This is a genomic window from Streptomyces sp. NPDC050704, from assembly GCF_040654355.1.
Taxonomy (GTDB): Bacteria; Actinomycetota; Actinomycetes; order Streptomycetales; family Streptomycetaceae; genus Streptomyces.
The window spans coordinates 1-171,602 of record NZ_JBFAHW010000009.1 but is presented as its reverse complement, the minus strand read 5'-3'; the positions used below and the strand labels follow the sequence as shown (position 1 = coordinate 171,602).

Here is a 171,602-nt window from a genome sequence, read left to right as displayed (position 1 = left end):
CCGCGGATCTTGACCTGGTCGTCGATCCGGCCCAGGAACTCCAGACCACCGTCCGGCAGCCGGCGCGCCAGGTCACCACTGCGGTAGAGACGCGAGCCGGCCGGACCGTACGGATCAGGCACGAACCGCTCGGCGGTCAGCTCCGGCCGGTTGAGATAGCCACGCGCCACACCAGGACCACCCACATGGATCTCACCCGGCACACCGATCGGCACCAACTGACCGTCCACGTCCAGGAGATGCACCCGGAGGTCGGCGAGGGGGCGGCCGATGGCGTTGCCCGCCTGCGGGTCGAGGTCCTTCCTGGTCAGGCGGTGGTACGTCGTGTGCACGGTGGTCTCGGTGATCCCGTACATGTTCACGAGCGCCGTCCGGGCCAGGCCCAGCCGGTCGGTCCACGGCCGCAGTTCGGAGATCTCCAGCTTCTCGCCCGCGAACACCACGGCCCGCAGGGACAGCTGCTTGACGCGCCGGTCTCCGTCGGCGGCGGCCGCCACCAGTGAACGGAACGCGGACGGCGTCTGGTTGAGGACCGTCACCTCCTGGTCGACCAGGAGGTCGAGGAACTCGTCCGGGGAGCGGGTGACCGTGTAGGGGACGACGACGAGCCGGCCACCGTGCAGCAGGGCGCCCCACATCTCCCAGACGGACACGTCGAAGGCGTAGCTGTGGAACAGCGGCCAGACGTCCGTCTCGTCGAACGCGTAGTGCTCCTGACCGCGCTCCAGCAGCCGCACCACATTGGCGTGGGTCAGCGCCACACCCTTCGGCTTCCCCGTCGAACCCGACGTGTAGATCGTGTAGATCAGGTTCTCCGGACTGCCCACCACTCCCGGATTCGTCTCCGGCAGCCGGGCCAGCGCCTGCGCGTCCGCGTCCAGCAGCAGCAGATCCACATCGAACAGACCGGCATGCCCGGCGGTGGTCACGACGACCGGCGCCTGCGCGTCCCGCACGATGTACGCGATGCGGTCGGCCGGGTTCGCCGGGTCCAGCGGCAGGTAGGCCGCGCCCGACTTGAGGATTCCCAGCAACGCCGGGACCAGCTCGACACCACGCTCCAGACTCAGGCCCACCAGCGACTCCGGACCCACCCCCCGGGCGATCAGGGAATGCGCGATCCGGTTCGCCCGGGCGTTCACCTCCGCATACGTCAGATCGGTGCCCTCGAAGGACACCGCGACCCGTTCCGGCGTCCGCGCCACCTGCTCCTCGAACACCTCATGTACCCGGCGCGTCACCGGCTCCACCGTCCCCGGCGTCAGATCACCGAGCAGCCGCTCGCGTTCGCCCGCCGGGAGGCGGTTCGTCCGGGCGTCACCGTCGGCGTCCTCCGCCATCGCGTCGAGGACCGCCCGGTACATGCCCGCGAGGCGTTCGGCGTGCGCCCTGCCGAGTACGTGGGTGTTGGTGCTGAGGACGATGTTCGTGCCGGTGGCGTGCACGGACAGACCGAACTCGGTCGGGGTCTCACTGATACGCACACCGGAGTCGACCAGTTCGTCGTCGACCTGGTGGAAGTCGACGAAGTTGAACAGCACGTCGATCAGCCGGCCGCCGCGCGCCGCGCGCTGGATCTCCGGGAGCGGGAAGCGGCGGTGCGTCCAGACCTCCAGCTCACGGGCGAAGACCTGGCCGACCAGCTCGCGCCAGGTGCGGGCGGAGCGGTCGTGCCCGAACGGCAGGGTGTTGAGGTGCATGCCGAGCACCCGCTCGGCGCCCGGCGCCTCGGGCCGCGCGTGGGTGACCAGGCCGGTGAAGAAGGCCTGTTCGCCGGTGAGCTGGCTCATCACCTTCAGGTGTGCGGCGTGCAGCACGCTCTTCAGGGACGTGCCGGTCTCCGAGGCCAGGGCCCGCAGGCGCGGCGCGAGGTCGTCGAGGGCGACGAGGACGCGGTGGGACTCGCGGGGCTTGGCCGGTTCGGCGAAGGAGGCGGGCAGTTCGAGCTTGGCGTGCCGCTCGACGACGCCCTCCCAGTACGCCCGGTCGTCGGCGGAGGCCAGCGACTCGGCCTCGCCCGCGATGAAGTCGGCGTACCGCACGGGCGGCTGCTCGTAGGGGTGCGTCCCGCCGGTGTCGCGGAACTCCCGGTAGGCGGTGAGCAGCTCCATGACGAGGGTGGCGTGGCTCCAGCCCTCCAGGATGACGTGCGACTCGGTGACCGACAGCCACCAGGCGCTGTCGCTCTCGATGTGTGCGGCGGTGCGCAGCAGCGGGGCCGCCGACAGGTCGAACAGGGCCGCGCGCTCCTCGGCGACGTACGCCCGCAGCGCGGCCTCCAGCTCCGCCGTGCCGGTGTGCCGCAGGTCGGTCACCGTGAGCGGGGTGTCGACCCGCTCGTGGACGATCTGCAGCGGCACCGAGTATCCGGACGCGGCGACCGAGGTGCGCAGCACGTCGTGGCGGGCCACCACCGAGCGGACGGCCGACTCGAACGCGGCGGGCGCGAACGGGGCGTCGTCCGTGATCCGGAACGAGGTCACGTTGTGGTAGTTGCCGCGGCCCTCGTCGGCCATCAGCTCGACGACCATGCCGGCCTGGATCTGGGAGAGCGGATAGGCGTCGGTGGTGCCCCGGGGCAGCTTCGTCCGGTCGGCCTCGGTGATCAGCTCGTACGGTCGCACGCGTGTCTCCACGTACATGGGGTCCATGGGTTCCTTCCGGCCGTCCAGAAGCTCGGCGAGCCCGGCGACGGTGCGTAGTTCGAAGACCTCGCGGACGGCGACGTCGAAGCCCGCCGCGCGCATCGCGCCGACCAGCGCCACGGCACGGATGGAGTCGCCGCCGAGGTCGAAGAAGCTGTCGTGCGCGCCGGCCCGTTCGGCGCCGAGCACCTCGCGCCAGACGGCGGCGATCCGTTCCTCGACGGGGGTCCGCGGTGCCGTGTACGTCTCGTCGGCGGCGAGGGCGGCGTCCGAGGGCGCGGGCAGGACGCGGCGGTTGAGCTTGCCGTTGGCGTTCAGCGGGATCCGCTCGATCGGCACGTACGCGGCCGGGACCATGTGGTCCGGCAGCTCCCGCGCCAGATGGGCGCGCAACTCCGCGAGTACGGGGGGCTGTTCGCCGGCCGGTACGAAGTAGCCGACGAGGCGTTTGTCGCCGGGGGTGTCCTCACGGACGACGACCACCGCGTCCCGCACCGCCGGGTGCCCGCCGAGCGCGGCGGAGATCTCGCCCAGCTCGATGCGGAAGCCGCGGATCTTGACCTGGTCGTCGATCCGGCCCAGGAACTCCAGACCGCCGTCCGGCAGTCGGCGGGCCAGGTCTCCCGCGCGGTACAGGCGGGCGCCGGGCTCGGTGGCGTACGGGTCGGGCACGAACCGTTCGGCGGTGAGCTCCGGCCGGCCGAGGTAGCCGCGGGCCACTCCCGGGCCGCCGACGTGGATCTCGCCGGGCACGCCCAGCGGCACGATCCGGCCGTTCCGGTCCAGGAGGCAGACCCGCAGGTCGGCGAGGGGGCCCCCGACGGGGCTGCGCGGGGGCGACGCGAGGTCGTCGTCGGTGAGCAGGTGGTGGGTGACGTGCACGGTGGTCTCGGTGATCCCGTACATGTTCACCAGGTCGGTGGTGGCGAGGCCGACCCGCTCCGCCCATGGCTTCAGCTCGGCGACCTCCAGTTTCTCGCCGCCGAACACCACCGTGCGCAGCGCGAGTTCCGCGATGCGCGGGTCGTCGTCCCGGGCGGCGGCGGCCAGTGAGCGGAACGCGGACGGCGTCTGGTTGAGCACCGTCACCCGCTCGGCCACCAGCAGGTCGAGGAAGTCCTCGGGTGAGCGCGCCACCGTCTGCTCGACGACCACGAGCCGCCCGCCGTACAGGAGGGCGCCCCACAGTTCCCACACCGAGAAGTCGAAGGCGTAGCTGTGGAAGAGCGTCCACACGTCCCGCGGGCCGAAACCGAACTGTCCCTCGGTGACGGTGAACAGGCGCAGCACGTTGGCGTGGGTGAGGGTCACGCCCTTGGGCCGGCCGGTGGAGCCCGAGGTGTAGATGACGTAGATCAGGTTCTCGGGGCCCGCGAGCGGGACGGGGTTCGTGCCGGGCTGCGCGTCGAGGAGTTCCGCGTCCGTGTCGAGCAGGACCAGGCCGGCGGTGAAGGAGCCCGCCTGTGCGGACGTGGTGACGACGACCTGGGCGGCGGCGTCCTCGGCGATGTAGGTGAGCCGGTCGGCCGGGTAGGCCGGGTCGAGCGGCAGATACGCGCCGCCCGCCTTGAGGACGCCGAGCAGGACGGCCACCAGGTCGGTGCCGCGTTCCAGGCTGACGCCCACCAGGGTCTCCGGTCCGACGCCCTTGGCGCGCAGCAGGTGTGCGACGCGGTTGGCGCGGGTGTTCAGTTCGGCGTAGGTGAGGTGGGTGGCGCCGAAGGTCACGGCGACGGCGTCCGGGGTGCGGGCGGCCCGCTCCTCGAAGACCTCGTGCACGCAGGCCTCGGGGCGGTCGCCGGGTGTCCGTGGGCTCGTCCAGTCGGCGAGCTGGAGTTCGCGCTCACCGGTCGGCAGGTACACCTCCCTGGCGTCCCCGTCGGCTCCGGCGGCCATCGCCGCCAGGACGGCCCGGTACATCGCGGCCAGGCGCGCGGCGTGGGCGCGGCTGACGCGGTGCGTGTCCGACTTGAGGTGCAGGCGCCCGGCGAGGGTGGTCACGGCGAGTCCGAACTCGATGCCGCCCGCTCCGACTCCGGCCGCCACATCCACCAGATCGGTGTCGACCTGGTGGAAGTCCTGGTAGTTGAAGACGACGTCGACCAGCCGCTGTCCGCCCGCCTGCCGCTGGATCGCGGGCAGCGGGTACTGGCGGTGCGGCCACAGCGCCACCTCGTGGTCGAAGACCTGCCGCACCAGTTCGCGCCAGGTGGCGGCGGAGCGGTCGTGGGCGAACGGCACGGTGTTGACGTACATGCCGAGCACCCGGTCGGCGCCGGGAGCCTCGGGCCGGGTGTCGCCGACCAGGCCCGCGTGGAAGCACTCCTCCGGGGTGAGCTGGCTGAGGACCTTCAGGTGGGCGGCGTGCAGGACCGCCTTGAGGGAGGTGCGGGAGGCGGTGGCCAGGGCTCGCAGGCCGGGTTCCAGGTCGGCCAGTTCGACGCTGACCCGGTACGTCTCCGGCGGGGTGGAGGTGTCGCCCCAGCCCGCCGGCAGCGCGAACGCCGGGTAGGTGTCGAGGGTGTCCTGCCAGTGACCGCGGCTCTCGGCGCTGTCGAGGACGGCCAGTTCGGCCGCGACGGCGTCCGCGAAGCGCACCCGGGGCAGGTCGGGCAGTGCGGGTTCGACTCCGTCGCGCAGGGCGGCGTACACGTCGAGGAGCTCCATCATCAGCGCGTGGTAGCTCCACCCCTCGGTGATCGCGTGGGACTCGGTGAGAGCCAGCTGCCAGGTCTCGTCGCTCGCCACGAACGCGGCGACCCGCAGCAGCGGGGCCGCCGCCAGGTCGAAGTGGTCGGCATGCTCGGCCGCGACGAACTCCCCGACCGTCCGCTCCCGCTCCTCGGTGGTGGCGTCCCGCAGGTCGGTGACGCGCACCGGCACGGTGGCGGTGGTGTGCACCAGCTGCATCGGCACGGAGTACGCGGTCAGCTCGAAGGAGGTGCGCAACACCTCGTGCCGCGCGACGACGGCACGGGCCGCCTCCCGCAGCGCCTCGGCCGAGAACGGCACACCGTCGCGGATCCGGTTCACGCTCACGTTGTGGTACTTGGTGCGGGCGCCGTCGGCGAGCATCTCCACGACCATGCCGGTCTGCACCTGCGACAGCGGGTACGCGTCGTCGAGCCCGCCGGGCAGCAGGGCGCGGTCCGCGTCGGGTACGAGTGCGAACGGCTCGCTCCAGGTGGGTTCGGCCGGGGCCGCCCGCCCGGTGAGGAGTTCGGCGAGCGCGGCGACCGTGCGGGCCTCGAAGACCTCGCGGACTCCGGTGTCGAAGCCGGCCGCGCGCAGCGCGCCGATCAGGGTGACGGCACGGATGGAGTCGCCGCCCAGGTCGAAGAAGCCGTCGTGCACGCCGACCCGGCCGACTCCGAGGACCTCGCTCCACACCGCCGCGACCCGCTCCTCGACGGGGGTGCGCGGCGCGGTGTACGCCTCGGCCGCGGTGTGCGCGGAGCGGTCGGGGGCGGGCAGGGCGCGCCGGTCGGTCTTCCCCGTGGGGCTCAGCGGCACGGCGTCGAGCGGGGTGAACGACGCCGGGACCATGTGGTCGGGCAGCGACGCGGCGAGCAGGTCGCGCAGTTCGGCCGGCTCGGGCAGGGCACCGGGCTCGGGCACGTAGTAGGCGGCGAGGGTGCGTGCTCCGGGCACGTCCTCGCGTACGTCGGCGACCGCCGCCCTCACCAGGGGGTGGGCGGCGAGGGCCGTCTCGATCTCGCCGAGTTCGACGCGGAAGCCGCGCAGCTTGATCTGGGTGTCGGTGCGGGAGATGAACTGCAGGTCGCCACTGGGCAGTTGGCGAACGAGGTCGCCGGTGCGGTAGAGCCGGGTGCCGGGCTCGGTGGCGTACGGATCGGGCACGAACCGCTCGGCGGTCAGGCCCGGGCGGCCGAGGTAGCCGCGGGCCACCCCGATGCCGCCGAGGTACAGCTCGCCGGGGACTCCGGCGGGCACCGGCTGCATCCGGGCGTCGAGCACGTGCGTCGTGAAGGCGGGCATCGGCCGCCCGATCGGCGGGACGGCCGCCCCGGACAGGGGCGCGCTCATGGTGGCGCACACGGTCGTCTCGGTAGGGCCGTACGCGTTGATCATCACGCGGTCCGCGGACCAGGCGGCGACCGTGTCGGGCGGGCATGCCTCACCCGCGACCAGGAGGGTGGTTCCGGCCGGGAGTCCGCCGTCGACGGGCAGCACCGACAGGGCGGTGGGCGGCAGCGTGACATGGGTGACCCGCTGCTCGTGGGTGAGAGCCGCCAGCTCGGGCCCCGGCATCAGCCGCTCGGCGGGCGCGAGGACGAGCGTGGCGCCCGTGAGGAGGGTCTGGGCCAGTTCGGCGAAGGCCGCGTCGAAGCTGATGGAGGCGAACTGCAGCACCCGGCTGCCCGGTTCGATGCCCATGCGGGCGGCCATGCCCGCACCGAGGTTGCCGGTGCCGGCGTGGGTGACCACGACACCCTTCGGCCGGCCGGTGGAGCCGGAGGTGTAGATGACGTACGCGGCGGACGCGGTCCACAGCTCCACGGCGGGTGCCGTGGACGGCTGCCCCGCGATCGCCGCGGCGGTGCCGGGGTCGTCGACGACGACGGTGCGGGCCGTGTGCTCCGGCAGGGCCGGCGCGACGTCCCGCTCGGTGAGCAGCACCGGGGCGGCCGAGTCGTCGAGCATGTACGTGAGACGGTCGGCCGGGTAGGCCGGGTCGAGCGGCAGGTAGGCGCCGCCCGCCTTGAGGATGCCGAGGATGCCGGTGATCAGGTCGGGGCCGCGGTTCATCGAGACCGCGACGACCGTCTCGGGTCCGACGCCGAGTCCGGCGAGGTGGTGCGCGAGCCGGTTGGCGCGGGCGTCGAGCTCCGCGTACGTCGTCTCGCCGTCCTCGTGGGCCAGCGCGACCGCGTCCGGGGTGCGTGCCGCAAGCGCGGCGAACTGCTCGGGGACCGGGCCCTGTGCGGCGGGTGCGCGCCGCGTCGTGACGGTCAGCGACTCCCGCTCCTCCGGCGGCAGATACGCGGCCCGGGCGTCGCCGTCCGGGTTCGCGGCCATCGCTTCGAGGACCGTGCGGTAGAGCCCGGCGAGACGCTCGGCGTTCGCCTGGCTGAGCGCGTGCGTGTGGCTGCTGAGGCCCAGGTGGCCGCCGAGGACCGACACATGCAGGCCGAACTCGGTGGCCGCGTCGTGCACGGCCGCACCGAAGTCGACGCGCTCCGTGTCGACCTGGTGGAAGTCCAGATAGTTGAAGACCACGTCGATGAGCCGCTCGCCGCCGGCCAGCCGCTGCACGGCGGGCAGCGGGTAGCGCCGGTGCGGCCAGGTCGCGGCCTCCCGGGCGAAGGTCCGCTGCACCAGCTCGCGCCAGGTGCGGGCGGAGCGGTCGGCGGGGTGGGGCAGCGTGTTGAGATGCATGCCGTAGACGCGCTCGGCGCCCGGGGCCTCCGGACGGCCGTGCGCGACGATGCCCGTGAAGAAGTGCTCCTCGTCGGTGAGCTGGCTCATCACCTTCAGGTGCGCGGCGTGCAGCACGCTCTTGTAGGAGACGCGCGCCGCGGCCGCCAGCGCCCGCAGCGGCCGCTCGACGCCGCTCAGGTCCACCCGGGCCCTGGAGACGGAACGCGGGGTGTCCGGGGCATCGGCCCAGGACGCGGGCAGTGCGAACGGCGCGTGCGTGTCGACGGTCCGCTGCCAGAAGTCGCGGTCCTCGTCGGCGGCCAGGGAGTCCAGTTCGCCGGCGATGAAGTCGGCGTACCGGACGGCGGGGGCCGTGTAGGGCCCGGGGGCACCGGTGTCCCTGAACTGCCGGTAGCAGTCGAGGAGTTCCATCAGCAGGGAGTGGTGGCTCCAGCCCTCGGTGACCAGGTGCGGCTGGGTCAGCACGAGCTGCCAGGAGGTGTCGTCCTCGACGAGCGCGGTGATGCGCAGCAGCGGCGCGGCGGACAGGTCGAAGAGCCGGGTGCGCTCCTCGGTACGGCAGGCCCCGATCGCCTCGGTGCGGGCGTCCGCGCCGTCCAGGTCCCGCAGGTCCCGCACCGTCACCGGGACGTCGGCGTGCGTGTGCACGTACTGCATGGGCACGGAGTGGGCGGTCAGCTCGACGGAGGTGCGCAGGATGTCGTGGCGTGCGGTGAGTGTGCGGGCGGCGGCGCGCAGGGCGACGACGTCGAGCGGCAGGCCGTCGCGGATCGGGAAGAGGCTGACGTTGTGGTACTTGTTTCCGCCCTCCTCCGCGAGCATCTCGACCGCCATGCCCGTCTGCACCTGGGACAGCGGGTACGCGTCGTCGAGTCCGCCGGGCAGGTGCCCGCGGTCGGCCGCGGGCACCAGGGCGAACGGTTCGACACCCGTGTCGGCGGCCTCGGGCGCGGGACGCCCGGTCAGCAGCTCGGACAGCCGGGCGACGGTTCGGTACTCGAAGACGTCCCGCACCCCGATGTCGAAGCCCTCGGCGCGCAGTGCGCCGACCAGGGCGACGGCACGGATGGAGTGCCCGCCGGTCTCGAAGAAGTCGTCCTCGACACCGACGGTCTCCCGCTCCAGGACGCGCCGCCACACGGTGGCGATCCGCTCCTCGGTGTCGGTGCGCGGGGCGACGTACCCGTCATCGGCGGTGCCGGCGGCTTCGGCGGTGTCCGGCGTGGGCAGGGCTCGGCGGTCGATCTTGCCGTTGGCGTTGAGGGGCAGGGCTTCGAGAGGGGTCAGCGTGGCCGGGATCATGTAGTCGGGCAGCCGGGCGGCGAGGTGCTCGCGCACGGTCTCGGCGGGGGCGTCGGCGGGTGCGTAGTACCCGGCGAGTTCGCCGTCGAACGTGGTCACGTGGGCGTCGCGGATGTCGGGGTGGCCGGCGAGGACGGCCTGGATCTCGCCGAGTTCGACGCGGTAGCCGCGGATCTTGACCTGGTCGTCGATCCGGCCCAGGAACTCCACGTTCCCGTCCGCGAGTTGGCGCACCAGGTCACCGGTGCGGTACAGCCGCGCGCCGGCAGTGGTGCCGTACGGGTCGGGCACGAACCGCTCCGCGGTCAGGTCCGGACGGCCCGCGTATCCGCGCGCCACACCGGTGCCGCCGACGTACAGCTCCCCGGTGACCCCGACCGGGACCGGCTGCAGGGCCGCGTCCAGGACGTACGTCGTCATGTTCGGCAGCGGACGCCCGATCGGCAGCACATCGGCACCGGTGTCCTGCGGGACCTCGTAGACGGTGGTCCCCACCGACGCCTCGGTCGGCCCGTACTCGTTGATCAGCCGCACCTCCGGAGCCAGCGCCCGCCAGCGCTCCAGCATCGCCCGGGTGAACGCCTCCCCCGCCACCACCAGGACGGGCGCCAACGCGGCGGCCTGTTCCGCGGTGAGCTGCTGGGCCAGGACGTCCAGGTGCCCCGGCGTCAGCTTGACGAAGCTGAACGGTGAGGCGTCGGCCAGGTACTTGCCCAGGTCCGCCATGTCGACGTCCTGGCTCACGGTGTGCACGGTCTGGCCGGTGACCAGGGGCGCCCACAGGTTGGGGACGACCAGGTCGAAGGCGACCGAGGAGAACAACGGGGCGCCTCCCCCGCCCTGCGAGGCCAACTCCCGCGCGGCCCAGGCGACATGGTTGGCCAGACCCCGGTGGGAGACCTCGACGCCCTTCGGCGTTCCCGTCGAACCCGAGGTGAAGATCACGTACGCCAGCCGGTCCAGGTCCTCGGACCTCGCCGGGGCGGTGGTGGGCAGGCTGATGAGAGCCCGCACGGGGATTTCCGTGAGGGTCACCGGAGCTCCGGACAGCTCGCGCATGGCGGCGACGCGGTCGGCGGGGTGGGACGGGTCGACGGGCACGTAGGCGCCGCCCGCCTTCCAGACCGCCAGTAGAGCGGTCAGCAGGTCCGGGCCGCGGTCCAGCCGGACCAGGACACGCGACTCGGCCCCCACCCCCAGACCACGCAGGTGATGCGCCAACTGATTGGCACGGCAGTCGAGTTCGCCGTACGAGAGCGTGCCGCCCTCGTGGCGGACCGCCACGGCCCCCGGAGTGCGGGCCGCCTGCTCCTCGAAACGCCCAAGGACGGTGACGGCCTCGGCCCCGTACGAGGTGTCGTTCCACTCGGTCAGCTGCCGCTCCCGCTCCCCCGCCGGCAGGAAGGCCAGGCGGGCGTCACCGTCCGGGTCCGCCGCCATGGCCTCCAAAACGAGGCGCAGCATGGCCGCCAGGCGGTCCGTGCCGCTGCGGCTGAGGGCCTTCGGGGACGCCGTGAGGACGAGGTGGCCGACGCGGGCCGAGACGCCGAGCGGGAACTCGGTGGGGCTGTCGTCGATGCTCGCCAGGTAGTCGACCTGCTCGCGGTCGACCTGGTCGAAGTCGTGGTAGCTGAACCGCATGTCGATCAGCCGCTCGCCGTCGGCGAATTCACGCTGGATGACGGGCATCGGGAAGGTGCGGTGCGGCCACAGCTCGATCTCGCGGGCGAAGACCTGCCCGACGAGTTCGCGCCAGGTGGCGGCCGTGCGGTCGTACGCGAACGGCAGGGTGTTCAGGTGCATGCCGTAGACGCGGTCGGCGCCGAGCACCTCGGGCCGTGCGTTGCACACCAGGCCGGTGAAGAAGCGGTCCTCCTCGGTGAGCATGCTGAGCGTCTTCAGGTGCGCCGCGTGCAGGACGCTCTTGAACGAGGCGCCCGCCTTCGTGGCCAGGGCGCGAAGCCGGTCCTCCAGGTCGTGGAAGGGCACCGGCACGCGGTACGGGGCGCCGGTGTCCCCGGGGTCGCCGCGCCACGGCACGGGGACCGTGAGCCGGGCGTTGCCGTCGACGACGGACCGCCAGTAGGCGCGGGTCTCCTCGGAGGCGAGCACGTCCAGCTCGGCGGCGATGAAGTCGGCGAAACGGACGGCGGGCCGGGCGGACTCCACGGACTCCCGGGGCTCCGCGGACTCGCCGGGCTCCCCGGACTCCGAGAACTCCGCCCGCGTCGCCGGCTCCGCCACGGCGTCGGCCGGCTCCAGGCCGTCCCTGATCCGCCCGTACTCCTCCAGGACCTCCATCAGCAGGGAGTGGTGGCTCCAGCCGTCGAGGATCGCGTGGCACTCGGTGTTGGTGATCCACCAGCTGCCGTCGCGCGTGACGTGCGCGTACAGGCGCAGCAGCGGCGGCGTCGCCAGATCGAACAGCTCGGAGCGTTCCTTGTCCGTGAACTCCCGCAGTGAGGCGAGGAGTTCGGGACCCTCCAGCTGGGACAGGTCGCGGGCGCCGACGGGCATCTCGGCGATGGCGTGGACCAGTTGGAGGGGTACGGAGTAGCCGGTGAGGTCGACGGAGGTGCGCAGGGCCTCGTGGCGGGCCACGACGGCCGCGGCGGCGCCGCGCAGGGCCTGGAGCGAGAAGGGCCGCCCGTCGCGGATCCGGAACGAGGTGACGTTGTGGTAGGGGTGCTTGCCGTCGTCCGTCAGCATCTCGACGACCATGCCGAGTTGCACCTGGGAGAGCGGGTAGGCGTCGGCGAGGCCCTCGGGCAGCCGCTCCCGGTCCGCGTCGGACAGCAGCGCGAACGGTTCGACCGTGCGGTCGGGGTCCGCCGGGGCCGGGCGCCCGGTGACCAGTTCGGCGACGCGGGCGACCGTGCGGTACTCGAAGACGTCGCGCACCGCCAGGTCGTAGCCGATCGCGCGGAGCCGGCCGACGAGGGCGACGGCGCGGATGGAGTGGCCGCCGAGGTCGAAGAAGCCGTCCTCGACGCCGACCCGGTCCAGGCCGAGGACGTCGGCCCACACCTCGGCGATGCGCTCCTCGGTGACGGTGCGCGGGGCGACATGTCCGGTCGCGCCCAGGGCGTCCTGGCCGGGGGCGGGCAGGGCGCGTTTGTCGAGCTTGCCGTTGGTGGTCAGCGGCAGCGCGTCGAGGGCGACGAACGCCGACGGGACCATGTACTCGGGCAGTTGAGCGGCGAGGTGTGAGCGCAGCTCCCCCGGGGCGGGGGCCGCGTCGGCGGCCGCCGTCAGGTAGGCGACGAGGCGTTTGTCGCCTGGGGTGTCCTCACGGACCAGCACGACGGCGTCACGGACCTGAGGGTGTGCGGCCAGCGCGGTCTCGATCTCGCCCAGCTCGATACGGAAGCCGCGGATCTTGACCTGGTCGTCGATCCGGCCCAGGAACTCCAGACCACCGTCCGGCAGCCGGCGCGCCAGGTCACCACTGCGGTAGAGACGCGAACCGGCCGGACCGTACGGATCGGGCACGAACCGCTCCGCGGTCAGCTCCGGCCGGTTGAGATAGCCACGCGCCACACCGGGACCGCCCACATGGATCTCACCGGGCACACCGATCGGCACCAACCGACCGTCCGCGTCCAGGAGGTACACCCGCAGGTCGGCCAGCGGGCGGCCCACGGGGTTGCCCGCCTGCGGCTCCAGGTCCCGGTCGGTCAGGCGGTGGTAGGTGGTGTGGACCGTCGTCTCGGTGATCCCGTACATGTTGACCAGGGCGATCCGGTCCAGGCCGAACCGGTCGGTCCACGGCCGCAGTTCGGAGATCTCCAGCTTCTCGCCCGCGAACACCACGGCCCGCAGTGCCAGTTCGGCGTCGGTGCCGATCAGCGAGCGGAACGCGGAGGGCGTCTGGTTGAGCACCGTGACCCGCTCCCGCACCAGCAGGTCCAGGAACTCCTCGGGTGAGCGGGTGACGGCGTAGGGGACGACGACGAGCCGGCCGCCGTGCAGCAGGGCGCCCCACATCTCCCAGACGGACACGTCGAAGGCGTAGCTGTGGAACAGCGGCCAGACGTCCGTCTCGTCGAACGCGTAATGCTCCTGACCGCGCTCCAGCAACCGCACCACATTGGCGTGGGTCAGCGCCACGCCCTTCGGCTTCCCCGTCGAACCCGACGTGTAGATCGTGTAAATCAGGTTCTCGGGACTGCCGGGGACGGCCGGGTCCGACTCGGGCCGCGCGGCCAGGGTTTCGGCGTCGCCGTCCAGGAGCAGCAGGTCGACGTCGAAGAGGTGCGCGTACTCGGAGGTGGTCACCACGACCGGCGCCTGCGCGTCCCGCACGATGTACGCGATACGGTCGGCCGGGTTCGCCGGATCCAGCGGCAGGTAGGCCGCGCCCGACTTGAGGATTCCCAGCAGCGCCGGAACCAGCTCGACACCACGCTCCAGACTCAGGCCCACCAGCGTCTCCGGACCCACCCCCCGGGCGATCAGGGAATGCGCGATCCGGTTCGCCCGCGAATTGACCTCCGCATACGTCAGGTCGGTGCCCTCGAAAGACACCGCGACCCGTTCCGGCGTCAGCGCCACCTGCTCCTCGAACACCTCGTGCACCCGGCGCGTCACCGGCTGCGGGTCCTCCGGGGCACCCAGCAGCACGGCCCGTTCGGCGTCGTCGAGGATCTCGTACGAGGAGACCGGCGCGCCGGGGTCGGCGGTGATGCCGGTGAGCAGGCGCAGCAGGTGGCCGCGGAAGCGTTCCACGGTGGAGCGGTCGAACAGCGCCGTGGCGTACTCCAGATGCCCGGTGAGCGAGCCGTCCGTCGCTTCGCGGATCTGGAGGTCCAGGTCGAACTTGGCGACCCGGCCCGCGCCCTCGAACGGCGCCACCTCGACGCCGGGGAACGCGAACGACGAGCCGCGCTCACCGTGCATCGTGAAGGCGGCCTGGAACAGCGGAGTGCGGGAGAGGTCGCGCTCGGGGCTCAGGGCTTCGACGACCTGGGCGAAGGCGACGTCCTGGTGGTCGTAGGCGTCCAGCACCGTTGCGCGGGTGCGGGCCAGCAGGTCGGTGAAGGCGGGATCGCCGGAGAGGTCGCCGCGCATCACCAGGCTGTTGATGCCGTAGCCGATCAGCCGCTGGAGCTCGGGGCGGCCGCGGCCGGAGACCACCGTGCCGACCGCGATGTCCGTGCGGCCGGTGTAGCGGGCCAGCAGGGTCTGGTAGGCGGCGAGGAACAGCATGAAGGGCGTGCTGTCGTGCCGGGCGGCCAGCTCGCGCAGCCGCGTCGCCAGCGGGGCGGGGATGTCGAACGGCACGGCGGAACCGGCACCGTCGCGTACGGCGGGGCGCGGCCGGTCGGCGGGCAGGTCGAGCGGTGCGAGGTCCGCCAGACGCTCTCGCCAGTAGCCGAGTTGGCGGTCGACGACCTCACCGGTCAGCTCGGCGCGCTGCCAGGCCGCGTAGTCCGCGTACTGCACGGCGAGCGGGGCCGGCGTGGAGCCCGCGTACAGCTCGCTGAGTTCCTGGCCGAAGACACCGGTGGACCATGCGTCGCAGGCGATGTGGTGGAAGACGACGGCGAGGATGTGCTCGTCGTCGGCGAGCCGGATCAGCCGGGCCCGCACCGGCCGGTCCTGGCCGAGGTCGAAGGGACGGGCCAGGTCCCCCTCGACGAGGGCACGGGCCGCGTCGTCGTCGGCGGCCTCCGACCGGTCGAGGGGCAGGGGGCGCGGCGCGTCGACGAGCTGGGCGGGTTCGTCACCCTCCAGGACGTAGCGGGTGCGCAGGATCTCGTGCCGCTCCAGCAGGCTCTGCCAGGCCCGGTCGAGCGCGTCGGTGTCGAGGGCGCCGCGCAGTCGCAGCACCAGCGGGACCAGGTACTCGGGGCTGTCCGGCTCCAGGCGGCTGAGGAACCACATCTGCTGCTGGCCGTACGACAGCGGCAGCGGGGCGGCTCGGTCGGCGCGGGGGATCTCCGGCCGGCGGTCGGCGGTGCCGCGCCGGCCCGCGAGGCGGCGGCGCAGCAGCTCGGCGCGGAGCGCGTCGGCATCGGTGCCCGACAGAACGGGCTTCTCCATTTCCCCGGTGCTCATGCCTTGTGCTCCTTCAGCGAGGGGTTGTCCGTGAGGTCTGCGGTGTGGGCGGGATCCGCGCCGGTGGCCGTGAGGTCCGTCTCGTCGAGGAGGTCGGCGTCGGAGAGCGCGGCGATCTGCGCCGTGACGCGCTCCTCGACGGCGGTCGCGAGCCGGGCGACCGTGGGCCCCTCGAAGACCGTGCGGACGGCGAAGTCGACCTCGAACTCCTGCTGGATGTGCGAGATCAGACGGATCGCGAGGATCGAATTGCCGCCGATGTGGAAGAAGTTGTCGTGGGCGCCGGCCTGGACGCCGAGCAGCTCGGTCCAGATCTCGGCGATGCGCTCCTCGACGAGGCCGCTGGGTGCGGTGTACCCCTCGTCGTCGGCGGTCCCCCCGGGCGCGGGCAGGGCTGACCGGTCGACCTTGCCGTTGGCGTTGACCGGGATCGTGTCGAGCACGGTGAACGTGGCCGGGATCATGTACTCGGGCAGGCGGGCCGCGCAGTGGCCGGCGAGGTCGGGAAGCGGAGCCCCTGCGTCGGCGTCGGCGGGCACCACGTGGGCCACCAGCCGCGGTTCGCCGTTCTCGGGCCGGTGCACGGTGACGACGGCGTCGCGGATGTCGGGGTGGCCGGCGAGGACGGCCTGGATCTCGCCGAGTTCGATCCGGTAGCCGCGGATCTTGACCTGGTCGTCGATCCGGCCCAGGAACTCGATGTCCCCGTCCGGCAGATGACGCACCAGGTCACCGGTGCGATAGAGACGTGCACCGGCGGTGGTGCCGTACGGGTCGGGCACGAACCGCTCCGCGGTCAGGTCCGGACGACCCGCATACCCGCGCGCCACACCCGTACCGCCGACATACAGCTCACCGGTAACCCCAACCGGGACCGGCTGCAGGGCCGCGTCCAGGACGTAGGTCGTCATGTTCGGCAGCGGACGCCCGATCGGCAGCACACCGGCATCGGCATCGGCCTCGGCATCCGCGTCCTGCGGAACCTCGTAGACCGTGGTCCCCACCGACGCCTCGGTCGGCCCGTACTCATTGACCAACCGCACCTCCGGAGCCAGCGCCCGCCAGCGCCCCAGCGTCGCCCGGGTGAACGCCTCCCCCGCCACCACCACGACCGGCGCCAGCGCACCCGCCTGCGCCGGGGTGAACTGCTGGGCCAGGATGTCGAGATGGCCAGGCGTCAGCTTGACGAAGCTGAACGGTGAGGCGTCGGCCAGGTACTTGCCCAGCTCGGACAGGTCGGTGTCCTGCGGCAGCAGGAACAGCCGCTGCCCGGTGACCAGGGGCACCCACAGGTTGGGAACGACCAGGTCGAAGGCGACCGAGGAGAACAGGGCGGCGCCGCCGTAGTCCTGGTCGGCCAGTTCGCGGGCCGCCCAGTCCACGTGGTTGGCGAGACCCCGGTGGGTGACCTCGACGCCCTTGGGCCGGCCGGTCGAACCCGAGGTGAAGACCGTGTACGCGAGCCGTCCCGCGTCCCTGGTCCGCGCGGGCGCGGTGGCGGGCCGTCCGGCGATCGCGTCGGCGTCCGTGTCCAGGAGGAGCAGACGCGCGTCCGCGGAGGCGAAGCGGCCGGCGTACGCGGAGGTCGTCACGGCGGTGCGCACGCCCGCCGTCCCGCACATCGCCGCGATGCGCTCCGCGGGGTGGGACGGGTCCATGGGCACGTAGGCGCCGGACGCCTTCCACACCGCCAGCAGGGCGGTGACCAGCTCGGGCCCGCGGTCGAGGAGCACCGCGACCCGTGACTCGGCGCCCACGCACAGGGTGCGCAGATGCTGTGCCAGCCGGTTGGCGGCGGCGTCGAGTTCGCCGTACGTCACGGTCTCGGCGCCGAAGGTCAGGGCGGTGCGCCCCGGGGCGGTGCGGGCCTGCTCCTCGAAGCGTTCGAAGACGGTCCGCTCATCGCCCTCGAACGCCGTGTCGTTCCAGTCGGTGAGCAGCCGGCGGCGCTCCTCGGGGGCGAGCAGTTCGACGGCTCCGAGGGGGGTGCCGGGGTGCCGGGCGACCTGCTCCAGCAGGGTGAGGAAGTGACCGGTCATGCGCTCGGCGGTGGCCCGCTCGAACAGCGAGGTGGCGTATTCGAGGACGCCGTCGAGGGAGCCGTCGGGGCTCTGCCGCATGAACAGCGACAGGTCCGTCTTCGCCACCTGCCAGGCCTCGGTGAACGCGGCGAGGTCCGCGTCGTCGGTGACGACGCTGGTGACGCCCTCGCTGTGCAGGTCGAAGGCCACCTGGTAGAGCGGGGTGCGGGACAGGTCGCGCTCGGGCTGGAGTTCGTCGACGAGCCGCTCGAAGGGCAGCTCCTGGTGGACGAACGCCGCGCGGGCCGCGTCGCGGACCCGGCCCAGGGCCTCGGCGAAGGTCATGGAGGCGGTGAGGCCGCAGCGCACGACCAGGGAGTTGAGGAAGAACCCGACCATGTTCTCGGTCTCGGGCCGGGTGCGGCCGGCCACGGGGGTGCCGACCGGGACGTCCCACTGGCCTGTGTAGCGGGCGACCAGGGTGGCGTACGCCGTCAGCAGCGTCATGAACGGCGTGGCACCGTGCGAGCGGCCCAGGTCCGTCAGCTCGGCGGCGAGTCGGGGGGCGACGCGGAACGGTACGACCGCGCCGCGCGGATCGCGGACCGCGGGGCGGGGGCGGTCGGCGGGCAGGTCGAGCGGGGTGATGCCGTCGAGGGCGCCGCGCCAGTGAGCGAGCTCCTGTTCGACCACGTCGTCGGTGAGCCGGGCGTCCTGCCACGAGCCGTAGTCGGCGTACTGGAGGGGCAGGTCCGGGAGGCCGGGCTCACGGCCGGCCTCGTACGCCGCGCACAGCTCGCGCAGTTCGCGCTCCAGGAGCACCGTCGACCAGCCGTCACAGGTGATGTGATGCATCGTCAGCAGAAGCAGGTGGTCCTCGCCGGGCCTGCGGGCCAGCAACGCCCGCCACAGTGGCCCTTCGGCGAGGTCGAAGCCCTGCTCGAACCGCTCGCCGAAGAGCGCGGCCACCGCGTCCGGCGTGGTGTCCACGACGCGCAGCCCGACACCGGTGGTGCCGGGCGCGTCGATGACCTGACGCGGCTCGCCACCCCTGTCCACGTACCGGGTGCGCAGCGGCTCGTGCCGTGCGGCCAGCGCGTCGAGGGCACGCTCCACGGTCCCGGCGTCCAGCGAGGCGGGCAGTCTCAGGAACAGCGGCGCGACCCACTCGGGGCTCCCGGGATGCATCCGGTCGAGAAACCAGAGACGCCGCTGGCCGGAGGAGAGGGGAAGGTCGCCGTCACGCGGGACGGCCGTGATCTCCGGCCCGTCGTCCACGTCCACGGCGTCGGGGCCCGGCTCGCGGACGGCGTCACGGCCGTGCGCCGGCCGGGTGGCGGTCGCTTCGGCGGCGGTGGCGTCGGTGGCGGTCTCCCCCGTGGCCGGTGTTCCTTCGAGGGGCTCGGCGGGGAGCGTGATCAGCCTGGCCTGGGTCTCGACCGTCGTCGCCGCGAACAGGCCGCGCAGGGACACCTTCTCGCCGGATGCGGCGCGCAACCGGGCGGCGAGCCGGGTCAGTTGGAGGGAGGTGCCGCCCAGGGCGAAGAAGTCGTCGCGCGCACCGACCCGGTCGAGGCCGAGCAGGTCCGCCCAGACGCCCGCGACGAGTTCCTCCGCCGCGCCGCGCGGGGCGGTGAAGGCAGGCTGCTCCGCCGCGACGATCTCGTCGGGGCTGGGCAGCATGGCCCGGTCGACCTTGCCGTTGGACAGCAGCGGGAGGGCGTCGAGGGTGTGGAAGAAGGAGGGAACGTGGCTGTCCGGCAGCCGCTCGGCCAGGAAGCCGCGCAGGTCGGCCGTGTCCAGCGGCCCGCTCACGGTGAGATGCGCGGCCAGCCGCTTGCCCCCGTCGCCGGCCTCGTACGGCGTGACCACCGCGCCGGTGACGGCCGGGTGCGCGGCGAGGGCCGCCTCGACCTCGCCGGGCTCGATGCGTACGCCGTTGACCTTCACCTGGTGGTCGAGGCGGCCCAGGTACTCCAGGGTGCGGTCGGAGCGCCAGCGCACCTGGTCGCCGGTGCGGTAGAGACGGGCGCCGGGCTCGGTGGCGTACGGGTCGGGCACGAATCGCTCGGCGGTCAGGTCGGAGCGCCCCGCGTAGCCGCGCGCCACCCCGGGGCCGCCCGCGTACAGCTCGCCCGGAACGCCGAGGGGCACGGGGGTGCCGTCCGGGCCGAGGACCAGGACCCGCATGCCCGGCAGCGGACGCCCGATGGGTACGGGACCGGCGGTGAGGCCCGGATCGACGGGCTGCGCGGTGACGTCGATGGAGCACTCGGTGGGACCGTAGGTGTTCCAGACCTCCAGCTCAGGACCGGTCCGCTCGCGCAGCCGCACGACGAGCCCGGCGTGCAGGGCCTCGCCCGCCGAGAAGAGCAGCCGCAGCGAACCGCAGCCGCTCCAGTCGCCCTCGTCGACGAGCAGCCGCAGTACCGAGGGCACGACCTGGAGCACGGTGACGCCGTGGTCGGCGACCGCGCGCAGCAGCGCGGCCGGGTCGCGCTCGGCGCCCGCCGGGGCGAGCACGACGGTGCCGCCGGCGACCAGGGGCGCGAAGATCTCCCAGCCGGCGGCGTCGAACCCGATGGTGGTCTTCTGCAGGACCCGGTCACCCGCCCCGAGCGCGTGCCGCTCCACCGTCCAGCCGACCCGGTGCGCGATGCCCTCGTGGGTGACGGCCACCGCCTTGGGGCGGCCGGTCGAGCCCGAGGTGAAGATGGCGTACGCGACATTGGCCGGGTCCGCGGGGGCCAGCGGGGCGGCGGTCCCGGAGCCCCCGGTGTCGTCCGGGCCGGCCGGGACCTCCTCCGGTCCGATGCGCCGGGCGCCCGCGTCGCGTACCGCGCCCTCCAGGGCCGGGCCCGCGAGCACCAGACGTGCCCCGGCCTCCCGGACCAGGCCGGACAGGCGGGCGGGCGGCTGGGCCGGGTCGAGCGGGACGTATCCCGCGCCCGCCCGCCACACGCCCAGCAGCGCGACGACCAGATCGACGCCGCGGGGCAGGCTCACCCCGACGAGCGTCTCCGGCCCCACACCCAGGTCCCGCAGGTAGCGGGCCATGCGCAGGGACGCACGGTCCAGCTCCCCGTACGTCACCGCCCGGTCGCCGTCGATGACGGCGGCCGCGTGCGGGGTACGGAACGCCTGCTCGGCGAAGCGTTCCGAAAGCAGTTCTGCGTTCACGGTAACTCCTGTCACGGACCTGGGCGTTGGGGTGGGCGGACGGGCTCAGGCGGCGGAGGACTCGTGCATGCGGCGGCGCAGGCTCAGCGGGCGCATGTCGGTCCACACCTCGGCGATCCGCGCCAGGCACTCCTCGCGGCTGCCCTCGGTGCCCTCGGCGTGCCAGCCGGCCGGCAGGTCACGCCCGGCGGGCCACAGCGAGTACTGCTCCTCGTCGTTGAACACCACGCGCTGGACGGGGCCCTCGGTCTGCTCGGTGCTCTGCTGCGGTGTCTGCTGTGCGGTCACGGAGAACTCCTTGATCGATACGGTGGTCGGCCGGCCGACGGAGGCGCCGGTCGGCTGGGCAGTTGGTCAGGAAGTCAGGCGGTCAGGAAGTCGTCGACGCGGACGCCCAGGCCCCGCCGTCCGGCCTCCTCGCGCACGAACTCGGCGAGCGCCATGTCGAGCACGCCGAGGCCGAACGGGGAGAAGACGACGGGCCGGTCCGCCTCGCGGCGCAGGGAGGCCGTGCCGCGCAGCAGGGCGCCGAGCGGCGCGGCGACGAAGTCGCGGTTCCCGGCGGCCTGTTGGGCGAGGTCGAGGGAGGTGCGCTCGCGGCAGACGTGGTCGGCGTCGTCGACGACGTTGACCGCGCCGAGGATCGACCCGACGGTCAGGTCCCGCAGTGAGATGTGCAGCACGGTGGTGTCCGGGCCGCACGCCGCGAGGTCCAGGTGCGGGGTCGCGGCGGTGGTGGCGAGGGAGATGAGGCGGTGTCGGCCGAGCGCCGCGGTCAGGTCGGTCACCGGGTACGCCTTCACCCCGGGCGCCGCCTCGGCGCACCGCTCGGCGAACGCCTCGGCGCGGGCCGGGTCCGTGTCGTACAGGGCGGCCTCGCGCAGACCCGGCAGGGCCGCGGCCAGGAAGCGCAGGATCTCCAGGCTGATCACGCCGCAGCCGATCAGCAGGACGGTGGCGGGCGGGTCGTCCGTGGTGAGTTCCCGGGCGGCGAGCGCCGCGCTCGCGGCGGTCCGGCGCGCGGAGACGACCGCGCCCTCGACGAACGCCGTCGGACGCCCGTCGACGAGGGAGTTGAGCACGATGGCGGCGCTGGCCCGCTCGGTGCCCGCCGCCACGTTGCCGGGGAAGGAGGCGATCCACTTCATTCCGGCGACGGGCCGTTCGCCGCCGCGGTAGGCGGGCAGGCCGATGATCCGGTCCCGGCCGTGCCGCTCCTCGGGGAAGCGGAGGAACGTCGAGTGCGGCAGGGACGTCCGCCCCTCGTCGTGCAGCCGGTAGGTGTCGGCGACGAGGTCGATGATCTCCGTCTCCCGGCCGGACAGGACGTCCGTCACATCGGATCGCCGGAGAATCAGCATGGGGGTTCCCTCTCTGCGGGGTGAACGGGTGCGTGCGCCGAACCTGTTGACCCTGCGATGGTGCGAGGGCGCGCTATATGCGGCCTATACGGCCCGTACGGCCTCGATGTCGTACAGCTCGGTGCCCCTGAGCAGCGGTTCCTGCCGTACGTGGACGGTGAAGCCCCGGTCGTGCAGGATCCGGCGGACCTCGGCCAGCCGGCCGTCCTCGTCGTGGACCTCGGCGACGACGGCACGGACGAGGGGCCAGTGCGGCTCCTCGATACCCCGCAGCACGTCGAGTTCGGCCCGTTCGACGTCGACCTTCAGCAGGTCGATCCGCTCGATGGCGTGTCGCCTGACCAGTTCGGAGGCGGTGACGGCCGGCACGGAGAACTCGACTCCCTCGTGCAGCCCTTCGACGAGTTCCTCGGCGTCCGCCGGCTCGACGCCGCTGTTGCGCAGGAAGGCCAGGGTGATCCCGTCGTCGGCATGCCGGTCGGCGTACAGGCCGGAGTTGCCCGGCGCGTCGGGGTAGTAGGTGAAGCTCAGCCGGCCGGGGCGGTCGGAGACGGCCGCGCACTCCGCCCGCCAGCCGGGTTCCGCGTGGTCGGCGAGGTTGCGCCGCAGGCAGGTGTGCGGTTCGGGGGCGGGCTCGGCGGCGACGACACGGATGCCGGGGCAGGTGCGGGCGCAGTGCACCGACATGAGGCCGATGTTGCCGCCGATGTCGAGGAGGGTGTCGCCGGGCCGCAGCCGCCGCGCCGCCCGGTCGTAGGCACCGTCCGGCCCCATTTCGCGCCACATCGCCACGGCGGCGGGCCCGTTGGTGCACCAGACGGCGGGCCCGCCGGGCAGTTGCTGCCGTACGGGGCCCGCACCGCCGGGGCTTTCCTCATCGGTCATCACGCACCTCCCAGAGAGAGCAGGAAACGCAGGTCGTCGTCGGCCACGAGCCCGATGTCCGCGGCCCTCGTGCCGGGCGCGTCGAGAGAGGCGTCGATCAGGCGGTGCCAGGTGTCGCGGAAGCGCTCGACGGTGGCCGCGTCGAACAGGTCGGTGTTGTAGCGCAGGACCGCCCGGAATCCCCGGCTGTCCTGGAGAACCTCCACGGTCAGGTCGAGCTGGCCCTCCTGCTGCGGTACGTCGCACAGTTCGGCGCGCAGCCCGCCGAGCCGGACCGGTCCCTCGTAGAGCCCGGGAACCGGCAGCCGGTCCGCGGCGACGAGGGTGCACGAGATGCGGAAGAGCGGACCGCGGTCGGCCGGGCCCTTGATGAGTTCGACGGGATGCCGGGCGTGGGCCAGGCCGCCGCGCAGCTGTCGCTGTGCGGCCTCGACGGTTTCCAGGAGCGTGGTGGCCGGACCGAACCGGCCGGCGACGGGCAGGGCGTTGACGTAGTAGCCGACCGCCTCCCGGCTCCGCGGGGTGAACCGGGTGGTGACCGGGCAGCCGATCAGGAAGCCGTCTCCCGCGCCGGAGCGGTGCAGCGCGGCCTGGAACGTGCCGAGCAGCCAGGCGAACGGGGTGAGCGCGCGCTGCGCGGCGACCCCGCGCAGCCGGGCGGCGGTGCGGTCGGGCAGTGCCAGCTCGACGGTGGCGCCGTTCAGGGTTCGCTGCGCCGGGCGCGGCCGGTCGGTGGGCAGCGCGGCGGCGGCGAGCCCCGCGCACACCTGCCGCCAGTACGCGGCTGCCCGGGCCCCGCGCGGTGAGGTGACGAACTCCCGTTCCGTACGGACCTGTTCGTCCCATGTGCCGCCGTCGGACGGGGCCGCGGGCCGGCCCGGCCCGCCCGCCGTGCGTGCCCCGTACTCGGCGAACAGGTCACGGACCAGCAGCCACTGCGAGGTGGCGTCGCTGACGAGGTGATGGGTGGCGGTGACCAGCACGGCGTCGTCAGGAGCCCTGCGCAGCAACACCGCCCGGAAGGCGCCCTCGCCGGCGAGCCGAAACGGTTCCTCGCCGGCTCGCCCGGCGAGGAGGAACAGTCCGTCGTCGTCGGCCTCCGGCACCTCGCGAACGTCGAGCCGTACCGCCTGGGCCGGGACCGTGACCCGTTCCGGGCCCTGCTCGGTGGCGGGGAAACGGGAGCGCAGCAGTTCGTGCCGTCGTACCAGCGCGGTGAGCGCCTCCTGGAGCACATCGGTGCGGACGGGGTCGCGCAGACGCACCGCGAGGACCACGTTGTACGCGGGACTGTCCGGGTCCAGTTGATGGGTGAGCCAGAGCCCTTCCTGGCCGGCGGAGAGAGGCATGGGGACGGAATCGGGCACGAGCGGTCAGTCCTTCCAGAGATGCGCGACGTCGCCGAAGTTCTGGCTCACCCAGTCATCGGAATAGATGGTGTCGAGATAGCGGTCACCGCCGTCCGGGAAAATGAGGACGCAGTTGGATCCCTCCGGAATTCGGTGTCTGAATTTCCACAGCGCGGCGACGGTCGCTCCGGAGGAGCCGCCCGCCAGGACCGCTTCCCGGCCGATGAGCCGGCGGCAGGCGACGACACACTCCAGGTCGGAGATGTGCACCACCTCGTCGGCCGCCGACGGGTCCATCAGCGGGGGAACCACCGACGCGCCGTGTCCCGGGATGAGGCGCTGTGTCGACTCGAGGCCGAAGATCGCGCTGCCCAGGGCGTCCACCGCGACGATGGTGGTGGTCAGGCCGCGGGCCCTGATGTGGTCGCGGCAGCCGCGCAGGGTACCGAAGGTGCTGACCGAGCTGAAGAGGAAGTCGACCTCCCCGTCGAGGGCTTCCTCGATCTCCCGCATGGTCGTCTCGTGCGCCTTGGGGTTGAGCATGCTCGCGTACTGGTTGGGCCAGTACGCGTCCGGAGTCCCGGCCACCAGTTCGCGCACCCGGCGCAGCCGGACCGGCAGGAACTCGCCGGTCAGCTCGTCGCGTTCGGTGACGATCTCGACCTCGGCCCGGAAGGCGTTGAGGATGGCGAGGTTCTGCTCGGTGGTCTTGCCGTCGACCACGCAGATGAAGCGCAGGCCGAAGTAGCGGCAGATCTGGGCGAGTCCGACGGCCAGATTGCCCGAGCTGGACTCGATGATGACCGAGCGGCCGGGCTCCACCACGCCGCTCCGGATGGCCCCGAGCAGCATGCCGAGAGCGGAGCGGTCCTTGATGCTGCCGCCCGGATTGAACCTCTCGATCTTCCCGAAGACTCGGGAGCCGAAGTCCGGCAGCAGTCTTTCCAATTCCACTAGTGGGGTGTTTCCTACGGTCGACAGAATGCCTGGGAACGGTTTCTCGGGCACGACTGCCCCTTCCCGAAGAGTCACTGCGAGACAACACAGAATTGACCTCGGAATTCTCTGCCGGACCGCTATCACGCCCCTATACGGAAATGCCCGCGCGGACATGCGGCCCGGGCCGTCCGATGGTGTTCGGACGGCCCGGGCCTGCGGAGGGGGAAGGGGGGAGGGAACGGTGGCGCGGGTCAGCTACGCGGACCCACGAGCGGATCAGCGGACTTCCCGGCCACCGGTTCGACGACCGGCCCGGCGGCCGGTTCAGTGGCCGGCTCGGAGGCCGGCCCGGCGGCCGGAACCGCGGGCTTCGCGGCGGTGGGGGTCGGTTCGTCGGCCCCTTCCAGGCTGATGCCGGGCAACCAGGCCAGCCAGCCCGGCATCTTCCAGCTCGCGTCGCCGAGCAGGGCGAGCGAGGCCGGCAGCAGGATGCCGCGGACGACCGTGGCGTCGATGAGGACCGCCGTGGCGAGCCCCACCCCGACCATCTTGTAGTCGATCGCCGAGAGCGTCCCGAACACCGAGAACACGGCGACCATCACGACCGCGGCGGAGGTGACGACACCGGCGCTGCGGCTGATGCCCTGCACGACGGCCTGCCGGGTGTCCAGGCCGCGGCCCCGGTACTCGCGCACCCGGCTGAGGATGAACACGTGGTAGTCCATGCTCAGCCCGAAGAGCGTGACGAACATGAACAGCGGCAGCCAGCTCACCACGGCGCCGTAGGAGCGGAAGTCCAGCACGGACGACAGGTACCCGTCCTGGAAGACCAGGGTGAGCACGCCGTAGGCGGACCCGATCGACAGCAGGTTCAGCAGGATCGAGATCACCGGGATGAGCAGGGACCTGAACGCCGCCGTGAGCAGCACGAACGCCAGCACGATCACGAAGCCGAAGACGTACGGCGTGCTGTCGGACAGCGCGGTGTTGAAGTCCTCCTGTTTGGCGGTGTCACCGGACACGGCGTACTCGACGCCGTCGACCTTGCCGAACGAGGCGGGCAGTGCCTTCTCGCGCAGTTCCCTGAGCGCCGCGACGGACTCGGCGTTCTTCCCGTCTCCGGCCAGCGGCACCCGCACGACCAGGACGCTGCGGCTGTCGTCGACGGGCGACTCGACCAGCGAGGTGTCGACGGGACCGTGCAGCTTGCCGCCGCTGTCCGCGACCTGCTCCTCCAGATCGGTGAGGGCCTGCTTCACCCCGGCCCCCTCCAGGTCGGCGCCGCGCACCATGACCTCGGCGGGCTCGGTGTCCGAGCCGGACGGGAAGGCCGTCTGAAGCCGGTCGAGGGCCTGCAGCGCCGGAACGTCCGTGGGCATACGGTGCTTGAGGTCCGGGTCGGACAGCTTCATGCCGAGCGCGGGAAGTGCGAGCAGCGTGAGCACGAGGGTGCCGACCCCGCCCCACAGCAGGGGCCGCCTGACGACCTGGCGCACCAGAGCGCCCCAGAAGCGCGAGTCGCGTACCTCGGTGCGCCGCTTGCCCAGCCACGGCAGCTTCCAGTTGTCGACGCGCTCCCCGAGCCAGGACAGTACGGCGGGCAGCACCGTGACCGAGCCGGCCATGGCGATGCCGACGACCGCGATGGTGCCGACGGTCATACCGGTGAAGGTCTCGATGCCGGTGAAGAACAGCCCGGCCAGCGCGATGATCACGGTGAGGCCCGAGACGACGACGGCCTTGCCCGACGTGCGGCCCGCGATCAGCAGAGCGGTGTCGTTGTCGTGCCCGGCGGCCCGTTCCTCACGCGCGCGGCGCAGATAGAACAGCGAGTAGTCCACGCCGACCGCCATGCCGATGAGCAGCACCACGGAGGGGGTGCTGTCGCCCATGGCGATCCACTTGCCCGCGAAGGTCAGCACGCCCATGGCGGCGATCACCGAAACCAGCGAGATCAGGACGGGCAGGCCCGCGGAGATCAGCGAGCCGAAGACCACGGCGAGGATCAGGACGGTGAGCGGGATCGACAGGATCTCGGCGCGGACGAAGTCCTTGTCCTTGATGTCGCCGATCGCCTGGCTCACGCTGACCTTGCCGGTCTGTGTGACGGCGACGTCCGGGTGCGCGCGCTGCTGCTCCTGGACGGCCCGCTGCATCGGCTCCATGGTGTAGCCGGTCACCGAGAAGCGTACGAGGGCCGAGCGGCCGTCCTTGGAGACCAGTTGCCGGGCGGCCTCGCCGGAGTCGGTGGGCGAGGTGATGGCGGAGGCCCAGTCGGCGCCCGTCTCGTCCTTGCCGAGGCTCCGCAGTGCCTCGGCCACGTCCGCCGCGGCCTCGCGCATGGCCGGGTTGTCGGCGTACCCGGGCGCTCCCTTCTCGGCCTCGATGAGGACGTTCTCCTGGGGCGGTGAGAACACCTGCGCCTCTTCGAGCATCTTCTGGGCGCGGCCGGTCTCGCCCGGCGAGTGCTCGCTGCGGTCGGTGCTGCCCAGGCCCGCTCCGAGGGCGATGATCAGGACGACGAGACCGAGCCAGCCGAAGCCTGCTTTCCTGCGATGGTGGACGCTCCAGTACGTGATGCGTTCGACCAGCGGGCGCCGGCCGGGTGCGGGTGCTTCGTTCATGGTGGTGTCCTCGTCGTAGGGGGCGTCCCACGGTGGCAGCGGCACTTCATCGAATTCCTATATCCGCTGTCTACGCGGCAGGTCCGGCTTCCTGGGCGGCCAGTTCGGCCGCGAGGTGCGCGGTGATGGCGTCGATCGTCGGGTGGTCCCAGGCCATGGTCGGCTCGACGACCAGACCGAAGCGGTCCTCGACGTCGCCGCACAGGGTCAGCGCGTACACCGAGTCGAGGCCCAGCTCGGCGAGTTGCGCACCCTCGTCGATCTCCGCGGCGGGGCGCTCCAGGTAGTAGGCGACGCGGTCGACGAGCCAGCAGCGGATCGCCCGCGGGGAGGCCGGGGCGGAGGTGGTGGTCTCGGTCATGGGGTGACTCCTCGGTCGGGGACGGTGCGGTGCGCGAGCCGTCCGCGGAACAGGTCGAAGGTGAGGTGGCTGTCGTGCCGTTCGGCGAGTTCACCGGACAGGGCCCGGACGACGGGCTCGGGCAGCGGCCCCCGGCGCAGGCCGAGCCGCTCGGCGATCCGGTGCAGTGCTCCGGTGACCCAGAGCGGGTCGGCGAGGAAGCCGTCGGTGGGCGCGGCCGTACGCCAGACGCCCAGGCAGGCCGTCGCCGCGAGCAGCTCGGTGTACCGCCCGGCCAGCAGGAAGGCACGGCGGCCGGCCACCGGCGTACGGTCGCGCGGCGGCAGGGCCGCGGCTCGGCGGGCGAGTTCACCGAGCTCACCGGCGAACAGGCCTGCCAGTTCCGCCGCTTCGGCGAGTTCCGGGCGCCCGACGGCCTGCTCGGCGAGATCACGGGCGAGGAAGGGGAGGTGTCCCGCGAGGCTGTCGGCGCCGCGCGCGGTCAGCTCCAGCCGGCCGAAGTCGAGGGCGGGCAAGGGGTCGTGGAGACGGAAGAGGGAGGCCGGCGCGTCCGGCGCTCCGGCGTCACCGCGCAGCGCGGGCAGCCAGGACCGCTCGGCGAGCCGCGGCAGCTGCGGGACGATGGTGGACAGGCAGACCGCGCCGCTCGCGTGCGCGAGGGCGACGACCGGCAGGTCCCGGGCGGCCTTCTGGAAGACGGCGTACGGCCCCTCGCGCAGGTAGCTGCGCGCGCCCAGGAGTACCCCGAGCCGGTAGGAGCTCTCCTGGAGGAGCCGCGGCACCAGGTACTTCACGGCCGCCGAGTGCACACTGGCCTGCGCCGGCCGCAGATGCAGCGACCGGGCGCCGACGACGGACAGCGCGTCGCAGATCAGGAGGTCGAGGAAGGACCCGGCCAACTCTTCGCGCACCGCGGGTAGTTCCGCCATCGACCGCCCGTACAGGAGCCGCCGTCCGGCGAAGTCGAGGACGGCGCGCAGCTGGGTGTCGCCGACTCCGACGACCATGCCGGGCAGCACGCTGCGGGTCACCTGGAAGACCTTGAGGACGGTCTCCATGGCACCGCCCTCGGCACCGAGGAGCGCGTCGGCCGGCACGGGGCAGGCGTCGAAGCCGACACCCCCCAGCAGGCAGCCCCGGACGCCCGACGTGACGAAGCGGGCGGTGCGGTCCACCCGGTCGGCGGGCAGGGTGTCCAGGTCGACCAGGAGGTGCGAGTGGCCACGGCTGCCGGGGCGGTCGTCGGTGCGGGCGAACAGGACGGCGGCCTCGGCCCGGCCCACGTTGTTGACCAGTTGCTTGCCGCCGTCGAGGAGATAGCCGCCGCCGGGCGCCGGCCGCGCGGCCAGCGAGATGCGGGAGAAGTCGCTGCCGTGGGCGAGTTCGGTGTACGCGGCGACGATCCGGCCACCGCCGGTCAGCAGGTCGGCGGCCCGGCGGCGCTGCGCCGCGCTGCCGTCCGCCCAGACGGGCAGCCCGGCGATGAAGCTGGTGACGCCGTGTCCGATGCCGAGCGCGCAGTCCCGCCGGAACACGCTCCGCATCAGCAGCGCGAACCGGTCGGCCCGCTCGAACCTCCCCCCGTACGCCACGGGCACGAACTCCGCCCCGATCCCGAACTCCCCCAGCGCCCGCTCCCCTTCGGCCAGCAGTTCACCGCGCTCGTCGGCGGCGAGTACGGCATCGAGGCCGAGCGGGTTGGCCGCGTCGTCCGGATCACCGAGCAGGGCTTCGAGGCGGGCGATGCGGGCGAGGTCCGGGTCGGGCTCTCCCCCGGTGCCCCGGGTGAGGGGGGCGCGGCCGGTCTGCAGATCCGTCATACCGGCTCCTTGGTCGCGACGGTGGGCATGGGTGCCTCCGGGACCGGAGCGACGTCCGGTTCGTCCGGGTCCTTCGTTCGGCGGCTCTCGCCCAGCGGGCACACCAGCAGCGAGAAGAGCTCCCCCTCCTCGTACTGGGAGTGCAGTGCGGGCAGCAGTGCGTCCAGGGCGGGCCCGTCCACGTCGTCCGGGTCGGGCGTGCCGGTGAGGCGGTGCAGCAGCCGGGCCAGTACCGCGTCCAGCCATGCCGCGCCGACCCACAGCGGGCCGCTCGCGCGGGCGGTGCCGGTGTTCTCCAGCCACAGGTGCAGGCTCGCCGCGCCCGCGTACACCAGGGCGTACCGCCGGGCCGTCGCGAAGGCCTCCGCCGGGGCCGCTCGGGCGCTGTGCCGGTGGGCGGCGAGTTCCTCGTGCACTTCGTCGGCGAGGGCGAGCAGCAGTCCGGCGCGGGCCACCACGGACGGCGGCGCCACGGCGCGGACCCGTTCCACGGCGTCCGGCAGGGACTGCACGACGCTGGAGCCGGAGCGGGCGTAGAGCGTGAGCCGGTCGTGGTCCAGCTCCGGCGGAGGTCCGTCGAGCCGCGCGGCCGCCGCGACCGCGTCCCGGTCGGCGAGCCGCTTGCGGTAGCCGCGGGACAGTACGGGGAACTGGTTGATCAGCGAGTTGAGGTTGACGGCCGTACTGCCGTCGAAGATGCCGACGATGCGGTGGTCGCGCTCCACCTTCTGGAAGGCGCCGTCCGCGAAGTCGCCGTCCGTGAGGCCTTCGACGAGCATCGCCCGGGCGCCGAGCAGCCCGCGCAGTTCCCCGACGACCTCGTCACCCAGCGTCGGCACGAGGTACTTGACCACGGCGGACACCGCGCTCTGCTCCTCCGTCAGGGTGTGGATGGAGCGGGTCGCGACCAGGCTGACCGCCTCCATGGCGAGCAGGTCGGCGTAGCTCTCGGCCAAGGTGCGGGCGGCGTGCGGGAGTTCGGCGAGCGGACGCCGGTAGAGCCGGTGGCCGCGGGCGAAGTCCACGGCGATGCGCAGGGCATGGTCCACCAGGCCGAGGGACATCGCCGAGCAGAGCGTGCGGGTGATCTGCAGGCCCTTGAGGATGATCTCCAGTCCCTCGCCCTCGGCACCGACGATCGTGTCGGCGGCCACCTCGGCGCCGTCGAAGGCGATACCGCTGATGTCGGCGCCGCGCACCCCGTGCGTGGGCACCCGGGCCGACGGGCGCCAGCTTCCGTCCGCCAGGCATGCCTTGTCGACGAGGAACAGGCTGAAGCCGCGGCTGCCGCCCTCGGGGTCGGTGCGGGCGAGGACGCAGACCAGTTCGGCCCGGGTCGCGTTGTTGATCAGCCACTTCTCGCCGTGCAGGCGCCAGCCGCGCGCGGTCCGCTCGGCCCGCAGCTCGCCGGCGAGCAGGTCGCCGCCGTGGTCGCGCTCGGTGAGGGCCAGCGAGACGACGGCCCCACCCGCCACCCGCGCTGCCAGCGCCCCGGCCTGCTCGGGTCGCCCGGCCACCCAGACGGACACGGCGCCGAGGTAGGTCTTGACGTGACCGAGTGCGACGGTGAAGTCCCGTCGGCCCAGGGTCCGGATGAGCTGCGACAGCTCCTCGCCACTGCGAAGCTCACCACCGTGCCGGGCGGGCGCGAACCACCGCGGCACTCCCAGCGCGTCCAGCTCCCGGCAGATCGCGGCCGGAAACTCCGCCGCCCGGTCGAGTTCGGCACTGCGCCGGAACGAGAACTCCCGCCCCGGGTCCCCGGGATCCCCGAGCCGCACCTCCAGCTCACGACTGAGGCCGTACGGATCCCATGCCCCGCCGTCGGCCACGGGAGGAACACTCAGCCCATGGCTGCTGCGGACTCCACCGGCGCCTCCAGAACCGAGACCTCCCGCCCCCGCACCCACGGACCTGAGGTCCGCAGACCCCGGACTCGCGAGCCCGTGGCCCGTGGCCCCCTGGCTACCGGCCCGGAAGGCCTTCACCAGTTCAGGGGTCAACTCCTCATGGAGCACCGGCAGTTCACCGGTCTCGAAAAGCGTGCGCATCAGCGTTCGCCGGATCTTGCCGCTGGTGGTACGCCGGATGCGGCCCGCCCTGACGAGCGCGATGCCGCCGACCCGTACGCCCAGCCGGGCGGCGAGCCTGGCCCGGGCGCCCCGGGCGAGGCCGGCCAGGTCCGCCGTCGACATCCCGCGGCCGCGCAGCTCCTGGACGGCGACGATCTCCTCCGGCGCGTGCGCGCCGCCGGGCCGGACCGCGAAGACGGCGGCGGGCAGGTCGGCGAAGGCCGGTTCCAGGTCGCGCAGTTCGCGTTCGATGTCGTGCGGGTACAGGTTCCTGCCGTGCACGATGATCATTTCCTTGATGCGGCCCGTGACGTACAGCTCGCCGGAGCGCAGTGCTCCGAGGTCGCCGGTGCGAAGGAAGCCCCCGTCGCCCTCGGCGGTCACCGCGTCGAAGGTCCGCCGGGTCTCCTGCGGCCGGTTCCAGTAGCCCTGGGCGACGCTGTCGCCCCGGACCCAGATCTCACCGACCCGGCCCGCCGGCAGCTCGGCGCGGCTGCCGGGATCCACCACGCGCACATCGAGGCCGCGGACGATGCCGCTGCTCACCAACTCCTGTACCGGGGCTCCCTCTTCGGCTTCGGCGAGCTCACCGCGGGCCAGCGCCGCGGAATCGGCTCCCAGGACCGTCGGTGGCCGGTCGGCCCGGGTACCGGAGACGTACAGCGTGGCCTCGGCGAGCCCGTAGCCGGGCAGCAGTGACCGCTCCGAGAAGCCCGCGCCCGCGAACCGGTCCGCGAACCGGGCGAGGGTCGCCGCGTCGACGGGCTCGGCACCGTTGCACGCGTACCGCCAGCTCGACAGGTCCAGGCCCGCGGTCTGCTCCTCGGTGAGACGGCGCGCGCACAGGTCGTACGCGAAGTTCGGGGCGCAGCTGATCTCGGCGCCGTGCCGCTCGATCAGCCGCAGCCAGGAGACGGGCCGCTTGAGGAAGTCGGTGGACGACATCAGCACCGCCGTGCCGCCCAGGTACAGCGGGGCGAGCATCATCGCGATCAGCCCCATGTCGTGGTAGGCGGGCAGCCAGCTGCACCAGGTCATGCCGCCGTGCCAGCCGTGGCAGTCGCGCATCAGCCCCAGGTTGTGCACGAGCGCGCCGTGCGGGACCATCACGCCCTTCGGATCACTGGTCGAACCGGAGGTGTACTGCAGGAAGCAGAGCGTCCCGGGCCCGACGGGCGACTCGGTCCACGCGTCCGCGTCCCCCGCCCGCTCGGCCGACTCCACGGTGAGCGCGGCCAGTCCGGGCAGCGCGGCACGCTCTCCGTCCAGCCAGCGGGTCACGGCGGGCGCGCTCGCCTCGTCGGTGAGTACCAGCCGGGCCCCGGTGTCCGCGGCGATCGCGGTCGTACGGGCCTCCTGCTTGCCGAATCCGCCGGGCGCCGGCACCGGAACCGGCACCGCACCCGCGTAGAGGCAGGCCAGAAAGGCACGCAGAAAGCCGGTGCCGGGCCCGCAGGAGACCAGCACCCGCTCCCCCGGTGCGACCGTTCCGTTCTCGCCCGCGCTCAGCCGGTGCGCGGCGGCGCGCGCCCGTCGGTCCAGTTCCGCGTACGCGAGGTCCTCCTCGAGCGCCGCCGTGCTGAAGCGGACGGCACTGCGCGTGGGCGCCGTGGCGGCCCTGTGGCGCAGCGCACTGACGAAGCTCTCGAAGTCGGACACCCCAACTACCCACCCTCTGCGGTTACTTGCCCCGCGTTCGCCCACCAGCGGTACGGAGCCCCAGCCAACCCACGCCCGCTATGCGGCACCTATATGCACTCGCCCCGGAACCGCGCCCGCACCGCCCGCCCGCGCACACGGGAAGAAGGGCCGCCGCACGGACGCCGGGGGAAGCGTCGTGCGGCGGCCCTGGAGGCGCGGCCGGCCAGGGGGGAGGCTCAGCCGCACCCGCCCGCGTGCCCGTCGTCGACGGACGGCGCGGGTGCTGGAAGCGGGATCCCGGAGTGTTCCGGAATCCCGCCGGGGTCGGCGGGGTCGGCGGGGTCGGCGGGGTGCAGTGTGCCCAGTTCAGCGAGGTGCTGTGCGCCCAGGTCGGCCGGGTGCTGTGCGCCGAGGTCGGCGGCCGGCGGGACATCCGGGCCCGCGACCCCCTTCGCCGCGAGGGCCGCGGCGAAGGCCGGAAGGCGGTCGACACCCCAGTACTTGTCGTAGTGGTCGACGAAGAACGGCACGCCGAACACCCCGTCACGCTGGATCTCCAGGAGCACCCGCACCCCCTCCGCACGCAGCTCGGAGGCGTCGGAGGCGTCGGAGGCGGCGGCCAACTCCTCTGGGTCCAGGCCGAGTTCGGGACCGAAGCCGCCGATCACGGACCGGTCGCAGATGTCCAGGCCGAGCTCCCAGCGGGCGCGCGCCGCCAGCTCGATGTACCGCGCTCCCCTGCCGTGCCGGGCCGCCACGAGATAGCCGAGGTGCGGCACCTCCCAGACGGGCTCCCGGTCCACCGGCCAGGTGAACGCCAGCCCCCGCTCGGCCGCCAGGCGCCGTACGTCCTGGAGGATGTAACGGTGCTTCTCCGGGGACATGGGGGTGTACGGGAACGCGCCTCCCGCCTCGGCCAGCAGCTTGCGGCTCAGCTCGTCCGGCTCGAAGAACGGCACCCACTCCACGGCCGCGGCCGTCCGCGGATACCGGTCGAGCAGATCACGGTAGGCAAGCCAGGAGTACGGGCTGCGCAGCGAGAAGTAGAACCGCGGAGGCCGCCTCCGACGGCGTCCCGCGTGCGCTGCGGCGCTCACAGCGCGATGCCGCCGTCCACCTGGAAGACCTGTCCGGTGATGTAGGCGGCCTCGGACGAGAGGAGGTAGGCGACGAGGGACGCCACGTCCTCGGGCCGCCCGAACCGCTTCAGCGGGATCCGGCCCAGCATCTCCTTGGCCACCTTCGGCGGCAGCTCGGAGGTCATGTCGGTCTCGATGAAGCCGGGCGCCACGGTGTTGGCGCGGATGCCGTGCCGCCCGCCCTCCTTGGCGAGGGAGCGGGTGAAGCCGATGATCCCGGCCTTCGACGCGGAGTAGTTGGTCTGGCCCGCGTTGCCCGCCACCCCGGCCACCGAGGAGAGGGTGACCACGGCCCCGCCGCCCCGCTTGATCATCGGGAAGGCCACCGCGCGGCACAGGTTGTAGGTGCCGTCGAGGTTCGTGCGCAGCACCGCGTCCCAGTCCTCGTCCGGCATCAGGACGAGCGGGCTGTCCCGGGTGATGCCGGCCGAGGTGACGGCCGCGCCGGCCGGGCCGAGCTCCTCCTCGGCCTCGGCCACGAACGCCTTGACCTGCGTGCGGTCCGTGACGTCCACGCGCCGGGACAGGACCCTGCGGCCCAGCTCCCGCACCTCCTTCTCCACCAGGGCCGCCGCCTGGTCGTCGGAGCGGTAGCAGAAGCCGATGTCGTAGCCGTCGGCCGCCAGCCGGGTGACGACCGCGCGGCCGATGCCCCGCGATCCCCCGGTGACCAGCGCGATCTTGTCGCTCTGTGCAGACACTCGTCGTCTCCTCACACACTCAACAGGGCGCGGTCCGGCGCCGGAAGCAGTTCGGTGACGTCTCTCAGCGCCACCACGAACGACCCGATCCGCAGCACCTCGCGCCCGCCCGCATACGTCTCGCCGGCGAGGATCGCCGTCTCGTCCACGGACTTCACCAGGCGCACCCGGTGCTCCAGGACGTCCCCCGGAAAGGCCCGCGCGCCGAAGGCCACCTCGCCGATGGAGCCCGCGAGTTCGACCTTCCCGGCGAGGACGTCCGGGTTGGGGTTCTCCCACACCGAGAGCAGCACCGCGGACTGGGCCCACGACTCGATGACGAGTGAGCTCGGATAGGCGTAGTCGGACGGGGCCGCGTCCTGGCCGAGCGCCGGGTAGCAGGGCTCGTTGCCGGAGATCGCCTTGTACGCGGTCAGACTCGCGCCCGGCACCACCTCCGCGACCCGGTCGACCAGCAGGATCTGCCCGCGGTGCGGAATGGTGTTCTTGATCCGGTCGATGCCGTACGCGGTCACCGCGAGGTCTCCTCTTCCCGGGCCGCGCGGTAGCGGAGCCGGATGTCGGCGACCTTGCCGCGGTTGGTGGCGACGGCCGCCTTGAAGAGCAGCCCGGCCGCGCTGTCCACGACGGACACGTCGGCGTGCACGCGGTCGCCCGGGTAGACGGGCCGGTGGAAGCGGCAGCGGTCCATGGCGACCAGCTCCACCTCACCGGCCGCCTCACCGGTCTCGTCGCCGTCCGCGCCGCCGCCCTCGGGTACCTGGTTCCTGGCCCACTGGCGCACCGTACGGTCGGCGGCCTCGATGAGGAACACGCCGGGCAGCACGGGGAAACCGGGGTAGTGCCCGGCGACGACCGGGTCGTCCACGGGCGCGTCGAAGGCGGTGACGGCGCCCGTGGGGCCCGTACGGATCAGCTCCAGATCGCCCAGCGGCGTGGCGGCGCTCATCGCGCGTCCCGCAGCTTGCGGTCCAGCAGGTCGTACGTGCCCCGGAGCGAGGTGATCGAGGTCAGCTCGGCCTCGGCCAGCCGCACCCCGTACTCCTTCTCCAGGCGCACGGTGATCTCCAGGGCCATCAGCGAGTCGACGTCCAGGTCCTCCATGAAGTCGGCGTCGTCGGTGACCTCGGCGACGTCCAGGTCGAGCACGTCGGCGACCAGGTCGCGCAGTTGCTCCTTGTCGAGCACGGCGGCGGTGGTGGTCTCGGGCATGGGTGACACACGTCCTTCCGGATGGTGGTTGGCGTACGGGTGGTGCGTGCGGATCCGGCGCGGCCGGTACGCCCTGCGGCGCGGGGAAGCGGTGGTCACGGCGTTCCGGTGCGGAGCACGACCGCGCCGGTCTGGCCGTCCGGGTCGACGGAGGTGACGAGTACGGGGGTGCCGTCGCCGCCCGCCGTGAGGGCGGCGGCGAGCTGGAAGGAGGCGGCGGCCGCACCGGAGTCGCCGATGAGCCTGCGCAGCCTCAGCCGGGGCGGCCGGTGTTCGCCGAAGAGGTCGGCGAGCGCCGCGTCCTCACGGCCGCCGAGCGGGCCGCCGCAGTCCGACGGCACCAGCAGCCCGACCTCGTCGGGCCGGACGTCGGCCTCCTTGAGCGCCTCGGTGGCGGCCCGGACGACCGCGCCCCGGGCGCGCTCCTGGTCGTTGAAGGCGATGAAGCGGGTGCCGAGCAGCGAGGCGAGCGGAGTGCGGCCGTGGGTGCGGGCCCGGCCGAGCGGTTCGAGCAGGAACAGCGCGCAGCCCTCGCCGAGCGGCCCGGCCGGCTGCTGGTGCGGGCCGCCGGTGCGGGCCCGGTACTCCAGCCAGGCGCGCTCGGCCGAGAACTCCTCGACGGCGCCGCACAGGACGGCCTCGCAGTGCCCCTGCCGCAGCAGCCGGGCCGCGTAGTTGAGAGCCAGCAGCCCGGTCGGGGCGCCGCCCGCGACAGTGGTGTTGGGGCCGCGCAGGGTGTGCCAGATGGCGCTCTGGCCGGCCGCGCGGTTCATCACCGTGTTCGGGAACAGCGCCGGGTCGACATGGAAGGGCTTCTCGCCGGTCAGCGAGTCCCGGGTGAAGTCCATGATGCTCTGCACACTGCCGTGCCCGGTGCCGAGCACCATGCCCACGGCCTCCGGGCTGTCCTGGGCCAGGCCGGGCCCGGCCTCCTCCAGGAGCAGTCCGGCGGTGGTGACGGCGAGGGCGGTGGCCCGGTCCATGGCCCGGGTGCCCTTGCGGCCGAGGACGGCCCGCGCGTCGAAGCCGGGCAGGCGGCCGGCCCGTTCGTAGGGTCCGAGGTCCGCGTCGCCGTCCGCGCCGCGCACCGCGTCGAGGTCTCCGCGTACGCCGTCGGCGAAGGCCTGGGCGCCGAGCCCGTACGGCGAGGCGGCCGACCAGCCGGAGACGACCAGGGTGTCCGGGTCCGCCCCGGTGGCAAGACTGGCACTCATTGCAATCTGCTCCTGTCGGTGAGGGTCGTGAAGTGCCGTACGAGGGGAGGAGTCGCTCAGCCCCAGGCCCCGGCGGCGGCGTGCAGCTCGGCGCCGTCGACGCCGATGGTGTTGCCCGTCAGCCAGGAGGAGTCGGTGCGGGAGAGCAGCGCGACGGCCTCGGCGACGTCGTCGGGGCGGGTGAGCCGGCCGTGCGGGTTGTTCTCGGCGGCGCGCTCGACATAGCCGGCGTGTTCGGGGATGCGCCGCAGGGCCGGGGTGACGGTGGTGCCGGCCCGCAGCGCGTTCACCGCGATGCCGCTGGGCGCCAACTCGCAGGCCAGTTGGCGGACATGGGACTCCAGGGCGCTCTTGGCCGCGGAGACGGCGCCGTAGGAGGGCAGGTGCTGGGAGGTGCCGGCGCTCGTCATGGCGTACACCTTCGAACCGCTGCGCAGCAGGCCCGCGCCGACGAGGTCCTGCGTCCAGTGGAGGAGGCTGTGGGCCATCACGTCGAGGGTCATCTCCAGCTGACGTGAGCTGATCGGCTTGTCCCAGCCCTCCCGCGGCAGGAACGGGACGAGGGTGCCGAAGGCCAGCGAGTGGACGAGGATCCGGATGCCACCGGTGGCGCCGGTCGACTCGACCAGCAGCGGGACTAGTTCGGCGCGGGTGGCCCTGGCGGCGGCGTTCACGTTGAAGAACCGTGCCTCGACGCCGAGTCCGCGGATCTCGTCGACGAGCGCCGCGACCTCCTCCGTACGCGCGGCGGTGTCGAAATGCACGCCGGCGACGTGCACGCCTTCCCTGGCGAGCCCGAGGGCGATGGCCCGCCCGATCCCGCTGGACGCCCCGAGAACCAGGCACCAGCTCCCCTCCAGTGACTTCAGCATGTGGTGGCTCCTGTGTGGTGAGGCGGGACGGGGTCGGGGGCGGGGTCGGGTGAGACACGGACGAGGGCGACGTGCCCGGTCCCGGTGGCGCTGACGACGAGCCGTTCCGCCCCGTCGGCCGAGGCGGTGACGGCGCGGGCGAGGGCGAGAGCGGGCGCGAGAGCGCCGAACCGGCGCCCCGGCGGGGCGAGTCCGGCCTCCGGTGCGGGTATGTCGGGCAGGCCCGCACTCACTCGGCCGACGTCGGCCGCCGGGCCGGCGCCGACCGTCCGGGCATCGCCTGCCGACGCACCCGCGAGTGCCAGCGCCACCGCCTCGGACACCGGGGAGTCGTCGAGGTCCAGGTCCGGGTGCGCGGGGCGGGGCCGGTCCCCCGCCCCGCCGAACAGGGCCGCGAGCTCCGCCGACAGCCGCGCGTCGGCACGGTCCCGGCCGGCGGCGGTACGCAGCGCTCCCGGCGGTACGAAGAGGGAGCCGGCCCGTACGACGGCGCGCACCCGTGCCCCGCGTGCCCGGGCCGCCGCGAGGGGTTCAAGAGTGAACGCGGCGGCCCCTTGCTCACCGCCGCCGCCCCGGCCGGGCGGTACGGGCTCCTCGGCGGCCACCAGGACGAGCGTGTCGCAGCGGCCCGCCGCCAGGGCGAGCGCACCGGCGGACAGTGCGTCCACGGCGGCCGTGCGCGCGGTGGCGACCGTGAGGGCGAAGCCCTTCAGTTCGAGTTCGGCGGCCAGGCGGTTGCCGAGCACGTTGACCGCGAAGTACGGCGCCGTGGCCGGTGACAGCAGGGCCGCGCCCCCGTCCTCGGCGACGGTCGCGTCCATGGCGTCGAAGAGTCCGGCGAGCCCCGCCGTGGTGGCCAACAGCAGTCCTCGCCGGTCGGCGGGCACCGCGTCGGGCCGCCCGCCGTCGGCCAGCGCGCGCCGGGCCGCGGCGAGGGCGTACTGCGCGGCGGCGGGCAGGTACTTGTACCCGCGCCGCCCGAGCCTCTCCCGGTGGTCGAACCACTCCCCGGCGCCGGGCATCGGTGATCCGCCCGCCGCGGCGGCGGCCGCGGGCTCGTCACCCCACGGGGACACGACCCCGACACCGGTCACGGCAAGCTCCGTCGCACGTACCGGCCGCGCCGTGCGCACCGACCCGGCCCTCACCGCGGTCCACCTCGCTCCACCGGGCCGGGGCCGACGCCCTCCAGCACCAGTGACGCGTTGTTCCCGCCGAACCCGTACGCGTTGACCAGCACCCGCCGGCACCCGTCGGCCAGGGGCACCGCGTCGCCCTGGGGCAACAGCACCTCGCACTCCGGGTCCTGCTCCTTGAGCGGGACGTTCGGCGGGACCTCCCCGTGCCTGAGGACCAGCGCCGCCGCGACCGCGCCGAGCGCGGCGGACGCCCCGCCCGCATGGCCGAGCAGCGCTTTCAGGCTGTAGAGCGGCACCCGGGCGGCGCGCGGCCCGAGGGCCCGGTGGAGCGCGCGGCTCTCCAGCACGTCGTTGAGCCGGGTCCCGGTGCCGTGCGGAATCACACAGCCGACGGTGTCCGGCGCCCCGCCGAGGGCTTCGCGCATGGCCCGTACGATCTGCTCCCCGTCGGCCTGCGGAGCCGTCGGATGGTCCGCGTCGCAGCTCCAGGCGGCACCGGTGAGGCGCAGCCCGGCCCCGGAGGGCGGCAGCGCGCCCCGTGCCCGGGCATGCGCCGCCGACTCGACGACGAGCACACCGGCGCCCTCGGCGAACACCGTGCCGGCCCGGTCACGCTCGAAGGGCCGGCACCGCTCGGGGTCGACCGCGCCGAGCCGGTTGAAGCAGCCGAGCGCGACCCGCGAGTACGCGTCGGACCCTCCGGCGATCACCACGTCCGCCTCGCCCGCGCGCACCAGGTCCGCCGCGATGCCCAGGGCGTAGCCCCCGGCCGAGCAGGCGTTGGCGATGTCGTGGACGGCGGCGAACAGCCCGAGTTCACCGGCGAGCGCCGCGGCGAGCCGGAACGGCGGCGACCAGCCGTCGCCCGCGCCCCGCCCGCGCTCGTTGGCACCCGGCTCCCCCATGCAACTGCCCAGCACGACGGCCGTGCGGGCAGCGGCGAGTGACGAGTCGTCGAGTCCGGCGTCGGACAGCGCCTCGGCGGCGGCGAGCGAGGCGAAGCGGGTCGCCCGCTCGGCGACAGGGCCGGCGTCGGGGCCGAGGTCGGGTTCGGGCACCAGGCTGATCAGCGGCAGATCCATCCGCGCGAGCGGATCCGCCGGCCGGTCCGGCAGCCGGGTCCCGGCCGCCGACATGGCCCGCCACAGGGTGTCCGCCCCCGCCCCGTGGCAGGTGACGGCACCGATCCCGGTGACCACGACCTCGACCTCGCGGTTCATGCCGTCCGGCCCTCCAGGGCCGCGTTCATCCGGTCGTCGAAGGACACCAGGCTCCAGTCTCGGCGGTTCTCGATCACCGCGTAACCGTGGGTGATCCGGCCCGTCGCGGTCTGCACGAGTCGTCCGTCGCGCACGACGTACGTGTCCATGCGGGAGTCGTACGTGAAGCCCTTGAAGACGCTCTCGACGGTGAGGACCACGTACAGGTCCTCCTCCATGCGCGCCTCGTCGAGCACGGTGATGCGCGAGTGCGGCACGACCGGGATCCAGTTCCGCTCGTCGAGCAGCGTCTTGATGGAGACCCCGCGGTCGGCGACGAGCCGGTCCTTGGCCTCCTCCATGAGCCGCAGATAGCCGGACATCTGCTGGCGCTCAGTGAAGTGGCAGTACCAGTAGGGGATACGGAACTTCCAGGCGTACGCGTTCCGCCCGGCCGTCAGCTCCTTGACCAGGTCGTCGGCGGCGAGGTCCGCCTCCACCGGCTCCGGTGTCCAGCCGGGTACCGCGGCGAGCCGGTCGACCGCGTACGGCGCGAGCGCGGCCGGCACCGGCTGCTCGCCGCCTCCGCGCGGGTCGAGCCGCAGCTGCACCCGCACGGTGGAGGTGACGGCCTTCAGCAGGCTCTCCCGCCGCACCTGGAGCGTGACGGCGAAGACCAGTTCGCCGTCCTTGGCCTTGCGGTGCGGCTTCACCTCGGCGATCGCGGTGTCGTCGATGTGGAAGGCGTGCAGGATGCGGGTGTCGATGTCGACGATGTCCGTGCAGAGGCCGTACACCTCGTAGACCGTGCCCGGGGCGAGCCCGGCCTGCCTGAGGTGGTTCAGGACGGCTTCCTCGACGAGGTAGTTGACGTGCTTGAAGCCGATCCAGGTGCAGATGTTGGAGCCCTCGTAGCGGGGGCGGATCTCCAGGGAGCTCGGCTCCTCGATGGCGAGGACCGCGGCCTCGATGTCAGCGGTGTTCGTGGTCACGTCAACTCCGGTACGTAGGAACGGGCAGAAGGGTCGGCGGGGACGGCGGTGGAAGGTGCGGGGACAGTGGTGCAGAGTGAGGTCCCGGGGAAGGCCTCGCGCAGCAGACCGTGCACCGCGTCCGCGAAACGGCGTGGCTGCTCGGCCATCGCGAAGTGCCCGCACCCGTCGAAGAGGCGGAACCTTCCGTCGGGCAGTGCGGCGGCCAGCGCGCGGGCGTCGTCCGGCGGCGCCGCGAAGTCCGCCGCCCCGGCCAGGACGAGGACCGGCAGCCGCAGCGCGGAGACATCGAGGAACGGGCTGCGCAGGTACGCGCCGAAGAACTGCTGCCAGCCGTACGGTCCGATCCGGTCCCGCACCCGCAACGCCATCGCCACGCGAAGCTCTTCGGACAGCCGGTCCCCCGCGCTGATCCGCAGGCCCTCTTCGAGAATGCGGTGGAAGCCGCCCAGGTAGTACGTGGCGTCGTCCCAGGAGAAGTCCCCGGGGCCGCGCCGGTGGAAGGGGGCCACGACCACGGCCGCGCGCGGCCCGCGTGCGGTGCTCCTGCGGGCGAGCGCCTCCAGGGCCGGCCCGGCGGTGAAGGAGTGCACGACGATCACGTCGACGTCGCCGGGCACACTGTCCAGAGCGTGCTCCACGTGGTCCGCCGGGTCGTCGCGCAGACTCCAGTCGGGGTTGCCCTCCGCGCTCCAGGGCAGGACCGCCTCCCACAACTCGACGCCGTCCGGGGCCAGTCGCTCGTACGCCCGCCACACGGAGGTGCTGCCGGCCAGGCCGTGCAGCGTGAGCATCCGCACCGGCCGTCCGGCTCCGCGGGCGGCACGCCGCAACCGCACGGAGGCGGTGCGCCGCGTGCCGGTGGCCCCGTCCCCGTCGGCCCTCATCGCGTACTGCCCGCGAGGCCGGCCGTGACGGTGCCGGGTGCGGTCAGGATCAGGGCCGCGCCCGCGTCGTCGCCACCGGCGTCACCCGTGCCCGCACTGACGAGCACGACGTCCCCGGCGCCCGTGGCGTCGCCGTCCAGCCAGACGGTCGCGGCCGCGCACTGCAGCACACCGAGCGCGCCGGACGCGGGCCCGAACAGCGCGGACAGGTCATGAACGGGCGCGGAGCCCGCCGCCGCGCCCAGAGCCGGCGCGGGAGCCCGTACTCCCTCGGGGTGCTCGGGCACGCACCACAGCCCGACCGGGCCCGGGTTCAGGGCCCGGACCTCGGAAACGGCGCCGGCGTGATCGCCCCTGCGGGCGTAGGGGCCGAGGGCGGCCAACGGCCGCACTCCCCTGGCCGCGGCCGAACCGGGCGACTCGACGACGAGCGCGACGGCTCCGTCGAAGAGCGCCGGCACGCCGTCGGCCTCGTCCCCGTCCCTGTCGTACCCGTCGTACCCGTCATAGGGCCGCGGGTCCGGGGCGTCCGTGACATGGCGCACGGCCGGGTTGTCCGGTTCGACGCCGACCACGAGCACCCGCTCCACCCGGCCCGCGGCGATCAGCAGACGGGCCCAGTTGACGGCGTCGAGACCGGATGTGGGTCCGTTGCACAGGGTCAGGTTGGCTCCGCGCAGCCCGTGCGTGATGGCGATCCAGGAGGCGACCACGTTGCTGGAGGTGGCCGGCAGGAGCATCGGGCTGGTCGCCAGGTACGTGGACTCGGCAATCGTCTGCACGGTCTCGCAGACCGTGTCGGCGTTGCCGTAGTTGGTGCTGGCGACCACTCCGAAGGTGTCTCCCGACACGGTCAGCTCCCCGCCGCCGTCGACCAGTCCGGCCGCGCTCAGCGCGTCCCGGGCCGCGGCCATGGCGAGCTTGGTGGCCCGGTCCTTGTAGCGCAGGCCGCGTCCGGTGAGCCGGGAGACGGGGTCGGTCGCGGACCGGTGCCCCGCGGGCAGCGGCCCGAGCAGGCCCGGCGGCCCCGCGAGGCCGCGCACCGCCGTGCCGAGCCCGGTGATCACGGCGCCCGCCGTGCGTGCGGTACTCACTGTTCCGCCCCCTCTTCACGTGCTCCGGCCGCTCGGGTCCCGCCGGTCGCCCCGCTCTCCTCGACGGGCTCCTGGACGCGTTCGACGACCGCGACCGCGTTGAGCCCGCCGAATCCGAACGAGTCGATCTGCGCGATGCGCAGCGGCGTCGCGGGCCGCTCGGCGACGCCCCGTACCAGGCGGAAACCGGCCACGGCTTCCACCGGATCGTCGAGGTACACGGTCGGCGGGACGGTCCCGGTGCGCATCGCGTCGACGGCGGCGACGAGGCTGTGCAGCCCCGACGCGCCGGCGGTGTGCCCGGTCATCGACTTGATCGCGGTCATGTACGGAGAGGGGTCGAGGCCCCCGAACACCGCGCCGAGCGCCGTGGACTCCGCCTCGTCGTTCAGCGGGGTCCCGGTGCCGTGCAGCATGACGAGGTCGATGTCGGCCGGCCGTACGCCGGCCCGCAGATGCGCCTCCTGGACGGCCGCCGCGATGTTCTTGGCGTCGGGCGCCGACGGGTGGTGCGCGTCGCAGTTGACGGCGACTCCCCGAACCCGCGCGTGGACGCGGGCACCGGCGCCCGGGCCGTCGCTCTGCCTGCGCAGGACGACGGCCACCGCGCCCTCGCCCTGGAGCATTCCGCGCCGGGCCCGGTCGAAGGGCCGTACCCGGTCGGGGGCTTCGGGATAGCAGCGGTCGAGCAGCCCGTACGTACTCTCGGTGATGGTGTCGACGCCGGCGACGACGACGGTGTCCGCCGCCCCCAGGTCGAGCAGGTCGGCGCCGAGCGCCAGGGCGTACAGGGAGGCCGAGCAGGCGTTGGCCACGGTATGGGTGTCGGCGGCGCCGAAGCGGCGCCGGAGCATGGTGCCGAAGTGCAGATCGGCGGCGTCGAAGGGGACCTTGTCCCGCCAGGACAGCTCCACCGAGCGCAGCTCGCGCAGGGTGGTGCCGACCAGTACCGGCACCCGCGACAGGTCGTCGCCGAGCCCGGCGTCCGCCGCTGCCGCCGCGACGGCCTGTTCCAGCCAGCGGGTGGCCCGCAGCGGTTCGTCGACGCCCGGCGCCGGACGGTCGTCGATCTCGTACGCCACCTGCGCACGGAAGCCGGCGCGGTCGTAACCCCGCAGCGGTGCGAGCCCGCTGCGGCCGGCGACCAGCGACCCGAAGATCTCCTCGACGCTGCCGCCGATGCTGGCGACGGCGCCCATCCCGGTCACGATCCAGCTCATGCCGCGCTCCGGTAGGCCCCGAGGATCAGCACGGCGTTGTTGCCGCCGAAGGCGAGCGCGTTGTTCTGCACGACGGACAGCTCCGCCTCGACGGCTTCGTTGGGTACGCAGTCGACGCCGCACTCGGGGTCCGTCTCCCGGTGGTTGACCGTCGGCGGGATGAAGCCCTCGGTGATCGCCAGGGCGCAGGCCGCCGCGGAGACGGCACTGGCCGCGCCCATGCTGTGGCCGATCATCGACTTGATGGAGACGGTGCGCGGCATGGCGTCCGCGCCGAACACCTGGCGGATGGCGCCCGCCTCGGTGATGTCGTTGGCCTTGGTGCCGGTGCCGTGCGCGGAGACGAAGTCGACCTGGTCCGGGGTGATTCCGGCGTTGCGGTGGGCGATCTCGATGGTCCGCGCGATGCTGCCCTGGTCCGGGGCGACCGGGTGCAGGGCGTCACAGGCGAGTCCGTACCCGAGCACCTCGGCGTAGATGCGGGCCCCACGGGCGAGTGCCGAGTCGAGGCTCTCCATGAGAAGGATGCCCGCCCCCTCACCGGTGAGGATGCCCTCACGGTCCTTGTCGAAGGGCCGGCACACCTCGGGGGCGATGGTGCCGAGCCGGTAGAAGCCGGTGAACGTCTTGCGGCAGGCGGCGTCGGCGCCTCCGCACAGGGCGATGTCGGCATCGCCGCTGCGCAGCGCGTCGTAGCCGTAGCCGACCGCGTAGTTGCCCGCCGCGCACGCGGTGGGAATCGTCACGGCCTCCACGTCCTCGAGCTCCAGCTCGCGGACGATGCCGACGGAGAGCCGGCCGGCGGGAACTCGCCGGGCGACGGCCGGATCGTACTGTTCCGGCCCGCCCCGCAGACCGGCGGCGACGAGCTGGTCGAGGTCGCGGGACTCGCCGTCCGTGGTGCCGACGGACACCAGGGAGCGGCGGGCCCGCACGTCCTCCTCGTCCAGTCCCGCGTCCGCGACCGCCATCCTGGCGGCGGCCACCGCGAACTGGCTCGCCCGGCCCAGTTCGTCCGGCCGCTGCCGGGTGATCCAGCGCTCCGGCTCGAAGTCGGTGACCTCGCAGCCGTTGGCGTGGGCGAACCCTGTCGTGTCGAACGCGGTGATCGGCTTGACACCGCTGCGTCCCGCACGGAGGCCGGCGGTGAAGGCCTCGACACCGATGCCGATGCTGGTGACCACGCCGAGCCCGGTGATGACCACCCGGCGCCCGGCGGCCTCGGGGCGCGGGTCCTCGGGTCGGCCGTGACCTCGCGCGTCTGTGTTGATCGAAGCGTTCATCGAAGCTCACCCATCTGACGGTCGGGACGGCAGATCAGTTCTGTGCGGCTTCGGACACGACGACGTAGACGCCCTCCAGGTTGACCATGCGGCTGAGTTCGGCCTGGTCGATGGTCACCTTCTGGGTGCGCTCGAGCGCGGCGAGGATCTCGATGGCGCGGAGCGAGTCCGCGTCGTGCTGCTCCTTGAAGAGGCTGGTCCCGGTGACCTCGTCCTCGTCGATCTCCAGGATGTCGCAGACGATCTCCTTGATCTCCTGCTTGCGGGCAGCGTCAAGTCCGGTCGTCACGTTCGCGTTGGGCATCTCGACTCCAATGAGGGATCGGTATCGGAGTCCGGTGACTCCGCCATCCATTCGATGAGTCGAGAGTGGATTCGGCTGCTATACGCGGCCTATACGGTCTCTGATCCCGTGAGCCAGCCGAGCTGCGCGGCCCGCAGCCCGGCCTGGAACCGGCTGCGGGCGCCGAGGCGGGCCATCAGGTCGGCGGTGATGCGACGTCCGGTGCGCACCGAGACACCCAGCTTGCGGGCGACGACCTCGTCGGTGAGTCCTTCGCCGAGTAGCCGCAGGACGGCCTGTTCCTGTCCCGAGAGCTCCTCCTCCCCGCGCTCCCGGGGCTGCGGTCTGCCCCCGCTGAACGGAATGGCGCTCTCCCAGACCCGGTCGAAGAGTTCGCTGAGGGCGGCGATGACGCCCTGACCACGCAGGACGAGTGCGCCGGCGCCCGAGGCGTCGGGGTCGATCGGCAGCACGGCGTGGGTGCGGTCGAACATCAGCATCCGGGACGGCAGTGAGGCGGTGGTCCGGACCTGGTCGCCGTGGCGGTGCAGCCAACGCAGGTGCTCGACCGTCGCCGGGTCGTTGTGGACGCTGTCCAGATAGATGCTCCGCATGGCCACATTCCGCTGGGCCAACTCCTCGCACAACGGACGACTGGCCTGCCGGCCGGCCTCCGACTGCAGGCCACCGGTCGCGAAAGTGAACAGCTCCGACTTGCAGTCCTGGGTGAATTCCTCGATACGGGCGCGAATCTCGTCGATTCCCATGAGCCGTTCGATGACGGTGCTGCGCAGTTTCTGCTGGGCAGCGGTGTACTCGTCGACGAAGCGGGCCACTTCGATACGCGCCTCGGCTATCCGCTTCTGCCGTTCCAGGAATTCATTCTCCTGTCGCGTGAGAAGCGCCTGGAGGCCTATCCCCGGACTCACCGCACGCAATCCGCCCGGCGCTTCCCAGGAGGGTTTGACGAGCGAGAGCCGAACACACTCGTCGAGTGCGGCACGTACCAGTTCCGGACGCCAGCCCAGCGTGGCCACCAAGTCCTCGACGCCGAAATCCGGCCGTTTGAGTACGGCCCGGTAGACCTCCGCCGCCTCGGCACCCAGCCCCAACGGTTCCAGCATGTACGCTCCCTCGCCCCCGTGACGCGCCTCAAGCTGCGCGGTCATTATGTGAAGAAGGAAACGGTTCCGCAATGAAGTATGCGGGAACTGGGCAGCAAGAAGGGCCCACTCCGGGAGAGCGGGCCCTTTTCGGTCACATGTGGCCGGAAGTCAGTCCCAGATCGGGTCCTGCTCGGTACCGCCCGGCGGCACATCCCAGATCGGGTCCCCGTCGACAGCGACCGGCGCCACGTCCCAGATGGGGTCCTTCAAGCCATCGACAGGTGCCACATCCCAGATCGGGTCCCCCACCTCGGCGACCGTCGCGGCCGGGGCGGCGACGGCGGCGGTCGCGCTCACCACGCCCATCACGGAAGCGGCGACAATAGACAGGGTGACGCCGACGGCACGCAGCGAAGTCCTACTCATGAAAGAAATTCCCCCTCGGAATTTTTAATTCCTCTGTGAATCCCGGCCGATTCCCCCTCGGCCGTTGCCTGAATTCTTGCCGAGAGGGACCGCCGCTCACCAGGGAGAAAGGACTGCAGGGAGCTGCGCTGGCAAGGTACTGACAGCGGAAGCACCTCTGCCGCTTTTCCCGTCACCGGCACCGCGAACTACCTGGAACCCGCTGATCAGCTGATCTCACTCACGCATATGCGCTCGGAAAACCCCTGCCGTCCGGCAGCCGCGGCCCATATCCACGCGCGATGCCCACCCGTTTCACCCTTGGCCGGCCGAAGGTGCAGCATGATGCCAGCGAAGGCCCGCTCGAGTTCAGCCGTTCGCTGCGACGCAGAAGAGCAGACCCGGGAGAGCGCCTGCCGCCAACACCGAAGAGCCCCAGCCGGATCACTCCGACTGGGGCTCTGAGCTGCGGTGGGGTGTTCACGAGTGGGGTCTACCTGGGGTGATGTCACCCGCCGTAGAGCGCCTTCCCGTGAACGCGAAGATCACTTCCCTTTTTGTCATGCACAGGCCACTGCCCCGCTCGGGGGATCGGGCCATCGATTCCGCGTTCACCGCCACCCCGAACGCCCGACGCAGGCCTCACCCATCAGGCGGTACTCCAATTGCTAGTTGACTAGCCGCCCGTGCAGCCTGGCTTCATGCCCGCTCCGCCTTCGCCGTCGCCACGCCTCGACCGCCGTGTCTACTTGCTGCTCCTGGATGACCAGGACCGCCTGATGCTCTGCAGGGCCTGCTGCAGCGGCTGGACGGTCCCCCAGGTGCTGCTCGGCTCGGGCGCCGATTTCCGCGAGTCGGCCACCCGGTTCCTCGCCGAACGATTCCAGATCCACGAGCCCCGATACGGATCGCTCTACGGGATTCATACAACGCAGGACGGCGAGTGCTGGCAGCACGATCAGCCGACCATTTCGCACGTGTTCCTCATCAGGATCAGCGCCGAAGAGTCCGATGCGATTCAGCAGTTGTCCGCAGCGCATGCCAGATGGGGCGTCAAGGAACTCAAGTCCCGCCACCGGGACATCTCCCCAGAAGGCGTCGTCCTGATGGCCGCCGGCTACGTGGACGGGTGGCTGCCCGACGGCCCCATTTCCCTCAGCTGATCGTGTCCCCGCACTTCGGCAATCCGTACGACCGCACAAGGAGGAGACCGATGTCCCTGTATGCCATCGAGATCATTCTGACTCGCACCGTGAGCGGCGTTGAGCTGAAGGCAGCGCGACGCGCGGCCGAGATGCCACTGGCCGCTTCCTCCGACAGGAGGCACATCATGACTCTCGTAACCGCCGCATCCGAGACGCAGGCCATCAAGAGGGTGTGGCGAAGACTTCGGGACGCGTTGCCCATCGATGTTCTGTGCACCGTGTTCCCCGGCCCGGACGGCAGGCTGCGGATGAGCGTCCCTTTCCCTCCCAAGGCGGCCAAGCGGATCCGTGCCCAAGCCGCCGCCGCGGGACAACCGGTGGAGGAGTTCCTCGGGGATGCGGTGAGGCAAGCCCTCGCCCGGGACCGGTCGAGCGAAGCGGCACGCCGCGCATGCCTGCTCAACTCTCTGCTCAGCCATCATGCGCCGCTGGATACGGCCGTGGTGCCCGGTGCCACGCTGCAGGCCTCCTCCCTGCCACCCGAACTGGGCAGCCTCGCACGACGAGTCTCCGCCCACGCAGGCCGCGTCACCATCGTGGACGGGTCGGGCCCGATCGCCGTGTTGATCGGTTCCGAGGACCTGGCGGCTCTTGAAGACGAGCTCACGATCGCGGAGCGCCAACTACAAGAGGGCGGTCTCGGTGGACGGGAGGACGACGCCACAGGGTCAGCCGGAACCTGATCGTCAGCGCAGGCACGGGGCCTCGACTCTTGTCTGCGACGGATGAATCGTGGCTCAGTCAAGCGGATGCTGTTGGTGATCTTCAGAGGGCCTATGCGTCGGACGTATCAAGCAGGTCCGCACAGACGCTGGAAGCTGCTCATGGGGCTGGGTATTCGGTTCGGGGTCGTGCCCGGCGGGAGCACTGGCTGAGCCGCACGATGTTCGTTCCTGCTGCGGTGAGGACGTACTGGTCTGGTCACGGCATCTGCACCACGCTGCGACAGCCCCTGCCTAGGAGAACAAACACGACGCCAAGATCGAGATAGTCCTCGGAGTCCCACCAGCCGGCGAGGTGCGTTGCAGGACCGACGTCGTCCGCCGGACCGTGGGGTTACGCGGGCTCATCGACCTCAGGCAGGGTCGTTTCGATGCTCTCGACTGGGGTGTCCCGGATACTGTCGGATGCTCGCCGTGGCGGTCACGGTGAAGCCGACGGCAACTGCCTCGCCCTATAACGCGCCAGGCGTGGTCGGCGCTGGCGATCTCATCCGGTTCGGTACTTGTCAGCAGGTGGTGTGTGCCGTGATCGAGCAGGCCGACGCTGAGACCGCAGCGACTAGGATGCCGTGCGGGTGTAAGACCTGCCCCTTGCCTGCCGAGCGCCCAGGCGCCAGCCCGTCTTCGCGGACCGCCTCATACCCGTCCACCCCACACCGGAGGTCCCCAGTTGATGTCGACCGCGCGGCCGTCCGCTCCGAAGCCCGGTCCGCCCGCGCGCCGCGAGCGCTGGTTCCAGCCGCGCCGTTCCGGCTTCCGTTGGGAGCAGGAGGGTCTTGAGCATGTACGGCAGTTGATGCCGATGGCCGAGCCGTACCGGGCGTGGGCGACGTTCCGGTTCACGGGTGTCACCGGGCGGGTCAACGAGTGCGACCTGCTGATCTCCGTGCCCGGCGGGGTGTACCTGCTGGAGCTCAAGGGGCATCCGGGGCGGGTGGTGAACCACGGGGACACCTGGCAGTTCCACGACGACCGGGTGCGCACCCTGCGTAACCCGCTGCACCTCACCGATCTCAAGGCCAAGGAGCTCAAGGCCCAGCTGGAGCGGGCAGCACGCGCGTCGGGGGTCGACCCGAGGAAGGTCCCCTTCATCAAGCCGGCGGTCTTCCTGCACGATCCCGGTCTGGTGAGCGAGCTGGACCAGTTCCAGCGCACCGCCGTCTACGGGCGCAACGACGGCACGAGCGGCCTTCCCGGTATCTGGGACGGTCTCCTCGGGCTGCCTCCGGAGCGGGAGAGCTGGCGCATCACCCAGGAGGACGGTCAGCGGCTCGAAGAGCTGATGAAGCGCATAGGGGTCAGTCACTCCACTGCCCACCTACGATTCGGGGAGGACTGGCGGCTGGAGCCGCGAGCCCTGGACGCGGGCCCCGGCTGGGAGGACCGGCTCGCGGTGCGCGACGACGGTCTAGCCAAGGAGAGCGGCCGGGTCCGGATCTATCTGGCGGGCCAGGGAGCCTCGACGGAGCAACGCAGCCGGGTGGACCGCGCGGCCCGTCGCGAGTACCAGGTCCTGCAGGGCATCAATCACCGCGGCATCGTCCAGGCCATGCAGATCCGCGAGCATCAGGGCGGCCCGGCGATCCTGTTCCGCCACCAGGAGTCGGACCTGCGACTCGACGCGTACCTGGACGCGTACGGCGGCCGTCTCACGCCTGCTCTGCGTCTGGATCTGGTGCGTCAGCTCGCCGAGGCCGTGCGGTACGCCCACAACCGTTCGCTGTACCACCGGGCCCTGTCCGCGCGCTCGGTGTACGTCACCGCGCGCGAGGACGGCTCGGACCCGGTGCTGCGGATCTCCGACTGGCAGACCGCGGCCCGGGACTTCGAGACCACCTCGCACCTGTCGCTGGGAGACACACCGCTGGACTCCGGCCTTGTCGCCGACATCGCCCAGGTGTACCTCGCTCCGGAGGCCAACAGGGAGTTCGCCGATCCCGTGGACCTCGATGTCTTCGGCATCGGCAGCCTCGCCTACCTCCTGCTCACCGGGAAGCCGCCTGCCGATGCGCGCGGCGCTCTGGTGGACCGGCTGGCCGCCGACGGCGGACTGCACCCGTACGCGGTCTCCGACGGTGTCTCCGCCGAACTCGACGACCTGGTCTTCCGGGCCACCGCCTCCGATGTGCAGAACCGGCTGTCGTCCGCCGAGGAGTTCCTGCGGCTGCTCGACGCCGCGGAGGCCGATCGTGCGCAAGCCGGGCGGTCCGCCGCCGTGCTGACGGATCCGCTGACGGCCCAGCCCGGCGAGCAGCTGGACGAGGAGTGGGAGGTCGTCCGCGTCCTCGGCACCGGCGCCACCGCCCGCGCCCTCCTGGTCCGCCGCATCGAGGAGGACATGGCGACCACGGCGGGCCCGGCCTCCCTCCGGGTGTTCAAGGTGGCTCTCGACCGTGAGAAGGACGCAAGGCTGTACGCGGAGGCGAAAGCGCTGCGCGAGGTGGGCGGCAGCCGCATCGTCAAGCTGCTTGCCGACCCCCGCGAGCTGGGCGGCCACACCGTTCTGGAGATCGAGTACGCGGGCGGGTTTCGGCCGTCCGCTGACCGGGACCCGGTCAGCCTCGGAACCCGGCTTCGCGGCGAGGGCCGGCTCGGGTACGGCCAGCTGGAGCGGTTCGGCAACGACCTCTTCGACGCTCTGGACAGTCTGGCCGCCCGCGGAGTGCGCCACCGTGACGTCAAGCCGGACAACCTCGGCCTGTTCAAGCGCAGCGACGGCTCCTGGCAGCTGATGCTGTTCGACTTCTCCCTGGCCGACGCGCCCGACCAGGACATCCACGCGGGCACCCGCGGCTATCTCGATCCGTTCCTGGGCGGCAGCCGTCGCGCCCGTTACGACGACCATGCCGAGTGGTACGCCACCGGCGTCACCCTGCACGAGATGGCCTCGGGCGAGCGCCCCGTGTGGGGGGACGGTCAGGGCGACCCGCTCACCGTCCCGAAGGCGGAACTCTATGTCGCCCGCGAGCTGTTCGAGCCAGCGCTGAGCGAGGGCCTGACCGGCTTCTTCGAGCGAGCACTGCACCGCGATATCGATCAGCGGTACGACAGCCTGCGCCAGATGCAGGAGGCTTGGCGCCAGGTCTTCCGTACAGCGGACGCAGCCCGTCCCGCGACGACGCCGGCCACGGTGGATGCCCAAGCCGAGGACGTGGAGGACGCGCGCGAGCAGGCCGCCGCGGCCGCTGGACTCAAGACGCCGCTGGATGCGGCGGGACTCTCTCCACGGGCCGTCTCCGTGGCAGCCGGGCTGGGCGCCGCCACAGTGGAAGCGCTCCTCGACATCCCGCCGCACGCGATCTCCCGCGCCCGGGGCGCGGGCAACGTGATCCGCAAGGAACTCAACCGGCGTCACCGCCAGTGGAACCAGGAACTGCGCCGACGCACCGCGCCCAGGAAGCCCGTACCGGTGGCGGCCGATGCCCCGCAAGAGGCCCTGGAGTCGGTGGAGACGCTGGCGGCCCGGCTCACCCCGGCGGAGGGCAACCGCCGCACCCGTCCGAGGCCGGATATCGTCCTGGCCACGCTGGGTCTGCCGGGCGCTGCTCTGTCGGCCACCTGGCCGGCCCAGCCTGCCATCGCCGACGCGCTGAAGATCAGTCAGCCGACCGTGTCGGGGAACCAGATCGCCGCGATCGAGCAGTGGGCCGCGCTGCCTTGGCTCCTCCGTGTCCGCGACGAGTTGGTGACCATACTGTCCGAGCAGGGCAGGGTGATGACTGCGCAGGAACTCGCCGCCGAGCTGCGGGTCAGGCACGGTACCCTGCACGACGACGACGGCGGCGACACGGACCGGGCCGGTCTCCAAGCGAAGGCCCTGGCCGTGGTGCGCGCGGCCGCGGAGGTCGAGTCCCGCCGACGTGACCAAGGCTCCGCAGACGGTTCGGGGCCCGGGGGCGGTGCGGGCTCCGAGGGCGACGCCGCGGACGAGGCCCCACCGAGGCTCGCCGTGCTGCGGCGCGACGGTGCGGTCCTCCTCGCCCTTGAAGACGTCCCCGGCAGCGACGACCCGACCCCGGTGGAGCTCGCCGAGTACGCGACCCGGCTCGGGCAGGTCGCCAAGGACGTGGCGGCCCGCGATCCGCTGCCCGGCCGGGCGACCGTCCTGCGTGAGCTGCGCTCCGTGGACGCGCCGGAGGGGATGACGCCGCTGGCTGACACCCGCCTGGTGGCGCTGGCCGCCGCCATGGCCGGCGGTGTCGGTGTCTCGCCGCGCTTCGAGTTGTTCCCACTGGGCCTGGGACTTGACCGGGCGCTGCGGATCTCGCAGGCGGCCGCCGGGGTGCGTCCTGGGCTCGGGATCGGCGCCGACGATCTGCTGGCCCGGGTCCGCGCCCGTTTCCCGGGCCTTGCGGTGCTGGCCGATGCCACCTACGTGGAGTTGGAGGAGGCCCTCTCCGAGGCGGGCTTCCCGTTGCAGCACGACCGGGAGTCCAAGCGCTTCTTCCCGCCCGACCGGGATCCGGAGCAGAGCCGGCCTGCGTACAGCGGGTCTGTGCTGACCAGCACCGGCACGATGTATGCCGCCGCGCAGGGCCAGTTGGCGGAGGGCCGCGACCCGCGCCGGGTGAGCGCGCTGAAGCTGGAGAACACGTTGCGCCGGGGCGGGTTCCTCGCCCTGACCGTCAAGGGCGCCCTCCTGCCCGGCACGGCACAGCGACTGGCCGCCCGTTTCGGTGTGCTGCCCGTCGCCCTGGACGAGCTGTTCCTCACCGCGCTGCACGAGCTGGCCGATGAGCAGCAGGTCCGGTGGCAGGCCCTGTTGAAGGCGGACGCCAAGTTCGCCGCCACCGGTCTTGTCGGGACGGCGCTGGGCTCCTACACACGGCTCGCCGCCGAACGCGTCGCGGCACGGTGCACGGCCCTCGCCGAGCAGGCAGGCCCGCGCACCGTCCTGCTGGTGCACCGGGCGGGCCTCGCGGCTCGCTACTGGGAGGCCGGTGGCCGGGAGCTCCTGGTGTCCCTCCAGGAGGCGGCCCGGCATCCGGCCGACACCCCGCACGGCCTGTGGCTGCTCGTCCCCATGGAGGACCCGCAGGCCAGCCCGGCCCTGGACGGCTGCCCGGTGGACGTGGTGGACCGGGTGAGCGAGTGGGAGCCGCTGGAGGGGCTGTTCATGAAGGAGCTGCAGGAACAGGGGAACGGGAACGGCGGGAACTACCTGGCGACGACTGACTGGTGACCGTGCGTCAGCCGCATCCGTCCTGCGTCGATTCACCCCTTCGGAGCAGTCCGGCGGCATACGATCAACGGCGTGCCGGACGACAACACAGACGACGACACCTCGGTCGAGTACCACTACGCCTGCGCCGCGGCGCGGCATTTCGAGGATGCCGTATACCTCCACGACGACCAGCGGCTGCCGACGGCCGACCACCTTTTCGGGTTCGCGGCGGAGTGTGCGGTGAAGAGCCTGCTGCTGCGGTTCACCACGGAGGTGTCCATGACGGACAGGAAAGGGCGCACCTCGCACAAGCCCTGGTGGAACAACCCCTCCAACAACAAGTTGGAGCCCCTGGGCCACATAGCCGACGTACTCCCGGCCGTTTCCCTCCTGACGCACGGCCGCACCGGTGCGGAGCTTCTCCAGACCATGGACAAGCTCTCGGACTTCGCCTCCTGGACCGAGGCGGACCGTTACACCGACGGGACGGCCGTCGAAGCGTCCGTCGTGGACTGCCGCCGGGAGGCGGCGACACTTGTTCTCTCCCTGCATGAGCAGGCTGTGATCACCGGAAGGCTGTCATGACCCCGTACGACTCGACGGTCCGCTTCGACGAGGCGCGTCCGGTCGCGTTCGGGATCGCTCGCCGGGTTGCCGAGGAGGGCTTCCCCGTGCTGCTGGTACGGGATGTCCTGGGCCGTTTCTCCCTCATCGTGGACGACAGCGGTGACCACAAGGCGGGTACGGGGCAGGAGGACGGATGGCGGGCCGCGTTCACCGAACAGCTCGGCCGGTACAGCGGCGAACGCCCCCTCCTGCTGGCCTCGGCCATGTTCTCCGCGAAGACGCTACTCGGTGCTCCCCGCGCGATCGACGACATCGCAGGACCCACCACCGCGGGCTCGGTCCGGTTCCTGGACAACACGGTCGTCGGCGAGGACTGGGCGAGGGTCTCCACGCCCTCAGCGCCCGAGGACGGCACACCCCGCACCCGACGTACCGCCCTGTACGGCTTCAAGGGCGGCGTGGGCCGTACGACGGCGGCCGCCATCCTGGCGCGCCGTCTCGCCGACGAGGGAAACATCGTCCTGGTCGTCGACCTCGACCTGGAGTCACCCGGCGTCGGCCCGCTCCTCCTCGGGTCGGGCCGGTTGTGCCGTCACGGCGTCGTGGACCATCTGGTGGAGTCCGCGCTGGGCAACGCGGAGGGCCTGGAGATCGTGGCGCGCTCCGGGTACGACCCGCGCAACCGAGGGGAACTGTGGATCGCCCCGGCGCGCGGCGCAGGCACCGACGGCCTGCCCAACTCCTATGTGGACAAACTCAACCGGGTGTACGCCGACGCCGCGGGCACGGGCTTCGCCGACCGGCTGGCGGCCACAGTCAGCGCCTGCGAGGAGGCGGTGGAGCGTGGCGACAGCGGGCGCCGTCCCGATGTGGTGCTCCTCGACAGCCGGGCCGGCATCCACGACGTCGCGGCCGTGACCATCTCCCGCCTGTGCGACCTCGCGCTGCTGTTCGGCGCGGACAACGCGCAGACCTGGGCGGGCTACCGGGATCTTTTCGAGGCGTGGGCGTCGTCGGGCCAGGCCGGGCTTATCCGCGAGAAGCTCCGCATGGTGGCGTCGATGGTGCCGGACTCGGTGCACCACTCGATGGACGCGTACCTGGAGTCCTTCCGGCTGAACTCCCACGACTGCTTCGCCGCGCTCTACGACGACGTCGCGCCGGGCATGCCGCCCACCTGCGCGGCGGACATCGTGCGGCGCTACGAGTTCGCCCCGGCTCCGGAGGACGACTCCGCCCCCCACTACCCGATCCCGATCCTCTTCGAGGCCGGTCTGGTCGGCATGAACGTGCCGGACTCCCCGCAGTGGCAGGACCGTGCCTTCGTGCAGGCCGCGTACCGTGACTTCCTGGAGACCACCGTCCCGCTGATCCTGGCGGGTCCGGTCGTCGACGACGACCCGGAGGCCGAGGACGAGGAAGGCAGTTGATGACCGAGCCGCTGAGCCCCGGTGAGTACCGCGATCTGCTGTCGCGGGCGCTGGAGGGCACCGTGGACGCGGACACCCGGCCGCCGACCTCGCACACCCTGTACATGCCGGACGCGCACCGGGCCGCCCTGTACGTCGACAGCACGGTGGTGCAGGGCGGCCGGGGCGTCGGCAAGACCTTCTGGGCCCGCTCGCTGCTCGATCCCGCCCTGCGCGAGGCCGCCGCCGTCGAGTACGGCATCTCCCGGCTGCGCCGCCTGCGGGTCTCCTCTGGCCACGGCATGGACATGGGCTCGCCGCACTATCCCGGCCCTCTGGCCCTGTACGGCCTGGTGGCGGACGGCGCCCTGCCGGACGAGATCTGGTACGCCGTGCTGCTCACCGCCCTGGGACAGCCGGAGTTAAAGGAGTCGGCCGAGTGGGCCGACCGGGTCGCCTGGGTACGGGCGAACCCCGGCCCGGCGGAGCGCACCATCGCGCAGGCGGACGCCGAGGCATCCGCGGACGACGTGGTCCACCTGCTGGTCTTCGACGGCCTGGAGCACCTGCACCATGATCGGGCCACGACGGACCAGCTGATCGCCGGTCTGCTCCGGGTCGCGCTGCGGATGCGGTTCGGCACTCGCAACATCCGCTTCAAGGTGTTCGCGCGCCCCGACATGTTCGACACGGCGAAGCAGCTCTTCCCCGACGCCTCAAAGCTGTCGGGGAACGCGGCGTACCTGGAGTGGTCCCGCACCGACCTGTACGGGCTCCTCTTCCACCACCTGGGCAACGAGAACGACGACGATTCCGCGCGGCGGTTCCGCCGGATCACCGGCGGCTGGGAGCCGGGCCCGGACGAGGACCGGTACTGGCAGGCCGACCGGTACGTCCCACCGGCCGCCCTGCGCAACGACGCCAAGGCCCAGACCGCATTGTTCGAGCGGATCGCCGACAAGTTCATGGGCAGTAACGTCCGCCAGGGTCGGCCCTACACCTGGCTGCCGAACCACCTCATGGACAGCAAGGACCGGATCAGCCCGCGCAGCTTTCTCAAGGCCCTGGCCGTGGCCGCCGAGACGACCCGCACGTCCCACCCGTCGCACGCCCGCGCACTGCACCACGACGCCATCCGCAGCGGTGTGCGGGAGGCGTCCACCGTGCGGGTGGACCAGGTCTGCGAGGACACCCCGTGGGTGGAGCTGGCGATAAAGCCACTGGCCGGCTGCCAGGTGCCCCTCGCACAGGGCAAGGTCATCGGCATCTGGAAGGACCGTGACCTCCCGCGCGAACTGCGCGAGGAGTCAGCCCGCTATGTGCAGTCCGACCGGCCGGAACTGGTGCGCACCGGGCCCCGCCACCCGGACGACCTGCGGCGGCTGGTCCAGGAGCTGATCGACCTCGGCGTGCTGCGCCGCCGCGACAAGGAAGTCGACGACTTCTCCCTCCTCGACCTGCCCGACATCTACCGCCTCGCCTTCGGCCTGGGCCGCATGGGCGGGATCCCGCTCACCGGCAGCTAGCCCTGTCAGTGTTCGCACCCCACCGTGGCTCCTTGTTCTCCGGTCCGGGCTGGCAGGATGGGCAGGCCCGGCGTGAGAGCAACACGGCGGGAACCACGAACTGAGGATGGAGAGGTCACCCAGTGTCCTCCGAGGAAGCCCGCACGATGGACGCTACCGACGCACCGGACGCGACGGACGCGCCCACCGCGTCGCTGGACCGCGCCGCGCTGCTCAAGGACCTGCAGAAGCAGGTCGCGCTCCTGGAAGAGGACCTGCGGGAGCGCGCGGAAGCCGAGGATACGGACGCGCAGGCCGCCGCCCTTCGCGCCGAGTACGAAGAGGCTCTCGCCTCGGAGCGCACCTCCCCTACCACTGCCTACGAGACCTGGCGCGACGAGCGGGTGGTGCAGATCGCCGCCGCCTGGGTCCTGTCCTGCGTCTTCGTCCGCTTCAGCGAGGACAACGGGCTGATCCCGGAGGCCAGGCTGTCCGGCCCGGGCGAGCGCCTCGCCGAGGCCCAGGACCACCACGACGCGTTCTTCCGCCGCAGCCCCGAGCTGAACGACCGCGACTGGCTCAAGGAGTCCTTCCGCGCGCTCGGCCGCGAACACGTCATCGCGGAGGGCCTCTTCGACCCCGCGCACAATCCGCTGTGGGAGCTCGACCCCTCCTACGAGGCGGCGGCCCGGCTGCTCGCCTTCTGGCGTGAGCGCGGCTCCGACGGCCGCATCCGGTACGACTTCACCGACTCGGAACTCGACACCCACTTCCTCGGCGACCTCTACCAGGACCTGTCCGAGCACGCCCGCAAGACGTACGCCCTGCTCCAGACCCCGGAGTTCGTCGAGGAGTTCATTCTCGACCTCACCCTGGACCCTGCCCTGGAGGAGTTCGGCCTCGACCCGGTGTGGAAGTACCGCCCAGAGGACTGGAGGGGCGAGACGTACGACGAGGGCGGCCCGGACGACCTTCCGGTGGTACGGGGCCTGCGCTGCATCGACCCGGCCTGCGGATCGGGTCACTTCCTGCTCAGCCTGTTCCGCCGCATCCTCGCCAAGTGGCGCGATGCCGAGCCCGGCACGGAGAACTGGACTCTGGTCCGCCGCGCCCTGGAGTCCGTCCACGGCGCCGACAAGAACCCGTACGCCGTCTCCATCGCCCGCTTCCGTCTCCTCGTCGCCATGGTCCAGGAGTGCCGCGTCGACCGGCTCTCCGCGGCGCCCTCCATGCCGATCAGGATCGCGGTCGCGGACTCGCTGTTGCACGGGCGGGAGGCGGGCCGTGAGACGGACCCGACCCTGGACGACGCGGAACGCGGCGAGGTCTTCACGTACCGCACGGAGGACGTCAAGGAGTACGTGAAGAGCGTGGACCTGCTGGGCCGCGGCTCGTACCACGTGGTCGTCGCCAACCCGCCATACATCACGGTCAAGGACAAGCAGGAGAACGAGAACTACCGGAAGATCTACTGGGCCTGCTCGGGCAAGTACGCACTGTCCGTGCCGTTCGCCCAGCGCATCTTCGAACTCGCCGTACGCTCAGGCGACGACTACCGCAGCGGCGGCTTCACCGGCCAGATCACCTCAAACTCCTTCATGAAGCGGGAGTTCGGCGCGACGCTCATCGAGTCGTACTTCCACGGCGGCCCGTACAAGGACCCTGAGACGCGCCGCAAGCGCGACTTCCCGGGCATCGAGCTCACGCACGTCCTGGACACGTCCGGCGCCTTCATCCCAGGCCACGGCACCCCGACGGTCATCCTGGCGGGCCGCAACCAGTTCGCACGGCAGGCTCAGCCGATCCGGGCGGTGCTGGGCATCCGGGGCGAGCCCAGCCCTCCGAAGGAACCGGCGGAGGGGAAGGTATGGAAGGCGATCACCTCGCAGTGGCGGAAGCCGGGGGGTGAACCGTCGGAGTGGGTGAGTGTGGAGGATGTGGAGCGGGGGCGGTTTGCGGAGCATCCTTGGTCTCTGAGCGGGGGCGGGGCAGGTGGGGTGTTCGACGCGATCGAGCGCGCCTCCATTTCTCGTCTGGGGACCCACGTGTTCCGGCTTGGCGTGTTCGGCATTCCCGGTTCGGATGACGCCATGATCGCTCCTCAGCGAGTCTTCGAGGAATGCAATATTCCAAGCGATCACGTACGTCGCGTCGTGGTGGGAGATGAGCTACGCGACTGGAACGAGTTCAAAGGACAGTCGATCTTCTTCCCTTACTCCTCTACGCATGCGCGACTTCCCGAGTCGAAACTAAAAGCCGCGCTTCAACGGATGTGGCCGAACCGAACCGAACTGGGCAATCGGGCCACGTTCAGCAAGGGGACATACTTCTCGGATGGGCGCCCCTGGTACGAGTGGCATCAACTCCCCAAGGATGAAGGGGCGCATGTCTGGTCAATCGCGTACGGCGAGGTCGCCACGCACAACCACTTCGTGCTGGACCGTGGCGGAAAGGTGTTCAAGCAGACTGCTCCGGTAATCAAGCTGCCCGAGACGGCAAGCGAGAAACGGCACCTTGAACTACTCGGGGTTCTGAACTCGTCGGTCGCTTGCTTCTGGATGAAACAGGTCAGCCATGTCAAGGGAGGCAGTGGCATCGGGCGCGGAGTTCAGGACGAAGCCTGGGAGAACCGCTATGCGTTCAACGGAACCCGACTCCAGGAGTTCCCCCTCCCGGCCGCGCTCCCTCTCATTTTGGGTCGAGAACTCGACGCCCTTGCACAGCAGTTGGCCGAGTATGAGCCCTCCATCCTTGCAGCCTCCACCACTCCCACCCGTAGCGCCCTCAGCGAGGCCAGCATCGCCCAAGACCGTATCCGCGCCCGAATGATCCTTCTCCAAGAGGAGCTGGACTGGACCGTGTACGGGCTGTACGGGCTCCTCACACCCGACGAGGTTGAGCGGACCACACTGCCGGGCGACCCCGCCGACCTGGCCGATGACGACGTGCCCCAACTCGCGCTCGGACAGCGTGCGTTCGAGATCACTCTCGCACGCAGCGGCGCGGAGACCGCCTGGTTCGACCGGCACGGGTCCACCTCCACCACCGAGATCCCCACCAAGGGCTGGCCCGAGCCCTACCGCCGGATCGTTCAGGCACGGCTCGACCTCATCGAGTCGAACAAGGACATCCGGCTCGTCGAGCGCCCGGAGTTCAAGCGCCGCTGGTCCACCGAGACCTGGAAGAAGCGGGAGGCCGCCGCCCTGCGTGCCTGGCTGCTTGACGCGACCGAGCGCGCGGATCTGTGGTTCGAGGAGCGTGACGGTCTCGACTCCCCTCGCCCCCTCACCGTGTACCAGCTCGCCGACGCCCTGCGGCACGACGAGGACGTACAGGCCGTCGCCGCGCTCTACGCCGCCGACCACCTGGGCAAGCGCGATGTCCCGCTGTCCACGGTCCTCGCCGCCGTCATCGAACCCGAGCACGTCCCTCATCTCGCCGCCCTCCGCTACAAGGACTCCGGTCTGCGCAAGCGCGAGCAGTGGGAACGGGTCTGGGAGCAGCAGCGAGAGGAGGACCGGACCGGGGAGCGACTGGAAATCCCGGTCCCGCCCAAGTACACCTCGGCCGACTTCCTCAAGCTCAGCTTCTGGTCGAACCGCGGCAAGCTCGACGTCCCCAAGGAGCGGTTCGTCTCCTACCCGGGCTCCTCCCTGGACAACGATCCTTCCCTCCTCCTCGGCTGGGCGGGCTGGAACCACCGCCAGCAGGCCGAGGCCCTGGTCAACCTGCTCAACGACCGCCTGGAGAAGGACGGTTGGGTCAAGGAGGACGCCCGATTCGTGCCGCTGCTGGCCGGGCTGCGGGAGCTCCTGCCCTGGGTAGAGCAGTGGCACAACGCATACGACGAGGAATGGGAGGGCAACCCCGCCGAGGACTTCCGTTCCGCCCTCACCGCAGGCCTCTTCGGCCGGGGCCTCTCACCGTCAGACCTCGACGCCTGGCGCCCCGAGAAGAAGCGGGGCGGACAGCGGGCCGCGAGCGAGTAGCTTCGCCCGAACACAGCCTGCGCTCCCGGGGACACGGATACGACTCGGAGGTCAACCAGAACGTGAGCCTGGTCGTCGCCGAGCTGGCTGCGAACGCCGTCACGCACGGCGCGGCGCCCGGCCGGGACGCCCTGCTGCGGCTGGTCCGCCAGGACGGCCGGGTGCGGGTGGAGGTCAGCGACACCCGGGGCGAGCGGCTGCCCGTGGCCGGGGCGACCGACGTCACCGCCGTCGCGGGCCGCAGGCTGCCGATCGTCGGGGCGCTCGCCAAGGAGTGGGGCGTACTGCCACGCGGGGGAGCCCCGGGCAAGACCGTGTGGGTCGTCGTCCCCACTACGGTCGTCCCGGCCTCCGGTCACTCCCCCCACCTGTCCCGCCCCTCTCCTCTCCCCTCTCGCCCTTCCTTCGCCCCTCCCCTTTCCCTCCCCTCCCTGGACCCGCCCTCGTCCTCCCGGGTGAGCTGGCAGGATAGGGAGACGTGTGTGCGCGGGGCGCGGGCGAGGGTCCGGTCCCGCCGAGAGTCCGGCCGTGGCGGCCGGGCAAAGCGATGCTGTGGGAGCTGGGACGGCTGATGGCCAAGGGCAGCGGGACCGTGTTGAGGGACGTCCTCGATATCAAGGAAGACCTCCTCTCCGGCGACTTCAAGATCGAGCTGTCGAAGGGCTTCACCGGGGAAGCGGCCGGGTCGCTCGCGGAGTACGTGGTCACGCCGCAGCTGCAGGGGGAGTTCGCCAAGGCGCTGAAGCTGGTCCGCAGCGCCTTGCGGAAGAATGCCTCGCACGCCGCCTACCTGCACGGTTCCTTCGGCGCTGGCAAGAGCCACTTCCTCACCGTGCTGCACGCCGTACTCAACGGGGACCCGGCCGTCGAGACCAAGGCGCGGCTGCGGGAGGTGGTCGCCGAGCACGACGACTGGCTGCCGGGCAAGAAGTTCCTCATGGTGCCGTACCACCTGATCGGTGCCGCGAGCCTGGAGTCGGCCCTGCTCGGCGGTTACGTCCGCGCCATACGCCGTGAGCACCCCGACGCCCCCACCCCGCTGGTCTACCGGGCCGACTCCCTCCTCGCCGACGCGCGCGGACTGCGGTCCTCCTTGGGGGACGAGGCGTTCATCCGGCTGCTGCCTGCGCCGAAAGCCCCGGCCGCCCCGGCAGCCGTCGAGGAGAACGAGGACGACGAGGCCGAGCTGACTCCGATCGGTGCCGTGCCCTCGCGCGGCTGGACCAGCGCCGCCCTGGACGGCGCCTTCGCCGCCCCGGCCGGCGACCCGCGGCGTAACGACCTGCTGTCCGCCCTGTTCAGCGGCCCCATGAAGTCCTACGCGGACAGCGCCAGCGGCGACGCGGCAGCGTACATCTCGCTGGACGACGGGCTCAGCGAGATCAGCAAGCACGCGCAGCGGCTCGGCTACGACGGTGTGGTTCTGTTCGTGGACGAGCTGGTGCTGTGGCTGCAGGCCCGGATGTCGAACCGCACCTTCATCAACGACGAGATCCAGAAGCTCGTCAAACTGATCGAGTCCAGCAACCCCGACCGGCCGGTGCCGATCATCTCCTTCATCTCCCGCCAGCGCGACCTCTCCCAGCTCGTCGGCTCCGACATCCTCGGCTCCGACGTGGAGAACCTGCAGCAGGCCCTGGAGTACCTCAAGGAGCGCGTCACCATCGTCGATCTGGAGGACCGCAACCTCCCGGAGATCATCAAGGAGCGGGTCCTCAAGCCCCGGCCGGGACAGGAAGCGGTACTCGACGCCTCTTTCGCCAAGATCGACAAGTCCAGTCAGCTCGTCAAGGACGTCCTCCTCGACGGGGACGGCGCCACCGGCGCCGACTGGGCGGACTTCCGGTCCGTCTACCCGCTCTCCCCCGCCCTGTTGAACGTGCTCGTCGCCCTGTCCGGCGCGCTCCAGCGCGAACGCACCGGCCTCAAGCTCGTCCAGCAGCTCCTGGAGAAGAACGCCGACGCCGAAGTCGGCAGCCTGATCCCGCTCGGCGACCTGTGGGACGTCCTGGTCGACGGCACCGGCGCCGCCTTCACCGACAAGCTGAAGCAGGAGTCGGAGGCCGCCCGGAAGTTCCACACCAAGGCCCGTCACCACCTGCTGGACAAGTACAAGCGGAGCGATCATCCCGACTTCGTCGCGGACGAGCGGTTCGTCAAGACCCTGCTGCTCGCCGCACTCGCCCCCGACGTGCCCGCGCTGCGTCGGCTCACCGGCGCCCGGCTCGCCGCCCTCAACCACGGCTCGGTGCGCTCACGGACCGTGCCCGTACGGGACAAGGTCGTCGAGCGGATGCGGGCCCTGCAGACCGAGTACCCGACCGAGCTGCGCTCCGAGGGAGAGGACGACCCCGTCTTCTCGCTGCATCTGTCCGAGCTGGACGTCGAACCGCTCCTGGACGCCGTCGTCGGCGAGGACAAGGGCGGAGTGCGGCGCACGTGGGTGCGGGACCGGCTGTGGGAGGAGCTGGGCCTCACCAGCCGGCAGGGCCAGCTCGTCGACGCGAAGAAGATCGTCTGGCGCGGTTCCGAGCGCACCGTCGAGTTCGTGTTCGGCACAGTGCGCGACACCCGCAGCGTCGCGGACGAGGCGTTCGAACCTGCCACCAAGGGCCACATCCGGATCGTCTTCGACTGCCCGTTCGACGACGACGCGAGCCGCTCCCCCGACGACGCCTACCACCGGGTCGGCGACCTCCGCAAAGCCGGCCGCTCCGCCCCCGTCCTGGTCTGGCTCTGCGACTTCTTCTCCGAGCAGCGCAAAGCCCAGCTGGGCCGCCTCATCCGGATCAACTTCCTCCTCGAACGGGACCGCCTGTCCGACTACACCCGAAACTTCCCGCCGGACGACCGCGCCAAGGCCCGCCGCCAGCTGGAGGTGGGCCGCGAGACCCTCACCCGCTCCCTGGTCACCTCGCTGCGCGAGGTGTACGGCCTCGCCGAGGCCAAGGAGGGCACCCGGGGCGCCGAGGTGACCGACGGCCGACATGTGCTGTCCCTGCAGCCGGAGTACCCGCGCCCGCAGCCCGAGGGCAGCAAGCCGTTCGACCAGGCCGTGGTGCAGCTCGCCGACGGGCTGTTCTCCGCCCTGCACGACAAGCACCCCGATTTCGGCCCCGGCTGGGGCGCCACACCGAGAGCGGTCACCCCGGGCGAGTTGGCCACCACTCTTGAGTGGATCACCCGCGCCATGGACGAAGGCGGCCGGATCGAGGTCGACAAGAACCATCTGCGCGTCGTCAAGCGCATCGTGGAACCCCTGGAGCTCGGCTCCGTTCACGACGGCCCGCTCGTCATGCGCGGCGACTGGCGCACCCGCATCAATCAGGCCGCCGCCGGGCACCAGGAACACGGCGAGCTGGCCGTGGAGGACATCCGCCGCTGGATCACCGACGACCTCGGCCTCAGCGGCCTCGACAAGCAGGTCACCAGCCTGCTCATCGCCGCCTACGCCCTCCTCGACGACCGTTCCTGGGTGTACTACTCCGGTACCGAGACCGCCGCCCCCGCGCTGGCCGACATCGGCCCCGGCTGGATGCTGCGCGCACAGCAGCTGCCGAGCGAGGAGGAATACGCCGCCGCCCGGGACCGCGCCGGGCGCCTGTTCGGCGTACCCGCAAAGCCGGCCCTCTTCGCCCGGAACGTCAACCAGCTCGCGGCCGACGTACTCGCCAAGGCCACCACATACGAGAAGAACGTCGGCGACGTCCGCTCCGTGCTGAAACGGCACGCCTCGCTCCTCGGGCTCGACAACAGCGCCCCCGCCCCCCGCAGCGCGGTCCTGCGCGAGGCCGCCGCGCTCCTCGCCCGCCTCGTACGGCACACCGACGACGCCACCGCCCTCGTACGGGAATTGGCCGCCGTCTCCTACGAGACCCCCGCCCGGGAGCTGTCCCACACCATGGATAGCGCCGCCGACCTGGTGAACGCCCTGGACGCCACCGACTGGCAGCTGCTCACCAGCGTGCGCGACCTCAGCGGCCGTGACGACAGCGTCGGCGACCGTGCGCAGCGGCTCCTGGACCGTATCGGTGAAGCCGCTCGCGCCCCGGAGCGCGAGCGGTCGCTGGTGCCCGTGCTCGGCGAGGTCCGCGAGAGTGGTCTCGCCCTCATGAACGCGGCCCTCAGGATGGAGCGCCCGGCCCCCGTGCCGCAGCCCCCCGCCATCCCTGGCCCGACGCCCGGTCCCGAGCAGATCGCGCTGTCCGAGCACGGCGCCCCGCCGGTCTCCTCGGGCCCCGGCACGCAAAACCCGGACTCCGCGGCGGATCCGCGGACCCCCTGGAACCCGCAGCCCCCCGCCGAAGGCTCCACCCCGCTGCCCGCTCCCCGCCGCCGCGTCATCGCCCCCGGCCCCGCCGCGCTCCGGGAGGATCTCACCGCCGTACGGGAGGAGATCGAGGCGTTCCGCGCCGACCACCCGCAGGCGCCGGTGGAGATCTTCTGGGGGCCGGTGTCCGACAGCGGACCGGCCTCCGAAGGCGGGCGGTGATGGCCCCCCGCCCCGTCGCCGGCCGACGCGCCGTCGAAGTGCTCCTGGAGACCGAGCTCCCCAAGGCCCCCGGTCATCGGCTCGTCCTGGTCGACGCTGTCTGGGATGCAGGGGAGAAGGACACCGAGTTCACCGTGCGGGTCGGCGGCGGGCACCGCCGCGTCGTCATCACCGACCAGCAATCCCCGCTCGGCATCGCCGATGCCTGGCACCACCACCTCACCCAGGTTGGCCCCGACGACGACAGCGTCCTCGTCGTCACCGGCACTGTCCCCCCCGACCAGCTCGGCTGGGACCTGCGCGCCCACGCCGTGCACCGGCATCCGCTGCCCGTGAACCGTGCCGAGATCGTCGCCCAGCTCTTCGGCGCCACCGACCTGGACCCACGGATGCTGGGCGAGCACTGGCTGCTCGACGCCCTCCTGCAGGCCGAGCCCCTCGACGGCTGGCCCCGGGCCGGCACCGTCCTCACCCGCGACCGGGCCGTGCGCGCCCTGCTCGCCGCACGGCTCGGGCTCGGCGACACCACCGCCGACACCCTGGATCTGGACGCCGACACCCTGTTCGCCTGGACCCGCACCCCGGCAGGGCCCACGCTGTTCGCAGCCCTGCCCGAGGGCGAACGGCGCGGACTCGGCGAGTGGCTGGCCCGAGCCGTCGGCCCGGCCGCCCCCACCCTTCTCTCGCTGGCCGCGGAAGGCCGCGGCGGCGACGCTCTGCCGCTCGGCGCGCTCGCCTCGGCCGCACTCGCCTCACCGACGGCCGAAGCCGCCGGCTTCGCCCTCGGCACCCTCTTCGGCCAGGCTCTCGCCTCCTTCGACACGCTCAAGCCCTTCGCCGACGCAGCGACCGGCGTCCTCACCCGCTGGATCGCCGAGGCGGAAGGCGGCAGAACGCAAGCCGACCCGGCCCGCTCCCGGGTCCTCGCCGTCCTCGAACGCGCCGACCGGCTCGCCGCCGACGCCCGGCTCACCGAACTGGTCGGTGACGACCGCCTGTTGCCGTCCGGATATCTCGGCAGGCTGCGCACTCTGGCTGCCTCTCTCGACGAACCCACTCCTACCGCCGCCGAGTCGGCGCTTCGCGACCTCACCGCGCACCAACTCGTCGCGCTCCACGCCGAGTCCACCGAGACAGCGCAGACCGCCGTCCGCCTGGTGCGCTGGCTCGCCGCCCCGCCGCTCCCGTCCGAGACCGTCGGCCAAGCCGTCCGGAACCATCTGGCCTGCTCGGGCTGGGCGGATCTGGCCCTCAGTGTCCTCTCCGAGGGGGACGGCTCGCGTGACACGGCCGTCGGCGAGGCGTACCGGCGGCTGATAAGGGCGGTACGCGAGCGCCGGGCCCGCCTCGACCAGGACTTCGCCAGTCTGCTCGCGGCATGGACCGAGACCGCCTGCCAGCAGGCGGACGGCGGCGCCCTGCTCATCGAGGACGTCCTCGCCAAGGCGGCCGCCCCGCTCGCCCGGGACGGCGGTCGGCCCCTGATCCTTGTACTCGACGGCATGAGCGCGGACGTCGCCGTCCGGCTCGCCGGTGAACTGGACCCGCGGGTGTGGACCGAGATCGTGCCGGCCTCCCGCAACAGCGCCACCCCGCTCCGGCAGGCCGCGGTGTCCATGCTGCCCTCGGTCACCCGGGTCAGCCGGGCGTCCCTGCTGTGCGGCCGCCCCTCCGAAGGCGGCCAGGCCGCGGAGCGCTCCGGGTTCGCCGCCTTCTGGAGGAAGCGTCACCGGGACGCCCAGCTCTTCCACAAGGGCGGATACGAGGGCCCGCCCGGCCACCGGCTCGCCCCGGAACTCGTACAGACCCTGGCCTCGGACGACGTCGTCGCGGTCGTCGTCAACACCATCGACGACGCCCTGTCCGACGGCCGGGAGGGAACCAGCGGCCGCTGGGGACTGCAGGACATCGGCAAACTACCGGACCTGCTGAACGCGGCCCGCGACTACGGACGCCCGGTCCTGCTCGTCTCCGACCACGGCCACGTCATCGACCGCACCGAACGCGGACACCAGCCGACCGAGGCCCCCGGCGTCCGTGGCGCCCGCTGGCGCACCGGCGCCTCCAAGGACGGCGAGGTAGAACTGTCCGGGCCACGCGTCCTGACCGACGGCAAGCGTGTCACCGTGCCCTGGCGCGACGACCTGCGGTACACGGCACGGCAGGCCGGATACCACGGCGGCGCCTCACTCGCCGAGGTCACCGTCCCCGTGATCACCCTGGTGCCATCCGAGGGACCTGTGCCGTCCGGCTGGACTCTGCTCGCCCCTGAGGCAACTGAGCCACAGTGGTGGAAGACCTCAGGGACGACCGAGGCCGACAGCCCGCGCCCGGGCGAGGCCGACGAGACCTCCGCGGGTGCCGGGGCCCCTCTCGCCCCACGCGGCACGCCCGAAAGCGAACAAGGCGGCAGGCACGACACACCGCCGCAGCGACAGGCCGAGAGCGGCGCCGAGCTGTCCCGCCGGGGCACCATCGGGGAACGGACCGTGCGCAGCGCCCCGTACAAGGCCCAGCGCGAATTCGTCCGCCTCGCCCCGGGCGACAAGGCCGTCGCCGCTGCGCTGGACGCCCTGCTCGCGGCCGGCGGAAAGCTGTCGCCCGGTGCCGTCGCCGCGGCCGCTCAGGCCGCCACCGGCAAGTCGCAGCGCAACCCCGAGCGTTTCGCCACGATGCTGGAACGCCTCCTCAACATCGACGGCTACCCCGTTCTCAAGCTCGTGGAGTCGGGCCGCACCGTCCAGCTCGACAGGGCACTGCTCCAGCAGCAGTTCCCGGAAGGCACCGCATGACCCACCCGGCAGCCGACATCAGCGCCGCACGCCGACGCGACGTCGTCGACGCCCTGCGGCGCGGCACCGTACCGCAGGCGGGACTCGGCCTGTTCGCCGTCGGCCTGGAACGTTTCGAGACCGCCCTCGACGACGACCTGACCACCGTCACCCGCGGCGGAGCCGCCTTCCACGCGCTGCGTGGCGAATACGGATCCGGCAAGACGTTCTTCGCCCGGTGGCTCGCCGAGCGCGCGAAACGGCGCGGACTCGCCGTCAGCGAGGTCCAGATCTCCGAGACCGAGACCCCGCTGCACCGCCTGGAGACCGTGTACCGCAGGCTCACCGAACGCCTCGCCACCGCCACCCACCAGCCTTCCGCCCTGCGCCCCGTCATCGACTCTTGGTTCTACGCCCTGGAGGAGGAGGCTCTTGGCAGCGGCGCGGTCGCAGAGGACGACGAGGAGGCCCTGGCTACCGCGGTCGATGAGCTCCTCGAACAACGGCTCACCGCCGTCGCCCGCACAACCCCGGCCTTCTCCGCGGCGCTGCGCGGCTATCGCAGGGCCGTGGCGGACGGCGACGGCGCCCGCGCCGAGGCACTCATCGCCTGGCTCGGCGGACAGAAGTCCGTGGCCGCAGCCGCCAAACGCGCCGCCGGAATCCGCGGCGACCTCGACCACTTCGGCGCCCTCGGCTTCCTCCAGGGCCTGCTCACTGTCCTACGGGACTGCGGGCACCCCGGCCTGCTGCTCGTCCTCGACGAGGTGGAGACCCTGCAGCGGGTGCGCGGCGACGTCCGGGAAAAGTCCCTCAACGCGCTGCGCCAGCTCCTTGATGAGATCGACACGGGCCGTTTCCCCGGCCTGTTCCTGGTCATCACCGGCACTCCCGCCTTCTACGACGGCCAGCAGGGCGTTCAGCGCCTCGCTCCCCTCGCCCAGCGCCTGGCAACCGACTTCACTACCGACCCGCGATTCGACTCGCCGCGGGCCGTGCAGCTGCGCCTGCCCGGCTTCGACCTGGCATCGCTCGGCGAGCTGGGACGCAAGGCGCGCGACATCTACGCGGCCGACGCCCGCCACCCCGAGCGCCTCGTCGCCCGCGCCGACGACGCCTACCTGGACGAACTGGCCCGCGCCGTCACCGGTTCACTCGGCGGCAAGGTCGGCATCGCCCCCCGCCTGTACCTGCGCAAGCTTGTTGCCGACGTACTGGACCGCGTCGACGAGTTCGAGGACTTCGATCCGCGCAGGCACTACTCCCTCACTCTGGACAGAGGCGAACTGAGCGCCATCGAGCGCAACGCGGCTGTCGGCGCCGGAGACATCGACCTGGATCTGGCGTGACCCGCTCTCCGTTCGACGGATCGTCCGGGCCGGAGACGGGCCGGACGACCGAACCTGCAGCGAGCGATGCCTTCGACCTCCTCGACCCCGTCCTCGGGCACCACATCGTCAACACCCTCGGTTGGCACGCCCTGCGCCCTCTGCAGGAAGAGGCCGTCACCACACTGCTCGGCGGTGACGACGCCGTCCTCCTCGCGCCCACGGCCGGCGGCAAGACCGAGGCTGCAATCTTCCCGATGCTGACCCAGATGAACCGGCGCGGTTGGAAGGGCACCAGCGTGCTGTACGTGTGCCCGCTCAAAGCCCTCCTCAACAACCTTCAGCCCCGGCTGGAGGCCTACGCCGGCTGGCTGGGCCGCACCGTCGGCCTCTGGCACGGGGACATCACCACGTCCCGCCGCCGAAAGCTGCTGGTGCAACGCCCCGACATCCTTCTCACCACCCCCGAGTCTCTGGAGTCCATGCTGGTCAGCAGTCATGTCGACCACCGCTCCTTCTTCAGCGGACTACATGCCGTGGTGGTCGACGAGGTCCACGCCTTCGCGGGCGACGACCGGGGCTGGCACCTGCTGGCCGTCCTTGAACGCCTGAGCCGTGTCGCCGACCGCCCCCTTCAGCGGGTCGGGCTGTCCGCGACCATCGGCAACCCCGTCGAACTGCTCGGCTGGCTCCAGGGCTCCGGGCAAGGGCGGCGCCCCGGCCGGGTCGTCGCTCCCAGCACGAAGCCACTGTCCGCCGCGCCCGCAGCGCGTGACGAGGTGGATCCCACTCCGCCGGAGGGCGACATCGAGCTCGACTACGTCGGGTCCGTGGCGAACGCCGCCATCGTCATCTCGGCCCTGCACCGCGGCGAGAAGCGCCTGGTCTTCTGCGAGAGCCGCCGCGCCGTGGAGGAGCTGGGTGAACAGCTGCGCCTGCGTGGCGTCACGACATTCCTGTCCCACGCCTCGCTCTCCGTGGACGAGCGGCGACGAGCCGAGGCGGCGTTCGCCGAAGCCCGTGACTGCGTGATCGTCTCGACCAGCACCCTGGAACTCGGCATCGACGTCGGCGACCTGGACCGGGTCATCCAACTGGACGCACCACGAACTGTCGCCTCGTTCCTCCAGCGGCTCGGCCGGACCGGGCGCCGCACCGGCACCACCCGCAACTGCCTCTTTCTCACCCTTGACGACGACGGTCTGCTCGCTGCGACCGCGCTCTTGCTGCAGTGGTCCCGTGGATGGGTGGAACCCGTTACCGCCCCTCCCGAGCCCCGCCATCTCGTCGCCCAGCAGCTGCTGGCCCTGTGCCTGCAGGAGCATCGGGTCGGCGAGAACCTGTGGCAGGAATGGTGGGGCGGCGTCGGCCCCTTCGGCCCCAGCGCGGCCCCCATCGTCCGCCACCTCGTCGAACAGGGATACCTGGACCAGGATGGCGGCCTGCTGTTCATCGGCCCACAGGCAGAACACCGCTACGGGCACCGCCACTTCATGAATCTGACGGCTGTCTTCACCGCGCCGCCGGAGTTCACCGTCATGAACGGCCGTACGGAGATCGGCCGGACCGATCCCGACCTGCTCACCGAAGAAGTTCAGGGCCCGCGCAGGCTGCTGCTCGCAGGGCGCAGCTGGCTAGTCACCCATATCGACTGGAGCCGCCGACGCTGCTATGTCACTCCGGTCGACGAGGGCGGACGCGCCCGGTGGAATGGCTTCGGTGCCGAGCGTGTCCTGTCCTTCGACCTCACCCGAGCCGCGCGCGACGTCCTCCTCGGCCAAGACCCGCCCGTCCGCCTGACCCAGCGGGCCCGGACCCGGCTTGCGGAGGTCCGGGACGCACACGTGGAAACCGTTCATCCGGGAGGTACGGTCATCACCCGCCGCCTCGACGGCGACGTCCGCTGGTGGACCTGGGCCGGTCACCGCGCCAATGCCACCCTGGCCGCCACGCTCTCCTCAGCCGCCTCACCGCACCGCCGGGCCAACGCCCACTGGATCAGGCTGCGGGATGACCTCACCGCGGAGGACTGGGCAAGCGCCGTGGCGGACGCGAAGGACGGACTGAGCCTGCCCGAAGTCGATGGGCACGCCCTACGAGGCCTCAAGTTCAGCGAAGCCCTCCCGCCTAGGCTGGCAGAGGCCACTCTTGCCGCCCGCACCGCGGACGAGGAAGGCGCTCGCCTCACACTCGCCGAGCCCGTACGGTTCACCACTCTTTTGCACGAGAGCTGATGACAGAGAGACACGCCGCACCCGCGGATGCCAGCCAGCGTGTGCAGGCAGAGCAACAGTCGTCGCCATGAGCATCTCGGCCGTGTTCTTCCGATTGTTGCCACCGGTCTGACACGTAAATAGGGCCTGGCCTGGGTGGGTTTGGGCAGGGCTTGGTGCCCGGTGGGCGCGGTGGCCGCCGGGTGTGCGGGGCTGTCTGTGACGGCCGACGGGAAGGGACTGGTCGGGCATGCCGGATCGGTACTGCTGCGGAAGCTGGCGGACCGAATCGGTCTGGCACGAGGGCTCGCCGGGGTGCTGCCGACGAGCACGGCGGCCGGGTTGCCGGACCGGGCCGCCATGCTCGTTCAGCTGGCGGTCACGATTGCGCTCGGGGCCCGGAGCCTGCTGGAGGCCGAGCAGCTCCAACTGCATCATCAGGGCTTGTTCGGGCCGGCCGTCTCGGACTCGACCACGCACCGGGTGCTGGCCGGGCTCCACGGACAGACCCTGACGCGGATCGCGAAGGTGCGCCGGCGAGTACCCCGCCACGTGTGGAAGCTGCTGCGCCTGCGGCCCGGCGGCTTCCCGTGGCTCACGGTGGCCGGACGCACCCTGACGGGCTGGATCGTCGTGGACCTGGATGCCACGGTCATCACGAGCGCGTCCAGGAAGGAAGGAGCCGCGGGCACGTTCAAGGGTACGTTCGGGTTCCATCCGCTGGGCGGCTGGTGCGCGAACACCGGCGAGAGTCTCGCGATGGAACTGCGCCCGGGCAACGCGGGAGCAAACACGTCGAGGACCACCTGCGGGTGCTGGCCGCCTGCCTGGAGCAGATCCCCCACTCCTCGCAGTCCAAGCTGCTGATCCGTGTCGACGGCGCGGGGGCCACCCACGGCCTGCTTCAGTACCTCGAAGCGTTGAACGCCACGCGGCGCACGGCCCGTTACACGGTCGGCTGGAAGATCACCGAGGAGGACGAGGCCGCGATCGCCCGGATTCCCGAGAAGGCGTCGGAGACCGCGCTGGCACAGGGCGGCGCACTCCACGAGGGGTACCAGATCGCCGAGTTGACCGCTCTGAAACACTCGCGAGGGCTGGCCGGAGGGGATGCGGCTGATCGTCCGCCGCGTCAAGCCGTCACAGCGGCAGCTGAAGAAACTGACCGACTTCGAGAAGAAGACCGGCTGGCGCTACTCGGTCACCGTGACCAACATCCGCCACATGCGGGGCATCACCGGCTCCTACCAGATCCAGTTCCTCGACGCCCTGCACCGCGACCACGCCGAGGTCGAGGACTGCATCCGCACCGCCAAGGCCATGGGCCTGCACAACCCCTGCCCTTCAAGTCCTGGCAGATCAACACAGGCTGGATGCTCGCCGCGAACCTCGCGGCCGACCTCGACGCCTGGCTCCGTCTGCTGACCCTGCACGACAGCAAGGACCTCGCCGGCGCCGAGCCGGACACCATGCGTTGTCGCTTCTACCACCTGCCCGCCCACTTCGCGAAGCACGCCCGCCGCCGCTACCTGCGCATCGAGCGGACCTGGCCCTGGGCATCGACGTTCACCACCAGCTGGAGACGGCTCATCCAGCTTTCGGCCACAACCTGACGACCGGGCCCCGCCCGACGAGGACCAGAAAGGAGGAGAACCCGCAGTCTCCGGGCCTGTGGAACCCGGCGCAGCCGCGGCGTCACGCGACGACCTGCCCTCAACCGACTGGGGACATTACGGGCGAACCGTCGGACCGATCAGTGACCAAAGCCCACTGACGAATCGAGGCTAACCTCCTTGTCATACCCGATCATGAAACAGGGTCACAGAATTCTCGCCTGCATATTCGATTTACAACCCACACGCGTACCACAATCACCATAGCGCAGGCGAAAATTCTCGAAATACGCCGAAAAGGGGATGCGAGTCGGGTTGGACAGACATAATCTGGCGCCTCTGCCAAACGGATGGACCGCCCTGCACCACAGCGGAGGGTATAGACCGGATGATCCGCATGCTAGCTGCTCTAGTTGCGACTGCCGACGTCGTTGGATTTCTTCTCTGTATCGGCGTCGCCATCGACGTGATCAGGCAACATCCCTACGAGTGGATACAAACCGGGTCCACCCAGGGGTTCCGAATCTTTTTGATCTTTGCACCACCGCTTGCGATCCTATTAGGTCCAATCTACCTCGTGCCAGGAATTTTCTATCTACGAAAGGTGCGGCCGCGATTGGTGCATAATGCACATATCGCAGCCGGTCAGGGTTGGCCAACCGTACCCAGAAAGCCGATTCTGGGGCTCAACTGGGCCTGGTGCGAACTCCGGACCCCGCAAAGAGTGAAGACTGTCCTATCTGCGGGAGGCGCATTTTCTCTCGATATATTCATGTCCCAGATACCCCAGCCCCAGGATAGCCCTCCGCAATGGCTTATCTATGCCATGCTCGCGTTCCTGTGGCCGCTCTTTTTCTTCACAGCCTATCTGATACTCGGCGCAATGCAGATATTCCTAAACCTCAAAATGAATGTCCCATTCCCCAAATTCAACGATTCATCTTCCTCGATCCGGATGCAGGTTTTAGTTCAAAAGGAGTACAGTCGTCGAGTCAATGAATTCCACAAGAATCACCCACCTCAGACGCGCTGGGACCAGCAGCCATGACGAACGGCCCATGACGGGGCCATGGCCACTGAGGGCGTACAGATCTTTAGAGCGTGGCTTTTGAGCTGACCCGAGTTTCATAGAGTCCGGGAATGTTGGTTCAGAACGGTGCGGACCCGAGGAACCCGCAGCGCCCGGCCGGTGCACAGGCAGGCGACGAGCTCACGTTTCAGCGCTCTGCGGCAACGCGAATATCCAATTGGCGCGCTTGCGCGCACCGTGTGGCTCAATGAGAAAGTTTCGTAACCGGTCTAGTTCAATCCTGGTGCCCACGGCAATACATTTCACGCAGTGTTTCTTAGCCGAGGGGATTCTCACCCCTCGGCTACTCGGCGGGAAACTTCAGAGGCAATAGGATCCCCAACCCCTGGACACGTCTCAACCACGCCTGAACGGCAGAGTCCGCGGAGAGCCCGGCACTCGGAGACGGGCACGCCGGGTTCGGCGAGCGGCACAGAGGAACGAACCGGTGGCGATACTGGCACCGCGCTCCGTGCCGACTCAACAGGCAGCCCCCACCACGGGGACCAACTGCGTCCTCTGAGATTCCACAGACCCCGCGAGGTCCACTTCATGTCGGCGTGAGCGCTTGGCTGACTACCCGCCACCCTGCGGAGGAAATGGCCGGGACGTTCTAGGTCTCCGCTCGGGCTGCCGCCTCCACCTCGGATCGCCTCGCTCGCGCCATGGTGTCGTGGAACGCCGTGAGCAAACGAAGAGCCTCGAGACGCTGCTCCTGCGCTTCCTGCGGAAATCCCTGCCGCGTCAGTGCCACGGCGAGACGGGCCAGGGAAAGTGCCAGGGACCAGCGGTCGTCCCTGCTGCGGAACGCCGAGCACGCCTGCCGGTGGAATGCGACGGCTTCCTCGACGCGCCCGAGCAGGAGATACGCCTCGCCGGTCGCGTCCCATGCGGCGGCTTGAAGATCGGGACGGCCGATGCGCTGGAACAGGGCGGCGGCCTGTTGGAGGTGGGCTAGAGCTTCGGTGGCCTCTTCCTGTGCCAGGGAGTTGCGGCCCAGTTCGAGGAGAGCGAGGGATTCGAACAGCTTGCCGTCGGCCTCTCCCGCGATGGCCAGTGCCTGCTCGGCCGTCTCGTTCGCCGGTGTAAACCGTCCCGCTCGTCGGTGAACGGCCGAGAGTAGGGTCAGAGCTTCGGCCTGTTCCAGCGGTTCTTTCGCGTCGGCCAGAATGGCGGCCGAGCTGCTCAGTAATTCCTCCGCCCGGTCGAGTTCGTCGCATTCGAGGAGCGCCCATCCGAGATTGCGAGTGAAGGCGCCGGTGTAGAGGACATTGTCGAGTTCGTTCGCCTGCTCCAGAGCCTGCTCGAAACAGGTGGTGGCGTCCTCGACGCGGTGCGCGAACATATGGGTCACGCCCAGGCCATTGGCAGCCCGAGCAATCCCGAACACGTCCCCGAGTTCCTGAAGGATATTTAGCGCGGCACTGAAGTATTCCTCGGCCTCGGCCAGTCGGAAAAGATGCCGGTAGGCGATGCCGAGGTTGTCGAGGGTGATCGCTTCCCCATACCGGTCACCTGCCCGAAGAGCCGATTCGAGGGCCATTCGCTGGGCAGGCAGCCAGGTATCGGCCGGCTCCCGGTCCGCGATGACCATCGTCAGGACGGCGGGGATCTGCCAGGCGACCCGGTCCAGCCCGACGGCACCGGCGATACGGACCGCGGTGATCAGATTGTCACGCTCGGTCTCGTACCAGGCGATCCCGGCCTTTCCGTCGTCTCCGTCGTCGAAGGACATCGGCCTGACGTGACCGTCCACCGGTTCCAGGGTCAGCGGCATCGTGTACGAGCATGAGCCCGCCAGGGCGGCAGCGGCAGCCGAGTGCAAGTACCAGCCGAGGACCCGTTCCAGCGCGGCACGCCGGTCCCCTGGTGATTCCTCGCGCTGGGTCTGATCGACGGCGTAGGCGCGCAGCAGGTCGTGGAACTGGTAGCGGTCGTGACCGCACTCCTCCAACAGATGCGCGGCAGCCAGGCTGTCGAGGTGCCGTCGGGCGCGGACCGTGGTGGTGGCTGCGAGAGCCGCGGCGGCCTCCACCCTGAATTCAGGTCCCGGATGCAGTCCCAGCAACCGGAACATCCGGGCGCTTTGCGGGGTGAGCGTGCGGTACGACCACGCGAACACCGTGCGCACCGCGTCCGCTTCCTCTGCCTCTCCCTCTCCGGTCACCGACAGGGCGTCCCACAGTCCGGACTCGTCGCGTAGATCGGCGATCAAGTCGCGCAGGGGCATGCGCGGCCGTGCCGCAGCGCGTTCGGCCACGATTCGGAGGGCCAGCGGCAGCCGAGCACACAATCGCGCCAATTCGGCCAGCTCTTCCTGGTCGTCGCCGGTGCGGTACCCAGCGAAGACGGTGCGCAGCAACTGCACGGATTCGGCTTGAGACAGCGTTTCCACACCCACTCGATGTGCTCCTTCCCGCACCACCAAACCCGACATGCGGGTACGACTCGTGATTGCCACCAGACAGCTGGAGGAGCCGGGCAGGAGTGGTCGGATCTCGCTGGCGGTGGCGGCGTTGTCCAGGACGATGAGCACGCGGCGGCCAGCCGTCACCGACCGGAACAGTTCCGCGCGTGGCTCCTCACCAGTGGGTATGTGCTCCAGCGGCACGTCCAGCGCACGCAGGAAACGCCCCAGGACATCCGTGACGATCACTGGCGGGCCCGGGTCGTAGCCGCGCAGGTTGACGTACAGCTGCCCATCAGGAAAGTGCTCCTTGATCTGGTGCGCCCAGCGGATGGCGAGCGATGTCTTGCCCACTCCGGCCGTGCCGACGACAACGGCAATGCGCAATACTCCTGAATTCTGCTGGGTTCCGGGTGGTGGAAGCTCCAGTAGGGCGTGCAGGGACCGCAGTTCATCAATCCGGTTGACGAAGCCGCCCACATTGCCGGGCAGTTGGGCCGGGCGGGGAGCCGACGTGAGTGCCGCGCTGTGAAAATGCACGCCGCCCCGGACCTCACCGGCCTGGACCACGTTGCCTGCCTTGCCTGCGAGGTCGTTGTGGGTGCCGGTGCGAGGCCCGGATCCCGGCTCTCCATCCTGACCGATCCGTCTCTCCCTCACATCCCCTCCACTCCTCTCCCATCTCCTTCCGGTCGCCCGCACAGCGTCGCCAAGCGGAGTTACCCGTGAACCGGTACATCGAACCTGGTGCCTCACCGGAGGCGATCACTCCGTGGCTTGTTCCCTCCATCTTGATTGGGAGATATGGGATGCGTGCCCCCCAGGGGAGCCTCGGCCAGCTAAGATAGTTTTCGTTGTGCCCATTGCGCATGCTTGCAACATTATGGAGTTGTTCGCGGCATCGAAGGGTGAGGGACGGTCATGAGGATTACCTTCGTCGGTGGCTCCACGGGTCAGGGCGGTTCGCCGCGCTTGTACCGGGACGAGGAAAGTGGCGATTTCATCGTGCAAGGCTACTTGATCGGAGATCCGACTGATCTGGGGCAGATGAAAATACCGGACGGGGAAACGGTCGTCCGAGTGCCCGCCTCGCTGTTCTCCTACTTGCCGAAAGATGAAGGATGATGTGAGTGGAGTCTCTCGACACAGAAGGCTGGGCCCGGCTTTTCCATTCTTGCCGTGAATCGGCTTGGCATCTGGAAATGCGGGATCACTACGCCGTGACGGAGGAACGGGCGGACATCGAGAAGTGGCGGGCCGGTGAGTGGGGGCCCGAGGAGGACGCCGCGAGCAAGGCCAGCTGGCTCGACCTGATGCGGGCCACCGCAGCGCGGGGTGTAGAGCTTCGCCGGGCACGGATCGTCTCCGAACCGGTCACCGAGTACATCCGGTTCGAGCACGAGGGGACGCCGCAGAACATCGCAGCCGGTGAGGATGTGCGCTGGCTGCCTCGTACGCGCGCCTCAGGTCTGGCGTTGCCGGGCAACGACTGCTGGATCTTCGACAGCTCCACCGTGTTGTTCAACCACTTCACCGGGGACGGCGGCTGGGTCGGCAACGAGCTGAGCAGCGATCCCCAAGTGGCGGAGGTGTGTGTCAAGGCTTTCGAATCGGTCTGGAAGCTGGGCATTCCGCACAGTGAGTACACCTTGATTTGACGGTCTTGATGGTGATCGGCGGGATGCCTCCCGCCGATCCACTCTATGAGGAACAGCTGGATGTCGACTCCTCTCCGAATCGGTGTGATCTCTTCCGGGCCCGCCGAGTTCTCCACGATTCATGCGGCATGCACCGACGCCGGTCATCTTCCGGTCGTGTATTTCTACGGCCGTTCCCTTCGATCCGGTGGCCCGATTCTCGGCGACGCCGGTGAAACAACGGCGGCCATTCTCGACGCGGTTCCTCCGGGGATGGATCTGATGCTCCCCGGGGGCATCAGAGGCCTCGGCCTCATGCTGAAGAGTTACCGGCCCGACCTTCTGGTCGTTTTTGGGTTCGCCTGGAAGCTGCCACCTTCCGTATTGGCGATTCCGAGATTAGGAGCGCTCAATATTCATGTCTCGATGCTGCCGAAGTATCGCGGTCCGGCGCCGCTGCTGTGGGCGATCCGCAATGGTGACCCGACCGGCGGTGTCAGCGTGCACCGAATGGACGACGACTTCGACACCGGGAATGTTCTCGCCCAGCAGGATGGAATTCCCCTCGCCGACGACATCGACTGGGCGACCTACTGCACCGAGGCCATGCCCGTTGTTCGCGATTTGCTTCACACCTCGCTGGACCGGGTGGCGGCTGGCCATGCCGGCGAGCCACAGAACGACTCGGCGGCCAGCTACGCGGGGTTCATGGAAGCGGAGTTCTCCGTCATCCGCTGGTCGGACAGCGCCCGTACGATCCACGACCAGGTCAGGACGCATCGCTTCATGCGATCGCCCGACCGCCCCCTTGCCCAGGTGGGCGACACCTGGCTTCATGTGAAACGCACCAGCCTTGAACCAACCGACGGACTCCTCGTCTCATGCGGCGACGGCAAACCACTGTGGATCACGGAGTCCGAAAGGAATACAGGGGAGGGTGTCCGTGGACCCCATCGCACCTGAACTCCTCATGGCCCTAGCCGGAGGTACGGCGGGTGCCGCCGGTCAGCAGATCTGGGCGTCGCTGCGGGATCTGGTCCGGCGTCGGCCGACGGTCGGAGAGCCGCGCGGCGAGGGCGAGTTGGCGTCTCTCACCGAGGCTGCCGACAGTCCGACGCGGGCCAGGGAACTGACCGACGTGCTCGCGTTGCGCGCCCAGCAAGACCCCGCCTTCGCCCAGGCGCTCGACACCTGGCGTCGGGAGGCGGAGGCCCTCGATGGCACGTCGACCGGGGCGGGCGACGTGCACAACGAGATCTCCGGGGGCACGATCCAGGGGGCGGTGGTCCAGGCGCGGGACATCAACGGGCCCTTGCACTTCGGTAGTTAGCTACGCGGGCCGTGGTGCGACCACGCAGTTATCCCTGGATATTCAGCGGAATTGGGTGACCTGACGCCCCGATAGCAGAATAGTGCCGCTGAACTGCAAGGATGCGAGTGTCTACGTCGTATCCGCTGCAAGAATCAGGGCACCAATCTGGTGAGCAAGAGTACAGGGTGGGACCGTCGGCTGCCCGTGGTGGCTGACGGGAAGAGGGGTCTTCAAAGTTGAGCGGTTCGGAGATGTCCGCGGGCTCGGCGGGTGGTGACACAGCGTGTGCGTAGTCGTTGGTTCGTGGCGTTGCGGAACCCGAAGGCGGCGCGGGCGACGAGTTTGATCACGCGGTTGATGCCCTCGCTTTTGGCGTTGCTGTGTCCGGTGTCGATGAACGCGGCGATGAACGCGGCGATCTCGTTCCACCAGCGGTCCACGGTGGCGGTGAGGGTACGCACTTCGGGGATGTCGGCGTCCGCGCACCAGGTGAGGAACTTGTAGCGGGCCTGGCCGATGCGGTGGCGGTCGGCGCCGGTGCGGGCCAGGGCAAGGAGGGTGCGCAGGCTTTCCTTGGCGATCCAGGCAGTCAGCAGCGTCTGGCCGATCTTCCCCTCGTCCAGCAGCGGGTTCCACATGGTCGCGAACTGCTCGTCGGTGAGGTCCTCACGGTTGCGCAGCAGGCGCCTGCGAGCCTTCCATTCCGGGTCGGTGGCGCGTCCGCGTCGCCCGCGGATTTCGGCGGTGGTGCGGCGCCGCACCAGGGACAGCACCTTGTTCGCGAGCTGCACGAAGTGGAAGTGGTCGACCACAACGGTGGCGTGGGGCAGGCCGGTGCGCAGGGCGGCACGGTAGGTGGACGACATGTCGATGGTGACGTGCCGGATGTTCTTGCGCCAGGTCAGGGGTGTGGTGGCGAGCCAGGCCAGCACGTCAGCGACGGTGCGGCCCTCGACCTGGCCGAGCAGGCCACCGACGCCGTGTGCGTCGACGAACCCGGTGTGCCACCGGTCCCTGGTCAGCTGCCACTTGCCGCTGTCGGGATTCTGTTCCCAGCGGGGCCGTCCGCGCCGGGTCTCGTCGATGCCCAGCACCTCGACCTCCGGCAGCGGTGCTTCGACGACCTGCCGGGCGGCGGCCTTGAAGGCGTCCATCACGGTCGGCCAGGACAGGTGCAGATCGCGGGCGGCCTGGACGATTATTGAGCCGGCATCCCGTATCCGGCGCCCGGCCGCACTGCGCAGCCTCCCGGTCAGCCGCTTGCCGGCCGGGATCTGCGGGATCTGCTCGGGAACGACATGCGAGGGCAAGCCGGCTCGCGGGCACCACTAGCGCCGCTTGTGCCACACGAACTCCAGCCCGCGCTCGCCGCAAGGGAGATCCCGGGGCCGGGTGGTCGCGGAGCCTTTCATCCGGGACGAGAAGACCCCGCAGACCGGGCAGGCCCGGGCCGAGGCATCCGCCGTGGCCAGGTGGACCCGGCGCCCACCGCACTGAAGCCGCTCGACCCGTATGACGGACACCCCGTCGAGGTCGAGCAGCAACGTCGTATCGTTGACCAAGCCCGTGGCTCCCAGAGGATGATTCTGTGTAGAGAACAGAAATGATCACCCAGGACCACGGGTGTCCTGCATCCAGGGCCGACAACCACCCCACCTATCACGGACCGTGACGTTCAGTCAGCACACACCCGAAGCGCACCGCTCAACTTTGAAGACCCGGGAAGAAACTGATCGAGCATGCCGGTGCGGTGCTGCTGCGCCGGTGCGCGGACCGCACAGGGCTCACCGGGGCACTGGCGAAGGAGTTACCGTCCAGCACAGCGGTCGGCTGGCGGGAACGGGCGGGCGGGCGTGCTGGTGCACCTGGCCGTCGCGATCGCGCTCGGGGCGGTGAACCTGTCGGAGGCCGAACAACTCCAGCTTCATCACCGGCCGTTGTTCGGGCCGTCGGCATCGGACTCCACCGTTCGCCGCACCCTGGGCGCGCTCGACGAGACAGTCCTGGCGAAGATTGCGAAGGCACGAGCCCGGGTGCGCCGACATGTGTGGAGTCTGCTGCATCTGCGGCCGGGCGGCTTCCCCTGGCTGGTCGTGGCGGGCAAGCGGCTGACCGGCTGGATCGTCATCGACATCGACGCCACCATCATCACGTCCGCGTCCAAGAAGGTGGGGGCAGCGGTCACCTTCAAAAAGACGTTCGGGTTTCATCCGCTGGCCGTGTGGTGCGCGAACACCACCGAGTCCCTGGCCATGTGCCTGCGTTCGGGGAATGCCGGAGCGAACACGGTGGCCGACCACATCACGGTGCTCACCGACGCCCTCGCCCAGATCCCCGGCTCCTCGGCCGCGAAGATCCTCATCCGGGTGGCCGGAGCCACCCACGGGCTACTGGAACACCTCGAAGCGCTGAACACCACGCGGCGCACGGTCCGCTACACAGTCGGCTGGACAATCACCAAAGACGACGAGAAGGCCATCGCAAAGCTACCCAAAAGCGCCTGGGAGACCTCCCTGCACCAGGACGGCAGCCTCCAAGAGGGCTACTTCGTCGCCGAGTTGACCGGGCTGAACACCCGTGAGGGCTGGCCGGAGGGCATGCGGCTGATCGTGCGCCGCGTCAGGCCCACTCGCCGGCACCCGAAGAAACTGACCGCCTTCGAGAAGAAGACTGGCTGGCGCTACTGCATCACCGCCACCAACATCCGTCACATGTGGGGCATCACCGGCTCGGGCCACAGCCAGTTCCTGGACGTACTGCACCGCTCGCACGCCGGAGTCGAGGACCGGGTCCGCACCAACAAGGCGACGGGACTGGACAACTTGCCCTCCGCATTCTGGGAAGTGAACCACGGCTGGATGCTCACCGCGAACCTCGCCAGTGATCTCGACGCCTGGGTGCGGCTGCTGGCCCTGCACGACGTCGAGGGCCTGGCCAACGCCGAGCCCAAGACCATGCGCTTCCGCCTCTACCACCTGCCCGCCCGCCTCGCCGACCACGCCCGCCGCCGATGGCTGCGCATCGACGCGACCTGGCCCTGGGCCCAAGCGTTCACCACCTTCTGGCAGCGGCTCACCGCCCTCCCTGCTGTCACCTGACAGCCGGGCACTGCCGCGACAAGGACCAGGAAGGAGAAGACCGGCAGCACTCCGGGCCTGTGGAACCCGGCACACCCGCGGCGTCACGCGACGGCCCACCTCGAACAGCCCGAGGACATTGCGGGCGAACTGCCGAGCAGGTCAACCACCGAACCCTGCTGACGAATCGAGGTTAATAGCGTTGTTTTTTCGGCGAGAACTACTGGGAACCCGGCAAGGCTCCGCAAGCCTGCAGAGGCGAAAGAGCCCGGCGCGGAACGGAGCACTCCTGGCAAACGCCACTGGGCCTGGACCAGCAGGCTCTTTTTCTCCACCCGAATTCATCGATCTTGTGTCGCACCCGCAGGCAACTCCCCTACGCTTGCGCCTTGTTGATGTTGCTCATGATGCGGGAGAGAACCATGGCGCAGGAATCAGGCACGCATACCTCTGTGCTGGACACCCTGGCCCTGGTGCACGAGCAGAAGACGGCACAGTTCAACGCCAACTGCGCGATGCGAGCCGAACTCGCCGATGGCGAGGTGCGCTTCGCCCGCCTGGAGGGCCTCTACGTATCTCTTCTGGAATCGCTGCCAGATCTGGGTGTCTCGCCGGAGCAGTCCGAGCAGGAGCCTGCTCCTGACGACACCGAACCCACGCCGGACCCAGACGCCGAACCTCAGCCGCCGGACGCATCAGAAGAGGCACCCCAAGACGGTCCGTCCCTGCCGGACCTGGTCCTGGATTTGCTGGCCACTTCCGACAAACCGCTGCGCGCGGGGGAGGTCGCAGAGGCCGTGCTGAAGCTGCACGCCCAGGGACTCACCCACCACCTGGGGCGCTCGAAGCGACCGTCGGAGGACGCCCGATCAGCACTGAACCGGCTGGTCACGAAGGGGCTGGCCGTCAGGGTCGACCGCGGCGCCTACGAGATCGCCCGCACGGCCACGGAATCGGAGGCCGCCTAACGAGCATGTCGTCCCTGATCACTTGAGTCAGGGGATGGTGCCGCCGGGGGGCAACCCGGCGGCACCGCACGCGCCCCTGATCATGGTTCACGTACTCCCGAGGGTAGTAGAGATCGTCTCCCCTCGGGGGCGCGTGGCCGATTTCCCCGTGCCCTCCCACAGAGGGATGGGCGGAAAGAAGGCTTACGTGTCACTAATTGACTCCCGCGACGGCCGAAGCCCGGCTCGTCGCCCCCGGCCACAGCGGCACCCCGAGACCATCCTCCAGACGGCTCACGGTGACGACATCGGGCCAGCTGTCTCCCCGCAGCAGGTTCGTGATGACCTGCCGGTTGATTCCGCTGCGCAGCCCCAGTTGCCGCAGGCTCAGGTCCTGCCGCTCCATCTCGCGCTCCAGGGCACGCGCGATGGCCTGGACGACCTGGGCCTGCAGCTGTCCGGGCAGCGGCGCGTGGGGCCACAGGTCCGGATCTGGGGCAAGGTCCCTCGGGGCGGTACTGCGGTGCGTGCCACCGGGCATCGGGATGCGTTCCTCCAAGTCGACGTGCACTATGTCCAGAAAGGCGGCTATTTGATTAGCCGGTATTCGTGGCATGCCGTGCTGGAGACCGAGATGAGCCATGCGATCCTGCGGTACCGACCCAAAGACGCGCCGCCCGAGTGGGAGGCGGTCGCCGACGGCGTGCGGATGCTTGTCGCGACGGTCGCCGACCACGTCCCGTACCCGCTGACCACGGTCCTGCGGGTGGTGGCCATGCTCGCCGTGAACGCCGAGCAGGCGGGCGTACCGCGTGACCCAGCCGTGTGGCTGGAGCAGTCGACCATCACCCGCTACGTGCTGACCGACACTGGGCTGAAGGGCGGCTCCAGCCAGACGTACGCGGCACTGCTGAGCCGCGTCCGCGAAGCCCTGGTATGGGTGGAGCGTGGCGAGCCGGCACGGCCCCACCTGCGAGCGGACCGCTCGGGCGCCGAGCCCTACAGCACCAGCGACCTCACCCGTCTGGATGTCTGGTCCAGCAATCTCCCGCCCACCCCGACCGGCCGGGGCAACGCCCGTGCCATGCTCGCGCTCGGTGCCGGCTGTGGCCTGGTCCCGTCGGAGATGCTTGCAGTCCGCGGGACCGACGTCCACGTTCTGCCGAGCGACGCGGTCGTCGTCCGCGTACCTGGCACGAACCGCCTGGTCGTCTGCCGTTCGCTTTGGGAGCAAGCGCTGGCAGAACTCGCCCGCAGAGCCGGCAACCGCTACCTCTACGCCCCGGACCGCCAGGTCGAGCGGCCCAAGAACGCGATCAGCAACTGGGTCGCCAGGAACAAGCCCGGCGACCGCAAAGTCCCCGTTCCGGACATGCGACGCCTGCGTGCGACCTGGATCGTGTCCCTGCTGCGCGACCACGTCCCCACAGACCTGATCGCCAAGGCAGCCGGCCTGAAGTCCGCCGCGGCCCTCGCCCCGTACCTGGCGTGGGTACCGGAAATCTCCGACGACGCTGCCGTCCGCCTGCTGCGGGGTTGGGCATGACCCACAAGCGTGCAGCGCGCAGGCCGATGCCATCACCGCACCCCTCCAAGATCAACGATCGCCACGTCCGGCAGATCATCGGCCTGGTCCGGGCCAGCGGAGTCCTCGACGAACTCGCGCCATTGGAAGCCTCCAGGCCCGGACCACGCGGCCTGCCCGCCGAAACCGTCCTGGTCGGCCTGCTCCTGGCCGCCAGGGAGAAACGGAGCACGAACATCGACGACGCCTGGGAGTGCATGCAGTTCGGCCTGCGCAAGCCATGGTTGAAATACTTCGGACTCAAGAGGGTCGACGCCACAGACATCGACGCCACGCGCGCCTCCGCGAAACGCTTCTACGATGCCTGGTCCCGCATCACTACCCTGCTGGACCCTGCACGGCACGACCGGCGCACCCGCATGCTCCCGCACGAAACAGAGCCGTACCATCGGGCCTGGACACACCCCAAGGGCCAGGACGTCACCCCCGTGCTCTCCCGGATCGCCAACCGCCTCGTCCTCACCCCCGTCCGCATCGCCATCGCCCGCGGCCTCATGAACGGTTGGAACGGTGATCTGTCGGTGGACGCCACCGCCGTGGCCACCTGGGCCCGGAAGCCCACCGAAAGGCACGCCTCGCTCGAAGTGAGCGCCGGCTGGCACGTCTCCGGCGGTGGAGACCAGACGTTCGGCTACAGCGCCACCCTGCTGGTGGCGGGGCACTCCGACCCCGAACTCGCCGGCCGCTACCCCCAGTTGTGCATGGGCATGGCCGTCCACGCCCCCAGCAAGGAAATCGGTCAGCAAGCCGTCCGGCTGCTGGAGATCGTCCAACACCTCTGGCCCGTCAAGGGCTTCATCGCCGGAGACCTCGCCTACTCCGATGCCAAGGTCGAGAACTTCCACGACCCCGTACGCGCCCTCGGCTACCGCCTGGTCTTGGACTACAAGACCACCATGGTCAAGAAGGACAAGAACGCCGTCGAGGGCACCATCGCCATCGCCGGTGAACTGCTCTGTCCCCACACTCCACAGCGGATCATCAACGGCTACCACAAGATGTCCGCGGCCAAGGGAAGCACCGAAAGAGAAGAACTGCTGCCCCGCATGCTCGACGCGGATCCCTACGTCCTGCCCCTCAAACAGTCCGCCGACGAACGCGGCCTGGAACGCCGGCAGTGCCCCGCCGCCGGCACCAACCCCCGCGTCAGCTGCCCCTGGGCCCAGGAGCGCGACACCACGGCCGCTCGCAACCGATGCCATCGGGGCCAACCTCAGCGTCCCACCCGGACCTCGCACACCGTCGACCTGGACAACCCGCGCGCCCGACGCGCGCACCCCGGAGCCCGCCCGACCGTACGCCCGCCGGACGATCCGGCACACCGGCGCCCCGCCATCTGCCAGCAGTCCACGATCACCGTGCCGACCGACATCATGTCCAAGCTCCGCCAAGACCTGCCCTGGGGCCGGGCAGCCTGGCAACGCACGTTCCGCAGCCTCCGCAGTCACGTCGAGGGCCTCAACGGCCGCGCCAAGAACGTCGAGACGTTCCTGCACTCCCGCGAACGACGCCAAAGCCGCGGCCGCGTCGCCCAGACCCTCCTGGCCGCCGTTCAGCTCATGGTCGAGAACCTGAGGAGCATCGAGTCCTTCCTCCGCACACGGCACCTCTGGAAGCCAGAGCGCTACACGATCGGCACCATCCCCGAGACACCTGACCCGTACAGGGCGACGACCCCACCGAACGAGAGCGACGTCACCATACCGCCGTCCGAAACTCCGAGAACGTAGAAGGCGGATCGGGGCGAACGAAGCCACACCACCGCGCCGTGGGACCACCAGCACTCCGGTCCCGCGGCCGCTTCGGCATGCCCGCGCACCCATCGCACGCTCCACTCGACGCATCCACGGCGCCGCCCGGGGCTTCCCGAAGCGGCATCCGTGCCGAACCAAGCCTCAAAACCAAGAAATCCCGCCCAACTCTGTGAGCTGGACGGGATCTCGTGATCCGTTCACGAGCTAACTCGTGAACGGCTTGCGGTGGACCTGTGGGGATTTGAACCCCAGACCCCCTCGATGCGAACGAGGTGCGCTACCAGACTGCGCCACAGGCCCTTGCCACGAGTGAAACTCTAGCATCCCCCTCCGGGTGCTTGGAAATCCGTTCCCGGCGGCTGTCCCGCTGGTCAGGGTGGGGCATCCGACGGGGTGTCGCGGGGGCTACCGCGGGCGCCCCGGAAGGCTCCTGGGGTTCCGTCACTCGTTGGCGGCGCGCGGCCGGTCGCCGTCCTCGTACTGGTCGAAGAGGGGCGTGCGGCCGCGCTCGCGGGCGCGGCGGGCCGAGGCCGCGCGCCGGGCGTCCGCGGCGTCGTCCGAGGTGTCGTCCGCGTCGGGATCGCCCGACTCGTCGTCCGGCGCCGGAGCCGTCGCCTCGGCCGCCAGGTGTTCGGCGGCCGGCTCGACCGTGCTGGAACGGGCCGAGCTCCACGCGTCGGGCGCGCCCAGGTCGACGTCGGACGTGGCGCGCGGGGCGACCGGTGCGGTCACGTACGTCGGCAGCGGCACCGGCACGGGGTCCCAGCTGTCGCCGCGCGCGGGACCGCGGTGCCGCTCGCGCTGCTGGTCGACCCACTCGGCGTGGTCGGTCTGCTCGACGAGGGCGCGGCGGTCGGCGGCGAGGGCGGACAGGCCGGGATCGGTGTTCGCCCCGGGTCCGTCCTCCGATTCGTCCGCGGTGCCCGGTTCGGCGGGTGGCCGCCGCCTCGACTGCCGCTCCCGCAGCCGCTGCGCCGCGGCCTCGGCCCGCCGACGGTCCATCACGTACGTGAACCTCCGGCGCTCCTGGGAGCGCAGATACGCGATGTAGACGCTCAGCATCACGGCCGGCACCCCGGGCGCCCACAGGAACGCGAGCCCGCCGACGGCCGCCACGATCGCGCCGAGCGTGAAGGCGAGGAAGAGGACAACCGTCGTACGCCGTCGGCGCGCGAGCACCTTCGAGCGCCGGGCGCGCGCCGCCGCCTCCGCCGCGGCGGCCCGCCGTGCGGGGGACTGTGCGGACTGCGCGGACGACCCGTTCGACGACCGCTTGCCGCCCTGCTTGGGCACCGGCCTGCCGCCTGCCGCCCGGCCCGCCTTCGGCGCCGGCTTGCCCGCGGCCCGGGAGCCCGGCTTCGGCACCGCCCTGGATGCCTGCTTCGTCGCGGGCTGCGCCTGCGCCTGCGCGTCGGCCCGCGCGCCACCGCGTACGTCACGTGCGTCCCGCGCATCGCGCCCGTCCCGCGCGCCGTCGCGAACATCCCGCGCGCCGCCCCGGACGTCAGGTGCGTCACGGACGTCCTCGACGTCGGCCCGCACCTCGCGCCGCGTCGGAGGCATGGCGAAGGCCCGGACGTCCACCGAGTCGGTGACGCCGCCCGGGTCGGCGTGCTGCTCCCCCTCTTCGGCGGAGCGCGCCCGCAGGTCCTTGGCGTATCGGCGCTCCATACCCGCCCTTCCGGACAGAAGCCGGATGGCGGTGCTGAAGCGTTCCGTCGGACGGGCCTCATTCAGCTCGTCCTGCCTACGGAGCCACATTGGCACCAAGTAGGCGGCCCAGGCCCCGACGATGACTGCGTAGATGAGGCCGCTGCTGCTCACGCCTCACACGGTAGAGGGGTTTGCGTGAGGCCATCTGCCAATTGAGTCGGTGTGTCGCACGATCTGGCTGATATTTCGAGCTTTTTTTGTGACCGATGCGATCAACAGGTCACCGGGAGCGCGAAATTAATGCCCGAGGACGGTCGATCACCGATCATTTTCGAACACTTATTTCATTTACGCGATGTTACGCGGTGTTCCATGGCCTGTCCCGCGGTGAGTTTTCGGACGTGTTCCGCGAACTTGTCCGTCGCCAGCGGGCCAGCAGACCTTCGGGCACCTCTTCGGCCGTGAGCGCGAAGACGAGATGGTCACGCCAGGCTCCGTCGATGTGAAGATACCGTGGACGAAGGCCTTCCTCGCGGAATCCGAGTTTCTCCACGACCCGTCGGCTTGGCCCGTTCTCGGGGCGAATGCAGACCTCGATGCGGTGCAGTCCGACCCCGCGGAAACAGTGGTCGGACACGAGCGCGACGGCCGTCGGCATCACTCCGCGACCGGCCACCGCCTCGTCCACCCAGTACCCGACATGACCCGAACACATCGAGCCCCAGGTAATCCCGGCGACCGTCAGCTGCCCGACGAGCCGCCCCTGGTATTCGATGACGAACGGCAGCATCCGGCCCGCGTTGGCCTCGGCGCGCAGGTGCCGGACCATCTGGCGGTACGTCGGCCGGTGGGCGATCGGTCCACTGGGCGTGGGCGGCGGAATGGTCGCCTCCCAGGGGCGCAGCCAGTCCCGGTTGCGCCGGTTGACCTCGCGCCAGGCGCGCTGGTCGCGCATCCTTATGGGCCGGAGGACGACGTCACCGTCCACCAGCTCGACCGGCCAGGATGGGCTGTTCAGCTCGCACCCCCACTGCCGCTGGGTCTGGAGTGGTCGCCGCCGCGGATCTGGTCGACGGCGTGGAGCAGCAGAGGCTCCAGGACGGCGAGACCGTCCCGGACGCCGCCGGTGGAACCCGGCAGGTTGACGATCAGTGTCCGTTCCGCGACTCCGGCGAGCCCGCGGGACAGCGCCGCCGTCGGCACCTTCTCCCTTCCGAACGCCCTGATGGCCTCCGGAATGCCCGGCACCGCGTAGTCGATGACGCGTCCGGTGGCCTCGGGTGTGCGGTCGGTGGGTGAGATCCCCGTTCCACCGGTGGTCACGATGACGTCGTACCCGGCCTGGACGCCCACCCGCAGGACGTTTTCGACCGGGTCCCCGTCGGACACCACCCACGGTCCGTCGACGGCGAAGCCGAACCGTGCGAGCCCCTCCGCGATCAAGGGGCCCCCCTTGTCCTCGTACACCCCCGCCGCCGCGCGGTTCGAGGCCGTCACCACGAGCGCGCTGTACGGAGCGGTCGGCGCACCGCCGACCGGCGGCTCGACAGGGGCCGTCATGGCCGGCTCCAGTCGCCCGACTTGCCGCCCGTCTTCTCCTCGACCCGTACGTCCGTGATGACCGCCCCCTTGTCGACCGCCTTGACCATGTCGATCACGGTGAGAGCCGCCACGCTGACCGCGGTGAGGGCCTCCATCTCGACACCCGTACGGTCGGTGGTCTTCACCGTGGCCAGGATCTCGACGGCGTCGTCCGCGACCGACAGATCAAGCTTGACACCCGACACCGACAACGGGTGGCAGAGCGGGATCAGATCCGGCGTCCGCTTGGCGCCCATGATGCCCGCGATGCGCGCGGTGGCGAGGGCGTCGCCCTTCGGTACCCCCTCGCCGCGCAGCAGCTCGATCACGCGGGGCGAGACCAGGACGCGGCCGCTGGCCCGTGCGGTGCGGGCGGTCACGTCCTTCTCGGACACGTCGACCATGCGGGCAGCGCCCACCTCGTCGATGTGGGTCAGTCGGTCCTGCGTACTCATCGCTGGGGCGCTCCCGGTCGGGCCTGTTGTCCGCGACAGGGTACGCCCAAGTCGGGGCCCTCAGCCGAGCAGGACCACTTCGACCTCGGTGCCGGGCTCCACGGACTCCGCGGCCTCCGGGACCACGATCAGCGCGTCGGCGTGCGCAAGGGCCGCGACGAGGTGCGATCCGGCGCCGCCGACGGGGGTCACTTCCCCGTTCGCGTACCGGCCGCGCAGGAATTGACGGCGTCCGGCGGGCGAGGTGAGTGCCTTGTCCGTACGGAGGGTCGCCCTGGTCGTGGGCCGGTGGATGTCGTCCACGCCCATCAGGGCGCGGATCGCGGGGCGCACGAACAGCTCGAAGGAGACGTACGACGACACGGGGTTGCCCGGGAGCGCGAGCAGCGGGGTGTGCTCGGGGCCGATGGAGCCGAAGCCCTGGGGCTTGCCGGGCTGCATGGCGAGCTTGCGGAACTCGACGCCGCTGCCCTCCTCGTCCTCGTCGCCGACGTGGGAGAGGGCTTCCTTGACGACGTCGTACGCGCCGACGCTGACGCCGCCCGTGGTGACCACGAGGTCGGCGCGGATGAGCTGGTCCTCGATGGTGGAGCGGAGCGTCTCTGCGTCGTCGGCGACCGCGCCCACCCGGTAGGCGATCGCGCCGGCGTCACGGGCGGCGGCGCACAGCGCGAAGCTGTTGGAGTCGTAGATCTGGCCGGGGCCCAACTCCTCGTCGGGCTGGACGAGTTCACTGCCGGTGGACAGGACGACCACGCGCGGGCGCGGGCGCACCCGGACGGTGCCGCGGCCGATCGCGGCGAGCAGGCCGATCTGCGGCGGGCCGAGGACGGTGCCCGTCGAGAGGGCGCGGTCGCCGGCCTTCACGTCGCTGCCCTCGGCCCGCACGTGCGCGCGTGCCTGCGCCGGGCGGTGGACCTGTACCTGGCCGGAGGCGCTCTCGGGGGACGCGCTGTGGGCGCGCATTCCGGAGACGGGTCCCTCGCCGAGACCGCCGTCGGTCCACTCCACGGGGACGACCGCCTCGGCGCCGGGCGGCAGCGGGGCGCCCGTCATGATGCGGGCGGCCTGGCCGGGGCCCACGTGGAGCAGCTCGGCCTGGCCGGCCGCCACATCGCCGACGACCGTGAGAACGGCCGGGTACTCCTCGCTCGCGCCCGCGACATCGGCGACCCGGACCGCGTACCCGTCCATCGAGCTGTTGTCGAACGGCGGCAGGGAGACCGGCACCGTGACGTCCTCGACCAGGACGCAGCCCTGGGCGTCGAGGAGTTGCAGCTCGATGGGTTCGAGGGGGCGGACCGTGGCGAGGATGTCCTCCAGGTGCTCGGACACCGACCAGAGGTGGTCCTGGCCGGTGACACGGGTCGCGGCGCTGCTCAAGTTGCTACATCTCCTCGGTGACGTAACTGCGAAGCCAGGTCCGGAAGTCCGGGCCCAGGTCTTCACGTTCGCACGCGAGTCGGACAATGGCACGCAGGTAGTCGCCGCGGTCCCCGGTGTCATAGCGGCGGCCCTTGAAGACGACGCCGTGCACGGGTCCGCCGACCTTCTCGTCGTCGGCGAGCTGCTGGAGGGCGTCGGTGAGCTGGATCTCGCCGCCGCGGCCGGGCTCGGTCTTGCGGAGTATGTCGAAGATGTGCGGGTCGAGGACGTAGCGGCCGATGATCGCGTAGTTGCTGGGGGCGTCCACCGGGTCGGGCTTCTCGACGAGGCCGGTCACCTTGACGACGTCGCCGTCCTGGGTGGTCTCGACGGCCGCGCAGCCGTAGAGGTGGATCTGCTCGGGCTCGACCTCCATGAGCGCGATGACGCTGCCGCCGTACTGCGCGTGGACCTCGACCATGCGCTTGAGGAGCGGGTCGCGCGGGTCGATCAGGTCGTCGCCGAGGAGCACGGCGAACGGCTCGTGGCCGACGTGCGGGGCGGCGCACAGCACGGCGTGGCCGAGGCCCTTGGGGTCGCCCTGGCGCACGTAGTGCATGGTGGCGAGGTCGCTGGACTCCTGCACCTTGGCGAGCCGGCCGGCGTCGCCCTTCTTCTGAAGGGCCGATTCCAGCTCGTAGTTGCGGTCGAAGTGGTCCTCGAGGGGCCGCTTGTTGCGGCCGGTGATCATGAGGACGTCGTCGAGGCCGGCGGAGGCGGCTTCTTCGACCACGTACTGGATCGCCGGCTTGTCAACGACCGGCAGCATCTCCTTGGGAGTCGCCTTGGTGGCCGGCAGGAACCGGGTGCCGAGGCCTGCTGCGGGGATGACAGCCTTGTTGATCCTGGGGTGTGCCTGAGTCATGCCCGACACCATATCCGGTGCCTTGGTAGGGAATCTGAGGCTCCGGATAATTCACTCTCATATGAGCGCATTACCAAGGATACGGACAGAACCTATGAGCCACCTGGGGCCCGAACCAGAGTCTGGCAAACGATTGTTGCGGCAGGGGTTCCTCACGGTGAGAAGCCGGTTGACGGCCGATGACGTGCGGGAATCCGAGGCAGCACTCGCCGCCCGCGCCCTGCATCTGCCCGAACTGGCGCACGCGCGCACGGTGGCGGCGTACGTCTCCGTGGGGAGTGAGCCGGGCACTCGTGCGCTCCTGGACGCCCTCCACGCGCGCGGGGTGCGCGTCCTGCTGCCGGTGCTGCTGGCGGACAACGACCTGGACTGGGGCGCGTACGACGGGGAGGGCTCGCTCGTCCGCGTCCGACACCGGGGAAAAATGGCCCTCTTGGAGCCCGCGGGCGAGCGCCTGGGCCCGGACGCCGTACTCGCGGCCGATGCCGTGCTGCTGCCGGGCCTGGCCGTGGACGGGCGCGGGATGCGGCTCGGCCGCGGCGGAGGATCGTACGACCGGGTGCTCGCGCGGCTCGACCGGGCGGGCGCGGATCCGGCCCTGGTGGTGCTGCTGTACGACTCCGAAGTGGTCGACCGCGTCCCCGAGGAGCCGCACGACCGGCCGGTGCACGCGGTGGTGACCCCTTCGGGAGTACGTCACTTCCGCTGACCCCCTACGTAGACGCCGACCGCTCCCTACGTGCCGAACGGCCCTCCACGCGCGCGTGGAGGGCCGTTCTTACGAGGATCCCAGGGCTTGGGAACCCCGTCCCGTCAGGGCTTCAGGAGCAACGTGTCCGCCGTGGCCTTGTCGACCGCCCGCTCCGTGGACGGCCAGGACAGCAGCTCGCCCTTGACCCACTTGCTCGTCTGGTCGGTGTAGTGCGAGCTGTAGGCGTGCCCGGAGGCGCCGGTGAGGTTGATCCACTTGGACTTGTCCAGGTCGTCGAGGTTCACCACCATCCGCATCGACGGCACCCAGACCACCGAGTAGCCGCCCGCGGCGTTCCAGCCCGTGGCGTTCACCGCCGCCTCGCCGCCGCCCAGGTTGTACGGGCCGCGGTTGAGCATGTACTGCAGGAAGCCGGGGCCTTCGGTGCCCAGGGTCTGGTTCTCCAGGTAGAGCCGGTGCAGCCGGCCCCAGCTCCAGGTGTCGATGTCCTTGCCGAGCTTGGCGGTCAGTTCCCAGCGGGCGTCCGTGAGGGCCCGCTTGAAGAGCTCGTCACGGGTGTCGACGGCCTTGTCCAGACGCGTCCGGGGCGCCGACCACCAGTCGTTGTCCTCGTCGTCGAGGATCTTGCGGACCACCTCGAACCAGCGGTCGCCGCCGTCCGGCTGCGCGCTGTCCGCGTCGCGCTGACCGCACTCGCGCACCTTGTCGTCCTCGTCGTCGACGGGGCCGGTGGAGTCGGCCGGCTCGACGTTCAGGCACTGGCCCTTGACCCGCAGCTCCTTGGGCAGCTTGTTGCCGAAGGCGAGCCTGAGGATGTTGCGCCAGGTCGCGTTGAAGTACGCGGCCGCCGCCGAGTCGGCGTCCTGGGTGTAGTTCCAGCCCTCCAGGAGCTTCTGCGCCTCGCGGACGTCCTTGTCCTCGACGTCGATCTTGAGCAGTTTGGGCACCAGGAGCTTGGCGATCTCGCTGCTGTTGTCGAGCTGCATCTGGCGCATGTCGTCGGTCGAGACCTTGCCGCCGCCCTTGATCTTCGACGCGATGAGGTCGGAGATCCGCTGGCTGCGCGTGCCGTAGCCCCAGTCCGTGGTGAGCGGGTAGGGGTACTTGTCCTTGTCGACGACGGCCTGGTTGGCGGTGACGATGTAACCGCGCTCCGGGTTGTACTCGTAGGGCAGCTCGGCCTGCTTGATGTAGCCGTCCCAGTTGTACTTGGAGTCCCAGCCGGGCGACGGGAGCGAGCCGTCGCCCTCGCCGCGGATCGGGATCCGGCCGGGGAGCTGGTAGCCGATGTTGTCGTCGGTGTCGGCGTAGACCAGGTTCTGCGAGGGCACGTCGAACAGGGCGGCCGCCTTGCGGAAGTCCGTCCAGTCGGCGGCCCTGTTCATCGCGAAGACCGCGTCCATGGAGGTGCCCGGGTCCAGGGCGGTCCAGCGCAGGGAGATGGCGTAGCCGTCACCGCGGTCGGGTGCCGCGCTGTCGACGGTGGCCTTCTTGCCGACCTTCACCAGCTCGTCGTCGCGGTCGGACAGCAGCGGTCCGTTGTTGGTCTCCCGGACGACGATGCTCTTGCTCGCGCCGCCCGCGACGTTGATCTTCTCCGTGCGGGTGGTGAAGGACCGCACCTTGTCGTCGTACTCGTAGCCGTTCCCGGTGAGCTTCTCCAGGTACAGGTCGGTGACGTCGGCGCCGGAGTTGGTCATGCCCCAGGCGATGTTCTCGTTGTGGCCGATCACGACGCCCGGCATGCCCGCGAAGGTGTACCCGGAGACGTCGTACTGGCACTTCTCGGAGACGGCCTTGCAATGCAAGCCCATCTGGTACCAGACCGACGGCAGCGAGGGCGACAGGTGCGGGTCGTTGGCGAGCAGCGGTTTGCCGCTGATGGTGTGCGTGCCGTCGACGACCCAGGAGTTGGAACCGATGCCGTTGCCGTTCACACCGACGGCCGTCGGGACGTCGTCCAGCACGTTGTAGAGGCCCGCGAGCTGGCTCTGCAGCCCGTCGGGGGCCGCGGCGTCGTTCGTGAGCCCGGTACCGGCCGCGGACTGCGTCCCGGCGGCGGTGCCGGTGCCGGCCCCGTCGCTCTGCTCGTACTCCCCGGTGACCTCGTTGTACTCGCCCTCCTGCACGATCGGCTTGTTCCGGTCGTACGGGTAAGCCGGATACAGGTCGGCGATCTGCTGCGGGCCGAGGCGGCTGGTCATCAGGGAGCGGTCGATCTCGTCCTGCATGTTGCCGCGCAGGTCCCAGGCCATCGCCTTGAGCCAGGCCACCGAGTCGACCGGAGTCCACTCCTGGGGCTTGTAGTCGTTGGAGAAACCAAGAGCCGCGTACTCCAGGGAGATGTCCTCGCCGTCCTTGCCCTTCAGGTAGGCGTTGACTCCCTTGGCGTATGCCTGGAGGTACTTCTTCGTGGAGGCCGAGAGCTTGGTCTTGTACTCCTCCTCCGCGACCCGGTGCCAGCCCAGCGTGCGCAGGAACTCGTCGTTGTCGACCTGGTCCTTGCCGAACATCTCCGAGAGCTTGCCGGCCGTCATGTGACGCCGTACGTCCATCTCGTAGAACCGGTCCTGCGCCTGGACGTAGCCCTGTGCCATGAACAGGTCCTCGTCGGTGGCGGCGTAGATCTGCGGGATGCCGTGGCTGTCCCGCTTGACGTCCACGGGGCCCGAGAGGCCGTCGAGCGTGATCGATCCCTTGGTCTGCGGGAAGGAGGCGCGCACGGTGCTGATGCTCCAGTACGAGCCGAAGGCAACGCCACCGATGATGGCCAGAACCAGGACGATCAGGAACAGACGGGCTCTGCGCCCCTTCTTCCTGCCGGACTTGCCCGGCTTCTGGCCGGAAGAGGCGGTGGTGTTGGGGGGCATCGCTGTCCTTGCTGTCCTAACGCGAGCGGCAGGCGGGCTTGTCCATTTGACTGAGCGCTGGAGCAACCATAGGCGCAGGGCCCACACACACTTGACGCGGAGTCGGCAACCCGGCCGGACGGCAGTTCGATCTTGACGGGCGAAGTGTCAAGAAAGCGTCAAGAGTTAGGTAAGGTAATGAAGTAGTTCAAGCAATGAAACAGTTGAACCGATCCATCCGGAACGGCGAGAAGGGAACAGCCGCTGACTGTCCACCACCTCAACCAGCTCATGCTCGTGTGCTCGCTCGTTCTGCTCGTCGCGGTGGCAGCGGTTCGGATCTCCTCGCGCAGCGGGCTCCCCAGCCTGCTCGTCTACCTGGGCATCGGCGTCGCCATGGGCCAGGACGGCATCGGCGACATCCACTTCGACAACGCCGAGATGACCCAGGTCATTGGGTACGCGGCCCTGGTCGTGATCCTGGCCGAGGGCGGCCTCGGCACGAAGTGGAAGGAGATCAGGCCTGCACTCCCGGCCGCCTCCTCACTCGCGATCGTCGGCGTCGCGGTGAGCGTCGGCGTCACCGCCACGGCGGCGCACCACCTGATCGGACTGGAGTGGCGGCAGGCGCTCATCGTCGGGGCGGTCGTGTCCTCGACGGACGCCGCGGCCGTCTTCTCGGTGCTCCGGAGAGTGCCCCTCCCCGCGCGCGTGACGGGCATCCTGGAGGCCGAGTCGGGCTTCAACGACGCCCCGGTGGTCATCCTCGTCGTGTCGTTCTCGATGGCCGGTCCGGTGGAGCACTGGTACGTGCTGATCGGTGAGATCGCCCTGGAGCTGGCCATCGGCGCGGCCATCGGCCTCGCGGTGGGCTTCCTCGGTTCGTACGGCCTGCGGCACGTGGCACTGCCCGCCTCGGGCCTCTACCCGATCGCCGTCATGGCGATCGCGGTCACGGCGTACGCGGCCGGGGCGCTGGCCCACGGCAGCGGCTTCCTCGCCGTCTACCTGGCGTCGGTGGTGCTCGGCAACGCGAAGCTCCCGCACTGGCCCGCCACCCGCGGCTTCGCCGACGGGCTCGGCTGGATCGCCCAGATCGGCATGTTCGTGCTGCTCGGCCTGCTGGTCACGCCGCACGAGATGGGGGACGACATCTGGCCCGCGCTCGTCATCGGGCTGGTGCTGACCATGGTGGCCCGTCCGCTGAGCGTCGTGCTCGCCCTGCTGCCGTTCCGTATGCGCTGGCAGGAGCAGGCCCTGATGTCCTGGGCCGGACTGCGCGGAGCCGTGCCCATCATCCTGGCCACGATCCCGATGGTGAGCGGCGTCGAGGACAGCCGGCGGATCTTCAACATCGTCTTCGTACTGGTCGTCGCCTACACCCTCGTCCAGGGGCCCACCCTTCCCTGGCTGGCCCGGAAACTGCACCTGGGCAAGTCCGCCACGGAGGCCGCCGACCTGGGCATCGAGTCGGCGCCCCTGGAGCGGCTGCGCGGGCATCTGCTGTCCGTCGCGATCCCGGAGGGGTCGAAGATGCACGGCGTCGAGGTCGCCGAGCTGCGGCTGCCCGCGGGCGCCGCGGTCACGCTCGTCGTCCGCGACGGAGAATCGTTCGTCCCACTGCCCACGACCGTACTGAGACGCGGCGACGAACTGCTCGTGGTGGCCACGGACCCGGTCCGGGACGCGGCCGAGCGGCGGCTGCGCGCGGTCGGCCAGGGCGGCAAGCTGGCGGGCTGGCTGGGCACGGGCGGGAACGGCCCGGAGGACTGAGCTCCGGCAATCGACGGAAGACGGAGTTCCGGCGGGCATCTGCCGAGTAGCCGGGTAGCCGGGTATTCGCAGGCGCCGATCGGGAGAGTGCAGGTTTTCACAGGGGCACGGTCGTTCAGCCCTGTATCATCAAGGCATACCTTGATCGAACCAACTCTGCCTGACGCAGAGCTGGCGCGACCGTATGGCGGCCGCGGCGCCCTCGCAGAGGGCGACCCGGTATCTACCGCAGTTCCGCGCAACAGGACAGCTCTCGGCGCCCCCCGCACGGGGCGAGCCCCGTGAAAGGGGCCGCGCTACCAGGCGGCAGAAAGGCACGGGCCGTGGCATCCACGGTCACTTCGGAGTCCGCCCGGACCCCGGTGTCCTCCCGCCCCGGATACGGACAGCTGCTGCGTACGCGCGGCGCCTGGACGTTCCTGCTCCCCGGCTTCGCCGCACGCCAGCCGTTCGCGATGCTGACCCTCTCCATCGTGCTGCTGGTGCAGCACACCACCGGCTCGTACGGCACCGCCGGCGCCGTCGCCGCGGTGACCGGTGTCGCCATGGCGCTGTTCGCGCCCTTCACCGGCCGCCTGGCCGACCGCCACGGCCAGCGCGCGGTCCTGTTGCCCGGCGTCCTCGTACACACCCTGTCGGGCCTCTCACTGACCGCGCTGGCCCTCGCGGACGCTCCCCTGTGGGCACTGTTCGCGGCCGCCGTCCCGACCGGTGCCTCGGTTCCGCAGATCGGGCCCATGGTCCGCGCCCGCTGGGGCGTCAAGCTCCAGGGCTCGCCCCTCATGACGACCGCGGCGGCCTTCGAGTCCGTCACGGACGAGCTGACCTTCGTGTTCGGACCGCTGCTCGCGACCGCGCTGTGCACCGCCGTGGACCCGGCCGCGGGCCTGCTCGCGGAGGCCGCGCTGACCCTGGTCGGCGGTCTGCTGTTCGCGGCCCAGCGCGGCACCCAGCCCTCCGTCGCTTTCGACGGGCACGCGCGCGTGAAGCACGCTTCGGCTCTGTCCGTCCCCGGAGTACGCGTTCTGATCGTGGCCTTCCTGGGCATCGGCGCCGTCTTCGGCGGCATGCAGGTCTCCCTCGCCGCGTTCAGCGAGTCGATCGGCGAGCCCGGCCTCAACGGCGTCCTCTACGGGACCTTCGCCGCGGGCAACATGCTCTCCGGCATCGTCTGCGGCGCGATCGCCTGGAAGGTGGCCCCGCGCCGCCGCCTCCTCGTCGGGTACGCGGCCCTGGCCCTGGCCGCCTCCGGTCTGTGGGCCGCCCACTCCGTGCTCGTCCTCGCCGGAGTAGGCCTCCTGGTCGGCATGTGCATCGCGCCCGCCCTGATCACGGGCTACACGATGGTCGACGGACTGGTACCGGCGGGCGCCCGTACGGAGGCCTTCACCTGGCTGACCGGAGCGGTCGCACTCGGGCAGGCGGCCGCCGTCACGATCGCCGGACAACTGGAGGACCGCCTCTGGGACGGCGCCGGATTCCTCGTCCCGATGGGCGGCACACTGCTCGCCCTGGGGACGCTGGTGGCCCTGCGGTCTCGGCTCGCACCACGGTCCGTGAGCCGGACCGTCGCACGTGGCATCGGTCACCGAGTGCCGGTGGCAGTGGACTGATCTCGCGGAATACGTCAGTATAGACCGTCGTTAGCACTCACTGAGTGAGAGTGCCAGGAGGAAGACACAGTGCCGACCTACCAATACCAGTGCACCGAGTGCGGCGAGGGCCTCGAGGCGGTGCAGAAGTTCACCGACGACGCCCTGACCGAGTGCCCCAACTGCGGTGGCCGCCTGAAGAAGGTGTTCTCCGCCGTCGGCATCGTCTTCAAGGGCTCCGGCTTCTACCGCAACGACAGCCGCGGCTCGTCGTCGAGCAGCAGCCCCGCCCCGGCCGCCGCCTCGAAGTCGTCGGGTTCGTCGTCCGACTCGAAGTCGTCGTCGACCTCGTCATCGGATTCGAAGTCGTCCTCGAAGTCCTCCTCGGACTCGAAGTCGTCGTCCACGAGCTCGTCCTCGGGCAGCAACGCCGCCTGAGGCTTTCTCGCACGGAGCTTTCTTACGGAACCCTGTCGTCGTACGACGACAGGGTCTTCGGCGTTTCCGGCCCGGCTAGGGTGCGGTCATGGCGAACACGGACAACGTCGAGATCGGCGTCATCGGCGGCTCGGGCTTCTACTCCTTCCTCGAAGACGTGACCGAGATACAGGTGGACACCCCGTACGGGCCCCCCAGCGACTCCCTCTTCCTCGGCGAGATCGCGGGCCGGCGGGTCGCCTTCCTCCCCCGTCACGGCCGCGGCCACCATCTGACACCGCACCGCATCAACTACCGCGCCAACCTGTGGGCGCTGCGCTCCGTCGGGGCGCGCCAGGTGCTCGGGCCGTGCGCGGTGGGCGGGCTGCGCCCCGAGTACGGGCCGGGGACGCTGCTGGTGCCGGACCAGTTCGTGGACCGTACGCAGGCCCGGACGCAGACGTACTTCGACGGGCTGCCGCTGCCCGGGGGCGGCGCGCCGAACGTGGTGCACGTGTCGCTGGCCGACCCCTACTGCCCCGTCGGGCGCGAGGCCGCGCTGGCGGCGGCGCGCGGGCAGAACTGGGAGCCGGTGGACGGCGGGACGCTCGTGGTGATCGACGGGCCGCGGTTCTCGACCCGTGCGGAGTCGCTGTGGTACCGGGCCCAGGGCTGGTCGGTGGTGGGCATGACGGGGCATCCCGAGGCGGCGCTCGCCCGTGAACTGGAGCTCTGCTACACGTCGTTGACGCTGGTCACCGACCTGGACGCGGGCGCCGAGACCGGGGAGGGCGTCTCGCACGAGGAGGTGCTGAAGGTGTTCGCGGCGAATGTGGACCGGTTGCGCGGGGTGTTGTTCGACGCGGTGGCGGGGCTGCCGGCGAACGGGACGCGGGACTGCTTGTGCACGACGGCGCTGGGCGGGATGGATCCGGGGTTCGAGCTGCCGTAGGGCGTCGAATCTCCCGTCGGGGCGCTGAATCCCACGGCGGAATCCCACGGCTGAATTTCACTTTCGGGTGAGCCAGTTGTCCACAACCGGTCGGTAGTCCACCGGCGTCGGCGGGATTCGGCGCGGGAGCGCAGTCTGAGGTCGCAAGCCGATCTCCGACCGCAGGCGGTGGTACCCGTGTCGCATCTCTCCTCCCATCCGACTTCCTATACGTCTCCCCATCCGTCCCCCTCCCCCTCTTCCTTCCTCCCCGCTTCCTTCCCCTCGGTCCTCCCGTCCTCCTTCCCGCGCCCGTTGGGCACGGACGCGCCCGGCACGTGCGAGGTGCCGCACTTCGCTCCCGTGCGGGTGCGCGGCGGTCGCCGTCAGCTGCGACGGCTCGTACGGCACCGGAGGCGGGCCCTGGCCGCGGGGCTCGCGGTGACGGCGGCGGCGCTGGTGGCGGCCGGGCCACAGGACGCGAGACCACGGGACACCGGACCACCGCGGGCCCATCCGGTGGTCGATCCCGTGCGCGAGCGGCGGCCGGTCGAGATGGTGACGGCGCCGGTGCGGATCGCCGACGGCGCGACGGTGAAGCTGCTGCGGCCCGGAGACCGGGTCGACGTCGTCGCGGCGGCGGAGTCTGCGGTGGGCGCGGGCGACGCGCAGGTGGTCGCGCGCGGGGCGCGGGTAACGACAGTGCCCGAGGCGCCGGACAGTGTGACCGAGGGCGGAGCGCTGGTCGTCCTGTCCGTGCCGCGCGGGACGGCGACGCGGCTGGCCGGGGCCGGCGCGACCTCACGACTGGCGGTGACCCTGTGCTGAACCTGCTCGGGAAAGTCGCTGTCTGGCTGTCAAGTCCCTCGTTGGAGTTAGGGAATTGGACAGGCCTGCCACGCCCTGACGTAGGTTGCGGAGCTGATCGTTCCACGACTCATACGACCGAAGAGGGGCTCCCTGGTGAGCGAGAAGAAGAAGGAGCCTGGCGTCTGGGAGGGCTTCAAGACCTTCCTGACGCGCGGGAATGTCGTCGACCTGGCTGTCGCGGTGGTCATCGGCGCCGCGTTCACCAACATCGTCAACTCCGTGGTGAAGGGCATGATCAACCCGCTGGTGGGTGCCTTCGGCACCAAGGACCTCAACAGGTACAGCTCGTGCCTCAAGGACCCCTGCGAATTCGACGAGGCGACGGGAACGGCGACGAGCGGCATCCCGATCATGTGGGGTTCCGTCCTCAGCTCCACGCTGACCTTCGTGATCACCGCGGCCGTCGTCTACTTCCTGATGGTGCTGCCCATGTCCAAGTACCTGGCGAAGCAGGCGGCCCGCCAGAAGGCGAAGGAGGGCACGCACGAGGTCATCGAGGTGACCGAGCTGGAGATCCTGAAGGAGATCCGCGACGCCCTGGTGGCGCAGCGCGGCGCGGGGCACAACGAGCAGTAACGACCGCCGTTCGCCGGGTCCGGGGGACGATTGCCGTCCACCGGGCCGCGGTTGCTGTCCACCGGGCCGCGGTTGCCGTCCGCCGGGACCGCGGCGCTCAGAGGTGGTGGGGCGGCTTCTCGTCGAGGAAACGGGCCAGGTCCGCGGCGCTGTCGCCGGCCGGCCGCTCGCCCCACCCGCGGTCCGTGTCGTCCGCGGACGGCCGGCTCAGCGGGTCGTCGAAAACCAGCGCGGCCTTGGGGTCACGGGGTTCGGCGGCGGGGTCGGGATCGGGGACAGTGCTCATGCTTCCAGGGTACGGCCAGGGGGACGGGCCTGATCCGGGGCACGGTGGCGGTCCCGGCGCCCCTCGGCCGCCGGTCGGACACGGTCCCGGCAGCCCCTGGCCGCCGGTCGCTGCCCAGAGCCTCGATCGTGGCCGCACACGGTGGCGCCTTCCTCGCCCGTTCTCTCTCCCTCTCCCCCTCCCCCGCTTCCTCCTCCGCGCCCTCGCCCGCCCACCTCGCCTGACCTGGCTCTTCCCGGGGGTCTTCAGGACCCGGAGAGCTTCTGAATATTCGGCTGTTTTCTGCTGTGCTTGGTCTCATGACGTCCAGACCCGCTTCCGAACCCGAGCCACGCCCCTCCCAAACCCCTGTCGCCCGTCGCCCGCTGCGCGGCATGACCGCACGCGGGCGCGACGAGGAGCACCGGGCCGCGTCGCCACTGGAGCTCTTCTTCGATCTGTGTTTCGTCGTGGCCATCGCCCAGGCGGGCGTGCAACTGGTCCACTCCGTCGCCGAGGCGCATACGGCGGAGGGCATCCTGAACTACGCGATGGTCTTCTTCGCCATCTGGTGGGCGTGGATGAACTTCACCTGGTTCGCGTCGGCGTACGACAACGACGACGCGTTGTACCGGGTCGTCACGCTGATCCAGATCGCAGGCGTGCTGGTGCTGGCCGCCGGGGTGTCCCGGGCCTCCGAGGACCACGATTTCCTGGTCGTCTGGCTGGGTTACGTGATCATGCGGCTGGCGCTGTCCGCGCAGTGGCTGCGAGCGGCCCGGAACGCGGAGGGCGCCGAGCGGCGGATGGCACTGAGGTACGGGGGCGGGGTGCTGCTCTGCATGGTCGGCTGGATGGGCCTGCTGCTCCTGCCGGAGTCGGCCCGGCCGTGGTGGTTCCTGGTGATGGCGATCGCCGAGATGTGCGTACCGCTGTACGCGGAGAAGGAGACCAACACTTCCTGGCACCCCCACCACATCGCCGAGCGGTACGGGCTGTTCACCATCATCGTGCTGGGCGAGACGATCGCCGCGGCCACGGTCGCCGTGAAGTCGGGCGTGGACGAGAACGACGCGCTGGGCGAGCTCCTCCCGATCGCCTCGGGCGGACTGCTGATCATCTTCGCCGCGTGGTGGATCTATTTCGTCGTGCCGATCCACGGCCATCTCACCTCCAGCAGAAGGGCGTTCCTGTGGGGATACGGCCACTACCTGATCTTCGCTTCGGCGGCGGCGATCGGAGCCGGACTGGAGGTCGCGGTGGAGCAGGCGGTGGGCAAGGCGCACATCTCCACGCTCGCCGCGTCGGCCGCGGTGACACTGCCGACGGCGCTGTTCCTCCTCACCGTCTGGGCGCTGCACGCCCGCCACTTCAAGGTGGGCACGGTTCAGCAACTGGTGCTGCCCGCCACGGCGTTGGCAGTGATCGCGTGCACGTTCCTGGGTAACTGGGCGGTGCTCGCGGCGGGGATCGTGTCGACGCTGTCAGTGGCCGCGGGAGTGACACTGACCGCCCGGATGGCCGCGAGGGAGGACGTGGCGGGTGCGGGTGAGGATTCGGGTGCTGGTACAGGTTCGGGTCCGAGTGCGGGTGCTTCGGTCGCGTGACGTGGTGTGAGGTGGGTCGACACTGGGCTCATGACAGTTGACGCTCTGACGGATGTGACCGGGCTGCGCGTGGGGCACGCCACGCGGACCGGCGACGGTTGGCTCACCGGTACCACGGTCGTCCTCGCCCCGGCGGGCGGCGCCGTCGCGGCCGTGGACGTACGCGGCGGCGGGCCGGGCACCAAGGAGACCGACGCGCTCGATCCGCGCAACGTGGTGCAAAAGGTCGAGGCACTCGTCCTGACCGGCGGCAGCGCGTACGGGCTGGACTCGGCGGCGGGTGTGATGGCCTGGCTGGAGGAGCGGGGGCGCGGGGTGCGGGTCGGGCCCGATCCGCTCCAGGTGGTGCCGGTCGTGCCGGCGGCCTGCGTCTTCGACCTGGGCCGGGGCGGCGACTTCCGGGCCAGGCCCGACGCGGCGACCGGTCGCGAGGCGGTGGAGGCCGCGGCGGCGAGCGAGCCGGGCGCGCCCGTGCGGGAGGGGTGCGTGGGCGCCGGCACGGGAGCGGCCGTCGGCATGATGAAGGGCGGGGTCGGCACCGCGAGTGTCGTGCTCGATTCGGGTGTCACGGTGGCGGCGCTGGTCGTGGCCAACGCGGTGGGATCGGTGGTGGAGCCGGAGACGGGGGCGTTGTACGGGGAGTTGCTGCAGGGGCGTATGAGCTGTCCGGCCAGGGAGGTTCACGAGGCGGCGCGGGCGCGGCTCGCCGAAGCCGCGGCGAAGAACAGCACTCCCCCGCTGAACACCACGCTCGCCGTGGTCGCGACCGACGCGGATCTGTCGAAGGCGCAGGCCCAGAAGCTCGCGGGGACAGCGCACGACGGCATCGCGCGTGCCGTGCGGCCGGTGCATCTGCTCAATGACGGGGACACGGTGTTCGCGCTCGCCACGGGAGCGCGTCCGCTGGCGGCGGAGAACCCGCTGGCCCTGAACGAGATCCTCGCGGCGGGCGCGGATCTGGTGACGCGGGCGATCGTGCGGGCGGTACGGGCCGCCGAGTCGGTGGAGGGGCCGGGCGGGCTCTGGCCGGCGTACGGGGAGTTGTACGGGCGGGGGTAGGCGGTAAAAGGAGGCTGGCAGCGCCGCGGACCTGCCCGGACACACGCCCAGCCTCGCCGGCCCCCCTAGGCCCCTAGCCTCCCGTCGAGGAGACGGTCTTGCGGAGGGTGTGCAGGCACAGGGTCAGTGCCTCGTGCTTGGTGCCGGTGCCTGTGCGGCCGCGCTGCCAGGCCACGTACAGCAGGGACCAGAGGACCTGCACGATCCAGTCGGTGTCCATGTCGGGGTCGAAGGCGCCCTCGGTGTGGCCGCGTTCGATGAGGCCGGCGAGGGCGCGGTCGGCGTCGGTGTCCTCGTCCCAGCCCTCCCAGTTCCATGCGGCCGCCAGTGACTCGTCGAAGACGAGGGTGAGGAGGTCGCCCAGTTCGAAGAGTTCCTGGCACAGCCGCTCCAGGGCCGCGAGTGCCGGGCCGTCGTCCAGGCGGCCGCGGTCGGTGGCGGCGGCGATCTTGTCGAGGACGTCGGAGCCCAAGGCGTTCAGGAGGTCGGAGCGTTCCGGGAAGTAGCGGTGGACGGTTGTACGACCGACCCCCGCCGCGGCGGCCACGTCACCGAGGGAGGCCGCGGAGTTCTTGGCCAGTACGACGGTGGCGGCGTCGAGGATGGCGCGCCTGGTGCGGCTGCGCGCGCCACTCCTGCTGCTCACAGCGGTGTCGACGGTATCGGCGGTGTCCATGTACATACCGTAGCGCGGTTCCGTAATGAAACGTCATTGACATTTATGGAACAGTGGTGTTCCAATCACGAGCATGGTTGCTCCGGATGGTCTTCGGATTCTGGCATCGTTCGCCCGGCCGCACCGCAGGGCACTGGCGGGCGGGTTGCTACTGGCGCTGGCTGCCTCGGCACTGGGCCTGGCCACCCCGATGGTGACCAAGGGGGTGCTGGACGCGCTCGCCGACGACGGTTCGCTGCGTGGCCCGGTGGCCGCGCTGCTGGTGCTGCTCCTCGTCGGAGCGGTACTCGGCCGCGTGCAGTGGGTGCTGCTGGGCACGCTCGGCGAGCGGGTGGTGCTGGACGCGCGGGAGTCGATCGTGCGGAGGTACTTCCGGGCCACGGTGCCCGCGGTGACCGCGCGGCCGCCGGGCGAGTTGGTCTCGCGGGCCGTCTCGGACACCGTGCTGCTGCGCGAGGCGGCCTCGTCCAGCGTGATCGGGCTCATCAACGGCGTGGTCATGCTGGTCGGCACGCTGGTGCTGATGAGCGTCCTGGACCTGGTCCTGCTCGGCACCACGGTGGCGACCGTGCTGGTGGTCATCGTCCTGTTCGCCGTACTGATGCCCGCCATCGCGAAGGCGCAGGAGCGGGCCCAGGAGCACGTCGGCCGGGTCGGCGGCACTCTGGAGGGCACGCTGCGGGCGATCCGGACGGTCAAGGCGAGCGGCGCCGAGGACCGGCAGGCGGAGCGGATAGCGGCGGACGCGCGGGCCTCTGCGGAGTACGGCATCCGGGCGGTGCGCCTTGAGGCGACCGTGTGGACCATCGCCTGGACCGGGATCCAACTCGCGGTCATCCTTATCCTCGGCGTCGGAGCCTGGCGGGTCGGGGAGGGACAGCTGGAGGTGTCCAGCCTGATCGCCTTCCTGCTCTATGCCTTCGGCCTCATGGATCCGGTCACGGAGCTGTCGCAGAACCTCACCGCGTTGCAGTCCGGCCTCGCCGCCGCGGAGCGGATCCGGGCGGTGGACGAGCTGGCGACGGAGGCGGACGAACCGGCGGCAGCGGCGAACGCGCCGGGAACAGGGGCAGACGTGCCAGGGGCAGGAGCAGGGGCGGGTGCGCCCGCGCCGAGAACGCCGCTCCGGCCGTCCGGCGGCCGTACGAGCGGTCCGGTCCTTGAGCTGAAGGGCGTGACGGCGGCGTACGGTCCGGACCGGGAGCCGGCCGTGCGCGGGGTCGACCTGGCGGTGCCGGCGCGCGGGCACACCGCGATCGTAGGGCCGTCGGGGGCGGGCAAAACCACCCTCTTCTCCCTGCTGCTGCGCTTCCTGGAGCCGCAGGAGGGCGAGTTGCTCCTGGACGGCATGGAATACCACCGGCTCGGACACGCGGCGATCCGCGCCCGGCTGGCGTACGTGGAACAGGACACCCCGGTCGTTCCCGGCACCATCCGCGACAACCTGCTGATCTCCCGCCCGGAGGCAGTGGAGGAGGAGCTGCGCCGGGTGCTGGCGGACGTCCGGCTGACCGAGAAGGTGGAATCGCTGGACGACGGGCTGGACACGGAGTTGTCGGCGGCGGCGGTGTCCGGCGGGGAGCGGCAGCGGATCGCTCTGGCGCGGGCTCTGCTGCGGGAGCCGGACGTGCTGTTGCTCGACGAGGCGACGGCGCAGCTCGACGCGCTCACGGAGGCGGCGGTCCACGACTGCATCCGGCGGCGGACGCGGGAGCACGCGGTGGTGACGATCGCGCACCGGCTGTCGACGGTGATCGACGCGGACACGATCGTGGTGATGGACTCCGGCCGCATCCGTGCCCGGGGCACCCATGACCAGCTCCTCGCCGCGGACGCCCTCTACCGCGACCTCGTCGAGGCGCTGCGCATCACGGAGAAGGCCCGCGCCGCGTAGCGATCGCCCCGGCTCTGGCACTTGCGGGCGTTCAGGGCGGCCCGACCCTCACCGTGCGCGGCAGCGGCGCCAAGGCCGACAACAACGGTTCCGACGACAAGGCGGGCGGGACACAGACCTCCACGGCCGGAACACGGCACGGAGTGCCTGGAGCGCGGGAAGTGCCTTCTGACCAAGGGGTTTTGGAGGTTTGCCGGACCGTGTGGGAACTCCTCACACGGCCTCCACGTTTTCTGTGCGTACGTTTTCTCGGTTCCCGGACATGATGTCCGACCGAGGGGCTACGGTATGCACCCACGAGGTGACATGCAGCAACGCCGGGAGAAGCCTTGAGCGTTCCGTACGAGACGGCAGCGTACGAGCCACCCGAGTCGCCCGAGTCTCCGGAGGAGCATCTCGAGCGGCTCCTCGGCCGTGCCCTGAATTCCTTCGAGCTGACCGACGAGACGATACGGCGGCTCGACCGGGCGCTGGCCCATGACAGTTCGCTGCACTCCGCGCACCACAGCGCGGGGCTGCACCGCGAGACGTACCGGCATACCTGGCTGCTCGCCGACGGGAGCGCGCTCACGCTCTGGGAGCTCGTCCACAACACCGTGCGCGGCTGCGTCACGCAGCACGAGGTGTACGAGGACGAGGAGGAGCTGCGGGCCGCGACCGCGCGACTGCCGCTGCCGCCGGACGCGACGGACTTCGAGCTGCTGCCCGTCCTGGTGCGGCTGACGCCCGTCCCCGGGCCCCGGCACACCTACGTGCCGGACGACTCGGCGGACCACGGCCGGCGGTTGCTGCGCCGCGCCGAGAATCCGGACCGGCCGGGCGAGGAGATGGCCGGGCTGCTGCGGACGGCGTTCGCGCACCAGATCACCCAGGCCTTCGGACGACCGTGCCGGGCCGGCGAGATGGGGCTGTGCTTCTCGCTCTACGAGCACGCGTTCCTGCTCAGTGACGGGCGCGAGCTGTCCCTGTGGGAGGTCGAGCACACGGCCACGCCCGACGGGCGGCACATGTGCGAGGTGTACGCCTCGGAGGAGGACGCGCGCGAGGCGATGGAGCGGCGGGCTACGGCTGTCTCCGACAGCTGAGCCGGGGTCTCCGACGGTTGAGCGGGGGTCTCTGAGAGTTGAGCCGGGTCTTCAGCAGCTGAGCCGGGTACGCGAGTTCGTGCGGGACGGTGGGCGATGTGCGGGTTGTGGTGGGCTGGTCGCGCCCACGCGGCGGAGCCGCACCATGTCGCAGCCCCGCGCCCCTGAAGGGGCACGGCTGTGGCCGGGACTTGGATCCCGCGCCCCTGAAGGGGCATGGCCGTGGCCCGGGACTTCCAAGTCCCGGGCCACGGTGTTTCTCGTTCTCGGCGGAGCCCTCAGGCCGCGACGGGCTCCTTCTTCTGGGTTGCCGTCGAGGTCTCGGGGGTCTTCGCCACGCCCTCGGGGGTCGTCTTGCGCATGCCCTTCAGGAGGATGACCAGGCCGGCCGTGACCGCTGTGCCGACCGCGATGGCCAGCAGGTAGAGGAACGGCTTGCCGATCAGGAAGGTGACCCAGATGCCGCCGTGCGGGGCGCGCAGCGTCGAGCCGAAGGCCATGGTCAGGGCGCCGGTGACCGCGCCGCCCGCCATCGAGGCCGGGATGACCCGCAGCGGGTCGGCGGCCGCGAACGGGATCGCTCCCTCGGAGATGAAGGAGGCGCCGAGCACCCAGGCCGCCTTGCCGTTCTCCTGCTCGGCCTTGGTGAACAGCTTCTTGCGGAGGGTGGTCGCGAGCGCCATGCCCAGCGGCGGGACCATACCGGCGGCCATCACGGCCGCCATGATCTTCATCGCGGAGTCGCTGGGCGCCGCGACCGAGATACCGGCCGTCGCGAAGGTGTAGGCGACCTTGTTGACCGGACCGCCCAGGTCGAAGCACATCATCAGGCCGAGCAGCACGCCGAGGAGGATGGCGTTGGTGCCGCTGAGGCCGTTCAGCCAGTCGGTCAGGGCGTCCTGCGCCGAGGCGATCGGCTTGCCGATCACCACGAACATCAGGAAGCCGACGATGATCGAGGAGACCAGTGGGATCACCACCACCGGCATGACGCCGCGCAACGGCGCCGGGATGTTCACCCGCTGGATCCCGAGGACGACACCACCGGCGATCAGACCGGCCACCAGACCGCCGAGGAAGCCCGCGCCGATCGTGACCGAGATGGCGCCGCCGACGAAGCCGGGCACGAGACCGGGTCGGTCCGCCATGCCGTACGCGATGTAGCCGGCGAGGACCGGGACGAGGAACCCGAAGGCCGCGCCGCCGATCTGGAAGAACAGGGCTCCCCAGCTGTCGACCTGGCCCCAGTCGAAGTGCTCGGTGACCGACTTGGCCTCGTTGATCTGGTAGCCGCCGATCGCGAACCCGAGGGCGATCAGCAGACCGCCCGCCGCGACGAACGGCACCATGTAACTGACGCCCGACATCAGCCACTTGCGCAGCTTCGTGCCGTAGCCCTCGCCGGGCTCGCCGCCCCGCTCGACCGGCGTGCCGCCGCCCTTCGCGGCCGCGGTCACCTCGCCGCGCTCGGCCTTCGCCCGGACCTCGGCGACCAGTTCGGCGGGCCGGTTGATGCCCGCCTTCACGCCGACGTCCACGGTGGGCTTCCCGGCGAACCGGTCCTTCTCCCGTACGGGGACGTCGTGCGCGAAGATCACGCCGTCCGCGGCGGCGATGACGGCCGGGTCGAGCCGCTTGAAGCCCGCCGAGCCCTGCGGCTCGACGACGATCTCGACGCCTTCGGTGTCGCGGCCGGTGTTCTCCAGGGCCTCGGCCGCCATGTAGGTGTGCGCGATACCGGTGGGGCAGGAGGTGACGGCGACGATACGGAACGGCTTGCCGCCCTTGGCCGCGGGTGCGCTGCCAGGGGCGCCCGGCGCCGGGGCGGAGTCGTCCTCGGCCGCACCCGGCGCCGGGGCCGTGCCGTCCGCGGCGGCGTCGGCGGAGGCCGTCCCCGACGCCGCCGCGGAGTTCTCGGACGCCTCGGCCGCGGCTGACCCGGACGAGGCGGGCGACGCGGGCGCGGCCGCCGGGGACTCGTCCCCGCGGATGAGCGCGGCCGCGCCCGCCGCGTCGTCCACCGACCGCAGTGCGGAGGTGAACTCGGCGTTCATGAGCTGGCGGGCCAGCGACGACAGGATCGTCAGGTGGGCGTCGTCGGCGCCGGCCGGGGCGGCGATCAGGAAGATCAGGTCGGCGGGCCCGTCCGGGGCGCCGAAGTCGATCCCGGCCGCGCTGCGGCCGAAGCCCAGCGTCGGCTCGGTGACGTGTTCGCTGCGGCAGTGCGGGATGCCGATGCCGCCGTCGAGGCCGGTCGGCATCTGCGCCTCGCGGGCGGCCACGTCGGCGAGGAAGCCCTCCAGGTCGGTCACCCGGCCCAGGGACACCATGCGCTCGGCGAGGGCGCGCGCCGCCGCTTCCTTCGTATCGGCGGACAGGTCGAGTTGGAGGTCGACCAGATCCGCGGTGATCATCTCGCTCATCGCGGGCTCCTTCGCACGCGTATCGCCCGGGGAGAGTTGTGGGCGAGGGTGGGGACGGGGGTGCCTCGGTCGGGGACCGCGGCGGCTGTGGGGACTGCATCGGGCACTGCGGTGGGCACTGCTGTGGGGACCAGGGGGAGCGCTGAGGCGGGGCAGGGGAAACCCCGCCTCAGCGCGGCTGCGGCAGGTAAGGGGTGGGCCCGCCGCATCAGAGCCGGTTCAGTGGCCGTACGGGAAGCTGCGGTACAGGAAGCTGCCGTACGGAGGGCCGTACGAGAGGTCGTACGGGCGATCGCGCCAATGGTCCGGCGGGTCGGGCGGATCCGGCGGGGGCTCATGACACCGGCTCCGTCAGTGCGCGGTCCACGGGGATCTCCGCGGTCACGGTGACCGCGGAGGGGTCGAGGTCCGCCGGGCTCGGCATCACGCTGCCCGGCAGCTGGACGGCGGCGGCGCCGTGGGCCACGGCGGAGGCGAGCGCGTCGGGCCCGCTGCCGCCGGCGATGAGGAAGCCGGCGAGCGAGGAGTCCCCGGCGCCCACGTTGCTGCGTACGGCGTCGACGCGGGCGCTCGCGAACCACGCGCCCTCCTCGCTGACGAGGAGCTGCCCGTCCGCGCCGAGGGAGGCGAGCACGGCACGCGCGCCCAGCTCCCGCAGTTCCTCGGCGGCCTTGACCGCGTCGCCGATCGTGGCGAGCGGGCGGCCGACGGCCTCGGCGAGCTCCTCGGCGTTCGGCTTCACGACGTCGGGCCGTTCACGGAGGGCGGCGAGGAGCGCCGGGCCGGAGGTGTCCAGCGCGATCCGGACGCCGGCCGTGTGGGCGCGGGCGACCAGTTCGGCGTACCAGGACGGGCCGAGGCCGCGCGGCAGGCTGCCGCAGCAGGCGATCCAGTCGGCGTCGCGGGACTGCTCGCGCACGGTCTCCAGGAGCAACTCCTGCTCGGCGGCGGAGAGTTCGGGACCGGGTGCGTTGATCTTCGTCAGGACCCCGTCCGCCTCGGCGAGCGCGATGTTCGAGCGGGTGGCCCCGGCGACCGGGACCGGCGCGACCTCTATGCCCTGCGCGTCGAGCAGGTCGGCGACGAGCGCGCCCGGCGCACCGCCCAGCGGCAGGACGGCGACGGTGCGCCGGCCGGCCGCGGTGACGGCCCGCGAGACGTTGACGCCCTTGCCGCCCGGGTCCATCCGTTCGCCGGTGGCCCGGATGACCTCGCCGCGGTCGAGCGAGGGGACCTCGTACGTACGGTCAAGGGACGGGTTCGGGGTGACGGTCAGGATCATGCGCGCACTACTTCCGTGCCGCCGCGCTCTAGGGCGGTGGTGTCTTCGGGGCTCAGCCCGGTGTCGGTGATCAGCAGGTCCACATCGCCGAGGTCGCCGAACCGCGCGAAGTGCTCCTGGCCGTGCTTGGCCGAGTCGGCGAGCAGCACGACGCGGCGCGCGGCGGCGACCGTCGCGCGCTTCACCGCGGCCTCGGCGAGATCGGGGGTGGTCAGGCCGTACTCGGCGGAGAAGCCGTTCGCGGCCAGGAAGACGACGTCCGCGCGGATCTCTCCGTACGCCCGCAGCGCCCAGGCGTCGACGGCCGCGCGCGTACGGTGCCGGACGCGGCCTCCGATGAGGTGGAGCTGGATGCCGGGGTGGTCGGCGAGGCGGGCCGCGATGGGCAGGCTGTGCGTCACGACGGTGAGCGTCGTCTCCAGCGGGAGGGCGCCGGCGAGGCGGGCGGTCGTGGTGCCCGCGTCGAGGATCATCGTGCCGTTCTCCGGCAGTTCGGCCAGGGCCGCCTTCGCGATGCGGTCCTTCTCGTCGGCCGCGGTGGTCTCCCGCTCGGCGAGGTCCGGCTCGAAGTCGAGGCGCCCGGCGGGCAGCGCACCGCCGTGCACCCGGCGCAGCAGTCCCGCCCGGTCGAGGGCCTTCAGGTCGCGCCGGATCGTCTCGGCCGTGACCTGGAACTCCTCGGCCAGCGACACCACGTCCACACGTCCGCCATCACGCGCGAGCCGGAGAATCTCCTGCTGTCGCTCTGGTGCGTACATGTCCGTTCGCCTCCGCCCTGTGCCCGAACCTGTGGTTTCAGCGTGAGGCTACGCCCAGATTTCCGCAAAGTAAACAGGTTCGGGCGTGGATGTGGGCATGAACGGACATCGGTCGCCGGAGCGCGCCGGGCACGCCTTGGGCCCGGCCCCGAGGGGACCGGGCCCAAGGCGCCGGATTCGATCAACCACCGTCGTCAGCCGACGAGTTCGGGCTCCTTTACCGGACCGGCCTCGATGGTCTCCGCGCCCTCCACATGCTGGGCGGGCCGCTTCGGCAGCGCGAACATCAGCAGGAAGATGGCGGTCATCACCACGGCGACCCAGACCAGCGCGTACTGGAAGGCGTCGACGAAGGCGGGGCCCGTCTCGGCCAGGGGCAGGTGGTCGGACATGGTGCCGAAGAAGACGACGGAGACCAGGCCGAGGCCGAGCGCGTTGCCCATCTGCTGGACGGTGTTGATGAGGCCGGACGCCGAGCCGGAGTGCTCGCGCGGGACCTCGGAGAGGATCGCGTCCGTCAGCGGGGCGACGATCAGGCCCATGCCGACGCCCATGACGACCAGCGGGAGAGCCATCTGCCAGGAGGCGATGGCCATGCCGTACCGCTCGGACTCCCAGATGTAGATCAGGACTCCGAGGGCCATGATCAGCGCGCCCGCCTGGAGCACCTTCCGTCCGAACCTGGGCGTCAGCTTCTGCACCGAAAGACCGGCCGCCAAGGACACCGCGATCGAGAAGGGGACGCCCGTCAGGCCGGCCCGCAGCGCGCCCCAGCCGAGGCCGATCTGCATGTAGAGCGTCCAGACCAGGAAGAAGATGCCGAGAGCGACCCCGAAGACCGTCTGCACGGCGATGCCCGCCGCGAAGCTCTTCACCTTGAAGAGGGAGAGTTCGACGAGCGGCGAACCGTCGCGTGCCGTCTTCCGCTTCTCGTACGCCACCAGCGCCGCGAAGACCACGAGGGCGCCCGCCATCGACACGTACCCCCACAGCGGCCAGCCCAGCTCGCGGCCGCGGATGAGCGGGTAGAGCAGCATCAGCAGGCCGAGGGTGACGAGCGCGACGCCGACGAGGTCGAGCTTCAGGGCGTGCGGGGCCTTGGACTCGGTGATGAACCTGCGGCCCAGGATGAGGCCCGCGATGCCGACCGGCAGGTTGATGAGGAAGATCGGCCGCCACTCCAGGCCGAACAGGTTCCACTCGGTGAGCAGCGCGCCGAGGAGCGGACCGGAGACGGCGCCGAGCCCCACGACCGCGCCGAACAGCCCGAAGACCTTGCCGCGTTCGTGCGCCGGGAACGTGGCGTGCACGATCGACAGGACCTGCGGCACCATCAGCGCGGCCATGCCGCCCTGGAGGATGCGGGAGGCGACGAGCATGTCCGGGTTCACCGCGAAGCCGCAGAGCGCGGACGCGAGCGTGAAGCCGCCGATGCCGATGAGGAACAGCCGCTTGCGGCCGTGGATGTCGCCGAGCCGTCCGCCGGTGATCAGGCCCGCGGCGAAGGCCAGCGCGTAGCCGGCCGTAATCCACTGGATCTGGCCGAAGGAGGCGCCCGCGTCCTCCTGGATCGAGGGGATCGCGATGTTGACGATCGTGACGTCGACCAGGTCCATGAAGGCCGCGGTCATGACGATCGCCAGCGCGAACCAGCGGCGCCGGTCGGCCTCCGGCCGGGGGGACGGGAGTGTGCTGCTGGAAGAGGTCATGTTTTGAAGCTAGGGGGGATGTAGGTCAGGTCATGTCCTAGTTGTGGGGCATGCTCGGAGAAAGAAGCAAGACGACGGCGCGATCGGAAGGTGCGGGTGCGTTGTGGCTGGTCGCGCAGTTCCCCGCGCCCCTATCGGGGCCCATGCAGAGGGAGATCGATCGTGAGTACCGACACCCGCGCCCGGCTTCTTCAGTTGCTCTCTCTGCTTCAGACGCCTCGTGAGTGGCCCGGTGGGGAGCTTTCCGATCGGCTTGGGGTGTCTCGGCGGACCGTGCGGCGGGATGTCGACCGGTTGCGGGAGCTGGGGTATCCGGTGCAGGCGACGATGGGGGCGGAGGGCGGGTACCGGCTGGTGGCCGGGAAGGCCATGCCGCCGCTGGTCCTCGACGACGAGGAGGCCGTGGCCATCGCGGTCGGGCTGCGGGCCGGTGCCGGGCATGCCGTCGAGGGCGTGGACGAGGCCTCCGTACGGGCGCTGGCCAAGCTCGAACAGGTGCTGCCGAGCCGCCTGAGGCACCGCGTGTCCACCCTTCAGGCCGCCACCACTCACCTGACCAGCGGCGACGGCTCCAGTATCGCGCCGGAGACGCTGACCGTGATCGCCTCGACGATCGCGGGCCGGGAGCGGCTGCGCTTCGCGTACCGGGCCCGGGACGGGGCGGAGAGCCGGCGCCTGACCGAGCCGTACCGGCTGGTGTCGACCGGCCGTCGCTGGTACCTCGTCGCGTACGACCTCGACCGCGAGGACTGGCGCACGTTCCGCGTCGACCGGGTGGCCGACCCGTTCGCCACCGGGGCCCGCTTCACGCCGCGCGAGCTGCCGACGGGGAGCGCGGCCGAGTTCCTGCGGCAGTCGATGTACCAGCGGCAGGAGACGTACGAGCTCGACGTGACGTTCGCCGAGTCCGCGGAGTTCGTCGCGGCCCGGCTGCCCGGGTGGCTCGGGGCTCCCGAGCCGGTCGACGACCGCAGCTGCCGGTTGCGGACCTCCATCGGCGACTCGGTGGAGTGGATGGCGGTGCGGCTCGCGATGCTGGACTGCGAGTTCACGGTGCGCGGACCGGCCGAACTGGTGGAATGCGTGCGGGAGTTGGGAGGCCGGTTGAGCCGGGCGGCCGGTCGGTAGCCCGTCGGCGGGGCGGACCGGCGCGGAGGCGAGCGCGGAGTTGAACGAAGTGGAGTGGAGTGGAACCGAGCGGAGTGGACGGCCGCGGTCGGCAGGGTTTGCCCGCGTGACACAATGTGCCACCGGGTCACCCCGGGGTTCAGGTCCGGGGTGGCCCGTCACCCGCGCCCGTACGGGACGGCCAGGCCATGGGTCCAGGCGTGCGCCCGTCAGGCGCCCACGGGTGAAGCCGAGCCCCGGCGCCAGGGGGGGGAGGCGCCGGAGCTCGGCTCCGGGAGAGTCCCGGCGCCGGGGGGGAGTGGCGGCGGGACTCGGCTCTGTGGGCCCTGGAGTCTTGTGCCCAGGGGTTGATGAGTTGAAGCGGCCGTAAACGGACTTCTGTACGAACAGGTTCGAGACCTTGCCCGGCCATGCCGCGAGGCACGGCCCACTCAGGTCTCACGTACGCGGCCGGTGCCTGGTTCACCCGCCCGGTGAGGGCGGGGCTCCCCTGGCCGGCCGGGGCGGGCGGTGGGCGGGCTCGCCCCGCCGAAGCGAAACCTGCCTGCCCCTCCGCCCGAACTCCCGGAGCCCTGAGGGCTTGCGCCCCCGAAGCCCCGGAGGGCTTACGCCGCGGCGTCGAACCCGGTGTCCCGGGCGAGCTTCTTCAGCTCCATCAGCGCGTGCTTCTCGATCTGCCGGATGCGCTCGCGCGTGAGGCCGTGCTCCTTGCCGACCTCGGTGAGCGTGCGCTCCCGGCCGTCCACGATGCCGTACCGCATCTTGATGATCGAGGCCGTGCGCTGGTCGAGCCGGCCGATGAGGTCGTCCAGCTCCTCGCTGCGCAGCAGCGTCATCACGGACTGCTCGGGCGAGACGGCCGAGGTGTCCTCCAGGAGGTCACCGAACTGGGTGTCGCCGTCGTCGTCCACCGACATGTTCAGCGAGACCGGGTCGCGGGCCCAGTCGAGCACGTCGATGACACGCTCCGGCGTCGAGTCCAGCTCGGCGGCGATCTCCGTGGGCTCGGGATCACGGCCGTTCTTCCGGTTGAACTCCCGCTGCACGCGGCGGATCCGGCCCAGCTCCTCCACCAGGTGGACGGGGAGCCGGATGGTGCGCGACTGGTCGGCGATGGACCGGGTGATGGCCTGCCGGATCCACCAGGTCGCGTACGTGGAGAACTTGAAGCCCTTGCGGTAGTCGAACTTCTCCACCGCGCGGACCAGTCCCGCGTTCCCCTCCTGGATCAGGTCGAGGAGGGGCAGGCCGCTGCGCGGATAGCGTCGCGCGACCGCGACGACCAGCCGCAGGTTCGACCGGATGAAGATGTCCTTGGCCCGCTCGGCGTCGGCGACCAGCGCTTCGAGCTCCTCACGGGAGGACTTCACCTTGGTGTCGGTGACCTCGCCGTCGAGGATCTGCTGGGCATACACACCCGCCTCGATGATCTGGGACAGCTCGACCTCCTTGGCGGCGTCGAGCAGCGGTGTACGCGCGATCTCGTCGAGATACATGCCGACCAGGTCGCGGTCGGCGATCTCGCCGCCTACAGCGCGAACACTGCGTGCCGCGTCGGTCTCGCCGGTGGCGGACTTACGACGGGCGACGGCACGGGTTGCCATGCGTGCTCCCTTGCGATGGTGGCTTGCGGGTCCTAGTGGTGGCTCGGACACCCTCCCGGGTGCCCTGCATCTGATGGAATCAACGACTGGAATCCGGACAGAATTCCCAACCCGACCCTCGATTTTTCTGATCTTGCAGTACCCTGTGCCGCCACGAGGGAGGCGAGATGTCGTCGGAACATACAGAGGTGCAGGTCAGGCCAGGAGTCGAAGGTGACCTCGACGCCCTCACAGACATCTACAACCACTACGTACGTGAGACGCCGATCACCTTCGATACCGCGACCTTCACCTCGGAAGAGCGCCGCCCTTGGCTGCTCTCCCACCCTGAAGACGGCCCGCATCGCCTGATGGTTGCCGCGACGGTGGACTCACAGGAGATTCTGGGGTACGTCACATCGAGCGCGTTCCGGGCGAAGCCCGCGTACGAGACGTCCGTGGAGGTGACGGTCTACCTCGCCCCGGGCGCGGGCCGGCGGGGTGTCGGCACGCTGCTCTACAAGGCGCTGTTCGAAGCGCTCGCCGACGAGGACCTGCACCGGGCGTACGCGGGGATCGCACAGCCCAACGAGGCGTCCGTGCGACTGCACGAGCGCTTCGGTTTCCGGCACGTCGGCACGTACCGCGAGGTGGGGCGGAAGTTCGGGCGGTACTGGGATGTGGCCTGGTACGAGAAGGAGCTCTGAAGGCCCGCTCCCGCGCGGGCCTTCAGCCGAACTGAACCGACCGCTTCGCCAGCCCCAGCCAGAAGCCGTCGATCACCGATCGCTGTGTGCCCAGCTCGCCGAAGGCGTCCGCCGCTCCCAGCGTCACGAAGAGCGGGGCGAAGTGCTCGGTCCGCGGGTGGGCCAGCCGGCCGGCCGGGGACTTGTGCAGGAAGTCGAGCAGGCCGTCCACGTCACCGGAGTCGAGCGCGCGGTGGCCCCACTCGTCGAACTCCACGGACCAGCCCGGGATGCCGCCCTGCCGCAACGCCGCCAGGTTGTGGGTGAAGAAGCCCGAGCCGACGATGAGGACGCCCTCGTCGCGCAGCGGGGCGAGCTTGCGGCCGATGTCCATGAGGCGGACCGGGTCGAGCGTGGGCATCGAGACCTGCAGGACCGGGATGTCGGCCTCGGGGAACATCTCCACCAGCGGGACGTACGCCCCGTGGTCCAGGCCGCGGTCCGGGATGTCCTGCACCGGCGTACCGGGGGCGCGCAGCAACTTACGGACGGACTCGGCGAGTTCGGGGGCGCCCGGAGCCGCGTACCGCACCTGGTAGTAGTGCTCGGGGAAGCCCCAGAAGTCGTAGACCAGGGGGACGGGCTCGGTCGCGGCGAGGGCCAGCGGGGCCTCCTCCCAGTGCGCGGAGACCATGAGGATGGCCTTGGGGCGCGGCAGGTCGGCGGACCAGGCGGCGAGCTGGCCGGGCCAGACCGGGTCGTCGGCCAGCGGCGGGGCGCCGTGCGAGAGGTAGAGGGCGGGCATGCGCTCCGCGACGGAAGGTTCCTCGGTGGCGGCGGACATGACGGCGACTCCCCTTTCGATCGAACCCGACCGAACTTGACTGAATCAGTCCACTTACTTGAACTATCAAGCTATATGAAGTGAGAGTACTCCCCTTTTGTTTAAAATTCAAGGAGGTGTCTCGTACAGTGGAGTGTATGAACACGGCATCCGCTGAAGAGCCGCGCTGGCTCAGTGACGAGGAACAGCGCACCTGGCGTGCGTATCTGCACGCCACCACTCTCCTTGACGACCATCTCGACCGCCAGCTCCAGCGTGACGCGGGCATGCCGCACATCTACTACGGCCTGCTCGTGCAACTCGACGAATCTCCGCACCGGCGGCTGCGGATGACCGAGCTGGCGATGCGCGCGAAGATCACGCGGTCCCGGCTCTCGCACGCCATCGCCCGGCTGGAGAAGAACGGCTGGGTGCGGCGCGAGGACTGCCCCTCGGACAAACGCGGGCAGTTCGCGGTCCTCACCGACGAGGGGCACGAGGTCCTCAGGCGGACCGCGCCCGGGCATGTGGCCGCCGTCCGCCAGGCCTTCTTCGACCGGCTCACCCCCGACCAGCAGAACGCCCTCGGCGAGGCCATGCGCCTCATCGCCGAGGGGCTCCAGCCGAAGGACGCGGGCGCGGACCTGCCCTGGCTCCGCTGACCGCCGCCACACCCTGTGTGCCCGTCGCCCCGTGTGCCCGTCGCCGCCGTGACATGGCTCTGCCCCGGCTCCACCGCTCTCGGAGCCGGGGCAGATCCCGGATTCGTGCGTACGAAGGCGTCCCCACCCCCGCGTACGCACGAGGGTCAGTGGGTGACCCCGTGGGGTCCCGGAGAGCCCGTCAGTGGGCGATCACCGGGACCTTCATCTCGTCCTCGGCACCGTCGCCGGCGCCTTCGGTCGAGCTCATGTCGGGACGGCCGGCGTTGACGAAGGTTCCGGCGATCGCCGCGGCGACGACGAGGATGCCGACGGCGAACCAGATCGCGTTGGCGTAACCGTGCACCTGGCCCTCCAGCTGGACCAGCTGCTGCTGCGCCTGGGAACCGGCGCCGCCGATGTGGTCCTTGATGTAGGACGTGGTGGCCGACGCGGCGATCGTGTTCAGCAGGGCCGTACCGATCGCACCGCCCACCTGCTGCGAGGTGTTGACCATCGCGGAGGCGACACCGGCGTCACGCGGCTCGATGCCGTACGTGGCCAGGGACATGGCGGGCATGAACGCCGTACCCATACCGAGGCCGAGCAGCACCATCGCCGGCAGGATCACACCGGCATAGGAGGTGCCGATCTCCAGCTGGGTGAGGAGCAGCATGCCGACCGCGGCGACCAGGAAGCCCGGCGCCATCAGCATGCGCGGCGGGATCCGGATCATCAGCCGGGTGCCGATCTGCGTGGAGCCCACGATCATGCCCGCGATCATCGGCAGGAAGGCGAAACCGGTCTTGACCGGCGTGTAGCCCTTCACAATCTGCAGGTAGTAGGTCAGGAAGAGGAACAGGCCGAACATCGCGATGATCGCGAGACCGAGGGAGAGGTAGATACCGCCGCGGTTGCGCTCGGTGATCACGCGCAGCGGCAGCAGCGGGGCCTTGACCTTGGACTCGGTGACGACGAACGCGGCGAGCAGCACGACCGAGGCGACGAACATGCCGATCGTCACGGAGTCGCCCCAGCCGTCGGACTCGGCGCGCGTGAAGCCGTAGACGAGCGCGACCAGACCGAGGGTGGACAGGACGACACCCGGGATGTCGAGCGGCGAGCGGTTGCGGCCGCCGGAGGGCTCACGGATGACGAAGTACGCACCGGCGGCGGCGACTATCGCGAACGGGATGTTCACGAAGAACGTCCAGCGCCAGTCCATGTACTCGGTGAGGACACCACCGAGGATGAGGCCCACCGCGCCACCGCCACCGGCGATCGCACCGTAGATGCCGAACGCCTTGGCGCGCTCCTTGGCGTCGGTGAACATCACCGCGAGGAGGGAGAGCGCGGCGGGCGCGAGCAGGGCGCCGAACGCGCCCTGGAGGGCACGGGAGCCGAGCAGCATCGCCTCGTTGGTGGCCGCGCCGCCGAGGGCGGAGGCTCCGGCGAAGCCGATCAGGCCGGCGACGAAGGTGCGCTTGCGGCCCCACAGGTCGGCGATCCGGCCGCCGAACAGGAGGAGTCCGCCGAAGGCCAGGGCGTAGGCCGTGATGACCCACTGCCGGTTGCCGTCGGAGATGCCCAGGTCCTCCTGGGCCGAGGGCAGTGCGATGTTCACGATGGTCGCGTCGAGCACGACCATCAGCTGGGCGATCGCGATGAACGCGAGCGCCTTCCAGCGGTTGGGATCGGGAGGCGACGCCTTGGCGGCGGCGGCCGTGGCTGTGTCAGACATGGAGGTACCCACTTCAGGACTTCGAATGGCTAAAAGGGTGCAAGAGGGCGCGGCCCGTCGACGTTGACGGCCGGGTGGAGCAGTTACGTAAGTGGGGTTACGTAGGCGCGGGTTGTGACATCGCTAGTAGGGACTGGCGGAGGTGCCCGAACTAATCGGTCATGCTCGTCGCATGTCCTCCAGGGTCACGGCGGTGCCGGGCAGTTCGGACCGCACCGGTGCCCGCAGACCGTCCAGGAACAGCTGCAGGTGCCGGTGCACGAAGCTGTCGAACTTCGGGCACGCGCTGCCGGGCAGTGGCCGGGTGAGCTGGCTGACCGCGACCATCAGGTCCCCGTAGGCGACGTCGGGGCGGAGCTGGCCGGCCGCGCGGGCGCGCGCCATGAGCCCCTCCACCAGCGTCTCCATCCGCTCGCGCGAGGCGAACAGATCCGGGTGGTTCCGGTCGAAGCTCTCGGACAGCACCGGGCACAGTGCGCCGATCCGCAGGTCGGCCGCCACGTGCACGAACCGGGAGAGCGCCTCGAAGACGTCCCCGCTCTCGGCCAGTGCCTGTTCGGCCTCTTCGGAGACGCGGTCCAGGACCGAGCAGACGATCTCCCGCTGGAGGATCTCCCGGTCCGGGAAGTGGCGGTACAGCGTGGCGTTGCCGACGCCGGCCCGGCGGGCGATCTCGTCGAGCGGCACCTCGGCACCGAACTCGACGAACATCTCTCGTCCGGCGGCGACGATCCGCTCCCGATTGCGCTGGGCGTCGGCCCGCGGGCGGGGCACCTTGCGCTGCACGGGGATGGCGGTCTCCACGACGTACTCCTTCGGCTGTCTCTGCTTGGTCTCGCGTTGCTCTCGGACGTTCTCGGGCGGTCTCTCCCGAAGGTCTTCGGGCCGATCTCTTGCTGACCGAGATCCGGGGAACCTGTCCCCGTTTCGTGCGGACACCTGGCTAAACGGGGAAACGATCCCCGGTTATTTCCCACCCTTCCTGTGACCTGCGTCACGCCGGGGTTTGCGGGCGGACCCGCCCCGCCTACCGGGCCCCGACCCGGGCCGGATTCCCACGATGCCGCGCCGCCCTCCCACGATCGGTCGCTTCCAGCGCGCGCCCGCGCATCCGGCGGCACAGGGTGATCGAACAGGGTGCAGCCAGGTACGGCCGGCTGCCTGGAGCGAAAGGCCCCTGCATGCAGCCGACCAGCCGTCGGATACGCCCGCGCCGCCGCGCGGCAGCCCTCGTCTCGGTCACCGCCCTCACCCTGGCGGTCAGCACCTCGGCCGGCACCGGACATCTGACGGTGGGTTCGACGACGGCCGCCGGACCGGTCGCACCGCCGCGTTCGTCGCCGCTCGGCCCTTGCATGATCAGCGGCTCGATGGGCGTGCAGATGTCGGAGGGCATCCCCACGGCGGCCGGGTACTCCCGCTCCACGGGCACGGTCCGGGCCCTGAACCTGATGGTCGACTTCTCCGACGCACCCGGCGAGGGCAGCGCGCTCGACCGCTTCGGCGAGTTCTTCCCGCAGACCGCGGAATGGTTCCGCACCAGTTCGTACGGCCGCCTCGACTACCGCCCCGAGGCCCCCATCGGCAGCTGGCTGCGGATGCCCAAGCCCTTCAGTGCGTACGGGATAGAGCGCGGCGCCCCCTTCGACCCCGGTTACCGGGAGCTGGTCCAGGACATCGTGGCCGGCGCCGACCCGACCGTGGACTTCCGGGAGTACGACCTCCTGAACGTCCTGGTCACCCCGAACGCGGGCCCCTCCGCCCTGGACACGGTCCTGTCGGTGACCTTCGCGGGCAACCCGGAGGCGCCGGTCGCGGACGGCGTGCCCGTCGCCAACGCGTCCTTCGTCTACAGCCGCCAGGACGACGGCTCCGGCTCCTACGGCGAGACCGGCTACCGCGTACTCCCCCACGAGAACGGCCATGTCTTCGGGCTGCCCGACCTCTACACCCAGGAGGGGGGCGGCGCGGTCGGGCACTGGGACATCATGAGCGAGGACTGGGGGGCCGACAACGACCTGCTGGCCTGGCACAAGTGGAAGCTCGGCTGGCTCGACGACTCCCAGGTCGGCTGCGCGGCCGCGGCCGGCACCACCGAGCACGTACTGACCCCGCTGGCCGAGCCGGGCACCGGCGGCAAGCTGGTCTTCGTGCCGGTCGGACCGAAGACGGGGTACGCCGTGGAGCTGCGCACCCTCGCGGGCAACGACGAGGCGGTCTGCCGGTCGGGCGTGCTCATCTACAAGGTCGACGCGGACGTCGACACCGGCCGCGGCCCGGTCACGGTGATCGACTCCACGAAGGACAGCGGCGGCTGCACCCGCAGCCCGAACGTCCAGGCCGAGCTCTCCGACGCGCCGTTCACCCCCGGCCAGTACTTCCAGGACCTCAGGACCGGTGTCCGGATCACGGTCGCGGGGGCGGACTCCGCCGGGAACCACCGGGTGTACGTCACCCGCCGCTGACGCGCCCGCCACGCGGGATACGCTGAAGCCCGATGATGGTCAAAAACCGACATACCGACCTTCACGAGGCGGACCTCACGGCCCCGGTCACGGCCCCGGCAGGCTTCCTCGCGGGCGTCGAGGTGCTGTCGCTGGCCGAGCTGCGGGCGCGGGTCCTGGCGGGCCGGGACCCGGACGCGCTCGCGGCGCCCGCCCGTCCGGACTTCCACCAGCTGCTGACCCTGACCGGGGGCCGGCTGCGGCAGAGCGTGGACTTCACGGCGTACGACCTGGAGCGGGGCGCCTGGCTGTGGGCGCGGCCCGGGCAGGTGTTGCAGTGGGGCGATCTCGACGCGGCGGAGGGCACGCTGGTCCGCTTCCGGCCGGGCTTTCCCGGACCGGCCGCGGCGGCCGCCGCGGGCCTGGACGATCCGCACGCGCCACCGCTGCGGATGCCGTCCGGCGCGGACCGGGCGGCGCTGCGCACCGCGGTCGGCCATCTGGAGAGCGAGTTCCGGGCACGTGGGCGGCTGTCGCCCGACGCGTACGCCACGGTGGTGCGCCATCTCCTCGACGTACTGCTGCTGCGGGTCGCCCATCTCCCCGCCGCGGGCGGGACCGTCGCCGAGCCGGGCGAGACCTTCCGGCGCTTCCGGTCCGCCGTGGACCGCGACTTCGCCCGCACCCGGCGCCTGGAGGACTACGCCCGCGCCCTCGGCTACTCCTCGCGCACGCTGTCCCGGGCGACGCTCGCCGCCACCGGGATCGGCGCCAAGGAGTTCATCGACCGGCGGGTGATCCTGGAGTCGCGGCGCCTGCTGGCCCACGGCGACCAGCCCGCCGCCCGGATCGCCTCCCGGCTCGGCTTCTCCAGCGCCACGAACTTCAGCAAGTACTTCCAGCAGCGCACGGGGACGGCACCGATCGCGTTCCGGGAGGCGGTACGGGAAGCGGTACGGGAGCGGCCGCACGCGGACACCTGAGCGCGTGCCCGCCGGTGGCCCACGTCGGTGCGGTCCGAGCCCTGTCGCATACGCATTGACTACGGTGTTCCGGACACCACGGAGAGCCCATGCCATCGACACCCCGCACGCCGGCGCCCGACGCCCCCGCCGTCGGCGCGCCCGCCGAAGCCGTCGCCCCGCTGATGCGCGGGATCACCGTGCTGCGCCGGCTCACCGAGGCGGGCGGGACGTCGAGCCTGAGCGGGCTGGAGAAGGCCACCGGGCTCGCCAGGTCCACGGTGGACCGGATCGCGGCGACGCTGGCCCGCATGGGATACGTACGCCTCGACGGCCGGGACGCCGTGCTCGCGCCGCGGCTGATGGAGCTGGGCAACGCGTATCTGGCCGCGCTGCGGCTGCCCCGGCTGCTGGACGGACGGGCCGACGCGCTCGCGGACGAACTGGACGAGTCGGTGTCGCTGGCGGTCGGCGACCGGGACGGGATCCGTTTCATCCACCAGGCGACGCGGCGCCGCGCGATGTCGCTGAGCTTCCGGATCGGCGACCTGCTGCCGGCCGAACGGACCGCGCCCGGACCGCTGTTCGCCACGGAGTGGACGCCCGAGGAGTGGGCCCGGTGGCGGGAGCGACGGGCCGCCGACCCGGAGGACCGCGGCTTTCCGGCCCTGCCGCCGCGCGCGAACCCCACCCTGGACGAGGAGTTCGAGGCGTGTGCGCGGGAGGCCCGCAAGCAGGGCTGGGCCCTCGACGACCAGCTGATCGAGCCGGGTCTTGTCGCGCTTGCCATGCCCGTACGCGAGCACGGCAGTGGGCGGATCGCCTGTGTGGTGAGCGTGGTGAGCCACACGAGCCGGCACACCGCGGCCTCGCTCCGGGACACGCTGCTGCCCCGGCTGCGGGCGACCGTGCAGGCCATGGAACGGGACCTGCGCTCGGCCGCTGTTCCCGGTTCCGGTTCTGGTTCCGGCTCCACCTCCGGGTCCGTATCCGCTCCCCCGGGCCTTGCCACCTGGACCGGGGCGTCGAAACAGGAGCTGGGCCGGGAGTTCGTCGAGTCGCTGGCGCGCGGGCTGACCGTGCTGACGGCGTTCGGTGAGGGGCGGGCCGAGCTGACGCTCACCGAGGTCGCCCAGGCCACGGGGCTCGCGCGCGCGACGGCCCGGCGGGCGCTGATCACCCTGGAGCACCTGGGCTGCGTGGCGGCGCACGGACGCACCTTCAGCCTCACCCCCCGCGTGCTGGCCCTCGGCTTCCCGCCGCTCTCCCGGACGACGCTCCCGCAGATCGCCGCCCCTCATCTGGCCGAGCTGGCGGGGCGGTTGCACGACTCGGCGTCCCTGGCGGTCCTTGCGGGCGACGAGATCCAGTACACGGCCCGGGTCGCCGCCGCCCGCATCATGAGCGTCAACATCACCGTGGGCACCCGCCTGCCCGCGTACGCGACCTCGCTGGGCCGCGTCATGCTGGCCGACCTCGCTCCGGCCGAGCGCCACAGCCATCTGCCCAAGGGGTCCGCGGGGCCCGAGTTGCGCGCCCTGACCCCGCACACGGTCACGGACGCCGGGGAGCTCGCGGCCATCCTGGACCGCGTACGGGAGGCCGGGTTCGCCCTGGTCGACGGGGAGTTGGAGGAGGGGCTGCGGTCGATCGCGGTCCCGGTGCGCGATCGTACGGGGAGGGTCGTGGCGGCCGTGAACGTGGCGATGCACAGTTCCCGGCGGACGGTTGAGCAGTGTGTGGCCGAGGTGCTGCCGGAGTTGTCGGCGACGGCCGGGCTGATCGAGGCGGATCTTCGGGTGGCGGGACGGTTCACCCGGGTTCCGGTCGCCTAGCCGGCGGGGCGCCGAAAGCGCGGGGTGGGTACGAGATCAGCCGGAGCCGCCCTCGTACCCGCACCGCGTCGTGGGTCTCGTGCGGGTTCGTCGTGGCTGGTCGCGCAGTTCCCCGCGCCCCTTTGGGGCGCACCCGGCCGGCCCTCCGTACCTGCGACCTACGCCTTTGGTGCCGGGGTGGCTGGTCCGTCGGGCCGATTCGCTTGGAACGGGGCCGAGTTAGCGTCGCGGCATGCGAATCGGAATTCTCGGCACGGGCAATGTGGCCCGCGCACTGGCAGCCGGCTGGTCCGCCGCGGGGCACGAGGTCGTGCTCGGCTCGCGGACGCCGAAGGAACGTACGGATGCGGGCTTCGCCGTCGCGGAGCTCCACGAGGCGGTCGTGGACGCGGAGGTGGTGGTCAACGCGACTCCGGGAACGGTGTCCGTGGAGTTACTCGACTCGATCGGAGCGGCGGCTCTCGCCGGGAAGACGCTCATCGATGTGGGCGTCGGCCTCTCCGACGACTTCACGGAGCTCGCGCACCCCAACAACAGCCTGGGGGAGCTGATTCAGAAGGCGTTCCCCGAGACGGCGGTGGTCAAGACGCTGTGCACGATGGACTCGTCGGTGATGATCGCGCCGGACTCACTGGAAGGGCCGAGCACCGTCTTCCTGTCCGGCGACAGTGACGCGGCCAAGCAGCTCACCGGCCGGCTGCTCACCGACCTCGGATGGGCGCCGTCCGCACAACTGGACATCGGCGGCATCGGCACGGCACGCGGTCAGGAGCACTTCGCGCTGCTCTTCATGGGCATCGCGGGCGGCCTGGGCACGGTCGCCTTCAACATCAACGTCGTCACGCTCCCGACCGGGCCGTGACGCGGGAGGGCGGGGGCATCCTGCCCGCCCCCGCCCTCTCCTCCCGCCGCCGCCCTGCCGCCACCAGTCCCTTGAGCTGCTTGTCCGCCGCGAGCCTCGGCAGCAACAGCGCCCAGAAACGGGTCAGTACGGACTGCGAAAGCCACTGGACGTTCCGGCTTCCCATCGCCCCGAACCCCACGGTGGCCGCGACCACGGCATTGGCCGCGTCCTGCGCCGACACGTCCCGCGCCAGCGCGCCCTCCCTGGCCGCCTGGGCCAGCACGCCCTCCACCCAGATCTGCCACCGCCGCCGCAGGTCCGGCTGGCCGGCCGCCACGGGCTCGGGAGCCCCGCTCAGGTCGAACCCGGCCCGCAGAATCACGTCATGCCTGAGCCCTCGGAGCAACGCGTGCGCGGCGTCGACCAGCACCTGCAACGCCCCGCCGGTCTCCGCCGATCCACTCTCGTTCCCCTCCTTGCTCCCGCCCTCACCCCCGCCTTCGCTCCCTGCCGGGGCACCGGCCGCGGCTGTTATCTGCCGGAGCCGCTGCGCCGCCGCCTCCCACACCGCCGCGGCCAGCGCCGCCTTGCTGGCGAAGTGGAAGTGCAGGGCGCCGTTGCTGACCCCGGCCCGCGTACTGATCGCGGACAGGGTGACGACCTCGAAGCCGTTCCTGCTGAAGAGTTCGGCCGCCGCCTCGATCAACGCGTTACGTGTACGTACCGCGCGTTCCTGTTGGGCCATCAGGGCGCTCCGTTGCTGCTGGGGGCATGCCAGGGGTGCCGGGGATGCCAGTCCAAGATAACAAACCGCGCGTGCGGTTTCTATCCGTGAGGCCTGAACTGTCGGCGGGATCACGGGATCGCGGGATCACGCCTACCGGCTCACGACGGGCGGAGCACCACGGGCAGGGAGCCGTAGCCGTTGACGATGAAGGACTCCACGGGCTCGATCCCGTCCACCGGAGCCGCGAGGGCGAGCCCGGGAAAGCGCTCGAACAGCCCCGCCAACGCCGCACTCGCCTCGATCCGCGCGAGCGGCGCCCCCAGGCACCGGTGCACCCCGTACCCGAAGGCCAGATCCTCGCGGCGACCGGGCCGCAGCAGGTCGAAGACGGCGACGTCCGCCCCGTACGCCTCGGGGTCACCGGAGGCGGCCGCGAAGGAGACGAGGATCGGATCCCCCTTCCGGATCAGCACGCCGCCCGAGCCGTCATTGCCCGAGCCGCTGTTGCCCGGACCACCATCGGCCGACTCACTGCTACCCGAACCGCCGTCGTCCCGACCGCTGTTGGCCGACTCGCCGCCCGCCGTACCCCCCTCGCCCGGGGTACCGTCGCCCAGCTCGATGTCGTCCACGGCGAACCGCATCGGCGAGTACGCGGCCGGGCTGTGCGCCCGCAGCGTCTCGTCGACCGCGTCCGACCAGGAGGCCCGCCCGGCGCGTACGTGCGCGAGCTGCTCGGGGTGCGCGAGCAGCGCCCCGACGGCGTTGGTGATGAGCGTGCAGGTCGTCTCCTGACCTGCGGCGATCATGAGGTAGAGGGTGCCGAGGAGTTCCTGCTCACTGAGCCCGCCGTCCTGGTCACGGGCCTCGATCAGCGCGGACGTCAGATCGCCGCCCGGCGCGGCCCGCTTCCCGGCCGCCAGGTGGGCCAGCATCCCGAAGACCTCGACCTGCGCGGCGGCCATCTCGGCGGCCGGCACGGCGGTGCCGAACACCAACTCCAGGGCGGCGCACAGGGGTTCGCGTGCCTCCTCCGCCACTCCGAACAGTTCGCAGATGACCCGCATCGGCAGCAGCTTGGCGAACTCGGCGCGCAGGTCGACCCGTTCACCGGCGGGTAAGGCGGCCAGCTCGTCCAGCAGTCCGGCGGTGATCTCCTCGACCCGTGGGCGCAGGGCCTCACTTCGGCGGGCGGTGAACGCCCCCGCGACCAGCCGCCGGAGCCGGGCGTGCTGCTCCCCGTGGGCGAACAGCATGTTCTCGTTCGCCACCCACGGGTACAGCGGCCACTCGTTGCCTATCCGCCCCTCGACGAAGGCGGGCCAGTGCTGCCGGGCGTCCTTGGACACCCGCGGATCGAGCAGGAGTTGCTTGACGTACTTCTGCCGTACGGCAGCCCAGGCGACCACTCCGCCCGGCAGCTCCACCTCGGCCACCGGCCCCCGCGACCGCAGTTTCTCCGCCTCGCCGGCGAGGTCGCGCCCCGTCACGTCCAGCGCGTACGGGCAAGCAGACATGTCCATCCGTGCACTCCGTTCGGTCGGTCGTTGCGTTCCGTGTTTTCACGCGCCCGCGCCCAGCCCGAGGAGAGCCGAGGAGAGCCGAGGGCTACCGGGGAGGAACGAGGCGGACAGTCACTCCCCCGCCACCGCTCCACCACGAGGGCGCCTCACTGAGCCGCCGTCGCGGTCGCGGCCGCGGCCGCCACCTGAGCCTGAGCCTCGACGCCACCGTCGGGCCGGGACACGGCCGCGCCCTCGGCGTCCGTGTCAGCATCGGCATCGGCGGAAGCCGCCGCCTCGGCCGCCGCCACCTCGCGCAGGTTCAGCGCCTCCGCGTAGACCCGTGCCGCCCGCTCCGGCGAGAAGTCCAGCCTCACGAGCACGCCCGGCACCGCGATCGACGGCATCAGATACCGGTAGAGGTCCGCCACCCGCTCCGCCAGATCCGCCCGGCCCGTCATGATCCGCGACAGCACCTGGACGCCGGTGAAGGCACCGACGAACAGCTGCGCGAGCGCGGCCACGTCGGCGTGCGGGAGGATCTCGCCCTTCGCCTTGCCCTCCGCGAAGAGGGCCTGGGTGTGGTCCTGCCAGGCCTGCATCGGCACCCGCCGGTTCAGGTGGTCCTTGGGCGACCCCTGATCGACGGTCAGCCGCACGCTGCCCTGGACGATCGGGTCCCCGGTGTCCTGCTTGAGCAGATACGTGAGGAGCAGCGCCTCGTCCAGCGACTGCTGGAGCTTCAACTCCCGGTCGGGGACGCGCGGCAGGGACTCGACCTGCCCCGCGAGGACCGCCTGGGCGAGCTCCTCCTTGGACGTGAAGTGGAAGTAGAGGGCGCCCTTGGTCATGCCCGACTTCTTGAGGACGTCCGAGATGGTCGCCGCTTCGTACCCGACCTCGTCGAACACCTCGGCCGCCGCGACGAGAAGCGCCCGCCGCGTCCGAATGGCTCGCTCTTGCCGCACCACGAGGAACCTCCGTACCATCCCGACACCGGGAAAAGAGACCAAGAGGTCTGCAACTTGGCGCGCGGACCTCGCGAAGAAGAATAAAACCAGCCGAACGGTTTCTCAAGGATTCGCTCAAGCCGAACTCGGCACCCCCTCCCCACACCCTCATCGACCTGCATCGATATGAGGTCATTGTGAGGTCATCGCGACGGAGGGCCTCCGGATTCCGCCTTGAAATCCTCCCGCGAACACCGGCCTCTTCGGTAGACACCCTTGAAAACAAAACCGGCTGGTACGTATCTTCAGGGACGCAGTGGTTCGTACCTGACCGGTTCCCACACCCAGGGGAGTTCGATGGCCGTGTCCCACGCACTCACGAAGACCCACCCCGTCGCCGACGAGCTGGCCCAGCTCCTCTTCGAGGGCGCCGACCGCGAACGCGTCCACGGGGCGTGGCGCAGGCTCGTCGCCGGCGAGGAGTTCGCCTACCGTCCCGGTCTGCCGCCGGAGGAACGGGCGGCACTCTCGTACGAGCGGCTGCGGCTGCTCAACGACGCGGCCGGCGATCCGGCCGAGCTGGCGACCGATCCGTACCGCCTCGCCGGTCTGCACGAGTGGACGGGGCCGGTGGACGGCGGGCTGACCACCCTCGCGAGCATCCACTACAACCTGTTTCTCGGCAGCGTCCTGGACCACGACGGCGGCCGGCACCGGGACCTGTCCGCCTTCACCTCGCTGCACAGAACAGGAACGTTTCTCTGCACCGAGCTGGAGCACGGCAACGATGTCGCATCGATGGAGACGGTCGCGGTGTTCGACCGGACGACGGGCGGCTTCCATCTGACCACTCCGACCACGGGCGCCCAGAAGTTCATGCCCAACACCAGTCTGACCGGCGGCCCCAAGACGGCCGTGGTCGCCGCACGCCTCGTCGTCGACGGCGTGGACCAGGGCACCTTCCTCTTCCTGACCCCGCTCAGCGACGAGGACGGCCACCTCCCCGGAGTCCGGGTCCGCCCGCTGCCCCAGCGCACCGGCACCCCGGTCGACCACTGCCTCACCGCGTTCGACCACGTGTGGCTGCCGCGCGAGGCGCTGCTGGAGGCTGAGCACGGCCGCCTGACCCCGGACGGGTCCCTGACCAGCAACCTCGGCAACAAGCGCAAGCGCCTGCTGCGCTCCATCAACCGCGTCACCATGGGCAAGCTGTGCATGAGCGCGGGCACCCTGGGCATGTCACGCGCGGCGCTGACCATCGCGGTGCGCTACTCGCACAGCCGGCTCCTCGCCGGACCCAGGGCCGGCGAGCGCATACCGCTGGCCGCGCACCGCAGCCATCACGGCCGGCTGCTGGACGCGCTGGCGACGGGGTACGCGATGACGTTCCTGCACCGCGCGATGGTGAACCGGTTCGCCGCGCACACGGAGGAGGACCGGGCCGAGGTCGAGCGCGAGGTGGCCGTGGCCAAGGGCTGGATCACCTGGCAGGCCCGCGCGATCACCACCGAGTGCCGGGAACGCTGCGGCGCCCAGGGCCTGTTCCCCGCGAACGGCCTGGCGGACCTCCCCCTGAACATCGAGGGCGGGATCACCGCCGAGGGCGACAACCTGGTGATCTGGGTGAAGGCCGCCTCGGAGATGGTCTTCGGGCATCAGGCGGTACGGGCGGACGAGTCCGGTGCCCCCGAGGGCCGGGAGCTCACCGAACTCCCCTTCCTGCGCGGCCTGTTGGCCGACGTCGAGCGCATCTGGCAGGACCGGGCGCGGACCGCCCTGCGTGAGGGCCCCTCCGGCGACCCGGTCGGCCGCTGGAACGTGACCTCGGAGGCCGCCCTGGAGATGGTCTCCGCGCACGCCCGCCTCCAGGCCGCCGACGCGTTCCTCGCGGCCGCCGCCCGGACCGAGGACCCGCGGGCCGCCTTCCTGATGGACCGCCTCAGCCGGCTGTTCCTGCTCCGACAACTCGGCGCGCACACGGGAGACTTGCTCGCCGAGGGGCGGCTGACGGCCGATCACGTACGGGCACTGCCGAGGGCCGTCGACGCGGTCGTCGGCGAACTCGCGCCCCATCTGATGACCCTGGTCGACGCCTTCGATCTGCCGGCGGAGGTGCTGTCGAGCATTCCGATCGCGAGTGGGGGTTCGGTCGGTGGCGGGGAGTCCGCTCACGTCGGTGCGGTGGCCGGGGCGGCGGTGGTCGGAGCCGCCTGCTGAGGGGGCGGTTGTGTGTCTGCGGGTGGGTGGGGGCTGGTCGCGCCCACCCGGCGGAGCCGCACAATGCCGCAGCCTCGCGCCCCTGAAAGACGGGGCTGCGCCCCTGTCTTTCGAGTTCCAGTCGTCGGCGCTACCTCACCAGGCAGGGGCGCTTCGCGTCGAACTGCCAGTCGGGGATCAGGTATTGCATGCCTGCCGCGTCGTCGCGACCGCCCAGCGCCTTCTCCTTGTAGAGGTCGTGGGCTGCCAGTAGGCGGTCCATGTCCAGCTGGATGCCAAGGCCGGGGGCGGCCGGGACGGTGATCTCGCCGTCGACGATGCGGGGCGGGGTGACGGTGAGACGCTCCAGGCCCTCCTGCCAGATCCAGTGGGTGTCCAGGGCGTTGTACTCGCCCGGGGCCGCACCTCCGCAGTGGGTCACCATGGCGAGGGAGATGTCGAAGTGGTTGTTGGAGTGGCAGCCCCAGGTCAGGCCCATCGCGTTGCACAACTGGGCCACGCGCACCGAGCCCTGCATGGTCCAGAAGTGCGGGTCGGCCAGCGGGATGGAGACCGACTGGAGGGCCAGGGCGTGGGTCAGCTGCCGCCAGTCGGTGGCGATCATGTTGGTGGCCGTGGGGAGGCCGGTGGCCCGGCGGAACTCCGCCAGGATCTCGCGCCCCGAGTAGCCGCCCTCGGCCCCGCAGGGGTCCTCGGCATAGGCGAGGGTGCCCAGCAGCGGCGTACACAGCTCGATCGCCTCGCGCAGCGACCACGCGCCGTTCGGGTCGAGGGTGATCCGGGCCTCCGGAAAGCGGTCCTTCAGCGCCCGTACGGCCCTGACCTCCTCGGCGCCCGCCAGGACACCGCCCTTGAGCTTGAAGTCCCGGAAGCCGTACAGGTCGTAGGCGGCCTCGGCCTGCCGGACGATCGCCTCGGGCGACAGGGCCTCCTCGTGCCGGAGCCGGTACCAGTCCACGTCCGAGCCGGGTTCGCGGACGTACTCCAGGTCGGTGCGGTCGGGGTCGCCGACGTAGAAGAGGTAGCCCAAAACCCGTACGGAGTCCCGCTGTTGGCCGTCTCCGAGGAGGGCCGCCACCGGCACGTCGAGGTGCTGGCCCAGGAGGTCGAGCAGCGCCGACTCGACGGCCGTGACGGCGTGGACGGTGGTCCGCAGGTCGAAGGTCTGGGCGCCGCGTCCGCCCGCGTCCCGGTCGGCGAACCGGTCCCCGATCTCGCGCAGGACCCGCTTGTAGTCGCCCACCTTCGCGCCCACGACCAGGTTTTCGGCGTCGCGGAGTGTCCGGGTGATCTTCTCTCCGCCGGGCACCTCCCCCAGTCCCGTACGGCCCTCGGAGTCCTTGAGTACGACGATGTTGCGGGTGAAGTAGGGACCGTGGGCGCCGGAGAGGTTCAGCTCCATGCAGTCCCGGCCGGCGACGGGGTAGACGGCGAACTCGGTGACCGTGGGTTGCTGACTCATCATCAAGATCCTTGTAGAGAGAGGTGGTTGGAGCCGGAATCTGATGCAGATCAGATGTTGAGGACGTCGAGGGCCCACTCCAGTGCCAGGACTCCGCCCAGGCCGATGACGGCGAGCACGGTCGTATAGCTCGTACGGACCTTGATCGCCTCGATGACCGAGAGGTTGAAGTACTCCTTGAACAACCAGAATCCGGGATCGTTGACGTGGGAGAAGGCGATCGACCCGCAGGAGACGGCGAGCACCATCAGTTCGGGACTGGTTCCGCCGCCCGCGAGGAGTGGCAGCACCACGCCGGAGGCCGTGACGACGGCGACCGTCGCCGAGCCGAGGGCGACGCGGAGGATGACCGCGATGAGCCAGGCCAGGACGATCGGTGAGATGGACCAGCCGTCCGTGGCGTCCTTGATGTAGTCGGAGATCCCGCCTTCGACGAGGACGTTCTTGAAGGCGCCGCCCGCGCCGATCACCAGCAGGATCATCGCCATCGCCTGGGCCGCCGAGGTGCAGGAGGCACTGACGTCGGCGAGGCTGCGGCCGATCCGCGGTCCGAACGCCCAGACCGCCAGCAGCAGGGTCAGCAGCAGCGCGATCGGGGCCGAGCCGATGAAGGCGACGAAGTGCAGGAACGGGCTCTCGGCGGAGGTGGCCAGGTCCGTCACCGCGGCGCCGGCGATCAGGACGACCGGGAAGAGCGCCACACCCAGCGACCAGCCCAGGCCGGGCATCTCCTCGTCGGCGAACTCGCGCTCGCTGACCAGGCCCTTGGGGATGGCGGGGTTCATCCGCCTGATGAACGCGAGGCGCGGCCACAGCAGGGCGATGAGCGCGCCGGCCGGGATGGCGATGAACAGGCCGTAGAACAGGGTCAGTCCGACGGAGGCGTGGAAGGTCGCGGCCACGGCGGTGGGTCCGGGGTGCGGCGGCAGGAAGCTGTGCATGGTGGAGAGGGCGATCGACATCGGCAGCCCGACCCAGAGCAGGTTCGCGCCGGTCACTCTGACGAGGGTGAACGCGATGGGCACGATGATGATGAACGCGACCTCGTAGAACATGGTCACGCCGATGAGCATGGACGTGACCACCATGGCCACCTGGACCCAGCGCGGGCCGAAGGCGTCGAGGAGTTTGCCCGCGATGCGCTGCGCGGCGCCGGAGTCTCCCATGACCCGGCCGACCATGGCGCCGAGCCCGATGGTCAGCATCGTGTCGCCGATCTGGTCCCCGATGCCCTCCGAGAGGACGTCGGGGATGCTCTCCAGCGGGATGCCGCGGACGACGGCTACGCCGACCGCCACGAGGAGGAGGGCGGCGAAGCCGTTGAGTTTCAGCCGGGTCATCAGGAGCAGCAGGATCAGGACGCTGATCCCGACTACGAGGAGAGGCATGCAGTTCCCCTTTGAACTGTTGATCTCTTGTGCGGGTGGCTCCGCCGGTTTTGCGGGTGGGGTGGGGGTGGGCTTGGGCGGTTTGCCTGGTGCGGGTTGGTGGGGGCTGGGCGCGCAGTTCCCCGCGCCCCTGAAAGGCGGGGGTCTCGCGGTGGTTCGTACAGTGCGGGTTCGCGGGGGCTGGGCGCGCAGTGCCTCGCGCCCCTAAAGGGGGCGGTGGTGTGGGGCTTCTACCGCGGTCAGGCCGTTGTCGAGGATCTTTTCCAGGTCGGTGAGGTCGGTGGGGGTGGGGTCTGTGAGGGGGGCGCGGACCGGGCCGACCGGGAGGCCGCGTAGGCGGGCGGCGGCCTTGATCAGGGAGACGGCGTAGCCCGGGACCTGGTCGCGCAGTTCGACGAGGGGGACGTAGAAGTCACGCAGGAGCTTGTGCACGACCGCGTCGTCGCCGTCGCGCAGGGCAGAGAAGAAGGCGTTCGCGATCTCCGGTGCGAAGGCGTGGACGGCCGACGAGTAGGCGGGGACGCCGACGGTGGCGTACGCCCGGGCCTGGATCTCGGCGGTCGCGGCACCGTTGAAGAAGAGGAAGCCGTCGGGTGCGGCGAGCGTCAGGCGCTGGAGCCGGTCGAGGTCGCTGTGCCCGTCCTTCAGGCCGATGACCGTGGGGATCTCGGCGATCCGGCGCAGGCTGTCGGCGGTGAAGGCGACCTGGCCGCGCTGGTACGCGATGAGCGGCAGCGAGGTCCCGGCGGCGATCCGGCGCAGCTGCTCGACCAGGCCGTCCTGCGGGGCCCCGACCAGGTAGTGCGGCAGCACCAGCAGGGCGTCCGCGCCCGCCTCCTCCGCGATCCGGGCGAACCGGAGCGCCTGCGCCCAGCCGTAGCCGATGCCCGCGACCACCGGCAGCCGGCCGTCGGCGATCTCGACCGTGGCCGAGACGACCGCACGGTACTCGTCCTCGTCGAGGGAGAAGAACTCTCCCGTCCCGCAGGCGGGGAACACCGCGCCCGGCGCGATCACGCCCGGAGCCGTGGCCAACTGGGCGGTCAGGTAGGCCCGGTACGAGTCCAGGTCGAGGCCGCCGTCGTCACGCAGGCTCGTGAGGGGAAAGGACAGCACCCCGCGCGCCATGCCGTCACGCAGCCGCTGGGTCACGTCGTGGGTCATGTCGTGGGTCACGCCTTCGGTATCCGCGCTGAACCCCATCGTAAATCTCATCTCTATATGCAGATGGCGTACATGTATGAGAACGGAGGTTAGGTCGGTGAACGGGCCGCGGTCAATGGGTGCGGCGGCGCGGATTTACGATGAGGCCATGGCGGAGAGCAGCGGGGCCCGCGGAGGCACGCCAGGAGTCCGTGGAGGTACGACGCCGGGAGTCCGCGGGGTGAAGTCGGCGTCCCGCACCGTCGCGTTGCTCGAACTGCTCGCCGCACGCGGCGACCGGCCGGCCCGACTGGACGAACTCGCCGAGGAGCTGGGCGTACCGCGCAGCAGCATGTACCAGCTGCTGCAGACCCTCGTCGACTGCGGCTGGGTACGCTCCGACACCACCGGCTCCCTCTACGGCATCGGGATCCGCGCCCTGCTCACGGGCACGAGCTACCTCGACAGCGACCCGCACGTCCGCATGGTCCGCCCTTACCTCGACAAGGCCTCGGACGCGCTCGGCGAGACGATCCACCTGGCCCGCCTCGACGGCCCGAACGTCATCTACCTCGCGACCCGCGAGTCCCACGAGTACCTGCGCACCATCAGCCGGGTCGGCCGCCGGATCCCGGCCCACGCCGGTGCCCTCGGCAAGGCCCTGCTCGCCGAGCGCCCCGACGACGAACTCCCGCTCCCGGACGGCCCGTTGACCGCCTTCACGGAGAACACCCACACCGGCCGGGCCGAGTTGCTCGCCGACCTGGCCCGGGTGCGCGAGCGCGGCTACTCCATCGACCGCGAGGAGACGGTGACCGGCATCGCGGGCTTCGGCTTCGCCCTGCGGTACGACACTCCGGCCGCCGACGCCATCAGCTGCTCGGTTCCGGTGGCCCGCCTCACCGAGGAACACGAGGCCCGCGTCGTCTCCGTCATGCGGGAGATCCGGACGAAGATCGAGACGCTGCCGGCCCCCGTCTCAGGCGCTCCCGACTGGCGTTGACCCGCCACCCTCACCCAAGTCGTCCAACCACAAGTCGCCACGCCCCAGCGGCAGTTCGGCGATGACTTCGAACCCGCCCTCGGGGCGCCGACCGACCCGGAGCCGGCCGCCGACGGACTGGGCACGTTCACGCATACCGAGGAGGCCGAAGCCGGTTCCTGGTCCCGGGGAAGGCGCGGTACCACCACCGTCGTCGGTGACCGTGATGGTCAGCCGGTCGTGGGAGTGGTCGAGCCGCACCCGCGCGGCCGGTGTGGCGGCATGCTTGGTGACGTTGGTGAGGGCTTCCTGGACGATCCGGAACGCCGTGTGATCCGCTCCCGGTGACAGCCACCGCGGCTCCCCCTCGGTGATGACGGTGACCGCGAGCCCGGCGGACCGGAACGAGGCGGTCAGGCCGGCCAGCCGGGCGAGTCCGAGGGCGGGGGCGGGGGCCGCGAGCGCGTCCGGGTTGTCGGATTTGGTGGAGTTGGCGGAGTCATTGGAGTTGTGGGAGTCGTTCACATCCTCGTCCGCCTGCCGCAACAGGCCGACGGTGGACTTGAGTTCACGCAGCGCCGCGGACGTGGTCTCGGCGAAGTCGGCGAGGATTCCGTGGGCCCGGTCGGGATCGGTGCGGATGAGGTGGGTGATGACACCGGCCTGGGCGTTGGCCAGGGCGAGGTGCTGGGCGGTGACGTCGTGCAGCTCGCGGGCGATGCGCATCCGCTCCTCCGCGACCCGGCGCCGCGCCTCCTCGTCACGGGTGCGCTCGGCGTGCTCGGCACGGGCTCGTACGGCGTCGAGGTAGACCTGCCGCAGCCGGACCAGACTGCCGAACGCGGCCGGCAGCAGGAGCCAGGCCGCGGGGCCGATCATCTTTAGGTCGAGCGGGCGGTCGGCGGGCCCGGCGATCAGTTCCGTGGTCGTCACCAGCGACGCGGCCCCGATGACGTAGTACCTGCGGACGGCGTTCCGTTCGGTGCGCAGGGCGAACGAGTAGAGCGCCAGCATGAGCGGCCCCAGCGACAGCACGGTGTGCAGAAAGCCCAGCGCGGCCGCCACCACGGCACAGGCGGTGGTCACGGCCACGGTGGTGCGCGGCCGGTCGCGGTGCAGCAGCAGGGCGGTGCAGGAGATGCCCGACAGCAGCACGGCGGTCCACCACGAGGGCGGGGAGCCGGCGCTGTCGGAGACGTACACCATGCCGGAGACGGAGACGGCGAACAGAAGCAGGGCGATCGAGGTGTCGAGGACGCGGGGGCTGTCCCGTACGACTCGCTGCCGGCTGGTGGGCATCAGCGGTTTCCTGTCGGTGCTGTGTTCATTCCGCCGTACGTACCGTACGTACGGGGGCGTGCGGCCTTGTACGGTCCGGGGGCCGCCCTCGTGTGTCGGGGCGGCCCTCGGTGCACTGGTCAAACGATCCCGTCGCGGACTCACCGCCACGAGAGAGCGCACTCCCGAACCGTGGTGTAGCGGGCTACACCACCGGCCGCCCGCGACCTCCCCTGATCACCCGCCTCGCGGACCTGGACATCGCGCGGTCCCGCCTCGGCACCTCTCAGGCGGGCCTGCCCGTGGCCTCGCGGTGTGCCGGACTGTCCTCGCGGTAGAAGACGTATCCACCGTGGTGGAGGACATCGCCCCGGAACTCTCCGTCGGCGGTGAAGCCGGTGTCGTCCGCGTACTCGATGCGGTTTCCCGTCACCCAGTAGCGGCCGGTGTAGGCGCTTTCGCGCTCGCCCCGCGCTTCGTCGTAGCGGCCGTTCGGGAGGAGTTCCTGTCGGATCCGGTTGTCCGCGGTGACCCACATCCCGACGTAGGCGCGGAGTTCACCCGGGCTTCCGGTCTCGCCACGGGCGGGTGACTGCCTCGACGCCGCCGGGGCGGCCGGGGCCGGTTGTTCGCCGGGCCCCTGCTGACAGGCCACCGCCGCGGCCGCGATCACCATGGGCGCGATCATCCTTGGGGTGCTGTGATTCTGGCGCATGGACCGATGATGACCGCGAGCGGCGCGGAGCGAGAGGCCGTGCCGCTCCCTGGGAGTCGTGCACCCACCCAGTCAGTCCTGGGGCTGTCCGAGTTCGTTCACGTCGGACGTCATGTCCTGGGTGCCGATGACGGAGAGAAGCTCCAGCTGGGCGGCGCCCTCGGTGCCGGGTGGGGCGGTGAACCACAGCAGACGCTGATGTCCGTCCTCGCTGAACAGGCTGTGGCAGTCCAGCTCTATGACTCCCAGCGTGGCGTGCGCGATGCGTTTGTGGTCGGTCCGTCGGAGGGCGACATCGCGGGTGTCCCACAGCTCGGCGAACTCCTGGTTGCGCCGTCGCAGAGCGGCCACCATCTGGTGCACTTCGCTGTCGCCACCACGACGCGCGGCGACCGCCTGGAGGTCGGCGACGAAGACCCGCGAGTGGTGGGGGTGGTCCTCGGCCGGGTAGAGCTCACGCGAGCCCGGATCGGTGAACCAGCGGTAGACAAAGCTTGCAGCGGGGCCACGCGCCGCCGGGGGCCGGCCGACGAGCGCGACGGCCAGGTGGTTCTGGACCAGGGTTTCGTGCAGGTCGGTGATGACCTGGGCGGGAGTGGTGGCGAGCCGGTCCAGCAGGCCTAGCAGGGCCGGCTGGACGTGCGCGGCCGGGCCGTGCGCGACCGGAGGGACGCGTCGGCCGGCGAGATGGAACAGGTGGTCGCGTTCGTCGCCGTTCAGTCGCAGCGCCCGGGCCAGAGCGGCCAGCACCTGCGCCGAGGGCCGGGTGCCGCGGCCGCGTTCCAACTCGGTGTAGTAGTCGGCGGAGAGGCCCGCCAGCTGGGCGACCTCCTCGCGTCGCAGTCCGGGCACCCGGCGCCGCGGCCCCGTGGGCAGGCCGACGTCGGACGGCCTGATCCGGGCGCGCCGGGACTTCAGAAACGCGGCGAGTTCGGAGTGGTTCACGCTCTCTATGGTCACGCGCACCGGCGCCCCGAGCCAGGGGGTGACAACCCCCGGGTAAAGACAGCCATGGCTGTCGCGGCACCACCGGCCCACGCTGAAGAGGCAACGGGCAAACGGAACCGCCGGTGCCGACGCCGACGCCGACGCCGACGCACCGGACGACCCGCCCCGCTCACCACCTGCCCACCCCAACCAGCCCCTGCAACCCAACCCCAACCCCAACCCCAAACAGGAGAACCACCATGCCGTTCGCCAACTTCAAGGTCCCTGCCGGAACCCTCGACGCGAAGCAGAAGGAGCTGATCGTCACCCGCACCACCGAGCTGTACGTCGAGATCTACGGTGAGCGCGCCCGCGCCAACACCATGGTCCTGATCGAGGAGGTCAGCGACGGCGGTTGGGGCATCGGCGGCAACGTCCTGACCCTCGCGATGCTCGAACAATCCTCGGAGGCCTGACCGCCGCCCTCCGGGGAGGGGAAGCCGTCGCCGCCCCCAGGTCTTCTTTCCGCCAAGGGGCCGGACGGGAAGAGGGCGTTCGGTCTCGGGCAGGGCGGGCACTGGACACCGGAAGACAGCCACGGGTTGGCAGAACAGCGGGCCTCCGGACAGAACCGTAGGCATGCCGGGCCGGGGACTGGACGGGCGTCCCGCTCAAAGCGCCGGAACCGGGAAGAGCAGAGACACCTTCGCGCCCGCTTCCCGAGCCGGCGCAGGGTTCATGGCCCGCACCGTGGTCCGCGGCTGGGCCCGACCGGCCGTGGTCCGAGTCCGGCCGGCGGCGAAGACGAACACACGCAGCACCAGGAAACGCCCGATACCGGCGAGCCCGGCGGCGGAGAGATAGACGGCCTGCTCATAGAGCACTCCGGCCGACGGCTGCACGAGGTGCAGGACGAGCACCGCGGTGGAGGTCACCACGTAGGCGGCCGTGGCCGACCCCGCGGACTGCCAGTGCTGGCGCCATCCGGCATGCCCGGCCCCGAAGGTGAAGCGTGCGTGGAGCTCCGTACTGAGGATCGTGGAAGCGACGGTGATCAGCGCGTTCGCCGCAACCCAGGGCATCAGTCCGGCGAGCCCCGCCACGGCAGCGCCGGAAGCGACTCCGACACCGCCGCCGAACAGGACGAACCGGGCGAAGGAGGCCACCGGGCCGGGGGCGCTCGGCTTCCGTGGCGCCGCGACCGTATCGGCGTCCGTCCGTGCCACACCCCGCGCCTCGTCCGCCGCCCCCGGCGTCGTCTTCGGCAAGACCAGCGACTCCATGGGAAGTCCCTTTCGGATGGGGCCCGGTGGACCTCTTGGGCCGACGACGTTCACGGTGGCGCCGACTGCCGCCCTCGACTTTTTACATTACGACCATACGATCATAGAGGGAGGGTTGATCGGCGAACAAGGACTCGACCACCATTTAAATTATGACCGTACTCACATGAGGAGACGGGCGAAGAGGTTCATCGCGGCGCCAACACTGGGCGACCGCACCCCGAGGCGGGCCCGACGGGCCCAGGGGGGCAGCTCCCGGCGGCTTCGCCGTCCTGACGGCCGCCACCCCCGCGAAGCGAGCGGGGTCGAGGCCGAACCCGTCCAGCCGGTCCGGGAACACGCCCGGCCAAGATCGTGCGCCACCACACCAGCCACCATCAATCACCAGCCGCCAGCCGCCAGCCGCCAGCCGCCAGTCGCCAGCCGGTTTCGAGGTCCCCCTCACTCCGCCCGCACTTGCGCCCTCATAGAATTATGGCCATACTTCAATCATCGACGCGCGGCGCTGAGGGGCGTGACCTCACAGTGCGCCCCCCATTCCAGAAGGGGCTGACGCACGGCGCCCACAGGAACCCACACTCCCCGAGGAGACGGCCATGAACGACGTAGTGACGTCCTACAAGAACGCGCCGACCCACACCATCACCGCCGGCGAAGTGACCTTCACCTACCGCGACCTCGGCCCCCGGTCCGGCACCCCGGTGGTCTTCCTCAACCACCTCTACGGAGTCCTCGACAACTGGGACCCCCGGGTCGTCGACGGCATCGCCGCCAAGCGCCGGGTCATCACCTTCGACAACCGGGGCGTCGGCGCCGCCACCGGTTCCACCCCGCGCACCATCCAGGCGATGGCAGCCGATGCCGTCACCTTCATCCGGGCACTCGGACTGGAACACGTCGACATCCACGGCTTCTCGATGGGCGGCATGATCGCCCAGGTGATCGTGCAGACCGACCCGCAACTCGTCCGCAAACTCATCCTCAGCGGCACCGGCCCCGCAGGCGGCGAGGGCATCAAGAACGTGACCGCGCTCTCCCACCTCGACACCGCCCGAGCCCTGCTCACCTTCCAGGACCCCAAGCAGTTCCTCTTCTTCACCCGCACCGCCAACGGACGCCGGGCCGGCAAGGAATTCGTGACCCGCCTGAAGGAGCGCACCACCGACCGCGACAAGACGATGTCCCCCATCGCCTACAGCAACCAGCTCAAGGCCATCCACCGCTGGGGCCTGGAACAGCCGCACGACCTCTCCGCCATCCGGCAGCCCGTACTCGTCGCCAACGGCGAGCACGACCGCATGGTGCCGACGAAGAACTCCTACGACCTCGTCCGGCGACTGCCGAACAGCGAACTGGTCGTCTACCCGGACGCCGGCCACGGCGGCATCTTCCAGAACCACGACCAGTTCGTGAAGACAGCACTCGAATTCCTCGCACGATAGTCGGCGCGAAGCGCAGCCGTCCCCAGGGCCGAGGGCGTTGCGTCAGACCGAGAAGGCCTCTGAACGTCGGGCATCAACGACAGGCCAGAAGCACCCTTACTCGCCGTCCCGCTCTCCTGCTCGCATACCGAGAACCCTCGTCGGCGCGCATCCGCTACGCTGTCCCTGGTCGGTCGTTGGTACGTCGCGTTGTCCGCTCGGGCTCCACCGCGGAGGACGTCGCACCATGCCTGACCAGTGGGCTTGTGCTCCTTGTCGAAGATCCACACCCTGGATTTCCAACAAGGTTTCCCACAAGCCCCCGCCTTCGTAGCTCAGGGGATAGAGCACCGCTCTCCTAAAGCGGGTGTCGCAGGTTCGAATCCTGCCGGGGGCACTGACTGCTTAGCAGGTCAGTGGAGTACAGGCCCCTCGTTCCTTCGAACGGGGGGCCTTTTTCACGGCTGGCGTCCACAAAGAATCCACACCCTCACGCGTGCCTTGGACATGCTCATCGTGGACCGACGCAGCATCCACCAGGAGGGCGGCCCGGGCAGGCGCAGCCACGAGGGAGCCAGGCCGACCCAGAGGAAATCTGACATACTTGAAGTATGGCCACTCGGAAGATCACCATCACCGTGCCGGAAGAGCTGGTGGAGTCAATCAAGGAGCGCGTCGACTCACGCGGTGTATCCGGCTACATCGCGGCAGCCGCCGCTCATCAGGACGCCATGGACCGACTGCGCGAGTTGGCCGAACGTCTCGAAGAAGAGCACGGTGCCGTGACGGACGACGAGCAGCAAGCAGCGCTGGACCGTATCGCCGCCATCGACGGCTGGCATGACGAGCAGCGATCGAGTTCGGACGAGGCCCCGTGAGCCGCACCGCCCGAGCGAAGCTGCACCGGCCGCGACAGCGCGTTTTCGTGTTCGACTCCGAGGCTCTCTCCAAGGCGGTTCAGGGCGATCGGGAGATGGCGGCGTTGATCAAGACGGCTCCGCGGCTGGACATCCCGATCGTCACCTCGGCGCTCACGACCTTGGAGGCATGGGACCCGCGCGAAACGTCGAGGCAGGCACTGTGGAACTGGACGCTGTCCCGGATCCGCATCGTGCACACGGACGACCAGGTGATCGCCATGGCGCGCGACATGCTGAAGGCAGCCGGACTGCATGGGCACAAGTACGCCAGCGACGCCATTCTGGCGGCTGTAGCCGGGCGGGAAGCCGTGCAAGGAGCTCAGGCAACCGTCTTCACCTCCGACGCCGACGACATGAATCAACTCCTCGCCGGACACTCCGTGCGAGTCGAGAAGGTGTAACGAGGCGCCCGCAGGTCACAGCCCCGCCCAGCGAAAACTCCCAAAGCAAGTGTCGCAGGTTCGAATCCTGCCGAGGCACAGAGAAATAACAGAGAAATACCTGGCAAAGGGCCCTGCCGTCCTAACCGGATCGACTGTCCTGCGCCTCCGGTGAGGGGCCGCCGTCCTGGGAAGGTCACACTCCGCGGCGGGCGCCCACGAGGCCGGTCTCATAGGCGACGATCACGAGCTGGGCACGGTCGCGGGCACGCAACTTGGTGAGCAGGCGGCCGATATGGGTCTTGACCGTGGCCAGGCTCAGATGGAGGTGCTCTGCGATCTCTGTGTTGGACAGACCCCGCGCGATCAGGCCGAGTACCTCCAACTCCCGGTCGGTGACTCCGTCCAGCGAGCGGCTGGGCGGGCGCGCAGGCTCCGGACGGCGGGCGAACTCCGCGATCAGGCGGCGAGTCACCGAGGGAGCGAGCAGTGCCTCGCCCGCGGCGACGACGCCGACAGCGGTGAGGACCTCGGTCGGCGGGGTGTCCTTGAGCAGAAAGCCCGCGGCGCCGGCACGCAGGGCGGCGTAGACGTACTCGTCCAGGTCGAAGGTGGTGAGTATGAGGACGCGGACGTCGGACAGGGCCGGGTCCGAGCAGATCTGGCGGGTCGCCTCGATGCCGTCGAGGTCCGGCATGCGGATGTCCATGAGCACGACGTCCGGCCGTTCGCGGCGGGCGAGTTCGACGGCCTCCGCGCCGTTCGCGGCCTCGCCCACGGCTGCCATGCCGGGTGTGTGGTCGACGAGGACCCGGAAGCTGCCGCGCACCATCGCCTGGTCGTCGGCGATCAGTACCCGGACCGGGGGCACGGCGGTCATGTTCGTTGGTTCCCTTCGGTGGGCAGACGGACGGACACCGCGAAGCCGCCCTCCGGCCGGGGGCCCGCCTCGAAGCTGCCGCCGTACATCATCACCCGTTCACGTATTCCCAAGAGTCCGTGCCCGCCCGGCAGTTCGCGGACGGGATGCCCGGGTGCGGACGGTGGTCCCTCGTCCGCGATGTCGATACGGATCTCTCGTTCATCCGCCTCGACGGTGACCCGGCAGCTGGTCGGGGCGGCGTGCCGGACCGCGTTGGTGAGGGACTCCTGGACGATCCGGTAGACGGTCAGTTGTGTTCCCTCGGCCAGAGTCTCCACGGCTCGTACCGTCAGGTCGACGTCCACCCCTGCCCGGTTCGCCTCTGCCGCGAGCGAGTCGAGGCGGTCGAGGCCCGGTGCGGGACCCAGGGGTGCGCCCTCGGTGCGCAGCACGCCGAGCGTGCGCCGCATCTCGACCAGCGCGGAACGGCTTGTCTCCTCGATGACCTTGAGGGCTGCCCGCGCCTCCCGCGGGTCGGCCTCCGCCACGTGCCCGGCGACACCCGCCTTGACAGCGATCAGGCTGAGGTTGTGCGAGACGATGTCGTGCAGTTCCCGGGCGATCCGCAGGCGTTCCTCGGCCAGTGCGTGCTCCGACCGGCGCCGCTGTTCCCGGACGGCCCCGGCCCGGCGGCGGCGCACGGTGAACCCCGCGCCCCAGGCCCCGCCGATCACCAGGAGCACGAGGCCGGCCACTCCAACGGCACCCCGCCCGTCTCCGGCGGGAGTGACCACCGCCTCGCCGAGATACACCGCACCGCCCGCCACCGTCAGCGTCATCGCGAGGGCGGGCACGGACCGGCGGGTGGGTTCGGCCAGTCCGACGAGGTAGGCGGCGAGCCCGGCGGCGGCGTACGGCTCACGGGGGATGTCGAGCAGCGACGCCGTGGCCAGTGCGGCCAGCACGGTCACCAGGACCGCGAGCGGCCAACGGCGGCGTACGGCGATCGGCAGGCCGACAGCGGCGGCGATCAGACAGCCGAGCCAGAACGGTCCTGTGTAGGCGGGCTGGCCGTCGTCGGCGGTCAGTTGGGCGAAGCCGATGTATACGGCGGTCAGGGCCAGGGCCGCGCAGAGGTCGAGGGCGTGGAGATGGCGCTGCCGCTTGGGCTTCATGGTCCGACCGTACTTGGACGTGTGCACTCAACCGGCCTGTCCGAGCAGCACCATCAGTCCGAGCGTGACCAGGGTCAGCGGCACCCAGCGCACCACCGCCGCCCGGCTGGGACGGGGCGCTTCGCGCAGTAGCGCCAGGCCCAGTGGCACCAGTGCGGCACACAGTCCCGCCAGGGCCACCAGCGACAGGGGGGTGGTCCCCTTGAGTACGCCGAGGGGCAGCGCCGCTGTGAGGCCGAGTGCGGCAGCGCGGACCGGGCCGAGCACCCGGGTGCGCCAGGCCCCGAGGGCAAGGACGATCCACCCGGCGAGGATGGCGAGGTTCAGCGTGGCGAAGACGTGGAAGGCGCCGTAGCCGGCGGAGACCGCTTCGGTGGCGGGGCCGGCTCCCTCGGAACGCACGAGCTGAAAGGCCAGATGGTCCACCCCGGCGTGGAAGGCGCGGGCGAACAGTCCGAACATGACCAGCACCCCGCCCCACAGTCCCCAGCCGGCGCTGCGCGCCCCGATCCGTGCGGCCACCACGGCCACGGCGGGCCAGAGCAGCAGACCACCCGTGGCAAAGAGGCCGTATGCGGTGGCCATCAGGGTGGGGTGCCGCTCGTACGCGGCGAGTTGATCGGGGTAGAAGAAGTGGAAGCGGGCCCGCAGCAACGCGCCGGTCAGCATCAGGAGTGGGCCGAGCACCATGGCGGTGCCGCCCACCCAACGTCCGGGAAAGCCGGTGGACTCCAACCGCTCCACAGGCAACGCGCCACGCAGTCGGACGCCGATCGTCGTGACCGGGGTGGCCATGGATGTCTCCGGGTTCGTCATACCGACGACGATGCCTTCGCCGCTCCTGCGGGGCGTCGGACCAGGAGCTGAACCGCAGGGTCAGACCTGGGTATGACCCACCGGGCTGCCTGAACAGGCACTGCCTCCGGCCCGCAGCAGACGTCTTGCCAGGAGGGCATCCCTGCGGAACGCATCCAGCGCACATGAGGACGGCGTTTGTGGTGTCGACGTCCCGTCGGCGGAGCGAGGCAAGCTCCCCGAAGCGCAGTCCGGTGAACGCGGCCGGCAGGACGAGCAGCCGGTAGCGCGGGGTGATCGCGTCGGCCACGGCGTACACCTCGGCCATGGTGAGGACGGGCCGCTCTGGCACGTCGTAGCGGTCGGCGCCCTTGATCCGGCACGGGTCGCGGCGGATCAGCTCATCGTCAACTGCGGTGTTCAGGGACCGCCCGCATGATCTGTTACGCCTTGACCACGGTCGGTTCGCCGGTACGCAGTCCATGGCGTCCAAGTCGTTCGTACAGCGGCGCGCTCCACCTGGACGCCAGGAACCACGCCCGCTCCACGGTGTGTGGGTCGACGGCGGACGGGATGGGAGCTGGGGAGTGTGGTGGGTTGAGCTGCTCAGGCGACGAGGGACGACCGGATTCGGTCGATCGCGTGCAGGACCTCGCCCCTGTTCTTCGCGCTCTTGATCCAGGTCGGTAGCCGCGCTACGAGCGTCATCTTTCGCACTTGCGCATCCCATGGGGCCCGCTCACGCAACGGTGCCTGTACGAACTTCCGGATCAGCTCCAGGTGTTCCGGGTCATAGGCCCACAGCCAGCCGTGTCGCGTCTCTGTCTGCAACCACAACGGCTGACCGAAATAGGGATCCGTCGCTTCTCCTGGACCCCGAAAGAGGCGGAATCCTCCCCCAGCAGCATCTCGCGACAAACCGCACGCCCTACAGACCAGACGGCGGCGCGCGAACACCGAGGGAACCGTCTCCGCGGCCGCAGCCGCAGGTTCCGCCGGGGCAACGTGAGCAATCCCGGCGCACTTTGGACAGCGCACGAGCACACGATCAATGAAGTCGTACTTCGTGTGCCGAGCATCTCGGAACCGCCACGGCGAGAGCACGACGCCAGCATGCGACCCTCTGCCCAGCCTTGCTCATACGCCGGAGAACCGTGCCCCTTCCGTGCCCGATCAGGCGGGGGACCACGGGGAACAACGGTTACTCACGGCGAGGAGGAACAAGGAGAGACTCCGTCGGTCGAATGCTTGGACCAAGGTCATTTCGGAGCTGCGCTGAGCTCGGCATTGCCGAGTCTCGGGCTGTCCCTCTCCGCAGCCGTCAGCCGCACCTGCGGCAACGCCGTTTCAGCAGCCTGCTCCAACGCCTTCAGTAGCCGCGCCAGGGGCTTACCGGGGTTCGAAAGCGAGTCACGGAGGCGCACAACGCGTTAAGCCGCTGACCTGGGGTTTCTCCCTCAGGGAGGTCTCTGTTCGGCCTCGGCCTCCTCGTCCGGGGCCGTTTGCGTGAGCCACGGGGACTGCTTGGCCGGTAGCGGGTCTGTATGCGCAGGTCTGGACGTCGGGCCATTTTCCGGTTCAGACCAGACCGAACTTCTCGGCGTGCACCTGTCGCGCAGGACCCGCAGGTCTCGTAGGTCGGCGAGCACGGCCCTGGTCATGGCAGGCGGGCCCGCAGACGTACAGGTCGCGTTCGGTGATGTCGGCGATCAGCCGGTGCAGGCCGCCCGGGCCGAACGACGCAGTGCCGCCCTCGCCGGTTCTGCCGGTGAGCGGGTGCAGCCGTCCACCCGTAGTGTCACCAGGTGGCGCACCTCGTTCAGTTGCACGACGACGTTGCCGGGCCGGGTCCGGAGCAGCGAGGTGAACGCCCCGTACGGTCCCTCGACGAAGGCGCGGCTGCCGACCGGGACGTTCCGCAGCCGGGCGCCTCCTCCTCACTTGTCGTGGGCCGGCTGGTCGGATGCCAACCGACGGGGAGGGGTGTGAGCGAGATCAGCATGCCGGACGGACGGCAGACAGTACGCTGAGTCCAGTGGGATCGGGCCCGCAGAACAGCGTCCGGGAGGTGCTTCATGACGGCCGAGATGGTGGCCCCTGCGTGGATGCATGAGCAGATCACGGCGGCAGAGTACGAGTCCTGGTCCGAGGAGCAGTGCGCCGGTATCGAGATCGTGGACGGGATGGTCGTCGTGAGTCCGAGTGCGTCCAAGCGGCACAACCGTCTGGCCCGGATTCTGGCGAACGCCCTGGATGCCGCCGCGGGCCCAGAGTGGAACGCCGACACCGACTTCGACGTCCGGCTTCAGGACGTCCCGCTCACCAATCGCCGCCCCGACGTCGTCGTGTACCAGGCCGACACCATCGACATCACCCCAACCCGCCCCGAGCACGTGCTGCTGGTCGCGGAGGTGGTGTCGCCAGGTTCGGAGACCACCGACCGGATCGTGAAGGTCGACCAGTACGCCAAGGCAGGCATCGGTTTCTACTGGCGGATCGAGCAGGCCGCGACAGGCGTTCCCCTCGTGTACACCTACGTTCTCGACCCCGCGACGAAGAACTACCGGGACGGAGACGTGTTCACCGGCGTCCTCAAGGTAGTGGCCCCGTTCCCGGTGGAGATCGACCTCGGACAGGTCTGACCAGGCGCTGCTCGGCAGCCAACAGCGCGTGAGCGATGCGTGAGCGGACGGTCCGACACAGGGCAGCATGAGCCGGATCCAGTGGCTCGCCGGGCCGTTCCGACCAGGGGAAACAGCACCGCGCGGCAGCGCCGGGCACCACCTGGCAAGGACGCGATCCCTCCTGAAGCGGGTGTCGCAGGTTCGAATCCTGCCGGGGGCACTGTGCCTGAACAGGCGCGGACTCCCGGCCGCCCTCCTCCGCACCATCGCGCTCGGGCCCTGTTTCGAGCGCCCTGTTTTCAGAGGTGGCGGGGACGCGCGGCACGATCCGGGCAGCGGCTTCCCCGACCGGCCGGTCCGGGAGCGCGATGACCGTGGACGCATGTCGCACGTGACCAGCCGCCTACGATGCGGGCATGTCATCGTCTGGGATCGCTCCGGAAAGCCGTCGCGGGGGAACGAGGTCGACCGGCCTGGCGCCGGCACGAGCGGATCGGATCATCAGAGCACTGTCGTGGTGGTGGGCGTCTGCGCCCCTCCTCCTGTTCACCCCGGCGATCGCGCATGCGATGGGGTTGCCGGACGCGAGACAAGAGATCGGCTGGGCGTTCGGCCTGATGGCCCTGTTCACTGCCGTGCTTGCGCCGGCAGCGGGATTCGTGGTGGCTCGGGTTGGGGACCGGCGAGAGGCACGCGGGCGATTCCTCATCATGGCCACGTTGTCCAGTGCGTCGATTCTCTTCATGTTCTTCGGAGTGCTGTTCCCCGAGTGCCCGGACGGATACCACTGCTAAGAGCTGCCTCGTAACTGCGGTCGTAGGTGGGATGATCTTGGGGAGTCCGGCGTGATCACGGCTTCGGAGCCGACCTGGACAGCCCCGTTCACGGGGCTGAGCCCGCGCTCCTTCGGAAAGCTGGTGACCTGGCTTCGCCGAGAAGGTGCCGATCCGGTCCGGAAGGGCCGCCCGTGGAGTCTTCCGCCGGAGGACCGGGTGCTGCTCGTGGCGTCGTATTGGAGAACGAACTTGACGATGTGACAGCTCGCCCCGCTCTTCGGCATCTCGAAGTCCGCGGCCGGCCGAATCATCTCGCGGGCCACGATCCCGTGGAAGCGGAGACCTGGGCCGCGCGAATCCCGAGCTGGAGCTCGGCACCGGACGCCGGCGTGGACGTCTTCGCGAGGCCGACACGAGGGTGTGGACCGAGATCGCCCCTCACGCAGTCCCACGGGATCAGAGCCAAGCAAGCCCGTTCACTCCGCAGGCGCCGAAGGCCACAATCGGCAGATGACTGCTCCCAGCGTCAATGACCAACCGCTCGACAGTCTTGGACAGATGTCGGCCGCCACTTTCACCGTCGTACGCGGCGCGCAGGAAGCCGACGTGATCCGGCTCTTCGGCGGCCAACCCGAGCAGGCCCGCCAGGTCACGCTGGCCACGTTCCCGACGGACCACGACATCGAGCGCATCGCCGTCTCCCGGTCAGGATCGACGGTCGTCGTCCTGGAGGACAACGGCTACCAGGGTTCCCGCGAAGAGGTCTTGCGCCCGCTGTCTCAACTGGGGCGCGCAGCAAGTGCCTTCTGGAACGTCAACGCCCACTCCCAGCTCAGTCTCGCCGAGGAAGGCCTCATCCTCTCCTCGTTCGACATGCTGTCGCCCGACGACATCTACGGCACGCGCCCCGACGCGTGGCGGCCCCTACTGCAGGGAATCAGCTTCGGCACCCCCGACTGGGGCGCAGGGCTCGCCGCCCTCCAACGCGCCACCGGTGCGCGCCTGGACGCCGCATGGGTGGCCGGCCCACACCTGGCGGTGGACATCGTTCCGGCACGACGGGCCCTGGTCCCCCAAGAGCTCGTCGGATCACCCCTGTTGCAACAGGAGCCGTTCGCGAGCTACGTGACCGACCTCGGCCCCCACTTGCTGCCGCAGATGCAGCGATACGCACTCGAACTGGCGATCTCCCACGCCGGCATCTCCGATCACGCCTTGGTCGTTGCGGCCCTGGAAGCGAAGGACACTCCCGCTGTCGCACGGGAACGCCTGCGGGACGAACTCACCACCGCGTACCACGAAGGTGTTTATGAAGGGCGCCGGCTCAGAATCACGGACCCTGTTGACAACCTCCCTGAGTGGGAACTTCCTTCGCACCTCGCTGCCCGCCGTGCCATCGTCCTCCACGCCCTGGCGGAATATCTCGCCCCAGATCTGTCCCACGACATGGGTCACCACGACCCGGAATACACACTGACTGCAGCGATGACCGGCGAGGGCGACGACACCAAGCGCTTCTGGCTGCTTCATCGTCTCTACAAGGCATCCCAGCCCACCTGAAGGCACGACAGCGACCTGCATCCGTCACGGAAGCCGGCCGACAGCCACCACTCAAGTGCCCCTGGCCGGAACGTATTCAGCACATATGAGGACGAGAAAGCCTGTGAACACGTCACAGCGCTCGCCGGCCGTCCGCTCGTCGGCCCACAGCCGGGCGCACACTCAGAAGAGCGTGCCAGGCGGCGCTGCCCCGCACGGACGACACCACGGGCACGGACAAACGCCGGCGGTCGCTGCTGTACGACAACTACCGCGCCTGTAGGGGACGGTGGTCGGCTACAGCTGCCCACGGCCCTGGCCGTGGCCGTGGCTGCGGCCGTGGCTGCGGCCGAGTGTGCCGGTTGATGGCGGTGCTCACCCGCGGATCAGGCCCAACTCGCTCGCGCGTACTCCGGCCTGGAAACGGGAGCCCGCGTTGAGGGTGACGAGCAGTTCGGCGACCCTGCGGCGGTAGGTGCGCAGCGACATGCCGAGTTCCCGTGCGGCTGCCTCGTCGGTGACGCCGGAGGTCAGGGCGCGCAGGACGCTGCCGGTCCGGGCGTCGATCAGGGGCCGTTGCGGACTGAGGACGGCGGCGAGGTCGGTCGCGCTCTCCCAGGCGGCTTCGAACAGCGCGTACGCCCCGTCGACCAGGGCCGGCGCGGCGCTCATGGTGTACGTGCGGTGCCCGCGAGCGGCCGGTGCGGACGGGATGGGACTGGTGAAGATCATGGTTCGCCGGTCGATGAAAAAGGTTCCCCGGGACATCGGGGTGCCGGTGATCCGGATCTGCATGCCGTGGGCGGCCATCTCGCGCAGGGCCTCCCGGTCGCGCTCGTCGGCGAGCACGGCGGGGCTGTACAGCTTGCGGGCCCGGACCGCCCCGTCACGACGCATCGTCAGGCGGGCGGCCTCACGCGCACCGGGCCAGGTGTCGAAGTCGCGGGCGACGTTGACCCACTCCACGTCGTCGGACTCCGTCAAGGGCTTGATCCGCGCCCAGAAATCAAGATCACCGCGGAGCATCACGACCTGTGGCATACGTCCATTATGCCGGTGGCAGCAACATGCCACGGACTCGTCGGCCTGTGCAGGGCCTCGCAGGCTGGAGCTCATGAGCAATGACTTCCGCCTCGGCGGCGACCTCCGCGTCAACCGGCTCGGCTTCGGCGCCATGCGCCTGCCGTCCAAGGACGGCATGGGCGGTCCCGCCCGTGACCCCGAGGTCGGCCGTGCCGTACTGCGGCGCGCCGTTGAACTCGGGGTCGACCACATCGACACCGCCGACTTCTACTTCAGCGCCGGCGGTACGGTGCGGGCGAACACCCTGATCCGTGAGGCCCTGCACCCCTACCCGTCCGACCTGGTCATCGCCACCAAGGTGGGCCCCGTCATCGGCCCCGACGGCCTCTCCCACGGAGCCCCGGCCGACATGCGCGGCTTCGTCGAAGCCAACCTCGACGGCCTGGGCGTGGACCGCCTCGGCCTGGTCTACCTGCGCATCGGGGCAATGACACCCCCGCACGGTGAGTCCCTCGCCGAGCGCTTCGAGGCGCTCGCGGCGCTGCGTGAGGAGGGCCTGATCCGGCACCTCGGCCTCAGCAACATCGACACCGGCCATCTCGCCGAGGCTCGCGCCATCGCACCCGTCACCGCCGTGCAGAACCACGCCGGGCAGAACCACGCCGGGCAGAACCACGCCGGCCATGGCGACGAAGCGGACCTCCTGGCCGCCTGCGAGGAGTCCGGCATCGCCTTCGTGCCCTTCTTCCCGGTGGGCGGCGGTCGGGAACCCGACGACGAGCGTCTTGCCAAAGTGGCGGCCCGGCACCGCGCCACCGTCCCCCAGATCGGCCTGGCCCGGCTGCTGGCCTCATCACCGGTGGCCCTGGCCATTCCGGGCACGGGGTCCCTCCTCCACCTGGAGGACAACATGGCTGCCGCCGCGATCGCCCTCACCGACGAAGACCTCGCCGACCTCTCCTGACATCGCACATGAACCTTGACATCACACACGAACCCTGGCATCGCACACGAAAGAAGCCCCTGTCATGAAGCTGCTGATCCTCGGTGCGACCGGTCCCACCGGTCGTCATGTCGTCGACCTGGCCGTGCGATCCGGCGACTCGGTCACGGCCTTCGTCCGCAATCCGGCGGCTCTGGGTGATCTGGCCGAGCAGGTCACGACGGTCACCGGCGACGCCACCTCGCAGCGCGACCTCGCAGCCGCCGCGGTCGGGCACGATGCGATCGTCTCCGCGCTCGGCAGGGGGAACTCGGTGCGCACCGACGGTTTCTTCACACGCGCCTCGGCGGCCGTGACAGGTGCGGCCCGGGAGGCGGGTGTCCCCCACCTGGTGTGGCTGTCGTCGTTCGGTGTCGGCCACACCTTCGGCTGGTCGAGCGGTGCGCAGAAGCTGATCTACGGCACGCTGCTGCGGTCGGTCTACGCCGACAAGGCGATCGCGGACGAGAACATCCGCTCCAGCGGGCTGGACTGGACCGTGGTGTACCCGACCAGGCTGACCCACGGCCCCGCCAAGGGCACCTACCGGGCGGACGACCGGCTGCCGATGAAGGGCAACCCGACGATCAGCCGCGCGGACGTGGCCGCCTTCATGCACACGGCGGCACAGGGCAGCGAGTGGATCCACCGCACCGCAGTGATCTCCGACTGAGTGCCCAGAACGCCGACAGCACCGACAACGAGGACAGCGGGACTATGACAGTCGTTATAGGCGGGTGTAATCTACCGAGGTCTATAACGACTGTCATAGGAGGATGTCATGACGATCATCACCGTGAACGCCCCGAAGGGGCGCCTGGGCCCGGAGCGGCGCCGCGAGCTGGCCGAGACGCTGACGGACGCGGTACTGGTGCCCGAGGTGGGACAGTCGGCTCCGGCCGCCCGCGTCGGGTTCCAGGTGCACTTCGTCGAGCGCGGGCGGGACATGATGGCGATCGGCGGACGACTGCTTTCGGACGCCGACCAGGAACTCGACGTGATGGTGATCGACATCGCGGTCATGGACGCCGCGTGGCAGCCGAACGTACGAGCCCAGGTCATCGAGCGCGTTCTGGCCGCACTGGCGGCGGCCTGCGGACTGGCGAAGCCGTCGCCGGCGTGGTGGGTCAACTTCCGCGTGATCAACGAGGGCAGCTGGGGCTCGTCCGGGGGCGTACTGTCCGTCCTCCCGCTCCTCGACAGCGGGGTCTTCACGGAGGAGAGGATCAAGGCCGTCCGCGCCGCACTGGGCGCCTGAGACGCCTGTGTCACATCCCCGACCGGCTCAGTCCTTGATCATGGTGAGGATCAGCGCCTGCAGTTGCTCCGCAGTGCGGTCCAGGGGCTCGATGCTGCGCTTGGCGCGGCACATGGCCACGGTCCCCTCTACGGCCGCGACGACGAGAGTGGCGAGCTGGACCGCCTGCTCGGGCCCGGCGCCATGCTCGCGCAGCGAGTCGGACAGCAGGCTCTCCCATGCGGTGAAGACGTCGGCAGCGGCCACCACGGCGGGGGGCGTCTCGTCAGCGGGCGGCTCCTCGATGGAGACGGCGAGAACCGGGCAGCCCGCCCTGAAGTCACTGTCGACGACGATCTTGCGCCACAGGGCGAGGAACGCCCGCAGCCCGGCGACCGGCCCCGCCTCCAGCTCCTTGCGCAGACGGCGCGCGACCCACTCGCCCGTATAACGGACGGCCTCGGTGGCCAACTGCTGCTTACCTTCAGGGAAGTAGTGATACGTCGAGCCGAGCGGCGCCCTGGCGTGCTTGGCCGTCTCACGGATGCTCGTCGCGTTCAGACCGCGCCGGCTGATCATGTCGGCCGCACCGGCCACGATCCGCTCGCGCGCCGCCGGGCTGGGCTTGGTCACGTACACGATCCCTTCCGACCCACTGGATATAACGACCGTCATAGTCTAGCGTGACCGTCGCTTATAACGACTGTCATAGAGCTGCGTCGTCGACCTGACCGACGACGAGCGGAACAAGACGAACGAAACAAGGAGAGGTATGCCATGCCGATGATCCGGCTCACGGCCCCGGCCGGCGCCCTGACCGAGCAAGGCCGCCAGAGCGTCCAGCGCGACCTCGCCGCCGTACTGCTGCGCTGGGAGGGCGCACCCGACACGGCGTTCTTCCGCGCCCAGGCGTGGAGCTACCTCACCGAACTGCCGGACGGCGCCCAGATCACCGCCGAGGACGACGCGACGCGATTCCTGGTGGAGGTCACCGTCCCGCAAGGGGCCCTGTCCGAGCGCCGCAAGGCGGGCCTGGTCGAGGAGGCGACCAAGACCGTCCTGGCCGCGGCCGGCCTCGGCCAGGACAACACCCTGCGGGTGTGGGTGCTGGTGCACGAACAGCCCGAGGGCACCTGGGGCGCCGGCGGCTCCGTCATCCGCTACGCCGACCTGGTGGCACTGGCGAAGGGACAGCGCACCGATGCGTGAACTGACCTATGTCGCCAGGCGCACCGTCGAGTGGCGCGAGACGCCCGACCCGAAACTCCAGTCCGACGGGGAGGCGATCGTCGCACCGGTGGCAGCCACCTCCTGCGACGTGGACTCCTCCATCCTGGCCGGTCACGGCTTCGTCGACCCGCCCTTCGCCCTCGGCCACGAGTGCGTCGCCCGGGTCGTCGAGACCGGCGACGCCGTCACCGCCGTAGCTCCCGGCGACCTCGTCGTCGTCCCCTGGTCCATCAACTGCGGCACATGCGAGCGTTGCCGGGCCGGGCTGACCGCGCACTGCACCGCCGTGCCCTACATGGCGATGTACGGCGCACCGATCGGCGGCAGTTGGGGTGGGCTCTTCTCCGACCTGGTCCGCGTGCCATACGCCGACGCCATGCTGGTCCCGCTACCGGCCGGCCTGGACCCGGTCGCCATGGCTTCGGCAAGCGACAACTGGTCCCTGGCCTGGCGCCTGGTCGCCCCGCACCTCAAGGCCCGCCCCGGAGCACGCGTCCTGGTCGTCGCCCGCGGCAGCATCGGCCTGTACGTCTGCGACATCGCCCGCGCGCTCGGCGCATCCGAGGTGCTCTACGTCGACCCTGACCCCGAACACCGCACCCTGGCACGCGCGTTCGGGGCCGCCACCGCCGAAGCCCTCGACCCGATCCCTCAGGGCTACGACATCGCCGTCGAGGCCACCGGACGCGTCGACCAACTCGCCCTGGCCGTCAAATCCCTGACCCCGGAAGGGATGTGCGAATCGGCGGGCAACCACTTCCGTCCCGGCGAACTGCCCCTGCTCGACATGTACCTCAACGGCGTCACCCTGCGCATCGCCCGCGACAACGTACGCGCCCACATCCCCGACGCCCTCGAACTCGCCGCCTCCGGCAAGGTCGCCCCCGAGAAGGTGGTCTCCCACGTCATCGACTGGGAGGACCTGCCGACCTCGCTGCCTGAGAGACACCTCAAGCCCGTCTTCGTCCGGGCCGATGACTGACCCCACCCGGCCAGCGACCGCAGCGACGTGGTCGTCCATCGCAGTGGCGACATCGGAGGGGTAGAGGAGGCTGAGGAAGGAGGGAGCAACGACTGTCTGCTTGACCGGACGGCTGGCGACCTTGAGTGCGGCCCGCAGATAGGAATTTGACGTACACCGAGCCATCGGTGCCGGCGCCCTGATCATTGCCGGTCTTCATGGTCACGTAAAACCGCGGTCCGTCCGCCATCTCGATCCCTTCCGGCAGAGTTTTGTCGCCATCAACTGGCAGTAGCGGCAAGGCAATCCTGGAAGACGCCGGGCGACAGTGGCCGGGTCGAAAATGAGTTTGACCATTCCGCAACGAGAGCGACCCCTTTGCCGCGCGACGCGTCGATCGCCGACGCGCCGCAGGTGCGGCTCGGCGCCGTCCGCGCCGGGTGCCCGGCCGTGTGACGGCGTCGAAGCACTCGTGCTGCTGTGTCCGCCGCGGGAGTGGGCTCGATGAGTGGATTCCCGGAATTGATTCCCGTACGAATAGCAATTCACCGAAGATCACAAGAAGCGTGACTCTTTCTTCCCAGACGCATTTCCCGTGAGAAGTAGACCGCCAGGTCACCACAGACTCACGGTTCCAACTACCACGTCCCGTCACAGCTACTGATACGGCAGCAGGAGTCGGGCGGGGTCATCCTCGGCCCGGATCTCCTTCGTTCCTCTGGCGTACTGGTGGCAGAATTCCACCGGCTCTTCGAAACTGAGCGTCATCACGGCTTCCCCACCTGGCATCGGTACCGCAGATCCCACGGCGTAGTGATGGCGCGTCACCTCGTCCAGCGGCTCGGCCGGCTGCGTCGAAGCCGGCGTAAGAGAGCCGACGCCCTCACTACCGGGCGTTCCCTCCACGATCCACTGGGCACGCAGCTCGACAATCCCTGGCTCTGGACATATCCAGCTCAAGCGCGTGACGCACAGGGCGCCAGAGTTGAACCACGAGCTCCAGCCTCGGCCGTCAGCGAGTAGTCCCAGCTCGGAGGTTTCCATGACCCCGTAGGAGAACGGGGCGCTGCTCCAGTGACCTACCAGCAGATCATCCACATGCATCGGCAGATTCTCGCTCATCAGGAGATTGTCCCGGCCGGCTCTTTCAGTACCCGGTCAGGTAAACCACGCGAGGCCCCCACCAGCGACAAGGACGCCGAGCACGGCGCCGGCCATCACCTGGCCGAGGGTGTGGTCGCGCAGAGCAACGCGCGATCAGCCGGAGGGCCACCACCCACCAGGCACTGACGCCGATGGCCGGCATCGCGATGGTCCTTGCGCGACTCCGCCAACAGCGAGGTGCCCATGGCGATGACGACACCCGCGACCAGCAGGGCCGTCAGGAGGGAGGGTCGTCCGCTGGATCACCGGTCGGACCCGTCGGGCCGCGTGGTGCCGTCCCCGACCAGCGCCCCCTGGGTGACGCGGGTGTCCAGGACGGCGTGTCCCGTACGGCGCTCGGCGCGCAGCACGGCGCGGGCCGCCGCGAGAACCTCCTGGTCCGCCGCCACGCCGGAGCCCGCCAGGACCTGGAGCAGCCGGGTCCACCACACGTCCGGGTCCGACTCGAACGCGTCCAGCACCCGTACGCCGTAGCCGCTCCCGCCGGTGCCGCCGTCCTCGCTCTTGGCGCCGGCCCCGCTCAATCGCCGGCGGATCGCCTCTTTGAGCCCGGTGTATAGGTCGTGGACGGCTCCGCGCGCGGAATCCGTGCGGCCTGGCGCCGCCCCTGTGGCCAGCGCGACGGCCACCAACTCGACTTCGGTCACGGGAACCCCCTTCGGTTGTGCGGGTTGTGCCGGTTGTGCGATGTACTGCCATCACCGTGGCCGGGGGTGCTGCAATGTCGATGAAGTTCCGATGATGTGCGGAGGCGGAGGCGGAGGTTTCGGGTGGACGACGGATCTCCTGAGCTGCTTCGGATCGAGGTGCTCGGGCCGTTACGGGCCTGGCGGGGCGGAACACCACTGGATCCGGGGCCGGTCAAGCGCCAGGCCGTGCTGGCCGCGTTGCTGCTCCGCCGGAGCGCTGTGACGAGCCATGAGCAACTGCTCGACGCGGTGTGGGGGCCGGAACCACCCGCGGGTGGTCGCAAGGTGCTGCCGACTCACGTCAACTCGCTGCGCAGGGCGCTCGACACGGAAGGCACCCGGCCCGCGGAGTCCGTGATCCGCAGCGGCAAGGGCTGGTACCGCTTCGTCGTCGAGGACGTCCGGCTCGATACGGCGGACCTGGCCGAGCAGGCCGATGAGGCGATGCGCACCATGGCGTCGGGCGAACTGGCCACCGCGGAAGACCAGTTGTCCGCGGCGCTCAGGCTGTTCCAGGGCGAGCCCTTGGCCAACGTTCCGGGACCGTTCGCACAGGACGAGCGGCAACGGCTTCTGGAGCGCAGGCGAACGCTCCGGCTTGAGCGGCTCAAGTGCCTGGTTCTGCTCGGCCGGTTCGGCGACACCCTCGACGACCTCACCGGCCTGAGCGTGTCGGACCGCTACGACGAGTCGCTGCTGGCGTTGCGCATGCGGGCCCTGTACGGCTGCGAACGTCAGGCGGAAGCGCTGAACGCCTATGCGGACATGCGCGTACGACTGCGTGACGAGCTCGGAGTCGATCCCGGTGAGGAGCTCCGCCGGGTGTACGAAGCGGTGCTGCGTCAGGACGACGCCTACCTCCTCCGTCCGGCCACCCCTCCCCCGCCGCGACGGCCCGCTCGCCCGCCACGCGACAGCACCCCGCCCGCGCCGGCCGAGTTGCCGCACGACGCCGCGGGATTCACCGGCCGCGCCGGCGAACTCGCCAGTCTGCACGCGCTGCTTCCGCCCGAGCAGGGCCGGGGTTCGACGAGCACCGTGGTCATCTCCGCCATCGGCGGCGCCGCCGGCATCGGCAAGACCGCGCTGGCGGTGCACTGGGCGCACCAGGTGCGTGAGCGCTTCCCGGACGGTCAGCTGTGTGTGAACCTGCACGGATTCGATCACGACCGGCAGCCGCTCGAACCCGGCGAAGCCCTTGAGCTGCTGCTGCGGAGCCTGGGACTCGCCGCGTCGGAGATTCCCGCGGACGAGGAGACTCAGGCACGGGTGTACCGGACGCTGCTGGCCGGCCGGCGCCTGCTGGTCCTGCTGGACAACGCGGCCTCGGCGGATCAGGTCCGTCCGCTGCTCCCGGGCAGCCCCTCCTGCTGCGTCGTCGTCACCAGCCGCAACCGGCTCGGCGATCTCGTGGTCCGCGACGGGGCGCACGCCCTGCCGTTGGACCTTCTCCTGCCGGCCGAGGCTCGCGCGCTGCTGAGTCAGACACTCGGCGCGGACCGGCTCTCGGCGGAACCGCTCGCGGTCGACGAGTTGATCCGGCTGTGCGGCAGCCTCCCGCTGGCGCTGCGGGTGGCCGCCGCCAGGCTGGCGGGCGATCCTGGCCTGCGCCTGGCGGACCTGGTCGCCGAGATGTCCGAGGGCAACCGGCTGACGGCGCTGGAGCCCGACGGTGACGAGAACTCCCCTTTGCGGGCGGCCTTTTCGGTGTCGTACCGGGTGCTGCTGCCCGCGGCGCGTCGGCTGTTCCGGTTGCTCAGCCTGTTTCCCGGGCCGGAGTTCACCGCCGAGGTCGCGGCGGCCCTCCTGGACACGCCGGTCCCGCAAGCCCGGCGCCTGCTCAGTGCGTTGGCTGCCGCCCACCTGATCGAACCGGTGACGGTGGGCCGATACCGGTTCCACGATCTGCTTCGCGAGTACGCGCAGGAGTGTGCGCAGTCGGAGGAAACGGCGGCGGATCGTGACGCCGCGCTGGAGCGGCTCCTGATCTGGTACCTGCACGCCGCTCGTGCCGCCGCGGGGACCGGGCTCTTTCCGGAGCTGCCCGGCCAGTTCCGGCTCGGCGAGCACCCGGGCGTACCCTCGACCACCGAACCCGAACAGTGGCTGGACGCGGAACGAGCGAATCTGCTCGCCGTCATCAACCATGCCGGCCGCCACGGCCCCCGCCCCGTCGCCTGGTACCTGACCTCCGCGCTGTTCAGCCACTTCTGGGTCCATCTGCCGCGGAAGACCTGGCAGGCCCTCGCACAGACGGCACTGGACGCGGCCGAGGCCGAAGGCGACCTGTTCGGACAGTCCGCGATGCACTCCAGCCTCTCAGCGGCCCGGTGGGACCGGGGGCATGTCCGGCAGGCGATGGAGCACGCCACGCGCGCGCTGGACATCAGCCGGAAAATCGGTTGGGCGAGGGGCGAGGCGTCCGGCCTCGGCCTCAGGGGCTTCGCGGCATGGAGCATGGCGCGCCTGAACAGTGCGCACGACGACTTCACCGCCGGCCTGCGCATCTTCCGTGAGACCGGGACTCGTTACTTCGAAGGGTTCGGGCTGACCGGCCTCGGTATGGCCTGCCGGGACCTGGGGCGGCTGCATGATGCTGCCGGTCACCTCGAACGTGCCGTCGACCTCAGTGCGGAACTCAGAGGGTGGGACAACAGCTCGGCTATGCAGATTCTGGGCGGGGTGTACTGGGAACTCGGCCGTCTCGCCGCCGGGCTCGACCTCCTCGGCCCGGCAATGGCCTCGCACGAAGGGGCCGGTTACCGCGACGGCCGGGCGATGATGCTTGACGCCCTCGCGAAGATCAGTCTCGAACTCGGCCGCCACGAGGAGGGGTTGGAGCGGGCCGAGCAGGCCTGGGCCATGGTCGATGACACGAGGCGGCACTGGATTCAGTCCGGCATCCTCAACACGATCGCCACTGCCCATCGAGAACTGACACACCTGGACCGGGCCCTTCAGGCCGCTGAGCAGGCACTCACCCTGGCCCGCGAGGCGAGATTCAAACGAGCCGAGGCCGACAGCCTCGTGGGGCTCTCCCTCACGCATCAACGTCTGGGCCGCCACCACCAGGCCCGCACCCACGCCGAGCAGGCCCTGCGCCTCGCCCGCGATCACGGGTTCCGTGTGGTGGAGGGCCAGGCCCTGACCGTCCTGTGCGGTACAGCGGAGTCCGAGTCGGCATACGCCGCAGCCGTCACCCTCGGCCAGGAGGCGCTGGCGATACACCGTGAGACCGGCCACCGCCTCGGTGAAGCCCGCACCCTCGTGGCACTCGCCCGCGCCCTCCGGAAGACCGACGACGACGCTGCCGCCGAACCCATGAGGCGGCAGGCGTTGGACATCTTCTCGGAGGTGGGTGTGCCGACGGAGGGGGCGAGGTCGTAGTCGGAGGCTGAGGCATTGTCAGACCCCTCTGCCACGATCGGCGCATGGGATTCTTCGATGATCTGGTGCTGCCGGAGGAACCGGCCCCCGAGCGGGCCGTGTTGGTCCGGCTGGGACCGCCGGGAGAGGACGACGGGCAGTACGCGCCGCCCGTAGACAGGTTTGCGCCGGTGCTGCTGTCGCAGCTCGGGGTGGCCGGTGCCGGTCCGCACACCCGGGTGCTGCTGACGGGATGGTCTCTGTGGCCGCGTGCCGCCACCTTGCATCTGTCGGTCTTCCGCAAGACCCGTTGGCAGAGCGCGGACGCCCGCCGGCAGTCCGGACTGCGGGTCGGCCTGCTGTTCTCCGACGGCCGCCGGGTGACCTCGCTGGACGGCACGGTGCAGCGGGAGGTGCGGTTCACGGCGTCCTCGGGGCAGGAGACCGTGGCGGCGACGCAGCAGGCGGTCGGGCTGATTCCGCTGGATCCGGGGCTGCATCAACCCCGCCGGTCCCTCTTCAAGACCGACGTCGACCTGTATCTGGCGGAACTCCCACCCCCCGGCGAGGCACAGCTGGTCGTCGAATGGCCGGACGAGGGCATAGCCGAGACACGCACCCCGGTCGACGTGGCGGCACTGCATGCCGCGTCGGCGCGGGCACTTGAGGTCTGGCCGGGGATCGAGCCACCGGATCCGTCGGAGCAGCCGAGCTCCTTCGCGCACCTGGAGGTCAGCGGGCCGCCCGGCTTTCTGGCGCCGCCCCTGTCCCGGCACCAGCGCGAGGAGCTGCGCCGTCAGGAGGAGGAGCGCCTGCGCTATGTGCCGCGGGCCGACTGGCAGCAACTCGGGTACCGGGACTGGGGAGATGCGGCGCTGGTCAGGGCCCGGCTCGACGGGGGCGCGCCGCCCGACGCCCGCGTCGGATGGCAGGGCACCGGCCCGCTGCACCTGGCGGCGGAACAAGGGTCGGCGGAGGCGGTGGCCGCGCTCCTGGCGCACCACGCGCCGACCGACGCACGCGACGACGACGGGCACACGCCGTTGTGGTACGCCGTCTGCAGCGCGGACGAGGGCAGCGTCCGCGCGCTGGTCGACGCCGGGGCTGATGTGTGGACGCCGCAGACAGGGCCCTGGTCGCCGGGCCGGCTGCTGCTGACCACGTCGCTCGCGCCGCTCGTCGCGGGCCTGCCGGGGGCCCTGGAGCTGCCCGCCGAGGAGGCCGCCGCCTTCCGGGCGGCGGACGCGCTCATCGCGGCCTTCGGCGAGCAGGATATGTGGACCGAAGGGCTCGGCATCGCCTTCGTACGAGATCTGAGCGAGGACGAGCTGATCCGACGGCTGGGCGCCGACCCCGCACAGTGCCCGAAGACGGACCCCGAGGACGCGCCCTTCGACCCGTACGACTACGACGAGTCCCTCCGCTATGTCGGCGTGACAAGCGTGCCCGGCGACCCCGGCGGCTGCGTGATCACTCAGGACGGGTACATGCCGAGCGACGGCGCCGTGCTGCAGGCGATCACGGCGGGCACCAGCGCCTACGGGATCTACTTCAACCCCAAGGGCGGGAAGTTCGGCGCCCTGGCCCGCGACGGAGAGATCGTCGATGGCGAGGAGATCGGCCTCCCGCCGCACGAGCCGGAACCGCCCGCCCACTGGCACTTCCGCTTCTGGCAGCACAAGCACACCTACCCCTACGGCGCCGACACCCTTGCCTATGCCTGCGCCGCGGCCGGCCTGCGGATCAGCGACGGCCGGGCAGCGGCGGACCGCCGCGCCCCGCGCCGCTGGGTGGCACTGCCTACGCGGCTTCAGCGCTGAGTGCACGGCAGTACTGCCGCACGGCAAGTCCGCGGTGGCTACCGGGGTATGGCCGCGTCCTCGGTGTTCTTCGTCCGCCTCCGTTCCCGGACCAGCGAGACCGCGATCACCAGTGCGGCCACGAGCACGGAGAGCAGCACCTGGCTCCGCCCGCCGCCCTCCTTGTCGTCGGTGAGCATGTAGACGAGCACGAACGAGATCATCGCGATCGTCGCCCACGTCAGATAGGGGAACAGCCACATCCGGACGACGAGCTTCTCCGGGCTCTCGCGCAGGATGATCCCCCGCATCCGCAGTTGCGAGAAGCAGATGACCAGCCATACGAAGAGCGCGACCGCGCCCGAGGAGTTCAGCAGGAACTGGAACACCGTGTCCGGCCACAGGTAGTTGAAGCCGACCGCCACGAAACCGAAGGCCACGGAGGCCAGGATCGCGGTCTGCGGGACACCTCGCGCGTTCGTCCGTACGAAGGACCGCGGGGCGTCGTTGCGCTGCCCGAGGGAGAAGGCCATCCGGGAGGCGGTGTAGAGGCCGGAGTTGAGACAGGACAGCACGGCGGTCAGCACGATGAAGTTCATGATCTGGCCGGCGTGCGGGATGCCGATCGAGTCCAGGGCCGCGACGTACGAGCCCTTCTCGGCGATCGCGGGGTCGTTCCACGGCAGCAGGGTGACCACGACGAAGATCGAACCGACGTAGAAGACGCCGACCCGCCAGATCACGCTCCGGGTGGCCTTGGCGACCGCCCGCTGCGCGTCCGAGGACTCACCGGCGGCCAGGGTGACTATCTCGCTGCCCATGAAGGAGAAGACGACCAGCAGGATGCCGGTGAGGATCGTGTCCGCCCCGTTCGGCAGGAAGCCGCCGTGCTCGGTGAGGTTGCCGAAGCCCGTCGCGGCGTGGTCGGAGCCGGGCAGCACACCGAAGATCGCCAGGCCGCCCAGCAGGATGAAGCCCCCGATGGCGACGACCTTGATGCCGGCGAACCAGAACTCGAACTCGCCGAACGAACCGACCGAGACCAGGTTCGTGGCGGTGAGGACCACCATCACGATCAGTGCCCAGGCCCACTGCGGTACGGCCGGCACCCACCCTTCCAGGATCACGGCACCCGCGGTCGCCTCCACGGCGAGTACGACGACCCAGAAGAACCAGTACAGCCAGCCGATCGAGAACCCGGCCCAGCGGCCCAGCGCCCGGTCCGCGTAGGCGGAGAACGAGCCCGAGGTCGGGTTGGCCGCGGCCATCTCGCCGAGCATGCGCATCACGAAGACGACCAGGGCGCCGACCAGGGCGTACGAGAGCAGGATGCCCGGCCCTGCGGCGGCGATACCGGAGGCGGAGCCCACGAAGAGGCCGGCGCCGATCACGCCGCCGATGGCGATCATGGACAGATGGCGGTTCTTGAGACCGGCCTGCAGACCTGCCTGCTCCGGAGGCCCTCCACCGGGGGGTGGAGCGGTGGCGGTGGCCAGGGAATCGGGGGGACGTGTAGTCATGGCGACATCCATTGGGTGGTTGGGACGGAGGGCCGTGCGGGGAGGGCCGTGCGGGGAGGGGCGGCCATGGGCCCTGAAGATTCCCGAAAGCGTTCACGGTGCTGGGCGCGGTATCCGGATGCCGTACGGGTGACGGGGTCGTCACCGCACGTCCGTGCTTCGCTCCGTCTCCTCGTGAGAGGCGGTCCGCATCACTTGCGGAAATGGATTTGCGCAAGCGTATGGAGGGCCATGGGGTGATGTGTTTGTGGAGGTCGACAGACTCGCACCCGATGGCTGTGCGACTGGCCAATGCGGAAGCCGGATCGGATGGTGGGCGGCGGCGGTATCAGCTGGTGGGCAGCGTCAGGTGGTGGGCGGCAGCCGCAGCTGGAGCATGGCGAGCAGGCGCTGGTCGGGACGGCCCAGGTCGAGGCCGGTCAGCTCCTCGGCCCGGCGAAGGCGGTAGCGCAGCGTGTTGGGGTGCACATGCAGTTGGGCGGCGGCCGCCCGTACGTCACCGAAGGAGTTCAGATAGACCAGCAGGGACTCGGCCAGGCCGCCCTGGTGCCGGCCGTCGTGCGTGACGAGGGCGGTCAGCCGTGGATCCCGTATCTCGGGATGGCCGGAAAGCAGCGTCAGGATTTCGCTGACCAGTACTTCCGCCTGGATGTCCGGCAGCGCGGCGACCGGCGTGGACACGTCGGCCCCCACCATGGCGTCGAGGATGCGGTCGGCCTCGCGGCGCGACTCCGGGACGTCCCCGAGCCCGGACACCACGCAACCGACCGAGCCGCGCAGCGGCAGGCCCAGATGGCGGCGCGCGGCGTCGGTGATCTCCCGGCCCCAGCCGCGCAGCGTGTCCGTGTCGATGCTGCGGGGCAGCTGCGGCAGGAGCACGTAGATACGGGGATCGACCTGGGTGACCAGTGCGCTGCGGTGCCGGGCGGCGATGTGCACGGAGACCAGGTTGGTGACCTCGGTGTGGGTCAGCTCCGGCGCGGCGACGACCTCCGGAGTCTTGGCCGCCTCGGTGGTCCCGTACGAGAAGCCCAGGACGGCGGCCGGGCGGGTCGCGTCGAATCCCAGGTGGGTGGCGAGCGGCTGGGGCCCGGTGCTGCCCTCCAGGAGTCCGACCAGCAGGGTCCGGGTGAGTGTCAGGTCCTCCGAGAGCTCCCGCCGACGGCGCACCAGGTGGAGCGCGGCGACCCGGGCGGCGCCCAGCAGCGCCTGCTCCGAACGGTCGGACAGCGGCGTCGAGCCCTCCTGCACCCAGATGGTCCCCAGTTGCCGGTCCCCGGACCGGATGGCCACCGCGAGCCGGCGGCGGATTCCCAGCTCGGGGTGGCTGTCGATGCTGATCACCTCGTCGCTGGCGTGCAGGTGCTGGAACACGCCCCACTCGCGCAGCTTCGCCAGATACGCCTCCGGTCCCTGCCAGCCGAGGATGGAGCGCCGCCGCAGGTCGTCGATCTCGTCGGAGTCGGTGGAGCGGGAGTACGCCAGCACCCGGTTGGCGGCGTCCTCGATGCTGACGATGCCGCTGGTGAGGACAGCGGTGGTCTGGGCCAGCGAGAACAGGTCGCCCTCCTCGGCCCCGGCGCCGAAGTGGCCGGGCGGCGCGTCGTCGAGGGCGGCGCGGGCCAGCGCGTGCACCTGTTCCCAGCGTGCCTCGCCGCGCAGCGAGAGCAGGGCGACCCCGGCCTCGGCGGCGGTCTCGCTGACGGCCGCGGCCTGGCCGGGACCGTCCAGTTTGACCACGACGGCGGCGGCTCCGTCGCGCCCGGCGGCCCGCAGCGCGGGATGGGCGGCTCGGCCACGGGCACCGATGACGAGGACCAGTTCGCCCGGCTGGGCGGTCGGCGGGTCCTCGGGATCGAGCAGGGCCACGCCGCGGATCTCGACGTCAAGGCCGGCGGGCGCGGCCTGCACCTCCACCAGCGAATCCCCCAGGGCCATCAGCAACTGGCGCAGGCTGATGCCCGCTGTGGTCGGGGGTACCACGGCCGAGTCCATGATCGTCGCCTCTGCTGGGAGCCACGCCGGAGCCCTGGCGCTCCTTCGGGCTCGAGTACGAACACGAGACTAAGCGCTCCACCGGAAGCACGGTGATGCCGTATCGACGTGCGGCTCCGCCGCGGGCGCGGGCCGGTGAGGGCCGGCCGCCCCTCCGTCAGGCGGCGGGCGCGCCTGTGAGGACCTCCACCCGGCCGGTGTCGAGGGAGTAGTAGGCGCTGACCACGGCCAGGTCGCCCTTCTTCACCAGG

General features: G+C 70.7%; 125 protein-coding genes, 2 tRNA genes and 4 pseudogenes. 59 read left to right on the top strand and 72 right to left on the bottom strand.

Annotated features, from left to right (window positions below; translation table 11 throughout):
• The 28 genes from AB0I18_RS07455 to AB0I18_RS07320 all read right to left on the bottom strand — a co-directional run.
• Nucleotides 1–15,410 (bottom strand): amino acid adenylation domain-containing protein (locus AB0I18_RS07455; protein ID WP_363104426.1); only part of this gene is annotated, 15,410 nt, incomplete at its 3' end.
• On the bottom strand, nucleotides 15,407–20,611 hold the full coding sequence (locus AB0I18_RS07450; RefSeq protein WP_363104425.1) for an amino acid adenylation domain-containing protein: 5,205 nt from the start codon (nucleotides 20,609–20,611) through the stop codon (nucleotides 15,407–15,409). The genes AB0I18_RS07455 and AB0I18_RS07450, both read right to left, overlap by 4 nt.
• 45 nt (nucleotides 20,612–20,656) lie before the next feature.
• The gene (locus AB0I18_RS07445) at nucleotides 20,657–20,899 is read right to left on the bottom strand and encodes an MbtH family NRPS accessory protein (RefSeq protein WP_363104424.1); all 243 of its coding nucleotides are present in this window, start codon (nucleotides 20,897–20,899) and stop codon (nucleotides 20,657–20,659) included.
• Nucleotides 20,900–20,973: 74 nt separating this feature from the next.
• A complete protein-coding gene (sbnB, locus tag AB0I18_RS07440; RefSeq protein ID WP_363104423.1) occupies nucleotides 20,974–21,972 on the bottom strand; it encodes a 2,3-diaminopropionate biosynthesis protein SbnB in 999 nt (332 codons plus the stop codon).
• Between the two features lie 84 nt (nucleotides 21,973–22,056).
• On the bottom strand, nucleotides 22,057–22,857 hold the full coding sequence (locus AB0I18_RS07435) for an FkbM family methyltransferase (RefSeq protein WP_363104422.1): 801 nt from the start codon (nucleotides 22,855–22,857) through the stop codon (nucleotides 22,057–22,059).
• Nucleotides 22,857–24,224 (bottom strand): condensation domain-containing protein, encoded by a 1,368-nt coding sequence (locus tag AB0I18_RS07430; RefSeq protein ID WP_363104421.1) that lies wholly within the window; start codon nucleotides 24,222–24,224, stop codon nucleotides 22,857–22,859. Before AB0I18_RS07430 ends, AB0I18_RS07435 begins: the two co-directional genes overlap by 1 nt.
• A 6-nt stretch (nucleotides 24,225–24,230) precedes the next feature.
• Entirely contained in the window at nucleotides 24,231–25,214 is a 984-nt protein-coding gene (gene sbnA / locus AB0I18_RS07425) for a 2,3-diaminopropionate biosynthesis protein SbnA (RefSeq protein WP_363104420.1), read from the bottom strand.
• A gap of 182 nt (nucleotides 25,215–25,396) precedes the next feature.
• Nucleotides 25,397–27,814: an MMPL family transporter gene (locus AB0I18_RS07420; protein ID WP_363104419.1), complete on the bottom strand. Its 2,418-nt coding sequence runs from the start codon at nucleotides 27,812–27,814 to the stop codon at nucleotides 25,397–25,399.
• Nucleotides 27,815–27,839: 25 nt separating this feature from the next.
• Nucleotides 27,840–28,130, bottom strand: coding sequence for an acyl carrier protein (locus AB0I18_RS07415; protein WP_363104418.1), 291 nt, complete (start codon nucleotides 28,128–28,130; stop codon nucleotides 27,840–27,842).
• Entirely contained in the window at nucleotides 28,127–29,950 is a 1,824-nt protein-coding gene (locus AB0I18_RS07410) for an acyl-CoA dehydrogenase family protein (RefSeq protein WP_363104417.1), read from the bottom strand. Before AB0I18_RS07410 ends, AB0I18_RS07415 begins: the two co-directional genes overlap by 4 nt.
• A complete protein-coding gene (locus AB0I18_RS07405; protein ID WP_363104416.1) occupies nucleotides 29,947–33,681 on the bottom strand; it encodes an AMP-binding protein in 3,735 nt (1,244 codons plus the stop codon). The genes AB0I18_RS07410 and AB0I18_RS07405 overlap by 4 nt, the downstream gene beginning before the upstream one ends.
• A gap of 218 nt (nucleotides 33,682–33,899) precedes the next feature.
• Complete coding sequence (locus AB0I18_RS07400) at nucleotides 33,900–34,760, bottom strand: DsbA family protein (protein ID WP_363104415.1); 861 nt, start codon at nucleotides 34,758–34,760, stop codon at nucleotides 33,900–33,902.
• Nucleotides 34,757–35,503, bottom strand: a complete 747-nt coding sequence (gene fabG / locus AB0I18_RS07395; protein ID WP_363104414.1) for a 3-oxoacyl-[acyl-carrier-protein] reductase — start codon at nucleotides 35,501–35,503, stop codon at nucleotides 34,757–34,759. Before fabG ends, AB0I18_RS07400 begins: the two co-directional genes overlap by 4 nt.
• Nucleotides 35,504–35,514: 11 nt before the next feature.
• A complete protein-coding gene (locus AB0I18_RS07390; RefSeq protein WP_363104413.1) occupies nucleotides 35,515–36,018 on the bottom strand; it encodes a 3-hydroxyacyl-ACP dehydratase in 504 nt (167 codons plus the stop codon).
• Nucleotides 36,015–36,452, bottom strand: a complete 438-nt coding sequence (locus AB0I18_RS07385; RefSeq protein WP_363104412.1) for a hypothetical protein — start codon at nucleotides 36,450–36,452, stop codon at nucleotides 36,015–36,017. Before AB0I18_RS07385 ends, AB0I18_RS07390 begins: the two co-directional genes overlap by 4 nt.
• On the bottom strand, nucleotides 36,449–36,715 hold the full coding sequence (locus tag AB0I18_RS07380; RefSeq protein WP_363104411.1) for an acyl carrier protein: 267 nt from the start codon (nucleotides 36,713–36,715) through the stop codon (nucleotides 36,449–36,451). The genes AB0I18_RS07385 and AB0I18_RS07380 overlap by 4 nt, the downstream gene beginning before the upstream one ends.
• A gap of 95 nt (nucleotides 36,716–36,810) precedes the next feature.
• Nucleotides 36,811–37,929, bottom strand: a complete 1,119-nt coding sequence (locus tag AB0I18_RS07375) for a beta-ketoacyl synthase N-terminal-like domain-containing protein (RefSeq protein ID WP_363104410.1) — start codon at nucleotides 37,927–37,929, stop codon at nucleotides 36,811–36,813.
• A 56-nt stretch (nucleotides 37,930–37,985) separates the two neighbouring features.
• The gene (locus AB0I18_RS07370; RefSeq protein WP_363104409.1) at nucleotides 37,986–38,801 is read right to left on the bottom strand and encodes an SDR family oxidoreductase; all 816 of its coding nucleotides are present in this window, start codon (nucleotides 38,799–38,801) and stop codon (nucleotides 37,986–37,988) included.
• Nucleotides 38,795–39,895, bottom strand: a complete 1,101-nt coding sequence (locus AB0I18_RS07365; protein WP_363104408.1) for a beta-ketoacyl synthase N-terminal-like domain-containing protein — start codon at nucleotides 39,893–39,895, stop codon at nucleotides 38,795–38,797. Before AB0I18_RS07365 ends, AB0I18_RS07370 begins: the two co-directional genes overlap by 7 nt.
• A gap of 50 nt (nucleotides 39,896–39,945) precedes the next feature.
• Nucleotides 39,946–41,160: a beta-ketoacyl synthase N-terminal-like domain-containing protein gene (locus AB0I18_RS07360; RefSeq protein WP_363104407.1), complete on the bottom strand. Its 1,215-nt coding sequence runs from the start codon at nucleotides 41,158–41,160 to the stop codon at nucleotides 39,946–39,948.
• Nucleotides 41,157–42,131 (bottom strand): thioesterase family protein, encoded by a 975-nt coding sequence (locus AB0I18_RS07355; RefSeq protein ID WP_363104406.1) that lies wholly within the window; start codon nucleotides 42,129–42,131, stop codon nucleotides 41,157–41,159. The genes AB0I18_RS07360 and AB0I18_RS07355 overlap by 4 nt, the downstream gene beginning before the upstream one ends.
• Nucleotides 42,128–43,018, bottom strand: a complete 891-nt coding sequence (locus tag AB0I18_RS07350) for an alpha/beta hydrolase (RefSeq protein WP_363104405.1) — start codon at nucleotides 43,016–43,018, stop codon at nucleotides 42,128–42,130. Before AB0I18_RS07350 ends, AB0I18_RS07355 begins: the two co-directional genes overlap by 4 nt.
• A complete protein-coding gene (locus AB0I18_RS07345; protein ID WP_363104404.1) occupies nucleotides 43,015–44,112 on the bottom strand; it encodes a beta-ketoacyl synthase N-terminal-like domain-containing protein in 1,098 nt (365 codons plus the stop codon). The genes AB0I18_RS07350 and AB0I18_RS07345 overlap by 4 nt, the downstream gene beginning before the upstream one ends.
• Entirely contained in the window at nucleotides 44,109–45,332 is a 1,224-nt protein-coding gene (locus AB0I18_RS07340) for a beta-ketoacyl synthase N-terminal-like domain-containing protein (protein ID WP_363104403.1), read from the bottom strand. Before AB0I18_RS07340 ends, AB0I18_RS07345 begins: the two co-directional genes overlap by 4 nt.
• Complete coding sequence (locus AB0I18_RS07335) at nucleotides 45,329–46,615, bottom strand: beta-ketoacyl-[acyl-carrier-protein] synthase family protein (protein WP_363104402.1); 1,287 nt, start codon at nucleotides 46,613–46,615, stop codon at nucleotides 45,329–45,331. Before AB0I18_RS07335 ends, AB0I18_RS07340 begins: the two co-directional genes overlap by 4 nt.
• Nucleotides 46,616–46,649: 34 nt before the next feature.
• On the bottom strand, nucleotides 46,650–46,919 hold the full coding sequence (locus tag AB0I18_RS07330; protein ID WP_363104401.1) for an acyl carrier protein: 270 nt from the start codon (nucleotides 46,917–46,919) through the stop codon (nucleotides 46,650–46,652).
• An 89-nt stretch (nucleotides 46,920–47,008) separates the two neighbouring features.
• Nucleotides 47,009–48,022, bottom strand: a complete 1,014-nt coding sequence (locus AB0I18_RS07325) for a DUF6879 family protein (protein ID WP_363104400.1) — start codon at nucleotides 48,020–48,022, stop codon at nucleotides 47,009–47,011.
• Between the two features lie 150 nt (nucleotides 48,023–48,172).
• The gene (locus tag AB0I18_RS07320) at nucleotides 48,173–48,430 is read right to left on the bottom strand and encodes a hypothetical protein (protein ID WP_363104399.1); all 258 of its coding nucleotides are present in this window, start codon (nucleotides 48,428–48,430) and stop codon (nucleotides 48,173–48,175) included.
• 680 nt (nucleotides 48,431–49,110) lie between these two features.
• On the opposite strand from AB0I18_RS07320, the gene AB0I18_RS07315 reads away from it, so the two are divergent.
• The 16 genes from AB0I18_RS07315 (at nucleotide 49,111) to AB0I18_RS07240 (ending at nucleotide 76,435) form a co-directional block, all read left to right on the top strand.
• Nucleotides 49,111–49,572: a hypothetical protein gene (locus tag AB0I18_RS07315; protein WP_363104398.1), complete on the top strand. Its 462-nt coding sequence runs from the start codon at nucleotides 49,111–49,113 to the stop codon at nucleotides 49,570–49,572.
• Nucleotides 49,573–49,739: 167 nt separating this feature from the next.
• Nucleotides 49,740–50,297, top strand: a complete 558-nt coding sequence (locus tag AB0I18_RS07310) for a hypothetical protein (RefSeq protein ID WP_363104397.1) — start codon at nucleotides 49,740–49,742, stop codon at nucleotides 50,295–50,297.
• Nucleotides 50,298–51,009: 712 nt separating this feature from the next.
• Complete coding sequence (gene pglW, locus AB0I18_RS07305) at nucleotides 51,010–55,518, top strand: BREX system serine/threonine kinase PglW (protein WP_363104396.1); 4,509 nt, start codon at nucleotides 51,010–51,012, stop codon at nucleotides 55,516–55,518.
• Between the two features lie 72 nt (nucleotides 55,519–55,590).
• Entirely contained in the window at nucleotides 55,591–56,085 is a 495-nt protein-coding gene (locus tag AB0I18_RS07300) for a hypothetical protein (protein WP_363104395.1), read from the top strand.
• Nucleotides 56,082–57,497, top strand: coding sequence for an AAA family ATPase (locus AB0I18_RS07295; protein WP_363104394.1), 1,416 nt, complete (start codon nucleotides 56,082–56,084; stop codon nucleotides 57,495–57,497). Before AB0I18_RS07300 ends, AB0I18_RS07295 begins: the two co-directional genes overlap by 4 nt.
• Nucleotides 57,497–59,002: a hypothetical protein gene (locus AB0I18_RS07290; protein ID WP_363104393.1), complete on the top strand. Its 1,506-nt coding sequence runs from the start codon at nucleotides 57,497–57,499 to the stop codon at nucleotides 59,000–59,002. The genes AB0I18_RS07295 and AB0I18_RS07290 overlap by 1 nt, the downstream gene beginning before the upstream one ends.
• A gap of 146 nt (nucleotides 59,003–59,148) precedes the next feature.
• The gene (pglX, locus tag AB0I18_RS07285) at nucleotides 59,149–62,970 is read left to right on the top strand and encodes a BREX-2 system adenine-specific DNA-methyltransferase PglX (RefSeq protein ID WP_363104392.1); all 3,822 of its coding nucleotides are present in this window, start codon (nucleotides 59,149–59,151) and stop codon (nucleotides 62,968–62,970) included.
• A 62-nt stretch (nucleotides 62,971–63,032) separates the two neighbouring features.
• Nucleotides 63,033–63,542, top strand: coding sequence for an ATP-binding protein (locus AB0I18_RS07280; protein ID WP_363104391.1), 510 nt, complete (start codon nucleotides 63,033–63,035; stop codon nucleotides 63,540–63,542).
• Complete coding sequence (locus tag AB0I18_RS07275) at nucleotides 63,518–67,462, top strand: hypothetical protein (RefSeq protein ID WP_363104390.1); 3,945 nt, start codon at nucleotides 63,518–63,520, stop codon at nucleotides 67,460–67,462. The genes AB0I18_RS07280 and AB0I18_RS07275 overlap by 25 nt, the downstream gene beginning before the upstream one ends.
• The gene (pglZ, locus tag AB0I18_RS07270; protein WP_363104389.1) at nucleotides 67,462–70,254 is read left to right on the top strand and encodes a BREX-2 system phosphatase PglZ; all 2,793 of its coding nucleotides are present in this window, start codon (nucleotides 67,462–67,464) and stop codon (nucleotides 70,252–70,254) included. Before AB0I18_RS07275 ends, pglZ begins: the two co-directional genes overlap by 1 nt.
• Nucleotides 70,251–71,582: a BREX system ATP-binding protein BrxD gene (gene brxD / locus AB0I18_RS07265; protein ID WP_363104388.1), complete on the top strand. Its 1,332-nt coding sequence runs from the start codon at nucleotides 70,251–70,253 to the stop codon at nucleotides 71,580–71,582. Before pglZ ends, brxD begins: the two co-directional genes overlap by 4 nt.
• Nucleotides 71,583–71,686: 104 nt before the next feature.
• The gene (locus AB0I18_RS07260) at nucleotides 71,687–73,795 is read left to right on the top strand and encodes a DEAD/DEAH box helicase (protein ID WP_363104428.1); all 2,109 of its coding nucleotides are present in this window, start codon (nucleotides 71,687–71,689) and stop codon (nucleotides 73,793–73,795) included.
• A 198-nt stretch (nucleotides 73,796–73,993) separates the two neighbouring features.
• Nucleotides 73,994–74,641: a transposase gene (locus AB0I18_RS07255; protein WP_363104387.1), complete on the top strand. Its 648-nt coding sequence runs from the start codon at nucleotides 73,994–73,996 to the stop codon at nucleotides 74,639–74,641.
• Between the two features lie 243 nt (nucleotides 74,642–74,884).
• Complete coding sequence (locus AB0I18_RS07250) at nucleotides 74,885–75,199, top strand: hypothetical protein (protein ID WP_363104386.1); 315 nt, start codon at nucleotides 74,885–74,887, stop codon at nucleotides 75,197–75,199.
• On the top strand, nucleotides 75,148–75,387 hold the full coding sequence (locus AB0I18_RS07245; RefSeq protein ID WP_363104385.1) for a hypothetical protein: 240 nt from the start codon (nucleotides 75,148–75,150) through the stop codon (nucleotides 75,385–75,387). The genes AB0I18_RS07250 and AB0I18_RS07245 overlap by 52 nt, the downstream gene beginning before the upstream one ends.
• Nucleotides 75,388–75,775: 388 nt before the next feature.
• The gene (locus AB0I18_RS07240) at nucleotides 75,776–76,435 is read left to right on the top strand and encodes a hypothetical protein (RefSeq protein ID WP_363104384.1); all 660 of its coding nucleotides are present in this window, start codon (nucleotides 75,776–75,778) and stop codon (nucleotides 76,433–76,435) included.
• Nucleotides 76,436–77,069: 634 nt separating this feature from the next.
• Here AB0I18_RS07240 and AB0I18_RS07235 read toward each other — a convergent pair.
• On the bottom strand, nucleotides 77,070–79,433 hold the full coding sequence (locus tag AB0I18_RS07235) for a tetratricopeptide repeat protein (RefSeq protein ID WP_363104383.1): 2,364 nt from the start codon (nucleotides 79,431–79,433) through the stop codon (nucleotides 77,070–77,072).
• 351 nt (nucleotides 79,434–79,784) lie between these two features.
• Between AB0I18_RS07235 and AB0I18_RS07230 the strand changes: the two genes are divergently transcribed.
• From AB0I18_RS07230 to AB0I18_RS07215, 4 genes are read left to right on the top strand one after another with little or no spacing between them, the layout of a single operon-like run.
• Complete coding sequence (locus AB0I18_RS07230; RefSeq protein WP_363104382.1) at nucleotides 79,785–79,988, top strand: hypothetical protein; 204 nt, start codon at nucleotides 79,785–79,787, stop codon at nucleotides 79,986–79,988.
• 5 nt (nucleotides 79,989–79,993) lie between these two features.
• Nucleotides 79,994–80,521, top strand: a complete 528-nt coding sequence (locus AB0I18_RS07225; protein ID WP_363104381.1) for a DUF6879 family protein — start codon at nucleotides 79,994–79,996, stop codon at nucleotides 80,519–80,521.
• 60 nt (nucleotides 80,522–80,581) lie between these two features.
• Nucleotides 80,582–81,463, top strand: coding sequence for a formyltransferase family protein (locus AB0I18_RS07220; RefSeq protein ID WP_363104380.1), 882 nt, complete (start codon nucleotides 80,582–80,584; stop codon nucleotides 81,461–81,463).
• Complete coding sequence (locus tag AB0I18_RS07215) at nucleotides 81,444–81,830, top strand: hypothetical protein (RefSeq protein WP_363104379.1); 387 nt, start codon at nucleotides 81,444–81,446, stop codon at nucleotides 81,828–81,830. Before AB0I18_RS07220 ends, AB0I18_RS07215 begins: the two co-directional genes overlap by 20 nt.
• 212 nt (nucleotides 81,831–82,042) lie before the next feature.
• On the opposite strand, the gene AB0I18_RS07210 is transcribed toward AB0I18_RS07215, so the two are convergent.
• Together AB0I18_RS07210 and AB0I18_RS07205 are read right to left on the bottom strand one after the other, a co-directional pair.
• Nucleotides 82,043–83,122 (bottom strand): ISL3 family transposase, encoded by a 1,080-nt coding sequence (locus AB0I18_RS07210; protein WP_363104378.1) that lies wholly within the window; start codon nucleotides 83,120–83,122, stop codon nucleotides 82,043–82,045.
• Nucleotides 83,123–83,140: 18 nt separating this feature from the next.
• Nucleotides 83,141–83,374: a transposase family protein gene (locus AB0I18_RS07205; RefSeq protein WP_363104377.1), complete on the bottom strand. Its 234-nt coding sequence runs from the start codon at nucleotides 83,372–83,374 to the stop codon at nucleotides 83,141–83,143.
• A 291-nt stretch (nucleotides 83,375–83,665) separates the two neighbouring features.
• Here AB0I18_RS07205 and AB0I18_RS07200 point away from each other — a divergent pair, with 291 nt between their 5' ends.
• The gene (locus tag AB0I18_RS07200) at nucleotides 83,666–84,910 is read left to right on the top strand and encodes an IS1380 family transposase (RefSeq protein ID WP_363104376.1); all 1,245 of its coding nucleotides are present in this window, start codon (nucleotides 83,666–83,668) and stop codon (nucleotides 84,908–84,910) included.
• A gap of 401 nt (nucleotides 84,911–85,311) precedes the next feature.
• Nucleotides 85,312–85,857, top strand: coding sequence for a hypothetical protein (locus AB0I18_RS07195; protein ID WP_363104375.1), 546 nt, complete (start codon nucleotides 85,312–85,314; stop codon nucleotides 85,855–85,857).
• A 193-nt stretch (nucleotides 85,858–86,050) separates the two neighbouring features.
• On the opposite strand, the gene AB0I18_RS07190 is transcribed toward AB0I18_RS07195, so the two are convergent.
• Nucleotides 86,051–86,479 carry a helix-turn-helix transcriptional regulator gene (locus AB0I18_RS07190; protein ID WP_363104374.1) on the bottom strand — a complete coding sequence of 143 codons (429 nt, stop codon included), beginning with the start codon at nucleotides 86,477–86,479 and terminating at the stop codon, nucleotides 86,051–86,053.
• Here AB0I18_RS07190 and AB0I18_RS07185 point away from each other — a divergent pair.
• Together AB0I18_RS07185 and AB0I18_RS07180 are read left to right on the top strand one after the other, a co-directional pair.
• Nucleotides 86,471–87,382 (top strand): hypothetical protein, encoded by a 912-nt coding sequence (locus AB0I18_RS07185; RefSeq protein ID WP_363104373.1) that lies wholly within the window; start codon nucleotides 86,471–86,473, stop codon nucleotides 87,380–87,382. The genes AB0I18_RS07190 and AB0I18_RS07185 overlap by 9 nt on opposite strands.
• Entirely contained in the window at nucleotides 87,379–89,151 is a 1,773-nt protein-coding gene (locus tag AB0I18_RS07180) for a hypothetical protein (RefSeq protein WP_363104372.1), read from the top strand. Before AB0I18_RS07185 ends, AB0I18_RS07180 begins: the two co-directional genes overlap by 4 nt.
• A gap of 250 nt (nucleotides 89,152–89,401) precedes the next feature.
• Here the strand turns inward: AB0I18_RS07180 and AB0I18_RS07175 are convergent.
• From AB0I18_RS07175 to galU, 7 genes are all read right to left on the bottom strand, one after another.
• Nucleotides 89,402–89,475, bottom strand: a tRNA-Ala gene (locus tag AB0I18_RS07175).
• Nucleotides 89,476–89,616: 141 nt separating this feature from the next.
• Nucleotides 89,617–90,999 carry a gephyrin-like molybdotransferase receptor GlpR gene (glpR, locus tag AB0I18_RS07170; RefSeq protein WP_363104371.1) on the bottom strand — a complete coding sequence of 461 codons (1,383 nt, stop codon included), beginning with the start codon at nucleotides 90,997–90,999 and terminating at the stop codon, nucleotides 89,617–89,619.
• 187 nt (nucleotides 91,000–91,186) lie between these two features.
• Nucleotides 91,187–91,816: a GNAT family protein gene (locus AB0I18_RS07165; RefSeq protein WP_363104370.1), complete on the bottom strand. Its 630-nt coding sequence runs from the start codon at nucleotides 91,814–91,816 to the stop codon at nucleotides 91,187–91,189.
• A 26-nt stretch (nucleotides 91,817–91,842) separates the two neighbouring features.
• Nucleotides 91,843–92,388 (bottom strand): MogA/MoaB family molybdenum cofactor biosynthesis protein, encoded by a 546-nt coding sequence (locus AB0I18_RS07160; RefSeq protein WP_363104369.1) that lies wholly within the window; start codon nucleotides 92,386–92,388, stop codon nucleotides 91,843–91,845.
• Entirely contained in the window at nucleotides 92,385–92,864 is a 480-nt protein-coding gene (gene moaC, locus AB0I18_RS07155; RefSeq protein ID WP_363104368.1) for a cyclic pyranopterin monophosphate synthase MoaC, read from the bottom strand. Before moaC ends, AB0I18_RS07160 begins: the two co-directional genes overlap by 4 nt.
• A gap of 60 nt (nucleotides 92,865–92,924) precedes the next feature.
• Nucleotides 92,925–94,247: a gephyrin-like molybdotransferase Glp gene (gene glp / locus AB0I18_RS07150; RefSeq protein WP_363104367.1), complete on the bottom strand. Its 1,323-nt coding sequence runs from the start codon at nucleotides 94,245–94,247 to the stop codon at nucleotides 92,925–92,927.
• A 4-nt stretch (nucleotides 94,248–94,251) separates the two neighbouring features.
• Nucleotides 94,252–95,154, bottom strand: a complete 903-nt coding sequence (galU, locus tag AB0I18_RS07145; RefSeq protein WP_363104366.1) for a UTP--glucose-1-phosphate uridylyltransferase GalU — start codon at nucleotides 95,152–95,154, stop codon at nucleotides 94,252–94,254.
• Nucleotides 95,155–95,248: 94 nt separating this feature from the next.
• Between galU and AB0I18_RS07140 the strand changes: the two genes are divergently transcribed.
• The gene (locus tag AB0I18_RS07140; protein WP_363104365.1) at nucleotides 95,249–95,863 is read left to right on the top strand and encodes a 5-formyltetrahydrofolate cyclo-ligase; all 615 of its coding nucleotides are present in this window, start codon (nucleotides 95,249–95,251) and stop codon (nucleotides 95,861–95,863) included.
• Between the two features lie 104 nt (nucleotides 95,864–95,967).
• Here AB0I18_RS07140 and AB0I18_RS07135 read toward each other — a convergent pair whose 3' ends face one another.
• Entirely contained in the window at nucleotides 95,968–98,736 is a 2,769-nt protein-coding gene (locus AB0I18_RS07135; RefSeq protein ID WP_363104364.1) for a penicillin acylase family protein, read from the bottom strand.
• Between the two features lie 270 nt (nucleotides 98,737–99,006).
• Here AB0I18_RS07135 and AB0I18_RS07130 point away from each other — a divergent pair, with 270 nt between their 5' ends.
• The 6 genes from AB0I18_RS07130 (at nucleotide 99,007) to mscL (ending at nucleotide 104,874) form a co-directional block, all read left to right on the top strand.
• Nucleotides 99,007–100,488, top strand: coding sequence for a potassium/proton antiporter (locus tag AB0I18_RS07130; protein ID WP_363104363.1), 1,482 nt, complete (start codon nucleotides 99,007–99,009; stop codon nucleotides 100,486–100,488).
• Between the two features lie 323 nt (nucleotides 100,489–100,811).
• On the top strand, nucleotides 100,812–102,101 hold the full coding sequence (locus AB0I18_RS07125) for an MFS transporter (RefSeq protein WP_363104362.1): 1,290 nt from the start codon (nucleotides 100,812–100,814) through the stop codon (nucleotides 102,099–102,101).
• A 69-nt stretch (nucleotides 102,102–102,170) separates the two neighbouring features.
• Nucleotides 102,171–102,518 (top strand): FmdB family zinc ribbon protein, encoded by a 348-nt coding sequence (locus AB0I18_RS07120; protein ID WP_363104361.1) that lies wholly within the window; start codon nucleotides 102,171–102,173, stop codon nucleotides 102,516–102,518.
• Between the two features lie 88 nt (nucleotides 102,519–102,606).
• The gene (locus AB0I18_RS07115) at nucleotides 102,607–103,449 is read left to right on the top strand and encodes an S-methyl-5'-thioadenosine phosphorylase (protein ID WP_363104360.1); all 843 of its coding nucleotides are present in this window, start codon (nucleotides 102,607–102,609) and stop codon (nucleotides 103,447–103,449) included.
• A 294-nt stretch (nucleotides 103,450–103,743) separates the two neighbouring features.
• The gene (locus AB0I18_RS07110) at nucleotides 103,744–104,256 is read left to right on the top strand and encodes a hypothetical protein (protein ID WP_363104359.1); all 513 of its coding nucleotides are present in this window, start codon (nucleotides 103,744–103,746) and stop codon (nucleotides 104,254–104,256) included.
• Between the two features lie 135 nt (nucleotides 104,257–104,391).
• Entirely contained in the window at nucleotides 104,392–104,874 is a 483-nt protein-coding gene (gene mscL / locus AB0I18_RS07105) for a large conductance mechanosensitive channel protein MscL (RefSeq protein WP_363104358.1), read from the top strand.
• A gap of 97 nt (nucleotides 104,875–104,971) precedes the next feature.
• Here the strand turns inward: mscL and AB0I18_RS07100 are convergent, their stop codons facing one another.
• Nucleotides 104,972–105,160 carry a hypothetical protein gene (locus AB0I18_RS07100; protein WP_363104357.1) on the bottom strand — a complete coding sequence of 63 codons (189 nt, stop codon included), beginning with the start codon at nucleotides 105,158–105,160 and terminating at the stop codon, nucleotides 104,972–104,974.
• A gap of 299 nt (nucleotides 105,161–105,459) precedes the next feature.
• On the opposite strand from AB0I18_RS07100, the gene AB0I18_RS07095 reads away from it, so the two are divergent.
• Together AB0I18_RS07095 and AB0I18_RS07090 are read left to right on the top strand one after the other, a co-directional pair.
• Nucleotides 105,460–106,746 (top strand): low temperature requirement protein A, encoded by a 1,287-nt coding sequence (locus tag AB0I18_RS07095; RefSeq protein WP_363104356.1) that lies wholly within the window; start codon nucleotides 105,460–105,462, stop codon nucleotides 106,744–106,746.
• 30 nt (nucleotides 106,747–106,776) lie between these two features.
• Nucleotides 106,777–107,805: a P1 family peptidase gene (locus tag AB0I18_RS07090; protein ID WP_363104355.1), complete on the top strand. Its 1,029-nt coding sequence runs from the start codon at nucleotides 106,777–106,779 to the stop codon at nucleotides 107,803–107,805.
• 73 nt (nucleotides 107,806–107,878) lie between these two features.
• Here the strand turns inward: AB0I18_RS07090 and AB0I18_RS07085 are convergent, their stop codons facing one another.
• The gene (locus AB0I18_RS07085) at nucleotides 107,879–108,481 is read right to left on the bottom strand and encodes a TetR/AcrR family transcriptional regulator (RefSeq protein WP_363104354.1); all 603 of its coding nucleotides are present in this window, start codon (nucleotides 108,479–108,481) and stop codon (nucleotides 107,879–107,881) included.
• A 73-nt stretch (nucleotides 108,482–108,554) separates the two neighbouring features.
• Here AB0I18_RS07085 and AB0I18_RS07080 point away from each other — a divergent pair, with 73 nt between their 5' ends.
• Nucleotides 108,555–110,375, top strand: coding sequence for an ABC transporter ATP-binding protein (locus AB0I18_RS07080; protein ID WP_363104353.1), 1,821 nt, complete (start codon nucleotides 108,555–108,557; stop codon nucleotides 110,373–110,375).
• A gap of 329 nt (nucleotides 110,376–110,704) precedes the next feature.
• Nucleotides 110,705–111,460: a DUF6227 family protein gene (locus AB0I18_RS07075; protein ID WP_363104352.1), complete on the top strand. Its 756-nt coding sequence runs from the start codon at nucleotides 110,705–110,707 to the stop codon at nucleotides 111,458–111,460.
• Between the two features lie 278 nt (nucleotides 111,461–111,738).
• Here the strand turns inward: AB0I18_RS07075 and AB0I18_RS07070 are convergent, their stop codons facing one another.
• The 4 genes from AB0I18_RS07070 to AB0I18_RS07055 form a co-directional block, all read right to left on the bottom strand.
• Nucleotides 111,739–113,883, bottom strand: coding sequence for a fructose-specific PTS transporter subunit EIIC (locus tag AB0I18_RS07070; RefSeq protein WP_363104351.1), 2,145 nt, complete (start codon nucleotides 113,881–113,883; stop codon nucleotides 111,739–111,741).
• A 334-nt stretch (nucleotides 113,884–114,217) separates the two neighbouring features.
• The gene (pfkB, locus tag AB0I18_RS07065; RefSeq protein WP_363104350.1) at nucleotides 114,218–115,165 is read right to left on the bottom strand and encodes a 1-phosphofructokinase; all 948 of its coding nucleotides are present in this window, start codon (nucleotides 115,163–115,165) and stop codon (nucleotides 114,218–114,220) included.
• Nucleotides 115,162–115,923, bottom strand: coding sequence for a DeoR/GlpR family DNA-binding transcription regulator (locus AB0I18_RS07060; protein ID WP_363104349.1), 762 nt, complete (start codon nucleotides 115,921–115,923; stop codon nucleotides 115,162–115,164). Before AB0I18_RS07060 ends, pfkB begins: the two co-directional genes overlap by 4 nt.
• Before the next feature lie 194 nt (nucleotides 115,924–116,117).
• Nucleotides 116,118–117,632 carry an MFS transporter gene (locus AB0I18_RS07055; RefSeq protein ID WP_363104348.1) on the bottom strand — a complete coding sequence of 505 codons (1,515 nt, stop codon included), beginning with the start codon at nucleotides 117,630–117,632 and terminating at the stop codon, nucleotides 116,118–116,120.
• A gap of 162 nt (nucleotides 117,633–117,794) precedes the next feature.
• Between AB0I18_RS07055 and AB0I18_RS07050 the strand changes: the two genes are divergently transcribed.
• On the top strand, nucleotides 117,795–118,760 hold the full coding sequence (locus tag AB0I18_RS07050; RefSeq protein WP_363104347.1) for a WYL domain-containing protein: 966 nt from the start codon (nucleotides 117,795–117,797) through the stop codon (nucleotides 118,758–118,760).
• Between the two features lie 605 nt (nucleotides 118,761–119,365).
• Here the strand turns inward: AB0I18_RS07050 and AB0I18_RS07045 are convergent.
• Nucleotides 119,366–120,364, bottom strand: coding sequence for a sigma-70 family RNA polymerase sigma factor (locus AB0I18_RS07045; RefSeq protein ID WP_363104346.1), 999 nt, complete (start codon nucleotides 120,362–120,364; stop codon nucleotides 119,366–119,368).
• Nucleotides 120,365–120,531: 167 nt separating this feature from the next.
• Here AB0I18_RS07045 and AB0I18_RS07040 point away from each other — a divergent pair, with 167 nt between their 5' ends.
• Complete coding sequence (locus AB0I18_RS07040) at nucleotides 120,532–121,050, top strand: N-acetyltransferase family protein (protein ID WP_363104345.1); 519 nt, start codon at nucleotides 120,532–120,534, stop codon at nucleotides 121,048–121,050.
• Nucleotides 121,051–121,072: 22 nt separating this feature from the next.
• Here AB0I18_RS07040 and AB0I18_RS07035 read toward each other — a convergent pair whose 3' ends face one another.
• Nucleotides 121,073–121,873, bottom strand: coding sequence for a class III extradiol ring-cleavage dioxygenase (locus AB0I18_RS07035; protein WP_363104344.1), 801 nt, complete (start codon nucleotides 121,871–121,873; stop codon nucleotides 121,073–121,075).
• Nucleotides 121,874–122,010: 137 nt separating this feature from the next.
• On the opposite strand from AB0I18_RS07035, the gene AB0I18_RS07030 reads away from it, so the two are divergent.
• A complete protein-coding gene (locus tag AB0I18_RS07030; protein WP_363104343.1) occupies nucleotides 122,011–122,514 on the top strand; it encodes a MarR family transcriptional regulator in 504 nt (167 codons plus the stop codon).
• A gap of 181 nt (nucleotides 122,515–122,695) precedes the next feature.
• Here AB0I18_RS07030 and AB0I18_RS07025 read toward each other — a convergent pair whose 3' ends face one another.
• Together AB0I18_RS07025 and AB0I18_RS07020 are read right to left on the bottom strand one after the other, a co-directional pair.
• Complete coding sequence (locus AB0I18_RS07025) at nucleotides 122,696–124,234, bottom strand: MFS transporter (RefSeq protein ID WP_363104342.1); 1,539 nt, start codon at nucleotides 124,232–124,234, stop codon at nucleotides 122,696–122,698.
• Nucleotides 124,235–124,393: 159 nt separating this feature from the next.
• Nucleotides 124,394–125,038 carry a TetR/AcrR family transcriptional regulator gene (locus AB0I18_RS07020; protein WP_363104341.1) on the bottom strand — a complete coding sequence of 215 codons (645 nt, stop codon included), beginning with the start codon at nucleotides 125,036–125,038 and terminating at the stop codon, nucleotides 124,394–124,396.
• Between the two features lie 377 nt (nucleotides 125,039–125,415).
• On the opposite strand from AB0I18_RS07020, the gene AB0I18_RS07015 reads away from it, so the two are divergent.
• From AB0I18_RS07015 to AB0I18_RS07000, 4 genes are all read left to right on the top strand, one after another.
• Nucleotides 125,416–126,699: a M6 family metalloprotease domain-containing protein gene (locus tag AB0I18_RS07015; protein ID WP_363104340.1), complete on the top strand. Its 1,284-nt coding sequence runs from the start codon at nucleotides 125,416–125,418 to the stop codon at nucleotides 126,697–126,699.
• A 32-nt stretch (nucleotides 126,700–126,731) separates the two neighbouring features.
• Nucleotides 126,732–127,661, top strand: coding sequence for a helix-turn-helix transcriptional regulator (locus AB0I18_RS07010; RefSeq protein WP_363104339.1), 930 nt, complete (start codon nucleotides 126,732–126,734; stop codon nucleotides 127,659–127,661).
• A gap of 89 nt (nucleotides 127,662–127,750) precedes the next feature.
• Complete coding sequence (locus AB0I18_RS07005) at nucleotides 127,751–129,475, top strand: IclR family transcriptional regulator C-terminal domain-containing protein (protein WP_363104338.1); 1,725 nt, start codon at nucleotides 127,751–127,753, stop codon at nucleotides 129,473–129,475.
• Nucleotides 129,476–129,707: 232 nt separating this feature from the next.
• Nucleotides 129,708–130,337, top strand: coding sequence for an NAD(P)-binding domain-containing protein (locus AB0I18_RS07000; RefSeq protein ID WP_363104337.1), 630 nt, complete (start codon nucleotides 129,708–129,710; stop codon nucleotides 130,335–130,337).
• Here AB0I18_RS07000 and AB0I18_RS06995 read toward each other — a convergent pair.
• The 3 genes from AB0I18_RS06995 to AB0I18_RS06985 all read right to left on the bottom strand — a co-directional run bounded on the left by AB0I18_RS06995 (nucleotide 130,315) and on the right by AB0I18_RS06985 (nucleotide 133,519).
• Nucleotides 130,315–131,064 (bottom strand): helix-turn-helix domain-containing protein, encoded by a 750-nt coding sequence (locus AB0I18_RS06995; RefSeq protein ID WP_363104336.1) that lies wholly within the window; start codon nucleotides 131,062–131,064, stop codon nucleotides 130,315–130,317. The genes AB0I18_RS07000 and AB0I18_RS06995 overlap by 23 nt on opposite strands.
• 140 nt (nucleotides 131,065–131,204) lie before the next feature.
• Nucleotides 131,205–132,569: a cytochrome P450 gene (locus AB0I18_RS06990; protein WP_363104335.1), complete on the bottom strand. Its 1,365-nt coding sequence runs from the start codon at nucleotides 132,567–132,569 to the stop codon at nucleotides 131,205–131,207.
• A gap of 146 nt (nucleotides 132,570–132,715) precedes the next feature.
• A complete protein-coding gene (locus AB0I18_RS06985) occupies nucleotides 132,716–133,519 on the bottom strand; it encodes a ScbR family autoregulator-binding transcription factor (RefSeq protein WP_363104334.1) in 804 nt (267 codons plus the stop codon).
• A gap of 342 nt (nucleotides 133,520–133,861) precedes the next feature.
• Between AB0I18_RS06985 and AB0I18_RS06980 the strand changes: the two genes are divergently transcribed.
• A complete protein-coding gene (locus AB0I18_RS06980; protein WP_363104333.1) occupies nucleotides 133,862–135,715 on the top strand; it encodes an acyl-CoA dehydrogenase in 1,854 nt (617 codons plus the stop codon).
• Between the two features lie 130 nt (nucleotides 135,716–135,845).
• On the opposite strand, the gene AB0I18_RS06975 is transcribed toward AB0I18_RS06980, so the two are convergent.
• From AB0I18_RS06975 to AB0I18_RS06965, 3 genes are all read right to left on the bottom strand, one after another.
• Nucleotides 135,846–137,177, bottom strand: a complete 1,332-nt coding sequence (locus tag AB0I18_RS06975) for an enolase C-terminal domain-like protein (protein WP_363104332.1) — start codon at nucleotides 137,175–137,177, stop codon at nucleotides 135,846–135,848.
• A 50-nt stretch (nucleotides 137,178–137,227) separates the two neighbouring features.
• Complete coding sequence (locus tag AB0I18_RS06970) at nucleotides 137,228–138,565, bottom strand: gluconate:H+ symporter (protein WP_363104331.1); 1,338 nt, start codon at nucleotides 138,563–138,565, stop codon at nucleotides 137,228–137,230.
• A gap of 204 nt (nucleotides 138,566–138,769) precedes the next feature.
• Nucleotides 138,770–139,729, bottom strand: a complete 960-nt coding sequence (locus AB0I18_RS06965) for a 5-dehydro-4-deoxyglucarate dehydratase (protein ID WP_363104330.1) — start codon at nucleotides 139,727–139,729, stop codon at nucleotides 138,770–138,772.
• 148 nt (nucleotides 139,730–139,877) lie between these two features.
• Here AB0I18_RS06965 and AB0I18_RS06960 point away from each other — a divergent pair, with 148 nt between their 5' ends.
• Nucleotides 139,878–140,711, top strand: a complete 834-nt coding sequence (locus AB0I18_RS06960; RefSeq protein ID WP_363104329.1) for an IclR family transcriptional regulator — start codon at nucleotides 139,878–139,880, stop codon at nucleotides 140,709–140,711.
• On the opposite strand, the gene AB0I18_RS06955 is transcribed toward AB0I18_RS06960, so the two are convergent.
• From AB0I18_RS06955 to AB0I18_RS06945, 3 genes are all read right to left on the bottom strand, one after another.
• The gene (locus AB0I18_RS06955) at nucleotides 140,688–141,989 is read right to left on the bottom strand and encodes a sensor histidine kinase (RefSeq protein WP_363104328.1); all 1,302 of its coding nucleotides are present in this window, start codon (nucleotides 141,987–141,989) and stop codon (nucleotides 140,688–140,690) included. The genes AB0I18_RS06960 and AB0I18_RS06955 overlap by 24 nt on opposite strands.
• Before the next feature lie 265 nt (nucleotides 141,990–142,254).
• Complete coding sequence (locus AB0I18_RS06950; protein ID WP_363104427.1) at nucleotides 142,255–142,506, bottom strand: Atu4866 domain-containing protein; 252 nt, start codon at nucleotides 142,504–142,506, stop codon at nucleotides 142,255–142,257.
• Nucleotides 142,507–142,755: 249 nt separating this feature from the next.
• Nucleotides 142,756–143,628 (bottom strand): helix-turn-helix transcriptional regulator, encoded by an 873-nt coding sequence (locus AB0I18_RS06945; RefSeq protein ID WP_363104327.1) that lies wholly within the window; start codon nucleotides 143,626–143,628, stop codon nucleotides 142,756–142,758.
• A gap of 242 nt (nucleotides 143,629–143,870) precedes the next feature.
• Here AB0I18_RS06945 and AB0I18_RS06940 point away from each other — a divergent pair, with 242 nt between their 5' ends.
• On the top strand, nucleotides 143,871–144,086 hold the full coding sequence (locus AB0I18_RS06940) for a 4-oxalocrotonate tautomerase family protein (RefSeq protein ID WP_363104326.1): 216 nt from the start codon (nucleotides 143,871–143,873) through the stop codon (nucleotides 144,084–144,086).
• Between the two features lie 195 nt (nucleotides 144,087–144,281).
• Here AB0I18_RS06940 and AB0I18_RS06935 read toward each other — a convergent pair whose 3' ends face one another.
• On the bottom strand, nucleotides 144,282–144,893 hold the full coding sequence (locus AB0I18_RS06935) for a hypothetical protein (protein ID WP_363104325.1): 612 nt from the start codon (nucleotides 144,891–144,893) through the stop codon (nucleotides 144,282–144,284).
• Nucleotides 144,894–145,489: 596 nt separating this feature from the next.
• On the opposite strand from AB0I18_RS06935, the gene AB0I18_RS06930 reads away from it, so the two are divergent.
• From AB0I18_RS06930 to AB0I18_RS06915, 4 genes are all read left to right on the top strand, one after another.
• Nucleotides 145,490–146,335: an alpha/beta hydrolase gene (locus tag AB0I18_RS06930; protein WP_363104324.1), complete on the top strand. Its 846-nt coding sequence runs from the start codon at nucleotides 145,490–145,492 to the stop codon at nucleotides 146,333–146,335.
• Between the two features lie 303 nt (nucleotides 146,336–146,638).
• Nucleotides 146,639–146,711 (top strand) — tRNA-Arg (locus tag AB0I18_RS06925).
• A 214-nt stretch (nucleotides 146,712–146,925) separates the two neighbouring features.
• Nucleotides 146,926–147,192 (top strand): hypothetical protein, encoded by a 267-nt coding sequence (locus AB0I18_RS06920; protein WP_363104323.1) that lies wholly within the window; start codon nucleotides 146,926–146,928, stop codon nucleotides 147,190–147,192.
• Entirely contained in the window at nucleotides 147,189–147,635 is a 447-nt protein-coding gene (locus AB0I18_RS06915) for a hypothetical protein (RefSeq protein WP_363104322.1), read from the top strand. Before AB0I18_RS06920 ends, AB0I18_RS06915 begins: the two co-directional genes overlap by 4 nt.
• A gap of 175 nt (nucleotides 147,636–147,810) precedes the next feature.
• On the opposite strand, the gene AB0I18_RS06910 is transcribed toward AB0I18_RS06915, so the two are convergent.
• The 5 genes and pseudogenes from AB0I18_RS06910 to AB0I18_RS06890 all read right to left on the bottom strand — a co-directional run.
• Nucleotides 147,811–148,494, bottom strand: a complete 684-nt coding sequence (locus tag AB0I18_RS06910) for a response regulator transcription factor (RefSeq protein WP_363104321.1) — start codon at nucleotides 148,492–148,494, stop codon at nucleotides 147,811–147,813.
• Complete coding sequence (locus tag AB0I18_RS06905) at nucleotides 148,491–149,651, bottom strand: sensor histidine kinase (protein WP_363104320.1); 1,161 nt, start codon at nucleotides 149,649–149,651, stop codon at nucleotides 148,491–148,493. Before AB0I18_RS06905 ends, AB0I18_RS06910 begins: the two co-directional genes overlap by 4 nt.
• A gap of 27 nt (nucleotides 149,652–149,678) precedes the next feature.
• Nucleotides 149,679–150,467 (bottom strand): hypothetical protein, encoded by a 789-nt coding sequence (locus AB0I18_RS06900; protein ID WP_363104319.1) that lies wholly within the window; start codon nucleotides 150,465–150,467, stop codon nucleotides 149,679–149,681.
• A 184-nt stretch (nucleotides 150,468–150,651) separates the two neighbouring features.
• Nucleotides 150,652–150,916 (bottom strand): annotated as a pseudogene (locus AB0I18_RS06895) (site-specific integrase); the annotation flags it as partial.
• A 1,108-nt stretch (nucleotides 150,917–152,024) separates the two neighbouring features.
• Nucleotides 152,025–152,380, bottom strand: a pseudogene (locus tag AB0I18_RS06890) (oxidoreductase); the annotation flags it as partial.
• 141 nt (nucleotides 152,381–152,521) lie between these two features.
• On the opposite strand from AB0I18_RS06890, the gene AB0I18_RS06885 reads away from it, so the two are divergent.
• The 3 genes and pseudogenes from AB0I18_RS06885 to AB0I18_RS06875 all read left to right on the top strand — a co-directional run bounded on the left by AB0I18_RS06885 (nucleotide 152,522) and on the right by AB0I18_RS06875 (nucleotide 155,406).
• The gene (locus AB0I18_RS06885; RefSeq protein WP_363104318.1) at nucleotides 152,522–153,088 is read left to right on the top strand and encodes a Uma2 family endonuclease; all 567 of its coding nucleotides are present in this window, start codon (nucleotides 152,522–152,524) and stop codon (nucleotides 153,086–153,088) included.
• Between the two features lie 779 nt (nucleotides 153,089–153,867).
• A pseudogene (locus AB0I18_RS06880) lies at nucleotides 153,868–154,104 on the top strand (hypothetical protein); the annotation flags it as partial.
• Nucleotides 154,105–154,356: 252 nt separating this feature from the next.
• Nucleotides 154,357–155,406, top strand: a complete 1,050-nt coding sequence (locus tag AB0I18_RS06875; protein WP_363104317.1) for a DUF6461 domain-containing protein — start codon at nucleotides 154,357–154,359, stop codon at nucleotides 155,404–155,406.
• Between the two features lie 354 nt (nucleotides 155,407–155,760).
• Here the strand turns inward: AB0I18_RS06875 and AB0I18_RS06870 are convergent, their stop codons facing one another.
• On the bottom strand, nucleotides 155,761–156,426 hold the full coding sequence (locus tag AB0I18_RS06870) for a DNA-binding response regulator (RefSeq protein WP_363104316.1): 666 nt from the start codon (nucleotides 156,424–156,426) through the stop codon (nucleotides 155,761–155,763).
• Between the two features lie 73 nt (nucleotides 156,427–156,499).
• Between AB0I18_RS06870 and AB0I18_RS06865 the strand changes: the two genes are divergently transcribed.
• The 3 genes from AB0I18_RS06865 to AB0I18_RS06855 all read left to right on the top strand — a co-directional run bounded on the left by AB0I18_RS06865 (nucleotide 156,500) and on the right by AB0I18_RS06855 (nucleotide 158,648).
• Nucleotides 156,500–157,372, top strand: a complete 873-nt coding sequence (locus tag AB0I18_RS06865) for an aldo/keto reductase (protein ID WP_363104315.1) — start codon at nucleotides 156,500–156,502, stop codon at nucleotides 157,370–157,372.
• A gap of 64 nt (nucleotides 157,373–157,436) precedes the next feature.
• Complete coding sequence (locus AB0I18_RS06860; RefSeq protein ID WP_363104314.1) at nucleotides 157,437–158,063, top strand: NAD(P)-binding oxidoreductase; 627 nt, start codon at nucleotides 157,437–157,439, stop codon at nucleotides 158,061–158,063.
• Between the two features lie 108 nt (nucleotides 158,064–158,171).
• A complete protein-coding gene (locus AB0I18_RS06855) occupies nucleotides 158,172–158,648 on the top strand; it encodes a tautomerase enzyme (protein ID WP_363104313.1) in 477 nt (158 codons plus the stop codon).
• Nucleotides 158,649–158,675: 27 nt separating this feature from the next.
• On the opposite strand, the gene AB0I18_RS06850 is transcribed toward AB0I18_RS06855, so the two are convergent.
• Entirely contained in the window at nucleotides 158,676–159,260 is a 585-nt protein-coding gene (locus AB0I18_RS06850; protein WP_363104312.1) for a TetR/AcrR family transcriptional regulator, read from the bottom strand.
• A 144-nt stretch (nucleotides 159,261–159,404) separates the two neighbouring features.
• Between AB0I18_RS06850 and AB0I18_RS06845 the strand changes: the two genes are divergently transcribed.
• A complete protein-coding gene (locus AB0I18_RS06845; RefSeq protein WP_363104311.1) occupies nucleotides 159,405–159,836 on the top strand; it encodes a tautomerase family protein in 432 nt (143 codons plus the stop codon).
• Nucleotides 159,829–160,839 (top strand): alcohol dehydrogenase catalytic domain-containing protein, encoded by a 1,011-nt coding sequence (locus AB0I18_RS06840; protein WP_363104310.1) that lies wholly within the window; start codon nucleotides 159,829–159,831, stop codon nucleotides 160,837–160,839. Before AB0I18_RS06845 ends, AB0I18_RS06840 begins: the two co-directional genes overlap by 8 nt.
• Before the next feature lie 636 nt (nucleotides 160,840–161,475).
• Here the strand turns inward: AB0I18_RS06840 and AB0I18_RS06835 are convergent.
• Together AB0I18_RS06835 and AB0I18_RS06830 are read right to left on the bottom strand one after the other, a co-directional pair.
• The gene (locus AB0I18_RS06835; RefSeq protein WP_363104309.1) at nucleotides 161,476–161,940 is read right to left on the bottom strand and encodes a hypothetical protein; all 465 of its coding nucleotides are present in this window, start codon (nucleotides 161,938–161,940) and stop codon (nucleotides 161,476–161,478) included.
• 284 nt (nucleotides 161,941–162,224) lie between these two features.
• Nucleotides 162,225–162,629, bottom strand: coding sequence for a hypothetical protein (locus AB0I18_RS06830; RefSeq protein ID WP_363104308.1), 405 nt, complete (start codon nucleotides 162,627–162,629; stop codon nucleotides 162,225–162,227).
• Nucleotides 162,630–162,752: 123 nt separating this feature from the next.
• On the opposite strand from AB0I18_RS06830, the gene AB0I18_RS06825 reads away from it, so the two are divergent.
• The gene (locus AB0I18_RS06825; RefSeq protein WP_363104307.1) at nucleotides 162,753–166,058 is read left to right on the top strand and encodes a BTAD domain-containing putative transcriptional regulator; all 3,306 of its coding nucleotides are present in this window, start codon (nucleotides 162,753–162,755) and stop codon (nucleotides 166,056–166,058) included.
• A gap of 44 nt (nucleotides 166,059–166,102) precedes the next feature.
• A complete protein-coding gene (locus tag AB0I18_RS06820; RefSeq protein ID WP_363104306.1) occupies nucleotides 166,103–167,857 on the top strand; it encodes an ankyrin repeat domain-containing protein in 1,755 nt (584 codons plus the stop codon).
• Nucleotides 167,858–167,895: 38 nt separating this feature from the next.
• Here the strand turns inward: AB0I18_RS06820 and AB0I18_RS06815 are convergent, their stop codons facing one another.
• From AB0I18_RS06815 to AB0I18_RS06805, 3 genes and pseudogenes are all read right to left on the bottom strand, one after another.
• A complete protein-coding gene (locus tag AB0I18_RS06815; RefSeq protein WP_363104305.1) occupies nucleotides 167,896–169,356 on the bottom strand; it encodes an amino acid permease in 1,461 nt (486 codons plus the stop codon).
• A gap of 345 nt (nucleotides 169,357–169,701) precedes the next feature.
• Nucleotides 169,702–171,351: a helix-turn-helix domain-containing protein gene (locus tag AB0I18_RS06810; RefSeq protein ID WP_363104304.1), complete on the bottom strand. Its 1,650-nt coding sequence runs from the start codon at nucleotides 171,349–171,351 to the stop codon at nucleotides 169,702–169,704.
• A gap of 157 nt (nucleotides 171,352–171,508) precedes the next feature.
• Nucleotides 171,509–171,602, bottom strand: a pseudogene (locus AB0I18_RS06805) (carbonic anhydrase); the annotation flags it as partial.

Excerpts from the sequence above, each read along its gene's own strand:
- sbnB (WP_363104423.1), bottom strand. The coding sequence starts at position 21,972 with ATGCTGATTCTCCGGCGATCCGATGTGACGGACGTCCTGTCCGGCCGG.
- AB0I18_RS07435 (WP_363104422.1), bottom strand. The coding sequence starts at position 22,857 with ATGACCGATGAGGAAAGCCCCGGCGGTGCGGGCCCCGTACGGCAGCAA.
- AB0I18_RS07415 (WP_363104418.1), bottom strand. The coding sequence starts at position 28,130 with ATGACCGAGACCACCACCTCCGCCCCGGCCTCCCCGCGGGCGATCCGC.
- AB0I18_RS07410 (WP_363104417.1), bottom strand. The coding sequence starts at position 29,950 with ATGACGGATCTGCAGACCGGCCGCGCCCCCCTCACCCGGGGCACCGGG.
- AB0I18_RS07385 (WP_363104412.1), bottom strand. The coding sequence starts at position 36,452 with ATGAGCGCCGCCACGCCGCTGGGCGATCTGGAGCTGATCCGTACGGGC.
- AB0I18_RS07380 (WP_363104411.1), bottom strand. The coding sequence starts at position 36,715 with ATGCCCGAGACCACCACCGCCGCCGTGCTCGACAAGGAGCAACTGCGC.
- AB0I18_RS07375 (WP_363104410.1), bottom strand. The coding sequence starts at position 37,929 with ATGAGTGCCAGTCTTGCCACCGGGGCGGACCCGGACACCCTGGTCGTC.
- AB0I18_RS07370 (WP_363104409.1), bottom strand. The coding sequence starts at position 38,801 with ATGCTGAAGTCACTGGAGGGGAGCTGGTGCCTGGTTCTCGGGGCGTCC.
- AB0I18_RS07360 (WP_363104407.1), bottom strand. The coding sequence starts at position 41,160 with ATGAACCGCGAGGTCGAGGTCGTGGTCACCGGGATCGGTGCCGTCACC.
- AB0I18_RS07350 (WP_363104405.1), bottom strand. The coding sequence starts at position 43,018 with ATGAGGGCCGACGGGGACGGGGCCACCGGCACGCGGCGCACCGCCTCC.
- AB0I18_RS07340 (WP_363104403.1), bottom strand. The coding sequence starts at position 45,332 with ATGAGCTGGATCGTGACCGGGATGGGCGCCGTCGCCAGCATCGGCGGC.
- AB0I18_RS07335 (WP_363104402.1), bottom strand. The coding sequence starts at position 46,615 with ATGAACGCTTCGATCAACACAGACGCGCGAGGTCACGGCCGACCCGAG.
- AB0I18_RS07330 (WP_363104401.1), bottom strand. The coding sequence starts at position 46,919 with ATGCCCAACGCGAACGTGACGACCGGACTTGACGCTGCCCGCAAGCAG.
- AB0I18_RS07325 (WP_363104400.1), bottom strand. The coding sequence starts at position 48,022 with ATGCTGGAACCGTTGGGGCTGGGTGCCGAGGCGGCGGAGGTCTACCGG.
- AB0I18_RS07320 (WP_363104399.1), bottom strand. The coding sequence starts at position 48,430 with ATGAGTAGGACTTCGCTGCGTGCCGTCGGCGTCACCCTGTCTATTGTC.
- AB0I18_RS07315 (WP_363104398.1), top strand. The coding sequence starts at position 49,111 with ATGCCCGCTCCGCCTTCGCCGTCGCCACGCCTCGACCGCCGTGTCTAC.
- AB0I18_RS07310 (WP_363104397.1), top strand. The coding sequence starts at position 49,740 with ATGACTCTCGTAACCGCCGCATCCGAGACGCAGGCCATCAAGAGGGTG.
- pglW (WP_363104396.1), top strand. The coding sequence starts at position 51,010 with ATGTCGACCGCGCGGCCGTCCGCTCCGAAGCCCGGTCCGCCCGCGCGC.
- AB0I18_RS07295 (WP_363104394.1), top strand. The coding sequence starts at position 56,082 with ATGACCCCGTACGACTCGACGGTCCGCTTCGACGAGGCGCGTCCGGTC.
- AB0I18_RS07290 (WP_363104393.1), top strand. The coding sequence starts at position 57,497 with ATGACCGAGCCGCTGAGCCCCGGTGAGTACCGCGATCTGCTGTCGCGG.
- pglX (WP_363104392.1), top strand. The coding sequence starts at position 59,149 with ATGGACGCTACCGACGCACCGGACGCGACGGACGCGCCCACCGCGTCG.
- AB0I18_RS07275 (WP_363104390.1), top strand. The coding sequence starts at position 63,518 with ATGCTGTGGGAGCTGGGACGGCTGATGGCCAAGGGCAGCGGGACCGTG.
- pglZ (WP_363104389.1), top strand. The coding sequence starts at position 67,462 with ATGGCCCCCCGCCCCGTCGCCGGCCGACGCGCCGTCGAAGTGCTCCTG.
- brxD (WP_363104388.1), top strand. The coding sequence starts at position 70,251 with ATGACCCACCCGGCAGCCGACATCAGCGCCGCACGCCGACGCGACGTC.
- AB0I18_RS07250 (WP_363104386.1), top strand. The coding sequence starts at position 74,885 with ATGCGGCTGATCGTCCGCCGCGTCAAGCCGTCACAGCGGCAGCTGAAG.
- AB0I18_RS07245 (WP_363104385.1), top strand. The coding sequence starts at position 75,148 with ATGCTCGCCGCGAACCTCGCGGCCGACCTCGACGCCTGGCTCCGTCTG.
- AB0I18_RS07240 (WP_363104384.1), top strand. The coding sequence starts at position 75,776 with ATGATCCGCATGCTAGCTGCTCTAGTTGCGACTGCCGACGTCGTTGGA.
- AB0I18_RS07230 (WP_363104382.1), top strand. The coding sequence starts at position 79,785 with ATGAGGATTACCTTCGTCGGTGGCTCCACGGGTCAGGGCGGTTCGCCG.
- AB0I18_RS07220 (WP_363104380.1), top strand. The coding sequence starts at position 80,582 with ATGTCGACTCCTCTCCGAATCGGTGTGATCTCTTCCGGGCCCGCCGAG.
- AB0I18_RS07195 (WP_363104375.1), top strand. The coding sequence starts at position 85,312 with ATGGCGCAGGAATCAGGCACGCATACCTCTGTGCTGGACACCCTGGCC.
- AB0I18_RS07185 (WP_363104373.1), top strand. The coding sequence starts at position 86,471 with ATGAGCCATGCGATCCTGCGGTACCGACCCAAAGACGCGCCGCCCGAG.
- AB0I18_RS07190 (WP_363104374.1), bottom strand. The coding sequence starts at position 86,479 with ATGGCTCATCTCGGTCTCCAGCACGGCATGCCACGAATACCGGCTAAT.
- AB0I18_RS07180 (WP_363104372.1), top strand. The coding sequence starts at position 87,379 with ATGACCCACAAGCGTGCAGCGCGCAGGCCGATGCCATCACCGCACCCC.
- AB0I18_RS07160 (WP_363104369.1), bottom strand. The coding sequence starts at position 92,388 with ATGACGGCCCCTGTCGAGCCGCCGGTCGGCGGTGCGCCGACCGCTCCG.
- moaC (WP_363104368.1), bottom strand. The coding sequence starts at position 92,864 with ATGAGTACGCAGGACCGACTGACCCACATCGACGAGGTGGGCGCTGCC.
- galU (WP_363104366.1), bottom strand. The coding sequence starts at position 95,154 with ATGACTCAGGCACACCCCAGGATCAACAAGGCTGTCATCCCCGCAGCA.
- AB0I18_RS07140 (WP_363104365.1), top strand. The coding sequence starts at position 95,249 with ATGAGCCACCTGGGGCCCGAACCAGAGTCTGGCAAACGATTGTTGCGG.
- AB0I18_RS07135 (WP_363104364.1), bottom strand. The coding sequence starts at position 98,736 with ATGCCCCCCAACACCACCGCCTCTTCCGGCCAGAAGCCGGGCAAGTCC.
- AB0I18_RS07130 (WP_363104363.1), top strand. The coding sequence starts at position 99,007 with ATGCTCGTGTGCTCGCTCGTTCTGCTCGTCGCGGTGGCAGCGGTTCGG.
- AB0I18_RS07115 (WP_363104360.1), top strand. The coding sequence starts at position 102,607 with ATGGCGAACACGGACAACGTCGAGATCGGCGTCATCGGCGGCTCGGGC.
- AB0I18_RS07100 (WP_363104357.1), bottom strand. The coding sequence starts at position 105,160 with ATGAGCACTGTCCCCGATCCCGACCCCGCCGCCGAACCCCGTGACCCC.
- AB0I18_RS07095 (WP_363104356.1), top strand. The coding sequence starts at position 105,460 with ATGACGTCCAGACCCGCTTCCGAACCCGAGCCACGCCCCTCCCAAACC.
- AB0I18_RS07090 (WP_363104355.1), top strand. The coding sequence starts at position 106,777 with ATGACAGTTGACGCTCTGACGGATGTGACCGGGCTGCGCGTGGGGCAC.
- AB0I18_RS07085 (WP_363104354.1), bottom strand. The coding sequence starts at position 108,481 with ATGGACACCGCCGATACCGTCGACACCGCTGTGAGCAGCAGGAGTGGC.
- AB0I18_RS07080 (WP_363104353.1), top strand. The coding sequence starts at position 108,555 with ATGGTTGCTCCGGATGGTCTTCGGATTCTGGCATCGTTCGCCCGGCCG.
- AB0I18_RS07070 (WP_363104351.1), bottom strand. The coding sequence starts at position 113,883 with ATGAGCGAGATGATCACCGCGGATCTGGTCGACCTCCAACTCGACCTG.
- pfkB (WP_363104350.1), bottom strand. The coding sequence starts at position 115,165 with ATGATCCTGACCGTCACCCCGAACCCGTCCCTTGACCGTACGTACGAG.
- AB0I18_RS07060 (WP_363104349.1), bottom strand. The coding sequence starts at position 115,923 with ATGTACGCACCAGAGCGACAGCAGGAGATTCTCCGGCTCGCGCGTGAT.
- AB0I18_RS07055 (WP_363104348.1), bottom strand. The coding sequence starts at position 117,632 with ATGACCTCTTCCAGCAGCACACTCCCGTCCCCCCGGCCGGAGGCCGAC.
- AB0I18_RS07045 (WP_363104346.1), bottom strand. The coding sequence starts at position 120,364 with ATGGCAACCCGTGCCGTCGCCCGTCGTAAGTCCGCCACCGGCGAGACC.
- AB0I18_RS07040 (WP_363104345.1), top strand. The coding sequence starts at position 120,532 with ATGTCGTCGGAACATACAGAGGTGCAGGTCAGGCCAGGAGTCGAAGGT.
- AB0I18_RS07035 (WP_363104344.1), bottom strand. The coding sequence starts at position 121,873 with ATGTCCGCCGCCACCGAGGAACCTTCCGTCGCGGAGCGCATGCCCGCC.
- AB0I18_RS07030 (WP_363104343.1), top strand. The coding sequence starts at position 122,011 with ATGAACACGGCATCCGCTGAAGAGCCGCGCTGGCTCAGTGACGAGGAA.
- AB0I18_RS07025 (WP_363104342.1), bottom strand. The coding sequence starts at position 124,234 with ATGTCTGACACAGCCACGGCCGCCGCCGCCAAGGCGTCGCCTCCCGAT.
- AB0I18_RS07015 (WP_363104340.1), top strand. The coding sequence starts at position 125,416 with ATGCAGCCGACCAGCCGTCGGATACGCCCGCGCCGCCGCGCGGCAGCC.
- AB0I18_RS07010 (WP_363104339.1), top strand. The coding sequence starts at position 126,732 with ATGATGGTCAAAAACCGACATACCGACCTTCACGAGGCGGACCTCACG.
- AB0I18_RS07005 (WP_363104338.1), top strand. The coding sequence starts at position 127,751 with ATGCCATCGACACCCCGCACGCCGGCGCCCGACGCCCCCGCCGTCGGC.
- AB0I18_RS07000 (WP_363104337.1), top strand. The coding sequence starts at position 129,708 with ATGCGAATCGGAATTCTCGGCACGGGCAATGTGGCCCGCGCACTGGCA.
- AB0I18_RS06995 (WP_363104336.1), bottom strand. The coding sequence starts at position 131,064 with ATGGCCCAACAGGAACGCGCGGTACGTACACGTAACGCGTTGATCGAG.
- AB0I18_RS06990 (WP_363104335.1), bottom strand. The coding sequence starts at position 132,569 with ATGGACATGTCTGCTTGCCCGTACGCGCTGGACGTGACGGGGCGCGAC.
- AB0I18_RS06975 (WP_363104332.1), bottom strand. The coding sequence starts at position 137,177 with ATGAGTCAGCAACCCACGGTCACCGAGTTCGCCGTCTACCCCGTCGCC.
- AB0I18_RS06970 (WP_363104331.1), bottom strand. The coding sequence starts at position 138,565 with ATGCCTCTCCTCGTAGTCGGGATCAGCGTCCTGATCCTGCTGCTCCTG.
- AB0I18_RS06965 (WP_363104330.1), bottom strand. The coding sequence starts at position 139,729 with ATGACCCACGACGTGACCCAGCGGCTGCGTGACGGCATGGCGCGCGGG.
- AB0I18_RS06960 (WP_363104329.1), top strand. The coding sequence starts at position 139,878 with ATGGCGGAGAGCAGCGGGGCCCGCGGAGGCACGCCAGGAGTCCGTGGA.
- AB0I18_RS06955 (WP_363104328.1), bottom strand. The coding sequence starts at position 141,989 with ATGCCCACCAGCCGGCAGCGAGTCGTACGGGACAGCCCCCGCGTCCTC.
- AB0I18_RS06950 (WP_363104427.1), bottom strand. The coding sequence starts at position 142,506 with ATGTGGGTCACCGCGGACAACCGGATCCGACAGGAACTCCTCCCGAAC.
- AB0I18_RS06940 (WP_363104326.1), top strand. The coding sequence starts at position 143,871 with ATGCCGTTCGCCAACTTCAAGGTCCCTGCCGGAACCCTCGACGCGAAG.
- AB0I18_RS06935 (WP_363104325.1), bottom strand. The coding sequence starts at position 144,893 with ATGGAGTCGCTGGTCTTGCCGAAGACGACGCCGGGGGCGGCGGACGAG.
- AB0I18_RS06930 (WP_363104324.1), top strand. The coding sequence starts at position 145,490 with ATGAACGACGTAGTGACGTCCTACAAGAACGCGCCGACCCACACCATC.
- AB0I18_RS06920 (WP_363104323.1), top strand. The coding sequence starts at position 146,926 with ATGGCCACTCGGAAGATCACCATCACCGTGCCGGAAGAGCTGGTGGAG.
- AB0I18_RS06910 (WP_363104321.1), bottom strand. The coding sequence starts at position 148,494 with ATGACCGCCGTGCCCCCGGTCCGGGTACTGATCGCCGACGACCAGGCG.
- AB0I18_RS06905 (WP_363104320.1), bottom strand. The coding sequence starts at position 149,651 with ATGAAGCCCAAGCGGCAGCGCCATCTCCACGCCCTCGACCTCTGCGCG.
- AB0I18_RS06900 (WP_363104319.1), bottom strand. The coding sequence starts at position 150,467 with ATGACGAACCCGGAGACATCCATGGCCACCCCGGTCACGACGATCGGC.
- AB0I18_RS06885 (WP_363104318.1), top strand. The coding sequence starts at position 152,522 with ATGACGGCCGAGATGGTGGCCCCTGCGTGGATGCATGAGCAGATCACG.
- AB0I18_RS06875 (WP_363104317.1), top strand. The coding sequence starts at position 154,357 with ATGACTGCTCCCAGCGTCAATGACCAACCGCTCGACAGTCTTGGACAG.
- AB0I18_RS06870 (WP_363104316.1), bottom strand. The coding sequence starts at position 156,426 with ATGCCACAGGTCGTGATGCTCCGCGGTGATCTTGATTTCTGGGCGCGG.
- AB0I18_RS06865 (WP_363104315.1), top strand. The coding sequence starts at position 156,500 with ATGAGCAATGACTTCCGCCTCGGCGGCGACCTCCGCGTCAACCGGCTC.
- AB0I18_RS06860 (WP_363104314.1), top strand. The coding sequence starts at position 157,437 with ATGAAGCTGCTGATCCTCGGTGCGACCGGTCCCACCGGTCGTCATGTC.
- AB0I18_RS06855 (WP_363104313.1), top strand. The coding sequence starts at position 158,172 with ATGACGATCATCACCGTGAACGCCCCGAAGGGGCGCCTGGGCCCGGAG.
- AB0I18_RS06845 (WP_363104311.1), top strand. The coding sequence starts at position 159,405 with ATGCCGATGATCCGGCTCACGGCCCCGGCCGGCGCCCTGACCGAGCAA.
- AB0I18_RS06840 (WP_363104310.1), top strand. The coding sequence starts at position 159,829 with ATGCGTGAACTGACCTATGTCGCCAGGCGCACCGTCGAGTGGCGCGAG.
- AB0I18_RS06835 (WP_363104309.1), bottom strand. The coding sequence starts at position 161,940 with ATGAGCGAGAATCTGCCGATGCATGTGGATGATCTGCTGGTAGGTCAC.
- AB0I18_RS06820 (WP_363104306.1), top strand. The coding sequence starts at position 166,103 with ATGGGATTCTTCGATGATCTGGTGCTGCCGGAGGAACCGGCCCCCGAG.
- AB0I18_RS06815 (WP_363104305.1), bottom strand. The coding sequence starts at position 169,356 with ATGACTACACGTCCCCCCGATTCCCTGGCCACCGCCACCGCTCCACCC.
- AB0I18_RS06810 (WP_363104304.1), bottom strand. The coding sequence starts at position 171,351 with ATGGACTCGGCCGTGGTACCCCCGACCACAGCGGGCATCAGCCTGCGC.